Source organism: Actinokineospora sp. UV203 (assembly GCF_056323665.1).
Genome location: NZ_CM150484.1, coordinates 2725170 through 2949852, shown reverse-complemented (window position 1 = coordinate 2949852; position 224683 = coordinate 2725170). Strand labels below are relative to the sequence as shown.

Annotated in this window: 215 protein-coding genes, 1 tRNA gene and 6 pseudogenes (2 of these 222 only partly in view); 116 read left to right on the top strand and 106 right to left on the bottom strand. The window is 69.9% G+C overall.

Annotated features, from left to right (window positions below; all coding sequences use genetic code 11):
• A pseudogene (locus ACUZ2Y_RS13760) lies at window positions 1-614 on the top strand (IS3 family transposase) (its annotated part extends 538 nt beyond the left edge of the window); the annotation flags it as partial.
• Between the two features lie 322 nt (window positions 615-936).
• On the opposite strand, the gene ACUZ2Y_RS13755 reads toward ACUZ2Y_RS13760, so the two are convergent.
• Window positions 937-1383, bottom strand: a complete 447-nt coding sequence (locus ACUZ2Y_RS13755) for an anthrone oxygenase family protein (protein WP_476330831.1) — start codon at window positions 1381-1383, stop codon at window positions 937-939.
• Between the two features lie 90 nt (window positions 1384-1473).
• Here ACUZ2Y_RS13755 and ACUZ2Y_RS13750 point away from each other — a divergent pair, with 90 nt between their 5' ends.
• Both ACUZ2Y_RS13750 and ACUZ2Y_RS13745 read left to right on the top strand, forming a co-directional pair.
• Entirely contained in the window at window positions 1474-2052 is a 579-nt protein-coding gene (locus ACUZ2Y_RS13750; protein ID WP_476330828.1) for a TetR/AcrR family transcriptional regulator, read from the top strand.
• A gap of 721 nt (window positions 2053-2773) precedes the next feature.
• Complete coding sequence (locus ACUZ2Y_RS13745; protein WP_476330825.1) at window positions 2774-3055, top strand: BBE domain-containing protein; 282 nt, start codon at window positions 2774-2776, stop codon at window positions 3053-3055.
• 104 nt (window positions 3056-3159) lie between these two features.
• Here ACUZ2Y_RS13745 and ACUZ2Y_RS13740 read toward each other — a convergent pair whose 3' ends face one another.
• On the bottom strand, window positions 3160-4275 hold the full coding sequence (locus tag ACUZ2Y_RS13740; RefSeq protein ID WP_476330823.1) for a MerR family transcriptional regulator: 1116 nt from the start codon (window positions 4273-4275) through the stop codon (window positions 3160-3162).
• Between the two features lie 258 nt (window positions 4276-4533).
• Window positions 4534-5001: a DUF5956 family protein gene (locus ACUZ2Y_RS13735; RefSeq protein WP_476330820.1), complete on the bottom strand. Its 468-nt coding sequence runs from the start codon at window positions 4999-5001 to the stop codon at window positions 4534-4536.
• Window positions 5002-5109: 108 nt separating this feature from the next.
• Between ACUZ2Y_RS13735 and ACUZ2Y_RS13730 the strand changes: the two genes are divergently transcribed.
• The 3 genes from ACUZ2Y_RS13730 to ACUZ2Y_RS13720 all read left to right on the top strand — a co-directional run bounded on the left by ACUZ2Y_RS13730 (window position 5110) and on the right by ACUZ2Y_RS13720 (window position 9883).
• A complete protein-coding gene (locus ACUZ2Y_RS13730; RefSeq protein ID WP_476330817.1) occupies window positions 5110-7998 on the top strand; it encodes a helix-turn-helix transcriptional regulator in 2889 nt (962 codons plus the stop codon).
• 87 nt (window positions 7999-8085) lie between these two features.
• A complete protein-coding gene (locus tag ACUZ2Y_RS13725) occupies window positions 8086-8859 on the top strand; it encodes an SDR family oxidoreductase (protein WP_476330814.1) in 774 nt (257 codons plus the stop codon).
• Between the two features lie 37 nt (window positions 8860-8896).
• Window positions 8897-9883, top strand: coding sequence for a methyltransferase (locus ACUZ2Y_RS13720; RefSeq protein WP_476330811.1), 987 nt, complete (start codon window positions 8897-8899; stop codon window positions 9881-9883).
• A gap of 82 nt (window positions 9884-9965) precedes the next feature.
• Here ACUZ2Y_RS13720 and ACUZ2Y_RS13715 read toward each other — a convergent pair whose 3' ends face one another.
• From ACUZ2Y_RS13715 to ACUZ2Y_RS13705, 3 genes are all read right to left on the bottom strand, one after another.
• Window positions 9966-10247, bottom strand: coding sequence for a GlsB/YeaQ/YmgE family stress response membrane protein (locus ACUZ2Y_RS13715; RefSeq protein WP_476330808.1), 282 nt, complete (start codon window positions 10245-10247; stop codon window positions 9966-9968).
• A gap of 170 nt (window positions 10248-10417) precedes the next feature.
• Window positions 10418-13258 carry a condensation domain-containing protein gene (locus ACUZ2Y_RS13710; RefSeq protein ID WP_476330805.1) on the bottom strand — a complete coding sequence of 947 codons (2841 nt, stop codon included), beginning with the start codon at window positions 13256-13258 and terminating at the stop codon, window positions 10418-10420.
• Window positions 13255-15072 carry a non-ribosomal peptide synthetase gene (locus ACUZ2Y_RS13705; RefSeq protein ID WP_476330802.1) on the bottom strand — a complete coding sequence of 606 codons (1818 nt, stop codon included), beginning with the start codon at window positions 15070-15072 and terminating at the stop codon, window positions 13255-13257. Before ACUZ2Y_RS13705 ends, ACUZ2Y_RS13710 begins: the two co-directional genes overlap by 4 nt.
• Before the next feature lie 443 nt (window positions 15073-15515).
• Here ACUZ2Y_RS13705 and ACUZ2Y_RS13700 point away from each other — a divergent pair, with 443 nt between their 5' ends.
• From ACUZ2Y_RS13700 to ACUZ2Y_RS13645, 12 genes are all read left to right on the top strand, one after another.
• Window positions 15516-16649 carry a pyridoxal phosphate-dependent aminotransferase gene (locus ACUZ2Y_RS13700; protein WP_476330799.1) on the top strand — a complete coding sequence of 378 codons (1134 nt, stop codon included), beginning with the start codon at window positions 15516-15518 and terminating at the stop codon, window positions 16647-16649.
• A complete protein-coding gene (locus tag ACUZ2Y_RS13695) occupies window positions 16649-17929 on the top strand; it encodes a hypothetical protein (protein ID WP_476330797.1) in 1281 nt (426 codons plus the stop codon). Before ACUZ2Y_RS13700 ends, ACUZ2Y_RS13695 begins: the two co-directional genes overlap by 1 nt.
• A 13-nt stretch (window positions 17930-17942) precedes the next feature.
• Entirely contained in the window at window positions 17943-18956 is a 1014-nt protein-coding gene (locus tag ACUZ2Y_RS13690) for an iron-containing redox enzyme family protein (protein ID WP_476330794.1), read from the top strand.
• 19 nt (window positions 18957-18975) lie between these two features.
• The gene (locus ACUZ2Y_RS13685; RefSeq protein ID WP_476330791.1) at window positions 18976-19185 is read left to right on the top strand and encodes a CDGSH iron-sulfur domain-containing protein; all 210 of its coding nucleotides are present in this window, start codon (window positions 18976-18978) and stop codon (window positions 19183-19185) included.
• Between the two features lie 33 nt (window positions 19186-19218).
• Window positions 19219-20163, top strand: coding sequence for a fumarylacetoacetate hydrolase family protein (locus tag ACUZ2Y_RS13680; RefSeq protein WP_476330788.1), 945 nt, complete (start codon window positions 19219-19221; stop codon window positions 20161-20163).
• Between the two features lie 10 nt (window positions 20164-20173).
• The gene (locus ACUZ2Y_RS13675; protein ID WP_476330785.1) at window positions 20174-21343 is read left to right on the top strand and encodes a TauD/TfdA family dioxygenase; all 1170 of its coding nucleotides are present in this window, start codon (window positions 20174-20176) and stop codon (window positions 21341-21343) included.
• A gap of 48 nt (window positions 21344-21391) precedes the next feature.
• Complete coding sequence (locus ACUZ2Y_RS13670) at window positions 21392-21763, top strand: phosphoribosylaminoimidazolesuccinocarboxamide synthase (RefSeq protein WP_476330782.1); 372 nt, start codon at window positions 21392-21394, stop codon at window positions 21761-21763.
• Window positions 21760-23040: a condensation domain-containing protein gene (locus ACUZ2Y_RS13665; protein ID WP_476330779.1), complete on the top strand. Its 1281-nt coding sequence runs from the start codon at window positions 21760-21762 to the stop codon at window positions 23038-23040. The genes ACUZ2Y_RS13670 and ACUZ2Y_RS13665 overlap by 4 nt, the downstream gene beginning before the upstream one ends.
• Window positions 23037-24560, top strand: a complete 1524-nt coding sequence (locus tag ACUZ2Y_RS13660; RefSeq protein ID WP_476330776.1) for an amino acid adenylation domain-containing protein — start codon at window positions 23037-23039, stop codon at window positions 24558-24560. Before ACUZ2Y_RS13665 ends, ACUZ2Y_RS13660 begins: the two co-directional genes overlap by 4 nt.
• A complete protein-coding gene (locus ACUZ2Y_RS13655; RefSeq protein ID WP_476330774.1) occupies window positions 24557-24817 on the top strand; it encodes an acyl carrier protein in 261 nt (86 codons plus the stop codon). The genes ACUZ2Y_RS13660 and ACUZ2Y_RS13655 overlap by 4 nt, the downstream gene beginning before the upstream one ends.
• Before the next feature lie 34 nt (window positions 24818-24851).
• The gene (locus ACUZ2Y_RS13650) at window positions 24852-26084 is read left to right on the top strand and encodes an MFS transporter (protein WP_476330771.1); all 1233 of its coding nucleotides are present in this window, start codon (window positions 24852-24854) and stop codon (window positions 26082-26084) included.
• A 195-nt stretch (window positions 26085-26279) separates the two neighbouring features.
• Complete coding sequence (locus tag ACUZ2Y_RS13645; protein WP_476330768.1) at window positions 26280-27707, top strand: serine/threonine-protein kinase; 1428 nt, start codon at window positions 26280-26282, stop codon at window positions 27705-27707.
• A 120-nt stretch (window positions 27708-27827) separates the two neighbouring features.
• On the opposite strand, the gene ACUZ2Y_RS13640 is transcribed toward ACUZ2Y_RS13645, so the two are convergent.
• The 3 genes from ACUZ2Y_RS13640 to ACUZ2Y_RS13630 form a co-directional block, all read right to left on the bottom strand.
• The gene (locus ACUZ2Y_RS13640) at window positions 27828-28340 is read right to left on the bottom strand and encodes a DUF3558 family protein (RefSeq protein ID WP_476330765.1); all 513 of its coding nucleotides are present in this window, start codon (window positions 28338-28340) and stop codon (window positions 27828-27830) included.
• 246 nt (window positions 28341-28586) lie between these two features.
• On the bottom strand, window positions 28587-29162 hold the full coding sequence (locus ACUZ2Y_RS13635) for a proprotein convertase P-domain-containing protein (protein ID WP_476331782.1): 576 nt from the start codon (window positions 29160-29162) through the stop codon (window positions 28587-28589).
• Between the two features lie 134 nt (window positions 29163-29296).
• Window positions 29297-29803, bottom strand: coding sequence for an anthrone oxygenase family protein (locus ACUZ2Y_RS13630; protein WP_476330763.1), 507 nt, complete (start codon window positions 29801-29803; stop codon window positions 29297-29299).
• A gap of 158 nt (window positions 29804-29961) precedes the next feature.
• Here ACUZ2Y_RS13630 and ACUZ2Y_RS13625 point away from each other — a divergent pair, with 158 nt between their 5' ends.
• Entirely contained in the window at window positions 29962-30198 is a 237-nt protein-coding gene (locus tag ACUZ2Y_RS13625) for a heavy-metal-associated domain-containing protein (protein ID WP_476330760.1), read from the top strand.
• Window positions 30199-30201: 3 nt separating this feature from the next.
• Here ACUZ2Y_RS13625 and ACUZ2Y_RS13620 read toward each other — a convergent pair whose 3' ends face one another.
• Entirely contained in the window at window positions 30202-30528 is a 327-nt protein-coding gene (locus tag ACUZ2Y_RS13620) for a rhodanese-like domain-containing protein (RefSeq protein ID WP_476330757.1), read from the bottom strand.
• 81 nt (window positions 30529-30609) lie between these two features.
• Here ACUZ2Y_RS13620 and ACUZ2Y_RS13615 point away from each other — a divergent pair, with 81 nt between their 5' ends.
• Window positions 30610-31191, top strand: coding sequence for a TetR/AcrR family transcriptional regulator (locus ACUZ2Y_RS13615; protein WP_476331779.1), 582 nt, complete (start codon window positions 30610-30612; stop codon window positions 31189-31191).
• Between the two features lie 117 nt (window positions 31192-31308).
• Here ACUZ2Y_RS13615 and ACUZ2Y_RS13610 read toward each other — a convergent pair whose 3' ends face one another.
• From ACUZ2Y_RS13610 to ACUZ2Y_RS13580, 7 genes are all read right to left on the bottom strand, one after another.
• Window positions 31309-31572 (bottom strand): hypothetical protein, encoded by a 264-nt coding sequence (locus ACUZ2Y_RS13610; protein WP_476330754.1) that lies wholly within the window; start codon window positions 31570-31572, stop codon window positions 31309-31311.
• Window positions 31573-31631: 59 nt separating this feature from the next.
• The gene (locus ACUZ2Y_RS13605) at window positions 31632-31790 is read right to left on the bottom strand and encodes a hypothetical protein (protein ID WP_476330751.1); all 159 of its coding nucleotides are present in this window, start codon (window positions 31788-31790) and stop codon (window positions 31632-31634) included.
• 122 nt (window positions 31791-31912) lie between these two features.
• A complete protein-coding gene (locus tag ACUZ2Y_RS13600; protein ID WP_476331776.1) occupies window positions 31913-32296 on the bottom strand; it encodes an iron chaperone in 384 nt (127 codons plus the stop codon).
• 193 nt (window positions 32297-32489) lie between these two features.
• Window positions 32490-33101, bottom strand: a complete 612-nt coding sequence (locus tag ACUZ2Y_RS13595) for a glyoxalase (RefSeq protein ID WP_476330749.1) — start codon at window positions 33099-33101, stop codon at window positions 32490-32492.
• Window positions 33102-33215: 114 nt separating this feature from the next.
• On the bottom strand, window positions 33216-34991 hold the full coding sequence (locus ACUZ2Y_RS13590) for a S8 family serine peptidase (RefSeq protein ID WP_476330746.1): 1776 nt from the start codon (window positions 34989-34991) through the stop codon (window positions 33216-33218).
• Between the two features lie 439 nt (window positions 34992-35430).
• Window positions 35431-38076, bottom strand: a complete 2646-nt coding sequence (locus ACUZ2Y_RS13585) for a LuxR C-terminal-related transcriptional regulator (RefSeq protein WP_476330743.1) — start codon at window positions 38074-38076, stop codon at window positions 35431-35433.
• Window positions 38077-38539: 463 nt separating this feature from the next.
• Complete coding sequence (locus ACUZ2Y_RS13580; protein WP_476330740.1) at window positions 38540-38950, bottom strand: YkvA family protein; 411 nt, start codon at window positions 38948-38950, stop codon at window positions 38540-38542.
• Window positions 38951-39044: 94 nt separating this feature from the next.
• Between ACUZ2Y_RS13580 and ACUZ2Y_RS13575 the strand changes: the two genes are divergently transcribed.
• From ACUZ2Y_RS13575 to ACUZ2Y_RS13555, 5 genes are all read left to right on the top strand, one after another.
• A complete protein-coding gene (locus ACUZ2Y_RS13575; RefSeq protein WP_476330737.1) occupies window positions 39045-39494 on the top strand; it encodes a hypothetical protein in 450 nt (149 codons plus the stop codon).
• An 11-nt stretch (window positions 39495-39505) separates the two neighbouring features.
• Window positions 39506-40114 carry a TetR/AcrR family transcriptional regulator gene (locus tag ACUZ2Y_RS13570; protein WP_476330734.1) on the top strand — a complete coding sequence of 203 codons (609 nt, stop codon included), beginning with the start codon at window positions 39506-39508 and terminating at the stop codon, window positions 40112-40114.
• On the top strand, window positions 40111-40692 hold the full coding sequence (locus tag ACUZ2Y_RS13565; protein WP_476330732.1) for a DUF2867 domain-containing protein: 582 nt from the start codon (window positions 40111-40113) through the stop codon (window positions 40690-40692). The genes ACUZ2Y_RS13570 and ACUZ2Y_RS13565 overlap by 4 nt, the downstream gene beginning before the upstream one ends.
• A 66-nt stretch (window positions 40693-40758) precedes the next feature.
• Window positions 40759-41865, top strand: a complete 1107-nt coding sequence (locus ACUZ2Y_RS13560) for a hypothetical protein (protein ID WP_476330729.1) — start codon at window positions 40759-40761, stop codon at window positions 41863-41865.
• On the top strand, window positions 41862-42242 hold the full coding sequence (locus ACUZ2Y_RS13555) for a hypothetical protein (RefSeq protein ID WP_476330726.1): 381 nt from the start codon (window positions 41862-41864) through the stop codon (window positions 42240-42242). Before ACUZ2Y_RS13560 ends, ACUZ2Y_RS13555 begins: the two co-directional genes overlap by 4 nt.
• Window positions 42243-42395: 153 nt before the next feature.
• Here ACUZ2Y_RS13555 and ACUZ2Y_RS13550 read toward each other — a convergent pair whose 3' ends face one another.
• The 7 genes from ACUZ2Y_RS13550 to ACUZ2Y_RS13520 form a co-directional block, all read right to left on the bottom strand.
• Window positions 42396-43208, bottom strand: coding sequence for a dioxygenase family protein (locus tag ACUZ2Y_RS13550; protein WP_476330723.1), 813 nt, complete (start codon window positions 43206-43208; stop codon window positions 42396-42398).
• Window positions 43209-43313: 105 nt separating this feature from the next.
• Window positions 43314-44195 carry an AraC family transcriptional regulator gene (locus ACUZ2Y_RS13545; protein WP_476330716.1) on the bottom strand — a complete coding sequence of 294 codons (882 nt, stop codon included), beginning with the start codon at window positions 44193-44195 and terminating at the stop codon, window positions 43314-43316.
• A gap of 76 nt (window positions 44196-44271) precedes the next feature.
• Window positions 44272-46638, bottom strand: coding sequence for an EAL domain-containing protein (locus ACUZ2Y_RS13540; RefSeq protein WP_476330713.1), 2367 nt, complete (start codon window positions 46636-46638; stop codon window positions 44272-44274).
• Window positions 46631-47287, bottom strand: a complete 657-nt coding sequence (locus ACUZ2Y_RS13535) for an RNA polymerase sigma factor (protein WP_476330711.1) — start codon at window positions 47285-47287, stop codon at window positions 46631-46633. The genes ACUZ2Y_RS13540 and ACUZ2Y_RS13535 overlap by 8 nt, the downstream gene beginning before the upstream one ends.
• Window positions 47288-47512: 225 nt before the next feature.
• Window positions 47513-50341 carry an ATP-binding protein gene (locus ACUZ2Y_RS13530; RefSeq protein WP_476330708.1) on the bottom strand — a complete coding sequence of 943 codons (2829 nt, stop codon included), beginning with the start codon at window positions 50339-50341 and terminating at the stop codon, window positions 47513-47515.
• Between the two features lie 152 nt (window positions 50342-50493).
• Window positions 50494-51462: a M23 family metallopeptidase gene (locus ACUZ2Y_RS13525; protein WP_476330705.1), complete on the bottom strand. Its 969-nt coding sequence runs from the start codon at window positions 51460-51462 to the stop codon at window positions 50494-50496.
• A 274-nt stretch (window positions 51463-51736) separates the two neighbouring features.
• Window positions 51737-53458, bottom strand: coding sequence for a fatty acyl-AMP ligase (locus ACUZ2Y_RS13520; protein WP_476330702.1), 1722 nt, complete (start codon window positions 53456-53458; stop codon window positions 51737-51739).
• A gap of 263 nt (window positions 53459-53721) precedes the next feature.
• Here ACUZ2Y_RS13520 and ACUZ2Y_RS13515 point away from each other — a divergent pair, with 263 nt between their 5' ends.
• Together ACUZ2Y_RS13515 and ACUZ2Y_RS13510 are read left to right on the top strand one after the other, a co-directional pair.
• Complete coding sequence (locus ACUZ2Y_RS13515; RefSeq protein ID WP_476330699.1) at window positions 53722-54210, top strand: MarR family winged helix-turn-helix transcriptional regulator; 489 nt, start codon at window positions 53722-53724, stop codon at window positions 54208-54210.
• Window positions 54211-54282: 72 nt separating this feature from the next.
• On the top strand, window positions 54283-55707 hold the full coding sequence (locus ACUZ2Y_RS13510) for an MFS transporter (RefSeq protein ID WP_476330696.1): 1425 nt from the start codon (window positions 54283-54285) through the stop codon (window positions 55705-55707).
• 52 nt (window positions 55708-55759) lie between these two features.
• Here the strand turns inward: ACUZ2Y_RS13510 and ACUZ2Y_RS13505 are convergent, their stop codons facing one another.
• Window positions 55760-56209, bottom strand: coding sequence for a PaaI family thioesterase (locus ACUZ2Y_RS13505; RefSeq protein ID WP_476330693.1), 450 nt, complete (start codon window positions 56207-56209; stop codon window positions 55760-55762).
• 384 nt (window positions 56210-56593) lie between these two features.
• Between ACUZ2Y_RS13505 and ACUZ2Y_RS13500 the strand changes: the two genes are divergently transcribed.
• A complete protein-coding gene (locus ACUZ2Y_RS13500) occupies window positions 56594-57763 on the top strand; it encodes a GDSL-type esterase/lipase family protein (protein ID WP_476330690.1) in 1170 nt (389 codons plus the stop codon).
• 32 nt (window positions 57764-57795) lie between these two features.
• On the opposite strand, the gene ACUZ2Y_RS13495 is transcribed toward ACUZ2Y_RS13500, so the two are convergent.
• A complete protein-coding gene (locus tag ACUZ2Y_RS13495) occupies window positions 57796-59046 on the bottom strand; it encodes an aminotransferase class V-fold PLP-dependent enzyme (protein ID WP_476330687.1) in 1251 nt (416 codons plus the stop codon).
• A 145-nt stretch (window positions 59047-59191) separates the two neighbouring features.
• On the opposite strand from ACUZ2Y_RS13495, the gene ACUZ2Y_RS13490 reads away from it, so the two are divergent.
• Window positions 59192-60646, top strand: coding sequence for an LVIVD repeat-containing protein (locus ACUZ2Y_RS13490; RefSeq protein ID WP_476330684.1), 1455 nt, complete (start codon window positions 59192-59194; stop codon window positions 60644-60646).
• Window positions 60643-61254, top strand: coding sequence for a DUF305 domain-containing protein (locus tag ACUZ2Y_RS13485; protein ID WP_476330681.1), 612 nt, complete (start codon window positions 60643-60645; stop codon window positions 61252-61254). The genes ACUZ2Y_RS13490 and ACUZ2Y_RS13485 overlap by 4 nt, the downstream gene beginning before the upstream one ends.
• Window positions 61255-61475: 221 nt before the next feature.
• Here ACUZ2Y_RS13485 and ACUZ2Y_RS13480 read toward each other — a convergent pair whose 3' ends face one another.
• Window positions 61476-63026, bottom strand: coding sequence for an FAD-binding oxidoreductase (locus tag ACUZ2Y_RS13480; protein ID WP_476330678.1), 1551 nt, complete (start codon window positions 63024-63026; stop codon window positions 61476-61478).
• 272 nt (window positions 63027-63298) lie between these two features.
• Between ACUZ2Y_RS13480 and ACUZ2Y_RS13475 the strand changes: the two genes are divergently transcribed.
• A complete protein-coding gene (locus ACUZ2Y_RS13475) occupies window positions 63299-64474 on the top strand; it encodes a winged helix DNA-binding domain-containing protein (RefSeq protein ID WP_476330675.1) in 1176 nt (391 codons plus the stop codon).
• A gap of 49 nt (window positions 64475-64523) precedes the next feature.
• Here the strand turns inward: ACUZ2Y_RS13475 and ACUZ2Y_RS13470 are convergent, their stop codons facing one another.
• Window positions 64524-64703 (bottom strand): hypothetical protein, encoded by a 180-nt coding sequence (locus tag ACUZ2Y_RS13470; protein ID WP_476330672.1) that lies wholly within the window; start codon window positions 64701-64703, stop codon window positions 64524-64526.
• 190 nt (window positions 64704-64893) lie between these two features.
• Between ACUZ2Y_RS13470 and ACUZ2Y_RS13465 the strand changes: the two genes are divergently transcribed.
• The 3 genes from ACUZ2Y_RS13465 (at window position 64894) to ACUZ2Y_RS13455 (ending at window position 66512) form a co-directional block, all read left to right on the top strand.
• Window positions 64894-65514, top strand: coding sequence for an L-threonylcarbamoyladenylate synthase (locus ACUZ2Y_RS13465; RefSeq protein WP_476330670.1), 621 nt, complete (start codon window positions 64894-64896; stop codon window positions 65512-65514).
• 68 nt (window positions 65515-65582) lie between these two features.
• Window positions 65583-65870: a hypothetical protein gene (locus ACUZ2Y_RS13460; protein WP_476330667.1), complete on the top strand. Its 288-nt coding sequence runs from the start codon at window positions 65583-65585 to the stop codon at window positions 65868-65870.
• A 27-nt stretch (window positions 65871-65897) separates the two neighbouring features.
• Window positions 65898-66512, top strand: coding sequence for a maleylpyruvate isomerase family mycothiol-dependent enzyme (locus ACUZ2Y_RS13455; RefSeq protein ID WP_476330664.1), 615 nt, complete (start codon window positions 65898-65900; stop codon window positions 66510-66512).
• 56 nt (window positions 66513-66568) lie between these two features.
• On the opposite strand, the gene ACUZ2Y_RS13450 is transcribed toward ACUZ2Y_RS13455, so the two are convergent.
• Window positions 66569-68785, bottom strand: a complete 2217-nt coding sequence (locus ACUZ2Y_RS13450) for a proprotein convertase P-domain-containing protein (RefSeq protein ID WP_476330662.1) — start codon at window positions 68783-68785, stop codon at window positions 66569-66571.
• Between the two features lie 190 nt (window positions 68786-68975).
• Between ACUZ2Y_RS13450 and ACUZ2Y_RS13445 the strand changes: the two genes are divergently transcribed.
• Window positions 68976-69785, top strand: coding sequence for a class I SAM-dependent methyltransferase (locus ACUZ2Y_RS13445; RefSeq protein WP_476330659.1), 810 nt, complete (start codon window positions 68976-68978; stop codon window positions 69783-69785).
• A gap of 195 nt (window positions 69786-69980) precedes the next feature.
• Here ACUZ2Y_RS13445 and ACUZ2Y_RS13440 read toward each other — a convergent pair whose 3' ends face one another.
• Window positions 69981-71120 carry a glycosyltransferase gene (locus ACUZ2Y_RS13440; protein ID WP_476330656.1) on the bottom strand — a complete coding sequence of 380 codons (1140 nt, stop codon included), beginning with the start codon at window positions 71118-71120 and terminating at the stop codon, window positions 69981-69983.
• Window positions 71121-71178: 58 nt separating this feature from the next.
• Window positions 71179-71760 (bottom strand): isopentenyl-diphosphate Delta-isomerase, encoded by a 582-nt coding sequence (gene idi, locus ACUZ2Y_RS13435; protein ID WP_476330653.1) that lies wholly within the window; start codon window positions 71758-71760, stop codon window positions 71179-71181.
• 45 nt (window positions 71761-71805) lie between these two features.
• Between idi and ACUZ2Y_RS13430 the strand changes: the two genes are divergently transcribed.
• On the top strand, window positions 71806-72768 hold the full coding sequence (locus ACUZ2Y_RS13430) for a phosphotransferase (protein WP_476330650.1): 963 nt from the start codon (window positions 71806-71808) through the stop codon (window positions 72766-72768).
• 151 nt (window positions 72769-72919) lie between these two features.
• Window positions 72920-73282 carry a helix-turn-helix domain-containing protein gene (locus tag ACUZ2Y_RS13425; RefSeq protein ID WP_476330647.1) on the top strand — a complete coding sequence of 121 codons (363 nt, stop codon included), beginning with the start codon at window positions 72920-72922 and terminating at the stop codon, window positions 73280-73282.
• A gap of 60 nt (window positions 73283-73342) precedes the next feature.
• On the opposite strand, the gene ACUZ2Y_RS13420 is transcribed toward ACUZ2Y_RS13425, so the two are convergent.
• Window positions 73343-74929 (bottom strand): S8 family peptidase, encoded by a 1587-nt coding sequence (locus ACUZ2Y_RS13420; RefSeq protein WP_476330644.1) that lies wholly within the window; start codon window positions 74927-74929, stop codon window positions 73343-73345.
• Between the two features lie 358 nt (window positions 74930-75287).
• Between ACUZ2Y_RS13420 and ACUZ2Y_RS13415 the strand changes: the two genes are divergently transcribed.
• Genes ACUZ2Y_RS13415 through ACUZ2Y_RS13395 form a run of 5 tightly spaced genes read left to right on the top strand, consistent with a single transcriptional unit; the run spans window position 75288 to window position 80212 of the window.
• Window positions 75288-76652, top strand: coding sequence for a glutamine synthetase family protein (locus ACUZ2Y_RS13415; protein WP_476330641.1), 1365 nt, complete (start codon window positions 75288-75290; stop codon window positions 76650-76652).
• The gene (locus tag ACUZ2Y_RS13410) at window positions 76633-77370 is read left to right on the top strand and encodes a gamma-glutamyl-gamma-aminobutyrate hydrolase family protein (protein ID WP_476330638.1); all 738 of its coding nucleotides are present in this window, start codon (window positions 76633-76635) and stop codon (window positions 77368-77370) included. The genes ACUZ2Y_RS13415 and ACUZ2Y_RS13410 overlap by 20 nt, the downstream gene beginning before the upstream one ends.
• Window positions 77367-78728: an aldehyde dehydrogenase family protein gene (locus ACUZ2Y_RS13405; protein WP_476330636.1), complete on the top strand. Its 1362-nt coding sequence runs from the start codon at window positions 77367-77369 to the stop codon at window positions 78726-78728. The genes ACUZ2Y_RS13410 and ACUZ2Y_RS13405 overlap by 4 nt, the downstream gene beginning before the upstream one ends.
• 10 nt (window positions 78729-78738) lie before the next feature.
• Window positions 78739-79506, top strand: coding sequence for a 3-oxoacyl-ACP reductase (locus tag ACUZ2Y_RS13400; protein ID WP_476330633.1), 768 nt, complete (start codon window positions 78739-78741; stop codon window positions 79504-79506).
• Window positions 79490-80212 (top strand): FadR/GntR family transcriptional regulator, encoded by a 723-nt coding sequence (locus tag ACUZ2Y_RS13395; RefSeq protein ID WP_476331773.1) that lies wholly within the window; start codon window positions 79490-79492, stop codon window positions 80210-80212. Before ACUZ2Y_RS13400 ends, ACUZ2Y_RS13395 begins: the two co-directional genes overlap by 17 nt.
• Window positions 80213-80975: 763 nt before the next feature.
• On the opposite strand, the gene ACUZ2Y_RS13390 is transcribed toward ACUZ2Y_RS13395, so the two are convergent.
• Window positions 80976-81437, bottom strand: coding sequence for a hypothetical protein (locus tag ACUZ2Y_RS13390; RefSeq protein ID WP_476330630.1), 462 nt, complete (start codon window positions 81435-81437; stop codon window positions 80976-80978).
• Between ACUZ2Y_RS13390 and ACUZ2Y_RS13385 the strand changes: the two genes are divergently transcribed.
• The 4 genes from ACUZ2Y_RS13385 (at window position 81420) to ACUZ2Y_RS13370 (ending at window position 85019) form a co-directional block, all read left to right on the top strand.
• Entirely contained in the window at window positions 81420-82505 is a 1086-nt protein-coding gene (locus tag ACUZ2Y_RS13385; RefSeq protein WP_476330627.1) for a class E sortase, read from the top strand. The two genes, ACUZ2Y_RS13390 and ACUZ2Y_RS13385, sit on opposite strands and share 18 nt — an antisense overlap.
• Window positions 82506-82689: 184 nt before the next feature.
• Window positions 82690-83382: an SDR family NAD(P)-dependent oxidoreductase gene (locus ACUZ2Y_RS13380; protein ID WP_476330624.1), complete on the top strand. Its 693-nt coding sequence runs from the start codon at window positions 82690-82692 to the stop codon at window positions 83380-83382.
• Window positions 83383-83546: 164 nt separating this feature from the next.
• Window positions 83547-84263 carry a class I SAM-dependent methyltransferase gene (locus ACUZ2Y_RS13375; RefSeq protein WP_476330621.1) on the top strand — a complete coding sequence of 239 codons (717 nt, stop codon included), beginning with the start codon at window positions 83547-83549 and terminating at the stop codon, window positions 84261-84263.
• 96 nt (window positions 84264-84359) lie between these two features.
• Window positions 84360-85019 (top strand): 4'-phosphopantetheinyl transferase family protein, encoded by a 660-nt coding sequence (locus ACUZ2Y_RS13370; protein ID WP_476330618.1) that lies wholly within the window; start codon window positions 84360-84362, stop codon window positions 85017-85019.
• Here ACUZ2Y_RS13370 and ACUZ2Y_RS13365 read toward each other — a convergent pair.
• Window positions 84942-86210 (bottom strand): YibE/F family protein, encoded by a 1269-nt coding sequence (locus ACUZ2Y_RS13365; protein WP_476330615.1) that lies wholly within the window; start codon window positions 86208-86210, stop codon window positions 84942-84944. The genes ACUZ2Y_RS13370 and ACUZ2Y_RS13365 overlap by 78 nt on opposite strands.
• Before the next feature lie 262 nt (window positions 86211-86472).
• On the opposite strand from ACUZ2Y_RS13365, the gene ACUZ2Y_RS13360 reads away from it, so the two are divergent.
• Genes ACUZ2Y_RS13360 through ACUZ2Y_RS13350 form a run of 3 tightly spaced genes read left to right on the top strand, consistent with a single transcriptional unit; the run spans window position 86473 to window position 91153 of the window.
• Window positions 86473-88989, top strand: coding sequence for a proprotein convertase P-domain-containing protein (locus ACUZ2Y_RS13360; protein ID WP_476330612.1), 2517 nt, complete (start codon window positions 86473-86475; stop codon window positions 88987-88989).
• Window positions 88990-89003: 14 nt separating this feature from the next.
• A complete protein-coding gene (locus tag ACUZ2Y_RS13355; RefSeq protein ID WP_476330609.1) occupies window positions 89004-90206 on the top strand; it encodes an MFS transporter in 1203 nt (400 codons plus the stop codon).
• The gene (locus tag ACUZ2Y_RS13350) at window positions 90203-91153 is read left to right on the top strand and encodes a TolB family protein (RefSeq protein ID WP_476330606.1); all 951 of its coding nucleotides are present in this window, start codon (window positions 90203-90205) and stop codon (window positions 91151-91153) included. The genes ACUZ2Y_RS13355 and ACUZ2Y_RS13350 overlap by 4 nt, the downstream gene beginning before the upstream one ends.
• Here ACUZ2Y_RS13350 and ACUZ2Y_RS13345 read toward each other — a convergent pair whose 3' ends face one another.
• Window positions 91154-92089 (bottom strand): hypothetical protein, encoded by a 936-nt coding sequence (locus tag ACUZ2Y_RS13345; protein ID WP_476330603.1) that lies wholly within the window; start codon window positions 92087-92089, stop codon window positions 91154-91156.
• Window positions 92090-92196: 107 nt separating this feature from the next.
• On the opposite strand from ACUZ2Y_RS13345, the gene ACUZ2Y_RS13340 reads away from it, so the two are divergent.
• Window positions 92197-93237, top strand: coding sequence for an MBL fold metallo-hydrolase (locus ACUZ2Y_RS13340; RefSeq protein ID WP_476330600.1), 1041 nt, complete (start codon window positions 92197-92199; stop codon window positions 93235-93237).
• Window positions 93238-93444: 207 nt separating this feature from the next.
• Window positions 93445-95025, top strand: a complete 1581-nt coding sequence (locus tag ACUZ2Y_RS13335) for a M12 family metallo-peptidase (RefSeq protein ID WP_476330597.1) — start codon at window positions 93445-93447, stop codon at window positions 95023-95025.
• Window positions 95026-95064: 39 nt separating this feature from the next.
• On the opposite strand, the gene ACUZ2Y_RS13330 is transcribed toward ACUZ2Y_RS13335, so the two are convergent.
• From ACUZ2Y_RS13330 to ACUZ2Y_RS13315, 4 genes are all read right to left on the bottom strand, one after another.
• A complete protein-coding gene (locus ACUZ2Y_RS13330) occupies window positions 95065-95580 on the bottom strand; it encodes a methylated-DNA--[protein]-cysteine S-methyltransferase (RefSeq protein WP_476330594.1) in 516 nt (171 codons plus the stop codon).
• Between the two features lie 97 nt (window positions 95581-95677).
• The gene (locus ACUZ2Y_RS13325) at window positions 95678-96142 is read right to left on the bottom strand and encodes a hypothetical protein (RefSeq protein WP_476330591.1); all 465 of its coding nucleotides are present in this window, start codon (window positions 96140-96142) and stop codon (window positions 95678-95680) included.
• A gap of 509 nt (window positions 96143-96651) precedes the next feature.
• A complete protein-coding gene (locus ACUZ2Y_RS13320; RefSeq protein ID WP_476330588.1) occupies window positions 96652-97203 on the bottom strand; it encodes a hypothetical protein in 552 nt (183 codons plus the stop codon).
• Window positions 97204-97277: 74 nt separating this feature from the next.
• Entirely contained in the window at window positions 97278-97700 is a 423-nt protein-coding gene (locus ACUZ2Y_RS13315; protein WP_476330585.1) for a rhodanese-like domain-containing protein, read from the bottom strand.
• Between the two features lie 71 nt (window positions 97701-97771).
• Here ACUZ2Y_RS13315 and ACUZ2Y_RS13310 point away from each other — a divergent pair, with 71 nt between their 5' ends.
• Window positions 97772-98713: a helix-turn-helix domain-containing protein gene (locus ACUZ2Y_RS13310; protein ID WP_476330582.1), complete on the top strand. Its 942-nt coding sequence runs from the start codon at window positions 97772-97774 to the stop codon at window positions 98711-98713.
• On the opposite strand, the gene ACUZ2Y_RS13305 is transcribed toward ACUZ2Y_RS13310, so the two are convergent.
• Both ACUZ2Y_RS13305 and ACUZ2Y_RS13300 read right to left on the bottom strand, forming a co-directional pair.
• Entirely contained in the window at window positions 98689-99183 is a 495-nt protein-coding gene (locus ACUZ2Y_RS13305) for a winged helix-turn-helix domain-containing protein (RefSeq protein WP_476330579.1), read from the bottom strand. The genes ACUZ2Y_RS13310 and ACUZ2Y_RS13305 overlap by 25 nt on opposite strands.
• A 149-nt stretch (window positions 99184-99332) precedes the next feature.
• The gene (locus ACUZ2Y_RS13300; protein WP_476330577.1) at window positions 99333-100382 is read right to left on the bottom strand and encodes a hypothetical protein; all 1050 of its coding nucleotides are present in this window, start codon (window positions 100380-100382) and stop codon (window positions 99333-99335) included.
• Window positions 100383-100526: 144 nt separating this feature from the next.
• On the opposite strand from ACUZ2Y_RS13300, the gene ACUZ2Y_RS13295 reads away from it, so the two are divergent.
• Window positions 100527-101291, top strand: coding sequence for a bestrophin-like domain (locus ACUZ2Y_RS13295; protein WP_476331770.1), 765 nt, complete (start codon window positions 100527-100529; stop codon window positions 101289-101291).
• Window positions 101288-102514, top strand: coding sequence for a DUF6923 family protein (locus tag ACUZ2Y_RS13290; RefSeq protein WP_476330574.1), 1227 nt, complete (start codon window positions 101288-101290; stop codon window positions 102512-102514). Before ACUZ2Y_RS13295 ends, ACUZ2Y_RS13290 begins: the two co-directional genes overlap by 4 nt.
• 256 nt (window positions 102515-102770) lie before the next feature.
• Here ACUZ2Y_RS13290 and ACUZ2Y_RS13285 read toward each other — a convergent pair whose 3' ends face one another.
• On the bottom strand, window positions 102771-103862 hold the full coding sequence (locus ACUZ2Y_RS13285; RefSeq protein WP_476330571.1) for a S1 family peptidase: 1092 nt from the start codon (window positions 103860-103862) through the stop codon (window positions 102771-102773).
• Window positions 103863-104433: 571 nt separating this feature from the next.
• On the opposite strand from ACUZ2Y_RS13285, the gene ACUZ2Y_RS13280 reads away from it, so the two are divergent.
• The 4 genes and pseudogenes from ACUZ2Y_RS13280 to ACUZ2Y_RS13265 all read left to right on the top strand — a co-directional run bounded on the left by ACUZ2Y_RS13280 (window position 104434) and on the right by ACUZ2Y_RS13265 (window position 106879).
• The gene (locus ACUZ2Y_RS13280) at window positions 104434-104922 is read left to right on the top strand and encodes a helix-turn-helix domain-containing protein (RefSeq protein ID WP_476330568.1); all 489 of its coding nucleotides are present in this window, start codon (window positions 104434-104436) and stop codon (window positions 104920-104922) included.
• 78 nt (window positions 104923-105000) lie between these two features.
• Window positions 105001-105294: pseudogene (locus ACUZ2Y_RS13275) on the top strand (ATP-binding cassette domain-containing protein); the annotation flags it as partial.
• A 65-nt stretch (window positions 105295-105359) separates the two neighbouring features.
• Window positions 105360-105683, top strand: a complete 324-nt coding sequence (locus ACUZ2Y_RS13270) for an STAS domain-containing protein (RefSeq protein ID WP_476330566.1) — start codon at window positions 105360-105362, stop codon at window positions 105681-105683.
• Complete coding sequence (locus ACUZ2Y_RS13265) at window positions 105683-106879, top strand: ankyrin repeat domain-containing protein (protein WP_476330564.1); 1197 nt, start codon at window positions 105683-105685, stop codon at window positions 106877-106879. Before ACUZ2Y_RS13270 ends, ACUZ2Y_RS13265 begins: the two co-directional genes overlap by 1 nt.
• Here the strand turns inward: ACUZ2Y_RS13265 and ACUZ2Y_RS13260 are convergent.
• On the bottom strand, window positions 106870-107556 hold the full coding sequence (locus ACUZ2Y_RS13260) for a CAP domain-containing protein (RefSeq protein WP_476330561.1): 687 nt from the start codon (window positions 107554-107556) through the stop codon (window positions 106870-106872). The genes ACUZ2Y_RS13265 and ACUZ2Y_RS13260 overlap by 10 nt on opposite strands.
• 118 nt (window positions 107557-107674) lie before the next feature.
• Here ACUZ2Y_RS13260 and ACUZ2Y_RS13255 point away from each other — a divergent pair, with 118 nt between their 5' ends.
• From ACUZ2Y_RS13255 to ACUZ2Y_RS13235, 5 genes are all read left to right on the top strand, one after another.
• Complete coding sequence (locus ACUZ2Y_RS13255; RefSeq protein ID WP_476330558.1) at window positions 107675-109045, top strand: sigma-70 family RNA polymerase sigma factor; 1371 nt, start codon at window positions 107675-107677, stop codon at window positions 109043-109045.
• A 69-nt stretch (window positions 109046-109114) separates the two neighbouring features.
• Window positions 109115-109951 carry an NAD(P)H-binding protein gene (locus tag ACUZ2Y_RS13250; protein ID WP_476330555.1) on the top strand — a complete coding sequence of 279 codons (837 nt, stop codon included), beginning with the start codon at window positions 109115-109117 and terminating at the stop codon, window positions 109949-109951.
• A gap of 160 nt (window positions 109952-110111) precedes the next feature.
• Window positions 110112-110423 (top strand): ATP-binding cassette domain-containing protein, encoded by a 312-nt coding sequence (locus ACUZ2Y_RS13245; RefSeq protein WP_476330552.1) that lies wholly within the window; start codon window positions 110112-110114, stop codon window positions 110421-110423.
• 68 nt (window positions 110424-110491) lie between these two features.
• Window positions 110492-110995: an anthrone oxygenase family protein gene (locus ACUZ2Y_RS13240; protein WP_476330549.1), complete on the top strand. Its 504-nt coding sequence runs from the start codon at window positions 110492-110494 to the stop codon at window positions 110993-110995.
• 390 nt (window positions 110996-111385) lie between these two features.
• Entirely contained in the window at window positions 111386-111772 is a 387-nt protein-coding gene (locus ACUZ2Y_RS13235) for an NUDIX hydrolase (RefSeq protein WP_476330546.1), read from the top strand.
• A 94-nt stretch (window positions 111773-111866) separates the two neighbouring features.
• On the opposite strand, the gene ACUZ2Y_RS13230 is transcribed toward ACUZ2Y_RS13235, so the two are convergent.
• Window positions 111867-112850, bottom strand: coding sequence for an AraC family transcriptional regulator (locus ACUZ2Y_RS13230; RefSeq protein ID WP_476330543.1), 984 nt, complete (start codon window positions 112848-112850; stop codon window positions 111867-111869).
• Between the two features lie 160 nt (window positions 112851-113010).
• Between ACUZ2Y_RS13230 and ACUZ2Y_RS13225 the strand changes: the two genes are divergently transcribed.
• Window positions 113011-113478 carry an anthrone oxygenase family protein gene (locus tag ACUZ2Y_RS13225; RefSeq protein ID WP_476330540.1) on the top strand — a complete coding sequence of 156 codons (468 nt, stop codon included), beginning with the start codon at window positions 113011-113013 and terminating at the stop codon, window positions 113476-113478.
• Between the two features lie 41 nt (window positions 113479-113519).
• On the opposite strand, the gene ACUZ2Y_RS13220 is transcribed toward ACUZ2Y_RS13225, so the two are convergent.
• The 8 genes and pseudogenes from ACUZ2Y_RS13220 to ACUZ2Y_RS13185 all read right to left on the bottom strand — a co-directional run bounded on the left by ACUZ2Y_RS13220 (window position 113520) and on the right by ACUZ2Y_RS13185 (window position 119917).
• A complete protein-coding gene (locus ACUZ2Y_RS13220; protein ID WP_476330537.1) occupies window positions 113520-113963 on the bottom strand; it encodes a multicopper oxidase domain-containing protein in 444 nt (147 codons plus the stop codon).
• A gap of 49 nt (window positions 113964-114012) precedes the next feature.
• Entirely contained in the window at window positions 114013-114639 is a 627-nt protein-coding gene (locus ACUZ2Y_RS13215; protein WP_476330534.1) for a multicopper oxidase family protein, read from the bottom strand.
• A complete protein-coding gene (locus tag ACUZ2Y_RS13210) occupies window positions 114636-114905 on the bottom strand; it encodes a hypothetical protein (RefSeq protein ID WP_476330531.1) in 270 nt (89 codons plus the stop codon). The genes ACUZ2Y_RS13215 and ACUZ2Y_RS13210 overlap by 4 nt, the downstream gene beginning before the upstream one ends.
• A gap of 116 nt (window positions 114906-115021) precedes the next feature.
• Window positions 115022-117394, bottom strand: a complete 2373-nt coding sequence (locus ACUZ2Y_RS13205; protein WP_476330528.1) for a Tex family protein — start codon at window positions 117392-117394, stop codon at window positions 115022-115024.
• Window positions 117395-117609: 215 nt separating this feature from the next.
• Entirely contained in the window at window positions 117610-117813 is a 204-nt protein-coding gene (locus ACUZ2Y_RS13200; RefSeq protein ID WP_091383175.1) for a cold-shock protein, read from the bottom strand.
• A gap of 164 nt (window positions 117814-117977) precedes the next feature.
• Window positions 117978-118421, bottom strand: a complete 444-nt coding sequence (locus tag ACUZ2Y_RS13195; RefSeq protein WP_476330524.1) for a nuclear transport factor 2 family protein — start codon at window positions 118419-118421, stop codon at window positions 117978-117980.
• Window positions 118418-119298 (bottom strand): annotated as a pseudogene (locus ACUZ2Y_RS13190) (TIGR03619 family F420-dependent LLM class oxidoreductase). Before ACUZ2Y_RS13190 ends, ACUZ2Y_RS13195 begins: the two are co-directional and overlap by 4 nt.
• Before the next feature lie 40 nt (window positions 119299-119338).
• On the bottom strand, window positions 119339-119917 hold the full coding sequence (locus ACUZ2Y_RS13185) for a TetR/AcrR family transcriptional regulator (RefSeq protein WP_476330521.1): 579 nt from the start codon (window positions 119915-119917) through the stop codon (window positions 119339-119341).
• Between the two features lie 59 nt (window positions 119918-119976).
• Between ACUZ2Y_RS13185 and ACUZ2Y_RS13180 the strand changes: the two genes are divergently transcribed.
• Window positions 119977-121098: an FAD-dependent monooxygenase gene (locus ACUZ2Y_RS13180; RefSeq protein WP_476330518.1), complete on the top strand. Its 1122-nt coding sequence runs from the start codon at window positions 119977-119979 to the stop codon at window positions 121096-121098.
• A gap of 232 nt (window positions 121099-121330) precedes the next feature.
• Entirely contained in the window at window positions 121331-122047 is a 717-nt protein-coding gene (locus tag ACUZ2Y_RS13175) for a M50 family metallopeptidase (RefSeq protein WP_476330515.1), read from the top strand.
• Here the strand turns inward: ACUZ2Y_RS13175 and ACUZ2Y_RS13170 are convergent, their stop codons facing one another.
• Complete coding sequence (locus ACUZ2Y_RS13170) at window positions 122048-122803, bottom strand: class I SAM-dependent methyltransferase (protein ID WP_476330512.1); 756 nt, start codon at window positions 122801-122803, stop codon at window positions 122048-122050.
• Window positions 122804-122867: 64 nt separating this feature from the next.
• Between ACUZ2Y_RS13170 and ACUZ2Y_RS13165 the strand changes: the two genes are divergently transcribed.
• Complete coding sequence (locus tag ACUZ2Y_RS13165) at window positions 122868-124115, top strand: aldehyde dehydrogenase family protein (protein WP_476330509.1); 1248 nt, start codon at window positions 122868-122870, stop codon at window positions 124113-124115.
• Between the two features lie 305 nt (window positions 124116-124420).
• On the top strand, window positions 124421-126196 hold the full coding sequence (gene ctaD, locus ACUZ2Y_RS13160) for an aa3-type cytochrome oxidase subunit I (RefSeq protein ID WP_476330506.1): 1776 nt from the start codon (window positions 124421-124423) through the stop codon (window positions 126194-126196).
• Window positions 126197-126234: 38 nt separating this feature from the next.
• On the opposite strand, the gene ACUZ2Y_RS13155 is transcribed toward ctaD, so the two are convergent.
• Window positions 126235-126378 (bottom strand): hypothetical protein, encoded by a 144-nt coding sequence (locus ACUZ2Y_RS13155; RefSeq protein WP_476330503.1) that lies wholly within the window; start codon window positions 126376-126378, stop codon window positions 126235-126237.
• 33 nt (window positions 126379-126411) lie between these two features.
• Here ACUZ2Y_RS13155 and serB point away from each other — a divergent pair, with 33 nt between their 5' ends.
• Together serB and ACUZ2Y_RS13145 are read left to right on the top strand one after the other, a co-directional pair.
• Window positions 126412-127635, top strand: a complete 1224-nt coding sequence (serB, locus tag ACUZ2Y_RS13150; protein WP_476330500.1) for a phosphoserine phosphatase SerB — start codon at window positions 126412-126414, stop codon at window positions 127633-127635.
• Window positions 127632-128393 carry a peptidyl-tRNA hydrolase gene (locus ACUZ2Y_RS13145; RefSeq protein WP_476330497.1) on the top strand — a complete coding sequence of 254 codons (762 nt, stop codon included), beginning with the start codon at window positions 127632-127634 and terminating at the stop codon, window positions 128391-128393. Before serB ends, ACUZ2Y_RS13145 begins: the two co-directional genes overlap by 4 nt.
• On the opposite strand, the gene ACUZ2Y_RS13140 is transcribed toward ACUZ2Y_RS13145, so the two are convergent.
• The 5 genes from ACUZ2Y_RS13140 to xrtP all read right to left on the bottom strand — a co-directional run bounded on the left by ACUZ2Y_RS13140 (window position 128390) and on the right by xrtP (window position 133320).
• Entirely contained in the window at window positions 128390-128638 is a 249-nt protein-coding gene (locus tag ACUZ2Y_RS13140) for a hypothetical protein (protein ID WP_476330494.1), read from the bottom strand. The genes ACUZ2Y_RS13145 and ACUZ2Y_RS13140 overlap by 4 nt on opposite strands.
• 183 nt (window positions 128639-128821) lie before the next feature.
• A complete protein-coding gene (locus tag ACUZ2Y_RS13135) occupies window positions 128822-129145 on the bottom strand; it encodes a hypothetical protein (RefSeq protein WP_476330491.1) in 324 nt (107 codons plus the stop codon).
• Between the two features lie 28 nt (window positions 129146-129173).
• Window positions 129174-131204 carry an ATP-dependent DNA helicase gene (locus tag ACUZ2Y_RS13130; RefSeq protein ID WP_476330488.1) on the bottom strand — a complete coding sequence of 677 codons (2031 nt, stop codon included), beginning with the start codon at window positions 131202-131204 and terminating at the stop codon, window positions 129174-129176.
• 188 nt (window positions 131205-131392) lie between these two features.
• The gene (locus tag ACUZ2Y_RS13125) at window positions 131393-132721 is read right to left on the bottom strand and encodes a glycosyltransferase (RefSeq protein WP_476331767.1); all 1329 of its coding nucleotides are present in this window, start codon (window positions 132719-132721) and stop codon (window positions 131393-131395) included.
• 44 nt (window positions 132722-132765) lie between these two features.
• Entirely contained in the window at window positions 132766-133320 is a 555-nt protein-coding gene (xrtP, locus tag ACUZ2Y_RS13120; protein ID WP_476330486.1) for an exosortase P, read from the bottom strand.
• Between the two features lie 297 nt (window positions 133321-133617).
• Between xrtP and ACUZ2Y_RS13115 the strand changes: the two genes are divergently transcribed.
• The 3 genes and pseudogenes from ACUZ2Y_RS13115 to wecB all read left to right on the top strand — a co-directional run.
• A complete protein-coding gene (locus ACUZ2Y_RS13115) occupies window positions 133618-134373 on the top strand; it encodes a choice-of-anchor P family protein (protein WP_476330484.1) in 756 nt (251 codons plus the stop codon).
• A gap of 17 nt (window positions 134374-134390) precedes the next feature.
• Window positions 134391-134558: an LPXTG cell wall anchor domain-containing protein gene (locus tag ACUZ2Y_RS13110; RefSeq protein WP_476330481.1), complete on the top strand. Its 168-nt coding sequence runs from the start codon at window positions 134391-134393 to the stop codon at window positions 134556-134558.
• 76 nt (window positions 134559-134634) lie between these two features.
• Window positions 134635-135741, top strand: a pseudogene (wecB, locus tag ACUZ2Y_RS13105) (non-hydrolyzing UDP-N-acetylglucosamine 2-epimerase); the annotation flags it as partial.
• A gap of 9 nt (window positions 135742-135750) precedes the next feature.
• On the opposite strand, the gene ACUZ2Y_RS13100 reads toward wecB, so the two are convergent.
• Both ACUZ2Y_RS13100 and ACUZ2Y_RS13095 read right to left on the bottom strand, forming a co-directional pair.
• Entirely contained in the window at window positions 135751-136320 is a 570-nt protein-coding gene (locus ACUZ2Y_RS13100) for an isochorismatase family protein (RefSeq protein ID WP_476330478.1), read from the bottom strand.
• A gap of 13 nt (window positions 136321-136333) precedes the next feature.
• Entirely contained in the window at window positions 136334-137629 is a 1296-nt protein-coding gene (locus ACUZ2Y_RS13095) for a nicotinate phosphoribosyltransferase (protein WP_476330475.1), read from the bottom strand.
• A 118-nt stretch (window positions 137630-137747) separates the two neighbouring features.
• Between ACUZ2Y_RS13095 and clpS the strand changes: the two genes are divergently transcribed.
• From clpS to ACUZ2Y_RS13065, 6 genes are all read left to right on the top strand, one after another.
• Window positions 137748-138047, top strand: coding sequence for an ATP-dependent Clp protease adapter ClpS (gene clpS, locus ACUZ2Y_RS13090; protein WP_476330473.1), 300 nt, complete (start codon window positions 137748-137750; stop codon window positions 138045-138047).
• Entirely contained in the window at window positions 138044-138604 is a 561-nt protein-coding gene (locus tag ACUZ2Y_RS13085) for a DUF2017 domain-containing protein (protein WP_476330470.1), read from the top strand. Before clpS ends, ACUZ2Y_RS13085 begins: the two co-directional genes overlap by 4 nt.
• A complete protein-coding gene (locus ACUZ2Y_RS13080; RefSeq protein WP_476330468.1) occupies window positions 138601-139551 on the top strand; it encodes a P1 family peptidase in 951 nt (316 codons plus the stop codon). The genes ACUZ2Y_RS13085 and ACUZ2Y_RS13080 overlap by 4 nt, the downstream gene beginning before the upstream one ends.
• Window positions 139552-139615: 64 nt before the next feature.
• The gene (locus tag ACUZ2Y_RS13075; RefSeq protein ID WP_476330465.1) at window positions 139616-140077 is read left to right on the top strand and encodes a M67 family metallopeptidase; all 462 of its coding nucleotides are present in this window, start codon (window positions 139616-139618) and stop codon (window positions 140075-140077) included.
• Window positions 140078-140153: 76 nt separating this feature from the next.
• Complete coding sequence (locus ACUZ2Y_RS13070; protein ID WP_476330463.1) at window positions 140154-140432, top strand: MoaD/ThiS family protein; 279 nt, start codon at window positions 140154-140156, stop codon at window positions 140430-140432.
• 12 nt (window positions 140433-140444) lie between these two features.
• Window positions 140445-141395, top strand: coding sequence for a PLP-dependent cysteine synthase family protein (locus ACUZ2Y_RS13065; protein WP_476330461.1), 951 nt, complete (start codon window positions 140445-140447; stop codon window positions 141393-141395).
• Window positions 141396-141542: 147 nt separating this feature from the next.
• Here the strand turns inward: ACUZ2Y_RS13065 and ACUZ2Y_RS13060 are convergent, their stop codons facing one another.
• The 4 genes from ACUZ2Y_RS13060 to ACUZ2Y_RS13045 all read right to left on the bottom strand — a co-directional run bounded on the left by ACUZ2Y_RS13060 (window position 141543) and on the right by ACUZ2Y_RS13045 (window position 142787).
• Window positions 141543-141881, bottom strand: a complete 339-nt coding sequence (locus tag ACUZ2Y_RS13060; RefSeq protein ID WP_476330459.1) for a type II toxin-antitoxin system PemK/MazF family toxin — start codon at window positions 141879-141881, stop codon at window positions 141543-141545.
• Window positions 141878-142102 carry a hypothetical protein gene (locus ACUZ2Y_RS13055; protein ID WP_476330457.1) on the bottom strand — a complete coding sequence of 75 codons (225 nt, stop codon included), beginning with the start codon at window positions 142100-142102 and terminating at the stop codon, window positions 141878-141880. Before ACUZ2Y_RS13055 ends, ACUZ2Y_RS13060 begins: the two co-directional genes overlap by 4 nt.
• A gap of 73 nt (window positions 142103-142175) precedes the next feature.
• The gene (locus tag ACUZ2Y_RS13050; RefSeq protein ID WP_476331764.1) at window positions 142176-142568 is read right to left on the bottom strand and encodes a PIN domain-containing protein; all 393 of its coding nucleotides are present in this window, start codon (window positions 142566-142568) and stop codon (window positions 142176-142178) included.
• 21 nt (window positions 142569-142589) lie between these two features.
• Window positions 142590-142787, bottom strand: coding sequence for a hypothetical protein (locus ACUZ2Y_RS13045; protein WP_476330454.1), 198 nt, complete (start codon window positions 142785-142787; stop codon window positions 142590-142592).
• 104 nt (window positions 142788-142891) lie between these two features.
• Here ACUZ2Y_RS13045 and ACUZ2Y_RS13040 point away from each other — a divergent pair, with 104 nt between their 5' ends.
• The 7 genes and pseudogenes from ACUZ2Y_RS13040 to rdgB all read left to right on the top strand — a co-directional run bounded on the left by ACUZ2Y_RS13040 (window position 142892) and on the right by rdgB (window position 147669).
• Window positions 142892-143353: an SRPBCC family protein gene (locus tag ACUZ2Y_RS13040; protein WP_476330452.1), complete on the top strand. Its 462-nt coding sequence runs from the start codon at window positions 142892-142894 to the stop codon at window positions 143351-143353.
• Window positions 143350-144073 (top strand): annotated as a pseudogene (locus ACUZ2Y_RS13035) (aspartate/glutamate racemase family protein). Before ACUZ2Y_RS13040 ends, ACUZ2Y_RS13035 begins: the two are co-directional and overlap by 4 nt.
• 10 nt (window positions 144074-144083) lie before the next feature.
• The gene (locus ACUZ2Y_RS13030) at window positions 144084-144704 is read left to right on the top strand and encodes a rhomboid family intramembrane serine protease (RefSeq protein WP_476330449.1); all 621 of its coding nucleotides are present in this window, start codon (window positions 144084-144086) and stop codon (window positions 144702-144704) included.
• Entirely contained in the window at window positions 144701-145504 is an 804-nt protein-coding gene (gene murI / locus ACUZ2Y_RS13025) for a glutamate racemase (RefSeq protein WP_476330447.1), read from the top strand. The genes ACUZ2Y_RS13030 and murI overlap by 4 nt, the downstream gene beginning before the upstream one ends.
• 35 nt (window positions 145505-145539) lie before the next feature.
• Window positions 145540-146310 (top strand): MBL fold metallo-hydrolase, encoded by a 771-nt coding sequence (locus ACUZ2Y_RS13020; RefSeq protein WP_476330445.1) that lies wholly within the window; start codon window positions 145540-145542, stop codon window positions 146308-146310.
• Between the two features lie 10 nt (window positions 146311-146320).
• Window positions 146321-147067, top strand: coding sequence for a ribonuclease PH (rph, locus tag ACUZ2Y_RS13015; protein WP_476330442.1), 747 nt, complete (start codon window positions 146321-146323; stop codon window positions 147065-147067).
• The gene (gene rdgB / locus ACUZ2Y_RS13010) at window positions 147064-147669 is read left to right on the top strand and encodes an RdgB/HAM1 family non-canonical purine NTP pyrophosphatase (RefSeq protein WP_476330440.1); all 606 of its coding nucleotides are present in this window, start codon (window positions 147064-147066) and stop codon (window positions 147667-147669) included. The genes rph and rdgB overlap by 4 nt, the downstream gene beginning before the upstream one ends.
• Before the next feature lie 165 nt (window positions 147670-147834).
• On the opposite strand, the gene ACUZ2Y_RS13005 is transcribed toward rdgB, so the two are convergent.
• The 5 genes from ACUZ2Y_RS13005 to smpB all read right to left on the bottom strand — a co-directional run bounded on the left by ACUZ2Y_RS13005 (window position 147835) and on the right by smpB (window position 150694).
• Window positions 147835-148710: a serine hydrolase gene (locus ACUZ2Y_RS13005; protein WP_476330437.1), complete on the bottom strand. Its 876-nt coding sequence runs from the start codon at window positions 148708-148710 to the stop codon at window positions 147835-147837.
• Window positions 148711-148825: 115 nt separating this feature from the next.
• Entirely contained in the window at window positions 148826-149290 is a 465-nt protein-coding gene (gene bcp / locus ACUZ2Y_RS13000) for a thioredoxin-dependent thiol peroxidase (RefSeq protein WP_476330434.1), read from the bottom strand.
• 21 nt (window positions 149291-149311) lie between these two features.
• Window positions 149312-149824 carry a hypothetical protein gene (locus tag ACUZ2Y_RS12995; protein ID WP_476330432.1) on the bottom strand — a complete coding sequence of 171 codons (513 nt, stop codon included), beginning with the start codon at window positions 149822-149824 and terminating at the stop codon, window positions 149312-149314.
• Between the two features lie 172 nt (window positions 149825-149996).
• The gene (locus tag ACUZ2Y_RS12990; protein ID WP_091383123.1) at window positions 149997-150179 is read right to left on the bottom strand and encodes a hypothetical protein; all 183 of its coding nucleotides are present in this window, start codon (window positions 150177-150179) and stop codon (window positions 149997-149999) included.
• 44 nt (window positions 150180-150223) lie between these two features.
• Window positions 150224-150694: an SsrA-binding protein SmpB gene (smpB, locus tag ACUZ2Y_RS12985; RefSeq protein WP_091383120.1), complete on the bottom strand. Its 471-nt coding sequence runs from the start codon at window positions 150692-150694 to the stop codon at window positions 150224-150226.
• 212 nt (window positions 150695-150906) lie between these two features.
• Between smpB and ACUZ2Y_RS12980 the strand changes: the two genes are divergently transcribed.
• The gene (locus tag ACUZ2Y_RS12980) at window positions 150907-152280 is read left to right on the top strand and encodes a hypothetical protein (RefSeq protein WP_476330429.1); all 1374 of its coding nucleotides are present in this window, start codon (window positions 150907-150909) and stop codon (window positions 152278-152280) included.
• A gap of 50 nt (window positions 152281-152330) precedes the next feature.
• Here ACUZ2Y_RS12980 and ACUZ2Y_RS12975 read toward each other — a convergent pair.
• Window positions 152331-152407, bottom strand: a tRNA-Leu gene (locus ACUZ2Y_RS12975).
• Between the two features lie 106 nt (window positions 152408-152513).
• Between ACUZ2Y_RS12975 and ACUZ2Y_RS12970 the strand changes: the two genes are divergently transcribed.
• Window positions 152514-152732, top strand: a complete 219-nt coding sequence (locus ACUZ2Y_RS12970; RefSeq protein ID WP_476330426.1) for a DUF3618 domain-containing protein — start codon at window positions 152514-152516, stop codon at window positions 152730-152732.
• A gap of 145 nt (window positions 152733-152877) precedes the next feature.
• Here the strand turns inward: ACUZ2Y_RS12970 and ACUZ2Y_RS12965 are convergent, their stop codons facing one another.
• A complete protein-coding gene (locus ACUZ2Y_RS12965; RefSeq protein ID WP_476330424.1) occupies window positions 152878-153168 on the bottom strand; it encodes a hypothetical protein in 291 nt (96 codons plus the stop codon).
• A 108-nt stretch (window positions 153169-153276) separates the two neighbouring features.
• Window positions 153277-153888, bottom strand: a complete 612-nt coding sequence (locus ACUZ2Y_RS12960; protein WP_476330421.1) for a TetR/AcrR family transcriptional regulator — start codon at window positions 153886-153888, stop codon at window positions 153277-153279.
• A gap of 81 nt (window positions 153889-153969) precedes the next feature.
• On the opposite strand from ACUZ2Y_RS12960, the gene ACUZ2Y_RS12955 reads away from it, so the two are divergent.
• On the top strand, window positions 153970-155463 hold the full coding sequence (locus ACUZ2Y_RS12955; protein WP_476330419.1) for a flavin-containing monooxygenase: 1494 nt from the start codon (window positions 153970-153972) through the stop codon (window positions 155461-155463).
• A gap of 8 nt (window positions 155464-155471) precedes the next feature.
• Here the strand turns inward: ACUZ2Y_RS12955 and ACUZ2Y_RS12950 are convergent, their stop codons facing one another.
• The 3 genes from ACUZ2Y_RS12950 to ACUZ2Y_RS12940 all read right to left on the bottom strand — a co-directional run bounded on the left by ACUZ2Y_RS12950 (window position 155472) and on the right by ACUZ2Y_RS12940 (window position 160091).
• Entirely contained in the window at window positions 155472-155963 is a 492-nt protein-coding gene (locus ACUZ2Y_RS12950; protein WP_476330416.1) for a helix-turn-helix domain-containing protein, read from the bottom strand.
• Between the two features lie 119 nt (window positions 155964-156082).
• Window positions 156083-157513, bottom strand: coding sequence for an LCP family protein (locus ACUZ2Y_RS12945; protein WP_476330415.1), 1431 nt, complete (start codon window positions 157511-157513; stop codon window positions 156083-156085).
• Window positions 157514-157868: 355 nt separating this feature from the next.
• Window positions 157869-160091, bottom strand: a complete 2223-nt coding sequence (locus tag ACUZ2Y_RS12940) for a phospholipase A2 (protein ID WP_476330412.1) — start codon at window positions 160089-160091, stop codon at window positions 157869-157871.
• A gap of 211 nt (window positions 160092-160302) precedes the next feature.
• Between ACUZ2Y_RS12940 and ACUZ2Y_RS12935 the strand changes: the two genes are divergently transcribed.
• The gene (locus ACUZ2Y_RS12935; RefSeq protein ID WP_476330410.1) at window positions 160303-163815 is read left to right on the top strand and encodes a tetratricopeptide repeat protein; all 3513 of its coding nucleotides are present in this window, start codon (window positions 160303-160305) and stop codon (window positions 163813-163815) included.
• Between the two features lie 174 nt (window positions 163816-163989).
• Here the strand turns inward: ACUZ2Y_RS12935 and ACUZ2Y_RS12930 are convergent, their stop codons facing one another.
• On the bottom strand, window positions 163990-165261 hold the full coding sequence (locus tag ACUZ2Y_RS12930) for an MFS transporter (protein WP_476330407.1): 1272 nt from the start codon (window positions 165259-165261) through the stop codon (window positions 163990-163992).
• Between the two features lie 1920 nt (window positions 165262-167181).
• On the opposite strand from ACUZ2Y_RS12930, the gene ACUZ2Y_RS12925 reads away from it, so the two are divergent.
• Entirely contained in the window at window positions 167182-168360 is a 1179-nt protein-coding gene (locus ACUZ2Y_RS12925) for a GGDEF domain-containing protein (protein ID WP_476330405.1), read from the top strand.
• 31 nt (window positions 168361-168391) lie between these two features.
• On the opposite strand, the gene ACUZ2Y_RS12920 is transcribed toward ACUZ2Y_RS12925, so the two are convergent.
• From ACUZ2Y_RS12920 to ACUZ2Y_RS12910, 3 genes are all read right to left on the bottom strand, one after another.
• On the bottom strand, window positions 168392-169363 hold the full coding sequence (locus ACUZ2Y_RS12920; RefSeq protein ID WP_476330403.1) for a LysR family transcriptional regulator: 972 nt from the start codon (window positions 169361-169363) through the stop codon (window positions 168392-168394).
• A gap of 9 nt (window positions 169364-169372) precedes the next feature.
• Window positions 169373-170080 (bottom strand): DUF4184 family protein, encoded by a 708-nt coding sequence (locus tag ACUZ2Y_RS12915; protein WP_476330400.1) that lies wholly within the window; start codon window positions 170078-170080, stop codon window positions 169373-169375.
• A gap of 361 nt (window positions 170081-170441) precedes the next feature.
• Entirely contained in the window at window positions 170442-170642 is a 201-nt protein-coding gene (locus ACUZ2Y_RS12910; protein WP_091383092.1) for a hypothetical protein, read from the bottom strand.
• Between the two features lie 96 nt (window positions 170643-170738).
• On the opposite strand from ACUZ2Y_RS12910, the gene ACUZ2Y_RS12905 reads away from it, so the two are divergent.
• Window positions 170739-171890: a glycoside hydrolase family 3 N-terminal domain-containing protein gene (locus ACUZ2Y_RS12905; RefSeq protein WP_476330397.1), complete on the top strand. Its 1152-nt coding sequence runs from the start codon at window positions 170739-170741 to the stop codon at window positions 171888-171890.
• A gap of 1 nt (window position 171891) precedes the next feature.
• Here ACUZ2Y_RS12905 and ACUZ2Y_RS12900 read toward each other — a convergent pair whose 3' ends face one another.
• A complete protein-coding gene (locus tag ACUZ2Y_RS12900; protein ID WP_476330395.1) occupies window positions 171892-172074 on the bottom strand; it encodes an MbtH family protein in 183 nt (60 codons plus the stop codon).
• 14 nt (window positions 172075-172088) lie between these two features.
• A complete protein-coding gene (locus ACUZ2Y_RS12895) occupies window positions 172089-173684 on the bottom strand; it encodes an amino acid adenylation domain-containing protein (protein ID WP_476331761.1) in 1596 nt (531 codons plus the stop codon).
• 41 nt (window positions 173685-173725) lie between these two features.
• Between ACUZ2Y_RS12895 and ACUZ2Y_RS12890 the strand changes: the two are divergent.
• A pseudogene (locus tag ACUZ2Y_RS12890) lies at window positions 173726-173803 on the top strand (TfoX/Sxy family protein); the annotation flags it as partial.
• Between the two features lie 179 nt (window positions 173804-173982).
• Here the strand turns inward: ACUZ2Y_RS12890 and ACUZ2Y_RS12885 are convergent.
• Together ACUZ2Y_RS12885 and ACUZ2Y_RS12880 are read right to left on the bottom strand one after the other, a co-directional pair.
• Entirely contained in the window at window positions 173983-174891 is a 909-nt protein-coding gene (locus tag ACUZ2Y_RS12885) for an MBL fold metallo-hydrolase (protein ID WP_476330392.1), read from the bottom strand.
• A 25-nt stretch (window positions 174892-174916) separates the two neighbouring features.
• The gene (locus ACUZ2Y_RS12880; RefSeq protein WP_476330389.1) at window positions 174917-176425 is read right to left on the bottom strand and encodes a serine/threonine-protein kinase; all 1509 of its coding nucleotides are present in this window, start codon (window positions 176423-176425) and stop codon (window positions 174917-174919) included.
• A gap of 55 nt (window positions 176426-176480) precedes the next feature.
• Here ACUZ2Y_RS12880 and ACUZ2Y_RS12875 point away from each other — a divergent pair, with 55 nt between their 5' ends.
• Window positions 176481-177215 carry an SAVMC3_10250 family protein gene (locus ACUZ2Y_RS12875; protein WP_476330386.1) on the top strand — a complete coding sequence of 245 codons (735 nt, stop codon included), beginning with the start codon at window positions 176481-176483 and terminating at the stop codon, window positions 177213-177215.
• A gap of 466 nt (window positions 177216-177681) precedes the next feature.
• Here ACUZ2Y_RS12875 and ACUZ2Y_RS12870 read toward each other — a convergent pair whose 3' ends face one another.
• Window positions 177682-178095, bottom strand: a complete 414-nt coding sequence (locus tag ACUZ2Y_RS12870) for a PIN domain-containing protein (protein ID WP_476330383.1) — start codon at window positions 178093-178095, stop codon at window positions 177682-177684.
• Entirely contained in the window at window positions 178092-178412 is a 321-nt protein-coding gene (locus tag ACUZ2Y_RS12865; RefSeq protein WP_476330380.1) for a type II toxin-antitoxin system Phd/YefM family antitoxin, read from the bottom strand. The genes ACUZ2Y_RS12870 and ACUZ2Y_RS12865 overlap by 4 nt, the downstream gene beginning before the upstream one ends.
• 101 nt (window positions 178413-178513) lie before the next feature.
• Between ACUZ2Y_RS12865 and ACUZ2Y_RS12860 the strand changes: the two genes are divergently transcribed.
• Window positions 178514-178843: a TfoX/Sxy family protein gene (locus tag ACUZ2Y_RS12860; RefSeq protein ID WP_476330377.1), complete on the top strand. Its 330-nt coding sequence runs from the start codon at window positions 178514-178516 to the stop codon at window positions 178841-178843.
• A 45-nt stretch (window positions 178844-178888) separates the two neighbouring features.
• Window positions 178889-180937 carry a hypothetical protein gene (locus ACUZ2Y_RS12855; protein WP_476330375.1) on the top strand — a complete coding sequence of 683 codons (2049 nt, stop codon included), beginning with the start codon at window positions 178889-178891 and terminating at the stop codon, window positions 180935-180937.
• Here the strand turns inward: ACUZ2Y_RS12855 and ACUZ2Y_RS12850 are convergent.
• Window positions 180893-181999, bottom strand: a complete 1107-nt coding sequence (locus ACUZ2Y_RS12850; protein WP_476330372.1) for a hypothetical protein — start codon at window positions 181997-181999, stop codon at window positions 180893-180895. The two genes, ACUZ2Y_RS12855 and ACUZ2Y_RS12850, sit on opposite strands and share 45 nt — an antisense overlap.
• Window positions 182000-182499: 500 nt before the next feature.
• Window positions 182500-182841 (bottom strand): hypothetical protein, encoded by a 342-nt coding sequence (locus ACUZ2Y_RS12845; RefSeq protein ID WP_476330370.1) that lies wholly within the window; start codon window positions 182839-182841, stop codon window positions 182500-182502.
• Between the two features lie 137 nt (window positions 182842-182978).
• Between ACUZ2Y_RS12845 and ACUZ2Y_RS12840 the strand changes: the two genes are divergently transcribed.
• The 5 genes from ACUZ2Y_RS12840 (at window position 182979) to ACUZ2Y_RS12820 (ending at window position 192014) form a co-directional block, all read left to right on the top strand.
• A complete protein-coding gene (locus tag ACUZ2Y_RS12840) occupies window positions 182979-184523 on the top strand; it encodes a TIGR02677 family protein (protein ID WP_476330367.1) in 1545 nt (514 codons plus the stop codon).
• Entirely contained in the window at window positions 184520-185710 is a 1191-nt protein-coding gene (locus ACUZ2Y_RS12835) for a TIGR02678 family protein (RefSeq protein WP_476330366.1), read from the top strand. Before ACUZ2Y_RS12840 ends, ACUZ2Y_RS12835 begins: the two co-directional genes overlap by 4 nt.
• Window positions 185707-189795, top strand: a complete 4089-nt coding sequence (locus ACUZ2Y_RS12830; RefSeq protein ID WP_476330363.1) for a TIGR02680 family protein — start codon at window positions 185707-185709, stop codon at window positions 189793-189795. Before ACUZ2Y_RS12835 ends, ACUZ2Y_RS12830 begins: the two co-directional genes overlap by 4 nt.
• Window positions 189792-191057: a TIGR02679 family protein gene (locus ACUZ2Y_RS12825; RefSeq protein WP_476330361.1), complete on the top strand. Its 1266-nt coding sequence runs from the start codon at window positions 189792-189794 to the stop codon at window positions 191055-191057. Before ACUZ2Y_RS12830 ends, ACUZ2Y_RS12825 begins: the two co-directional genes overlap by 4 nt.
• A gap of 582 nt (window positions 191058-191639) precedes the next feature.
• The gene (locus ACUZ2Y_RS12820; RefSeq protein WP_476330358.1) at window positions 191640-192014 is read left to right on the top strand and encodes a PH domain-containing protein; all 375 of its coding nucleotides are present in this window, start codon (window positions 191640-191642) and stop codon (window positions 192012-192014) included.
• On the opposite strand, the gene ACUZ2Y_RS12815 is transcribed toward ACUZ2Y_RS12820, so the two are convergent.
• Window positions 192011-192436 (bottom strand): OsmC family protein, encoded by a 426-nt coding sequence (locus ACUZ2Y_RS12815; protein WP_476330355.1) that lies wholly within the window; start codon window positions 192434-192436, stop codon window positions 192011-192013. The genes ACUZ2Y_RS12820 and ACUZ2Y_RS12815 overlap by 4 nt on opposite strands.
• 278 nt (window positions 192437-192714) lie before the next feature.
• On the opposite strand from ACUZ2Y_RS12815, the gene ACUZ2Y_RS12810 reads away from it, so the two are divergent.
• Together ACUZ2Y_RS12810 and ACUZ2Y_RS12805 are read left to right on the top strand one after the other, a co-directional pair.
• Window positions 192715-193143, top strand: coding sequence for an acyl-CoA dehydrogenase family protein (locus ACUZ2Y_RS12810; protein WP_476330353.1), 429 nt, complete (start codon window positions 192715-192717; stop codon window positions 193141-193143).
• 63 nt (window positions 193144-193206) lie between these two features.
• The gene (locus ACUZ2Y_RS12805) at window positions 193207-194388 is read left to right on the top strand and encodes a cytochrome P450 (protein WP_476330350.1); all 1182 of its coding nucleotides are present in this window, start codon (window positions 193207-193209) and stop codon (window positions 194386-194388) included.
• A 2-nt stretch (window positions 194389-194390) separates the two neighbouring features.
• On the opposite strand, the gene ACUZ2Y_RS12800 is transcribed toward ACUZ2Y_RS12805, so the two are convergent.
• Together ACUZ2Y_RS12800 and ACUZ2Y_RS12795 are read right to left on the bottom strand one after the other, a co-directional pair.
• The gene (locus ACUZ2Y_RS12800) at window positions 194391-195482 is read right to left on the bottom strand and encodes a hypothetical protein (RefSeq protein ID WP_476330347.1); all 1092 of its coding nucleotides are present in this window, start codon (window positions 195480-195482) and stop codon (window positions 194391-194393) included.
• 12 nt (window positions 195483-195494) lie between these two features.
• On the bottom strand, window positions 195495-196115 hold the full coding sequence (locus tag ACUZ2Y_RS12795; RefSeq protein WP_476330345.1) for an MmpS family transport accessory protein: 621 nt from the start codon (window positions 196113-196115) through the stop codon (window positions 195495-195497).
• A 771-nt stretch (window positions 196116-196886) separates the two neighbouring features.
• Here ACUZ2Y_RS12795 and ACUZ2Y_RS12790 point away from each other — a divergent pair.
• The 5 genes from ACUZ2Y_RS12790 (at window position 196887) to ACUZ2Y_RS12770 (ending at window position 204665) form a co-directional block, all read left to right on the top strand.
• Entirely contained in the window at window positions 196887-199943 is a 3057-nt protein-coding gene (locus ACUZ2Y_RS12790) for a cupredoxin domain-containing protein (protein WP_476330343.1), read from the top strand.
• A gap of 71 nt (window positions 199944-200014) precedes the next feature.
• Window positions 200015-201181, top strand: a complete 1167-nt coding sequence (locus tag ACUZ2Y_RS12785; protein ID WP_476330340.1) for a multicopper oxidase family protein — start codon at window positions 200015-200017, stop codon at window positions 201179-201181.
• Between the two features lie 29 nt (window positions 201182-201210).
• Window positions 201211-201939, top strand: a complete 729-nt coding sequence (locus ACUZ2Y_RS12780) for a YcnI family protein (protein WP_476330338.1) — start codon at window positions 201211-201213, stop codon at window positions 201937-201939.
• A gap of 17 nt (window positions 201940-201956) precedes the next feature.
• Window positions 201957-203750 carry a copper resistance protein CopC gene (locus tag ACUZ2Y_RS12775; RefSeq protein WP_476330335.1) on the top strand — a complete coding sequence of 598 codons (1794 nt, stop codon included), beginning with the start codon at window positions 201957-201959 and terminating at the stop codon, window positions 203748-203750.
• A 93-nt stretch (window positions 203751-203843) separates the two neighbouring features.
• The gene (locus ACUZ2Y_RS12770) at window positions 203844-204665 is read left to right on the top strand and encodes a helix-turn-helix domain-containing protein (RefSeq protein WP_476330333.1); all 822 of its coding nucleotides are present in this window, start codon (window positions 203844-203846) and stop codon (window positions 204663-204665) included.
• A 15-nt stretch (window positions 204666-204680) separates the two neighbouring features.
• Here ACUZ2Y_RS12770 and ACUZ2Y_RS12765 read toward each other — a convergent pair whose 3' ends face one another.
• The 5 genes from ACUZ2Y_RS12765 to ACUZ2Y_RS12745 form a co-directional block, all read right to left on the bottom strand.
• On the bottom strand, window positions 204681-205181 hold the full coding sequence (locus ACUZ2Y_RS12765) for a YflT domain-containing protein (protein ID WP_476330331.1): 501 nt from the start codon (window positions 205179-205181) through the stop codon (window positions 204681-204683).
• Between the two features lie 101 nt (window positions 205182-205282).
• Window positions 205283-205483 carry a cold-shock protein gene (locus ACUZ2Y_RS12760; RefSeq protein ID WP_476330329.1) on the bottom strand — a complete coding sequence of 67 codons (201 nt, stop codon included), beginning with the start codon at window positions 205481-205483 and terminating at the stop codon, window positions 205283-205285.
• A 209-nt stretch (window positions 205484-205692) separates the two neighbouring features.
• Window positions 205693-206847, bottom strand: coding sequence for a N(5)-(carboxyethyl)ornithine synthase (locus ACUZ2Y_RS12755; RefSeq protein ID WP_476330326.1), 1155 nt, complete (start codon window positions 206845-206847; stop codon window positions 205693-205695).
• A 16-nt stretch (window positions 206848-206863) separates the two neighbouring features.
• A complete protein-coding gene (locus ACUZ2Y_RS12750) occupies window positions 206864-207319 on the bottom strand; it encodes a DUF5994 family protein (protein WP_476330324.1) in 456 nt (151 codons plus the stop codon).
• 131 nt (window positions 207320-207450) lie between these two features.
• A complete protein-coding gene (locus tag ACUZ2Y_RS12745) occupies window positions 207451-208260 on the bottom strand; it encodes an adenylate/guanylate cyclase domain-containing protein (protein ID WP_476330321.1) in 810 nt (269 codons plus the stop codon).
• 83 nt (window positions 208261-208343) lie between these two features.
• On the opposite strand from ACUZ2Y_RS12745, the gene ACUZ2Y_RS12740 reads away from it, so the two are divergent.
• The 3 genes from ACUZ2Y_RS12740 (at window position 208344) to ACUZ2Y_RS12730 (ending at window position 210696) form a co-directional block, all read left to right on the top strand.
• Complete coding sequence (locus tag ACUZ2Y_RS12740; RefSeq protein ID WP_476330319.1) at window positions 208344-208604, top strand: hypothetical protein; 261 nt, start codon at window positions 208344-208346, stop codon at window positions 208602-208604.
• 74 nt (window positions 208605-208678) lie between these two features.
• On the top strand, window positions 208679-209053 hold the full coding sequence (locus ACUZ2Y_RS12735) for a VOC family protein (protein ID WP_476330317.1): 375 nt from the start codon (window positions 208679-208681) through the stop codon (window positions 209051-209053).
• A gap of 83 nt (window positions 209054-209136) precedes the next feature.
• Window positions 209137-210696, top strand: coding sequence for a sialidase family protein (locus tag ACUZ2Y_RS12730; protein ID WP_476330314.1), 1560 nt, complete (start codon window positions 209137-209139; stop codon window positions 210694-210696).
• 79 nt (window positions 210697-210775) lie between these two features.
• On the opposite strand, the gene ACUZ2Y_RS12725 is transcribed toward ACUZ2Y_RS12730, so the two are convergent.
• Complete coding sequence (locus ACUZ2Y_RS12725; protein WP_476330312.1) at window positions 210776-210904, bottom strand: hypothetical protein; 129 nt, start codon at window positions 210902-210904, stop codon at window positions 210776-210778.
• A 630-nt stretch (window positions 210905-211534) separates the two neighbouring features.
• Between ACUZ2Y_RS12725 and ACUZ2Y_RS12720 the strand changes: the two genes are divergently transcribed.
• Window positions 211535-211990 (top strand): hypothetical protein, encoded by a 456-nt coding sequence (locus tag ACUZ2Y_RS12720; RefSeq protein WP_476330309.1) that lies wholly within the window; start codon window positions 211535-211537, stop codon window positions 211988-211990.
• A gap of 289 nt (window positions 211991-212279) precedes the next feature.
• Here the strand turns inward: ACUZ2Y_RS12720 and ACUZ2Y_RS12715 are convergent, their stop codons facing one another.
• The gene (locus ACUZ2Y_RS12715; RefSeq protein WP_476330306.1) at window positions 212280-212936 is read right to left on the bottom strand and encodes a dienelactone hydrolase family protein; all 657 of its coding nucleotides are present in this window, start codon (window positions 212934-212936) and stop codon (window positions 212280-212282) included.
• Between the two features lie 103 nt (window positions 212937-213039).
• Between ACUZ2Y_RS12715 and ACUZ2Y_RS12710 the strand changes: the two genes are divergently transcribed.
• From ACUZ2Y_RS12710 to ACUZ2Y_RS12695, 4 genes are all read left to right on the top strand, one after another.
• Window positions 213040-213684 (top strand): YbhB/YbcL family Raf kinase inhibitor-like protein, encoded by a 645-nt coding sequence (locus tag ACUZ2Y_RS12710; RefSeq protein ID WP_476330304.1) that lies wholly within the window; start codon window positions 213040-213042, stop codon window positions 213682-213684.
• 179 nt (window positions 213685-213863) lie between these two features.
• Complete coding sequence (locus tag ACUZ2Y_RS12705) at window positions 213864-214325, top strand: SRPBCC family protein (protein ID WP_476330300.1); 462 nt, start codon at window positions 213864-213866, stop codon at window positions 214323-214325.
• Window positions 214326-214474: 149 nt separating this feature from the next.
• Window positions 214475-215488 (top strand): glycosyltransferase family 4 protein, encoded by a 1014-nt coding sequence (locus tag ACUZ2Y_RS12700; RefSeq protein ID WP_476330298.1) that lies wholly within the window; start codon window positions 214475-214477, stop codon window positions 215486-215488.
• Window positions 215485-217584 carry an amylo-alpha-1,6-glucosidase gene (locus tag ACUZ2Y_RS12695; protein ID WP_476330295.1) on the top strand — a complete coding sequence of 700 codons (2100 nt, stop codon included), beginning with the start codon at window positions 215485-215487 and terminating at the stop codon, window positions 217582-217584. Before ACUZ2Y_RS12700 ends, ACUZ2Y_RS12695 begins: the two co-directional genes overlap by 4 nt.
• Before the next feature lie 185 nt (window positions 217585-217769).
• On the opposite strand, the gene ACUZ2Y_RS12690 is transcribed toward ACUZ2Y_RS12695, so the two are convergent.
• From ACUZ2Y_RS12690 to ACUZ2Y_RS12655, 8 genes are all read right to left on the bottom strand, one after another.
• Window positions 217770-218753: a transcriptional regulator TrmB gene (locus ACUZ2Y_RS12690; RefSeq protein ID WP_476330292.1), complete on the bottom strand. Its 984-nt coding sequence runs from the start codon at window positions 218751-218753 to the stop codon at window positions 217770-217772.
• 67 nt (window positions 218754-218820) lie between these two features.
• A complete protein-coding gene (locus tag ACUZ2Y_RS12685) occupies window positions 218821-220470 on the bottom strand; it encodes a transthyretin-like family protein (protein ID WP_476330290.1) in 1650 nt (549 codons plus the stop codon).
• Between the two features lie 162 nt (window positions 220471-220632).
• Window positions 220633-221115, bottom strand: a complete 483-nt coding sequence (gene bfr / locus ACUZ2Y_RS12680; protein ID WP_476330288.1) for a bacterioferritin — start codon at window positions 221113-221115, stop codon at window positions 220633-220635.
• An 85-nt stretch (window positions 221116-221200) separates the two neighbouring features.
• Entirely contained in the window at window positions 221201-221383 is a 183-nt protein-coding gene (locus tag ACUZ2Y_RS12675; protein WP_476330285.1) for a (2Fe-2S)-binding protein, read from the bottom strand.
• 46 nt (window positions 221384-221429) lie between these two features.
• Window positions 221430-222269 carry an ABC transporter ATP-binding protein gene (locus ACUZ2Y_RS12670; RefSeq protein WP_476330282.1) on the bottom strand — a complete coding sequence of 280 codons (840 nt, stop codon included), beginning with the start codon at window positions 222267-222269 and terminating at the stop codon, window positions 221430-221432.
• Between the two features lie 4 nt (window positions 222270-222273).
• Complete coding sequence (locus tag ACUZ2Y_RS12665; protein WP_476330279.1) at window positions 222274-223335, bottom strand: FecCD family ABC transporter permease; 1062 nt, start codon at window positions 223333-223335, stop codon at window positions 222274-222276.
• 56 nt (window positions 223336-223391) lie between these two features.
• On the bottom strand, window positions 223392-224402 hold the full coding sequence (locus tag ACUZ2Y_RS12660) for a FecCD family ABC transporter permease (RefSeq protein ID WP_476330276.1): 1011 nt from the start codon (window positions 224400-224402) through the stop codon (window positions 223392-223394).
• 91 nt (window positions 224403-224493) lie between these two features.
• Window positions 224494-224683, bottom strand: partial view of an alpha/beta fold hydrolase gene (locus ACUZ2Y_RS12655; RefSeq protein WP_476330273.1) — the final stretch only. Its footprint extends 815 nt past the window's final position; the window shows 190 of its 1005 coding nt (coding positions 816-1005); its start codon lies off the right edge, out of view; it ends in the stop codon at window positions 224494-224496.

The following is a 224683-nucleotide window of genomic DNA, read 5'->3' as shown; positions in this document are numbered from 1 at the left end:
AGATGCTGATGAAACGTGCTGGTATCACAGGACTTCCGGGCCGGAAACGTCGGCGGCCCCGACCGGATACGGCCACCGCGGCTGACCTGGTCGACCGCGATTTCGCCCGCGCCGCACCGAATCAACTCTGGATCACCGACATCACCGAGCACCGCACTCGGGAGGGTAAGGTCTACTGCGCAGTGGTGTTGGATGCCTTCTCCCGCAGGGTGGTCGGGTGGTCGATCGACAGCCGCCAGGACGCCGCGCTGGTGACCAACGCGCTCGGCATGGCCCTGCACAACCGCGAGGCAGCAGCGGACACGGTGATCCACTCCGACCATGGTGTCCAGTACACCTCATGGGCGTTTACCAGGCGTGCCAAGGATTCCGGGCTGCTGCCATCGATGGGTTCGATCGGCGACTGCTACGACAACGCCATGATGGAGTCGTTCTGGGGCCGGATGCAGACCGAGTTGCTGGACCGGCGACGCTGGCGCACCCGCCTCGAACTGGCCAACGCGATCTTCGAATATCTGGATATCTTCCACAATCGTCAGCGCCGCCACAGCTCCCTGGGCATGCTCACGCCGATCGAGTATGAAAGGCTCCACGCAGCCCAGCCCGTGGCATGAAGTCCAACGAGCTGACTCCTGCAAACCCAGGGCACATCATGGTCTCTATCAAACCCGGTACGGAACACGGAGCAGGACGCGCGGCGGAGGAGGTCGAAGGTTGGCGCGGGCCATACATCTGCCTCTTCAATGCCTAAAAGTTACGTGGAATCTGGCCGCCGGGATGATCATGCCCCGGGCGGACTTGGCGGGCGGCGGCAGCTGGACGAGTTCGGCCCGTGGTTGGCGCTGAGATTGATCATCGTTTGGACGCTTCCTGGAGCGGTGAGTGTCGAGCAGGGACTGCACGGTGGCACCACCTGTCTGGTCTCGGCCCGCGGGCTCAGGTGAGGGCGGCGGCCAACAGGGCGAACGCGGCGATGATGACGAAGACGCGGACGTAGTGGTAGCGGTCCCAGCGGTTCATCTGCTCCTTCCAGTCCTCGGGCCGGTTCTCGGCGGTCCACGTCTTGCCGCGGTTGTTGATCGGGACGAGCAATAGCAGCGACATGATCACGCTCACGATCAGCAGCGCGGCGGCGATGACGACGAGGCCGGTGCCAGGGTGATGCCATCCGGCGATGGCCCAGACCGCGCTCAGGACGAGCGAGCCGATGTACCAGAACGGCATTACGGCGCCGAGCATCCGGCCCCCGTGGGCGCGGCCGCGCTGGCTGCTGTCGTCGGGAAGTCCGTTGAGGATCGGGTTGATGACGAAGGCGACGGAGAACTCCACCCCCACCATCACGCCGACGACCACGATGGTGCAGACCTGGAGTGCGCTGAGCATGATGACCTTCCCGGAATCTAGTGTTGCTAGCTGATAAGGCAACGCTAGTACTACTGCCGCTCGCTTGTCTAGCGGTGCTAGACTCAAGTCGTGTCGGTACAAGAACGCAAGCAGCGCGAACAGGCGGATCGCGAGCGCCTCATCGTGGCGACGGCCCGCGAACTCGCCGAGCAGCAGGGCTGGGACGCTGTCACCACCCGCAGGCTCGCCGAGCGCATCGAATACAGCCAGCCCGTCCTCTACAGCCATTTCCGCGGTAAGCGCGAGATCATCGGCGCCGTCGCCCTCGAGGGTGCTGCCGAGATGGCCGCGGCGCTGCGGGCCGCGACCTCCGCCATGGGCGGCCATCGCACCCGGGTCACCGCCCTCGCCCGCACCTACCTCGACTTCGCCGAGCGCAACCCGGCGGTCTACGACGCCATGTTCCAACTCGACGGCGGCCTGACGTTCGCGAACGAGGACACCCCGGAGCCGCTGAAGGACGCCTTCGCGGCCCTGCTGGAAAGCCTCGGCGAGGTCGCTGGGGACGGCGTGCACCCTGGACTGTTCACCGAGGTGGTCTGGGCGTCCCTGCACGGGCTGGCCACCCTGACCCGAGCGGGACGGCTGCTGCCGGGGGACGCCGAGCGGAGGGTGGAGCTGCTGGTGGACCGGCTCGCCGTGGTCTGACACACCGTCCGGTGACGCCGCAGCCAGCCCACCGCCTGGTTGCACAACGCCACCGGCCCCTCGGCACCCGTCCCCAGCTTCGACGGCCGCCGTGGCGGCTTCTTCCGAGGCATCGGGTACTCGGTCGGGTCCCCGGACACGCTGACGAACCCCGAAATCGCCGACCGCCATGAACGCCCGAGAGTGGCAGCTCCTAGGTTCATTTCCATCACTTTGAGACCACCGATTGGTGTCAGGCATAGGTCTGATGCCCGGCGGGAGGAGCATTTCGCCCATCCTGCTGGAGGTGGCCAGCCCAGGTTCGATGGGTCGTGGCAACACTGCCTTGTTATTGCCGCAAGCCATTCGTGTTCTCGTGCGTGCCGCGGATCGGTCCGGGTACCGCCATCCGGCACGGCAACGGCGGTCATGTGTTCCGCGTGTCCCTTCCGGTTCGTATCCGGGCACCGATTTGCTTGACACGTATGGATGCTTCGTGGCCATCGAGGTGTCATTACTGGAACGGAACTGACGGCGAATGAACCGCTTTGACGTAGCGGATTTGGTCAGTTGCGCAGTCTGTCCATAAGGGACACGTTCATCGTTTCGAAGCAACGGCGGCCACCGTCGGGTCGGGTCATCCCTGCATCGGGGGCAGGATCAGTGGGGCGTACAGCCCCGACCTGGTTCGCCTGTTGCCATGCCGACGACCTGGACCTCGCCGTGTGAACGTCCAGCTGGGATGGACGTGGACACCCACCGGCTCGACCTTCTGCACCTGCTCGACGAGCCGATGCTCGGCCACCGGACCGACTCGTACTCCATCGCCCGTGGACGGTCCGTCCGGGTCGGCCGAGCCGTTGTGGCAGCACGCCATCGGTGGGTCGTTGCTGAACTTCCCGCACGACGCCGCCGCGATCGAGACCGTATGCACCACAGCCGATTACAGCGACTGCGCGAGATCAAGCCTGCCTACGACCCGGCGAACAGGTTCCACCGCAACCTGAACACCCCACCCGGGTGATCGTCAGTCGTGCGGGGACACGACGCCCCGCAGTGTCATAGGCGGCGTCGCGGCGACATCTACCGATTCCGGCGGTCAGCGCCGTTGAGGCGTTCTCGCGGTGGTCAGGCGACGAGCAGGCGGAGGCCGAACTCTGCCGCGTCGAGGGCGACGAGGTCGTGGTTGCGTTCGGCCCACCGGCCTGGGGAGAGGTCATCGCGGAGTCTGTTCACCGCCCGCTGCTCGGCTTGCGGCCCGACTCTGATCCATACCGACACCGCGCGGCGCACGTGTTCGTCCAGGTACGCCTCGGGGCGGCGCCAGTGGGCCTCGAAGAAGCCGTCAGCGCAGTCCCACGGAATGAGCACCGGCTCCATGCGGGCCCCGATCGTGTGAGCCAGTTGGTCCACAGAGGGCCTGCCCACGACCAGTCTGGCCACCTCAGGCAGGTAGTCGCGGGTGAGCCAGAACCGCTGCCGCCAGCCGGTGTCACTGGCGTCGTGCGTGAACACCACCACGCGCCGGGCCACGCGCCGCATCTCGCGCAGGCCGGCGATCGGGTCCTCCCAGTGGTGAACGGTGCTGAAGGCCATCGCGGCGTCAAAGGACTGGTCTTCAAACGGGAGGCTCTCCGCGGCAGCGGCCACGCACCGCGCCGCGCCCGCGGGACGAAGCGCCCGCATGACCGCCGACGGTTCCACCGCCGTGACATCGCGGTCGGGGGGCTCGTAGGAGCCGGTGCCTGCCCCGACATTCAGCACCGTCCGTGCGTCCCCGAGCGCATCCCAGATCCTCGCGGCGATCCGCGGTTCAGTGCGTCGCGTCGCTGGGTAGGCGGACCCGATGGCGTCGTACAACCGCGCGCCGAACACTTTCAGTTGTTCCTCTGGTGTCGTCCTGATCCCCAACGCCCGTGCCTCCAGTTCCCTGTCTATGGCCGTCACCATGGCAGCGGCGCGGTCACGCTGTTCCAGTAGCAGGCAGCGCAGCCTGCGCAGGTGCGCGACCGCGTCGGTGGCCGGGTCGTCGACCAGATCCGCGATCGCGCGCAATCCGAAGCCCAGCCGACGGTAGGCGAGCACCTCACGCAGTCGCTCCACGTCGCCCGCCGAGTAGGCCCGGTACCCGGCCGCGGTCCGCGCGGACGGCCGCACGAGGCCGATCTCGTCATAGTGATGCAGCGTGCGGACGCTCACGCCTGCCAGCTCGGCCACACGTCCCACGGTCAGGTGCTCCTCCACGCCACCGACTGTGCGGCATGACGCCACGTGAGGGTCAAGCGCTTCGCTTCTGGTAGCGCGCGTGGCTGACCATGACCAGGTTCCGCATCGCCTTAAAAAGGCGGCGACTCGGCTGGAAGGGGGCTCGGCGGCGCGGTCTCCGACGCGCTTTGGGGCAACCACATCCGCCGTCCGCTCGTTGCTTGCGCGCAGGGGTCCAAGCTTGGATGTGACGCGAGCGGTGGCGTCAGTCGTAGAGGGTGGCGACGATCTGCGCCATCAGCGGCGCCAGGTCGCGAGGGTGGGCTGCGAGGCCGTCAGGGTCTCGCGTTCGCTGAGCGCGGTGTGGATGGCGCGGTCGAAGTTGTCGCGGGCGACGTGCTCGTCGGGGAGCCGCTGGTACCAGCGGTAGCCGCGTGGGGGTGCGGGAACGTTCGCGTCGGCGAGGTAGGTCTCGATGCCCTCGTCGATCGCGTCTTGGTCGGCCGCGGTGTGTGGCAGGCGCTCGGTGCGCGTGCCGGTGGTGTCGATGGTGGTGGCCCGCACGGTGTGTTGGGCGTGGTCGGGCACGCGAAGCAGGTTCTCGGCCCCCGCGTGCCAGGCGATCAGCATCGTGTAGCCGGTGTCCGGGACCAGGTGATAGGTGTGCCCGTCGCTGTCCAAGGTGGCGGGAGTCGGATCGGGCCGCGGCGCCGTCAGGTCGCGGCCGCGGTCCCATACCGTGCCGTTCCCGTCATCACGTGTCATCGCGCAAGGCTCCCTCGTCTCGGCAGGGCGGCGGCGACTGGCCAGGACGGTACTCCCCACGGGTTTGAGTCCCCGGCCCAAAACTGACATCCGGGTCATACTCAGGAGGTGCTTCGAACCGCGTTCGTCGGTCGAGAACGTGAGCTCACCGTCCTTTCGGACTGCCTCGCGGCAGCGCTCGCCGGTGAGCCCCGAGTCGTGGTGTGCCGGGGCGAGCCGGGCATCGGCAAGACCAGACTCTCCGAAGAACTGGCTCTCCTGGCCAAGGCCGAACGTGTGCGGACCTTGTGGGCCCGGGCCGTCGAGTCCGACGGCGTGCCGCCGTACTGGCCATGGCACCAGTTGCTGCGGGGCCTCTCCGACCTGGTCGATCTGGCTGCCTGGGCCGACGAGCACGGGGTGGCCACCGACCTCGGCAGGCTCGCCCCGGACGCCTTCGCGGTGGACGGGCCCAACGATGAGGTCGGATCGGCGGAGGACAGGTTCCGGCAGTTCGACGCGGTGGGCCGCCTTCTGCGCCATGTCGCGGCCCGGACACCGCTGGTGGTGGTCTTCGACGACGTCCATTGGGCCGACAAGCCCTCGCTCCTGCTCCTGCAGCACGTGGTCCGCACGCTCACCGACGAGCGGCTGCTCCTCGTGGCGAACCACCGCGACACCGAGAAGGAGCACTCGGCCATCCTCACCGACCTGCTCCGCGCGACCCCGACGCGCGACCTGCGCCTTTCGGGCCTGTCCGCTCCCGCGATCGCCAGCCAGCTGACGTCCGCGGTGGGCCATGAGGTCAGCGGCGTCCAAGTCGAGGAAGTGCGCGGTCTCACCGGCGGCAACCCGTTCTTCGTTGGCGAGGTCGCCAGGTTCCTGACCGAGCCAAACAGGCCCGGCCTGCGGCCGCCGGTCTCCGCGAGCGTGCGCGAGGCCATCGCCACCCGGCTCGACCGGCTCTCGCCGGAGTCCGCGCGGCTCCTCCAGGCGGCGTCCATCGTCGGGCGGGAGGTGTCGCTGCCGCTGGTGGCCGCGGTAGCGGACCTGCCGGTCACGGCCTGCCTCGCCGCGCTCGACGAGGCAGCCGCGGCAGGCCTCGTCGAGCCCGGCGCCACGCCCGCCCAGCATCAGTTCGTGCACGCGCTCGTCCGCGACGCGATCGAGGCAGGCTTGCCGACCGTGGAGAGGGTGCGACTCCACCGAAGGGCGGCGCGGGCCATTGAGCAGTTGTACGCCTGCGACCTCGAGGCGCATCTGTTCGACCTCGCCCGGCACTGGTCGGTGGCGGCCGTGCAGGACGACGCCATCGTCGCGGCGACCTGGATCCGGCGTGCCGCGGAGGAGGCCATGCGCCGCCTCGCCTTCGAGGAGGCCGCCCGGCTGTACCGGCTGGCACTGGACGTCGCGGGCGCGGAGCTCGATGACGCCGTCCGCTGCCTGCTTCTGCTGTCCCTGGGCGGTGCCCTGCACGCGTCCGCGGACGTCGACGGCAGGCTCGACGCGTGTCTGCACGCCGCGGCGGTCGCCCGTCGGATCGGCCGCGTGGACCTGCTCGCCGAGGCGGTCCTGATCATCGACGGCGTCTTTGGCCACCCGGCCTCCAACATCGCCGCGAGACGGCTCGCCGCGGAGGCGATGTCCGGGCTGGACTCGTCGGCACTCGCCCTCCGGGCACGGGTCTCCGCCCGGTTCGCCGAGGCGTGCATGTATCTCTGCGACGCGGAGAGCGCGGGCCCCGCCAGCCGGGAGGCGCTGAGCCTGGCTCATGAGTCCGGGGACCGGGGCGCACTGGTCGCCGCCCTCCACGCGCGTCGGCTGGTGTGCGAGGGGCCGGACGGCATATCCGAGCGCGACCGGCTCGCCGACTGGATGCTCGCGCTGGACGCCGAGGAGCGCGACCCGAGCGTCCAGATGTGGGGACGCCTGTGGCGCGTCGACGCGTGTTTCGAGCGAGGGGACCTCCTCGGTGCAGGCCATGAGCTCGAGGTGCTCTCCGTGGTGACCCAGGAAGTGGGCGGACGCTGGGCACGGTGGCAGCTGCTGCGCGGACAGGCGGTGCTGGCGCAGGCCCAGGCACGCTTCACCGACGCCCGCCTGCTCGCGGCCAAGGCCTACGGCGTGATCGCCCCGACCGGTCACCCGATCGCCGCGGTGCCGCTGGCGGGCCTGTTGCAGACGGTGGGCCACCACATCGGGCAGGACGACACGTCGCTCGCGGCCTATGGCGTGGTCGACGCGCCGATCGACGTGGCCGCCTTCGCAGGCAAGGGGGCGGTGATGATGGTGCTCGGCCCGGCCCAGCTGCTGTGGGAGGCAGGCAGGCGGGACGAGGCGGCCGCGCTCTACCGGTCGCTGGGTCCGGCGGTGGGGTGGCGACCGGACGCCCACGCCACCTTGGCCGCCTACTCGTTCGGGCTGGGGCTGGCGGTGGCTCTCGAGGACGCCGACGACGCCGCTGTACTGCGCGACCTGCTCGCGCCGTACCGAGGGATGCACGTGGCCAGTGGCGCGGGCGCGGTCGCCTACAGCGGACCGGTCGAGCTGTGGCTGGGTGTGGGAAACCGGTTCCTACGGCAGTTCGACCAGGCGGTGGTGGACCTGGAACACGCCGTGCGCGCCTGCGCCGTCGGTGGCGCGCGAGGCTTCCACGCCGAGGCCCAGCACGAGCTGGCCGCGGCCCTGGCCTGCCGCGCCGCACCGGGCGACGTCGCGCGCGCCCGGTCGCTGGCCGCGGAGGCAGGCCGCCGGGCGACGGAGCTGGGCATGCCGCCGGTCGCTTCCGCCGCGCGCGGCCTGCTTGAGCGGCTCGACGCCGCCGAGCCCCCGACACCCCTCACCCGCCGTGAGCGCGAGATCGCCGAGCTGGTGACCAAGGGGCTGACGAGCCGGGAGATCGCGGAGCGCCTCTACCTCTCCGAGCGGACCGTCCAGAACCACGTGCAACACATCCTGACCAAGCTGGACCTCTCCAACCGGAGCCAGATCGCGGTGTGGGTGACCGCGCGGAAATGAGTATGTCGAGTGAGTAATTCCGCCGCCGTCACCGGCCGCGTCGATCCGTAGCTTCGGACTCCACAGTCGTTATCCGGCATTGGAGTCATGATGCACACACTCGCCGACACCGTCGCCATCGTCACCGGTGCGAGCACCGGCATCGGGCGGGCGACCGCCCTCCTGTTCGCCCGCGAGGGAGCGGCCGTGGTCGTCACCGCGCGCCGCGAGGAGCAGCTCGAAGAGCTCGTCGCCGAGATCGAGACCGCGGGCGGACGAGCGACCGCGGTGGTCGGGGACGTCACCGACGAGAAGCACGCGCAGACACTCGTGGACGTCGCGGTCGAACGCTACGGGGGGCTGGACATCGCCTTCAACAACGCGGGCACGGTCGGTGCGCCGAGCCCTGTCGCCGCCCAGACCCTCGACGCCTGGCACTACATCCTCGACACGAACCTCACCGGCGCGTTCCTGGGCGCGAAGTACCAGACGCCCGCGATGGTCGCGCGCGGCGGCGGCTCACTGATCTTCACCTCCAGCTTCATCGGACACACCGCGGGCATGCCCGGAACCGTGGCGTACGCCGCGAGCAAAGCCGGGCTCATCGGCCTCACCCAGTCACTGGCCGCGGAGCTGGGCTCGAGCAACGTGCGGGTCAACGTCATCATCCCCGGCGGGACCGACACGCCGTCGAATGTCGCGAACGCGCCGGGTGCCCCACCGGAGGTCCGGGGGTTCATGGAGGGCCTGCACGCACTCAAGCGGATGGCGGCGCCGGAGGAGATCGCGCAGTCCGCGCTCTACCTCGCGGGCGGCGGCTCGAGTTTCGTGACCGGCGCGGCCCTCGTGGTGGACGGCGGTCTTGCCATCAGCCGCACCTGAACGACTCGCTTCTCCGACCCCAGAAGGGATTTCCCCGATGTCGCACCAACCACACGAAGTCATCTGGGCACTCACCAACGCCGCTGTCCCATCGGCCTCGCTGCACGCCATCGCCGAACTCGGGGTGGCCGATCAGATCACCGACGAGAGCGTTCCTGTGAAGCAACTGGCAGCCGCCTGCGGAGCCGACGCCGACGCACTGGACCGGGTCTTGTGCCTTTTGGCCGCCCACGGCATCTTCGAGCGCCTGCCGGACGGATACCGACACAACGACGCCTCGAAGCTCCTGCGCAGCGATCACCCGATGTCCATGCGAGCGTTCGCCCGGATGATGGGCTTGCCGGTGATGAAAGCGTCCTTCGGCCGGATCGACCACTCCCTCCGCACGGGGGCGACCTCGTTCGACCTTGTCGGCGGCAGCGGGCTGTGGCCCTACCTGGTGGCGCACCAGCCGGAGCGGGAGATCTTCGGGCAGGCGATGACGGGGAAGGCCGCCGCCGACACCGTGGCCGTCCTGGCCGCCTACGACTTCGGGCGCTTCGACACGATCGCCGACATCGGCGGTGGCCGCGGACACCTTCTCCGCGCCGTGCTGGACGCCGAGCCGACAGCCGAGGGGATCCTCTTCGACCTTCCGGACGTGGTCGCCGCGCTTGAGATCGACCGTGACCGGCTGACCGGGAGACCCGGTGACTTCTTCGTCGACCCGCTGCCGTCGGCGGACGCCTACATCCTGATGGAGGTGATCCACGACTGGCCCGACGCCGAAGCCGCGGCGATCCTGGACGCCGTCCGCCGGGCCGCGTCGCCCGGGGCGCGGGTGCTGATCATCGAGAACGTCCTCGTGGACGTCGGCTCCGACCCGCGAAGCCACACCCTCGACGTGATCATGCTGACGATCACCGGCGGGCGCGAACGAACCGCCGCGGAGTTGGGAAAGCTCTTGGCGGGCGCGGGCTTCGCGCCCGGTGCCCTGATCGACACCGCGGGTCCGCTGCGCATCGTGGAGGGAGTCGCCACCTGAGCGCACGCCTTGTCCTCGAACGAAACGAGCCGGGTGCGGCGACGACGATCGCCGCCGCACCCGGCTCCAAAGGTGCGCTTGGTCAGCGCCGGAGGCCGCGCCGCCGCCCGTACAGCCCCGAAATCAGGGCCACACCGAGCATCGCGACGAGCACCTGCACCACCAGTTCCATCCAGTCGACCCCGGAGGTCGTGGTGGGGATGTTGATCGCCCGGGCCAATGCCGTGCCCAGCAGTGCCGCGACGATGCCGACGATAATCGTCAGCCAGATAGGGATATTCTGCTTGCCCGGCAAAATCATCCGGGCGAGGACCCCGATGATGAGACCGATGATGATCGCGGTGATGAATCCGGTGACGGTCACAGACCCTCCAAGTTGGCTCGACGAGCCTTTCTGTACCCAGATATCGACCTCGTCAAACCGGGTCGGGACTCTGGGCTGAGTCGACGTTATCGCGACGGGTCGGTGGGCAGTGGCCATGGAAGTCTTCGAAACGGTATCGATGCACATCACGACGATTTCGCGGCGGCGCGCTAGCCTGCTGCCAGTGACACCATGGTGTCCACCATCGACGAGATGGTCGCCCGGTCGAACAGCGCGGTCGGATACGACACCGAGAACTCCAGCGAACCGTCCACTTCGGTCGCGGTGAACTCCAGTTCATATTTGACCTTCACCGGATCAAGCGGCACCAGCCGCCCGGGCACACCAAGGTCCGGTGCCCGGGTCGGGCGGTCCGCCCAGGCCACGTACACCGGGGTGACCGCGGGCCGACTCAGGTCGCGGTCCGGGTGGACGGCCGCGGCGATGGCGTCGAACGGCAGGTCGGCATGCCGGTAGCTGATCGTGCTCGCCGCCGATACCCGTTCCAGCGCCGCGCGCGGGCTCGGATCGTCGCGGAGGTCCACGCGGATCGGGACGGTGTTGACGTGCATGCCCACCGCGTCGCTGTCGCGTTCCGACCACGGGAACACGAACACGAAGTCACGCCTGCCGCTGTAGGTCGACAGGGTCCGTGCGACAAGGGCTACGGTGGCGAGGAACGGCGTGCACCCCGCGTCGGCGGCGAGTTGTCGCAACCGCGCGCTGGTGGCCGGTGAGAGTCGCCTGTGGACGGTCGCGCCGTCGATGGACTGGGTGCGGCCGCGTGGCCGGTCGTGTGGCAGGGGCACGTCGGTCGGGGCCCCGGCCAGGGCGGCGACGGCCTCGGCCAGCCGGTCGGTGTCGACCTCGGGAGTCGGCGCGGCGGGCAGGGCCGGTTCGGCGAGCCGCTCGCCCCGGTAGGCCATGCCGATCTGGTCGAGCAGCCTCTGCTGGGACTGCCCGTCGACGACGATGTGGTGGGCGCACAGCACGAGCACGCAGGTGTCGCCGACCAGGATCTCCGCCCGGACCGGGGCATCCGAGGCGAGGTCGAACGGTGTCCAGCACAGCTCGGCGATGTGGCCGGCGCGCTTCTCCGCGCCCCACCCGGCGGTGTCGGTCACGGTGCTCACGGCGGGCGGGCCGTCGGTGCGGCACACGACGCGCCGGTTCGCCCGGTCCACCTGGAACCTGGATCGCAGTGCCGGATGGTGGGCCAGCACCGTGTCCAGCGCCCGGGTGAGAGCGTCGACGTCCACGTCGCCGTCGAACTCGACCACCGCGGGCACCAGGTACGCCGCGCGCACGGCCCGCACGCGGTCGAGCAGCCAGAGGCGCTGCTGCACTGAGGTCGCCGGACGGATGTGCTCGTCCGGTTCGGGGGAGTCGGGGGCGGGTGCGGCTGCCGTGGACAGCAAGCGAGCCAGCCCGGCGACGGTGGGATCGGCCAGGAACCGCCGGGGCGCAAGGCTTTGCCCTGTCCCGGCCAGCATCGTCACCGCGAGCAGCGAATTGCCGCCGAGTGCGAAGAAGTTGTCGTCGCCGCCCAGTTCGCCGTCAGTCGAGACATCGGACAGCGCGGACCGGAACAGCTCCACGGCCCGCTGTCGATACCCGCTGTCCGGGGCGACCGCCTCGCGTTCCACCACCTGTTCGGGCTCCGGTGCCTCAAGCGCGAGGTGCGGGACCGGAAGTGTCGAAAGTGGACGGTCGGGGTCGGCGACGGCTGCGGCGAGCACGGCGAGGAAGTCCTGGGTGAACAGCTCGCCGAACCCGGCCGGGTACCGGTCGGTGGCGAACTCGAGGATGCCGGTCGTGCCCTTGGCGGTCGCTTCGAGCACCATCAGCACGTCGAACTTGGCGGTGCCGGTCGGCAGCAGTTCTGGCGTCGCCCAGCGGTTCTGGGTGTCGGCCTTCGGCGCGGGCATGTTCTGGAACGCGAATCCCACGTCGACCAGACCGTGTCGGCCGCGGGCGGCGGCGGTCGCGGTGAGCTGGTCGAAGGGCAGCCGCTGGTAGGTCAGCGCGGCGAACGCCTCCGCGCGGGTGCCGCGCACCAGCTCGCGGAAAGTCTGCCCGCCGTCGACCGCGCAGGTGAGCGGGACGGTGTTGACGAAGAACCCGACCATCTGCTCCAGCGCCGGATGTGGCCGGTTCGCCGTCACCGTGCCGACAATGAACTCCGAGCGCCGCGACCAGCGCCGCAGGGTCTCGGCGTAGGCCGCGAGGTACACGACAAACGGCGTCGCCCGGGTCTTGCGGGCCAGTTCCTCGGCGGCGGACGCGATTTCCGGCGCGAGGTAGAACGTGCGCTGCACACCCGGTCGCGCACCCTCGGCGTCGACAGTCACCGCGCGGGCGCCACCAAGCCGAAGCGGCGCGGGCACGGCGAGCAGGGCGTCGGCGCGCTGGGCCAGTCGCGCCCGCAGGTCGGGGGAGTCGAGGATCTCGCGGTCCCAGACCGCGAAGTCCACGTACCGCACGGGAAGCGGTGGCAATTCGGGGGACTGGCCGCCGAGCGCGGCCTGGTAGGACGCGGCGAGGTCGTCGAACAGCGCCGCCAGCGACCAGCCGTCCACCGCGATGTGGTGGATCAGCAGCAGGACCGCTTCCCCGCCGGGAACCCCGGACCAGACGACACAGCGCATCGGCGGCTCGGCGGACAGGTCGAACGGTTCGCGCGCGCGGCGCAGCGCGTCTTCCCGCACCCGCGCCCAGGGACGTGGCTCGACGATCTCGACGTCGACCGGGCCCGCGTCGCCGACGACCTGGACGACTCGGGTGTCCCGCAGCTCATAGGTGGTCCGCAGGACGTCGTGCCGGCGGGCGAGCGCGGTCAGGGCGGCCCGCAGGGCGGCCACGTCCACCGGCTCCGACCAGCGCAGCAGCAGCGGCACGTGATACGTCGGGGAGCCGTGGGAGGCGGCGTCGATCAGCCAGAGCCGTTCCTGGGCGGAGGACAGCGGGGCCACCGTCAGGCCGGTCCCGGTCAGCTCGGTCAGCTCGGTCATGAGGCGACAGAAACGCGGACGGTGTCGGCGAACTCCGCCACCGTGTCGGCCAACAGCAGCGCGGCGGGCTCCACCCGCGCGCCGACCCGCTCACTGATCCGGGACGTGACCTGCAGCGCCAGGATGGAGTTGCCGCCGAGGTCGAGGAAATTGTCCTCCGGCGCGACCTCCGCCAGCCCGAGCACTTCGGCCACGATCGGGCCGACCAGCGCCAAACCGTTCTGGCCCAAGGGTTCCGACGGTGCGTGGACCGGTTCCGGTTTCGCCAGCATGGCGAGCATGGCGGCCCGGTCGGCCTTGCCCGTGCCGCCCAGCGGGACGGCGTCGAGCACCAGCCAGCGGGCCGGGATCATGTAGGCGGGCAGCGTCGCGGCCAGGAGCCCGCGCAGGTCCGCGGCGAGCGTGCCGCGGTCGGCGGCCGTGGCGGGCAGCACGAATCCCACCAGCGCGGCCGCGGGTCCATCGCCGACCTTCTCCACAAAGGACGCGTCGACCAGGCCGGTCGACAGCGCCGCCCGCTCGATCTCCTCCAGCTCGATCCGGAAACCGCGGACCTTCACCTGCCGGTCCCGCCTGCCCACGACCTCCAGCGCGCCGTCGGGCAGCTGCCGGACCAGATCGCCGGTTCGATAGATCGTCGCGCCGGATGTGGGGTCAACGACGAACTTCTCCCGGGTCAGCTCCGCCCGGCCCAGGTATCCCAGTGCCACACCGGGCCCGCCGACGCACAGTTCGCCCGTGTGCCCGGGGGAGATCGCCGCGAGTTCGTCGTCGAGCACCAGCAGCGTGGTGTTCTGCAGCGCGAAGCCGATCGGGACGCGGTCGCGGTCGCGCAGGCTGTCGTCGGTGCACTCGAAGGCGGTGGCGAACGTGGTGGTCTCGGTGGGGCCGTAGCCGTTGACCAGCCGCCGCGGCGGGCCCGCCGCGAGGACCCGTCGGACCGCGCCCAAGTCGAGCTGTTCGCCGCCGACGACGAGATTTCCCAACGAGGAGAAGGCACCCGGGCGTTCCCTGGCCAGGGTGTGGAACAGCGAGGTGGTGAGGAACATCGTGTCGATGGACTCCTCGGAGAGCCGGTCGATCCACTCGTCGACCGGCAGGTCCGCGGCGCTCGGCAGGACCACCACCGTGCCGCCCGCGGTCAGCGTGCTCCACAGCTCGAACGTCGTCGCGTCGAAGGCCGGGTTCGCCAGGTTGGCCACCCGGTCGCCGGGTTCGATCGTGCAGTAGTTCGGTTCGAGCACCAGTCGGGCGACCGCGCGGTGCGGCACCACGACCCCCTTCGGCCTGCCCGTCGACCCGGAGGTGAACGACACGTACGCCGGGTCGTCGCCGCCCGCGGCCGCGTGGTGGGTCGCGTCGCCGGAACCGGGCACCGGCACGGTCGGCAGGTGACCCGGCAGCACATCGCGCCAGCGGCCGGCCGCGGCCGGTCCGTCCACTTCGGAGCCGATGACGACCAGGTCCACATCGGAGTCGGCGAGGATGGCCGCGATCCGCTCAGCGGGCGCGTGCGGATCGAGCGGGACATAGGCCGCGCCTGCCCGCAGGATCGCGAGCAGGGCGATCACCAGGTCGACCGACGGGTCGGCGGCGGTGGCGACGAGATCCCCCGGCGCCGTGCCGCGGGCGGCCAACTCGGCGGCGAGGCAGCCCGAACGGGCCCACAGTTGCGCATAGGTCACCGAAGCGCCGCCGTCGGACTCACGCGCGGCGGTGACCGCGGGCGTGCGCTCGACCCAGCGGTGAACCAGGTCGTGCACGCCGAGTCGTTCTTGTCCGGCCATGGTCCGGACCGGCGGAAATGTGGGCATACCTGTTCCTCAGTCGATGACGACTCCATGAGCGTGGCAGGAAGGCGGCCGACGCTACCCCTGCGCCGCCGACGGCCGCAACAAGGCCCGAGACCACCTTTAGTCCATTTGGAATAGCGTTAGGCCAAATGCGCCCGGATGACTGCGCCTGGATGACAGTGGCTCATTGTGGCCATGCCCGACGGCCGTTCAAGCCGTGTATGGTCGATCTTGGATTTCGACACGCCGATTAGCTCAAAAGTGGCGTGGAACACAATGTGGGACCCAATCAGCAGCGCCCGCGCATGTTTCCTATATCGTGCGGCGGGCTGACTTCATGGGGGCGTAAGTGACATCCACGCCTTCCGCTGAGCGGGCTGCGGCATTGGCCGCCGAACATTCGACTTCGGCCGGCGCCCGCGTGAAGTGGTCATCCTGGGTAATCATTTTCGGAAGGTACTCCCTTGAGTCGTAATCTCACCGAACGACAGGTTGCCGTTCTCTCGAACGAATACAACCTCGCCGATGGGCATGCCTATCGAAAGTGGAACGCCGCGGAGCAGGCGGTGATCGACGCGCTGCCCACCAAGTTCCGGCAGGTCGACCGGCGCCAGCAGGACGCGATCGAGGCCGCGTACTTCCAGACGTTCTTCGCCCTCGCGGAGCAGACGCTCGACACCGCGCACTTCGCCCGGTTCCCGTGCTTCACCGCGTCCGCGGGCATCGAGATCATCGCCAACTACCTGCGGCTCAACAACCTGTCGGTGACGCTCATCGAGCCGTGCTTCGACAACCTCAAGGACATCCTCAAGCGTCACCAGATCCCGCTGAGCGTCTTCCCGGACCCACTGCTCGAGGCCGACCCGGATGTGCTCACGCGGTTCCTGGAGCAGACCGCGACCGACGTGCTGTTCCTCGTCAGCCCCAACAATCCGACGGGGACGATGGCGAACAAGGAGAACCTCGCGCGCATCATCGAATTCTGCGCCAAGCGCGGCACGACGCTGATCCTGGATTCCTGTTTCCGGTTCTACGTGCCCGACGAGGAGGTCTACGACCAGTACAAGATGCTGGCCGAGGCCGACATCGACTGCATTGTCATCGAGGACACCGGCAAGACCTGGCCGACCCTGGAAATCAAGGCGCCGTTCTTATCGGTTTCCGACCGGCTGGTCGACCCGATTTCCCGAATCAATTCCGACTTCCTGCTGCACGTGTCGCCGTTCGCCATCGGATTGATGACCGACTTCCTCGATTTGTCGATCAAGGACAATCGTGGTTATGTCCGAAATGTCGTCGCGCAGAACCGGGCCGTCCTCAATCCGGCGCTGGCGAACACGTTCCTGGTGCCGGTCGAAAAGCCGTACATGAGCGTCGCCTGGCTCAAGATCGAATCGGATATGCCCGCCATGACCCTGACCGAGATCCTGGGGCGGGAAAACGTGCATGTCCTGCCCGGAAACGAATTCTTCTGGACCGACGATTCGCTCGGCGACTCCTATGTCCGACTTGCCCTGATGCGCGAACCCGCCATGTTCGCCGAGGCCATGGCGAAGCTCGAAGCCGTCTGCGGGCAGCTCGTCACCCCGGTCGCGTAATGAACGACTCGGCGGCCCGGCGGTGGCTGCACTCGTGGAACCCGGAGGAGCCCGCGCGGTACGCGCGGGTGCGGGTCGAGGACGACGTCCGGGAAGCCCTGCAGAACGTGCGGGTCCACCGGCCGACGATCGAGCAGCGCAAGCGGTTGCTGGAGCTGAGTTCGCAGGTCGGCGTCGAGGTGTCCTTCCTGGGTTTCCCGGCCGCGTCCGAAGTGGAGCGGGAGCAGTGCGCCGCGCTCGTCGCGCACATCGGCGAGCGCGGGCTGCCCCTGACGCCGGTGCTGATGGCCCGGGCCGTGCCGTCGGACCTGCGGGCGCTGCTGGACATCCAGCAGCGGTCGTCGGTGCGGGTGGTCGCCGACCTCTACCTGAGCAGCAGCCCGATCCGGGCACAGGTGGAGGGGTGGTCCATTTCGGACATGCTCGACCGGCTCAAGGGCGTCGCCCGGCTCGCCGCCGCCGAGGATCTGGACTTCCGGATCGCCTTCGAGGACTCCACCCGCACCCCGCCCGGGGATCTCGCCACCTGTGTGGCCGCCGCCCTGGACGTGGGGGCGAAATGCCTCGTCCTCAACGACACCGCCGGTGACTGCGTGCCCGCGGGCGCGGCCCGGCACACCCGGTTCGTCGCCGACCTGATCGCCGAGTCCGGCGCCGAGGTCGAACTGGCCTGGCACGGGCACAACGACAAGGGGCTGGCCCTGGCCAACTCCCTCGCCGCGATCGACGCGGGCGCGGACCTGATCAGCGGCACGTTCACCGGGCTGGGCGAGCGCACCGGCAACCTCGCCTTGGAGCAGCTGATCGTGATCCTCGCCGAGGCGGGCCAGACCCGCTACGACGCGAGCTTGCTCGTGCCGATGTGCGACCTCACCGCCGCCTGCACCCAGGTGGCCGTCCCGACGCACCTCCCGGTCGTCGGGGCGGACGCCTTCAGCACCTCCACCGGCACGCACGCCACCGCGGTCCGCAAAGCCCGCGCCCTCGGCCCGGACTTCGAGGACCGGGTCTACTCGTCGGTCAGCGCCACCGCGCTGGGCAGGCGGCAGGAGCTGCTGCTGGGCCCCAACAGCGGCAGGCTCGCGGTGAGCGCCGTCCTGGCCGACTTCGGGCTGCCGGGCGCCGACAGCGACAGCGACATCGATGCCGTGCTGGCCTACTGCAAGACCCACAACCGCACCCTGCGGACCCGCGACGACGTCCGGCAGGCCATGCCCGACGCCGTGGCGCCCGCGGGAACCGGCTCGGTGGAACCCACCTCCACCCGCCCCAGCCACTAGAACGGAGACTGGCATGCGACTTCCCGCCCCACGAGGACCGATCAGCGGCGAGCTGTTCGACGGCCTGCTCGGCGCGCCCGGCCCGCTGTCCGCCCGCCTGACCGACCTCGTCGCCGCCCGGGCCGAGGACACCACGGACTCGCGCACCGACGAAGACGTGCAGATCAGCCTCATGGCCTGCTACGGCCTGCACTACGACGGATTCGACGACGTCGACGAGCGCTGGGAGTGGCAGGCGTCGCTGCTGGCCGTCCGCGCCGGTCTGGAAGCGGTGTTCGAGCGCGACTTCCTGGCCGACGTCGAGGTCCCCGCGCACGTCGGTGCCGCCGAGCTCCCGACGTATCTGATGGACATCTGCGCGCCAGGGCAGCCCGCTACCCTGCCCGCCTACATCCACAAGAAGTCCACCCTTGAGCAGTTCTCCGAGCTGGTCATCCACCGCTCGATCGACAACCTGCACGAGGGCGACGCGCACACGTGGGCGATCCCCCGGGTGAGCGGGCGGGCCAAGAGCGCGCTGATCGAGATCCAGGCCGACGAATACGGCCACGGCAGCCCCGGCCGCAGCCACGCCGAGCTCTACGGCTACCTGATGTCCGAATTGGACCTCGACCCGACCTATGGCGCCTACGTCGAGGAGATCCCGGCCGTGGCGCTGGCGATCCACAACCTCAAGTCGTTCTTCGGGCTGCACAAGCGCTGGCGCGGAGCGGTTCTGGGCAACCTCGCCGTCACCGAGATCGGCTCCTCGCTCACCAACCGCCGCTACAGCGAGGCGCTGGGCAGGCTCGGTGCCAGCGAGAAGGCGCGCTGGTTCTACAACGAGCACATCCTCGCCGACGCCGTGCACGAGCAGCTCGCCGCCTACGACATGTGCGGGTCCTTCGCCCGCGACTACCCGCAGGAGGCGGACCGCGTGATCATCGGCGCCCTGGCCACGCTGAACGTGCGCGGCCTGTTCGCCGACCGGGTCACGGTGGCGTGGGCGGAGAACGCGTCCTCCCTGCGTGTCCTCAGCACCGTCTAACACCTTGAAGGAGGACACCGTGTCGGACCAGAACATGCCCGTGGAGATCACCGTGTACGAGAACGGGCCGTTCATCGTGCGCGGCCCGTTCACCCTGCAGACGACCGATCAGCAGGAGATCGATCCCGGTCGCAAGACCATCGCGCTGTGCCGGTGCGGTCTCTCCGCGCTCAAGCCGTTCTGCGACGGCAACCACGCGCTGCGCGGCGCGGCCCGCAACAACACCTGAGCACCCGACACTCAGAAACGGACGGATCAGCCTGTGCGCCTTGTGACCTACCTGAAGACCGCCGACCTGGACGGCCCGTCCTCGGCCGGGGTTCTCCTCGGCGGGGACGTCGTCGACGTCGATGAGATCCTGGCCGCGATGGGGCGCACGGGCGGATTCCGCTCCGTGGAGGACGTGCTGGTGGCCGGGGCACTCGACGCGGTCGCCGAGGCGGTGGCCTGGTTCGGTGAGCAGGGCGACGCGACCGGCGTCGCGCGCCTGCCGCTCGACACGCTCCAGCTGCTCCCGCCGGTGCTGCGGCCCAGCAAGGTCATCGGGGTGGGGATGAACTACCGCAGCTTCATCGCCCAGCTCGGCGAGACCGCGCCGGAGCACCCGATCCTGTTCAACAAGACGTCTTCGGCGCTCAACGGCCACCGCCTGCCGGTCGTCATCCCGGACAACACCGATCAGGCGGTGCCGGAGGGGGAGCTGGCCGTCATCATCGGCAAGCGCGCCTGGCGCGTCCCCGTCGATGCCGCTGACACCCACATCGCCGGGTACGCCTGCGCCAACGACATCAGCGCGCGCAACCTTGAGTTCCAGACCTCGCAGTGGACCGCGGGCAAGATGCTGAAGACCTTCGGCCCGCTCGGCCCGGCCATGGTGACGCCGGAGGAGCTCGGCGACGTCAACGACCTTGAGGTCACCACTGTCCTCAATGGACAAATTATCCAGCGGGGAAACACCAGCTCGATGACCTTCGGCGTGCAAGAGCTGGTCAGCCGGATCTCGATGCTGGTCCAGCTCGAGGTCGGTGACGTCATCCTCACCGGCACGCCGTCGGACCTCGGGGAACTCGACCCGCCGGTGTTCCTCACCGCGGGCGACACCGTCCAGGTGCGGGTCGAGGGTGTCGGCGAACTGGAGAACCCGGTCGTCGCCCACCACCTGGCGGCACGCGAACACCCCGTGTCGTCCACTCTTCAAGCCGTTTAGGAGTCACGAAATGTCTCTGACCGACAACGCGGTGGAGATGAAGTCCGTCACCGTCGAGGACACCTCCGTGGTGATCACCTGGGGCGACGGGCAGCACAGCCGGTTCCACCACCTCTGGCTACGGGACAACTGCGCGTGCGCGACCTGCGGGCCGCACGACAGCGGCAGCAGGCTGCAGCGGCTGCTGGAGATCCCCGACGACGTGACCCCCACCTCTGTCGTCGTCGACGGACCGGTCCTGCGGGTCGAGTGGGCCGACGACGGCCACCAGTCCGACTACGACCCCACCTGGCTGCGCGAGCACGCCTACAGCCCCTGGTCGCTGGTCGAGGCCCGCAAGCCGCGCCGGACCGTGTGGGACGGCTCGCTGGCCGAGTGGCCCTCGGTGCGGTGGGACCGTGTCCTCACCGACGACGCCGAGCGGCACCGCCTGCACGCCGCCGTGTACGAACTCGGCTTCGTCGTCGTGCGCGGCCTCGGCACCGACCACGACGCCATCGAGACGCTCGCCGCGGAGGTGGGCTACATCCGGGAAACGCACTACGGCAGGCTTTTCGACCTGGTGACCCGGGCCAACCCGATGATCCTGGCCGACCTCGCGGGCCCGCTGCTGCCGCACACCGACGAGACCTACCGCCGGATCCCCACCGGGATCAACATCTTCCACTGCATCCAGCCCAGCGGTGACGGCGGCGGCGTGTCCCAGCTCGTCGACGCCTTCAAGGTGGCCGCGGTGATCCGGGAGAACGACCCGGCCGCGTTCGAGATCCTGACGACCGTCCCGGTCCGCCACGAGCGGCGCATCGATGGCCAGACCATCATCGCCGACGTGCCGCCGATCGCCCTCGACCACGACGGCGAGGTCATCGAGGTCCGGCTCAACGAGCGCACGATGACCGCCATCTGCGTCGACGAGGAGCGCATGCCCGCCACGTATGCGGCCGTGCGCAACGCTTTCCGCGTGGCCTACGACCCGGCGAACATGATCTCGTACCAGTTGGAGGCGGGTGAGGCGCTGCTGTTCGACAACCTGCGCGTGCTGCACGCCCGCACCGGGTACAGCGGCGACCGGTTCCTCCGGCAGACCCAGGTCATGCGCGACGAGTTCTTCGCGATGGGCGCCGCCCTGCGCGAGAAGGTCGACGCCCCCGCGTCCGTCCTGGACGAACGGTCCGCGTGACGCAGTCCACCAGCTCGCCCTGAGCGAGCCGCACAGCATGGAGGGCCCGTGAAAGAGGGCAAGACCAAGCAGATCCTCGACGGCCCGGGGCCGGGCACCGTGGTCCTGCGGGCCAAGGACGCGCTCACCGGCGGAGACGCCGCCCGGGTGGCGGAGACCGACTCCATCGGCGCGCTGAAGACCGGTCAGGCGGTCGCGGTCTTCGACCTGCTCGGGGCGGCGGGTGCGCCCACGGCGTTCATCCGCCGCATCGACGAGCGCTCCATGCTGTGCGCGGACCGCGACATGATCCCGGTCGAGATCGGGGCCCAACTCGACAAGCGGGCTTTCCGGGACGGGGCACCGGTTTCGCAGGTCGCGCGGGCCTGCGCCCTGGTCACGGAGCCGACGTCCCGGTTCGTCGCGGGCGGTGTCCGATGAGGACGGTCCGCAGGCGGTCCGACCTCACCCGGGCGCCGTCGACCCCGGGACAGCGCCGCGACTTCGCCGCCCACCAGGCCCGGCCGGACGCCTCGTTTCTGAACCTGTCCGCGGCGTTTCGCACCTCGGGTCCGCTCAGCCGACCGGCCCTTGAGCGCGCGGTGGCCCAGTTGGTCGAGCGGCACGAGGCACTGCGCACCCGGTTCGACGACTCGGGGCCGGTGCTGACCCAGGTCATCGAGCGACCGGGCTGGTCCGACGGGCCGCGGCTGGCAGTCGCGGCGGAGTCGGGCCAGGACTGGCTCACCGGCTTCACCGACCGCCGGTTCGACCTCGCCGCGGAGGCGCCGTTCCGGGCGGGTCTGCGCACCGGGGAAGACGGCCGCGACACCGTCGCGTTGGTGTTGCACCACATCGTCGCCGACCAGCTGAGCCTGGGTGTGCTGATCCGGGATCTCAGTGAGCTGCTGAGCGCTGAGCCGGACTTGCCGGAGTTGCCGGTGCAGTTCGCCGACTACGCGACGTGGTGGCACGACAGGCACGCCACGGGCGGGTTCGACCGCAATCTCGAGTACTGGCGCGCGGAACTCGACGGCGCCCCCGCCGACTCCCGGCTGCCGCTGCGCCCGACGACCTCCACCGCCGCCGCGCGGCACGCCGAGGAGGTCCCCGCCGCGCTGGCCGAAGGGCTCCAGTCCTTCGCCGCCGGCAGGAGCACCACGCCTTACGTGGTGCTGCTCGCGGCGTTCTCCGCGGCCCTGTTCGAGCTGACCGGCACCGACGACCAACTCTTCGGCTGCGGGTACGCGAACCGCCAGTCGACATCGCTGCGGCACTCGATCGGCCGGTTCTCCAGCAACATGGCCATCCGCGTGCGCGGTGGTGCGGGCGACTCCCAGGACCACCTGCGGTCGACGCACGCCGTGGCGATGCGCGCGTACACCAACGCGGTCGTGTCCCTGGACGCGGTCAACGAGGCGGGCGTGCTCGGGGATCAGCGCGGCGGCAGGCCGCTCACGGACGTGGCCTTCCAACTGGTCGACGGGGTCGGCACGCTGCTGCGGGTTCCCGGCCTGGCCGTCGAGCCGGTGCCGCGGGAACCGTCGTCGGTCAAGCAGCCATTGAACATCGCGGTCGAACGCGGCCCGGGCCCGCTCACCCTGCACGCCGTGTACTGCCCCGACGCGCTCGACCCGAGGTGGGTGCGCTCGCTCGCCGCCGCTTTCGTCGAGCGGCTCGACCGGCTGATGGCGGGGGCCTTGGTGGTCGCGCCATGAGTGTTCGGCTCGACGAGCTGGTGTGGGCCGCGGCCCGGCGCCACCCGGACGCGGTCGCGCTGGAGACCGCGGACGGCCAGGTGCTCACCTACCGGTCGCTGGTGGCGGAGGCCGAGAACCTCGGCCGCGTGATCGAGTCGGCGGGCGATACCCCAGCCCGCATCGGGCTCATCGGTGGGAAGTCCGCCCGGTCTTATGTCGCCTACCTGGCGGTCCTGCGGCTTGGGGCGACGGTCGTCCCGATCAACCCCGCGGCCCCGCTCGACCGGCTGCGGGCGATCACGGAGGCGGCCGGGCTCACCCTGGTCCTGGCCGATCAGGCCTCGGCCGGACTCGCGAGTGACACGCTGACGGTCGTCCGGATCCCCGACCTCGGTGCCGATCCCGCCGAACCCGTCCCGGCGAGGGAAAGTGGCGAGTCGACCGCCTACATCCTGTTCACCTCGGGCAGCACCGGCCGCCCGAAGGGCGTCCCGGTCTCGCACGCCAACGCGCTGAGCTTCGTCGAGCACAACATCGCCCGGTACGGCATCGGCGTCGGCGACCGGATGACGCAGACCTTCGATCTCTCCTTCGACGTGTCCGTCTACGACCTGTTCGTGGCCTGGGGGTCCGGCGCCACGCTGGTCGCACCCGGCCCGATGGACCTGCTGCACCCGGCCCGCTGGGTCGGCGAGCGCGCCATCACGCACTGGGCGTCGGTGCCCTCGGTGGTCTCCGCGGCCGCCCGGCTCGGGGAACTGCGGGCGGGGGCCATGCCCTCGGTTCGGCTGAGCCTGTTCATCGGCGAGCAGTTCACCCGGGAGCAGGCGCAGGCCTGGCAGCTCGCGACGCCCGCGGGCGCGGTGGAGAACTTCTATGGGCCGACCGAACTGACGGTCGCGGTGAGCGCGTACCGGCTCGACGCGGACATCGCCGCCTGGCCGGAGACTCCCAACAGGACGATTCCGATCGGCCGGGTCTACGACCACCTTGAGTCCATTGTGGTCGCCGACGGCCGGGACGCCGCCGAGGGCGAACTCTGTGTGCGCGGGCCGCAGCGGTTCGCGGGCTACCTGGACGCCCGGGACAACGCCGGGCGCTTCCTCACCGGCTCGGACCCGCGGGTGCCCGTCGAGGGGCACGCGCCCGCGCCGGACGACTGGTACCGCACCGGCGACCTCGTCCGCCGCGGCGCCGAGGGCGGGCTGCTGCATCTGGGCAGGCTCGACTCCCAGGTCAAGATCCGGGGCTTCCGCGTCGAACTGCCGGAGATCGAGGGTGCGCTGCGCCTACACCCCGAGGTCGCCGACGCCGCGGTCCTCGCGGTGCCCGGCCGGGTGGGCAGCCATGAGCTCGTCGCGTTCTACGTCGGTGGCGAGGCCGAGCCCCGCGACCTGCGCGCCACGCTGGCGCGAGTGCTCCCCAGTTACATGATCCCGCGGCGGATCCACCGCCTGGACGCTTTCCCACTCACCAGCAACGGCAAGGTGGACCGGCTCGCCATGGCCACCCTGATCCCGGAAGGGACCCCACGATGACCCTCCAGACCGCCGCTGACCAGCGGGTTCGACAGACGATCCGCGAGTGCTGGTCGGCGCTGTTCGATGTCCCGCAGGACGCGGTCACCGACTCGTCCAACTTCTTCGCCGACGGCGGCGACTCATTCCTCGCCGTCGAGCTGGTCACCGCCGTCGGTGACGCACTCGACTTCGACGTCGCCGTGGACTGGCTGTTCCTGGACGGCACCTTCGGCACGTTCGCCGAGGCCACGGCCGAAGCCGTCGCCGAGGACTGAGACTCCCCATCCCCACTCCCGGCAGGTTCCCGTCTTGATCACGAAGATCCAGTTCACCGCGTTGGCCGAACGGCCGTTCCGGCTGCTGTGGCTCGGCCGCACGGTCTCGGCGTTCGGCGACGCGATCATGCCGGTGACCCTGGTGTTCGCGATCCTGTCGGTGGGCGGCTCGGCGACCGACATCGGCATGGTCCTGGCCGTCACGACGGTCGTGCGGGTCGTCCTGCTCGTCTTCGGCGGCGCGCTCGCCGACCGGCTGCCCAGGCGGCTGATCCTCATCTGCTCCGACCTCGCGCTGGCCGCGGTGCAGGTGGTCGTGGGCATTCTCCTGCTCACCGGCCGCAGCGACGTGACCGTCCTGCTCATCGCGGCGGTCTGCTACGGCGCGGCGGCGGCCCTGTCGAAGCCCGCGATGACCGGGCTGGTCCCGCAGACCGTCAGCGCCGCCCGGCTGCAGCAGGCCAACGCGCTCATGGGCATGTCGCAGAGCGCCGCACGCATCGTCGGCCCCGCGTTCGCCGGGGTTCTGGCCACCGTGGCGGAGCCGGGAATCGCCTACCTGGTGGACGCGGGCACGTTCGTGCTGAGCGTCTCCACCCTGATCTTCCTCAAGCTGCCCAAGCACATCCACGCGGCGCGGAGCACCCTGTTCAAGGACATCCTTGAGGGCTGGCAGGAGATGGTGGCCCGCCCTTGGTACTGGGCGGGCCTGTGCTGCCACGCGGTGTGGAACGTCGGTCTGTCGGTGTTCCTTGTGCTTGGTCCGGTGATCGTCACCCAAGCCACCGGCACCGCGTCGTCGTGGGCGCTGGTCGCCACCGCGACCGCGGTCGGCGCCCTGCTGGGCGGTGTCCTGGCCGCGAGCTGGCGGCCCAAGCGCCCCTTGGTGGCCGGGCACCTCGCGTTGCTGCTGGCCGTGCTGCAGCTCTGCGCGCTCATCGGCCCATCGCCGCTGCCGGTCATCATGGCCGCGTCCGCCCTCACCGCCGCGGGCATGACCCTGCTCAACGAGGTGTGGATCACCGCGATCCAGCAGCTGGTGCCGGAGTCCGTCATCTCCCGCATCAGCTCCTACGACTGGCTGGTCTCCTTCATCGTGGCCCCACTGGGCTACGCGGCGGCGGGCCCGGTCTCGGAGTACGCGGGCATCCCCACCACCCTGGTCTGCACCGCCCTTCTCGTGGCGGGCGCGACGATCGGCGTGCTCATGGTCCCGGGGATCCGCGAGGTCCGACAGGCGACCGACGGCGGTCTCGTGAAGGTATGACCGTCCTTGACGGGCGCCGGAGAACATCTTGGCGGGCTTCGGAATCGTCCGGCCGAGGATTGACGGTGGACGTCACCGGGTAGTCGGTGAGGTGGAGCGGCGCAGGCGAAGCAGGCCGGTCAGGGTGAGCGATCGTTGCTCCCGGCGGCATGTCAGCCATTCGGACCGGACGAAGCGAGACTCGAAGGGGTGCCCGTGATCGCGGATGGCCTGATCGCCGGGAGATACCGGCTCCAGCGACGTGTGGGCATCGGCGGGATGGGTGAGGTGTGGCAGGCGCTCGATGAGCGCCTGGGTCGGGTGGTGGCGGTGAAGCCACTGGTGTTGGCGCCCGGGTTGTCCGACGAGCAGGCCACTCAGGCCCGGCAGCGGGCGACCCGGGAAGGCCGGATCGCCGCCCGGTTGCAGCACGCCGGCGCGGTCACCGTCTATGACGTCGCCGAGGATGCGGGCAGGCCGGTTCTGGTCATGGAGTACGTGCCCGGGCGCAGTCTCGCCGAGGTCATCGCCGAACGCGGCGCGCTGCCCGCGGCCGAGGTCGCGGGGATCGGCGTCCAGGTGGCCGAGGCGCTCGCCGCCGCCCACGCGGCGGGAATCGTGCACCGTGACGTCAAACCGGCCAACATCCTGATCACCGACGACGGCACCGCGAAGATCACCGACTTCGGCATCGCCCGCGCCGTGGGTGACGTGACTGTCACCGCGAACGGGATTCTGGTGGGCACACCGGCTTTCCTGGCCCCGGAGGTGGCGCGCGGCCATGAACCGGACCCGACGGGTGACGTGTTCTCGTTCGGCGCCACCCTGTACACCGCACTGGAAGGGCGGTCGCCCTTCGGGGACGGCGACAACGCCATCGCCGTGCTGCACGCGGTGGCCGCCGGGCAGTTCGCCCCAGGCGTGAACGGAGGCGCCCTCGGCGACGTCGTCGCGCAGATGATGCGGGTCGACCCGGCCGAGCGGCCCACGATGGTCCACGCGGCCGAGCAACTGCACGCTGTCGCCGCAGGCCACCGCCCGCCTGCTCCCACCCGAGTGGACCTCCGAGCGCTGCCCGCCGCGCCGATCGAGCCGCCAAGCCGTCGCGGGCCCGCGATCCTGATCGCGGTGATCGCGGTCGTCGGACTGGCACTGCTCACCCTGGTCGTCGCGAACCGCCCTGGTGGGCCCGATCAGGCGACCACGGTCCCGACCACCTCCTCGATCCCGACAACGGCCTCGGTGGTGGCCTCGGTGACCGCCGAAGACCTCCAGCGCGCCGTCACCGACTACTACGCGTTGTTGCCCGAGCAGGTCGACGAGGCCTGGTCCCGGCTCGGTCCGACGCTGCTTGCCGCGGGCAAGGAGCAGTACGAGAAGGTGTGGAAGGACGTCAAAGAACTCACCATCACCTCCGCGCCGCGCGCGACCGGCGCCGACACCGTCACGGTCGGACTCGAGTACACCCAGGAAAACGGCGACCGGATACGTGACGTGCGCCGACTCGTCCTGATCGCGCGCGACGGCGGGCTGCTGATCGACTCCGACACCGTGCAGACCTCCGAGCGGGTCAAGGGCAAAGAGGCCGGCCCGAAGAGCGAGAAGAAGAAGGAAGACAAGGAAGACGACGACAACGGCGGCTGACCTCAGCCTGGTCTAATCGTCTACTTGGGATAGTGCGGAACCTCGACATGGCCCGTGGCACCCTTTCTCCAGGACGGAGGGATCGAGGGGATTCGGGCGTGATCAGCCGACCGGGTCGGGCTACTTCGCGGCTTCGAGCACGTCCTTCATCGCCGGGATGCCGATGTCGCACGGCATGTACGACTTCTCCGGACCCCACAACGCCTCGACCACGACGATGGCCTGGGTCGTGCCCACATCGAAGGTGATCTGGCAGGTGGTTTTGGTGTCGTACTCGTTCTCGGTGGGCACGCCGTCGATCAGGCGGTAGTGCTCGTGGTCGGTCTTGATCGGCTGGCCACCGTCATCCTTGGCCATGACGATCAACCTGGTGTTCTTCTTCTCCCCGAAGACACATGCCGGGTAGTGGACCCATTTCTTGCGCGCCCCGTCGGAGGACTTCAGGTCTGCGATCGCCAGCGTGTCCTCGGTGACCAGCGAGCAGAGGTCCTTGCCGTCGAGGCCTTTGGCCGCGGCCGAGGCCTCGGCCGCGTTGGTCTCGCCTGAGGATGACAGCGGGTTGTCCGCGCTACCGCACCCAGCCAGCAGGAAAGCGGCGGAGACGACGGCGAGTGCCAGCGGTGCGACGTTCATGTCGCCAAACGTACAGACCCGAGGGTCGCTTGGTGTTGAGGACGACCCACCTGGTCGCGAACCAGGACCAGTGGATGCCGAATCGGCCTGGCTCAGGTCCATTTCCGGGCCCCTGGAATCGAGCGAACCACCTGAACAGACATCCCATCGACGAGACCCGGGAACCCGCGAACAACGCGAGAACCCCCGCCAAGGGTGCCGGGGGTCCTCCGTCGAACGTCAAATCCGGCAAATCCGGCAAATCCCTCAGACCGTCAGGCTCCAGCTCTGGATCGTGCCGGTGTCGAAGCGGTAGACGTCCTGCACGCGCAGCTTCCAGTCGCCGTTCTTCGTCTCCGACGACAGGTTGACCGTGTACGTGGCGCGCACGTCATCGGCGTGGTCCGCCGCGGAAGCCCCCTTCAGGCGGTACGCGCTGCCGTCCGGCGCCACCAGTTCGACGACCAGGTCGCCGCGGTACGAGTGGGCGATGGCCACCTCCACCTGGCCGGTGGACGATCCGCTGCCCGTGCGGCCGGACACCGTGATGGTGCTGACGACCGCGCTGCCCGCGTCCGGAATGGACACATCGGTGTCGTTGGTCTTCTTGGCGCAGCTCGGGTCAGGGCCGGGGCCACCGGTGATGCCCTTGGTGTAAAGCAGCTTGTTCGGCGAGTCGGTGCCCGCGTTGGTGACCTTGCCCGAGGTGGCCGAGTCGAGGATCGCCTTGTTCACCTCGGCCTGGTTGGCGGTCGGGTGGCTCTGCGGGTACAGCGCCACCGCGCCGGTGACCAGCGGGGCCGAGAACGACGTGCCCTGGTCGGAGAACCGTCGCGATGGAATCCGTTCCCGTCGCCGCGGCTCCGTAGGCGGCGGGAGCCGCGGCGACGGCGAGGATCGTGAGGGAAACAGTATTCGCGCGAAGCGCGCAGGAGACCTCCTTGCGGGTCAGAATGTCCTCTGTGGAGGTTGGTGGATCACCGGTGTGCGGGAAGGGCGGGCAGGCGGCCCGCTGACTGCCGCTCGGGCGTGGCGGCGCGGAGGGTGAGCCAGATGATGAGGACGAAAGCGGTGAGCGCGGTGAGGGTGCGAATGACGTTGAAGTTCTCCCACCGCTGCAGGATCTCGGCGTAGTCGACGGGTGGCGCGGTCACCGCCCACACCTTGATCTGCCCGTTGATCGGCACATTGCCGAATCGCGTCACGAGGAACGAGACGACAGCCAGTGCTCCGGCCGCGCCCGCTATCAGTCGGGGTGCCGCCCGGGTCAGGGCGGCCAGGGTGAGCGAGCTGAGCGCGGCGAGGCCCATGGTGGTCTGCATGACCGGGCCGTTCATCCGCATCAGGGCGGAATGGAAGGTCAGGCGCACATCAAGCGGGACGACTTCGAAGGTGGTCGCCACGTTGACCGCGCCGTACCCGAAGGCGCCTGCGAGCAGGCCGGTGGACAGCAGGGCGAGGGCGGTGATCAGGCGGATCGGCATGTGAGTGACTCCACTGAGGTAGGGACTGGGACGTGGCCGGGGCCTTTCTTGGCCACGAACCACCGCGCTCGGTCACCGCCGAGGGGCGGATGCGCCGGGCACACATGCTCACGCGCACGGTCCCCGCTGACGCCGCCCAGGCGAAGTAGGCACCCGGAATGGTCGAGAGCAGCTACATCGTCAGCGGGATAACCCGTGGGCACCGCGCGGGCTTCGTCACCGAGGAGATCGAACGCATCGCCGGTGTCACCGCCGTGGCGGTCGATGGCGAGACCGGCACGGTCACGGTGACCAGCGACAGGGACCTCGATGTCGCGGAAGTCCGTGGTGCGGTCGACGAAGCGGGCTACGACCTCACCGCCGCGGTCGGTCAAGTGCGAGGCATCGCGACCTGAGGGTCAAGCCGACGCGGTGGGCAGGCCTGCCGTCACCCAGTCCTCAATGCCCTCCGGGTACTTGCGGACGTTGGTGTAGCCGAGGGCGGTGAGTCGCTCAGCGACCTGTCCACTGTTGGGGCACGCGAAGTTGGAGCAGTAGGTGACGATCGCGGCATCGCGGTCGGGCAGCACGGTGGGCGCCTGTGTGTCGACGTCGGCCAGGACCAAGGCGACGGCCCCGGGCAGGTGCTGCTTGGCGTAGTACTCGCCACCGAGCGCGTCGACCAGCGTCACGGTGCCCGCGCCGATCGCGGCCTTCAGTTCGTCACGGGTGATGGATGTGGTCATGTCGCTACCTCCAGCTAATCGGACTACAGTCCGGATGTGCCTCACGAGATTAACGGACCGCAGTCCGGTTCAGCAACCCCGTTGGAACTGCTGCGCACGCCACCGCCCAAGGAACGCACGGACGCCGCCCGCAACCGGGCCGCCATCCTGGACGCGGCCGCCCTGCTCTTCGCCGAGCACGGCGTCGACGCGGTGTCGATGGACCAGGTGGCGGCGGCCGCGGGCGTCGGCAAAGGCACCCTGTTCCGCCGCTTCGGCGACAAGGCCGGACTGGCTGCCGCGTTGCTGGACGCGCGCGAGCGGGTGCTCCAGGAAGCGATCCTGCGCGGACCGGCGCCGCTGGGCCCCGGGGCCGCGCCCGCCGATCGCCTCGCCGCGTTCGCCGACGCCTACCTCGACTACCTGCTCACGCATCTGCCCCTGGTGCGGATGTCGGAGACCGCGGCACCCGGTGCCAGGTACCGGATCGGCGCGTACCAGTTCTGGCACCGGCACGTGACGATCCTGCTCGCCGACACCGCCGACCCCGAGCACACCGCCCACGCCCTGCTCGCTTCCCTCGCGGCCGAACACATCGCCGCGCTCCTCCCCGAACTCGGCGAACAACGCATCCGCACGGGCATCGCCCGCCTCTGGCGGCAGGCCCATCTCCTGACGCCGTGAGCGGCTATCACAGTGCCGACCACGCGGCGAGCGTCGATGACCGCAATGACAGGTTCTTTCCCCGATATCCCGTCGCGTCCTCGAATCCCTTGACGGAAAACCTCGCTGGATATTCGGTCAGGGAAGCGCGGCCCGGAAGGCGAGGCCGGTTCCGGTGACGTGCGGCGGGCCACCCACGGAGGGAACGAACAGCGCTTCGCCGCGGCGGAGGGGCTGGTGGGTGGAGCCGCGTTCGACGGTCAGTTCGCCGCCCAAGCACAGGAGTGCGCCTGGGCCGGGTGCGGTGATCTCGACGGTGCCGCCGAGCAGTTCGGCGAGCACGGTTCGCGAACCCCAGTCGTAGGCCCGGATCGGGTTGACCAGCCGCAGCAGTTCGCTCATGTTCACCTCCGGATGACAGGTCGCGCGTCCCGGAGCTGCCCGGGACGCGCGACGGCGGCTCACTTGGCCAGCGGGGACAGCTTCGGGTCGGTGGCGTACGCCTGCGCGGCGTTGGCCTTGGTGACGATGACCGGCGGCAGCAGGAACGACGGCACGACCTTGACGCCGTTGTCGTAGGGCTTGGTGTCGTTGACCTCCGGCGTGTCGATTGCCGTCACGGTGCCCCTTGGGTGGCGGTTTCGGGGCAACGCGGTCCTACCCGGCAGAAGGAGGTCCGTGGGGGCAGTCCGCCTCACGAGTTGTCGAGATCAGCGGTCGGGGCAGGGCTGTCATGACGGCCTCAGCTCGTCGCTTGCTTGACGAGCGCGCCGATCCGCTTCTCGTCGGCCGGGGTCAGCTTCGTGAGCGCGAAGGAGGTCGGCCACATCGCGCCGTCGTCGAGCGTCGCCTGGTCGCTGAAGCCGAGTGTCGCGTACCTCGCCTTGAACTTCTCCGCGCTCTGGAAGAAGCAGACGACCTTGCCGTCCTTGGCGTACGCGGGCATCCCGTACCAGAGTTTCGGCGCAAGGGAAGGCGCGCTGGATCGGATGATGGCGTGGATCCGCTCGGCCATGGAACGGTCCGGTTCCGACATCTCGGCGATCTTCGCGAGCACGTCCGGCTCCAGGTCGGCCTTGGCGCCGCGCCGAGCGGCCTTCTTCAGTTCCTGGCCGTGCTCTTTCATCGCGGCGAGTTCCTCGTCGCTGAACCCGACGCTCTTGGTGGACTTCTTCGTGGCACTCACGGTGGGTTTCCTCTTCTACTCAGCAGTCCTGGACCTTGAATCGGCCGGTGATGACCACGGCATAAGCCTCCCCCCAATCCCGCCCGCCCACATCCTCGGCGACCACGAAGAACACCACTGGGGGAGAACCGGGTCAGTGGGATGCGGTCCAGGGGAAGCCGTCGGGGTCGGTGAAGGTGGCCGGGCTGGTGCCCAGGGTGAGGCGATGGGACCCCGTGCCGTCGGGAGAGACGCCGGCGTCCTTGGCGAGGGCGCGGCGGCCGTAGAGAGCCAGCTTGACGGGGCTCGACGGGGTGGCGAACTCGACGTACTTGCGGCCGAAGCTCTTCGCCACGGCGAGGCCGTGGTCGACGTAGAACCGCTTGCTCGCGGCCACATCCGCGACGCCCAGCAGGAGCACGATCTCGTCGACCTTCCGGGTGTCCGGGCCGGTGTCCTTCTTCGCGGAGGTCGCGACCTTCCAGATCGTCCCGTCCGGTGCTCGCACGACGCCGCCGTAGCCCCAGAACGACTTGGCGACCGGCTTGAGCGACGTGGCGCCCGCGTCGATGGCGGCGCCGACAAGGCTCTTGACGGTGGAAGGCTGGGACACGGTGAGCGACAGGGTGAACCCGCGGAAGCCGGTCGTCGGCGCCGCCGAGGCCCGCAGTCGCACCTGCGTGTCCAAACCGAACGCGGCGGTGTAGAAGTCGTTGGCGGCCTTGGGGTCGGCCACTTCGAGTGTCACAGAGTCGATGGAAGTCATGCCGGCAACGCTAGGCGCGGCCCACGGGTCCGCGCTTCTCGATTCCTGACCGGTCCGCCGCAAGTCGAGGCGCGCGGTGGCGCTGTGACGGATCACAGCGCCACCGCGCGGACATCAGATGATGAAGCAGAGCGGGTTGGTGATGTGCTTCGAGCAGCGGACCTGGCGGGTGGTGCTGCCGGCCTGGCCGCGGCTGTCGGTGACGGTCAGGTTCACCTGGTAGACCTTGGTGATGTTGGGGTAGCTGTGCGTGGTCGTCTTTCCGGTTCCGGTGGTGCCGTCACCGAAAGCCCACGCGAAGCCGCCGACGGCGCCCTCCTCGTCGGTCGACGCGCCGCCGTCGAAGGAGCAGACGTCGCGCTGGCAGCGGACGGTGAACGCGGCCGTGGGCGGCAGGTCGCCCGCCTTGACCATGCGGCGGGTGGTGTTCGTCTTGCCCGCGTTGTCGGTCACGGTCAGCCGGACGCTGTAGTAGGCCGCCTTGCCATACGTGTGGCTGGCGGTCTTGCCGGTCCCGGTGCTGCCGTCGCCGAAGTCCCAGGCGTAGCCGGTGATCGTGCCGTCGGTGTCGGTCGAGCCCGCCGCGTCGAACGAGCAGGTGGTGTTCGACGTGGAGCAGGCGCCGGCGAAGGCCGCGGTGGGGCGGCCGGGGTCCGCTGCGCCCGCCGGGTAGTCCTGAGTGGACCGAACGTCGAGCAGCGGCTCCTTGACGTTGTCGCCGGAGTCGTCGGTCCAGTCGGTGTTCGCGGTGTCGATCAGCCGCTGCCGCACGGCGAGAACGCCGTCACGGCCGGTGGCGCGGTTGCCGTTCGCGGTCAGCAGCCCCGCGGCGCCCGCCACGTGCGGCGCGGCCATGGAGGTGCCGCTCAACACCTTGTATCCGCCGTTGAGGTGCGTCGAGTTGATGCACGTGCCGGGCGCGGCGATCTCCACCGTGGAACCGAAGTTGCTGAAGTCAGCGAGGGTGTCGTCCTGGTCGGCGCGGCAGGTCGAGCCCGCCCCGCCGCCTGGCTTGCCGTTGAAGTCGGCCAGCGCGGACACCGTGACGACGTCCGAGTGGTTGGCGGGGAAGAACGTCTTGGCGTCCTTGTGGTTGTTGCCCGCGGCCACGACGAACACCACGCCCTTGGCGACCGCGTTGGTGATGGCCTGGCCGAGCGCGGCGTCGGTGCAGTTGTCGCAGCCGAGGCTCATGTTGGCCACCTCGATCTCGGCGGCGTTGGCGGCGACCCAGTCGACCCCGGCGGTGACCCCGGACAGGCTGCCGCTTCCGCTGGAGCCCAACACTTTGGCCGACCAGATGCGGGCTCCGGGGGCGACGCCGACGACTCCGGCGCCGTCGTCGCGGGCGCCGATCGTGCCCGCCACGTGGGTGCCGTGGCCATGGTCGTCGGCACCCGAGTTGTTGGTGCAGGTGGTGCTGTTGACGCAGTTCGCCCTGGCCACGACGTTCAGGTCGGGGTGCTGGGCGACCCCGGTGTCGATCACCGCGACGTCGACGTCGACGCTGTAGTCGTTGCTGCCGTTGATTTTCAGGTTCGGGTTGGCGGTGGCGTACGCGCGGTCGATGCCGGTGGGAACGGTGTCGGTGGTGTGCATGACCCGGTCCGGCTCGACCGAGGCGACCAACGGGTCGCGGCGCAGCGCGTCGGCGCCGCCTGCGGTCAAGGTGGCCGAGAATCCGCGCAGCGCGTGCTGGTAGATGTGGCCGACGTGGCCGCCATGCCGGTTGACGTGCCCGGTGGCGAACGCGGCCGGGTCCTGGGCGCCGTGTAGGACGACGACGTACCCGGACTGGGCCGGTGCCGCCGCGGAGACGCCGGTGAGGGCGGCTGATGTCAGCGCCAGCACCCCGACTCCGGTGAGCAGCGCTGTGGTGATTGTGCGCACGGTTGGTCCTCTCGCAGGTTTTCGCAGGGCCGCAACGAGTTGCGGTGCGGCAACTGTCCGAGGAGATGACCGCGGGGAACAACGCCGGAAATCGTGCGTAGGGATACGCATTCGATCAGCCCGATCAGCCCGATCAGCCCGATCAGCCCGATCAGCCCGATCAGCCCGATCAGCCCGATCAGCCCGATCAGCCCGATCAGCCCGATCAGCCCGATCAGCCCGATCAGCCCGATCAGCCCGATCAGCCCGATCAGCCCGATCAGCCCGATCAGCCCGATCAGCCCGATCAGCCCGATCAGCCCGATCAGCCCGATCAGCCCGATCAGCCCGATCAGCCCGATCAGCCCGATCAGCCCGATCAGCCCGATCAGCCCGATCAGCCCGATCAGCCCGATCAGCCCGATCAGCCCGATCAGCCCGATCAGCCCGATCAGCCCGATCAGCCATAGTCCTCCGGCCGCAGTTCGTCGCGGTCGGTGGCGCCGAGCTTGTGCAGGACGCGGGCGGCGTGCCGTTCGACCGTGCGCGGCGACAGGAACAGCACCTCGGCGATCTGCCGGTTCGTGCGGCCGAGCGCGAGCAGGCGTGCCACCTGGCGTTCCCTCGGCGACAGCTCCGTGCCGTACCCCCGGCGGCCGGGGCGCGCGCCGGTCGTGCCGCCGTGCTCGCGCACGAGGTGGTCGCAGCGCGCCAGGTCCCACGTCGCGCCAAGCGCGGTGAACAGCCTGCTCGCCTCCGCGAGCTGCCCGGACGACGGCGGCAGACACCGCGCGGCGGCCTCCAGGGCGCGAGCCTGCTCGTAGGGCCGGGGGAGTGCGGCGAGCAGCGTCGCGGCCTCGCCGTACAGCGCTGCCGCGTCGTCGGACCGTTCCCGCGCCGCGGCGATCGCCGCCCGCCCGAACGGAACCATCGCGTGCGCGAACGGGCAGTCGCGCCCGGCGACGTCCGCGGCGAACTCGTCGAGCAGCCGCCCGGCGCGCGGCAGGTCACCGGCGTGCAGTAGGGCCTCCACCCCGGCGTCGACGAGTTCGGTCGCCCACGCCCAGACGCCCTTGAGCCGCAGGATCTCCACGGCCGCGGCGAGTTCGCCGACGGCCTCCTCGGTCCGGCCGCGGACGAGCGCCAGCCGGACTCGCGTCGCGGCGGCGCAGATCACCACCGGCCCGTACCATCCGTTCATCGAGCGAAGCCCGTGTGCCCCAAGGTATTCCTCGGCTTCGTCCCACTCACCCCGGGCCAATGCGAGCTGCGCCAGCACGAGCGAGGCGTCGACGGCGACGAACGTGGTGTGGGTGGCCGACTCCAGGTAGGCCCGGGCGCGTTCGGCCAAGCCGTCCCACCGGCCGGTGACGTGGTCGAGCCGCAGCTGGTTCGATGTGGCCATCTGCCACGGATACGACGGCCCGCTGCGGCCCGCCAGGTCCGCCGCCCGGGTGAGGAAGTCCGCGGCCGCCGCGTGGTGCCCCAGGGCGATCGCGGCGTCGGAGAAGTTGGCGCAGCCGCGCAGCAGCTCGCGCCGCTCGCCGGTCGTCGCGCCGTCCTCAGGGAGGTCGGCGATGGCGTCCCAGGCCCGCGGGTCGCCGATCTGCGCCAGTGAGCTCGCGCGGTTGACCGCGGTCGCGAGGAGCAGCACCGGATCGCCGCGGTCGGGCACGGTGCGCTCGACCTCGGCCAGCCATCGCAGATGTTCGTCCAGGTGGCAATTTCCCCAGTACGGGACGGCCAGGGCCGACATCGCGCGGGCCGCCAGCGCCGGACGGCGGGCGAGCTCGGCGACGGCCACCCGCAGCTGGGCCCGGCCGGTGTCGCCGTCACCGGCCTGATTTCCCAGCAGCAACCCCAGATCCAGGCGAAGCTCGCCGCGCAGCCCCGCTGGGAGCCGCCCGTCGGCGAGGATTCCGCGCAGCAGCGCGACGGTCTCGTCGTACGCGAGACCGCTCAACGCCAGCCGCCCCAGCCGGACCGCGAGGGCGCCCCGCGCGGCGCGGGGCAGGTCCGGCTCGGCCAGCAGCTCCCGCAACAGCTCCACCGCCTCGGCGATGTTCGTGTTCTGGGCCGCGGGCTCGGCGTAGCGGGCGGCGGTGACCAGATCGCCCGCCAGCCTGCTGTGGAACACCAGCTCGGGCAATACGTCCTCGTCGCGCCGCCGCAACGCCGCGACGTAGGCCGCGTGCCCGCGACGGCGTTCGACCGGGTGCAGCCCTTGCTCCACGGCGATTCCGGTCACCGGCGGGTGAAAGGTGAACGCGCGTCCGTCCGTGGACACCATGACACCGGCGTCCACGGCGGCGGCCAATGCCGACTCCACTTCCGGCGACCCGAGCCCGCACACCTCGCTGAGCAACGGCACCGACACCGGACCCCGCGACAGCGCGGCCGCGTCGACGACCCGCCGTGCACCCTCGGGCAACCGGGCCAGCCGCTCGTCGACCAGCTCGGCGATCGGCCTGGGAATCCCTTTGCGTGCCAACACCTCCCGTGGTCTACCGTCCGCAAAGGACAGAAGGCTCACCAGCGCGGGCACGCCGCCGGTCAGCTCATGCACCTCGTCGGCGTGTGACCCGCCGACGAGCGCCGCCACCTCGGCCGCGGTCAGCGGCCCGACCTCGACGTGGTGCACGCCGGTCGACGCGGCCGAGGTGAGCCGGGTGCCCAGCGGCGGCTCGGCGCCGGGCGTCCAGGTCAGCAGCAGCGCCGCGTGCTCCGGCGGCCGGGTCACCAGGTACCGCAACACCTGGCGGGACCGGTGGTCGGCGCACTCCACGTCCTCGACGAGCACCAGCCGCGCGTCGAGCAGGTCACGCAGCGCCGTGCACACCTGGTGCAGCTCGTCCGCCGCGACGGCGGCCAAGGCAGGCCCCGGGTCACCGCTGCCCAGGCCGCTGACCAACTCCCGCACGAGAACGTACGGGCCGTCCGGCAAGCCGCGGCACCCGACGGCGACCCGGTCCCGGTCGATCGCGTCGAGCACCCGCCCGACCAGCCAGGTCTTGCCCATCCCGGCTTCCCCGGTGATCACCGCGACGGCGGGAGGATCGGTCAGGGCCGCGACGACCTCGGCTACCAGTGAATCGTTTCCGGCCACCCCGAATCCCTCCCCGAACACAACGCCTAGGCCGACATAGTGCTCACAAGTGCGCTCGATAGCCATGATCCGCGCAAAGAGCAGCATCTGGGTCAGTGGCCGTGGCTGCCGCGACGCCGAAACGCCGCCGAACACGGCACAGGTCGCCGCGGATGCGTGTCGGGATTGGGGTGATCATTCCGAAGTGGTGCACGAGGCCGTAGTCCGGCCCGAGCGGAGAGTTCGAAGCTCGCCGACGGACGAACAGGTTCACCCGAACGTTCGCATCTCGGTCACTTAAGACTGGCGGTGGCCGTGCCTGGCCAGGCTCAGTCGAGGTGTCCGGCGGGACGCTCACGCCGAGCATGCCCATTCAGACCGCCAGAGCCACCGCCCCCAAGGATTGAATACCGCATGCGTCGAATCCCGCGGCGTCACCAGTTGGATGAGGTGGACGCCTCATGGTCGACACCGTGAGTGAAGTTCAGGTCGGGTTCAGGCCGGTGAGCAGGCAGAGGGTGGCGTAGCCGTCGTCGGTGCCGGGCCAGTGCCTGCGCACGGCCTCGACGCCTGCGCGACGGACGACGGAGCGCAAGGTCGCCGTGACGATTATGGCGTCGTCGGCGTAGCCGAGCACGGGGATGAAGTCGGGCACCAGGTCGATCGGCATGGCCAGGTAGGCCAGCAGCAGGATCAGTCGGACACGTACCCCTCGCGGGAGATCGCGGTCAGCGGCCAGCAGGCGCAGCAGGCGCAGGACGTCGGGCAGCAGCCGCAACGCCTCCCGGAGCAGGCCGCCGCGCGGCCGGATGGCCACCAGGACCAGCACCAACACCAGCCAGGCGACCAGCAACGCGGCACCGATCCCCAGTGTCAGGTCGAGCCAGCCGTTCACGCGCCCTCCAAGGGTCTCGCGTGAATATAGTCCCGGCATTTACGTACATACATGTATGTAGGATGAGGGTGGAGCTACCGAAGGGGGATGTGCGATGCCAGTCCAGTTGGTCAAGCAGGTACGTCGCGTCGAGCCGACCGACCCGGTGGGGGGCGGACATGACTACGCCGACGCGTTCGAAGTCGAGTTGCCCGGCCCCGATCCCCACCCGCCGGAGGCCTGGGTGCGAGCCGGGCTGGAGGCCACGGGGGGCGTGGTCAAGCGGATCGTGGGCCTGCTGGGAAGCCGTGACACGCCCGTGGAGTCCGCGGCGCAGGTGGGGCCGTTCCGGGTCGTCGAGTCCGGCCCGGACGTGATCCACCTCGAGACGACGCTGCCGCTGATGCGTGTCGTCATGGTGGGGCGCGGCATCGAGCCCGCGCGCCGGGTGCTCACGACTTTTCTGTACTTCCGGCGGCCGGTGCTCGCGCGGCTCGTCTGGGTGTTCGTCGGCTTGGGGCATCGGCGAACCGCGCCGAAGGTCATCACCGCCAAAACCGACTGATCGGAACCAGGATGCGGACCAGTCACGCCGACCGCAGCGCCCGCACGCGGACCGCGCTGCTGGAGTCCGCCGCGCAGGGGCTTTCCCGGTACGGCTACGGCAATCTCGTGCTCGAACAGGTGGCCAAGGACGCCGGGTTAACCCGGGGCGCGCTCTACCACCAGTTCAAAGACAAGCAGGACCTGGTCCTGGCCGTGTGGGAGTGGGTCCTCAACACCTGGCAAGCGGAGGTTGGGGAGTTCGTCGACCAGGAGCCGGAGCCCGTCGCGGCGCTGCTGACCCTCGCGCGTCGCCACGCCATCTTCTGCAGGCGGGACGTGGCGCGCATGGCCGTCGCGCTGCGGCTGGAATTCTCCGGCCAGGACCACCCGGTCGGGCACGTGGTCGAGCAGAGCTACGCCCTCATCGTCGACAGCTGCGGCCGGCTCATCGAAGCCGGGCGGGACAACGGAACGATCCCGCCCGGCCCACCCGTCGACGCCCTCGCGCCGGCTTTCGTGGGCGCGCTGGAGGGGACCGTGATCGCGCTCGCCGGTCGGGCGCCGCATGACGAGCTGCTCGCGGCACGCGCCGCCGCCGGTGTGCTCGGCCTGAGCCAACACAAGGAGCCATCAAAGTGAAACTCCCGAAGACCGCACACACCTCGCAGCCCTGGCGCGTCCATGAGATCACCCGCGACTTCGACCTGGAGGACGTGTGGGCGCTGCCGACACCGGGCGGCCCCGACGACTTCCCGCGGCTCGTGCGCCAGTTCGTCGCGGGCGACACGTCGGACAATCCGTCCCGCTCCGCCCGCGTGCTCTTCGCCATCCGGTGGAAGCTGGGCAAGCTCTTCGGCTGGGACGACCCGGAGTCCGGCCTCGGCTCCCGCGTGGAGACGCTGCGCGACCGGTTACCCGCCGATCTCCGCGACGCACCGCCGGGACCCGCTTTTGAGGACGTCCCCTTCACGACCGTGTACCTGACGGACACCGAATGGGTGGCGGAGATCGCCAACAAGACCGTGCACGGGGTGTTGCACCTCGGCTGGGTCCAAGGCGAGGACGGCGGGTATCGCGGCCAGATGGCTGTGCTGGTCAAGCCGAACGGCCTGCTCGGCAAGGCGTACATGGTCGGGATCGCGCCGCTGCGCCACCTGATCGTGTACCCGGCGATGATCCGGGGCATCGGACAGAAGTGGCGGGCGGGCACGCCCTAAAGGTCGCCCCGCTCGGCGTACCTGTCATAGAGTGCCCGCGGGGGTGCGAACAGGGTGAACTTCAAGGTGGATCCACCGTCCGTCAGCGCGCTGGCGAAGCTGATGGGCCGTGCGGGCTCGGCCGCGTCGATCTTCGCGGCGGCGAACAACGGCGCCGGTCCCAGCGAGTTCGGCGAGGGCCTGCTCGGGATGCTCGCCGGGCCGCTCGACAAGTGGCAGGCCCTGGGGCTGTCCAACTGCCGGCGTGCGTCGACACTCGCGGATCAGTGCGACGGGTCGCTCGTCGAGGCGGCCAAGTTCTATGTGGCCACCGACGCCGCCGAGGAAGCGCGGCTGGACAGCAAGTATCCGGCGGCGACGGCACAGCGCGTCGGCGGCGACACCGTGACGGCGCCGGAGACCGCGGGCGGGTTCACCGACTGGGAGGACGCCTGGCGGGACCCGCACAACCCCGAGTTCCCTTACACCGCACCACCGGAGCCCAGGGACAACGACGGCCGCGGCTGGGACTTCGACCTCGACGGTGAGATCGACAAGCTCACCGGCGCGGCGTCGGTGGCGCCGTACGTGCGCGACCTGCTCAAGTGGCTGGTCGGCTGGGACCCGTTCACCGCCGTCACGACCATGGTCGCGGGCGACTGGAAAGGGCTGATGCGCCAGGGCTCGGTGTTCGAGGACACCGCGACCGCGTTCGGCCGGATCAAGTGCAACGTCGACCGCGGGCACTACGCGATCCAGGACCGCTGGGACGGCAACGCCGCGGCCGCCCTGGAGAACTGGCTGGCCGCGTACTCGCAGGGGTGCGCCGACCACGCCAAGTTCTGCGCCGACGCCGGCTGGAAGATCAAGAATTTCGCCCGCTCGGCGTTCCACGCGTTCCAGGCGCTGAACACCGCCATGGACTCCCTGATCGACGCCGTGCTAGAGGCACTGCTCAAGGTGAAGGGCGTGGGCGCTGTCGTCGGCGGCGCGGTCAACGTCATCCGCGGGGAGAAGCCGGAGCAGGCGTTCGCCGCCGTCGTGTACTCCGTGCTCCCGATCGCGGATCTCCTGGACCAGGTCCGCATGCTGGCCCACGGCATCCAGTCGGCGGCCGAGATGGTGGCGGGCAACGGCGAGGTGGCCGCGGCGGCCTGGCCGGGCGAGCCCTACCGACACCCGGCGGCCCAATGACCACGCCGACCACGCCGTGGCGGACCGACGATGGCCGCAAGGCCACGGACACCCGGATGCGGCTGCTCGCCCGGGAACCCGGCGACCTCGGCGACTTCGCCCGCGACGTGGTGGCGGGCCGGGCGCGGCCGAGGGACCTGCTGTACTCCTCGGTCCTCGCCGAGGACACCATCAGCGCCCTGCGCGCCGACGCCGACGCCTGGCAGGCCCTGCCCGAAGCCGAGCGTCAAGCCGCCATCAGCGCCGCGCCCGCCACCACGGCCGCCGAGATCGCCGCGCTGGCCGCGTACTCGGAACCCGAGCCACCCCAACCACCCCCACCGCCGGACGACGACCCGGACAACGGTGACCGCGGCTACCTCTCCGACGCCTGGTGAACTAGCCCGCCTCCCGGAATTTTATGTCGGATCACCTGCCGGGTGATGGTGCGGAGTGGTGGGTGACCGTGGTCGGGTGTCGTCACGGTCCCCTTAGTCAGCGGTGGACAGCGCGGCGGGTTTGTCAGACACCAGCTAGTCGTGTTCTGCGTCCTAGTCCGCGCGCCACAGTGCGGGTGTCGATGGTGGTTCCCAACCCGGTTGGGCCACGTGCCCCTGCAGGCACACGTATCCGCGTCCGCCGTAGGTGACTCGCGCGCCCACGGCGTATGCGGTGCCCGCCGCCCAGGTGCCGCCCGGCTGGGTTGTGCTCGTCGGCGGGGTAGTGGGTGGATTTCCCGCCACGTTCAGGACGAAGTCGAACGTGGCCTCACGCGCGCTGCCGACATTCCGCACCGTCATCAGCAGGCGCGGGTCGAAGATCGGGTCGGTGTTGTTGCGCGGCTCGCCCGGAAAGTAGAGCTGGGTGGTGAGCACGGGCTTGTTCGGGGCCTGCACCTTGACGTGAATGTGCCTTGTACGGCCCGGGTAGAGGCCGGGCACGATCGTGGTGAGCGTGAACGCCCCTCGCGCGTCGGTGAACTGGTGTCCACGGAACCGGAAACCGGCGTTGTCGTAAGCGCCGTTGACGTCGGCCTGCCAGAAGTCCAGCAGAACATCGCCGAGCGGCTGGCAGGCGAGTCCGAAGACGTAGCCGGTGACGGTCAGCCGGGTGCCCGGGGTGCCCGCGACCACCAGCGAGGTGCGCCGCGGCGAGTTCGGCTTGAAGTACGGGCCCTCGGTCTGCGGCGGGGTCGGGTCGTCCCCGTCATCGCACTGCGGTGTGAGCGCGGGTGTCTCACCGTTCGTCGCGGCGGTGCGGGCCAGGGCCGGTATGCCGATCATGGCGACCGGCATCGCGACTCCGGCGGCCAACGCGGCCCGCAGCACCGTCTTGCGGGTCGGGTGCGACTTTTCGCCATCCATGCGTGCTCCTCGTGTCGGGATCGAAACCGAACCTACGGAGGCGATCACCGGCCGACGATGGACTGGAACGGGCGGACGTGGTGAATCCCGGGGTCACGGTTGCCATCACCCGCGGCGGAACTCGCCGGGGCTGACACCGGTCTCGCGGCGGAAGAAGCGGCAGAAGTACGCCGGGTCGGCGAATCCGACGCGACCGGCGATCTGCCGCACCGTCAGGTCGGTTTTGACGAGGAGCCGCTTCGCCTCATGGGTGCGCGCCTCGCGCACCAGCCGCGCGGGGGTCCGACCGGTCGCCGCCTTGACGGCCTCGGCGAGATACCCCGCCGTGACACCGATGCGCTCGGCGTAGGCCCGCACCGACCACAGATCCGGCGCGGCGCCGCCGATCAACCGGGCGAACTCCTCGGCCACCGGCCCCGCCCGGCTCGGCGCGGCCCGCGTGGGCGCCGAGGGCTGCCGCGCCATCCGCACGACAAGGACGTGCAGCAGGGCCCGCAGGACGGTCTCGAAGCCGTCGGCGGCCCGGCGGTACTCGTCCTGCAGTTCGGCGACCAGCCGGGTGGTGGCGGCGTTCGCGCCGTCGTCCAGCGTGAGCCACGGCCGCTCACTCAGGCCGCGCAGCAGGTCTCGGTCGGCTGGGTGGTCGAGCAGGAAGTCGTCGGTGAACAGGACGACGGAGCCGTCCAGCCCGTCGACGTCCTCCCAGTGGTGCACCTGCCCGGGGGCGATGGCGCACAAGTGCGGCGGGTGGATGTCCCAGCGGGCGAGGTCGACCACGTGCGTGCCGGTGCCCGCGGTGACGTGGACGATCTCGTGGAACGTGTGCCGGTGCGGGAAGGCCGCGCGCGACAGCGGGCCGACGGTGTCGAAGCTGCCGATGGCGAAGGGCAGCGCGTTGGGGTGCGGCACTTCGAGGCGGTGCATCGGCAGCGTGCCGTCGGTCGGTGCTGGGCAGGGGGTGCCCGGTGGCACTGTGGTGCCGCGCATCCACCGACTCCTTAGGTCCAGACCAATCGCTGTCCCGGTCACGATGGCACAGGCGGGCAGCCGGAACCAGGGGCGCTCAGCGTCGGGGGACGGGAATGTGGTGGTAGCTGTCGACCCAGTTGTGGGGGAAGGTGGCGGGTTTGTCGTGGAGCAGGGCGTCGATGTCGTCGGCGGGCAAGGGGTGGCCGAAGAGTGTTCCGTGGGCGTGGGTGGCCGCGGTGAAGCGAGCGTCGTGGAGCTGGTCGGGGTTGGTGATCCCGTCGAGCTGGGCGGTGTGCCCCAGATCCGTCGCGATGCCGACGAAGGCGTGCGCGACTGTCCGAAGAGGACGGTGTTCGAGTCCGTTGTGGAGGTTGTCGGTCAGCTCGGCGGGAATCAGCACGCCGCGCAGCGGGATGTTGGTGAGCTGGTGGTAATCGGCGAAGGTGGTGCCGAACCCGTGCACGACCAGACTCACTCCCATGGTGTCCAGACCGGTCACCTGCGGGCGCACCCGCCCGTCCTCGCCGAGGACGCACGCGGGTGGCAGCGCGAGTTGGAGCAGGTGTGGCGGCAGGCCGGAATCGGTGAGCGCGGCGCGGGTCTCGTCGAACAGGGCTTCGTCGTCGGCGGGCCGGATGGGGACGGTGATCTGGACGAACGGCGGGTTGTAGGGGTGGTCCCGGCGCCAGCGGGCCGCGTCACGAGTGGCCGTGGCCAGCACCCACCGGCACAGCGGCAGGTCCACGCCGAGGTCGTCGGCGAGCGCGATCACCGGGTCGGCCGGGATGTCCCCGAGGTTCGGGTGCCGCCAGCGGACGTGGACACGGAGCCCGTCGATGGCGCCGTCGCTGACGCGGATCACCGGGCTGTAGGCGAGGTGGAGTTCGTCGTTGGCTATGGCGTCGGGAAGCGCGGCGATCAGACTCGTGCCCGCCCGCCTGCCCGAGCCGGTGTCGTCGGCGGCGGTCCAAGGCCTGCGGGCAGGGGCGAGTTCGGTGTCGAGGGCGGCCTCGGCGCCGGTGAGCAGTTCCTTCGCGGTGGTGCTCCTCGGATCGGCTTCGGCGACACCGATGCGCGGGCTGATGACCAGGTCGCGCCGGTGGGCGCGGACGGGTTCGGCCAGCCAGGTGGACAGGCGTTTGACCGTCCTCGCGGCATCGGCCCAGCCGCGCGGGTCGGCCAACAGGATCGCGACGGTGTCGCGGTCGAGGCGGCCGATGGTGGCGTCCGCCATGCCGGACAGGGCCGCGGCCGTCCGCGCGGCGACGGCGGTGATGACCGTGTCGGCGTGCTGGGGGCCGAGTTCGCGGGTGATCCGGTTGAGGCCGACCAGCCTGATCACGCACACACCGACCAGGGCGCCCGAGTCGCTCTCGCGTCGGACCGCGGCGTCGAGTCGGACCTGCGCCCGGTCGAGAAACGCGTTGCGCGAGGGGAGATCGGTGACGTCGTCGCGGTTGGTGACCTGGTCGAGCTGGCGTCGCCACGCGTACTGCGCGGTCGCGTCCTCGATCACCAGGCAGATCCGTCCGGGGTTGTGACCGGTGGGTGCGTGCCAGCACAGGGTCGCGCGCACCCAGGCCTTGAAGGTCCCCTCCGGCCAGGCGACGGCGAATTCGACGTGCAGGATGACACCGTCCGCGATGGACTCCAGCGCGTCCTGGACCACGGTCGAGTCGCGGTCGCCGTAGGCGCAGTCGTCGAGCATCGCGGTCGAGTCGTCGTCGGGCAGCACGAGGATCTCCTTGGCCGACGGGTTCGCCGCCAGCACCCTTCCGTGCCGGTCGAGCAGCACCATGGGTTCGCTGTCCTCCCGCAGCCGGTGCAGGAACTCGAGGGGATCGAGCCGGACGAGGTCATGGCAGCGGCGCTGCCGGAGCGCGCCGAGGCTCTCGGCCAGGGTGAGCTGCTCGTCGAACACCCGGTTCCGGGCTCCCTCGGCGAAAGCGCCCGCGAACGCGGCGAGCGCCCTGGCCCGGATCGGGAAGCCGGTGTCGTCCTCGCCCGGGTGGTGGTGCTCGACCCAGGGGACGAGTACCTCCAGGAGATCCTCGAACGCGCGCGGCGTGACCCGCAGCCGCTGACCCAGTTCCCGGCCCGCCTCACTGCAGATCCGCACCAAGTCGCCCGCCGACGCCTCGGCGATCCGCTCGGCCATGCCCCGCAGCGACTCGAGCAGGTCGCCGCGGCGGATCGGGATGTACGCGCGCGCGGACAACGCTTCCGCCCACGCCCCCGCGGTCTCCTCCAACGACAGCGGCCTGCGGTACCGCGGCGCCGACCCGGCGGGGTGCGCGGTGCGCCCGGTTTGGATGATCCGCTGGATGGCCAGTTCCATCGCCGCCGGATCGGTGCCGGTTCGCCGCAGCACCGCACCGAGTGTCTCGACCTTGGCGATGACGGCCGCGTGCCGACGGGCCGCGCGGGACCCGGGGATCAAGCTCAGTAAACGGTCAAGCATCGCGTGCTCCCGATTCCGCTCGTTCCGATTCGTCGATGGTCGAGCTGGGTGGCGCCTCGGGTTCCGGGTCGGTCCGCGGTTTCGGGGCCGACCGACCGGGGCGTCCGAATCGGCGCTCCAAGCCCTTGGCCAGACCGGCCTTGGCCAGCCGCGCCCGCCCGCGACGTAGATATGTGTTGACTGTCTTGGGCCGCAGGCCGAGCGCGTCGGCGATCTCGGGCACCGTCAGCTGCTGAGCCGCGAGCAGCATCGGCTCGCGCTGCGCCGGAGGAAGGCGCGCGATCGCCTCGTAGACCTCGCGGGCCACATCCAGTTCGGCGTGCAGGTCCTCAGGACCTGGCGTCTTCGTGCGGAACCTGTCGGCCACCTCCTCAGGTGCCATCGGCAGCACCTCGGTCTTCTTGACCTCGTCCCTCACCAGATTCCTGGCCACGGTGAACGCGTAACCCGGGTATGTCTCCTTGATCGTGAACCAGTTCAAGTACACCCGGGTGCACGCCTCGTTGGCGATCCCCTCGGCGTCGACCTTGGCGGAGAGCACGCGGATGTGAGCCACGATCCGGTGGTAACTGGCGCGGTAGAACTCGGCGAACTCGGCGTCGCGGCGCGCGAGTCCATCGACATCGCCCGCCACCCCTTCCTCTGTCACGGACCGGCGCCCTCGCGTGCGCCGCCGTCGATGGTGATCACCACAACCACTACTACGTTCCTCTCGGTGGGGAAGCGCCCGCTCCGTTGCGAGCCACACTGGTACGACGTTTCAACCCCTGAAAAAGAGACCCGTCTCACCCGATGGTGTGATCACCACGCGGCGGTCCAGCTAGCCGACTTCTACGCCAAACTCCTGGGTGGCAGCGTGAGCCCCCGGCCGTCCTCAGTCGAGAAAACCGCCGAGGCTGGTCCGCGACGACACGTCCAGCTTGCGCATGATGTTGGCGACGTGGCACTCGACCGTGCGCCGCGACAGGGTCAGCTTCTCGGCGATCTCCCGGTTGGTGAGCCCGCTCGCGGCGAACTTCGCGATGGCCTTCTCCCGTGGGGACAACGCGTTCCCGTAGCCGCGGCGGCTCCGCGTGGGGCGGCTCGAATCGTGTCGCCGCAACGCTTTGCGGCAGCGCAGCGCGTCCGTGGTGGCGGTGAGCGCGATGAACTCGGCCTCGGCGGCTCGCAGGTCGCGCACCGCGGTGGTCAGATCACCGGCGTCCGCCGCGCACAGCCCGGCCAGCTCAGTGATCCGGGCGGCTGCCCTGCGGTGCGGAAGCGCCTGGTACCGCTCGGCGGCCTCGGCGAACAAGGCCATGGCCTCGGCGTGGCCGCCGCGGTGCTGCGTGAGCAGCGCGGCGCACACCAGCTCGGCCGCCGAGGCGAGCGGGGCGTCCCGGCCCTGGATCCCCCGGCCGAACTCGGCCAACAGAGCGGCCGCCTGCGGCGCGCGACCCGACTGGAGGAACACCTCCGTCGCGACCGGCGCCAGCTCGGCCGCCCAGACCCAGTTGTCCTTCTGCCGCACCAGATCCAGGCCCGCTTCCGCCTCCGCGCGGGCGGCGGTGCCCTGACCGCGGGCGGACAGGATCGCCGCCCGGCCCGCGTGCGCGGTGACGACGATGGGCACGTGCCCGGGCGCGGCGTCGGTCGCGGCCTGCAAGGTGCGCAGCGCCTCGCTGGTCCTTGAGCGCCAGGTCTGGAGCCACCCGAGGACGAGCAGGGCGTCGGCGGCCAGGTACCCCATCTGTCCGACCGCGACCACCAGCCGGCCGGCCTTCTCGGCGAGGCCGTCCCACGGCCCGGTCGCGGCGAGCAGCCGCAGTTCGGTGCCGGTCGCGAGGGAGGACAGGTAGGGCGCGGATCTGTCGTCGACGAGTTCGGCGGCCGCGTCAAGGTGGTGGCGCGCGCGGCCGAAGTGGCCGTTCCACACCGCGGCGTCGGCCATGTTCAGATGGGTGCGCCCGAGTTGGCGGCGCAGGCTCGGCGCCACCGGCGCGGCGGGCAGCGTGTCGATCACCTGCCACGCCCCCGGGTCGGCGATCTGCATCCGCACGGTGAGCCGGTTCGCCCGCAGGGCCGCGATGGCCTCGCTGTCGGTGGTGCCCGCGCAGGCCTGCTCGGCCTGGGCCAGCCAACGCAGGTTCGTCGCCACCGGGACGAACCCGACCTGCGGCAACGCCAGGGTCCCCATGCCGCGGGCGCGGACCGTGCGCCTGCGGGGCAGGTCGGTCAGCGCGCGCTCGATCTCCCGCTGCCCGGCCGCGACCTGCCCGACCTGGTTGACCAGCACCAGGCCCAGGTTCATCCGGATCTCGGCGCCGACGTCCCGGGGCAGCGGCCAGTCCCGCACGACGGTGCGCAGCCGGTCGATACCCGCCGGGGTCGCGATGCCCTGCAGCATCTCGCGGCTGAGCCGGAGCGCGACGGCCTCCTTCGCCGAGACCGGCAGTTCGGCGTCGTCGAGCGCGCTCTCCAGGATCCGCATCCCCGCGGCCGGGACCCCGGTGTCGGCCGCCTCCTGCGCGGCGCCCAGCACGCACTCCACCCAGCGGTCCAGTTCGTCGGCGTGGCGGTAGTGGTGGGCCAGCAGCGCGAGACCGGGGCGGGCGGACTTGCTGAGCCGTTTGATCGCGCGCAGGTGCATCTCGCGGCGGCGCGGCCCGGGGATCGCCTCGTACACCGCGCGGGCGGCGAGCGGGTGGCGCAGGTCGTAGTGGCCGTGCGCGGTCTCGTGGAGCATCCGGGCCCGCAGCGCGTCTTCCAGCGCGGCCGCCATGGCGCGGCCAGACAGGCCGGACAGCGCGGCGATGTCGGCCTCGGCGGCCGGATGGCCGAACACGGCGACGGCGCGGCACACCGCGGTGGCGGACCTGCCCAGTTGGGTGAGTCGTTCCACCACGGCGTCGCGAACCCGCGCGGGCACACCGATCTCGTCGAGCCGGGCGGACGTCGGCGGGTGATCACCGAGTTCCCGCACGAGTTCCTCGACGACGAGCGGCAGCCCGGCGCTCCGGCGGTGCAGTTCCGCGGCGAAGTCCGCGCACACACCGGACTCGCGGAGGAACTCGGCGACGCCCGGCACGGTGAGCGGCGCGAGATCGATCTGGGTCACGGCGTGCCCGCGGCCGCGATAGGCCTCCAGCAGGTCGTTCGCGTTGATCTCGCCGCCGCGGTACAGCGCCACGACCGTCACCGCGCTCCGCGGCGACAGCGCGAGGAACCGCACGAGGTCAAGGGTTTCCTCGTCGGCCCACTGCAGGTTGTCGAGCACGAGCAGCGGCCGGTCAAGCGCTTCGAGCACCGCCGCCACCGCACGCAAGACCTGGTGTCGGGCGACTGACGGCGACAGCGGAGGCTCGTGCTCGGGAAGCAGCCCGCGCAGTTCGGGCAGCAGCGGCGCCAAGGCCCCGGTGATCGGCGCGAGCGCGGGCCCGACCGCGCGCACCTCGTCCACCGCACCCGCGAGCATCTCGACGATCGCGCCGTACGGGTGGGTCGTCCGCACCGGCGGGCAGTGCGCTTCGAGGACCGTGTGCGCCGCGATTCCGGGATCGCGTAACAGTTCCCGCAGCAGCCGGGTCTTGCCGACGCCCGCCTCGCCTTCGACCACCACGAGCCGGTGCCGTTCGGAGACCGCGCCCGCCAGGGTCGCGAGTTCGACGGTCCGCCCGGAGATCGAAGCCTCCGGGCGGGTCTGGTCGAGCCTGGCAGCCGCCATCGTGGTTCACCTTCTTATCAGCCGCCCGAGCGATACCTACGATGATGTAGCTACGTAGAGACCACAGCCAGGGTTCACTGTTAATCAGGTATACCTAGAAATTGCCATCCCAGGCGTTCCGGCCCGCCCGGGGGCGGGCCGGAACGGCTCGATCAGCTCACACCGTAGTTCGTCAGCCTCCCACCCGGGTACACCTTCGTGCCGTTGCGCTCGGCATAGCCCCGGTAGGCCTGGGAGCCCTCGTAGAAGGTCCAGCCGCCGATCGTCTTGCCGTGGACGCTCACGTACGACGTGCCGGAAAGCAGGCTGAAGTGCACGTGCGCGCCGTTGGCGGAACCGCCGCAGGGCAGCGCCGTGCCGGTCGCGCCGAGGTAGGTGCCCGTGTCCACGGACGCACCGTCGGCCAGGGTGGTCAGGTTGGTCATGTGGTAGTACGACGTGCGGTATCCGTTGTTGTGCACCACGGTGACCAGCGCGCTGCCGTTCTTGACGCAGGACTTGTACACCTTGCCCGGGCCCGCGGAGCGCACGCTGCCCGAGCCGCCGAAGTCCAGGGAGCTGAACGGCCGGGTGCTCCCGCTGTAGCCGTGCGGGCCGCCGCCCATCGGCCAGACCGAGCCCTGCGCCCAGGGCAGGGCGAGCCCGGTCGCGGCGGCGACGGAGTCGGTGGAGGACTGGGTGAACAGGGTCCGCTCGTCCGCCGACAGCACCGATTCCGGCGCCTTCGCCGCCAGCGCCCGGAACTCGGGGCTGCCGTCGAAGGTGACCCGCCACGTGCGGCCGTCGAGCCGGGCCAGGAAGATCCCGCCCTCCGGGGCGCCGTGCTTCTGCCGGGCGTCGCCGGGGATCGGGATCACCGCGGTGCCGAACGCCCACTCGCCGGACGCGTCGGACCGCTTCGGCTCGACCAGCGGCCGCGGGACCGAGTCCGACTGGAAATACGCCTGGGCGGCAGCGCCGCGTTCGGCGGTCAGGGCGGCGGCGACGGAGGTGTCGAGCGAGTCGGGGCCGGTGGGCCGGGGATCGGCCGAGGCGACCACCGCCGTCGCGGCGCCCAGGGTCAGGGCGAGCGAGGTGACGGAGACCAGGACGGCCCGGGGGACTTTGGAAATCGGGGACATGGCGATGTCCTTCCAATTGCAGGGGGTTCCGGCAAGGAAGTTACGCAGCCGGGCCTGGTCCGCGGCCCGCGGCGAATCGGCTCTTATTCACGGTCCGCTGTGAATTATCGATCGGAGACGTCCTGCGGAAATGCCGGTAAGCTGGATCTTTCGCCTGTATCGCGGAGACCGAACGGGGTATGGAGAGGTCGCCCTCGATGGCCGTGGCCCATTGCCGATGGCGGTGGCTCATCGCTACGTATACCTAATCCATTCCCAGCATTCGGCCGGGCCATCACTTGGCGAGGTAGCGGTCGCGGCAGGTGGACCGGGCGATCTTGCCGCTCGACGTGCGGGCCAGGCTGTCCGGTTCGACGAGCCGCACGTCGTGCAGGGCGAGGCCGTGCCGCCGGGCGACCGCGGCCCGGACCGACGCGAGGAGCGCGGCGAGGTCGACCGACTCCGCGGACACCGATCGCGCTCGTTCGGCCAGCACCACCGCCCGCTCGCCGTCCGGCGTCGGCACGGAGAACGCGACGGTGTTGCGCGGCCGGATCGACTCGTGGCCGCGCTCGACGGTCTGCTCGATGTCCTGCGGGTAGTGGTTGCGGCCGTCGACGATGATCAGGTCCTTGATCCGCCCGGTGACGAACAGGTCGTCCTCGTGGAACGCGCCGAGGTCGCCGGTGCGCAGCCAGGTGTCGTCCGCGTCGCCGTCGGCGAGCACCGCGCCGAAGGTCGCCGCCGACTCCTCGGGCCGGTTCCAGTAGCCCGCCCCGACATTCGAGCCGGTCACCCAGATCTCGCCGACGGTCGCGCCCGGCAGTTCGCGGCGCGACACCGGGTCCACGATCAGCACGCTCTGGCCCATCGGCCTGCCACACGCGACGATCTCGATCGCGTCGGCCGAGCCGGAGGGCAGTTCGGCGAGAAGACCGGTCGCCAGCGCCGCGCGATCGAACGACCTGGCGAGCGGGAGCGTGCCCGCGGCGGTCGTCGTCACCGCGACCGTGCCCTCGGCGAGCCCGTAGGAGGGCCGGTGCGCTCCCGGTCGCAGTCCGCACTCGGCGAACGTGTCGGCGAATCGCGCGATGGCGGCCAACTGCAGCGGCTCGCTGCCGTCGACCATCGCGTGCACCGAGTCCAGGCGCAGGCGCGACTTGTCGGCTTCGTCCACTTTGGACGCGCAGTAGGCGTAGGCGAAGTTGGGCGCGGCGGTGACGGCGCCGGGGTTGGCGGAGAGGGCCCGCACCCAGCGCACCGGACGTTCGAGGAACGCCACCGGCCGCATGAACACCGAGCGGATGCCCGCGACCATCGGCACCGCGACCGACAGCACGAGACCCAGGTCGTGGAACAGCGGCAGCCAGCCCACCGTCACCGTGTGGCCCCGGAGCATCTCGTAGGCCGCGACGCACTGCCGCGCGTTCGCGACGACGTTGCCGTGGGTGATCATCACGCCGCGCGCGGATCCGGTCGAGCCGGACGTGTACTGCAGGTACGCCAGGTCGTCGGCGTCGAGCCGGACCTCCTCGAAGCGTTCCGCCCACTCGATCGGCACGTCGTCCACTGTGGACACGGTGACCCCGGTGGGCGGGCCGAACCCGCGCTCGGTGAGGAAGTCCCGCACGACCTGCTCGCCGGCGCGGGTGGTCAGCACCAGCGGCGGTCGGCAGTCGGCCAGCACGGTGGCCAGCCGGTCGGCGTGGCCCGGCAGGTCGGGGGCGAACAGCGGGACGGCGACCGCGCCCGCGCGCAGCACGGCGAGGAACGCCACGACGTAGTCCAGGGACTGGTCCACCAGGACCGCGACCGGCTCGCCGCGGCCCACCTGGGTGCGCAGCGACACCGCGACGGCGGCCACCCGCTGGTCGAGTTCCCGCCAGGTCAGGGAGAGTTGGCTGCCGTTGGCCGCGGTGTCGTAGTCGAGGAACGCCACCGCCGCGCCGTGCGGGTCGAGCGTGGCCCACGTGGTGAGTTGACTGGTCAGCGTGGTGGCGGTGGCGACACTGGGCACGACGGCTCCTTCGCGACCGGCGGCGGTGCCGGTCTTCGTTCGCCCGCGATCCAGTCAGCGGAAGAAATGCGACTTTCGGAATTGTCTGGCGGACGCTAAGGGGCGGCCGTCGAGCGTGGCAATGTCCCGGAAACAGAAGTCGCCGCCGTTGTCACCGGCCGCGCGGTGTCGCTATTTGTTTTGTCAGTATTCCGTCGGTTCGACGCCGATCGTGATGATCGCTTGCGGATAATCCGCGACGGTCCTGGTTGTACGCTGGGGGCATGACGGCTTTGAGCCCCACCCGCGCCGAACCGGACCTGTCCTTCCTGCTCGACCACTCCAGCCACGTGCTGCGGACCCGGATGGCCGCCGCGCTCGCCGAGATCGGGCTGACCGCGCGGATGCACTGCGTGCTGGTCCACGCACTGGAGGAGGAGCGCACGCAGATCCAGCTCGCCGAGATCGGCGACATGGACAAGACCACGATGGTCGTCACGGTCGACGCCTTGGAGGCGGCGGGGCTCGCTGAGCGCAAACCCTCGGCGACCGACCGTCGGGCGCGGGTCATCGCGGTCACCGAGAAGGGCGCCGAGGTGGCCAAGCAGAGCCAGCGGATCGTCGACGGGGTGCACGGGGCGGTCCTCGACGCGGTGTCGAGCGAGGACCGCGAGGTGTTCCTGCGCGTCATGAACGGGCTGGTCATCGGCCATCTGGCCACCCCGGTGGAGACGTCCCAACCGACCCGTCGGGCGCGGCAGAGCACCAAGTAGGCCCGAAAGGGATCGTCTGTAACGGAACTATCCGCTACGGTTCTTCCTGTGATCCACGAACAGGAGACCGCCATGACGAACACCCTTCAGCAGACCTCGTCCCGATCGCGCGGACTCGCGCTGACCGCGCTGTCGACGGCGATGCTGATGACGATCCTCGACGGCAGCATCGTCACCGTCGCGATGCCCGCCATCCAGGCCGAACTCGGCTTCACCGCCGCGGGACTGAGTTGGACGGTCAACGCCTACCTGATCGCCTTCGGCGGGCTCTTACTCCTGGCGGGCAGGCTCGGCGACCTCCTCGGCCGCAAGTCGATGTTCCTGGCCGGGGTCGGCGTCTTCACCGCGGCCTCGCTCCTGGCGGGCCTCGCGGGCGACCCCGGCACCCTCATCGCCGCGCGGTTCCTGCAGGGCGTGGGCAGTGCCATGTCCTCGGCGGTGGTCCTCGGCATCCTGGTCACCATGTTCACCGAGCCGGGGGAGCGGGCCAAGGCGATCGGCGTCTTCAGCTTCACCGGCGCGGCGGGCGCGTCGATCGGCCAGGTCCTCGGCGGCGTGCTCACCGACGCGCTCAGCTGGCACTGGATCTTCTTCATCAACCTGCCCATCGGGCTGGCGACGATCGCGCTCGCGGTCCGCGTGCTGCCGGGTGGACGCGGCGCCGGACTCGCCGCGGGGGCGGACGTGCTCGGCGCGGCGCTGGTCACCAGCGGGCTGATGCTCGGCATCTACACCGTCGTCAAGATCGAGGAATACGGCGCGTCGGCGGCGCACACCCTCGGCCTCGGCGCGCTGTCGCTCGCCCTGCTGGCCGGGTTCGTCGTCCGCCAGGCGACCGCCAAGACCCCGCTGATGCCGTTGCGGATCTTCCGCTCCAGGGTCGTCACCGGCGCCAACGTGGTCCAGATCCTGACCCTGGCGGCGATGTTCGCCTTCCAGATCACAATCGCGCTCTACCTGCAGAAGGTCCTCGGCTACGGCGCGCTCGACACCGGTCTGGCGATGCTCCCGGCCGCCGTGTCGATCGGCGGCGTGGCCCTGTTCGTCTCGGCTCGGCTCAACACCCGCTTCGGTGAGCGCACCGTCCTGCTGGCGGGTCTCGCCTTGCTGATCGGGGCGATGAGCCTGCTCGTCGACATCCCGGTCGACGCCGACTACGTGACCCACGTGCTCCCGGTGATGGTGCTCATCGCGGGCGGGGGACTCGTGCTCCCGGCCCTGACCGCGCTGGGCATGTCCGGCGCCAAGGCGGACGACGCCGGCCTGGCGTCGGGGCTGTTCAACACCACCCAGCAGATCGGCATGGCACTGGGCGTCGCGGTCCTCTCCACGCTGGCCGCCGCCCGAACCGGGGAGGCGATGGCCGCGGGCGCCGACCAGGCGGTGGCGCTGACCGACGGCTACCGCGTGGCCTTCGGTGTGGCGGCGGGCCTGCTCGTGACCGCCTTCGTCGTCACGGTCGCCATGCTCAAGACCGAGCGGCCGACTCGCGGCTGAGTGCTCCGATGGTCGGGAGGGGCCTTCGCCCCTCGTGACCTTTCATTGCCGGTCAACCCATGCGGCGCAGCTGGTAGGTGCCGACAGTGGTGGCGACGACCTGCCCCGCCGCGTCGGTCACCTCGGCCTCCAGGATGAACTCGCCCTTGCCCGTCGCCTCGGCGTCGGCCGTCACCTGGTCGATCACGTCTTGCGACAGAGTCGCCGTGGCGGTCACGTCGGTGGTGGCGGGGCGGCGGAAGTGGATCTCCACCGTCTTCACGGTCGGCAGGAACCTGGACACGTCGAACGTCGGGAAGCAGATCGCGCCGCCGAGGATCTCGGCCACGGAGAACAGCGAACCGGCGTACAGCGTGCCGAGATGGTTCGTGTTGCCCTCCAGCGGCACGCTCGCCGCGGCGTGGCCCGGACCCAGGTCGGTGATCTGGATCCGCATGGCCCGGGCCACCGGAATGGCGTGCTCGACCAAGGCGTTGATCCCGTCGAGACCTGACTGGTCCATCGGTTTCCCTTCACTGGTGGGGACTTGCGGCCAGATCACCTGGGTCATCTTCCCACTCGGGAGGGCGAACACGACGTTGGTTCGCCGGAACAACGCGGACAGTTCCCGGGAACAAACACCCCGCATCGCGAACTCATGCGGGGCGGGGCGTTCGGTGTCCGTTCAGTACCGATAAAGGCCAAGTCCCGCAAGCGAAGCAACCACTGTCAACGTCCATCATGGACTGTCTGAGTCAGGCGGATGCCGCGACATCGCCGTGATGAAATCGAGTCCACTCGCTACCTTGCGGTAACAAGTCGTCCCCGTGTGAGATACGCCGCAGTCCCCACACAAGCCATGCGGCGGGTCACCCCTCCTGCGCGGCCGACGGCAGGAGTTCCCCAGGTGTCCCGATCTCGCGGCAACCAGACGTCACCCGGCAGGACCCGGCTCGCGGCGGGTGCGCTGGTCTTACCGCTAGCGCTGATCGCGGCGGGCGCGGGCACCGCGTCGGCGAGCCCCACCGCCGGGCCGACGGCCATCGTGTCCCTGGGCGACAGCTACATCTCCGGCGAGGCCGGACGGTGGAAGGGCAACAGCCTCGACAACTCCGGCAGTCGCGACGGCACCGACCGCGCGTACACCGGCTCGGGCTACGACCCGTCCCGGGTGTACGGCCCCACGGCCGCCAACGGCTGCCACCGCTCGGATTCCGCGGAGGTCAAGTCCGCCACCGGAACCACCGAGGCGCTCATCAACCTGTCCTGCTCGGGCGCCACCACGAAGAACATCTTCCGCGCCACCAACGGCGGCGTGGCATACAAGGGTGAAGCGCCCCAGGCGGACCAACTCGCGTCGGTCGCCGCCGGCAACAACGTCAGGGTCATCGTCCTGTCCATCGGCGGCAACGACCTCGGCTTCGCCGACATCATCACCAAGTGCGCCACCGACTACCTCATCTGGTACTCGTACTGCCACGACGACCAGCAGGTGGCCGTCGACAACAAAATGGACGCCGCGATGGCAGGCGTCGCCAAGTCCATCGACGAGATCCGCACGGTGATGGCCGGCGCCGGATACGCGGCGAACGACTACCGAATCGTGCTGCAGTCCTACCCTTCCCCGATCCCGCGCGCTTCGGAGAACCGGTATTCCGAGAGTGGCTGGAGCCGCGCGAACACCGGCGGCTGCCCGTTCTGGAACAAGGACTCCGACTGGGCGCGTGATTCCCTGGTCCCGCAGATCGCCAACCGCCTCAAGGGTGTGGCGACAGCGAAGGGCGTCCAGTTCCTGGACCTGCGCGACATGCTCCAAGGCCGCGAGGTCTGCGCGAAGGCCAGCCGGCTGGTCAGCGCCACCACGCCCACCTCGAACGCGGCCAGCGAGTGGGCCCGCTGGATCGACAGCCAGTCCACCCAGGGCCCGGTGCAGGAGTCGATGCACCCCAACTACTACGGCCAGCTCGGTCTCGGCCGCTGCTTGACTCTGATGTACGCCAAGACGACGGGAAACCACACCTGCCGCAACACCCCGGCCACCGGCGCGAGCGGCATGTACCTGACAGCTCTCCCATAGCCGTGCCGCGCGGGTCCATTGTGGACCCGCGCTCACGCGGCCCGGATCGCGGCCAGGGCGGCGTCGACCTCTTCCGGGGTGTTCGGGAGGCCGGTGCCGATCCTGGCGTAGCCGATCCGGTGGCTCGCGGTGGTGATCAAGATTCCCTTGGCGCGCAATGATTCGACGATCGAGCCGTTCGAGATGCCACTCTTCTCGAAGCACGTGATCCCCGCCGACATCGAAGCACTCCGAGGCGTCTGCAGAGTCACCCCAGGAATCCCCACAAGGCCCTCCTTGAGCCGCGTGCTCAACTCAGTGATCCGAGCAGCAGCAGCGGCGCGTCCGATCTCCTGCTGAAACGCCACTGCCGCGGGCACCGCCCACCGATGCTCATAGGCTACGAACCCACCAGGCGTCAGCGGATTCGACGTGAACGTCGAAGCCATCGGCCGCAAGTGTTGCCGCGCCGTGCTTTTCACCCACATCAGCCCGGTCCCACGCGGTCCACCGAGCCACTTGTGCGTTCCGGCGACAAAGAAGTCCGCCCCAAGCCGGGCGGCGTCGGCGTCCACGGCGGCGAGGCCGTGCACGCCGTCGACGACCAACAGGCAGCGGTCCGCCTCGGTCCGGCCCTGGTTGGCGTCGGCGACCACCGCCGCCATGGCCGCCACCGGCATCCGCACCCCGGAACTGGACTGCACCCAGGTGGTGCCGACGACCCGGGTCTTGGCGGTGATCGCGGCCCGCAGCTTCGACGTGACCTCGTCGACGGTGGCGGTGGCGGAGTTGCCGAAGAGCCTGATCTGGCGCACCGTGGCCCCGCGCTTGTCGGCGGCCAGCTGGGCGGCGCCGTTGTGCACGAAGTGGTCGTGTTCGGTGATCAGGAATTCCTGGCCCGGCTTCACGACGAGCCCGTTGTAGACCAGACCCAGGCCGATCGTGGTGTTCTGCACCAGCGCGATCTCACCCGAGACGCCGCCGATGAACCCGGCGAGCGCCGATTCGGCACTGGTGCCCGCTGGTGGAGAGTTGATCGACAGCGGGTTCGCGTCGATCAGGGCGCTGTACCGCTCGATCGCGTCGCGCACCGGTTTGGGGTTGGACGCCAGGTAGAACAGGCCGAGGTTCTTCACGTTCGGATCAAGCCGGTAGGCCGCACGCACCGCGGGCCAGTCGGGTGCGCCCGAACTGGTGACGTAGCGCTGGGCACTCGGTTCGGCCGCGCATGACCCGCCGAGCAGGCCCACCCCGGACACGGCACCGACACTGGCGACGAAAGCACGCCGAGAGAATTCGGACATGAACCCAGGATGACCCTGTTCCGGGTGCCCAGGAAGGCGTCGACGACCGGAAAGCGTCATGAATAGTTGACATTTGCCAGTTCTCTTGACTCTTATTTAACTCGCCAGTAGCTTCGCGGAAACCCTGCCTCGATGGGAGTTCTCGATGAAGAGAATCGTGCGAGCCTTTCCCGCGGTGATCGCCGTGGCCGCCCTGGTGGTCGTCCCGAACGTCGAGGCAGGCGCGAGCGAGGTGGACACGAGGGTCGCGCGGGCCGACTGCGGCCCGGGGTCCGCACCGGAGACCGGGGTGCAGGGGCAGGTGCCGCTGGCCGACCGGGAGAGCGGCCGCAGCGCCCAGGGCTACTCCTGCAACCTCGAGATGATCAGCCGGTTCCAAGGGCAGGGGCAGGCCACCGTCGGCGCGTCCTACGGCCACTGCCAGTACCTGGGCACGCTCATCCCGAGCGCGCTGACCGCGAGGGTCAAGGGCGTCAACGTCATCGACATGTCCGACCCGGCCAACCCGCGCCTGTCGACGTCGCTGGTCAGCGCGGCCACGCTCGGCGGCACGTGGGAGACGCTCAAGGTGCACGAAGGCCGCGGCCTGCTCGCCGCCGTGTCGGTCGGACCCGGCACCGGTGGTTTCTTCGTCTCCGTCTACGACGTGAAGACCGACTGCGCGAAGCCCCGCCTCCTCAACGGTGTCCTCGGCACGACGCTCACCATCCCCGGGTTCTTCCCCGGCCACGAGGCGGCCTGGTCGCCTGACGGCCGCACGTACTGGACCACCGGAGCGGGCCCCGGCACCATCGCCGCGCTCGACATGAGCAACCCCGTGCTGCCGCGGGTGATCTTCAACGGACTCACCGGCCTGACCAACCACGGGCTCGGCTTCAGCCCCGACGGCAACCGCGCCTACGTCGCCAGCGCCGTCCCCGCGGGCATCACGATCTTCGACAGCAGCGACATCCAGAGCCGCGCGCTGTTCCCGAGGCTGCGCCGGATCGCCGACACCACCTGGGAGGACGGCGGCGTCACCCAGCACGCGATGCCGTTCACCAAGAACGGCAGGCCGTACTACATGGCGGTCGACGAGTTCGCCTCCGGCGGCGCCCGGATCGTCGACATCTCCGACGAGCGGGCCCCGCGGATCGTGCGCAAGCTCAAGCTGGAGATCAACCGGCCGGAGAACATGCCGCTGCGCGCCAAGGACACCGCGAAGAACGGGATCTTCGGCTACGAGGCGCACTACTGCTCGCTCGACCGGACCGTCGACCCGACCACGATGGCGTGCGGTTGGACCCAGTCCGGCATCCGCGTCTTCGACATCCGCGACCTGATGAACCCACGCGAGATCGCCTACTTCAACCCGCCCGCGCAGATCGGCAAGCGGGCCGAGCTGGTCAACTCCGCGCACGCCTTCGTGCCTGGTCAGCCGCTCTCCGACGCCGCCAATGGCAACGTCGGCGACCCGGCGGGCTACCTTGGTCCGGTGGATATGACCGCTGACTGGTGCATGTCGCCGCCCCGCCTGGACGGCGACCGCCTCTGGGTGAACTGCGACGACAACGGCGCCATGCTGCTGCGGTTCACCAACGGCGCGTATCCGCGGTCATGACCCGGATGCGGGTGCTCCTGGTCGCGATCGCGCTGGTCGTGGCCGGGATCGCGGTGGGTGCCGCGGGCGGCGTGCTGCTGGCCCCCGCGCCCCCGCGCCCACCCGCGGCGCCGAGCATGGTCGACATCGGGTTCAGCCAGGACATGATCGTCCACCACCAGCAGGCGCTGGAGCTCGCGGGCCTGGTGCGCGGCAGGCTCGGTCCGTCGGCAACGACCGTCGCCGCCACGATCGAGAACTCCCAGCAGCGTGAGATCGGGCTGATGCAGGGGTGGCTGTCGGCCTGGGACGCGCCGCAGGTCTCCGAGACGGAGCCGATGGCGTGGATGGCGGGCAAACATGACCACGGCGACGCCGACGCGCCGATGCCGGGTCTGCTGTCGCGGGCCGAACTCGACGAACTGGCCGGGCTGAGCGGCGCCGAGCTGGAGGCCAGGTTCATCCGGCTGATGATCAGGCACCACACCGGCGGGGTCGAGATGGCGACCATCGCCGTGCGCGACGCCGCGTTGCCGCAGGTCCGCGCCCAGGCCCGGCTGATGGTGGCGGAGCAGCGCAAGGAGATGGGTGTGCTCTCGGGCCTGCTGACGGCGGGCGCCGGTCGGTGAGACGACCTGGTCGCCGTGCCTGCTGGGGGCGGGCACGGCGACCAGGGTTCACCCACCGCGTGGAAACCGTGGGGCGGGTCCACGCGGTGTGTCCCTCAGACGCCTGAAAGACCTCAGGCGTTCCCTTGAGATGTGGACCATGGGCGGGCCTGTCTGGGTGGTTCGCCCGTAGTGGTCGGGTCGGTTGCCTGCCGTTGGTGATCGGCCTTGTCGTGCCCGGCTCAGATCAGCACACCGGGGTTGAGTATCCCGGCGGGATCGAGCGCCGCTTTCGCCGCGGTCAGTGCCGCCGCGAACGGGTCCGGGCGTTGGCGGTCGTACCAAGGGCGGTGGTCGCGGCCGACGGCGTGGTGGTGGGTGATCGTTCCGCCGTTCGCCGCCAAGGCGTCCGATACCGCTGTCTTGATTTCGTCCCACTGCGCCACGGTCTGGCCCCAGGTGCCGGGGGCGTAGATGCCGAAGTAGGGCGCCGGGCCGTCCGGGTAGACGTGGGTGAATCGGCAGGTCACCAACCCGACTCCGGCGATCTGGCGGATCGCGTCAGTGGCGGCGGTGGTGACGGCCGCGTGCAGCGACTCGAAGCGGTCCCAGGTGCAAGCGGTCTCGAAGGTTTCGACGATCATTGAGCGGCGGGCCAGGGAGTCGCGTTGGTAGGGCATGCGCAGGAACGAACTCCGCCAGTCCGCGCCCGGATTCTTCTTGCCCTCGGCGACTTCGCCGCCGTGGTCCTGGCAGATCTCCACCGCCCGGGCCAACGCGCTGTCGACGGGGTGGTCGGCGGATTCGAAGCCCAGCACGAGAACGCCGCCGCCGGTGGTCACTCCGGCGTTGAGGAAGGCTTCCGCTGGGTCGAGCAGGCGGCAGTTCGCCGGGTGCAGGCCGGACTGGGCGACCGCCCGGGTGGCCGCGACCGCCGAGGCGTAGTCGGCGAACCTCAGCGACGCGTTCGCCCGGTGCGTCGGCCGGTCCTGCAGGCGCATCCACGCCTCGGTGATGATGCCGAGGGTGCCTTCGGAGCCGAGGAACAGCCGGTCCGGCGAAGGGCCCGCGCCGGACCCGGGCAGTCTCCGGGATTCGCTGACACCGCTGGGAGTGATGACCCGCGTCGACTCGACGAGGTCGTCGATGTGGGTGTGCAGGGTGGCGTAGTGCCCGCCCGCCCTGGTCGCGAGCCAGCCGCCGAGGGTGGAGAACTCGAAGGACTGCGGGAAGTGGCGCAGGCTCAGGCCGTGCGGGCGGAGTTGGTCCTCCAGGTGCGGGCCGAACACGCCCGCCTGGATGCGCGCGGCGCGGCTGGTGCGGTCGATCTCGACGACCTGGTCCAGTCCGCCGAGGTCGATCGTCACCGCCGGGCCGTCGAAGCGGGGTTCGACTCCGCCGACGACGGAACTCCCGCCGCCGAACGGGATCGCCGCGACCCTCGCCGTGGTGCACCAGTCGAGCAGGTCGACGACGTCCTGTTCGGTTCGCGGTCGGGCGATCACGTCGGGCACGTGGGCCAGTTCGCCGTGCAGGTTTCGCACGACGTCGCGGAAGGCTTTGCCGTGGGCGTGGGCCGCGCGGTCGGTCGGGTCGGTCGAGCAGATGTCGGCCAGCGCGTCCGGCGGGCGCACCCTGGGCTCTCGGAGGTCCAGGTCGGCGACCCTCGGCGGCTCGTGGTCGGTGAGGTCCGCACCGGGCAGCAGACCGGCGACCCGATCGGTGAGCGCTGTCAGCTCCGGGCCGCCGAGCGCGTCCTCGTTGTTGCCCCAGCCCCACCATGACCTGGTCATCGTGCCCCGCCCTTCGTCGACCGGGCCAAGCTACCGGTTTGCGAACTAGTGCTCTGGCTTTTGGTCGGGGGTGCAGGCCTGTGTGGAAGTGCCTGTGAGCGCCCGAGGATGGGAGGGTCGGAGACTGCTCACGTGGGCCGGTTCTGTTGTTCGAAGTATTGGTGGATGGTCGACAGCGGGTCCCCGCCGACCGATCCGGCGAGGTAGGACGCGGAGGACGTCAATGCTTGTCCGGTGTGGACGTGGTCGGAAGTCCGAGTAGGGTCTCGGCGATGCGGCGAATCCCGGATTCCGAGCGACGCGCGCGACTGAGCCTGCGACACGGTCTGGCGGCGCCCGTTCCCTCGGCCGACCCGACCGACGTCGCGGAGGCACTGGTCGCCCTGCACGCCACCGATCCCTGCACGGTGTACCTGTCCGTGCTCGCCCGGATGGCGGTCGACCCGGACACCATCACCGAAGCGCTGCACGACCGCAAGACGATGGTCCGGATGCTCGGCATGCGCCGCACGGTGTTCGTCGTGCCGCGGGCGCTCGCCCCGGTGGTGCAGTCGGCGTGCAGCCGGGCGGTGGCCGCGACCGAGCGGCGCAGACTGGTCAAACAGCTCGCGGACGCCGCGGTGGCGACCGACACCGCGGGCTGGCTGCGCGACGTCGAGCAGGCCACGTTCGCCGCGCTGTCGGCGCGGGGTGAGGCGAGCGCGGCTGAGCTGTCCGCCGACGAGCCCCGGCTGCGCACGTCGCTGCTGATGGCGCCCGGAAAGCCTTATGAGGCAAAGCAGAACATCACGTCGCGGGTGCTCGGCCTGCTCGCCGCCGACGGGATGATCGTGCGCGGCAGGCCGTTGGGGTCGTGGACCTCGACGCAGTATCGGTGGTCGCCGATGACCTCGTGGTTCCCCGATGGCCTACCTGAGATCGACCTCTTCGAAGCACGTGCGGAACTGGCGCGTCGGTGGCTGCGGGTGTTCGGGCCCGCGACGGTCGGGGACCTGAAATGGTGGACCGGGTGGACACTCGGCGACACCCGGAAGGCGCTTGCCGAGGTGGGTGCGGAGTCGGTGGAGCTCGACCACGGCACTGGGGTCGTTCTCGCCGATGACCTGGAACCGGTGGCCGAACCCGCGCCTCGGCCGGTCTTGCTGCCCGCGTTGGATCCGACACCCATGGGGTGGACCGAGCGGGATTGGTACCTCGGGGAGCACTCGGACCGGTTGTTCGACCGGTCGGGGAATATTGGGCCGACTGTGTTCTGGGATGGTCGGGTCGTGGGTGGGTGGGCTCATCGGCCGGACGGGGAGATCGCTGTCCGGTTGCTGGAGGATATCGGGGAATCGGCCTCGGCTTTGGTGGCAGCTGAGGCCGCGCGGTTGGCTGAGTTGGTTGGGGTGGTTCGGATGCGTTCCCGCTTCCCGACTCCTCTGGAGCGGGAGTTGCTCGCGGTTTGATCTTTGGCGCGTTCGCGGCGGGTGCCTGTTCCTGTCCGCATGGCGCCGCCTAGCTCGGCGGCGCGGTGGGTGCCGGGGGAGCGGGGCAGGTGGTCCGGCCGGGCTCGATCTTCACCTTCAGGCCCGGGAGGGTGAACGGGCCGACGATCTCCATCGCGTACACCTTGCCGGTGAGCTGGGTGAACTCGGCGAACGTCGCGCCCTCCGGGCGCGCGGCTCGAAACGCCACCGCGACCTCGCGGGTGGCCTGCGGTTCCGCACAGCCGGGTGCGACTGGAGGAAAGTGGAACCGCACCTCCTATCGCATGGTCGCCTCGAAGAGTTTCGCCAGCAGCTCGAAAACGGCTGACGCGCCGCGAGGACCGTCACCTGAAGGCGACCGAGCCGCGCCATGTCGCAGCCACCGATACCCTTTCTCAATGGCGAAGTACTTCGACGTGCATCCGGACAATCCTCAGCGCCGATCGATCACGCAGATCGTCGACCTTCTGCGCGCCGACGCCCTGATCGCGTACCCCACTGACTCCTGCTACGCCCTCGGCTGCCGGTTGGGGAACAAGGATGGGATCGACCGCATCCGCGAGATCCGCGACCTCGACGACCGCCACCACTTCACCTTGGTGTGCCAGGACTTCTCCCAGCTGGGCCAGTTCGTCGAGGTCGGCAACGCGGTGTTCCGGGCGATCAAGGCGTCCACGCCGGGCAGCTACACCTTCATCCTGCCCGCCACCAAGGAAGTCCCGCGCAGGCTGCAGCACGCGAAGAAGAAGACGGTCGGGGTGCGCATCCCCGACCACGTCGTCACCCAGGCGATCGTGGCCGAGCTCGGTGAGCCGCTGCTGTCGAGCACGCTGCTGCTTCCCGACCAGCCGGAGCCGATGACCATGGGCTGGGAGATCAAGGAGCGGCTCGATCACGTGGTCGACGCGGTGATCGATTCCGGCGAGTGCGGCACCGTGCCGACGTCGGTCATCGACTTCTCGCAGGGGGAGCCGGAGATCATCCGAGTCGGCGCGGGAGACGTCTCCAGGTTCGAGTGATCTTGTCGAACACATGTTCGAACACTCTGGTATCCTCGGTGGTGGGGAGAGTTGATGCCGGGGGGTTGATGATGATCAAGGTGTACCACCCGTGGCCGGTTCCGGTGCAGGCGCTGTGCTATTCGGAGCCGTCCGCGCTGACGGACATGGAAGTGTGGGTCCGCAGGCTGCGCGAGCGCGGACTGATCGGCTCGGACGTGCGGTTCGCCGTTCGGCGCGAGGACGTTCCGGTTGGGGTGCTCAGTGACGGCGGCGGGTCGCGGGAGGTGCGGCCGTCGGCGTACCTGGTGTTCGCCCGCGACGGGTTCGAGGTGGTGGACCGGATGTCGTTCCACCGCCGCTATCGCGAGCCCTGACCACGCGGGAGAGTGCAGGATGGACACATGACCGATGTCTACAGCCGCCTGTTGCTCACCGAACGCGACGCCCTGCTGCCCATCCTGCGGCGCACCCCCGACGAGGCGTTCGACCACCCCACAGTGTGCGACCTGTGGTCGGTCCGCGACGTGATCGCCCACTGCGCGACCGCCCTGACCCGCGTGGCCACCGGCGACCTGCACGACTTCTCGCCCGAGGCCAACCAAGCCGATGTGGACGCCCGTCGCGGCCTGCCGCTCGCGGACGTGATCGCCGAGTTGGAGAAGGCCTATGAACTCGGCGCCGCCAGCCCGGAGATCCACCGCGTCGCCCTCGGCGAGTGGGTGCATGGCGGCGACATCCGTGAGGCGCTGGGGGAACCGGGTGCCTACTCGTCGGCCGGTGCGGACGACGCCATGACGATCCTGGTCCAGCGCAGCGTCACCCGGGAAATCCCGCCCACCGACGTCCACCTCACCGACGGCCGGTCCCTGCGCCTCGGCGACCCGGACGCGAGTGCGGAGTGTGTCCTCAAGACCGATGTAGCCGGCCTGTTCCGCATCACCGCGAACCGCAGGCCCGAACTCGCCGAGGCCGACTTGACCGGCCTGGTGCCCAGCGAGCTGCGGATGTTCTTCTAGGACAACGGAAAACGCCCGGCGAGGGCACTCGCCGGGCGTTTTCCGTATCAGGTGGATCAGCTGGTAAGGGTCCAGCTGTCGATGTAGCCGGTGTCGTTGGTTTCGACGTCCTGTACGCGCAGTTTCCATGCGCCGTTGCGGGATTCCGAGGACAGGTTCACCGTGTAGCTGGCGTTGACGTTGTCGGCTGAGTCGCTGCTTGAGGAGTTCTTCAGCCGGTAGGCGGTGCCGTCCGGGGCGACGAGGTCGATGACGAGGTCACCGCGCCAGGTGTGGACGATCGCGACGTCGACCTTGCTGGTCGCCGAGGCGGTTCCGGTGCAGGACAGCGTGATCGTGCTTTCCACCGTGGTGTTGTCGGCGATGTTGACGTTGGTGCCGTTGCCGGCCGGGGCGCAGCTGCCGCCGTCGCCGCTGGATCCGGTGTTGAGGGTCCAGGTGTCGAGTTTGCCGGTGTCGCCGGGGCCGGAGTCGTTGACCCGGAGTTTCCAGTCGCCGTTGGCGGTCTCGCCGGAGAGGTTGACGGTGTAGGAGGTGATGAGGTTGTCGGTGTCCGCGCCGGTCTTGTTGTGCAGGACGTAGGCCGTGCCGTCGGGTGCGATGAGCGAGACGGTGAGGTCACCGATGTAGGTGTGGACGATGTTGACGTCGATCTTGGCGGTGGCTGAGGCGTTGCCGGTGCAGCCGGTGACGGTGACCGGGCTTTCGACGGTGGTGTTGTCGGTGATGGCGAAGTCGGTGGTGTTGGTGACTGCCGAGCAGGTTCCGCCGGTGGTGCCGATCGTCCAGGTGAATGAAGCTGAGCCGGACTTGGTGGGGCTGGAGCTGTCGGTGGCGGTGATGGTCACGTTGGACGTGCCCGCCGCGGTCGGGGTGCCGGTGATGGTGCCGGTCGAGGCGCTGATCGACAGTCCGGCGGGGAGGCCGGTGGCTGACCAGGTGTACGGCGAGGTGCCGCCGGAGGCGCTGTTGGTCTTGTTGACCGCGGTGCCCACGGTGCCGCTCTGGTTGCCCGGGTTCGCCACGGTGACGCCGGTCGTGCCGCCGCCGTTCATGAACGCGGTGTACAGCAAGACGTTCGGCGAACCGGCGTTGATGCCGGTCAGCTTGCCGGTCGAGCCGTTGTTGACCAGCGCGTCGCGGATCTGCTGCGGGGTGGACGAGGTGTTGAGGCCCAGGTACACCGCCGCCGCGCCCGCCACGGTCGGCGAGGCCATCGACGTGCCGGTCATGGTCGCGGTGCCGGTGTTGCTGGAGTGCGACGCCGACACGATGCTCGTGCCCGGCGCCCAGATGTCGAGGCAGGAGCCGTAGCTGCTGGGACCGGTGCCGTTGTAGCGCTGGTCCTGCTGGTTGCTGTTGCCGACGGTGATGGCCTCGGGGACGAGCTGCGGGCTGTAGTAGCAGGCGTCGTCGTTGGAGTTGCCCGCCGCCTGGATGAACTGCACGCCGCTGGCGATCAGCGACTTCACCGCGTTGTCCATGGTGGTGTTGGAGCAGCGCGAGCGACAGCCGATGCTGTAGTTGACGACCGCGGGCTTGACCGCGTTGTTCTTGACCCAGTTGATGCCGGCCAGGATGCCGTCGTTGCTGCCGGAACCGTCGCAGCCGAGCACGCGGACCGCGGAGATGGTCGCCTTCTTGGCGACGCCGTAGACCGTGCCCGCCGCGGTGCCCGCGACGTGTGTGCCGTGGCCCTGGCAGTCCTGCGGGGTCGAGTCGTTGTCGACGAAGTCGTAACCGGCGGTGACGCGGCCGGAGAAGTCGGTGTGGCTCGCGTTGATGCCGGTGTCCAGCACGTACACGCGAACGCCCTGACCAGGGTTGGTCGGGTAGGTGAAGGACTTGTCCAGCGGAAGGTCACGCTGGTCGATGCGGTCGTCGCCCCAGTTGGGCGGGTTGGGCTGGGTGTCGAGGGCGACCATGTACTGGGCCTGCTCGACGGAGGCGACGTCGGCGTCGCGGGCGACGTTCTTGGCCTGCTCCTCGGTCATCGTGGCCGAGTAGCCGTTGATGATCTCCAGGTTGTGCCGGACGGCGCCGCCGTGCTTGCGGGCCTTGTCGGCCGACATGGCGCTCACGGCACCGCGGGCGCCGTTCTTGAACTTGACGATGTAGCGGTCGGGGACGGCGCCGGGGGCGTCCGCGTTCTGGATGGTGACGTCAGCTTCACTGGAGTAGGCAGGGATCGAGACCGCGGCGATACCGGCGGTCGCGACTACGGCGAGCAAAGCTGCTCTGGACGCCTTGCTTCGCATTCGGATGCGCGTCATTGATGCCGATTCCTTACTGTGCAGGGGGTACGAGCATGAAAGGCGCGGTCGGCTATCCCCGCGTCCACAATGGAGCTGCTCGCCCGTGCATAATGCCACCCGGGAAGCCTGTTGGAAAGACCTCAAAATTTGCGACGGATATAACTGTTAACCGTTAAATGGGAACATTCCCTTATGGCAACATGGAGTCATGACTGATGACGCTCCGGTGCTCAGGGCCCGGATGTACGGCGAAGACGATCTGAGTTCGCTGCCCGTCTTCGCGGGGGGATTCATCAACTTCGGATTCTGGCAGGACCTGGCGGCGGACCAGCCGATAACCGTCGAACAACGAGTCGAAAGCCAGTTCGCGCTCTATCGTCTGGTATTCGAGCGGCTGGGTGTCGGCGCCGGGGACGCGGTGCTCGAAATCGGTTCGGGTACCGGCGTCGGCGCGGCCTGGGCGTTCGCCGAATTCGGCCCGCGCGAACTGCACGGCGTCGACCTGAGCCCGGACCAGGTCGCCCGCGCGAGTGCCCACGCCCAAGGGGAGCGGCTGACCTATCGCCAGGGCGCCGCCGACGACCTCCCGTTCCCCGACGAGACCTTCGACGTCGCGGTGTCCATCGAGGCCGCGCAGCACATGGACGACATCGGCGCGTTCGCCGCGCAGGCGTTCCGCGTGCTGCGGCCGGGTGGCCGGTTCGCCGTCAGCACGTTCTTCGCCCCGACCGCGGACCGCCGCGGCGAACTCGCGGCCCGGCTGGACACCTTCACCTCCGGCGTCGACCGCGACCACTCGGTCCCCGAAGTGGTCGGCCACCTGAGCGCCGCGGGCTTCGACGACATCCGGGTCACCTCGATCGGTGAGCACGTCTGGCCGGGACTGGACCGCTGGATCACCCAGCTCGGCGTGCCCGAGGGCGAGTGGCCCCGGCGCTGGCTGAGCTCCTACCGCGACGGCCTGATCGACTACTACGTCATCTCGGCCTGCCGGTCGGCGGACGAGCCGACGATGTAGTCCGACGGGTCGAACGGCCGCGAGTCGCCCCGCCAGGCAAGCGAGTCGCCCCGCCAGGCAAGCGAGTCGCCCCGCCAGGCAAGTGAGTCGCCCCGCCAGGCAAGTGAGTTCGACATTCGCGCGGGCACGAAGGTCGAACTCACTCGCCGGAAGGGGCGACTCACTTGCCTGGCGGGGCGACTCGCGAGGGTGGGGTCAGGCGCCGAGGGTTTCCAGGGTGGCGGCGGTTTCGGCGGGGCTTGGCATGGTGGCGATCTCGGCGGCGACCTCGCGTGACCGCGCGGCGACGGTGCCGTCGGCCAGGAGCTCGGCCGCCTTGGCCGCCACCGCCTCGACCGTGATCGCCTCGCCGACGAGCTGCAGACCCGCGCCGCCCTCGGTCACCGCGTCGGCGTTGACGAACTGGTCGGCGCCCTGCGGGATGAACAGCTGCGGGACACCGGCGGCCAGGGCCCCAAGCGTGGTGCCGCTGCCGCCGTGGTGCACGACGAGATCGGTGTGCGGCAACAAGTCCGCCTGCGGCACCCACGGCAGCACGGTCACGTTGTCCGGCGCCGTGCCGAGGTCGGCGATCGCCACGGTCGGGCCCGCCGCGACGATCACCCGGGCGGGCAGTGTCGCGAGACCGTCGATGGCGGTCCGCAGCACCCCCGCCTGGCCGAACGCCGTGCCCAGGGTCAGGTACACCAAGGGCTGGTCGTGCTCGGCCACCCACGCGGGCAGCTCGCCCGGCTCGGTGAAGGCCACCGGGCGCAGCGGGATCCGCTTGGGGAAGGCGAGGAACTCCTTGTCCTGCAAGGAAGCCGGGTAGATGTCGAGGTACGGGTCGGGGAACGGCCCGGCCGGGTCGTAGTCGACCCCGAGTTCCGCGGCCAACTCGGCGTTCTTGATGAGGAAGCCGGGAAAGGTGTCCCCCAGGGCGCCACGGCCGAAGGCGTGGCACAGCACCGGGATGCCCGCCGCTTTGGCGGCCAGCCCGGCACCCGGACTGCCCGCTTCGTAGAGCACCAGGTCGGGCTTCTCGCGGTCGAGGACCGGGCGAAGATCGGCGGCGATGCCGCGCGCGAGCACCGAGATGAAGACGCTGCTCACCACTTCGCCCATCACCTCGGCGTCGCTGAAATCGGGCCGCGAGCCTTGGGTGACCTGGTTGAAGGCGTCGGTGATCGTGGTGCCGACGTCGACGACCTCGAAGCCGAGCGAGGTCAGGACGGGGTGGAAGGAGGCGTTGGTGGCGTAGGTGACGCGGTGGCCGTGCTCCTTGGCCGCGATCGCCAGGGGGAGCAGCGGGTAGGTGTGGCCATGGCTGGGCAGGCTGGAGAACAAGACATGCACCGCACCGACAGTACGTGCGCCGAAGCGACCTTCGCCGGCTTTTTTCCAACCGCCGCGATTACCGGATGGCGATCGGCAGCTCGTCGGGGTCGCCGACCGGCCACGCCAGCGGGTCGGGCCCGAGTCGGGTCAGCTCGCTGATCTGCAGCACGCTCCACGGCGAGACCGCCCGCGTCCCGGCGAGCACCGATTCGCTGAACTCGGTCCACGACACCCACTCCGCGGCGTCGACCTCCTCCGGGTTGGGCACCGGGTCGGTGGTGACGACGACCCGGTACACCGGGCACATCTCGTTCTCCACCATGCCGTTGCCCATCACCGCGCGGTAGCGGAAGCGGGGCAGGATCAGCTCGGGGTGGTGCGGTCCGGCGAGCCCGAGCTCGTCGGACAGCCTGCGCGCCACACTCAGGGCGATCTGCTCGTCGGGGCCGGGGTGGCCGCAGCAGGAGTTCGTCCAGACGCCGGGCCAGGTTTTCTTGTGCGAGGCCCGCTGGGTGATCAGGAACCGCCCGTCGGGATCGAAGACGTAGCTGGAGAACGCCAGATGCAGCGGCGTGTTCGCGTGGTGCACCTCGGCTTTGTCGGCGGTGCCGATCCCTTGGCCGGTCTCGTCCAGCAGCAGTACCTGCTCCGTGATCACGGTAATACTTTGCCTGCCGGGGTGGGGTCAGGCAACCTGGGCCGCATGCTTGGCCTAGGGCGCCCGCGCCGCGTCGACCCGTTGTCGAGCAGTCCCGGATCACAGGTCTGGGTTGTCGACCTCGCCGACCGTCGGGTGGTGGTGAAACAGCTGTTGGGACACAACGCCGACACCCGTTTCCACCGCGAACTCGTCGCCCTGCGAGCGGCTGCCGAAGCCGCTCTCGCCCCCAAGGTCCTCGACGCGGACGCGGGCGCGAAAGTCACCGTGTTGGAGTACATCGAGAGCACGAGCGTGTTTCCCGACCCGCTCACCTACGCCCGCGCGCTCGCCCGCCTGCACGCCGTCACCCCGACCCGGTCCCTGCCCGCCGCCGACGCGCCAGGGGAAGCGGACCTGATCGCGTTCCTGCGCTTGTGCACCGAAGTCGGCGTCCACCCCTCGGCCGCCGACGAGCACGCGCTGCGCTCCCTGCTGGCCCGCGTCGCCACCGGCGGATCGGCCCTTCTCCACGGCGACCCGTGCCCGGGAAACCTGCTGGTCAGTCCCGGCGGCGTGCACTTCATCGACTTCGAACAAGCCGGCCGCGGCGCGGGCCTGGCCGAACTGGCGTACCTCCGCATGGCCTTCCCCACCTGCGGATACAGCACCGTCCTGGCACCGGAAGTGATCGCCTCGGCGGAGTCGGCCTACTTCGAGACCTGGCGGGAGATCACCGGCACGGACGTCCCAGGCGCCCTCACCGACCACTGCGTGGCCTGGCTCCTGCGCGGTGACGCCCTTGTCCAACGCATCCAGCGGGGCGTGCGCGACCAGTTCGCGAGAGTGCTGGCGGAGGACTGGAGCTGGGGCCCGATGACCGCCCGAGAGCGGCTCCTTCACCGGTTGCGAATGGTGATCGAACTGGACGTCCCGGACGTCGCACCCCTCGTCGCCACGCTGGCCAATCGCCTCGAAACCCGCTGGTCCACCGCCTGGCCCGCCGATAGCGAGTGTCCAGCAATATAAGACTGAGGTTATGGCAAACTTGGTCAGGCGGCTCTGCGAGGAGGACGCGGAGAGCGTGGATCTCGTGGAGCAGACCACTGGCCTACGTGGTCGCGAAGAGTCACACCTTGATCGGCCCGAGGTGCGGAACGTCGCAGGGAAGGACTGAGTGATGGCCCGTCCGTGGAAAGACGTCAAGGCGGAGAAGGCTCAGCGCGACAGTGAGACTGGTCGCGATGTCGCGGCCGCCGGTGCAGAGGCCCGCACACGTACGCAGGCGTACATCCTTGGGTTCCGGCTTGCCCAGCTTCGCGCGGAGGTCGGGCTGTCCCAGGCGCAGATCGCTTCGGCCATGGGGATCAGCCAGCCTCGGGTGAGCCAACTCGAGAACGGCGACGTCGGGCAGATGGAGGTCGACACGCTTGCCAGGTACGTCATGGCGCTCGGCGGCAAGCTCAAACTGGTCGCCGACTTCGATGATCACGACGTCACGGTGTCGGCGCCAGAGATTGATCGGACCGCGGCATTCGGCTGAAGGCCGAAACGCGCCGCGGGCCACACTCGACTTGAGTGTGGCCCGGGACGTGTTCGCTGGTTACAGGGTCAGGCTCCAGGTGTCGATGTTGCCCGTGTCGTACTGGGCGACGTCCTGGACCTTCAGCTTCCAAGTGCCGTTGCGGACCTCGGACGACAGGTTCACCGTGTAGCTCGCGATGACGTTGTCGGCCGAGTCGTTCGACGAGGACGCCTTGAGCCGGTAGGCCGAGCCGTCCGGGGCCACCAGGTCGACGACCAGGTCGCCGCGCCAGGTGTGCTTGATGTTGACGTCGACCTTCGCCGTGGCCGAGGCGTTGCCCGTGCAGCCGGAGATGGTGATGTCACTGGTGACCGCGGCGCCCGCGTCCGGGATGGCGACGTCGGTGCCGTTGGTCTGGGTGGCGCAGCCGGTGGGCGGGGGAACGTCGCCGCCGCCGCCGACGAACAGCAGCTTGTTCGGGGATCCGGTGCCCGCGTTGGTCACCTTGCCGCTGGTGGCGTTGGCGATCAGCGCGTCGTGGACCTGCTTCGGGGTGGCCGTCGGGTTGGCCGCCAGGTACAGCGCCACCGCGCCCGCGACGTGCGGGGAGGCCATGGACGTGCCGCTCTTGGTGGAGCTGCCAGTGGTGCTCGAGTGCGACGCCGAGACGATGCTGTCGCCCGGGGCGAAAATGTCCGAGCAGGTGCCGTAGCTCGACGACCACGTGCTGTTGCTGACCCGGCCGTCTGTCCTGTTCGACGCCATGACGTTGATCGTCTCGGACACCCGCTGCGGGCTGTACTGGCAGCTGTCGTCGCCGAAGTTTCCGGCCGCGACGGCGTAGGTGACGCCCTTGGCGATCGAGTTCTTCACCGCGGTGTCGAGCACGGTGCTCGGCTCGTTCTTGACACCGGTGTAGAGGCTCATGTTGGCCACGGCGGGCAGCACCGCGTTCGCGGTCACCCAGTCCACGCCCTTGGCCATGCCCGACACCGAACCGCCGCCCTGGCAGTTCAGCACCCGGACCGCCTTGAGCTTGACCTCCTTGGCCACGCCGAACGTCTTGCCGCCCACGGTGCCCGCGACGTGCGTGCCGTGGCCCTGGCAGTCCTTGCCCGCCTGGCCGTCGGTGAACACGTCGGTGCCCAGGCTGGCCCGGCCGCCGAAGTCGGCGTGGTCGTAGTTGATTCCGGTGTCGATCACGTACGCGGTGACGTTGGACGCCCCGGTCGCGTACGAGTAGTTGCTGTTCAGCGGCAGGTCGCGCTGGTCGACCCGGTCCAGACCCCATGACGGCGGGTTGGGCTGGTCGGTCAGCATCTGGATGGTGCGGTCCTGCTCGATCGACGCCACGGCCGGGTCGGCGGCGAGCTTGCGAGCCTGCGCCGCGGACAGGGTGACCGAGAAGCCGCGCAGCGCGGACTCGTAGGTGAAGCCGACCTTGCCGCCGTACTTGCGGCCCAAGCTGTCGGCGGAGGCGGCGACGGCCCGGGACTGGCCGCCGGAGAGCATGACGATGTAGCTGTCCTTGATGGCGTTCGCCGAGTTCTCGTTCAGGATCTGGGCCTCCGCCGCCGTGGCCGGGACAGCCAGGGCGAAGGTGGCTCCGACAGTGGCCGCGGCCGCCGTGACGGCGACCGCCACCCTGGTTCGGGACATGCGCATACGACTGACTCCTCTGCAGGGTCGCCTGAGGCTCCAGCCCTCGATGGAGAACCCTCAGGCAAGGGGTTAAGGAGAACCCGGTCAGTCTTGTTCGTGATCACTCGGGTTTACAACGGTTAACTGCCCGCGGGTTTTGAACAGTTAATTCCCATTCCACGTTCTTCTCCCACCGGCGCAAAGGCTCGAAGTCGGTCCTTTGGCGAGCGATCCGGTGCCGGGTGAGTCGGCGTCCACGGGCGAGGCTCGTTCGGTTGATGTTCCCCGATCGGTGGTTGCGGGCCGGAGTGGGCGCTGCGAGCATGCGTGGAGCCGGAGTTTCAATGGGGAACCAGTCAGACCTTTGCGGAGAGGTTCGGCCATGCGCGACACTGAAGGCCTGCTGTCTGTGGCCCGCCTGCGCGAACTCGTCGAGTCGGGCGAGATCGACACGGTCCTGGTCGCCATGACCGACATGCAGGGCAGGCTGCAGGGCAAGCGGTGCTCGGCCAGGTACTTCCTCAACGAGGTCCTCGACCACGCCACCGAGGCGTGCAACTACCTCCTGGCCGTGGACGTCGAGATGAACACCGTCGACGGCTACCGGATGTCCTCATGGGAGACCGGCTACGGCGACTTCGTGCTCCGGCCCGACCTGGCCACGCTGCGGGTGCTGCCGTGGCACCCGGGCACGGCCTTGGTCCTAGCCGACATCGACCGCGTCGACGACGGGCCCGTCGCGGTCTCACCGCGGCAGATCCTGCGCGCCCAGCTCGCCCGGCTCGCCGACCTCGGGCTCGCCGCGTTCGTCGGCACCGAACTGGAGTTCCTGGTCTTCGACGACACCTACGAAGACGCGTGGAACAAGGCATACCGGGGCCTCAGCCCGGCCAATCAGTACAATGTGGACTATTCGCTGCTGGGCACCGGCCGGGTCGAGCCGCTGCTGCGCGAGATCCGCAACGCGATGTCCGGCGCCGGGATGTACGTCGAGTCGGCGAAGGGCGAGTGCAACCCCGGTCAGCACGAGATCGCCTTCCGCTACGCCGACGCCCTGACCACCTGCGACAACCACGGCATCTACAAGACGGGGGCGAAGGAAATCGCCGCGCGGCAGGGCAAAAGCCTCACGTTCATGGCGAAGTACAACGAGCGCGAGGGCAACTCCTGCCACATCCACCTGAGCCTGCGCTCCACCGACGGCGACCCGGTCTTCGCCGGCGACGGTCCGCACGGCTTCTCGCCGCTGATGGAGCGCTTCCTCGCCGGTCAACTCGCCTGCCTGCGCGAGCTGACGTACCTCCTCGCGCCGAACATCAACTCCTACAAGCGGTTCGCGCCGGGTTCCTTCGCGCCGACGGCCATCGCGTGGGGCGGCGACAACCGCACGTGCGCCCTGCGGGTGGTCGGCCACGGCGAGTCGCTGCGGTTCGAGAACCGGGTGCCCGGCGGCGACGTCAACCCGTACCTCGCGGTGTCCGCGCTGATCGCGGCCGGGCTGCACGGGGTCGAGAACGATCTGCCGCTGGAGCCAGAGTTCACCGGAAACGCCTACGCCTCAGCGAAACCGCGGGTCCCTGGAACCCTGCGGGAGGCGGCGGACCTGTTCGACGACAGCGCCGTGGCCCGGCAGGCGTTCGGCCACGAGGTCGTCGAGCACTACCTCAACGCCGCCCACGTGGAGCAGGCCGCCTACGACGCGGCGGTCACCGATTGGGAGCGCATCCGTGGCTTCGAACGGCTCTAGCCCGCCCATAATCGGCATCACCACCTACCTGGAGCACTCCACTTTCGGCATCTGGGAGACCGAGGCGGTCGTCCTGCACCGCAGCTACGTCGAGTCGGTCCGCGCGGCGGGCGGCAACGCGGTGCTGCTGCCCCCGCTGGGCGACTGGCGCGCGGAGACTGTCGGCTGGCTCGACGGGCTGGTGCTCTCCGGCGGCGCCGACATCGAGTCCACCCGCTACGGCCAGGACCCGCACCCGACCACAGGCACCCCGCAGCCCACCCGCGACGACGCCGAGTTGGACCTGCTCGCCGCCGCGCGCGAGCTCGACCTGCCGGTGCTCGCGGTGTGCCGGGGGATGCAGCTGCTCAACGTGGCCCTCGGCGGCACCCTGCACCAGCACACCCCCGAGCAGGTCGCGAACACCGACCACCAACCCGCGATCGCCCGGTTCGGCAAGAACGACGTGACCATCCGCCGCGGCAGCCGTCTGGCGGGCATCCTCGGCCGGGTGGTCACCGTGCAGTGCCACCATCACCAGTCCCTCGACCGGATCGGCGAGGGTCTCGCCGTGGTCGCGACCGCCGCGGACGGCACGGTCGAGGCCGTCGAGGTGCCCGGCGCGCGGTTCATCATCGGCGTGCAGTCCCATCCCGAGCAGAACATCGAGGACAGCCGCCTGTTCGCGGCACTGGTGGCCGCCGCCAGGCTGCGCAGAGAGGATCTGGAGCGACAGTGACCGCGTACGACGTGATCAACCCGGCGACCGCCGAGCCGGTGGAGACAGTCCACCTGGTCGGCGTCGACGAGACCGACGCCGCCGTCGCCCGCGCCCACGCGGCGTTCGCGGGGTGGCGGGCGGTCGCGCCGGGAGACCGGGCACGGCTGCTGCGGCGTTTCGCCGACGCGGTCGACGCCGACCTGGAGAACCTGGCCCGGCTCGAGGTCGCCAATGCCGGTCACACGATCGGCAACGCGCGCTGGGAGGCGGGCAACGTCCGCGACGTGCTCACTTATTACGCGGCCGCGCCGGAACGGTTGTTCGGCAGGCAGATCCCGGTGCCCGGCGGGGTGAACATCACCTTCGCCGAGCCGCTGGGCGTGGTCGGTGTGATCGTGCCGTGGAACTTTCCGATGCCGATCGCGTCCTGGGGGTTCGCGCCCGCCCTCGCGGCCGGGAACACAGTCGTGCTCAAGCCCGCCGAGCTGACGCCGCTGACCGCGTTGCGGCTGGCGGAGTTGGCGCACCAGGCCGGGATTCCGGAGGATGTGTTCCAGGTGTTGCCGGGCAAGGGCTCGGTGGTCGGGCAGCGGTTCGTCACGCATCCGTTGGTGCGCAAGGTGGTCTTCACCGGGTCCACGGAGGTCGGCAAGCAGATCATGGCCGGCTGCGCCGACCAGGTGAAGCGGCTGACCCTGGAACTGGGCGGCAACAACGCGAACATCGTCTTCGCCGACGCCGACCTGGAGAAGGCCGCGGCGACGGCGCCGTACGCGGTGTTCGACAACGCGGGCCAGGACTGCTGCGCGCGGTCACGGATTCTGGTGCAGCGCAAGGTTTATGACAAGTTCCTCGGCCTGTTCGAGAAGGCCGTCAAGGGAGTCGTCGTCGGCGACCCGGGCGCGGACGCGACGGAGATGGGGCCGCTCATCTCGGCGGCCCACCGCGACCGAGTTGAGTCCTATGTGGATGATGCGGACGTGGCGTTTCGGGGCAGCGCGCCCGAGGGGCCGGGATTCTGGTTCCCGCCGACGGTCCTGGCGCCCATCGACCCGGACCACCGGGCGGTCACCGACGAGGTGTTCGGGCCGGTCGTCGCCGTCCTGCCGTTCGACGACGAAGCCGACGCCCTGCGGCTGGCCAACGACACCGAATACGGTCTGTCCGGGTCGATCTGGACCCGCGACGTCGGCCGCGCGCTGCGGGTGTCGCGGGGGGTCGACGCGGGCAACCTGTCGGTCAACTCGCATTCGTCGGTGCGGTACTGGACGCCGTTCGGCGGCTTCAAGCAGTCCGGCTTCGGCCGCGAACTCGGGCCGGACGCGCTGGCCTCGTTCACCGACACCAAGAACGTGTTCCTGAGCACGGAAGACTGAAAGGGACAGCATGAGCAAGCGTCTTGAGGGCCGGGTCGCGGTCGTCACCGGCGGGGCAGGCGGGATCGGCCTGGCATCGGTGCGCAGACTGGCCGCGGAGGGGGCCCGCGTGGTGGTGGCCGACATCGACCCGGACGCCGGCAAGGCCGCCGCCGAGGAGGTCGACGGGCTGTTCGTCCGGACCGACGTCACCAGCGAGTCCGACGTCGAGGCGCTGTTCGGGACCGCCGTCGCCACCTACGGCTCGCTCGACATCGCGTTCAACAACGCGGGCATCTCCCCGCCCGACGACGACTCGATCCTCACCACCGGCCTCGACGCCTGGCAGCGGGTGCAGGACGTCAACCTGACGTCGGTGTACCTGTGCTGCAAGCACGCGATCGGGCACATGCGCGCGCAGGGCAAGGGGTCGGTCATCAACACCGCGTCGTTCGTCGCGGTGATGGGCGCGGCCACGTCGCAGATCTCCTACACCGCGTCCAAGGGCGGGGTGCTGGCGATGAGCCGGGAGCTGGGAGTGCAGTTCGCCCGCGAGGGCATCCGGGTCAACGCGCTGTGCCCCGGGCCGGTGAACACCCCGCTGCTGCGGGAGCTGTTCGCCAAGGACCCTGAGCGAGCGGCCCGGCGGCTCGTGCACATCCCGATGGGCCGGTTCGCCGAGCCCGAGGAGATCGCCGCCGCCGTGGCGTTCCTGGCCAGCGACGACTCGTCGTTCATGACCGCGTCGTCGTTCCTGGTCGACGGCGGGATCTCCGGTGCGTATGTCACCCCCCTCTGAGGATCGGCTCTCCGACGCGCTGCTGCGGCCGGTCCGCACGGGCAACGCGTTCGAGGAGACGATGGAGCGGATGCTGCAGGCCATCCGCCTGGGCGTGATCGGCCCAGGCGGGCGGCTGCCGCCCGAGCGCGAGCTGTCCGCCCGGCTGCGCGTGAGCCGCGTGACGCTCCGCGAGGCGCTGCGGGTGCTGCACGAATCCGGGTACGTCGAGAGCAGGCGGGGACGGTACGGCGGCACGTTCGTCAGCGCGGTGCTGCCCACGAGGGTCCCGGCCGACCCGCCCACCGGGGTCGCCGCCGAACTGGAGGACGCCCTCACCCTGCGCTGGGCCCTGGAGACCGGCGCCGCCGAAGTCGCCGCGGGCCGGGCGCTCAGCGGCGAAGACCGCCGCCAGCTCTGCGCCCGCCTCGACGACTGCGCGGCGGCCGGGCCGCGGGAGTACCGGCGCAAGGACTCCCGGCTGCACCTGGCCGTCGCCGAGGCCACCGCGTCACCGTCGCTGACCTCAGCGGTCGCCGACGCGCGCACCCGGCTCAACGCCCTGCTCGACACGATTCCGCTGATCGCCCCCAACATCGAGCACTCGGAACACCAACACCGAGCCATCATCGACGCCATCCTGCGCGGTGATTCCCCTGGCGCCAGGGCGGCGATGGCCGAACACCTGGAGGGCACCGCGTCGCTGCTGCGCGGCTTCCTGTGCTGATACCCGTCACTCTCCGCCCACCGGTGTCCTAACCTCGTGGGAAGACATCGGCGCGGATGCGAGGTAAAAACAGGTGCACGGAGACCGAGAGCAACAGCCTCGGCCGCGACCGGCGGACGACCACACGGTGGTCATCGAGCCGGTACGCCCGCCCGCCCGCACCCGCGCTTCTTCGCCCGATTCACCGGCCCGGCCACCGGCCGACGGCCCGTCCCGACCCCCGGAGCCGCCGCTTCCTGGTGGGGATGCCGCGCGTGATCGGGAGGCTTGGACACCGGAGGACGCCCCTGCCGGCGCGGTGGGTGGTTGGGCTGAGCCTGGTCAGTGGCCGGCGGAAGATTTGCCTGGTCGGTCGGCGGGTGGGTCCCCTGGGTCTGATCAGTGGTCGTCGGCGGATTCAGGCGGCGCGCTTGCGGGTGGTTCGGCTGAGCCTGGTCAGTGGTCGGCGGAAGATTTGCCTGGTCGGTCGGCGGGCGGGTCCCCTGGGCCCGATCAGTGGCCGCCGGTCGATCCGCCTTCTCGCTCAGCGTCAGGTCGGCGGGCGCTGGAGGCTGACCAGCGGCAACCGGTCGATGCCGCCGCGGGCACGCCGGCCTGGCCCGCGGCCGATCCGGCTGACCGGCCGCCCGCTGACGCCGCGCCATGGCAGGCGCCCGAAGCCCCGGCCCGACCCCGATTCGACGGCGCTCGCCCCCCGGCCGACACCGCCGCCTGGCACGCGCCTGCCGCTCCCGAAGCATCCCCGTGGCAGGCAGGCGACGCCTCAGGTCGCGCACCGGACGGAGTCACCCCGCCGACGACGGGCGACTCTCGGATGCCGCCGCCGGTTTCCCCACACGCGGGGGAGCCCCTTCGCCCGGCTGCCCAGCCGCTGCGCTCCGCAGCGCCAGGTGAGCACATCCGGCCCACCGGCCCTCCGTACCCCGGCGAACACGGTCGCCCCGCGAATTCCCTCCCGGGTGAGCCCGGTCGGCCGGTCATCCCGCCTGCCGCGGGCGAGCACGGTCGCCTCGCTGATCGACTCATGGGGGAGCCAAGCCAGCCCGTCCCAGGTGACCGTGGTCGCCTCGCCGAGCCATTCCACGGTGAGCGCGGTCGGCCTGCCGGCCCGCCGATCCCTGGCGAGCGCAGCCGCCCCGCTGAGCCCCTCCCAGGCGAGCTCGGCCGCACCGCGGGCCCCCTGAACCCCGGCGACCGTGGTCGCCCGTTGATCCCAGGTGAGCAAGGTCGTCCCGCCGACCCACTCCCAGGTGAGCACGGCCGCCCCCCGCTCCGTCCGCTCGCCGGTGAGCCTGGTCACCCCGCAGGCCCGCCCCCAGGCGCTCAGGTCCGGCACCCGGCCCCCGCCCGCGCAGGCGGGCGTCCCCTGGGACCCCCACCGCCCCCTCGGGTCGACCCGGACGCGCCCACCGAGTACATCCCCACCCTGGACGACGACTACGACGAGTACGAGGACGACGACTACTACGACGATCCCGAGCCCCGCCCCAAGATCAGTGCGGGTCTCCTGGCCGTGCGCTCCATCGGCGAACTGCTCATCACCGCCGGGATGGTCGTGCTGCTGTTCGTCGTCTACGAGGTGTGGATCACCGACCTGATCTCCGCGGGCAAGCAGAACGACGTCACCAGCGCCCTCGAAGAGGACTGGCAGACCCCCGCCGAACCCGAGCGCACCGAGCACTTCACGTTCGCCGACGGTGACGGCATCGCCAAGCTCTACATCCCCGCCCTCGGCTCCGACTACAAGTTCACCATCGTCGAAGGGACCTCCGAGGCCAACCTCGAGGTCGGCCCCGGCCACTACAAGCAGTCCGCCGCCCCCGGCGCGCCCGGCAACTTCGGCGTCGCCGGTCACCGGGTCGGCAAGGGCGCCCCCTTCAACGACCTCGACCTGCTCCAGTCCTGCGACGCGATGATCGTCGAGACGCGCGGCAACTGGTACGTCTACCGGATGCTGCCCACGGCGGAGGACGCCAAGAACTGGGCCCAGGTCGGCACCGACCCGTTCTGCGCGGGCGGCCCCGGGTCGGCCAAGGTCGAGCCGCTGACCGGTGAGTACGCCGCCGCCATCGGCCGCCGCATCGTGACCCCGCGCGACTCCGCGGTGGTCGCCCCCGTGCCGGGGAACCTCGCTTCCAAGACGCCGGTCGAGCAGCGGCAGAAGCTGATCACCCTGACCACCTGCCACCCCAAGTTCTCCAACCGGCAGCGGATGATCCTGCACGGCGTCCTGGTGCGCGTGCACCCCAAGTCCGACCCGGCCCTCCCCCCGGAACTCCGCGAAACCCGCTGACCCACCGCGAGTCCCACCTTCCCGACACCGAGTTCACCGTTCCCGACACCGAGTTCACCGTTCCCGACACCGAGTTCACCGTTCCCGACACCGAGTTCACCGTTCCCGACACCGAGGCCGGCGTCCGAACTGCGAACTCATTGTCGGGAAGGTGGGACTCGCGCGGTGGTGTGAGACTGGGGACATGACTTCGACAGCGTTGATCACCGGGGGCACCGGTGGGCTGGGCTCGGCAGTGACGAGCGCGTTCCTCGGTGCCGGGTGGCGGGTCGTGGTGCCGTGGATGGTGGAGGCCGAACTGGGCAGGCTCGGCACCCATGACCGGCTCGAACTCGTCCGCTCCGATCTCTTCGACCAGGCCGACGTCGCCGCGTGCGCCGAACGCGCGGCGGCCGACGCGCACGCGCCGCTCGCCGCGGTGGTGAACCTCGTCGGCGGGTTCGCGATGGGCGGGCGGCTGCACGAGACCCCGATCGACGACTTCGACCGGATGCTGCGGATCAACCTGCGGCCCACGTACCTGGTCACCCAGGCCGCGCTGCCACACCTGATCGCGGCGGGCGGCGGCGCCGTCGTGTGCGTCTCGGCGCGTGCCGCGCAGAACCCGTTTCCCGGCGCCTCGGGCTACATCACGGCGAAGGCGGCGGTGTCCGGGCTGGTCGGCGCGCTGGCCGCGGAGTACGGCCGAGACGGTGTGCGAGTCAACGCGATCATGCCCGGGGTGATCGACACCCCGGCGAACCGCGCGGACCAGCCCGACGCCGACCGGTCCGGCTGGGTCCGCCCGGAGAAGATCGCCGAGACGATCCTGTTCCTCTGTGGCCACAACGGATCAGCGATCTCGGGTGGGGTGATCCCGGTCGCGGGCACAAGCTGATTCGGCTGACACATCGTGTGTCCGCGCGGGACCTTGATCGCAAGATCGGGTGGTCGCGTTACGGAAGTTCACCTGAAAAGCCCAACTGTGGATCTACCCCTTGTCACCGCCGCCCGTTGAGCCGTAAACCAAACACCTCTATTGGGTTAGCGGGCGGAGGACACATGGAACAGTCGGTCCGGACCAATTGGGAAAGTTTCTGGCACGATCTTCCGCGGGAGAAGGGTCTGCCGGTCTGGGACAGCGACGGCGCCATCACCGCGACGGCACAGCTGTCGCTCTTCCAACACCATTTCGCCGAGGGACTCCCCGTCCTCGACATCGGGTGTGGCAACGGGACGCAGACGGCCGCGCTGGCGGCCACGTTCCCCCGGGTGCTGGGCATGGACTTCGCGCAGGCGGCGATCGAGCACGCGCGGTCGCTGCAGGCCGACAGCCCAGCCGAATTCCGGGAGTTCGACCTCGGTGACACCCCTCGCGCGGCGGAGCTGCACGAGGAGCTGGGCGACGTGAACGTCTACATGCGAGGCGTGCTCCACCAGATGCCCGACGAGATCCGCGCCGACGCGGTCGCCGCGCTCTCGACCCTGCTGGGCGGCTCCGGCCACCTCTTCGCCGCCGAGCTCGCGCCATCGGCCGCGCAAACCATCCAGTCGGCGCTCGGCCAGGCCGCCGACGCCGTCCCGAAGCTGCAGCGGGTCTTCCGATATGGCCTGACCCCCGCGTCGTGGCAGGACGGCAAGTTCGAGGCCCTCCTCGACGGCGCGGGCATCGACGTCGTCGATTCCGGCACGATCACCCTGCACGGCACCGACACCCTGCCCGACGGCGGCAGGCTGGACCTTCCGATGAACTACGTGGTCGCCCGCAACCAGCGCTGAGGACGCGGGATCACCGGAGCCGCCCGTACCGTCCCACTGGGGACGGTTCCGTGATCGCGTGCCAACGCACGCCCCCGCCGGATAGGGTCGGGCGTGATGATCGAGCGCATCCTGCCCGCCGCCGTGATCGCGGTCGAGGCCTACGACGACCCCCCGGACGCGGTCCTGTTCCCGGAGGAGGAACAGGTGATCGCCAAGTCCGTGGAGAAGCGGCGGCGCGAGTTCACCACCGCCCGGCACTGCGCGCGGCAAGCGCTTGCGCGGCTGGGGCTGCCGCCCGCGCCCATCCTTCCCGGCGAGCGCGGCGCCCCGGGCTGGCCGGACGGCGTCGTCGGCAGCATGACCCACTGCGCCGGCTACCGGGCCGCGGTGCTCGCCCGCGACACCGACATCCTGACCGTGGGCATCGACGCCGAACCCCATCAGCGGCTGCCCGACGGTGTCGAGAAGGTGGTGACCCGGCCCGAGGAGCGCGTCCACCTGGCCGAACTGTCCGCCGCCGACGCGACGGTGCACTGGGACAAGCTGCTGTTCGCGGCGAAGGAAAGCGTCTACAAGGCCTGGTTCCCGCTGACCCACAAGTGGCTCGGCTTCGACGACGCCCGGCTCACCTTCGACCCGGCGGGCACGTTCGAGGCCGAGCTCATGGTGCCCGGACCGGTCATCGAGAGCGGCACGCTAGCGGGTTTCTCGGGCCGCTGGCTGGTCGACCGGGGTCTCGTCATCACCGCCATCAGCCTCCCCGTCGGGAACTGAGAACTCACTGTCGGGAAGTGAGGACTCGCGTGGGGGGCGGGAGGCTACGGCGAGGGCGGCGAGCGCGGTGGTGAGCGGTACGGCGGCGACGATGCCGAGGCTGCCCGCGAGCGCGCGGATGACCTCTTCGGCGACGGCGGCGGTCGAGAGCACGTGGTCGCCGGGAAGTCCCTTGGCGGCGAACAGGATCAGCAGCGGCAGCGCCGCGCCCGCGTAGGCCAGGACCAGCGTGTTCACCGTGGACGCGACATGCGCCCGCCCGACCCGCAGACCGGCCGCGAACAGCTTGGCCCGCGACGCGGTCGGGTCGGCGGCGGACAGCTCCCACACGACCGCGGCCTGGGTGACGGTCACGTCGTCGAGGACGCCGAGCGCGCCGATCACCAGCCCGGCCAGCAGCAGTCCTTGCAGGTCCATATCGACCAGGTACCCGCTGAGGAATCCGACGTTGTCGCTGCCCAGCCCGGTGATCCCGGCCAGGCTCAGCGACCAGAACCCGATCAGCCCGGTCAGCGCCAGGCTGGCCACCGTCCCCACCGCGGACACCGCCGTGCGCGCGTTGATCCCGTGGGTCATGAACAGCGCGACGACCATGATCACCGTGCCGCCGCACACGGCGACGATCAGCGGGTTCGCGCCCTGCATGATCGCGGGCAGCACGAACTCGGTCAGTCCCAGCAGGCACACCGCGAGCGCGCCCAGCGCGGCCAGGCCCCGCCAGCGCGACAGGGCCATGACCGCCAGCGCGAACACGGTGCCCAGGAGCAGCAACGGCATCGTGCGGTTCCGGTCGACCACCTCGTAGCGCTCGAACACCGTCGGCCGCTCCGGTCGGTGCACCATCATCACCGGGTCGCCGACCGAGACCTTGACCCCGCTCGCCGTCGACACCAGCGCCTCGACGGTCGTCCCGGCGCCGGGGCCATCGTCGACTGCGACATGCGCGATGTCGCAGTCGGTCGGGGCCATCGGGCAAGGCGCCTGCGCCGTGATCGTGCCCGACGCCCGGGCCTGCTGGATCGACTGCTGGACAACGCCGCCGCTGTCGGGCCACAGCGAGATCACCATCGCGGTCGCGATCGTGAGCAATGGCAACAGGATGCCCGCGACGACGAGCCGCACGCGGCGGGCGACGCGGTCGTCGGAATCGACCGCGGACGTGTCGCCGTGGCCATGGCCGTGCTGGGTCATGGGCGCATCAGAACACAGCGCGCACGCGCCCGGAACCAGGTCGTTCCGCACGGCCAGCGGGAACGTTTCGAACCAATACTCGGAACAGTCCGTCGAATCGGCCGTTGATCTCCCGGATCAAGGTCCCCACCTGTGCGGTTGTCGCCGGTTCATTCACGGAACACCGCATCGCGCCGCCGGACCCATTGCTCGTGGTGAATACCCGAATACGTTCCTGTCTCGGAACACCCTGCATTCCACCACGCGAGGAAGGCCGGAAACGGTGAACGATAAACGAAAGCACTGGCGTCGAGCTGGTGTGGCGATCGGCGGTGCGGCTCTGTTGGGCCTGTCCGCGGTCGCGGCAGTAGCCGCCCAACCAGTGGCGAATTCCGCGGAAACCCCTGTCGCGGCAGCCAATGCCGTTCCGCAGGTCGCCCAGGCGGGCGCCACGGAGCGCGCCGAACGCCACTCCGTCGCGGGTCCGAGCACGGACTCCCGGCAGTTCTGCCAGGACGGCGCCGCCTGGGTCCGCCCGCACTTCTCGGGGCTGATCCTCAAGGGCGCCGACACGGTGACCGTCCGCGCGTCGGGCGGCGAGAGCTACACGCTCACCGCCACCCACGGCACCGGGCGGTCGTTGTCCACGAAGTCCTTCCGCGGCAACTGTGTCACCGTCGACGCGGCCCTGTCGTCGGCGGAGAGCCGGTTCGCGGTCGACTCCCTGCAGTCGGGCACCGCGTCGGCCGATGTCGTCGTCGCGGGCGCCGGTGACATCTGCGGGTCCGACTGCACGCAGACCGCGGACGTGGTCAAGGCGATCAATCCGGCCGCGGTGTTCACCGCGGGCGACAACGCCTACGAGGACGGCTCACTGAGGGATTACGACACCAAGTATGCCCCGGCGTGGGGCCAGTTCAACAACATCATCCACCCGACCCCGGGCAACCACGAGTACGGGACCAGCGGCGCCACCGGGTACTTCGACTACTTCAACGGCTCCGGCAACCCCGATGGGAAGGCGGGCCCGCGCGGAAAGGGTTACTACAGTTGGGATGTCGGCGACTGGCACTTCGTCGCCCTCAACAGCGGCAGCAGCAGCTCCGTGCCCGTCTCCGCGGGGTCGGCACAGGAGCAGTGGCTGCGCACGGACCTCGCGGCGAGCACCAAGCCGTGCACGGCCGCCTACTGGCACCACCCGCTGTTCACCCGGGGCTCGCACAGCAACAGCACGTTTGTGAAGCCACTGTGGGATGCCCTCTACCAGTACAAGGCCGACTTGATCCTCGTCGGCCACGACCACAACTACCAGCGGTACGCCCCGCAGCGTCCGGACGGCACCGCCGACGCGACGAACGGTATCCGCCAGGTCCTGGTCGGGACCGGTGGCAAGGCGACCTACTCGTTCACCCAGCCCATGTCCAACGTGGAGTCCAGCAACGACACCACGTACGGCGTGCTGAAGCTGGGCCTGTCGTCGACCGGCTACCGCGGCGACTTCGTCCCGGTCGCGGGTCGCACCTTCACCGACACCTTCACGGGTTCCTGCAAGGCCAAGGGCAACACGACGACCCCGAGCTACGCGCTCTCGGCCACCCCGAGTGCGGTCAGCGTCGTCCAGGGCGCGTCGGCGAGCACCAAGGTCACCGTCACCAGCTCTGGCGGGTTCAACGCCGCGACCAACCTGGCGGTCTCCGGGCTACCCAGCGGTGTCACGGCGAGCGTGTCGCCGATCTCGGTCACCCCGCCCGCCAACGGCGCCGCAGAGGCGACGGTGACGCTCAACGCGAGCAGCACCGCCGCGACCGGGACCGCCAATGTCACGGTCACCGGCACCTCTGGGAGCCTGACGAAGAGCACGACCGTCGCGCTCACGGTCAACCCGAGCGGTGGCGGCGGCGGAACCTGTTCGGGCACCAACGGAACCGACGTCGCGATCCCGGACAATGCCACGGTCGAGTCCTCGATCACGATCTCGGGCTGCGCGGGCAACGCCTCGGCGACGTCCAAGGCCGAGGTGCACATCAAGCACACGTACATCGGTGACCTGGTCGTGAGCCTGGTCGCGCCGGACGGCAGCGCTTCGGTGCTGCACAACAAGTCCGGTTCGGACGCCGACAACATCGATCAGATCTACTCGGTGAACGTGTCCGGCGAGGTCGCGAACGGCACGTGGAAGCTGCGCGTGCAGGACGTGGCGTCGCAGGACGTCGGCACCATCGACACCTGGTCGCTGAACCTCGGCGGCGGCACCTCCGACCCCGCTGACGTCTTCTTCGACGACTTCGAGTCGGCCAAGGGCTGGCAGACCAACGCGTCCGCCGCGGACAGCGCGACGACCGGCCTGTGGGAGCGCGGTGATCCTGAGGCGACGGTCGAGACCGGCGACAAGCAGCTGGGCACCACCACCAGTGGGGTCAACAACCTCGTGACCGGCAGGCTGGCCGGGTCGAGCGCTGGGACGCACGACGTCGACGGCGGCCGCACGTCGGTCACCTCGCCCGCGATCACGCTGCCCAGCGGCACCCTGGGCCTGACCCTGCGCTGGAGCGTCGGGTTCGGGTCCAACGCCGCCGCCGCCGACTACTTCAAGATCACGGTGGTCGGGTCGACCAGCAAGGTCGTGCTCGACCAGCGCGGCAACGGCACGCACATCAACGGCTCGTGGCGGACTCTGACCGCCGACCTGTCGGAGTTCGCGGGCCAGAGCGTGCGCATCCTCATCGAGGCCGAGGACGACACGGGCACCCCGAGCCTGGTCGAGGCGCAGGTCGACGACGTCAAGATCACCCGGGCGTAGGGCGGGTAGCAGCGGTGTATGTCACCACAGAGCCGCTGCGCGGTGCGGCACGGTCGACGGCGAAGGTGCCGTCGACCGTGCTCGCGCTGGGCATGGTCAGCCTGTTCACCGACATCTCCGCGGAGATGGTCACGGCGTTCCTCCCGATGTACCTGGTCTACGGACTGGGTGTCGGCTATCTGCAGCTGGGCTTGATCGACGGGCTCTACACCGGCGCGACCGCGCTGCTGCGGCTTGTCGGCGGCCACGCGGCGGACCGCACCGGCAAGCCGAAGACGGTGGCGGCGTTCGGTTATGGACTGTCCGCGGTGACCAAACTCGGGTTCCCCGCCGCGGGCGGCTCACTCGGCGCCATCGGCGGCCTGCTCGCCCTTGACCGTGCGGGCAAAGGGATCCGCACCGGACCCCGGGACGCGATCATCGCGATGAGCGCGCCGCCGGACATGCTCGGCCGCGCGTTCGGCGTGCACCGGATGCTGGACACGGTCGGCGCGCTGCTCGGCCCGGTCGTGGCGTTCGTGCTGATCGCGGTCACCGCCCAGGCCTACGACGCGGTGTTCGTGGTCAGCTTCTGCTTCGCCATGGTGGGGCTGGTCATCCTGCTGGTCTGGGTCCAGCAGCCGGTGGGTGCGCCGGCGAAGAAGAAGATCAGCGTGCGTGATGGGGTTCGGCTGCTGGTGCGCCCGGAGTACCGCAGGCTGTGTCTGTGCGCGATGTTCCTCGGGCTGGCCACGGTCAGCGACGCGTTCATCCTGATCGCGGCCCAGCAGCGCACCGGCGTGTCCCAGAACCTGTTGCCACTGCTGCCGTTGGCGATCGCGATCACCTTCCTGTGCGCGGCCATCCCCGTGGGCAGGCTGGCCGACCGGGTCGGCCGCTGGCGTGTTTTCCTGGTGGGACACGGGTTGCTGCTCGCGGTGTACGGGCTGCTGATGTCGGGTCTCGGTGGCTGGCCGGTGCTGGTGTTGGCATTGGGCCTGCACGGGTTGTTCTACGCGGCCACCGACGGGGTGCTGATGGCGTGCGCGGGCCCACTGCTTCCCGAGGAGGTCAAGGCATCCGGGCTGGCGGTGCTGCAGACCGGGCAGGCCTTGGCGCGGACGGTCGCCGCGGTGCTGTTCGGCGTCGGTGCCTCGCTGGTCGGGCTCGGCCCCGCGTTCGCTTGTTATGCGGTGGTTCTTGTGATCGCGGTCGTGGTGAGTTGGAGGTTGCGGTGAAGAAGATCATCGGTATCGGTGCGATCGTCGCGCTGAGCGTGGTGGCGGTGGTCTACGTCGCGTCGGCTTCGCGGAGCTCGGCGACCGGGTCACTGGACCTGTCCGCGCGGGACTCGGTCCTGTTTGTCGACGGCAGCGGCAAGGTCGGGCAGCTCTCGCGGGCGGACCCCGCCTCGGCGGTGGTCACGGACCGTTCCTGCCTGCGGGCCTACACCGCGGCCGGGACGACGGTGTGTCTGCGCTCGGTGGCGGTGCCGCCCAGTTTCGAGGCGGAGGTCCTCGGCCCCGACTTGGCCGTGCGGCGCGTGATCAAACTGGACGGAACGCCGAGCCGGGCCAGGGTCTCGGAATCCGGGAACCTGGTCGGGTGGACGGTGTTCCGCGAAGGCGACTCATACATGGCGCCCGGATATTTCTCCACTACGACAGGCATTTTCGACCGGCGGTCGGGGACGCTGTATGGGTCGATGGAGGACTTCACGTCCTTTGTGGATGGTGTGGAGCATCATGCGGTTGACCGGAACTTCTGGGGTGCGACTTTTGCTGACGACGATCGGACGTTCTATGTGACGCTCGGGTCTGAGGGAAAGACCTACCTGATGCGCGGCGACCTCGTGGAGCGGACGCTCAAGTCGGTGATCGGCAATGCTGAATGCCCATCGCTGTCACCGGACGGCACGAGGATCGCCTACAAGAAGCGGTTCGGGGAGACCTGGCGGCTGCATGTACTCGACCTGGCTTCGTCGAAGGAGACCGCGCTGGCGGAGGCGGCGCATGTCGACGATCAGGCGGCGTGGCTCGACGACTCCACGATCGCGTATTCGCGGCCGGTCGCGGTGGGGGAGGCGCCGGGGATCCTCACGGTTCCCGCTGACGGTAGTGGTGAGCCCAAGCTGTTGCGGGCCAACGCTTCCTCACCCGCCGCGGTCGGACAGGACACGCCCTAGCTAGTCCCAGTCCCAGGCCAGCCGGTAGATACCGGGCACCGGGTCCAGCACCGTGTGCTGCGCGGTGCAGCTGGCCCCCAATGGCACTTCGACCTCCTCCTGCGCGACGTCGCCGATCGAGGACAGGTACGTTCGGTAGACCCGCACCGGCAGGGCGGTGGTGTCGAACTGGACCTGCACGGAGTAGACCCGGCTTGACCGGCCGAGCCGCTGGGAGTGGTAGCGCTCCTCGGCGTTCGTGCGCACCGTGAAGCCGATCACCACCAGGTCGCCCGCCCGCGCGGGCTGGTCCAGCAGGAGTTCGTAGGTGGTGAAGCCGGTCTCGGTGTCCTGGCGTCTGCGGCCGGGGCGGCAGCCGATGGTGTCGGTGATGTCGAGACAGTCGCCGACATCGCTTCGGTACGCCCCGGTATAGCGGTCGGTCCCGTCGCGTTCGGCCCGCAGGACGATGTGGTGGCCGATTGCCCGCATCCGCCGCTGCGCGTCCACCGTGGAGGTGAGATGCGTGGCGATCTTCGCGACTTGGTTGATCGCCTCGATGCCGGTGCCCATCCGCTGCAGTGCCCTGGCCAAGCCGTCCGGTCGGGCCCACGCCTGGTCCGCGCGCATCTCGCCCGGGCTCTGCGCCAGCCACCGGCCGCGGGGACGCGGTGGGCCGAGCAGGCTCGACAGCGCCCCGGTGGGGACGCCGACGATGTCCTCCAAGACGGCCAGCGCGCGCAGCGAGTCGGGGCGTTCGGGCTGGGTGCGGCCGCTCTGCCAGTTGCTCAGTGCCGTCTTGCTCACCGCCGCGTCGCGTTCGCGGAGGCGGAACTGGACGCGGTCGAGGCTCAGGCCGCTCGACTTGAGGGCCAGTCGCAGCGCCAGGCTGAACGGGCCCGTCGACAAGGCCTGGGACAGGCGCCTGCTCTCGGTGGTCTCGCGGTCGACCGGCATCGCGCTCCCTCCTGCGTTCCCGCGAGGAACCATAGGGTCTCGCGGCGCGGCTTGCTACTGTTCGGTGAACAAACCGTTGCGGGTGACAACTACTTCGGGAGGCGACGATGGGTGCCGGATCAGGTCCATGGACCGAGCCAGGTGCGTTCCCGGTCGCGCCCGGGGTGCACCGGATACCGCTCCCGCTGCCGAACGACGGGCTGCACGCGGTGAACGTCTACGCCGTGGAAAGCGCGGGCGGGCTGGTCCTCATCGACTCCGGCTGGGCCCTGCAAGAGGCCCGCGACCTGCTGGAATCGGCCCTCGGCTCGATCGGGTACGGGTTCGAGGACATCAGCCGGTTCCTGATCACCCACATGCACCGCGACCACTACACGCTGGCCGTCGAGCTGCGGCGGATGTTCGGCGGGCGGATCGCGCTCGGGGTCGGGGAGCAGCCGAACTTCGACGCCGTGCGCGGCGGCTCCGGCGAGGCCCAGCTCGCCGAGATCGCCCGCTGGGGCGCGGCCGACCTGGTGGAGAAGCTGCGGGGCCTCTACACCCGGGAGAACTCCGAGCAGGCCAGGTCGACCTACGAGCTGCCCGACGACTGGATCCCCGGCGCTCAGGACATCGAGGTCGGCGACCGCACCCTGCGGGCCGTGCCGACGCCGGGCCACACCCGCGGTCACGTCGTCTTCGCCGACCCGGCGGCGTCGCTGCTGTTCTCCGGCGACCACGTGCTGCCGCACATCACCCCGTCGATCGGCTTCGAGCCCGCCCGCGCGGAACTGCCGCTGGGCGCCTACCTCGACTCGCTGCGGCTCATGCGCACCCTGCCCGACATGCGCCTGCTGCCCGCGCACGGCCCGGTGACCGACAGCGTCCACACCCGCGTCGACGAACTGCTGCTGCACCACGAGGAGCGCCTCGCCGCGACCGAGGCAGTCGTCCGCGACGGCGCGGCGACGGCGTTCGAGGCGGCGAACCGGCTCACGTGGACCCGGCGTGGCCGCGCTTTCGCTGAATTGGACACCTTCAACCGCACCCTCGCGGTGGGGGAGACGGCGGCGCACCTGGATGTTCTGGTGGTGCGCGGGGAACTCAAATCGTCCACTGTGGACGGCGTGGTCGAGTACGTTCCGCTGCCCGGTGACCAAAAGGGCTGACCACTCCCTTTCAATACGTCGCTAAACCGCTGATTTCCGTTAACTGGTAAGCGGTAACCCTGCCGCGCGTCTGTGCACGGCGGGATCGCGTGGATAACGTCCGAACTTCATTACCAACCACGGCGCCTGCCTCGCCGTGCGCGACAGCTTGCGCACCGACCCCTGTTCGCGTGGGGCACGCGTCGGGTTGTCGCGCGAGGGAGAGTAATGAATCGACGACGGAAAACCCTGTCCACACTCGCCGTTCTCGGGCTGGGTGTGAGTTTCCTGGCGGTCCTGCCCACCGCCTCCGCCGAGCCGCGTCCGGTGGCCATCCCACTTTTCGCCGAGGACACGACCGCCCGCGACGCCGGCCAAGCCGACAAGTTGCGCAACGAACGGCCCGCCAACGCGGCGGTTCGAATCAAGCGTGCCAACGCCGCGGCGGTGGGTGCCGGCACCGAGCTGATCTCGCTGGACCTCGGCGACCGCACGGTCACCGCGGTGCGCGACAACGCGAGCACCACCGGGAGTGGCAACACGTTGTGGACCGGGCAGGTGCGGGAGACCGCGATCGCCCGATCCAGTGGTCCGGCCGAGGTCGGCACGGATGAGTACAACTCCGTGACACTGGTGCGATCCGGCGACGGTGTCACCGGCACGGTCCGGGTTTCCGGTGTGCTGTACCAGATCCATCCGGTCTTGGGCGGTCGGCACGCGGTGCTGAAGGTCGACGAGTCGAAGATGCCGCAGGACCACCCGCGGGTGGTTGGCGGCCTGCCGACGACCGCCATGCCGGCGACGGAAAGCGCGGGCGTCGCGGCGAACACGGTGATCCGGGTACAGGTCGTCGCGACCCAGCAGGCCGTGAACGGCTACAACGGGGACATGCGTGCCCTGGTCGACCTCGCGGTGTCGGAGACCAACAAGGGCTACCTCAACTCCGGGGTCGGGATCACCCTGGAGCTGGCCCACTATTCGACGGTGAACTACACCGAGGCGGGCATGTCGACCGACCTCAGCCGCTTCCGCGGCACCAGCGACGGCTACATGGACGGCGTGCACGCCCTGCGCGACCAGCACGCCGCCGACGTGAACGTGCTGGTCCTCAACGCCAGCTCGTCCTGCGGCATCGCCTCGGGCATCGGGTCCTCGGCGGCGACCGCGTTCGCCGTGGTGGCCCGGAGCTGCGCGACCGGGTACTACAGCTTCGGCCACGAGATCGGCCACCTGCAGTCCGCCCGGCACGACCCGGCGACCGACTCGTCGAACACGCCGTACGCCTACGGCCACGGCTACCGGTACGGCAGCTCGTGGCGCACGATCATGTCCTACAACTGCTCGCCGAGCTGCCCGCGCATCAACTACTGGTCGAACCCGCGCAAGACCTACAACGGGGTCGCGATGGGCACCGTCGACCGCAGTGACAACGCGAGGGTCCTCGAGCAGACGAAGGCCACCATCGCCGCCTTCCGCGGCGGCACCACCACCCCGACCAACCAGCTGACCAAGGGCGTGGCGGTCACGGGCCTGTCCGGCGGGAGCGGATCGTCGACCGCGTACACCCTGGCCGTCCCCGCGGGCGCGACGAACCTGTCGTTCTCCACCTCGGGCGGCACCGGCGACATGGACCTGTACGTGAAGTTCGGCAGCGCCGCGTCGACCAGTTCCTACGACTGCCGGTCGACCACGAGCTCGTCGACCGAGCAGTGCGCCTTCACCACGGCGCAGGCGGGCACCTACCACGTGACCCTCTACGGGTACTCCGCTTACTCGGGCGTGAGCCTGGTGTCGGATTACACGGGATGACGGCCGAAGCCGAGGGGGCGCCCAGCCCCCTCGGCTTCGTCAGAACAGTGACGGCTGCCCGTTGGGGGCCGCGCCCTCGATGGTGAGCATGCGGAGCTTGGTGGCGGAGCCGCCGCCCGCGGAGAACCCGCCGATCCTGCCGCCCGCGCCGAGCACCCGGTGGCACGGAACGATGATCGGGTACGGGTTGCGGCCCAACGCCTGGCCGACGGCCTGGGCGGAACCGGGCATGCCCAGCTCGCGGGCGACCTCGCCGTAGGTGAGCGTGCTGCCGGGCGGGATGGCCCGGGCGATGCGGTAGACCTGTTGGTGGAACTCGGGAACACCGGTCGGGTCGAGTTCGATGTCGGCGAGCTCATCGGCCTCACCCGCCAACAGCGCGGTCATCCGCTCGATCGCCTGACGCACGGGCGGAGGCGGCGGGGTTTCCTCACCACCGCCAAGACGCCGAATGGTCGCGGCGTCGTCCTTCTCCGGAAGCTGGACGGCCGTGATCCCGTTCGCTCCCCATGCCACACCACAGCGACCAATGGCCGTGTCGAACAGCGCGTACATGGCCCCTCCTTCCCAGCACTGCCAGTCTGCCCCATTCGTCTGACAAAACCGCGAGTCGCCCTTCCGCCAGAGGCTGGAAGGGCGACTCGCAGGGCTGTCACGCGTTCAGGAGTTGGTCTAGCAGGGCTCGGTATTGGTGGAGGGTTTGGCGTAGTTCCTCCGTGTCCTGGGTCGACCGGCGAAGTGCCTTGTGGCGTTCGGACATCGAGTTCTGCAAGCTCCGGATCACCTCGGTGACCAGCGCGTCCGCTCCCCGCACCGCTTCCTGGGGGTTGTCGACGAACGTCGCCTGCACCCGCTGCCACTCACCGCGCAGCCGCGAGGCCTCGTCGGGCTGGAACAGCTTGCCCTGCCCGCCGCGATCGGACTGGTCGACTTCCGGCGCCATCCGGTCCGTGGAGCGTGGGCCAAGATCGTCCGCCTGGTCGGACGCGTCGGGTCGGCCCGGCTGCCGGGTGACGGACGACTCGCCAGGCGGGACGGTGGCGTCGGCCTCGCCGGGCGGGACCAGACCGGCGTGCGGCTGCGTCATGCCCGTGCCGTCGGGCTCTCCAGCACCCATCGGCCTGCCTTGCCCGCCGGGACCCATGGGCCTGCCTGGCTCTCCGGGACTCATCGTGCCGCCTGGTTGCCCGGAACCCATTGGCGCGTCTTGTGTCCCGGCAGCCGTGGGCATGCCTCGCTCCGCCGAACCACTGGGTCCGCCGGGTTCCTCGGGACCCATCGGCCCTGCCCGGTCGGGTCCCATCGGCCCGCCTGACTGCCCGGGGCCCATGGGCCGCATGGCCTGGCTCTCCGGCTGGTCCGTCCTGCCCGCCTGCGACTGCCTCGAAGCCTCATCACGCGGCGGCGTCGAAGGTTGCGGGCCGGGTTGTGGCCGGGGTTCCTGGCGGGCGTCCGGGGTCTCGTCGTGCGTGGGTGCCCTTCTCGTGGGGACCTCGGTGGCGCGGCTGTCCTCTCTGGGCCGCTGATCCTTATCCGACTCGGGCAAGTCGACGTCCCTCGGGGTCTGGCCGCGTTGTTGTCGGGGATCTTGGTGTTCGGTCTCGTGTCGCACGGATACCTCCGTGGCTATCGCTGGTTGGTGCGGTGTTCGGCAGGCCCAAGGAGGTCGTCGAACAGCGCTCGGTAATGGACCATGGCGGTACGCAGTTCCTCGGTGGAGACCTGGGTGCGGGCGTTGCGCTCCTTGATCTCGTGCGCCTCGCGGTAGTGCTCCAAGGCCTGGGCGTGGCCGACGGACAGGTCGGCGACCTGCTGGTCGTAGTCCTCCGTGGGGTAGCCGCGCTCAGCCATCAGCGCGGTCACGAGCCGGTCGGCCTCGTCGACCGACGGACTCGGCCGGTCGACGAACTGTTCTTGCACGAGCGCCCAGTGCTGGGAGTAGCGGTCCCGCAGGGTCGGCGAGAGTTCCTTGATGTCGAGCTTCTCGTGCCGCTTCTCCCGCTGCGCCAACTCGCGCTCGGCCTCGCGGCGCGGTTGTTCGCGCACGGTGCGGTCGTACTCCGGGCCGAACTGTTCGCGCAGGTGAGCGCGGCGCCTGCGCATCATGACCAGGACCGCGACCACCACGAGGATCACGACGACGGCGATGACGATGCCGATGATCGTGCCGGTTGACATGTCGTCTCCTTCCGGAGCGAAAGGAACAAAACGGATCTCTTTGGGCTACCCCGCTCCGGCCTGCCGAAACGCTGTCAGCACCCGCAGGTGATCGAATGCGCCGGGGCGGTCAGCGGGTCGACCACGCCCCGTGTGTGGCCGGTCGCGCTTTCGACCCCGAACCCCTCGCGCGCCCAGTACTCGAACCCGCCGAGCATCTCCTTGACCTGGTAGCCGAGCTTCGCGAACTCCAGCGCCGCCCGCGTCGCGCCGTTGCAGCCCGGCCCCCAGCAGTAGGTGACGACGGCCGCCGTCAGCGGCACCAGATCCCGCGCCTCGGCGGCGATGCGGGCGGTCGGGAGGTGCAGGGCGCCGGGTACGTGCCCTTGGTCCCACGACTCGGTGGACCGCGAGTCGATCAGGACGATCTCGCCGGTCGGCAGGGCGGTGTGCACGTCGCTGACGTCGGTCTCGAAGGCGAGGCGGGTGCTGAAGTGGGCGATGGCCGCGTTGTTCATGGGGCAATCCTCGGGCCGAGCGGCCCGGCGGCGGGAGTGGCGTGAATGCCGTTGTTCGCTAAGATCTCGCCATGCGCACAGTGAGCGTGCTGGCCTACCCCGGCATGTCGATGTTCGAACTCGGCATCGTCACCGAGGTGTTCGGCCTGCCCCGCCCGGAACTCGACGTGGACTGGTACCGCCTCACCCTGTGCGCGGAAAGCGACGAGGTCCCGGTGATCGGCGGGGCCCGCCTGCACGCCGACGGCGACCTCGACACGCTCGCGGCGGCGGACACCGTGATCATCCCCGGCGTGTCCGACGTGCGCGGATCTTGCTCACCCGAGCTGTTGGCGGCCCTGCGGTCAGCCCACGCACGCGGCGCCCGACTGGTGTCGATCTGTTCGGGTGCGTTCGCCCTCGCCGAGGCAGGCCTGCTCGACGGCCGCCGCGCCACAACGCACTGGCGCTACGCGACCCGGCTGGCCGAGCGTTTTCCGTCGGTCACGGTCGACCCGGATGTGCTCTATGTCGACGAGGGAGATGTCCTGACCAGTGCGGGAAGTGCCGCGGGCCTGGATCTCTGCGTGCACCTCATCCGCACCGACCACGGCGCGGCCGTCGCCAACGCCGTCGCGCGGAGGCTTGTCGTGCCGCCGCATCGGGAGGGTGGGCAGGCGCAGTTCATCGAATCGCCGGTTTCCGCTCCTCAGGACGATGCGGTGACCGCGACGATGGCTTGGGCGATGGCGAATCTGACTTCGCCGATTACCGTCGGTTCGCTTGCCCGGCGGGCGCACATGTCGCCGCGGTCGTATTTGCGGCGGTTCAAGGACAGCAGTGGGACCAGTCCGATTCGGTGGCTGATCGCCCAACGGGTGCAGGCGAGCCTGCCGTTATTGGAGGCGTCGGATCAGTCGGTCGCCGAAATCGCCGCGGCGGTGGGGTTCGACAGCCCGGTGACTTTCCGCCACCATTTCGCGCGCGCTTTGCATACCTCGCCATCGGGCTATCGGCGGGCGTTCCACGGCTGAATACCCACAGTCTCGACAACGGCGAGCATCGGGTCCGCGAACTGGTAGCCAACCTCTCGAACCGTCCGAATCAGTTCCTGACCGGCGTCGATCTTGCCGCGCAGTCTTCGCACATGCACGTGCACCGTCCGCTCACTGACATACGTCGTGTGCCACACCTCCGCCATCAGCGCCCGCCGCCGATGCACCCGAGCAGGCCGGGACACGAGGTAGTGCAGCAGGTCGAACTCCAGCCCGGGTGAGCGCGACCTCACGGCCGCGCCAGAGCACCTTGCGGGAACCCACCAGCAAGCACAGCGGGGCTGATCGCGGCAGGGGGACGACCACCCGGGCAGCGGGTCGATCGACTCCACCGTGCCCAGGGCGCTCAGTGCGCCGAACAGGTCCGGAAGCCGGTCCGGGTCGGCGGTCAGGTGGACGGTCAGGGCGAGTCGGGTGGTTTCGGGCGCGCTGAACAGAGGCGTGGCCATGGTGGGTCCAAAGGGTGCAGAGGGTGCGGAGCGACTGGGGACGGCGTCGATCAGGGCCGACATCGCCGCGACACGGTCATGGTTCGCACACTCTGAGTCGACCAGGGCCGGGACGCGCGGTCAACGGCGTCCCGGCCTCTGGGACTCTGCTACTCCGGGAAGTGCTCGATCGCCAGGTACGGGTGCAGCGGTCCCGCGTTGCGCGGCAGGAACCACTCGTCGAAGTCGAGGCCGGGGGTGCCGAGCAGGTCGATGTCGTCCTCACCCTCGGTCGCGAGGTCGAAGAGCCGCTCGTGGTCGAGGTCGGCGAAGGCGTGCTCGTCGAACGCGGTGAGGATCTCCTTGATCGGCAGCTCGTCGAGCAGGCCCGCGAGGTCGAGCTGGACCGCGGCCTCGCCCTTGAGCACGTGCAGCGCCAGCGCCTCGGCCGTGCACAGCGGCGCGACCCAGTCGGGCTGCGAGAGCCGGTAGCCCAGGATCGACGTCGTCACCAGGAACTGCTTGGCGAACAGCGCGCCGTAGTGGTCGGCGTAGCGCAGCGGGAGCTGGTTGATCACGCTGAGCGCCTCGACCTCGCCCGCGGCGCCCTCGGCGTCCTCCAGCTCCTGGATGTCGGCGAACAGCTCGTCGGTGAGGATCTCCATGCCCTGCACCAGCGCGCCCGCGACCAGCCGGGCCGCCTCCTCGGAGATCACGCACTCGGGGTCGTCGGGGTCGTGGCCGAACGCCGCCGGGCCGAACGCGCGCAGCGTCGCCGCCGAGACGAGCAGCTCATCGCGCAGGGCGGTGATCTCCTCCTCGGTCAGTTCCTCCTCGTCGTCCTCGTCCTCTTCCGGCTCGGTGATCTTGGCGCCGAGCGCGGCCTCGAGGTCGTCGTCGGTGGCGATGACCTCGCAGCGGCCGACGGTCCACCCGTCGAACAGTTCGGTCTGCGCGATCATCTCGGTGAGCACGTGCCGGGCGGCCTCCTCGGCGAAGGCCAGGGCGGGCGAGTCGACCAGCCAAGTGATGACCGCGCCGGTCGGGTGGACCGCGATCCCGTGGTCGAGCGGCTCGACCTCGATGCCGTCGGGACCCTCGATCCCGGCCAGCAGGTCAAGCTGCTCGTCGAGCAGGGCGGCGACGCCGTGGCGCTGCAGCGGGTCGAGGTCGGCGGTCCCGGGCGCGGGGGACAGGCTGGCGGTGAGCTGGTATTCCACGGGTGGAGTGTAGGAGCGCGGAGTGCGCAGCCGGCGTCGTGGGCGTCATCCGATCGAGTACAAAGATCATCCGGACGCGACGTGCACTTTCCGGCCGGACACGATTTCCTTGGTGTTTAAGCATTTCCTCTGGGAAGGATGGGCATGCACATCTACGTCGCCGGCCTCTTGTGGGTGTTGGGCGCGGCGGTCGTCGCGGGCGCGGTGGCCTACGTGGTCCGCCGCTTCGGCGAGACGCACGGCACTGTCGAGAACAACGAGGCCGCGGGCCAGGTGTTCACCATCGTCGGCGGGCTGCACGCGGTCCTGCTCGCATTCGTCCTGATCTCCCTGTTCGACGCGGTCAGCCACGCCGAGGAAGGCGCCTACCGGGAGGCCGACAGCCTGGTCGCGGCGAGTTGGGCGGCGGAGGCGCTGTCGGAGCCGACCCGGTCGGAGGTGCGCGACCTGTCGGTGTCCTACGCGAGCACGGTCCTCGACAAGGAGTGGCCGCTGATGCGCGAGGGCAGCGGCGACGCGGGCGAACAGGGCTGGCGCGACCTCGAACAGATGCGCTCCGCGATCAGCCAGGCCACCGCCGCCGACGAGTGGCAGAACGACCAGAAGACCGAGGCGGTGGACAAGCTGTGGACGGTCTACGAGGCCAGGCAGGAGCGCCTCGACGCCGCGGGCAGCGAGGGCGTCAGCGACGTGGTGTGGTTCGCGCTCCTCGCGGGCAGCGTCATGTCGGTGGCCCTGCCCCTGCTGTTCGGCGGGCCGCGCCCGAAGACCCACATCCTGATCGTGGCGGTCCTCGCGGGCACGCTGTCGCTGCTGCTGTTCGCGACCCACCAGCTGCAGAACCCGTACGCCGGCGGCGCGCAGGTCGGCCCGGACGCGTTCGAGTCGGTTCTGGCGCGCTTGCAATGAGCCGACGCCTGCTCGCCTGCGTCGTCGTGGCCTGCACGGTCGGTGCGGCAGGCGCCATGGCGGCGACCGGACCGGTCGCCGCGGCGCCCGCGCAGGCGGGTTGCGTCTTCCTGCGGGTGCACAGCATCGGTGGTCTCGGCCTGTCCGTGCTGACCAAGGTCCGCCTGGCCGACGGCGCCCTCGACCACGTCGGCGTCCTCGGCTACCGCATCGACGCGCTGGGCCACGCACCCGGCAGCCCGCTGTCCTACGGCTTGGCGAGCCGGAGCCTGACCGGCCCGTTCGCCGACGGCGCCCACGTGATCACGATCGACGCGCGGGGAGCGGTGCGCGACCTGGGAGCGGTGCGCGGCCCGGGTCTGCCCGAAGACCGACTCACCGGCGCCACGGCGGGCACCATCCACCGGGGCGACCTCCTCGTGCGCGCCGGCCACTACCTGTACGCGATCGAGCTCGACCCGAACAGCCCCAACTACCTCGGCGTGGCGCGAACCACCGAACTGCGCCCGTACGAACTGGCCCGCACAGTCGACGACTTCGACACGCGCGACGGAATGCTCTACGGCGTCTCCTCCCACGTCGCGTACTACGGCAAAGTGGTCAAGATCGACCCCGTGACCGGCAGAGTCGCCTACGCACTCGGCCATAAGCTCCCAGCCGGCCGCCCTTACGGCGCCGCCCTCATCGGCCCCGACGGCGCCCTGTACGCGGCGGCGAACCGCATAGCCGACCGCAGCCGCCTCTACCGCGTAGACCTCCACGCCCCGCACGCGTCGGTGCGCCCGATCGCCGTGTGGCCCGCCGTCGACGCCGCTGACGCCACCGGCTGCGTGGCTGACCTGCCCGTGCCCCCGCCGCCACCGGTACGCGGACCCTCGGCGACGAACACGCGCCCACCCGCACCTGGTGCGGGCCCCACCCAGACGAACACCCGCCCACCCGTACCACCCGTCGCGGTGCCACCCATCCCGCCTGCCCCGTCGCCCACGGCCCCGCCGACAACCCCGATCCCGCCGCCGCCCCCACAGGCAGCCGCCCCAACACCACCACCACAGCCACCTCAGGCGACGAAACGACCGAGATTCCGGGCAAGCGAGCCGCCGCCCCCCGTGGCAATGGACACCCGAGCCGACAAGACAGAGAAGAAACGCCGCTGGGGTGTGGCTGTTCTGGTGTTGGTCCTGGGAGCAGGCGCCGCAGCAAGCAGAGTCCGCCACCGCTGATCCTGACGCGCTGTTGAGATCGGTCCTCGCGGCTGATCGCAAGGGGCTGATGGCGGGGCCCGAACCGCGATGCCTTGGTGGGACCGATCCCCACCAGCAAATGTGCGCCGAACCGGCTGCCTGAATGTTGAACTCGCTTGCCGGAAGGGGCGACTCGCTTGCCGGAAGGGGCGACTCGCGGGGCGGGTGGCCAGCAAACGAACCGGTGGAAACCCCGAGCCGCGCCCGGTCGCAACGACCGGGCGCGGCCAGAGCATCACCCCGTGTAAAGCGTGAGCCCGTAAGCCGACAAAGCCTCCCGAACCGGCTGGAAGAACGTCGTCCCCCCACTGCTGCAGTTACCAGACCCACCCGACGTCATGCCCTGAGCCTGAACCCGCCCAGACACCGGAGCACTGACGAACGAGCCGCCCGAGTCGCCAGGTTCGGCGCACGCGCTGGTCCTGGTCAGCCCGTAGACGATGTCGCCGCCGCCGTAGTTGACCGTCTGGTTGTAGGCCTGGACGCTGCCGCAGCGCCATCCCGTCGTGGAGCCCGAGCGGCACACCGTGCCGCCGATGGTGGTGACGGTGGAGCCCGCCACGGTCACGTCACTCCCGCTGGAGTAGCGGTCGACCAGGGCCGTGGACAGCGCTGTGCTGCTGGTGACCCGGACGAGCCCGTAGTCGTTGGTGGGGAACGATGACCCGGCGACCGAGCCGATCGAGCCGCCGGTTCCGGACACCGAGCTCGCGCCCTGCGTGCAGTGGCCTGCCGTGATCACGTAGCGGGTGCCCGAGGAGTTGCGGGCGTTGAAGCCGACCGAGCAGCGGCCGCCGCCGAGGTAGATCGCCTGGCCGCCGATGATGCTCCACAGCGGACGTGGCGCCTCGGTGGCGTGGTCGATCCGGACGGCGCCGTGGTTGGCCGACCGGGCCCACGCCACGCCGGCGGCGTCGTTGCCCAGCACGGACACGACGACCTGGTTGGTGGGCGCGTCGACGTACCAGCCGGTGACCGAGTCGGGCGCCGACCGGGCCCGCTGGTCCAATGTGGACTGCACGGTGTCGAGTGTGGCCGCGCTGTGCGCGACCACCTTGGCCTGGGCGCCGGACGCGCGGATCTCGCTCGCGCGGGTGGCGTCGGTGACGCCGACGACGAACTTGCCCGTCGCGGTGTCCAGCCATGAATGGGCGTAGGCGCCGCCTAGCCGGTCGCGCAGCGACCGCTCGGTGGCGGCCAGTGTGGACGGACTCGCCGACGCGTCCAGCGTGGGCGCGGGGGCGGCTGACGCGGGGGTGGCCAGCGCCGCCGCGGTGACGGCGGCGCAGATCAAGGGCAGGGCGGAACTCAAGGTACGTCGACTCACGAACGGCCTCCATAGGCAGGGGGATTGGGCCGGGACTGCGACGGTGTACACCTGACGAGCGACGCTACGCCAGCCCATCGGTGACCGGTATCGACTATCCGTGCGCTCTGCGTGACACGGCCCGTGCGTGATTTGGTAACAAGATGTGGCGATATCGCGCAGCCAGGTGACCCCTTAAGGGGTGACAAACCTCGTCTGGCTCAGTGTCCACATCGCACTGGTAGTCCCCTGGACATCGAAGCGCCCCGGAGGCGTCCGGCACGACGGCCTCCGGGGCGCGCACTCTCGACGTGTCCGCCCCGCCTTGCGTCAAGCAGGTCCTCGATGCGGACCACGAGTTCCCGTGCCTCGCGAGTATGTGCCCGCGAATCCCGTCGGTCCAGGGCTACCGGCCGGTAATCGGCCCGGTTTTCAAGACCTACTGTGGGTTGCCCGAAGTGAACGTCTCTCACTCGATCGGATAGCAGTACGCGCAGTACGGGTACCGCGCGCGCAAAAGTGCGTAGCGTTGCACCACAACGGCGTAAGTACTGGTCAATGATGGTGTTGGGGACGCGGGATTGGGCGTGTGATGGACGGGGCCGCATACCAACGCGCCCTCGGGCGTGAGCTGCAGCGACTACGGCTGCGGCGCAAATGGACGCGCGCGCAGTTGGTCAAGCAACTGCCGAGCGAGCTTTCCGCCCAGGCGCTCGCCTCCTATGAGACCGGCACGCGCTCGTGCACGGTCGTCCGGTTCATCGAACTCTGCGGCGCGCTCGACGCGTCGCCGCACGAGCTGCTCGAACGTGTCCACGACCAAGTCGTGCACTCGGAGTTCCCGGCCACGCTCCGTATCGACCTCGAGCGGCTCGCGGAGGACCACCGCCCCGAACTGGCGCCCGCCCGCGGCTGGGCCCACGCCGAGGTGGCCCGGCACGCCGCCCAGGCCCGCGAACTGGAACTCGCCGCGTTGGAGTCGCTGGCCGCCCTGTGCGGGCTCCCGACGGTGGAGCTGATCAGGATGCTCCGTCAAGACGCCGAACAGGTCGAGTCTCCACGTGTGGGCTCAGCCAGTTAATTTCCGCCCGGCTATTCGGTGCCGATTTGTTCCGCTTACCGTCTTCACCATCCAGACCCACATTCTCGGCAAGGGCGGCGGTCGCTCGCGGTTCGGCCCAAGGTGCTGCTGATGGACGAGCCGTGTTCGGCGCTGGACCCGACGTCGACCCGGCGGATCGAGCAGACCATCGCGGAGCTGTCGCACGAGATCACCATCGTGATCGTCACGCACAACATGCAGCAGGCCGCCCGGGTCTCGCAGCAGTGCGCGTTCTTCCTTGCCGAGCAGGGGACCCCGGGGGTCATCGTCGAGACCGGACCGACGGAGACGATCTTCGGCTCGCCGTCCGACGAGCGCACCGCGGACTACGTGCACGGCCGTTTCGGCTGAGCAGGTGACCGGCCCAACCGGTACCCTGCCCATTCGGAAATGGCTGGCGACGGTGGGAGTGACGCGTGGACCTTCGGTTGGAGGCGCCGCCGGCGGCCGGGGTCATGATGGTCGCCATCGGCGGCGAGGTCGATCTGGTCGCCGCGGGTGTGCTGGAGCGTTTCCTGCTCGGGGCGGTCGCGGAGCAGCGCAGCGCCGCCCCCGGACTGATCGTCGACCTGTCCGACGCCGAGTTCTTCGGCTGCGCCGGTCTCAACGCGCTGCTAACCGCCCAGTGCAAGATCGAGGCGGGCGGCGGCTGGCTGCGGCTGGTCGACCCCTCGCCCGCGGTGGCGCGGGTGCTCGACGTCGAGGGCATGAACACCCGCCTGCGGGTCACGGGGGCCTGATGTACGAGCGGTCCCCGCACAAGGTCACCGAGTTCGCGGGTCCGGTCGACGAGTTCCTCGCCCACGCCTGCCTGGTCTACAGCGGCGACACGCCCGACCGGCTCGCCCGCGCCCAGGCTCTCCTGGCGGCGCACCCGGGGATCGCCAAGGCGAGCATCTTCACCATGTCCGTCCTCTCCGACGCCGAGGGCGCGGCCGCAGCGCTGGCCGCCGACCCCGGTCTCGCGAGCCGCCAGGGCGGGCCGTTCGACTGGGAGCCCCTGCTGTACCTGACGTATTCCCGGCTATCCGGCGGTGATCCAGTGGCGGCGGCCCGGCTGCTGCTCGACGCGGGCGCCGACCCCAACGCGGGCTACCTGTGGGAGGGCGACTGCCCGCCGTTCACCGCGCTGACCGGTGTCTTCGGTGAGGGCGAGGACGCGGTCAACCAGCCGCGCCACCGCGCCGAGCTCCCGCTCGCCCGGCTGCTGCTCGAACGGGGAGCCGACCCCAACGACGGCCAGACGCTCTACAACCGCATGTTCGGCGCCGACGACGGACACCTGCGGCTGCTCTTCGAGTTCGGCCTGGGCACCGGCGACGGCGGCCCGTGGCGCACCCGTGTGCCCCGGCAGCCGAGTCCGACCGAGATGCTGCACGACGTGCTGCTCTGGGCCGCCGCCCATGACCAGCGCGCCCGGGTCGAACTGCTGCTCGCGCACGGCGTGGCGCCGGAGTCGCCATTTCGCGGCCACCCGCTGCACCAGGGGCGCGGTGCGCACAACGTTGCGGTCCGGTCGGGCAACCGTGAGATCGCCACGCTGCTGGAGGCCGCCGGGGCGGTGCCCACTCCGCTCGACGAGGTCGACCAGGTCGTCGCCGACGCGATGGCCGGTGTTCCCGTCCACGCGCCGCCTTCGGTTGTCGCCCAAGCCATCGCACGCGACCCGTACGCCGTCGTGCGGGCCGCCGAGCTCGGAAAGGGCGACGCGGCAAGGATTCTGGTCGGCGCCGGATTCGACGTCAACGCCGCGGAGTGCGAGACCGCGCTGCACCAGGCCGCTTTCGCCGGAAACCTGGACTTGGTCCGACTGCTGCTCGACCTGGGGGCCGATCGGTCCATAGTGGACACAGCATTCGGCGCTACCCCGCTGGGCTGGGCGGAGCACAACAAACAGGGCCAGGTGGCGGAGTTCCTGCGGTCCGATCAGCCGTAGCCGAAGTTCTGCGTCCAGTAGATGCGGTAGCTGCCGCCCTTGGCCATGCCGACGCCGAGGTCCTTGAACTCGCAGTTGAGGATGTTCGCCTTGTGTCCGGGGCTGTCCATCCACGACTTCATCACGGCCTCCGCGGTCGCCTGACCAGCCGCGATGTTCTCGCCGCCCGCCCGCGCGTAGCCCTCGGCCTTCATCCGGTCGAACGGCGAGCGGCCGTCGAGCGAGGTGTGGTCGAAGTAGTCGCGCGCGGCCATGTCGGCGCTGTGCTTGCGCGCCGAGACGCCGAGCTTGTCGTTCCACCGCACCGGCGAGCAGCCCGCGGCCGCCCGCTGCCGGTTGACCAGCGCCACCACGTCGGTCTCCGTCTTCGGGATCTGCGAGGTGGTGGTCGTGGGAACGGTGGTGGTCGTCGGGGCGACGGTGGTGGTGGTGGTTGTTGTCGTCGTCGGCTCGACAGTGGTGGTGACCACACTGGTTGTTGTGGTGGGCGGTGCCGCGGACGTGGTGGTCGCCGACGTCGGATACGACTTCAGCGCCTCCGACGGGTCGGGAGCGTTGGTGGCCGTGCCCGCGACGTGCGTCGGGTCTTGTATTGCGGGCAAGGCGAAGGTCAACGTGGCGGACGCGAGGACAGCGCCTAACGCGATGAGGACGAGACGGCTCTTGCGGTGGGACACGGGTGGGGATCCTTCATGAAAACTCGGCGGATGGCTATGCCCATTGGACGGTCGGTTCGCGTGAGGCATTACGGTCTGAGGCCGACGAGTTCGGAAGATCTTCCGCGAAGGCGGCGATATGCAGTCCGGTGAACCCTCGGACGCGACCCTGGTCCTCGACGCCCGCGCGGGCGACGACGATGCCTTCACCCAGCTCCACGACCGGTACCGCGCGCCCGTGACGAGATTCGTCACCCGCACTGTGGGCGACCCGTATCTGGCCGAGGACCTGGTGCAGGAAGCGTTCGTCAGCGCCCTGCGCAACCTCGACGGGCTGCGCGAGCCCGCGCGGTTCCGGCCGTGGCTGTTCAGCATCGCCCACCGCAACGCGCTCGACCATGTCCGCAAGGGCGGGCCGCTGCTGCTCGCCGAGCTGCCCGACCTCGCCGACGGCGGTGAGACGCCGCACGAGGCGGCGGCCGCGCGCGAGGCCGCGGGTCTGGTGTGGGACGCGGCGGCGAGTCTCGAGCCGCGGCAGCTGGCGATCCTCGAACTTACCGTGCGCGACGAAGTGTCGAACACCGAACTCGCCCAAGCCCTCGACGTGCGGCCCGCGCACGCGGCGGTGCTCGCGCACCGGGCGCGGACGGCACTCGGTCACGCGGTGCGACTGCTGCTGCTGGTCCGCAACCCGCGCCGGTGTGAGCGACTGGCCGGGATGGTCCCGGAACATCCGCGCACCCTCTCGGCCGCCCAACGGGTGCGCGTCGACCGGCATATCCGCAGGTGCGCGGAGTGCCGTGACCTCGCGGGCCGGGTCACCGCACCGGTCGCGATCATCGCGGTGCTGCTCGCCGCGGCCGACCGCGAGCCGGTCGCGGTGGACAACGCTGCGTGGTCGTTGGTCGACCCGTCGCCGCACCTGCTCCGCAAGAGCGCGGTGACGCTGGCGCTGACCTTCGCGCTGACGGTCGGCTGGTGGTTCATCCCCGGTGTCGAGGACGACCCGATCGTCTCCGAGCCCACGGTCCCGTCGTCGACGCCGATCAGCTTCGCGCCCGTGGCCGCGGTGCCCACCACGACCGTGCCCCCGCCCCCGCCGCCGCCGCCCGCGCCGACGGCGGCGCCGCCGCGGTCGGAGGCGGACCGGCTGATCGTGGCGCTGAACAACCGTCGGATAGCCGAGGGCTGCGGCCCGCTGCACGCGGCGCCGCGACTGATGACCGCCGCCCGCGCCCACAGCGACGACATGATGCGCGGCGAGTACATCGGGATGACCGGACCGGACGGCACCACCCTGCAGGACCGGGTCGCCGCCACGGGCTACCGCGGGATGCGCGGCGGATACGTCGCGGCGTACAGCGAGAAGGGCTCGGAGGTCGTGAAGTCCCTGGCCGCGGGCGACGCGGTCGGGCTGTCGTGCGAGGTGGACGCCATCGGCGTCGGCCGGACTGAGGGCGGACCGTGCGGCTACTACTGGGCGGTGATCTTTGGCCGCGACGGGAGATGAGACGCCCGCATATGCGGTTGAGCTTCTCAGCTATGGCTCGTCTCAGCTCGGCCCGGTGTACTTGGGTACATGGGAGAGCAAAAGCAAGTACAGGACCCGAACCCGATCCTGGTGATCGGCGGCACGGGGAAGACCGGTCGCCGGATCGCGGAGCGACTGACCGAGCGCGGGGTGCCGGTGCGTGTCGGTTCCCGTTCCACCACACCGACTTTCGACTGGAACGACGAGTCCGGCTGGGCCGCGGCCCTCGCCGGTGCCCGCGCCGCCTACATCGCCTACCAGCCCGACCTCGCCTTCCCCGGTGCCCCTGAGGCCATCACCCGGGTCTGCGAGCTCGCCAAGGCCGCGGGGGTCGAGAAGCTCGTGCTGCTCTCGGGCCGCGGCGAGGAGGCGGCCGAGGCCTGCGAGCGGATCGTGCAGGCGGCCGGTACCAAGTGGACGATCGTGCGCTGCAGCTGGTTCAACCAGAACTTCAGCGAGAACTTCCTCCTGGAATCCGTTCGGGCAGGCGAGATCGCGCTGCCCGCGGGCGACGCCGTCGAGCCGTTCGTCGACGCCGACGACATCGCCGACGTCGCGGTCGCCGCGCTGACCGAGGACGGACACGACGGCGAGATCTACGAGCTGACCGGCCCCCGGCTGCTCGGCTTCCACGAGGTGGCGACCGAGATCTCCAAGGCCACCGGCCAGGATGTCGCCTACATCCCGCTGACCGCGGAGCAGTACGCCGCCGCGCTGCGTGAGCACGGCATGCCGGAGGAGTTCGTCGAGCTGTTCACCCAGATCCTCGACGGCCGCAACGCCCACCTCACCGACGGCGTGCGCCGCGCGCTCGGCCGTGAGCCCAAGGACTTCGCCGACTACGCCCGCGACGCCGCGGCCAGCGGTGTGTGGAGTGTCGACTGACCGCCAGGTGATCCCCATGGGGAGGGTGAAACCATGCGCACGCAACTGTCCACAGAGAATGGTCTGAGCACCATTCCCCGCCATATCCACGGATTCATTCCTGGACCTGCCCGCGGACGTCCGCCGCGAACGGGCCGCCGACGTCCTCGCCGCGGTCGGGTTGCAGGGCCAGGCGGGCGAACGGGTCGACCGCTGTTCCGGCGGTGTGCTGCGGGAGCTGAGCCTCGCCGTGGCGCTGCTGCACCGCCCGCGGCTGCTGGTGCTCGACCACCCGACCGCGGGCATTGACCCGACCAGCCGAGTCCGCCTGCTCCAGACGCTCCGCGGCTTGCGCGAAGAGGGTTTTTCGCTCCTGTACGCCAGCCGGGACCTTGACGAAGTCCGGCAAGTGTGCGACCGCTTTGGCTTGCCGCACAACGGATATATGGTCGCGGAGAGAGCGACCCGCGACCTGTCGTCCGCTCACGCCTGACTGGACGACGCGGAGGAAACGGAGAGACGATGACGCAGACCAGAGACACGCCTTCGACGAAGCGGCGCTTGGCCGGGCCGGTGTTGTGGCTGGCCACGATGACCGTGGGGCTGATCGCGGGGGTGTTCTATGCCTTCGCCATCTCGGTGATGCCTGGGCTGGCCAAGACGGACGACCGAACGTTTGTCGACACCATGCAGAACATCAACCGCGCGATCGAGAACGGCGCGTTCGGGTCGGCGTTCTTGGGTTCGTTCGTGTTCACGGGGGCGGCGGCGATCATGGAACACCGCCTTGGTCGGCGGGCGGCCGCTCGGTGGGCTCTGGCTTCGTTTCTGCTGTATGTGGTCGCGGTGGCGATCACCATGGGTGTGAACGTGCCGCTGAACCAGGACCTTGAAGCCGCTGGCGCGCCTGCTTCGATCGCTGACCTTGCGGCGGTTCGGGCGGCTTTTGAGGGGCCGTGGAACTCGGCGCACCTGGTGCGGACCGTGGCTTGCGTGCTGGCGCTCGGGTGTTTGGGGCGGGCGTTGTGGCTGCATGGTCGGGCGGAGCGTGCCGACGAGCTCTGACCGTCGGTTTCAGATGGCCGCCGATTCGCTTCCTGGCGCGGATCGGCGGCCTTTCCGTTGTCGCCCGTAGCTTTTCTGGCCATGGCGACAACGGAGCTGCCCCCGCACCTGCGAGCCGACGTCGAAACCCTGTGGGCCTACCACGACATGGGCACGAACCCCACCGCATTGACGTCGGCATCGGCCTCGGCTCCCACGACCTCGGCGTCGCCACCCAGACCGCCGAGCTGTATCAGCGGGGCCTGTTCCCATTGATCCTGTCCACCGGCGCCCTACCTGCGTCGAATGGCAAGAGGTCGATGAATTGGCGGATCAGTGACCATTCGGCAGGGCGCGGAGTCGACCAGATGGATTATCCATGGTGAACGACTGGTCGATGACACTCGGCGGTTGCGGCTGAGTGCGGCGTCGGTCGAGTTGCCCGATGGCGTCACCTTTGAGCAGTACGTGCTTCGGGTGCCGAAGGCCGCGGTGGTGATCGTGGTCGATGACCAGGAGCGGGTGCTGATGATGTGGCGACACCGGTTCATCATCGACAAATGGGTCTGGGGGTTGCCCGGCGGTTACGTCAATCCCGATGAGGACCCCGGTGTCACGGCGACTCGGGAGGTTGAGGAAGAGGCGGGGTGGCGGCCACGCGACGTGCGAACGCGTCGCGTGGATTCCGCTGGCCTCGGTGCGCGAGATGATCGGGCGCGGCGAGATCGTCGGCGCGGCGTCGTTGGTCGGTCTCCTGCATGTCCTGGCGTTCGGCGCGAGTTACTGATCAATAAATGAGATGCTTTGCGAGCGCTGTATGTCGCGCACCGCATCGCCTGAGGGTGCCCGACTGCGTGCAGCCGGGCGGGACAGCTCGTCGCGTCGATCTACTTCAGGAGACTGCTGCGACGGGGACGCCGGGGTTGTTCGCTGCTTGTCGCATGTAGTCCTGAGGTGAAAGGCCCCTGACCCGTTTGAAGGCGGCGCTCAGGGCGAAGGCGCTGCTGTAGCCGACTTTTCTTGCCACGGAGCCGATTGTGGTTTCCGTTTCGCGCAGCAGGTCAGCCGCCAGCGCCAGGCGGAGGCTGGTCAGGTAGTTCATCGGCGGCTCGCCCACCAACGCCGTGAAGCGACGGGCCAGGGCTGCTCGGGACACGCCTACCCGGGTGGCCAGGTTGGCCACGGTCCAGCCGTACCCGGGTTCGGCGTGCAGCAGACGCAGGGCGGCGCCCACTACCTCGTCGTGTTGGGCGCGGTACCAAGCAGGCACGCCTACACCGGGGCTGGCCAGCCAGGCTCGCAGGACGCTGACCAGGACCAAGTCGAGGATGCGGTCCAGCACCAGTTCCTGGCCCGGCTCCTGCCGCAGCATTTCGACTTCCAGCAACGACACCAGGGCGCTGTCGCCCGCGTCGATGGGGCGGACCAGGACCGGTGGCAGGGCACCGAAGAGGCGTTGGCCGATTTCCCGTTGCATTTGGTAGGTGCCGCTGAGCATGACCGCGGCGCCGCAAGGGTCTTCGCCCCAGGTGCGGACCCCCAGATCGCGGGAGCTGCCGATGTCGTGGCCGTCGACGGTGGCGCAGCGCTGGCCCGGGTGGATGATCACCTGCGGTGGCGTGTCCGGGTGGTCGGCGATCGTGTACGGCGTGGGGCCGCGCATGATCGCGACTTCGCCGGGGTGCAGCGCCACCGGGTCGCCGCCGTCGGGGACGATCCAGGCGTCGCCCTGGGCCATGGTGACCAGGGACAACGGGGCGCGGTCCTCGATGCGCATGGACCACGGGGGGTTGAGGATCGAGCGGAGCAGGAAGGCTCCGCGGGCTCTCGGTCCGTCCAGCAGACCGGTCAACGTGTCGTCCGCCAGCGTGCCCATGACACCAATGTAGACGAATGCGCATGTTCATGGGTTAAGAACGCATGAATCGTCTCGGTGATGTCGCATCCGCCATATGGGGACATTGATCTTGACGGTCCCGCCCAGTAGGTTTCACCCGCGGTGTCCGATCGGATGTCCCGGTCCAGGAAGGTGGCCGATGTCCCAGGTGGTACTGGTGCTCGCGACGATCACGTCGGGGTTGATCGCGGGTCTGTTCTTCGCTTTTTCCTGCTCGGTGATGCTCGGCCTCGACGGCGTCGAGGACCGGGTGTTCGTGGAGGTGATGCAGCGGATCAACCGCTCCATCCAAAATGGACTGTTCGGTCTGGTGTTCATGGGGGCGCTGCTCAGCTCCGCCGCGGTCATCGTGATCGACCTGGTCGACGGCAGCGGGACGGACGTGCAGGCCCTGGTCGGCGCGGCGCTGTTCCTGGTGTCGTTGCTGATCACCTTCGCCATCAACATCCCGCTCAACAACCGGCTCGACGCGGCCGGTCCGGTCGCCCGGGCGGACGTCGCCCAGGCGCGCAAGGCGTTTGAGGGGCCGTGGGTGCGGTGGAACCACGTGCGCATGGTCGCCGCGACGGCGGGCTTCGTGTTCCTCTGTCTGGCTGTGCAGAACTAGGGCGTGCCTGGCCCGCCCACGTGGGCGGGCCAGGTGCCCGCTCACGCGACGATCCTCAGCTGCGCCATCATGGCCGGCGACGAGTGGTCGAGGAAATGGCAGTGGAACGGGTAGATCCCCGTGTGCCTGCTGTCGAAGGTCACCAGGATCCGCACGGTGCCGCCCGGCGGCACCGCCACTGTGTCCTTCGGGTATGCCTCCCACTCCGGCGCCCGCACGCCGTCGCGGTCGAGGACGCGGAACTGGACCAGGTGCAGGTGCGGCGAGTGCGGGACTTGCAGCAGCGTGTCGAGGTTGGTGATCTCCCACAGCTCCGTGGTTCCCCGCTTGACGGTGAAGTCGATCCGCTGCGGGTCATACGTTTTGCCGTTGATCAGGAACCCCGCCAGCGGGTCGAAGCTCAGCAACACCTTGCGTGTGACCGTCGGCGTCCTCGGCGCGGGCACGGCGGCGAGTGTCTCCGGGACGGCCGAGTCGTCGCGCACGGGGCCGCCCACCACGTCGAACCGCAGGACCCGGATGGCGCTGTCCGCCTCACCCGTCGGCCTTCTCCAGGACGATCTGCGTGCCCTCGGCGTACGGGGCGAAGTCCACCACGACGTCGGCCCGCTCGGCGGCCCACAGGGTGATCTCGGACCGCTGGACGGGCAGGCCGAGCAGGCCGCCGTCGCTGCCGATCTGGGTGAACTGCGCGCCATTGCTCAGCCGGAACCGGAACGGCCGCTCGTTGGCCCCGTTGACCAGCCGCAGCCGGTAGCGGCGCCGCCGGATCTTCAGGTGTGGCTGGGCGACCCCGTTGACCAGCACCATGGATCGGCCGCCTTGGCCGAACAACTCCCAGCGCAGCTCGCCGTCGCCGGTGATGTCGGCGTCGCGGAACAGCAGCGGGACGTCGTGGGCGCCGCTGGGCAGCCGCAGCGCCGGCCAGCCCTCGTCGATCAGGTAGCGCCCGGACAGTCCTTTGTAGACATGTTCGGCCTCCAGGTGGTGCGCGTGGTCGTGGTGCCACAGCGTTCCCGGCCGCTGGTTGTTCGGGTAGTGGTAGGTCCGCGAGCGCCCAGGGTTGATGGCGTCGAGCGGGTGGCCGTCGCTGTCCTGGGCGACGTTGCCGCCGTGCAGGTGGACCGACGTCGGCACGCCCAGCGTGTTCTCCACGGTCACCCGCGCGCCCGGCCCTGCCTGGCCATGATCGTCGGGCCGGGGAACTGGCCGTTGTAGGTCAGCACGCGCGTGCGCACCCCCGGCACGATCTCGGCCGTGCCCTCGGCGCCGGTCAGCCGGTAGTGGTCGGCGTCCGGGCCGACCGCGTGCGGCCGCAGCACCTGCGGAATCGGCAGCTCACGGGCGAACGGCGTGACCGTCCACGCTGGACCCAGCGCGGACGTCAGCAGCTGCTCGGTGGGGACCGCGAGCACGACTCCGCCCACCGCGCCGAACTGGTGGGGCTCCCCGTGGCCGCGAAGTCGGGCGGAGGGTTCCCGGTCGGCGCGTGACGACCCGGCGTGGGAGCCCTGCCGTGGTGGGTGGCGGGGTGGGTGTGGTGTCAGCTCTTGAAGCCTGCCCGGCGCAAGGCGTCGGCCATGGACCCGGCGGCGGCGTTGTCGGTGCGGGCGGTGTCGCGGCGGGAGTTGTTGTCGGCGCGGGGTTGTTGCTGTTGCCGGCCGCCGCCGCGGTTGGTGTCTCGGCGGCCTCCGGGTTGAGATGGCTGGCCGGGGGTGGGGAGTTCGTCGTCCAAGCGCAGGGTCAGGGAGATGCGCTTGCGCGGGATGTCGACCTCGAGGACCTTGACCTTGACGACGTCGCCGGACTTGACGACGTCTCGGGGGTCCTTGACGAACGTCTTCGACAGCGCCGACACGTGCACCAAGCCGTCCTGGTGGACGCCGATGTCGACGAACGCGCCGAAGGCGGCGACGTTGGTGACGACGCCTTCGAGGGTCATGCCCGGCTTGAGGTCGCCCAGCTTCTCGACGCCGTCGGCGAAGGTGGCGGTCTTGAACGCGGGACGCGGGTCGCGGCCGGGCTTTTCCAGTTCCGCCAGGATGTCGGTCACCGTCGGCAGACCGAACGTCTCGGTGACGAACTGCTCCGGCCGCAGTGACCGCAGGGCGGTGCTGTTGCCGATCAGGGCTGACAGGTCGCCGCCCGTGCTCGACAGGATCTGCCGGACCACCGGGTACGCCTCGGGGTGGACGCTGGAGGCGTCAAGGGGATCATCGCCCGCGGGGATGCGGAGGAAGCCCGCGCACTGCTCGAACGCCTTGGCGCCGAGGCGGGGAACCTCCTTGAGCCCCTTGCGGGAGCGGAACGGGCCGTGGATGTCGCGGTGGGCGACGATGTTCTCCGCCAACCCGGTGCCGATGCCGGAAACCCTGGTCAGCAATGGGGCGGAGGCGGTGTTGACGTCGACACCGACGCCGTTCACACAGTCTTCGACGACCGCGTCGAGGGAGCGGGACAGCTTCACCTCGGACAGGTCGTGCTGGTACTGGCCGACGCCGATGGACTTGGGGTCGATCTTCACCAGCTCGGCGAGGGGGTCCTGCAGGCGCCGGGCGATGGACACCGCACCGCGGATGGACACGTCGAGGTCGGGGAGTTCGGCGGAAGCGTAGGCCGACGCCGAATACACCGACGCGCCCGCTTCCGAGACCATGACCTTGGTCAGCTTGAGGTCCGGGAACTTGGCGATCAGCTCGGCGGCGAGCTTGTCGGTCTCCCGCGACGCGGTGCCGTTGCCGATGGCGACCAGCTCCACCTTGTGCCGCGCGGCGAGCTTGCCGAGCACCGCGAGCGCCTCATCCCAGCGCTGCTGGGGGACGTGCGGGTAGATCGTCTCGGTGGCCACGACCTTGCCCGTCGCGTCGACCACGGCGACCTTGACACCCGTGCGGAACCCCGGGTCGAGCCCCATGGTGGCCCGGGTTCCCGCGGGCGCGGCCAGCAGCAGGTCGCGCAGGTTCGTCGCGAACACCCGCACGGCCTCGTCCTCGGCGGCCTGCCGGAGCCTGCCGCGCAGGTCGATGCCGAGGTGGACCAGGATCCGGGTGCGCCAAGCCCAGCGGACGGTGTCCGACAGCCACTTGTCGCCCGGCCTGCCCTGGTCGGAGACGCCGAACCGCTGGGCGACGCGGACCTCGTATTCGGTGCGCGGCACCGGGAGCACGGTCGGGTCGACCTCGGGGGAGGCCTCCATGGCCAGTTCGAGGACTTCCTCCTTCTCACCGCGGAACATCGCCAGGATGCGGTGCGACGGAAGCTTCCCGAACGGCTCGGAGAAGTCGAAGTAGTCGGCGAACTTCGCGCCGTCGGTCTCCTTGCCCTCGCGGACCTTCGACACCAGGGCCCCGCGCGTCCACATGCGCTCGCGCAGCTCGCCGATCAGGTCCGGGTCCTCGGCGAACCGCTCGACCAGGATCGACCGGGCGCCGTCGAGCGCGGCCTTGACGTCGGCCACGCCCTTGTCGGCGTCGACGTACCCGCCCGCGACGGTCTCCGGGACCTGCGACGGGTCGTTGATCAGGGTGTCGGCCAGCGGTTCGAGCCCGGCCTCGCGGGCGATGGCGGCCTTCGTGCGCCGCTTCGGCTTGAACGGCAGGTAGATGTCCTCGAGGCGGGCCTTGGAGTCGGCGCCCATGATCCGCGCGGTGAGCGCGTCGTCGAGTTTGCCCTGCTCGCGGATCGAGTCGAGCACGGCGGTGCGGCGTTCTTCCAGCTCACGCAGGTAGCGCAGGCGCTCGTCGAGGGTGCGCAGCTGCGCGTCGTCGAGCGTGCCGGTGACCTCTTTGCGGTATCGCGCGATGAACGGCACCGTGGCGCCGCCGTCGAGCAGGTCTACGGCCGCGGCGACCTGTCGCTCGCGTACACCGAGTTCCTCGGCGATGCGCTGATGGATCCCCAGAGCCTGCTCGCTCATGCACTCCTGCTTCCTGGTCTCGGTTCCGACGGCCATTCTGTCGGAAACCCGGGCACCGTGGGCGCAGGGGCTCGCGGCTGTGGACAACTTCGCCGGAAAGTCCTCTGTGGACGGGGAAGTGGACCCGGAAATAGGAAGGACCCCGCTCCGGCACGAGCGGGGCCCAACCGTTCCAGGTCTCAAGACGCGGCGTGAACCGCGGGGGGAGACGGGTGTCAGACGATGGTCACACCGGTGGCCTGGGGGCCCTTGGCGCCCTGGCCGACGTCGTAGCGCACCTTCTGGTTCTCCTCCAGGCTGCGGAATCCGCTCGACTGGATCTCCGAGTAATGCACGAACACGTCGGCGGATCCATCCTCGGGGGCGATGAAGCCGAAGCCCTTTTCGGCGTTGAACCACTTGACGGTGCCCTGGGCCATGCGTTTTCTCCTAGCGTTCTTCACTGTGACCGCTATTGCGGTCACCTGACATCCTGCGGCCGACGCGGTCACCGTCGCTGAACACGGCGGTGATGCGATCGGCCACGGTCAGTCAACCACAAGCGAAGCGTCGCAGCGAGCATGTTCACCTTCCGGTGAATGCCTCAAGGTCCCTCTTGTCGGATCGTCGCCATCGCGCGTTCCAGTTCCCAGAACGCGCGCATCGACCGGATCAACCCGTCCGCGCCGACCCGGTACACGAACACGCCATCGGTATCGATCCGCATGCCACCGGGCAGAAACGCCGTGATGGTGCCGATGTTGGCCACCTCGTCGCCCGCGGCGAACGAGTCGGCGATCCGGAACTCGAAACGCTCCACGGCCGCGATCGCCTTGTCCCAGAAAGCGGAGATGCCGTCGTGGCCGTGGTGACCAAGCCCATCGGGGTCGAAAGGCGACTTTCCGACCGGATCCTCGACGACACCGTCCGCCGCGAACAGGTCGAGCCACCCCGCTTTGTCCTTGCGGCCGACCGCGCTCATCGAGGCCAGCGCGGCGGTTCGCGCGGGGTGCTCGACGGTTGTCGCCTCCCAGATGACAGCGGTCACTTGTCCTCCTCGAACCGGTCGATGACGTCCTCGGCGAAGCGCCGGATGCCGTCCTGTTTTGCTTGCAGCGGCGCGTCGAACCCGGCGCCGTAGAACATCCACGGCACGGTGACGGCGTCGGTCACGCCGATCTCGGCCTGCGCGCGGTACCCGTCGAGCCCGAACCGGTCGACGCAGACCGCCTGGACCTCGAACGGCTCCTCGGCGTGCCCATACTCTTCGCGTAGCCGACGCAGGGTCTGGACCGTCTCGCGCAGCTCTTCGAACCGATCATCGCCGAGGTCCAGCCGTCGCCGAGTCGGGCCGCGCGACGCAGGCCGGCGGGGGAGTGTCCGCCCACGTAGATGGGCACGGGCGCGGCGGGCGCGGGGCTCATCCGCAGCTTCCCGAACTGGTAGAACCGGCCCGTGTACTCGACCATCCCGCCCCCGAGGACCAGCCGCAGGATCTCTATCGCCTCGTCGGCGCGCGCGCCGCGGTCGGAGAACGGAGCCCCACACCACTCGGACTCCTCCGGCGACCAGCCCAGCCCCACACCGAGGCCGAAGCGGCCGCCGGTCAGCACGGCGACGCTGCCGACCTGCCGGGCGAGCAGCAGCGGATTGCGTGGCCCCAGTTTCAGCACCTGCGGATAGAACCTGATCCTGTTCGTCACCGCACCCATTGCTGCAGCCGCCACGAAGGGGTCGGGCCAGGGTGTGTCGGCGTCCCAGAAGCGGCTTCCGTCATCGGTGTAGGGGTACTTCGCGGCCACCGACTCGGCGTAGAAAAGTGAGTCCGGCAAGGCGATCGAGCTGAATCCGCAGTCTTCGGCCGTCCGTGCGAGCTCGGTGAGCTGCTCCAACGGGCTCATCGCCACGCTCATTGTGAACTTCATTCCCCGCACCCTCCGTCCGGTGCGAAAAATGTAACGTGTTCTAGCTACGGAAGCCAGGGATCGCCTGATCGAGGAGCTCGACGATCGACTTGTGCACCCCGACCCGGTCGAACTCCCGCCCGCCCGCGCCCGCGACCGTGTCGAAGATCAGCCCGTCGGCGTACGCGACCATGTCCCGGCCCTGGCGCTCCGGATCGGACGCGCCCGCCTCGGTCAGCATCGCGACCGCGAGATCGCGGTACCTCTTGCCCACGACGAGCAGCACGGCGCGCAGTTCGGGACGGCGGGTGGCCTCCAGGGACAGCTCGTAGCGGGCGATCGCCCACTCGCGCCCTGTGGTGACGGAGAACTCGACCATGGCGGTCAGCAGGTCCGGCAGATCCGCCATCCGCGGCTTGGTCGACATCGGCGCGACCATCTCGTCGTCGAGGGTCGAGAGGCGCTGCACGGTCGCCTCCAGCAGCGCCTGGCGGGTGCGGAAGTAGTACGAGCTCGAACCCTCCGGCAGGCCCGCCCGTCGGTCCACCGCGCGATGGGTGAGGCCGCGCATCCCCTCGGCGGCGAGCGTGGCGATGGCGGCGTCGGCGATGGCCGCGCGGCGCTGTGGCGTAGTCGTCATATTCCTTCCACTCTACAAGTGTAGAGTCGCTCTACGGATGTAGAGGGAAGGGGTTCGACATGCGGACGGCGGCGATCATCGGCGGCGGCATCGCGGGTCTGGCCACGGCGGCCGGGCTCACCCAGCGCGGCTGGCGGGTGCAGGTCTTCGAACAGGCGGCGACCTTCGAGGCGGTGGGGGCGGGAATCTCGATCTGGGCCAACGCCCTGCGCGCGCTGGACGCCCTGGGACTCGGCGACGAGGTCCGGGCCGTGGGCGCGCATCCCGGCATCGGCGGATTCCGCGACGGGCGCGGCGAGTGGATCATGCGCGGCTCCGGCGACCCGGACGAGGTCCTCGTCCTGCACCGCGCCGACCTGCTCAAGATCCTGCTCGCCGCGGTGCCCGCGGAGTGCCTGCACGTCGGCGCGCGGCTGGACCCGGCGGTGTACGACCGGACCGAGGTGGACCGCATGCTGGGGGAGGTGGATCTCCTGGTGGGCGCGGACGGCGCCCGCAGCGGGGTGCGCCAGGCGTTCTGGCCGGAGGCGAAGCCGCTGCGCTACGTCGGCAGCACCGCGTGGCGGCTGACGCTGCCCGCCGCGGCCATCCCGCCGTTCGACGGCTGTGAGACCTGGCGCGACGGCCGCGTGTTCGGTGTCTTCCCGATGGGTGAAGACCAGATCTACTGCTACGCGGGCGCCCGCGCGGCCGAAGGCGTGCGGACCGACGAGCTGACCGAGCTGCGGTGGCTGTTCGGCGCCTGGCCCGACCCCATTCCGCGGATCCTCGCCGCGGCCGACCCCGCCGTGGTCCTGCGCCACGACGTCTACACCCTGCCGCCGCTGGACACCTTCGTCCGCGGCAAGGTCGCCCTGGTCGGCGACGCGGCCCACGCGATGGCGCCCTACATGGGCCAAGGGGGATGCCAGGCGCTCGAGGATGCCGTCAGCCTCGCCATCCTCGCCGCCGGCCCGGACCTGGCCGCCGCGCTCCGCGAATACGACAGGGTGCGCAGGCCACGTGCCCAGCGCATCGCCGAACGCTCCCTGGGCGTGGCGCGGATGGCACAGCTGTCGTCGCCGCCGCTGGTCGCTCTCCGCAACAGCGCGCTGCGGCTGCTGCCGTCGTCGCTGATGCGCCGGTCTATGACCCGGATGCTTGATTCGCCGCTACCCGCGGAACCGGCCACTTCGAGCTGAGCCGCGCGGTTGCGTGAGGAACGTGGGGATGGTTGGTCTGGTCGGGTGTGGGTCGAGGCAGCCTTTTGTCGGTCGCTGGTTCCCCAGCTCCAAAACCTGCCCCACCCCCGCCGACACGGGATGACCGGGTTACCTCGCCGGAAATTCCCCGGAGAGACGAAACGCCTGTGGAGGCCATGTCAGACTCCGCCGGAGCAACGGTCAGCGAAGCAGGAAGCATCACTGAGATTTAATGAACGGTGTGCAGTCCACTCCTGATCTCTGGCAGCAGATCTTCGGCGACCAGTGGCGCCCGCCCGCGACGATGATCCTCGTGACCGCGGGCCTCGCGATCGCGGTCGTGCTGACCAACGTGCTCTGGCGCCCCGCGCGCAACGTGATCACCATCGTCCACGAGGCCGGACACGCCCTGGTGGCCGTGCTCGCGGGCAGGCGGCTCGCCGGCATCCGCCTGCACTCCGACACCTCGGGTGTGACGGTGTCGCGCGGGCGGCCACACGGCCCGGGGATGGTGTGCACCGCGCTCGCGGGCTACGTCGCGCCGTCGCTGCTCGGACTCGGGTTCGCCGCTCTCCTGGGCGCGGATCGCGTATCCGCGCTGCTGGTCACGTGCGCGGTGCTGCTGTTCGCGGTGCTGGTCATGATCCGCAACGTCTACGGCGTGCTGTCCGTGGTGACCACGGGCGCGATCCTGTTCGGTGTCTCCTGGTTCGCCACCGACGAGATCCAGGCCGGGTTCGCCTACCTCATCACCTGGTTCCTGCTCCTCGGGGGCGTCCGCCCGATCATGGAACTGCAGAGCAAGCGCAGGCGCGGGCAGGCCCGGGACTCCGACGCCGACCAGCTGGCCCGGCTGACCGGCGCACCCGGGCTCTTCTGGGTCGGCTCGTTCGTCCTGATCAACTTCGGCGCGCTGTTCGTCGCGGCGGGCTGGCTGCTGATCCCCTGATCAGGTCGCGGTCGCCCCGACGAACTGCGTGGCGCCCGCGAAGCGGACCTCGATGTCGGTGAACCCGCGCTCGGTGAGCAGGTTCCGCACCTCGTCGCGGGCGAACATCCGCTGCCCGGAGGCCCATCCCATCGCCGTCTGCACGGTCCGCGCGGGCTCCCACGACTCGCGCGCCGAGGTCAGCAGCGCGAGCCGCCCACCCGACTTGAGCACCCGCGCGAACGACGTGAGGGCCACCGTGGGCTCGGCGAACATGTGCAGCGCGGCGAAGCAGCACACCGCGTCGACCACACTCTCGCGCAGCGGCGGGCGCACCGCGTCCGCCCGCAGGTACTCGACCGGGCTGCCCGCCGGGGTCGCGGCGGCCGCCCGCTCCAACATCGGCGCGGACGCGTCCAGGCCCACGGCCAGCCCGGTCGGGCCGACCTGAACCCCGAAGCGCCGGGTGAACCCACCCGTCCCGCAGGCCACGTCCAGCGCCACCCCACCCGGCTTGAGGCGCAGCAGCCGCACCGCGATGTCGTGCTCCTCGGCCATGCTCGGGCCGGTCGGGCCCTTGATCACCCGGCCGAGCGCGGGTCGCCACCAGCGCTCGTAGACCATCGGCACCAGGTTGGTGCGCATCAGCCGCTGCACGAGCCCGGTCGGAGGACCGGCCTGCACCTCGGCTCCGAGCAGGTTCAGGTACCCGGCGCTGAAGTCGGGCGCTGCGGGCGGCTCGGCCAGCAGGTCGAGCAGCTTGGCGTGCGTGGTCACCGCACCATCCGAGCAGATCAGCCGATGAGGCACACTTTGAACGCAGCCGACGAAGGGATCCACAGTGAGCGAGCAGACCCCCGAAGCCATCGGCGAGATCGTCGCCAGGTGCGCGTCGAAGGCGAAGCTCGCCGCGCCAGACCTGGCGGGCGCCTCCGACGAAGCGGTCGACGCGGCGATCGGCGAGATGGCCGCCCGGCTCTCCTCGGCGCGGGCCAAGATCCTCGCCGCGAACGCCGAGGACGTCGCCGCCGCCGTGGCGGCGGGGATGAGCGGTGGCCTCCTCGACCGGCTGCGCATCACCGAGGAGCGCCTGGAGGACATGGCGGAGCAGCTTCGACTGCTCGCCTCGGTGCCGCATCCCGCGCGCGAGACCCCCGTGCGTGACCTCGACGGCGGCCTGCGGCTGATCGAGCTGCGCAGGCCGGTCGGCGTCATCGGCGCCAACTACGAGGCCCGCCCGAACGTCACCGTCGACGTCGCCTCGCAGCTGGTGAAGTCCCGCAACGCCGGCGTTCTGCGCACCGGCTCCGCCGCCCTGCGCTCGGCCACGGCCCTGCTCGACGAGGTCATCGCCCCCGGCCTGTCCGACGCGAACATCGACCCCGACGTCATCCAGCTGGTGCCCACCGCCGACCGCGCCGCCGCGGGCGCGTTGGTCGAGCTGCCGCACCTGATCCCGCTGGTCATCGTGCGCGGCAGCGGCGAGACCACCCGCGAACTCGACCGCCGCGCGGCGGCCCACGGGGTGCGGACCCTGGCCCACGCCGACGGCGGCGGCGTCCTCTACTACGACGTCAAAGCCGACGCCGCGTTCGCCGAGGACCTCATCACCCGCAGCCTCGACCGCCTCGGTGTGTGCAACCGCCTCAACCTGCTCCTGGTCCACCGCGACGTCTACGACGCGGCGCTGCCCGGCATCCGGGCCGCGCTCGACAAGGCGGGCGTCGAGCCGTCGCTGCCCCCGCACGACCACGCCATCGGCTACGAGTGGGCCCTGGACTCCGACCGCGAGGCCACCGTCACCATCGCCCCGGTCGACAGCCTCGCCGACGCGGTCCGCGTGGCCAACGAGGAGACCTCCGGCCTGGCCGCGGGCATCGTCACCGAGGACAAGGCGGCGGCGACCCGGTTCATGGCGGGCTACACCGGCACCGGCGTGTTCTGGAACGCGCCGACCCGCCTGCTCGACGGCTTCAAGCTGCGCGGGGTCCCCGAGACCGGGATCAACCTCGACCGGGTGCCCGGCCCGCGCGGCCCGGTCACCTTCACCGACCTCGTGCTGCGCCAGTTCGCCGTCGTCCCGGCCTGAGTCACCGCCTGTGACGCGTTCGCCGCGGCTGGCGGAGTGCGGAGAGGCTAAACGCCAGTGGAGCCCGTGTCAGTCCTCCCTCCCAGGAGGCGTTGGGTGTAGAAGCAGGAAGCCCCATCCGCGGCACCGCCGCGTTGGAAGCCCCGGCATGCGAATCGGGGAGCACGTCACGTGGCGAGTACCACGTCACAGGGGCCCAACCCAGGCGCGCCATGCCCTCAGGTGAGGGCTAGGATTCCTCCCGAGTAACCGCCGCCCAGGCGAACTCACCCATGTTCACACCTCGAGGCACGCAGGAGGCAGGAGTGACTGCAGTAGCCCCGCAGCCGATCGCGACGCGGCCGTATCCGGCCCGCGAGACGCTCAAGGGTTCGTACCTGCTGCGGTTGTTCAGCACGACGGACCACAAGCAAATCGGCATCATGTACCTGGTCACCTCGTTCGCCTTCTTCATGGTGGGCGGGGCGATGGCGATGCTGATTCGCAGTGAGCTCGCCATCCCTGGACAGCAGTTCCTGTCGCAGGAGCAGTACAACCAGCTCTTCACCATGCACGGCACGATCATGCTGCTGCTGTACGCGACCCCGATCCTCTTCGGCTTCGCGAACTTCGTGCTGCCGCTGCAGATCGGCTCGCCGGACGTGGCGTTCCCGAGGCTCAACGCCTTCTCGTACTGGCTGTACCTCTTCGGCGGCCTGATCGTGATGGCAGGCTTCCTCACGCCGGGTGGCGCCGCCGACTTCGGCTGGTTCGCCTACACCCCGCTGTCGGACAAGATCCACTCCCCGGGCGTGGGAGCGGACCTGTGGATCACCGGCTTGGTGGTCGCCGGTCTCGGCACCATCCTCGGCGCGGTCAACATGCTCACCACCGTGGTCTGCCTCCGCGCGCCCGGTATGACCATGTTCCGGATGCCCATCTTCGTGTGGAACATCCTGATCACCAGCATCCTGACCCTGCTCGCGTTCCCGATCCTCACCGCCGCGCTGCTCGGCCTGCTCGCCGACCGCCAGCTCGGGGCCCACGTGTTCGACCCGGCCAACGGTGGCGTGATCCTCTGGCAGCACCTGTTCTGGTTCTTCGGCCACCCCGAGGTCTACATCGTCGCCTTGCCGTTCTTCGGCATCGTGTCCGAGATCTTCCCGGTCTTCAGCCGCAAGCCGCTGTTCGGCTACCGCACCCTCATCTACGCGACGCTGGGTATCGCGGCGCTGTCGATGACGGTGTGGGCGCACCACATGTACGCGACCGGCGCGGTCCTGCTGCCGTTCTTCTCGTTCATGACGTTCCTCATCGCGGTCCCGACCGGTGTGAAGTTCTTCAACTGGATCGGCACGATGTGGAAGGGGCAGCTCACCTTCGAGACACCGATGCTGTTCAGCGTCGGCTTCCTGGTGACGTTCCTTTTCGGTGGCCTCACCGGCGTGCTGCTCGCGGCCCCGGCGATCGACTTCCACGTGTCCGACACGTACTTCGTTGTCGCCCACTTCCACTACGTGCTCTACGGGACCATCGTGTTCGCGACCTTCGCGGGCATCTACTTCTGGTTCCCGAAGATCACCGGCCGGTACATGGACGAGCCGCTGGGCAAGCTGCACTTCTGGCTGACGTTCCTCGGCTTCCACGGCACGTTCCTCGTCCAGCACTGGCTGGGCAACGAGGGCATGCCGCGCCGCTACGCCGACTACCTGGCCAGCGACGGGTTCACGACGCTGAACATGATCTCGACCCTCGGCGCCTACGTACTCGGCGCGTCGACGCTTCCGTTCATCTGGAACGTCTTCAAGTCCTACCGCTTCGGTGAGATCACCACCGCGGACGACCCATGGGGCTACGGCAACTCCCTGGAGTGGGCCACCAGCTCCCCGCCGCCGCGGCACAACTTCACCGAGCTGCCCAGGATCCGCTCCGAGCGGCCCGCCTTCGACCTGCACTACCCGCACATGCTGGAGCGCATCGAAGCCGAGCGGAACATCGGCCACGACAAGAGCGGGCACGCCATCCCGGCGCCGTCCCAGGAGCTTGCCGCGGCGATGAACCCGCCGGAGATCGACAAGAACGACCCGCTGAAGCCCAACTGACTACGCGAGTTCAACGTTCAGCACAATGAGATCCACATTCAGAACATCGATTTCAGCATTGCCGCCCGCGCAACGTTGGTCTCGATGTTCTGAATGTGGATCTCATTGTGCTGAACGTTGAACTCGCGGGTGGGTAACATGTGATTTCCCGCCGCGGCAACGGCGCCGCCGAAACGTCTCACCGTCCGCGTCCGCGCGGAGTTACGAGGATCGTGGTGGCAAGCCCCAATACCCCTGTTCTGATCACGGTGAACGGCCCGGACAAGCCGGGTGTCTCCTCGATCCTGTTCGCCGTCCTCACCCGGCACGGTGTGGAGATCATCGACGTCGAGCAGGTGGTCATCCGCGGCCAGCTCGTGCTCGGCGTGCTGGTCGACACCACACACGACCCCGAGGGTCTCCAGGAGGCCGTCGAGCAGGCCATGGCGACGGTGTCGATGCGGGTCGAGGTCGAGGTCGGCGCCGACCCGACCTCGGGCGCGCGCCAGGGTTCGTCGCACGTGCTGGTGGTCCTGGGCAGGCCGGTGACCGCGCGCGCGTTCACCGAGGTCGCCCGCCGGCTGGCCGCTCTCGGCGTGAACATCGACGCCATCCGCCGGGTGGCCGACTACCCGGTCACCGGTCTTGAGCTGCACGTTTCCGTCGCGCAGGACACCCCGGAGGCCGACGCGCGGCTGCGTGAGGCGCTCGCGGACGTCTCGGTCCGGGTGGGCCTCGACGTCGCCGTCGAACGCGACCAGCTGGCCCGCCGGGCGAAGCGGCTCATCGTGTTCGACGTCGACTCGACCCTGATCCAGGGCGAGGTCATCGAGATGCTCGCCGCCAAGGCGGGCGCCGAGGAGCAGGTCCGCGCGGTCACCGAGGCGGCCATGCGCGGCGAACTCGACTTCACCGAGTCGCTGCACCACCGGGTCAGCCACCTCAGGGGCCTGCCCGCGTCGGTCCTCGACGAGGTGGCCAAGGACCTGGAGCTGACGCCGGGGGCGCGCACGACCATCCGCACCCTCAAGCGCCTCGGATTCCGCTGCGGCGTGGTGTCGGGCGGGTTCAGCGCGGTCATCGACCGCCTGGTGGACGACCTGGACCTCGACTTCGCCGCCGCCAACGAACTCGAGATCGTCGACGGCCTGCTCACCGGCCGGGTGGTCGGTGAGGTGGTCGACCGCCAAGGCAAGGCCGTGGCCCTGCGTCGGTTCGCGGAGTCCTTCGGGGTGCCGCTGGCCCAGTGCGTCGCGGTCGGCGACGGCGCCAACGACATCGACATGCTGGCGACCGCGGGTCTGGGGATCGCCTTCAACGCGAAACCGGCGTTGCGCGAGATCGCCGACACCGCCCTGTCCCACCCCTACCTCGACGTCGTGCTCTTCGTCCTGGGCGTCACCCGCGCCGAGGTCGAGGCGGCCGACCTCGCCGACGGTTTGGACCCGGAGCGGCTGTGACCGTCCTCAACCCACTCGCCGCCCGGTATGCCTCGTGGCTGGGGCTGCCCGCCTCAGCCACCCGCGACACCGCCGACGAGGACCCGGAGCACGTGCGGGCGATGCCGGTGATCCTGCGGATCGACCGGGAAGCGCCTGCCCGCACCCCGCTGCTGGAGGCGGCGGCAGCGGCGGCGGTGGCGGTGTGTCTGGATCCTCAGGCCGCGCAGGACGGGCCATGGCACGACGACGTCGACGCCTGGGTCCGCGGCCGAATCCGCAAGGTGTCGCGGCGGGCCAGGGGAGCGCAGTGGGAGGCGGTGCAGGCACTTCCCGGGGTGACTGTCGATGTTGAGGGCGCTCAGGCTCGGGCTTTGGTGCCTGGGCTTGTCGTCGAGGTGCCGCGGCAGGTGTCGAAACTGCAGATCTCGGGCAGCGATTTGCCACCCGACGAACCTGGCCCGGCTGCGGCTGGTGTGCCGGTGTTGTGGTGCAACCCTTCGGTGCCGATGACGGCGGGGAAGGCGGCGGCCCAGGTCGGGCACGCGACGATGTTGCTGGCGGCGCTGCTGGAACTGGCGGCGTTGGAAAGCTGGCAGGCCCAAGTCTTTCGGTGCGCGGTGCGGACACCGTCGAAAGAGGCGTGGGAAGCGTTGCATCCAGGGGATTCACCGGATCATGCATGGAAAGACCGGGGAGTCTTGGCCGTGCGGGATGCCGGGTTCACTGAGGTTGCACCCGGAACGGTGACCATCCTGGCGCAGTGGCTCGATCGCTAACCGTTCGGCCCCGCTGTGAGGATGGCGCACGCGACCATCAAGGCTGTGAGGAGCAGGAGCCAGGCTGCGATCTGCCATGGGATGGTCGTTCGGCGGTGTCGGACGGCGATGCCGCCGCCGATGGCGATCAGCAGCAACCCGGTCGCCGTCGCGGCCGTCGACAACAGGAGCACCAGGGTTTGGTTCCTCGGGTCGCAGATCGGCATGTCGGCCCGGGAGCGGCAGCTGTCGGAGCCCATCAGCATCCCGAGGATCGGCAAAGTGAGCGCCCGCCGGCGCCGCCGACCCGAAGATCACCGCAGTCCACGAGACGCGATGGTGCGCGGTTGTCGGGTTCTCCACCCCGCCTCTTCGCGGCCGTTGGTGTCCCATGGTCGGGGTCGGGCGTGGCTGCGGGACCCGGAGTTCGACCTGCCGTGCCCCTGAGTTCAGCGCTGCCAGACGACGAACAGACCGTCCTCTGTGGTCGTCATGGCCTCGATGAAGGCGTCGTTGTCGAAGCCTGGCATGGACTGCAGGCGGCTCATCAGGTCGTCCGCGGCCGGGTCGCCGGCGGGCACAGCGCAGCCGCCACCGCCGGCGCGCATCAGCAGGAAGAAGACGTCCTCTTTCCACGGTCCTTCCGGCGTGGTCCGGATCGCGACCTCCGCCAGCTCCGACCAGGACACGGCTTCCTCGGTGCCGTCGGCGAGGTGCCTGCGCACGCCGTCGTTGTCGACGGTGATTCCTGCATCGCCGGGATTGCCTGACACGCGACCTCCGAAGGTGGAAAAGGGAATTCTAGTTCGCCGCGTCGTCGAGTCTGCGCAGCGCGGCCCGGACGACCTCGGCATCGGTCGTGGGCCAGAACGGGGGGAGGGACGCCCGCAGGAAGCCGCCGTAGCGCGCGGTCGCGAGACGCGGGTCGAGGATGGCGACGACGCCGCGGTCGTCCATGGACCGCAGGAGCCTGCCCGCGCCCTGGGCGAGGAGCAGCGCCGCGTGGGTGGCGGCGACGGAGAGGAAACCGTTGCCGCCCCTGGCCTCCACCGCGCGCTGGCGGGCCGAGGCGAGCGGGTCGTCCGGGCGGGGGAACGGGATGCGGTCCATGACCACAAGCGACAATGACGGGCCGGGGACGTCGACGCCCTGCCACAGCGACAGTGTCCCAAACAGACACGTCTGCGGGTTCTCCGCGAACTTCTTGACCAGCAGCGACGTCGAATCGTCGCCCTGGCACAGGATTTCGATGTCGGTCCGCTCGCGCAGTTCGGCGGCGGCGTTCTTGGCCGCGCGCATCGACGAGAACAGCCCCAGGGTGCGCCCACCCGCGGCCTCGACGAGCGACTTCAGCTCCGCGAGGTACGCCTCGGGCAGGCCGTCGCGGCCGGGTGGGGGCAGGTGGCGGGCGGTGTAGAGGATGCCGCTGCGGGCGTGGTCGAACGGGGAGCCGACGTCGATCCCGGTCCAGCGGATCGAGTCGGGGGTGACCTCCTTGTCCGACGCCATGCCGTCGACCTTCTCGCCCGCGCTCTGCCCGGGCAGCCCCCACTGCCGGGCGAGTGCGTCGAAGCTGCCGCCCAGGGTCAACGTCGCCGAGGTGAGGATGGTGGTGTTCTCGCCGAACAGCTTCTCCCGCAGCAGCCCGGCCACGCCCAGCGGCGCGACCTTCAGCGTCGGCGGGCGCGGGGTGTTCGAGCCGTAGTCCCCGGTGATCCAGACGACGTCGCGGCGGTGGGCGTCGTCGGTGTCGAAGGCCTCCAGGACGCGCACGGCGTTGTCGTGGACCTCCTCGAGGACCGACATCGCGAGCTTCCGCGCGGCGACCACGTCGGCATCGGCGCCGCGCTCGGGGCCCAGCGACGACATGCAGTGGTGGGCGGCGTCGCGGATCGCCGTGATGGTGACGCGCAGCGGCTCCGGGATCGTGTCGAGGCGGCCCGTGGGGACGTCTTCGAGCAGCATGGCCAGGCCGTCGCCGCACTCGTTGAGCCGGTCGGCCGTGTCCTCCTCGACCAGCCTCCCGACCCGGCGCGACGCGATGGAGACCATGGCGGCGGACAGTTCCCCGGTCGCGATCGAGGTGACCCGGTCGACCAGGTCGTGGGCCTCGTCGACGATCACCACGTCGTGTTCGGGCAGCACCTGGTAGCCCTGCAGCGCGTCGATGGCGAGCAGTGCGTGGTTGGTGACCACTATGTCGGCCCGACCGGCTTCCGCGCGCGCCCTCTCGGCGAAGCAGTCGGTGCCCATCGGACACTTCGACGCGCCGAGGCACTCCCGCGCCGACACCGACACCTGCCGCCAGGCCTGTTCGGACACGCCCGGGACCAACTCGTCGCGGTCGCCGGTCTCGGTGTCGCTGACCCATTCCCGCAGACGGGTGACCTCCCGCCCGAGCCGGGAGATGGCGAACGGGTCGAACAGCGCCTGGTCCTCGGGCTCGTCCTGCGGCCCGCCGTCGAGGCGGTGCAGGCACAGGTAGTTGCGCCTGCCCTTGAGGATGGCGAACGTCGGCGTGCGCTTGAGCGGCTTGGCCAGCGCCTTCGCCAGCCGGGGCAGGTCGCGGTCGACGAGCTGGCGCTGCAGGGCGATGGTGGCCGTGGAGATGACCACGGTGCTCCCGTTGGCCACCGCGTGCCGCACGGCGGGCACCAGGTAGGCGAGGGACTTGCCCGTGCCCGTGCCCGCCTGAACGGCCAGGTGGTCGCCGGTGCGGATGGACGCGTCGACGGCTTCGGCCATCTCCACCTGACCCGGTCGCTCGGCGCCGCCTACCGCGGTGACCGCGGCGGCGAGCAGCTCACGCAACGATGGGAGGGTGTCCGACACAAGCGAAGACGGTACCGGGGTGGACTGACAAGCCGAGCTCACCCCCAAGCGCCACGCCGTACCGACTCCCCGGATTCAGGGTTTTTGTCACCCGCCGTGGAATGGGTGCGGTTGGGGTCGCCGTGATCGGGTGTCGTCACGGTCCCCTTGGGTGGCGGTGGGATAGCGCGGCCAGGTTGGCAGAGACGCTAGTGGTCCAGCGCGACCACCGATGTGTGCGTCTCGGTGTTGCGCCGAGTCTTGGTCCAGCCGTTGTGGCCGCGGATCATCCGGATCAGGGCCCGCCAAGACGTGATGTAGAACGTGTAGATGTAGAGCGCGTAGGCGAACCCATAGGCCACGCCGCGCAGGAAGCTCTTGTCTGGTTCGCACTTCTTGCGGTAGATCGGGCCCCAGATGAGGAACGGCATCAGCCCGAACGACCCGTACGTGGCGAACAGCAGCCAAGCGCCGCCGGAGAACCACTCCCACACCGCCACCGGGTCCTCTGTGGCGCGCAAGCCCAGCAGGACGAATGGAATCGGGTAGATCAGGGTGCCCAGCAGCTGCATCCACGGCTGCGCCAGGTAATAGAGCATCTCGGCGGCGCCCAGGGTGGACAGGTGCCGGGAGTCCCAGATGCGCCGGACGTACCGGGAGCACTGCATGGTGCCCTGGCCCCAGCGGGTTCGCTGGGTCAGGAACCGGCGCAGGCTGTAGAGCGCCTCCTGGTCCACGTGGGTGTCGACGGTGAAGCCGGTGTGCCAGCCCACCGTGAGCAGGTGCACGCCGAGTTCGAAGTCCTCCAAGAGCGCGCCGCGCCACGGGCCCGGGCCCTCGACGATGCTGTCCAACGCGGACAGCCGGGTGAACTGGCCGTTGCCGCCCATGGAGATCGTTCCGGTGTGGCCGCGGGAGAGCTGGATCGCGGCGATCGCGCTGCGGAACTCCAAGTCCTGCATGCGAACCAGCGCCGAGCCGAAGCGCTTGGCGAAGTAGCCGCCCGCGGCGGGCGGGGTGCCCCGGTTGCTCATCCGGACGTCGACCTGGACGGCGCCGACCCGGCCGTCGCCGAAGAGGTGGCCCGCGGAGCAGACCTCGAGGCAGTTCGCCGCGGGCCTGCCGTCGGCGTCGACCACGACGATGATCGTCCGGTCGGTGTCGGCGTGCTTGCCCATCCAGTGCTTGAGCGCGCGGTAGGCGGAGTTGAGCGCGTCGCCCTTGCCGGTCCTGGCCAGCGGCCGCCTGCGCTGCACCATGTGCAGGTTCTTGTCGCCGCCACCGCCGTGCTTGGGGCCGCGCAGGGAGGTGACCACCGCGGCCGTGTGGTCCTCGGAGTCGTCGTCGATGACCCAGACGTGCGCGTGCGGGAACGTGGTGCGCAGATAGACGATCGTGCCGGCGATGACCGACTCCTCGTCGCGGCAGGGCACGAAGAAGTGCCAATCCAGCCGCGCGGGATCGCCCGTGGGAAGCGGTTTGTGCCGCATGTACGGCACCACGATGAGGCACACGTAGGTCACGAACGCGACGCTCATGGTCAGCGCGAGCGCCTGGGTGAGTCCCAGCAGCAGGGAGAGGTTCACCGGTCCGCCTTGGGTTTGCGGGTGGCGAGCCAGACGAACATCACCAGGGCGGCCGCGCCGCCGATGATGCTCACCATCGACCCGAGCAGGGTGTGGCCCCAGTAGTAGCCGCGGTCGGTGCCCAGCCAGTCGATCAGGCCGACCAGGGTCAGGATCCGCAGCTGGTTCACCAGGATCACCGCGAGCGTGGCCAGCGCGAGCGCGCCGAGTACCCGGCCCGCGATGCTCGGGCGGAGCGCGATCATCACCGCGCCGACCACGAGCAGCGGAAGGACCAGGAATGCCGAGGTGCATTCCGGGCTCATTTGCAGGCCGAATGCGTGATCGGTCCCGAGTCCGAAATAGAGCGATTGCCGTTGGGGCGCCAGATAGACACCCGACGATGTGACGAAGCTCAGAATTCCACTCGCCAACGCCATTTCACCGGTCCGGTAGGCGCGGTTCATCACGATCAGCACCAAAACAAGAGCGCCGAGCGCACCGATCAGGATTCGGGGCCCGACAGTGGTTCTCGGCGTGTTCGGAACCTGTAGAGACCCTGCGAACGCCACTCGCACTCCTCCGTCTCGCCCGTCGAGTCTCCGACCCGTCCGGTCATTATCGGCGCTTTTATGAACGAACTTCATCCCTGAATCGGGTGATTCCGATCCAGCTTCACACTGCCGCAACGACTGGCTCCACTATGAGGTACGGATCTGGTCGTGGTGTCACTCGATTGGGTACTCATTTGATTCGGTCGTCGCAATCCGCCGTTGTGACCGATACGAAGGTGCAAGCTTGGTCGCTGCCCCGAGTTCCGGCTATTGCCCGAGCGACGAGCTTGAGTCCCAACGAAATCGGAGGATTTGATGCACAAGCACATGGTGCGTCGCGGCGGTGTGGTGGGCCTGTTGGCCGCGGCCGCGCTGCTCGCAGGCGCACTGCCCGCATCGGCCGCTCCTGGTGACGGATCGGCTTTCGTCGTCTCGGCGAATCTCACCTTGCTGGGCGGCTCCGCGATCAACGTGGGCCCCTTGGCCCCGTCCCACACCGACGGGCCGACCACAGCCCAGGTGGCAAGCGTCAACATCCCGAACGTGCTCACCGCAGGGGTGGCGTCGAGTCAAGCCATTCGCGACGACGCGACCGGTGCCGTGCACAGCGAGGCCACGGTCGCCAACCTGGCACTGAACCTGGCAGGCATCACCGGCTCGGCCGAGTCGGTCACAGCCACCTGCGACGCCACCCAGGCGGGCACCACCGGCACGACAACGATCGTCAACGGCACCATCGGCGGGCTGACCTTGACGGGGAGTCCCGCGCCGAACACTGTGATCAACGTGCCGCCGGGGCCGGTGCCCGCGCCGCTGCTGTCGATCACGCTGAACGAGCAGATCCTCAATCCGGACGGCAGCCTGACCGTCAACGCCATCCACATCAGGCTCACCGCGCTCGCGGGCAGCGGCGACGTGATCATCAGCAGCGCGACCTGTGGACCGGCGGCCCCGCCGATCCCGATGGCGTCCGGCGCGGGCCTGTGGATCGGGCTTGGCCTGCTGGGCGCGGTCGCGATCCCGGTCGGCTTCAGCGTGATCCGCAAGCGTCGCTCGCTGGTCACCGGATAGCGGCGGGAGGCCCGAGCGTGTACCGAGCTCCAGGCGGAGGTGCCGTCATCGGTGGTGGTACGGGACTCGCGGTGACCGGCGCCGACATCGGCTGGTGGTTGGCGCTGGGCATCGCACTGCTCATCACCGGCGCGTTGCTGCTGCACTCGCATCGGCGTCGAGCCATCACGGCGAAGAAGGACTGATCCACTCCAGGGCCCCGGGCGGGGATTCGTTTCCGCCCGGGGCCCTCCTTTCCTTGTCCGGCAAGCTGGAGGCACCGTGGAAGTCCTGCTCCTCGTCGGCACCCGACCCGAGGCGGTGAAAGCCGCCCCAGTCGCTCTCGCGCTGGGCGGCCACCCCGTGCTGCGGCCGGTCATCGTCCACAGTGGACAACATGCCGGGATGGTCGAGCAGGCACTGGAACCCTTCGGTCTGACCCACACCGAAGCCCTGGACGTGAACCGGGGATCGGGCACCCAGGCCGAACTCGTGGCCGAACTGCTGCCCGCCCTCGACAAGCTGCTCACCCGCCGCCGCCCGGCGGCCGTCATCGTCCAAGGCGACACCACGACGACCCTCGCGGGCGCGCTTTCCGCGTTCTGGCGCGGAATCCCGGTGGTGCACCTCGAAGCAGGCCTGCGCACCGGCGACCTCGCCGCGCCGTTCCCGGAGGAGGGCAACCGGCAGATGGTCGCGCGGATCGCCGCGCTGCACCTGGCCCCGACCGAGGACGCCGCCGCAGCCCTGCGCGCCGAGGCGGTGGCCGAGCGGGACATCGTGGTCACCGGCAACACCGTCGTCGACGCCGTGCTGCACATCGCCGCGGCGGACCGTCCCGCGCTCGATCCCAGCCTGGCCGCGGTCGAGCGTGAACTCGCGGCCTCGGGTGGCAGGCTGGTGCTGGTCACCGTGCACCGCCGCGAGTCCTGGGGGGCGCCGCTCGACGAGGTGCTGGGCGCCGTCCGCACCATGGTCGAGCGCCACCCCGACATCCGGGTCGTGCTGCCCACGCACCCGAATCCCGCCGTGGGCGCCCAGGTTCGGGCCGCGCTCGGCGGCGTCGAGCGGGTGTCCATCACGGGTCCCCTCGACTACCCCGACCTGGTCCGGGCCCTGCGCCTGGCCGCCCTGGTCGTCACCGACTCCGGCGGCATCCAGGAGGAGGCGCCGAGCTTCGGCGTCCCCGTCCTGGTCGCCCGAGAGGTGACCGAGCGGCGTGAAGCCGTCCGCGCGGGCTGCGCGTGGCTCGTCGGAACCGACCGCGCGTCGCTGCTCGCGGGCGCGGACCGGATCCTCGGCACGAACCTGCGCGTCCCGGCCGACCGCAACCCCTTCGGCGACGGCAAAGCCGCCCGCCGGGTCATCGAGGCGCTGGAGCGGCTGCTGCTGCCCGGCTCAGACCAGGGTGCCGACCAGCTGGACGTCGGCGGCGCGCAGCGTGGCGAGCGCGGTTTCCGCGGTGTCGGGGGAGACGGCGGCGGTGAGGCTGAGCAGCACCGTGGTGTCGAACCCGTCGCGCGCCGCGTCGACCGCGGTGGCGCGCACGCAGTGGTCGGTCGCGATGCCGACGACGTCGACCTTCGAGACTCCCTTGTCCCGCAGCCACTCCGTCAGTGACCGGCCCTCGGGTCCGACGCCCTCGAAACCGGAGTACGCGGCGGCGTGCGCGCCCTTGGAGAACACCGCCTCGACCGCGGTGACGTCGAGTTCCGGGTGGAACGACGCGCCCGCCGTGCCCGCCACGCAGTGCGCGGGCCAGGTGTCGACGAAGTCCGGGTTCTCGCTGAAGTGCGCGCCCGGGTCGATGTGGTAGTCCCGGGTGGCGACGATGTGGTCGTAGCCCGCCGACGCCATGTGGGCGCTGATCGCCGCCGCCGCCGCCGCGCCACCGGCGACCGGCAGCGACCCGCCCTCACAGAAGTCGTTCTGCACGTCCACCACGATCAACGCGGTCCGCTCGGTCATCGGTGACTCGCTCCTAGTTCATGTAGACGGTCGGGATCGCGGGCTCGCCCGCCGACAGCTTCAAGCCCTCCCACGGCAGGCTCACCAGGCCCTGGCGGACCCGCTGCCTGCTGTCCTCCAGCGTGGGCAGTGCGGCCACCGGCTGTCCAGCCCGCATCAGGGGAATCTGCAGCGGCCGATCGTGCTCGCCTGCCTCCGGCTGCTCACCTTCGGCGAGGTAGACGACCTCTTCCAGCGCGGTGCCCGTCGGCTTGTGCCTGCGCAGCGCCAGCTTCCGCCCGCCGCGCGACTCCTTGTGCGAGCTGCGCTTGGCGACGGGGCGACCCGTCACCTCCACCAGCTTGTAGACCATGCCCGCGGTCGGGGCACCCGAGCCGGTGACCAGGGAAGTGCCCACGCCGTACGCGTCGACCGGCTCGGCCCGCAGCGCGGCGATGGCGTACTCGTCGAGGTCGCCGGACACCACGATCCGCGTCTGCGTCGCCCCAAGCTCATCGAGCTGCTCGCGGGCCTGGCGGGCCAGCACGCCGACGTCGCCGGAGTCGATGCGGATGGCGCCGAGCTCCGTGCCCGCGACCTCGATCGCGGTGGCGATGCCCTGGGTGATGTCGTAGGTGTCGACCAGCAGCGTCGTCCCCGGGCCGAGCGCGGCGATCTGTGCCTCGAACGCGGCCTTCTCGGAGTCGTGCAGCAGGGTGAACGCGTGCGCGCAGGTCCCCGTGGTCGGGATCGCGAATGTCCGCCCGGCCTCCAGGTTGGACGTGGTGGAGAACCCGGCGAGGAACGCGGCGCGGGCCGAGGACACCGCCGCGTGCTCGTGCGTGCGCCGCGAGCCCATCTCGATGATCGGCCTGCCGTTGGCCGCGCTCGCCATCCGCGCGCCCGCCGAGACGATGGCGCTGTCGTGGTTGAGGATCGACAGGGCCAGCGTCTCCAGCACCACGGCATCGGCGAAGGTGCCGGTGACGGTGAGGATCGGCGAGCCGGGGAAGTACAGCTCGCCCTCGGGGTAGCCGTCCACGTCGCCGGCGAAGCGGTAGTCGGCCAGCCAGCCCAGGGTCGCCTCGTCGACGACCTTCGTCGCCCGCAGGTGGCGCAGCTCGTCGTCGCCGAAGCGGAAATCGGCCACCGCGTCGATGAACCGCCGGGTGCCGCCGACGAGGCCGTAGCGCCTGCCGTCGGGCAGCCGCCGGGCGAAGGTCTCGAACACGCAGGTCCGGTCGCCCGTGCCGTCCGCGAGCGCGGCCGCCAGCATGGTCAACTCGTAGTGGTCGGTCAGCAGGGCCGTGCTCGGTGAGGTCGCAACCATGGTCGGGAAGCCTATTGCCCGGCACGTTCGCGCGGGTGGATGCGATCTGTGATGTTGTACTCCGAACGAATGAAGATCCGCCGCACCCGCGCGAAGCGGACATGCCACCATTGACACCATGACCGCCCCCGTCGACATGGAACAGACACAGTCCGACCCGACAGGCGCCGCTGTCGTCTCCGAGGACGTGCCCTGGCAGACGGTCGTCTGGAACGATCCGGTGAACCTGATGTCGTACGTGACCTACGTCTTCCAGAAGCTGTTCGGGTACGACCGCGACAAGGCGACGAAGCTGATGCTCGACGTCCACCACGAAGGCAAAGCCATCGTCTCCCACGGCGCCAAGGAGAAGGTGGAGGGCGATGTGGCGAAACTGCACGCGGCCGGGCTCTGGGCGACGATGGAACACCAGTCGTGAAGCCGTGGAAGCGCAAGGGTGACAAGGTCTTCGGCGAGCTCGACAAGCAGGAGGCCGCTGTCCTGCGCGGCCTGGTGTCGCAGATCGACGACATGCTCAAGGCGCGCATCGAGGAGACGCCCCAGGACGAGCTGGCCGAGCTGACCGGTATCCGCACCGGCCCGACCACCTCCCCGGACGACCCGGTGCTCTCGCGGCTGCTGCCCGACTTCCACCGGCTCGACGACGACAACCCGAGCAAGGAAGAGCTGGATTCCGCCGCCGCGCTGCGCTCGATCCACGAGCCGACGCTGCTCGACCTCAAGACCGGCGTCGCGGGCGTCGTGCTCGACACCTGCCCGATGTTCGGCGGCGGGGTCCGGCTGTCGCTGGAGCAGGCCGACGCCTGGCTCTCCGCGCTCAACGACGTGCGGCTGGCGCTGGGCACGGCCATCGACATCAGCGAGGACATGCCCGAGGAACTGCCCGACGACGACCCGCGCAGCCCCCACCTCGCGGTCTACCACTGGCTGACCTGGGTGCAGGAGTCCCTGGTCCAGGCCCTGTCGGCGGAATGAACGCGATCACCGACGTGCCCGGCGTCCTCGTCGGCCACCATCACCGCGTCGGCGACGGCTGGGCCACCGGCACCACGGTCGTGCTGCTGCCCGAGGGCACGGTCGGCGGTGTCGACGGGCGCGGGGGAGCGCCGGGCACCCGCGAGACCGACCTGCTGGCCCCGGAGAACCTGGTCGACCGGATCGACGCGGTCTGCCTGTCCGGCGGCAGCGCGTACGGCCTGGTCGCCGCCGACGGCGTGATGCGCTGGCTGGCCGAGCACAACCGCGGCTTCCCCGTGGGCGCCGCGCCGCACGAGGTGGTGCCGATCGTGCCCGCCGCCGTGCTGTTCGACCTGCCCCGCGGGGCGTGGGGCAACCGGCCGACCTCGGACTTCGGGTACGAGGCCTGCGCGGCGGCGTCGACGTCGGTCGAGCAGGGCTGCGTCGGCGCGGGCGCGGGCGCCCGGGCGGGGTCGCTCAAGGGCGGCATCGGGACCGCGAGCGTGCGTGTGGGCGAGTTCACCGTGGGGGCTATCGCGGCGGTGAACGCGCGCGGGGAGGTCGTCGACCTGAAGACCGGCACACCGTGGGCCGCCGACCTGGGTCTGCCCGGCGAGTTCCCGGCTTCTCCGGGTCGCGCGGCCGAGTTGCCGACCGTCGCGTCGGACCTGAACACCACGATCGGTGTCGTCGCCACCGACGCCAAGCTCGACAAGGCGGCCTGCCGCAGGCTCGCGATGGCCGCCCAGGACGGCCTGGCCCGCGCGGTCCGACCAGCGCATTCCTTGTTCGACGGCGACACCGTCTTCGCCGCCGCCACCGGCGCGCGCCCGGTCTCGGGCCCGTTCGAGCTCGACGCCCTCTACGCGGCGGCGGCCGACGTGTTCGCCCGGGCGATGGTCCACGGTGTCCTGGCGGCCCGCACGGTCGGCGAATTGCGCTCTTACCAGGAGGTCTGGTCCTAGCAAGCCAGTCACGTGCCGACTCTCACAGACTGGGAGTGGCCCATCCACCACGTAGGATGGGCGTGTGTTGCAGATACGCCGAGACCTAGTGGACGCGATGGTGGCGCATGCCCGTCGCGACCACCCGGACGAGGCATGCGGCGTCATCGCCGGCCCCGAGGGAAGTGACCGCCCCGAGCGGTTCATCCCCATGCTCAACGCGGCCCGCTCGCCGACGTTCTACGAGTTCGACTCGGCCGATCTGCTCAAGCTCTACCGCGACATGGACGCCAATGACGAGGTGCCGGTGGTCATCTACCACTCGCACACCGCCACCGAGGCCTATCCGTCGCGCACCGACGTGTCCTACGCCTCCGAGCCGGACGCGCACTACGTGCTGGTTTCCACCCGCGACGCGAACGAGCACGAGCTGCGTTCGTACCGGATCGTCGACGGCGTCATCACCGAAGAGCCCGTCGAGGTCGTGGAGTCCTACCGGTTCGCCCACACGGGCCCCGACGACATTCCCGAGCCAAGCGCTCTGTGACTTTTCGCGGTATCGGAATACCGGCCGCGTCTCCGCACGTCATATCTGATCGAACAGGCAAACCCGGAGGTTTCACGTGGCCGTCACCGTTTCCATCCCCACCATCCTGCGCACCCACACCGGCGGCGAGAAGTCCGTGCCCGCCGCGGGCGCGACCGTCGCCGAGATCATCGACCACCTCGAGGACAAGCACGGCGGTCTCAAAGCGCGCCTGGTCAAGGACGGTTCGCTGCACCGCTTCGTCAACATTTACGTCAACGACGAGGACGTGCGCTTCGCGGGCGGACTCGAGGCCAAGGTCGCCGACGGCGACAACGTGACCATCCTGCCCGCGGTCGCGGGCGGCTCCCGCTAAGGAGCACCAGCCATGGCCCGGTACGACTCGCTCATCGCCTCCCTCGGCGACACGCCGCTGGTCGGGCTGCCGAATCTGGCGCCCACACCGAACGTCCGACTCTGGGCCAAGCTGGAAGACCGCAACCCGACGGGGTCGATCAAGGACCGGCCCGCGCTGGCCATGATCGAGTCCGCCGAGCGCGACGGCAGGTTGGTCCCGGGCAGCACGATCCTGGAGCCCACCTCGGGCAACACCGGGATCGCGCTGGCCATGGCCGCCAAGATCAAGGGCTACGGCCTGGTCTGCGTCATGCCGGAGAACACCTCCGAGGAGCGCAAGCAGCTCCTGCAGGCTTACGGCGCCCGGATCGTCTACTCCCCGGCGGCGGGCGGCTCGAACGAAGCCGTGCGCCGGGCGCGGGAGATTTCGGAGCAGAACCCGGACTGGGTGATGCTCTACCAGTACGGCAACCCGGACAACGCGCGTGCGCACTACGAGGGCACGGGCCCGGAGATCCTGCGGGACCTGCCGACGATCACGCACTTCGTCGCGGGCCTGGGCACCACCGGGACGCTGGTGGGTGTGGGCCGCTACCTGCGTGAGCAGAAGCCGGACATCCAGGTGATCGCCGCCGAACCACGGTACGGGGAGCTGGTCTACGGCCTGCGCAACCTCGATGAGGGCTTCGTCCCGGAGCTGTATGACCCGGACGTGCTCACGGGCCGCTACTCGGTCGGATCGTATGACGCACTGCGTCGGACGAGGCAGTTGCTGGAGGTCGAAGGCATCTTCGCCGGCATCTCCACGGGCGCGATCCTGCACGCGGCGCTGGCCGTGGCGGAGAAGGCGGCCGGGACAGGTGAACCGGCGGACGTGGCCTTCATCGTCGCGGACGCCGGCTGGAAGTACCTGTCCACCGGCGCGTACGCGGGCACCCTCGACGAAGCCGCCGACCGCCTCGACGGCCACCTCTGGGCCTGACCGCCCCACCCCACCCGCGAGTCGCCCCGCCGGGCAAACGAGTCGCCCCGCCCGGCGAATGAGTTCGACTTTCGCGATCACGAATGTTGAATTCGCTCGCCGGACGGGGCGACTCGTTTGCCCGGCGGGGCGACTCGCGAGTGCGGGTCAGGCCAGGTCGATCATCTGGCGGAGTGCGAAGCGGACCGTTTCGATCTCGTCGTCGCGCAGGCGCGCGGGGTGGCGTCTGACCAGCCGTTCCACGCTCACGGATTTGATCTGGTCGCACATCGCGAAGGACGGCCTACCCAGGTCGATGGCCGGGTGGAACGGCAGTCCTCGGTCGGTGGTGGTGCACGGCAGGACGATCGCCAACCGGTTGGGCAGCTCGCACGCCAGCGAGGTTCCCACGACGATGGCGGGGCGCTGCCCGGCCTGCTCACGGCCGATCTGCGGGTTGAAGTCGGTCCACCACACCTGCCACGGTGCGAGCGTTCGAATCGTCACTCCTTGGTCGCCACGTCGGTCTCGGCAAGGCTTTCGGCCTCATCGGCGTAGCCACCAGCGGCTTCCGGATCCGCAGCCAACCGGGCCAAGGCAGCGCGCGTCGCATGCTCGAACAACACGATCCGCAGCGCTTCGTCCAGGCTGACGCCGCCCAGTTCGGTCGCCGCGATCCGCGCTAACGCGTCGCGATTGTGCACCGACACCCGCATGCTGGTCTGCATACAACAAGTATGCGTTCGTTTCCTGCGTTCTGTCCACTCCGCGTCGCAGGCGCGAAGCCTGGTTCACCAAACCTCAGTCGGCGTTGAGGATGCGCAGGCCGTGGTACGTCCTGAAGTCTTCGTAATCCTTCAGATTGAGCGTGGCCAGCGGCAGATCGTAGGTCAGGCAGCAGGCGGCGATCCGCATGTCGTTGATCGGGCGCGGACGGCCGCGCTGGATGCCTGCTGCCGACAGCCTGCCCCACATCGCGGCCACGGGCTCGTCACCAGGGAGGACCGGGATTCCGGAGAGCCAGTCGGCCAGTTCCTGCCTGCTCCGGGTACCCCAGTGGCGGATCTCGGTCCACTTGGTCAGTTCGCCAAGGGTCACGAAGGTGATCAGTGGTCGCCTGCCGATCAACCGCGTGGCCAGTGGGCCGGTGAGCTTGCGCTTGTGGGTCAGCGATGCGACATCCGTGTCGAGGATTACTGGTTACACGACGCCCGCTCAGGCAACATCGTGGTGGCGCTCGGAGTAGGTGAAGGCAATGAACTCCTCCAGTTCCTCGTCTGACTCGAAGGTGTCCGCCGCGAGGTCGTCCAACGACTGGATCGGCTGGGTGTTCTTGGCCGCCAGTAGCTCGTCGACCGACAGGCGGGGCCGCACCGGTGGGTACACGGTGTATTCGGCATCGGGTGTGCCCATGAGTACCTCCACCGGAGTGCTGCGGCTGGTGTGGTTCAGCATACGGGGCTGATCCGATCGGCTACCAAAGCGTTGTCGAATGGGCTCTGGGTTAGGTTGACCCCGTGATTGAGATCGAGCGCTCCGGCCATGTCCCGGCACCCACAGCCGACGTCTGGACAGTCGTCTCAGACGCCCGCCGAGCCCCCGACTGGTTCAGCTTCGCCGTCCGCACCGACATCCTCTCCGGCAGCGGCCGGGGCGAGAAGCGGCTGCAGCATGGCCGTTGGCGCACGAAGACCTCCGAGATCGAGCAGGAGGTCATCGAGTTCGTCCCCGACAAGCTGATCGCCTGGAAGCACACCGCCGAGCGGGTCGACGGCAAACCCGCCACGGTGTACGCCTCCTCCGTCGTCTTCCGCATCGAACTCGAAGCCGATGGCGACGGCACGACCGTGCGGCTCCGCCTGCTGCAGGAGCCTGCCGACGACCTCAAGAAGATCGCCCTGAAGCTGTTCGGGTCGCGTGACATCACGCGCCGGATGGAGGAGTCGCTGCACCGGCTCCCGAGTGCCGTCGCGTCGTGAAGGTCATCGGGCTGCTCGGCGGGATGAGCTGGGAGTCGTCGGCGGAGTACTACCGGGTCGTCAACGAGCGGGTCCCGTGAACGCCTCGGCGGCCTGCACTCGGCGCGCTGCGTCCTGTACTCCGTGGACTTCGCCGACATCGAACGCATGCAGGTCGAAGGCCGCTGGGACGACGCCGCCGCTGTCCTGGACGACGCCGCCCAAGCGCTGGTTCGGGCAGGCGCGGAGATCATCGTGCTGTGCACCAACACCATGCACAAGGTCGCCGACCGGATCGACGCGCCGCTGCTGCACCTCGCCGACACCACGGCAGCCGCCGTGCGTCGGGCGGGCCCGCGCCGGGTCGGCCTGCTCGGGACAGCGTTCACCACGGAGCAGGACTTCTACACCCGCAGGCTCGCCGAACACGGCCTCGACGTCCTGGTCCCCGACGCCGCCGACCGTGCGACAGTGCACCGCGTCATCTACGACGAACTGGTCTTGGGCATCGTGCGCGACGAGTCCCGGCAGGCGTACCGCGAGGTCATCGCCCGGCTCGTCGAGCGCGGTGCCGAGGGGATCATCCTCGGCTGCACCGAGATCGAACTCCTCCTCACCCAGGCCGACAGCCCGGTGCCGGTGTTCCCGACCGCCCGCCTGCACGCGGAACTGGCCGTCGATCTGGCGCTCGGGGACGACATCAGGGTTCTTCCGGATCCGCCGCCACCCGCGAGCACGTAACCTCGGATTCGTGAGCACCGTCCCCGCCAAGCGATCCGCAGGCCGAGTCCTGCCGCCGAACCTGGCCCAGGCAGGCATCGTCGTCGGCGGCTTCGCCGTCCTGCTCTACCTGATCGAGTTCGCCGACCGGCTGCTGCCCGCGAACCTGGAGACGAACGGGATCATCCCGCGCAGCGTCGACGGGCTCGACGGCATCATCTGGTCCCCGCTGCTGCATGGGGAGTGGTCGCACCTGATCGGCAACAGCGTGCCGTTGCTGGTCTTCGCCTTCCTCGCGATGGCCAACGGGCTGGGCCAGTGGATCGCGGTCACCGCGACGATCTGGCTCGTCAGCGGCATCGGGGTCTGGCTGACCAGCCCTGACGGGACCATCACCATCGGCGCGTCCGGGCTGTGTTTCGGCTGGCTGCTGTTCCTGCTGGTGCGCGGCCTGTTCAACCGCAGCATCTTGCAGCTGGGCGTCGCGGCCATCCTGTTCGCGTACTGGGGCACCACATTGCTCGGCGTGTTACCCGGCGACACCGGCATCTCCTGGCAGGGTCACTTGTTCGGCGCGATCGGCGGTGTCCTGGCCGCCTGGTTCGCCGCCGTCGCGGACAAGCCCACGGTTGCAGGTACGTTCAAGGCGTGACACGACCTCAGGCTCCGATCGGGATCTTCGACTCCGGTGTCGGGGGCCTCACCGTCGCGCGCGCGATCCTCGACCAGCTCCCGCACGAACGGCTGCGCTACGTCGGCGACACCGCCAACAGCCCGTACGGCCCGCGACCCATCGCCGAGGTCCGCGCGCATTCGCTGGCGATCGCCGACCGGCTGGTCGACGACGGGGTGAAGATGCTGGTCATCGCCTGCAACACCGCCTCGTCGGCATGCCTGCGCGACGCTCGCGAGCGCTACGACATCCCCGTGGTCGAGGTGATCGTGCCCGCCGTGCGCCGGGCCGTGGCGGCGACCCGGTCTGGTCGCGTCGGCGTCATCGGCACCGCGGGCACCGTCCGCTCCCGCGCGTACGACGACGCGTTCGCCGCCGCTCCCGGCGTCACCGTGACCAGTTCGCCGTGCCCGCGGTTCGTCGACTTCGTGGAGAAGGGCGTCACCTCGGGCAGGCAGATCCTCGGCCTCGCCCAGTCCTACCTCGAGCCACTGCAGGAGGCGGAGGTGGACACGGTGGTGCTCGGCTGCACGCACTACCCGCTCCTCACCGGCGTCGTGCAGATCGTCATGGGGCAGGACGTCACCCTCGTGTCGAGCGCCGAGGAGTGCGCGAAGGACGTCTTCCGGGTCCTCGCCGAGCACGACCTGTTCGCCGAGGACGCGGGCGAACCGGCGCACGAGTTCGTCGCCACCGGGCCCGCGGAGCCGTTTCATCGCCTGGCACGCAGATTTCTCGGGCCGGAGTTGGCAAGTGTTGCTCCATTGGCTCGACGGTGATCGTGTCCGGGCGCTCGCTGTGACAGTCTGTCGAGGTGCTACTGACCGTCCTCGGCTGTTCGGGGAGCTTTCCCGGCCCGAACGCGCCCGCCTCCGGCTACCTGCTGGCCGCTGACGATTTCCTGCTGGGGATCGAACTCGGCAACGGCGCCTTCGCCGCGATGCAGGCCGTGGTCGACCCGTTCGACCTCGACGCGCTGATGTTCTCCCACCTGCACGCCGACCACTGCGCCGACTTCTCCGGCCTGTCGGTGCTGCGCCGCTACCACCCGGCGCCGCCGTACGACCCGCGGGTGAACAAGCTGGACGTCTACGCGCCGAGTGAGGCGCCGACCCGGTTCATCGCGGCATACGCCACCGATGAGGCCGACCGGGCGGTCACCGACCTGTCCGATGTGTTCGACTTCCACGCGCTGCGGCCCGGGAAAGTCCACATCGGACCCTTCGAGGTGGTCGTCGCCCCGGCGGCGCACCCGTGTGAGTCGTTCAGCTTCCGGATCAGCCACGGCGGCCGGTCCCTGGCCTACACCGGCGACACGGCGATGTGCGACGCGCTGGTCGAGGTCGTCGACGGCGCGGACGTTCTCCTATCCGAGGCGTCGTGGACCCATTCGCCGAACCACCCGCCGAACCTGCACCTGTCCGGTCACGAGGCGGGCGTCCTCGCGACGGGGGCGGGCGTCGAGCGGGTGCTGATCACCCACATCCCGCCGTGGACGGACAAGGACGCGGTGACGGCCGAGGTCCGGGCCGCGTACGACGGCGAAGTGGTCCTCGTCGAACAGGGCGCCACGTACCCCATCTAGGGTGTTGCACGTGGCGCGAAGCGATGGCAGGAACGACGACCAGCTCAGGGACATCAAGCTCACCCGCGGCTACCAGGACTGGCCCGCGGGGTCGGTGCTCGTGGAGTTCGGGAAGACCAGGGTGCTGTGCGCGGCCAGCGTGACCGAGGGCGTGCCCCGGTGGCGCAAGGGCTCCGGGCTCGGCTGGGTCACCGCCGAGTACGCGATGTTGCCCTCGGCGACGAACACCCGCGGCGACCGAGAGTCGGTGAAAGGCCGCATCGGCGGGCGCACGCACGAGATCAGCAGGCTCATCGGCCGCTCGCTGCGCGCGTGCATCGACCTGGCGGCTCTCGGCGAGAACACCATCCACCTCGACTGCGACGTCATCCAGGCCGACGGCGGCACCCGAACGGCGGCGATCACCGGCGCGTACGTCGCCCTGCACGACGCCGTGACGTACCTGAGGGCGAAGGGCAAGCTCGCGGACCCGCAGCCGTTCTCGTGCGCGGTGTCCGCGGTGAGCGTCGGCGTCGTCGGTGGCCGGGTGCGGCTCGACCTGCCCTACGAGGAGGACGTGCGGGCCGAAGTCGACATGAACGTGGTGGCGACCGACGCGGGCACGCTCATCGAGGTCCAGGGCACGGGGGAGGGCGCGACGTTCGCCCGGTCCACCCTCGACCAGATGCTCGACTACGCCCTCGCGGGCTGCGCGGAGCTCAACCGCATCCAGGCAGAGGCCCTGGCGCTGCCCTACCCGGGCGAGTTGGCCGGATGACCCGAGTGCTGCTGGCGTCCCGCAACGCCAAGAAGCTGGGCGAGTTGCGCCGAATCCTGGCCGACGCCGACGTGTCGGGCATCGAGATCATCGGCCTCGCCGACGTCCCCGAATTCCCGGACGCCCCGGAAACCGGCGCGACCTTCGAGGAAAACGCCCTGGCCAAGGCTCGCGACGCGGCAGCGGCCACCGGCCTCCCGTCGATAGCCGACGACTCAGGCCTGGCGGTGGACGCGCTGAACGGGATGCCGGGGGTGTTGTCGGCGCGGTGGTCGGGCAAACACGGTGATGACCAGGCCAACCTGGACCTCGTGCTGGGCCAGCTGACGGACGTCCCGGATGAGCGCCGGGGTGCGGCCTTCGTGTGCACGGCGGCCTTGGTGGTCCCCGAGGGCCGCGAGGTCGTGGTCCGCGGCGAATGGCGCGGCACCGTGATCCGGGCGGGGCGCGGGGAGAACGGGTTCGGCTACGACCCGATCTTCGTGCCGGACGGCGAGACGAGGACGTCGGCCGAGCTGGCGCCCGCGGAGAAGGACGCCCAGTCCCACCGAGGCCGGGCGCTCCGCCTACTCCTCGACGACCTGCGATCACTGGCTGACTGACCTGGGTTCTACCGGCCATCGCTCGGCGGAACCCTGCGCGGTCTGACATACGTCGGGGACCACCGGAACCCAAGGGGACCGTGACGGCGGCCTGCCACGGTGACAAGTCGGACCGGAGATCACACGTCACGCGACGACCGTCAAATTCCGGGGAGGCGGCACAGCCTATCCCTCGTTTTCGGACACCAGCCGCCCGATCGCCTTGGCCCCGGCCGTGACCGACGAAGTTGCCGTCGTGAGCCGCGTCGACGGCGGGTGCTCGGTCAGCAGCACCACGATGTAGCGCCACTTCGCCCCGACCAGCCCGGTGCTGTGCACGAAGTCCACCTTCGCGTTGTCGCCCCAGCCCTGTTTGACCGCCCAGTCCGCATCGATCCCGGTGGGGATGCCGAAATGCTGGTCGAACCCGTCCGCCGCCATCCGCGGGGCCTCGGCCAGCGCGTCGACGACGAGGGCCTTGTCCGCGGTGGGCAGGTCGGTCATCACGTGCGTGTAGATCCGGGCGACATCGCGCGCGCTGAGCAGTGTGTCGCCCCAGCGGCCCGGGTCGGCGGGCGGCCGGGTGTCGGTGAGGCCGAGCCGTTTCGCCGAGCGGATGACCATGGCGACTCCGCCCGACCGCGTCCACAGCTCGCCTGCGATCGGGTCGTCCGACAGTTGCAGCATCCGCCGGACCCGATCACGGTCGCCGTTGCCGGTATGCAGCACGTCGAGGGCGATGAGCAGCTTGACCAGCGACGCCGAGTGAAACCCGCGGTCCGGGTTGACCGACACCAGTTCCGCGCCGGTCTGCCGGTCGATCACCAGCGCGCCCACGGTGGCCGACTTCTCGACCCCGCGCACCGCGCCTGCCACGTCGACAGATTTCTTGGGCGCCGGGGTCGGTTTCACGGCCGACGGCTTGGCAGTCGGAACCGACGACTCGACTGGTGCGGCGGCAGTCGTGCCGACCTCGACCGGCGCGGGCGCGGACACCACGCCGATCGGCGCCGAGGAGCACCCGGCGAGCAGGGTGAGCACGAGGAACGGCAGCAGGCGCATGCTGTGAATACGCCGTCACCCGATGGCGAAGTTGACGCCCTCGGCGGGCAACTATTCCGCCGCGCCCGCGGTACGCGACAACCGCCGATTTGGTTGTCGCGCACCGCGCACTCGGTCAGAGCTTGAGGTCTTTGCGCAGCTTGGCGACGTGTCCGGTGGCCCGCACGTTGTAGAAGGCGTGCGCGATGCGGCCTTCGGGGTCGACGATGAATGTGGACCGGATCACACCGGTCACCGTCTTGCCGTACAGCTGCTTCTCGCCGTACGCGCCCCACGCCGTGAGCACCGCGCGGTCGGGGTCGGACAGCAGCGGGAAGGTGAGGCCCTCGTCCGCGACGAACTTGGCCAGCTTCGCGGGCTTGTCGGGGGACACCCCGAGCACGGCGAAGCCCGCGTCGTCGAGCTCCGCGAGGTTGTCCCGGAAGTCGCAGGCCTGCTTGGTGCAGCCCGGGGTGGCCGCCGCCGGGTAGAAGTAGACGACCACGGACTTGCCGTGGAAGTCGGACAGCGAGACCTCGTTGCCCTCGCTGTCGAGGAGCGTGAAATCAGGAGCCTGGTCGCCCTCGGAAAGTCGCGTCATGCCGTTGAAACTAGCGCGCGCCTACGCGAGCCCCTCGAACACCATCACCATCGACCGCGACGCGGGATCCGGCTGGGCGCTCAGCTGCACCGACACACGGTCCGCCGGCACGGCGAACGCCACGGAGAACCGCGCCTTCGCGCCGGGCGCGATCTCGATGTCGCCGACCATCCCGGCGTAGCCCTGGGTCGAGTCGATCACCTGCCGGGCGGTGGCGCCGTCGGCGGTGGCGGTCAGCACGAGCACGGTCGGCCGGTACGCCGTCGTGCCGTGGTTCTCCACCGTCACGTCGAAACCCAACGCGCGCGGGCTCTTCGGGTACGCCGAGTCGGTCGGCACGAACGAGGTGGGTCCCGAAACCGTGATCGAGAGGTCGTCGCCCAGCGGCCTGCGCTCGCCGCTGCGCGACGGGCTCGAGGCGGCGGACGCGGCGACGGACCGCTCAGCCGGTTCGGAGTACGCGGGACCGCTGCCGCAGCCGGTGACCAACACCAGCAGCGCGCAGAGGGCAGCCGCCCATCCGACGGTTTTCACGGTCAGTGCCACTTCCTTGCCTGGGGACGCTCGGGGGTTCGTGTCCACCTTTACTGGCCGACCAGCCGGATGCGGCCTCCATTAGGCCGTTGAGTCGTACCTGGTGTCGTGCTGTGGCCGAGCCGTGATCAGGAGAGCACCCCAAGTGATCGGCGCCACTGCTCAGCCCGCGTCAGGCGGCGAGCGCGAAGAAGAGCACGAAGACGCCGATGAACACGAGCCAGGCCGCGATCAGCCAGCCGAAGTCACGCCATGGCGAGATCGCGTGGTTGTCCTCGCCGGGCACGTAGACGCCGCGCTCCTCGAACCGGTCGACCAGTCGCAGGAGCGCCGCGAAGGGCCGCGGGGCGCGCATGCGCTGATCGTGTCACGAGCGGTGCGAATCCGCCGCAACGCGGTTCAGCGGCGCTGACCTTTGACGTGCCGGGCGAACTCGCGCTCGATCTCCCGGTTGGCGTCGCGGGTGGCCAGGTCCTGGCGCTTGTCCCAGGTCTTCTTGCCCTTCACGAGGGCCAGTTCGACCTTGGCCCGGCCGTCGCTGAAGTACATCGACATCGGGATCAACGACAGCCCGCTCTCCCGGACCCGGATGTCCCAGCGGTCGATCTCGCGCCGGTTGAGCAGCAGTTTGCGCACGCGGCGCGGGGTGTGGTTGGTCCACGTGCCCATGGCGTACTCGTTGATGTGCAGGCCGCGCAGCCACACCTCGCCGTCGTCGATCGTGGCGAAGGCGTCGACCAGCGACACCCGGCCCAGCCGCAGGCTCTTGACCTCCGTGCCGACGAGCATCACCCCCGCCTCCAGCGTGTCGAGGACGGCGTAGAGGTGACGCGCTCGCCGGTTCGTGGCGATCACCGTGGTCGTGGCCATGCGGTCACCTTAATTCACAGAGTGGTTCACATCGTTTTCTTAAATCATTGGGCCGATTGGCGGATATATAGCCGGTACACACGCTGCGATTGTCACTTCGACCTGTGCCCGCACCCCTGCAACGGCAGGCACGTCCAGGTCCTTCCCTGCATGAAGGGCAATACGCCATGCGTTCACCACGCTCCACACCCAGGCGGTTACGTGCCGCCTGCGTGCTTGTCGCCGCCGTCGGTCTGACCGTCGTCGGTGTGCAGACTTTCTCCGCCAACGCCTCGCCCACCCCGGCGGCGAGCGCGAAGGCCGGGCCGCTTCCTGTGGCCCCGGATGGACACTCCCACCCGGTCATCGAATCCGTCCCGGAGGACCAGCCCGCGCGCGGCCTGGTCTACAAAGGACTGAACATCGCGCAGACGGGTCCCTGCAAGGGGACTTATCTCGTGCGTGGCCACGACGTGTGCTCGCACGGACCGGACCAGCCGCCGCCCGGCTACCGCATGGGCTCCGACGTCCAGCCGCTGTCCACGCAGCAGACCATGGCCGCGGGCGTCTGCGTCGGCGACGGCTCCAGCGGCAACCGGGCCCAGGTGCTCTACGTCTACGCGAGCACCGACCGGTTCGCCCAGTACAAGACGTCGATCGAGCAATGGGCGATCGGCATGAGCGACATCTACAACGAGAGCGCCAAGGAGACCGGCGGCACCCGACACGTCCGGCTCCTGCACGACGCGAGCTGCACGCCGGTCGTGAGCAAGGTGCAGATCACGTCGAGCCAGCTCGCGGACTTCACGAGCATGAGCAACGCGTTGTCGCAGAAGGGTTACAACCGCCAGGACCGCAAGTACGTGATCTTCGCCGACTCGTCGGTGTACTGCGGCATCGGCGACTTCGCCGGTGACACCCGCAAGGGCGCCACCAACCGCAGCAACTACGGCCCGTCCTACGGCCGCACCGACACCAGCTGCTGGGGTGCGGACACACCCGCGCACGAACTGGGCCACAACCTGGGCGCGGTCAACAACAACGCCCCCAACGCCAGCGGCGGCGCGCACTGCACCGACGAGTGGGACCTGATGTGTTACAGCGACACACCCAACTACCCGCAGATGCGCTACATCTGCACCGACCGGGCCAAGGACTCGCGCTTCGACTGCGGCCACAACGACTACTACCACACGAATCCGCCCGCGGGCAGCTACCTGGCGACCTACTGGAACATGGCCGACAGCCTTTGGCTGGTCGCCAACGGCTCGACCGACCCGACCCCGACACCCGGGGTCTGCTCGACCTACGCCACCAAGCACACCGGCACGCTGAACCAGGGCGCCTCGGCGATCCAGCCCAACGGCACCTGGTACCAGTCCACGACCAGCGGCACCCACGCCGGCTGCGTGGACGGGCCTGACGGCACGGACTTCGACCTCTACCTGCAGAAATGGAACGGCAGCGGCTGGGCGAACGTGGCCACGGCCGAGACCGAGAAGGCCGACGAGACGCTGTCCTACAGCGGGACCGCCGGCTACTACCAGTACAAGGTCGTGGCCTACGCGGGCTCCGGCGGCTACACCTTCGGGATGAACAAGCCCTGATCACCAGCGGCGGCCCCGGCGCCTGGTGGGCGTCGGGGCCGTCGCTTCGCTGGTGGGACCGGAGAGACTCGAACTCTCACTGGCACGGACCTAAACCGTGTGCCTCTGCCAATTGGGCTACGGTCCCCCCGCCTCGCGACTAGCGCGGGCGGGAACAGCCTAACCGCGTGGCCCCTGCGCGGCGCGGGTGGCCGGTGATCTAACGTGGTGTCGCCGGACTTCTAGGAGGACACGTGGCCCGCGACCCCGACACCATCCAGCGCGAGATCGAGCAGGCGCGCGACGCACTGGCATCGACATTGGACCAGCTGGGCACCAAAGCGAACCCGAAGCGGCTGGTGGACAACGCGAAGACGTCCGCCCGCGCGAAGGCCGACGAGCCGAAGGTGAAGTTCGCGCTCATCGCCGTCGGCGTCGTGGTCGGTTTCCTGCTGGTGCGCAAGCTCTTCTAGGCTAGTCCGCCGCTAGTCCGCCTCCCCGGAATTTTTGGGGTTGGTCACCTGTCGTGTGACAGGCACGGATTGGTGGGCACCGTGGTCGGGTTTCGTCACGGTCCCCTTAGGTGGCGGTGATGATGCGGCGGATTGCCAGAGGCAGCTAGGAGCCAGAGGGGGCGGGCGGGGTTGTTACCTCGTCCGCCTTTCTGGGGTCGGTGCCCAGGCGGGCGGTGAGGTAGGCGGCGGTGAAGTTGACCGCGTCGCCCTCGAGGGTGTGGACGACGGTCTTGATCTTCTCGTTCGGCGCCAACTTCTCCACCAGCTGGTCAGCGTGGTCACGGGCGGCGATGAGGCCCGGCGCGGTCGCTTTGAGCGTCTTCCCGCGGCAGGTCACCTCGACTTTCCAGTCGTCGCCGTCCGGTGTGTAGTTGGCCTCGATCGGCTCGAACATGTGTCATCGCCCCTCAGACGTCCGTGGTTGATACTTAACACAACGCCGGACGGTTCCGCCGGACGGCTAGCGTCGAGAAAATGATTCGGGTAGCCCCGCGCGGGCGATTTATCCGGCCGGGATGTCGCCCGCGACACCGTTCCACAGCACCGACATCAGCATGTCCGCGGCCTGCGCGGCGGTCACCTGGGACTGGTTGACGTACCACAGGGAGAGCCGCTCGCAGGCGCCGACGAGGATCTGCGCGAGCATCTCCAGTTCGGTCCGCGGCTTGTCGGGCACGAACGCGGCGAACAGCGTGATGTCGAGTTCCACCTGCTCACGGCGGACCTCCTCGACCTCGGCGATCGCCACCGGGCCCGCCAGCGCGGCCTCGTTGCGCAGCATCAGCGACCACGAGCGGCGGTGCGTGTCGGTGAACTCGAAGAAGGCGACCAGGCCGCGGCGCAGGGCTTCCTCGACGGTGCCCGCGCCCGCCACGGCCTCCAGCGTGCACTTCGACAGGTCGGCCCGCGCCGCGCGGATGCAGGCGACGAGCAGGCCCTCCTTGGAGCCGAAGTACTCGTAGATCATCGGCTTGGACACGCCGCAGCGTTCGGCGATCTCGTCCATGGAGACCGCCGCGTAGCCGCGCTCGGCGAAGATCTCTTCGGCGACGCCCATCATCTGGCGTTCGCGCTCCGCCCGAGGCATCCGACGCTTGCGCTCGCTGGTGGTCACGGAATTGACTCTACCGCAAGTAACCTACTCCGGGTAAGCTGGACTCCGAGTAACACACACAGACGTATGGAGGATCGGGAGATGGGCGAGCTCATCCACACCGGTGTGGTGGTGGTCGGGACCGGCTTCTCCGGCATGGGGATGGCTATCCAGCTCCGCCGGGAAGGCCGCGACGACTTCGTCATCCTGGAGAAGGCGACCGACTTCGGCGGCACCTGGCGCGACAACAGCTATCCGGGCTGCGCCTGCGACATCCAGTCCCACATGTACTCCTTCTCCTTCGAGCAGAAGTCCGACTGGACCCGCTCGTACGCCCCGCAGGCCGAGATCTGGGACTACATGCGCGGCGTCGCCGCCAAGTGGGGCCTGGCCCGCTACACCCGCTTCGGCGTGGAGGTCACCAGCGCGCGGTGGGACGAGGAGGAGAGCCGCTGGTACGTCGGCACCGCCTCCGGCGACACCTACGTCGGCAAATACCTGGTCGCGGGCATCGGCGCGCTGCACATCCCGTCGGTCCCGGAGCTGCCCGGCATCGAGAACTTCCAGGGCGCGACCTTCCACTCCGCGCAGTGGGACCACGACTACGACCTTAAGGGCAAGCGGGTCGCGGTGATCGGGACCGGCGCCAGCGCCATCCAGTTCGTCCCGAAGATCGCCCCCGACGTCGCCGAGCTGACCCTGTTCCAGCGCACGGCGCCGTGGGTCATGCCCAAGCCCGACCACGCGATGCCGTCCTGGTCGCAGGCCCTGTTCGCCAAGGCCCCCGGCGTCCAGCGCGGCTACCGGCACCTCCTGTACTGGATCAACGAGGTGCGCGCGGTCGGCTTCAACGGCCACCAGAACATCCTCAAGTTCGCCTCCAAGCTGGCCGCCTGGAACATCAAGCGCTCGGTGAAGGACCCGGAGCTGGCCCGCAAGCTCACCCCCGACTACGTCATGGGCTGCAAGCGGGTGCTGGTCTCCAACGACTACTACCCGACGTTCAACCGGCCGAACGTGCACCTCGACACCGACGGGGTCGCCGAGGTCCGGGAGAACAGCATCGTCGGCCGCGACGGCCGCGAGCACCAGGTCGACGCGATCATCTACGGCACCGGCTTCCACGTGACCGACGCCTTCGACTACCTCACGGTCTCCGGCCGCGACGGCCGCGACCTGGCCAAGGAATGGCGCGAGAACGGGATCAACACCCACCTGGGGATCACCGTCTCGGGTTACCCGAACCTGTTCTACCTGCTCGGCCCGAACACCGGCCTCGGCCACAACTCGGTCGTGTTCATGATCGAGTCCCAGATCCGCTACATCGCCGACGCCCTGCGCCTGGTCGAGAAGCACGGCGCCGATGCCATCGACGTACGCGCTTCGGCCCAGGAGCGGTTCAACCAGGAGGTGCAGCGCAAGCTCGCCGACGGCGTGTGGACCCAGGGCGGCTGCCAGAGCTGGTACCTCGACGCCAAGGGGGTCAACCGCACCATCTGGCCCGGCTTCACCTGGCGCTACTGGATGCGCACCCGCAAGGTCGACCCGGCGGACTTCGAGTTGATCACCCGCGGCAAGGTCAAGCAACCCGCCTGACCCGCGAGTCAGGTGGCGGGGGTGGGGGGTGCGGGGCGGATGGCCCTGAGGCGGGCGATGAGGTCGCGGACCTCGACGTCGCACAGTTCGGCCATCCGCTCGATCGCGGAGATGTCGAGGTGGACCTCGGCGGGCGCCGGTCCCGTGTGCCCGGTGAGGCGCTCGGCGGCCCAGCGGCGCAGGGGGAGCAGGTCGGAGCCTCGCTCATGCACGACCGACCGCAGGTCGACGCGTATTCGGCCGACCGTGGTGCCGGAGAAGACGCGGTCGTGCACGCGGGCCATCAGCTCGTGGGGGTGTTCGTCCAGGGCGAAGCAGATCTCCACCAGTCGCACGACCGAGCACTGCCGGGTACCCAACTCGTAGGTCGCCAGCGTCTGCAGCGAGATCTCGGTCTGCAGCCGCCGGTTGAGTTCCTTGCGGGTCCAGCCGCGCTGCTTGCGCAGGCGGCGGATCTCGTCCCCGAGTACGCGCTGGTAGACCGCCGCATCGATCCGCACGTTCACCCCTTCGTCAGGTCCGGTGTTACTCCCGGTCTCACTTGAGGAAGTGATGAACCACGCGACTCTGACGCGGATCGGCCCGAGCTTGCCCGAAGTTAGGCCGAACGGGTGGACCGTCAGTTGATGCAGGCGGGCTGCGGCTGCTGGGCCAGTCCGTTGAGGGTCAGCAGAGGGTCAGCGGCGAGCCGCTGGCCTGCTTGCGCGTAGTCCTTGCCGAGGAGGACCGTGACCTTGCCCTTGGCCAGGTTGGCGTCCTCCTCGACGGGGAACTCGCCCTCCAGCGCCTGGGCCACGGCCTCGCCCGCGGCCTTGTCGCCCTTGGCGTGGCGGACCACGGTCTTCTGCCTGGCCGCCGCGTTGCCCGTGGTGCCGGGCTTGAACCCCTGCCCGGACAGCACGTCGGAGACATCGCCCGCGAGCCCGTCGCGGCCCGACCCGTTGAGCACGTTCACCGTCGGCTTCGCCGCCGACGTGCCGTCCGTGGTGGACGTTCCGGGCGAGGTGGCGTCCGTGGACGGTGGGCCCCCGGGGCTGATGAGGGCTTGGACGAACTTGCGCACGGCCACCGGGTCGACGCCGACCGCGCTGCCGTCGTTGGGCGTGGCCAGGTCGATCGTGACGATCGGGATTGTCTGGAAGGTGACGTTGCCGCCGGTGAAGCCCATCATCTGCTGGGCGAACCGCATGATGTCCCAGCCCGGGTCCAGCACGACCGACTTCTTGATCGCCTCTTGCAGCTTGCCCAGCGTCGCCGACCCGGGGACCAGCAGGTCCTTCGAGAGGATCTTCTTCGCCATGCCGCTCATGAACACCTGCTGGCGGGCGATCCGGTCGATGTCGCCGTTGGGCAGCCCATGTCGCTGCCGGACGAACGCGAGCGCCGCGGTGCCCTGCAGGTTCTGCCTGCCCGCCGGGAAGTTCGCGCCGGAGAAGTTGTCCTTGACCGCCTTGTTCAGGCAGACGTCGATGCCGCCGATGGCGTTGGTGATGTCGTAGAAGCCGAGCAGGTTGACCTCGGCGTAATGGTCGATCTTGGCGCCGGTCAGCTTCTCCACGGTGGCGATGAGGCTTTTCGCGCCGTCGAGGTTGGACTTGACCTCGAGATCGCGGCCCTGCACGCCCTGCTTCTGCAGTCGGGCGCGCGCTTCGAGCTTGGCCCGGCCGTACGCGGAGTTGATTTTGTGCTTGCCGTAGTTCGGGATCTCGACGTAGGAGTCGCGGGGCAGCGAGACGCCGACCGCCTTCCCGCCGTCGTTCGGGATCCTGATCATGATCAGGGTGTCGGTGTTGATCTCACCGTCGAACCTGCCCGCGTTGAGCATCGCGAGCTGCTCCTTCGACAGCGGGTTGCCCTGCGCGTCGGTGCGGCTGTCCATGCCGACCATGAGGATGTCGACCGCGCCGTCCGCGGGCTTCTCTCCGGAGCCTTCGATGACGTCGGCCGTCGACAGCCCGTCGGTGAAGTTGTCGGCGAGCTTCGAGTAGTAGCCGGTGGCGACCAGCACCAGCACGGACAGCAGGGTCACGAACACCTTGCCGCCGGTCATCTTCCGCTTCTGCGGGGGCGGTGGGCGGCGGGTCGACGGGCGCGGGGCCCGCGACCGGGGCGGCGGCGTGGCCCGCTCGGCCATCCGTTCGGTCGGTGCCGAGTGGTGCGGTCTGCCGGTGATGCGAGGAGTCGCGGAGGGTCGCCCGGTGCCGGTCGACGAGCGCGGCGAAGCGGGCCTGCCTTGGCCCGCTCGGCTCGCTGACTTAGGCGGCGGCCGGTACTCCACGCCGACTCCCTTCCGTCTCTTCAGGCATGGGGACGCTCATGACGACCCGGAACCGCGGACACCCGTAAGACGCCGAAGGGCCTCCCCAGGTTGGGCCGTAGCGTGTCACACGGGTGTGAGTCACCGGTCACGGCACACTCTCGGCCGTGGCGAGCGCCTCACCGTGTGCCCGCGACTGGGGCTCTGACCTGCGGCGATGGGCCAGGAATCGACTCGTCGCGAGGCCGAGCGCCAAGGCAAGAGTGACCCAGTGGACGGTGATCCCGCTCGATCCGGCGATCGGCGGGACGCACGCGATAGCGGTCAACAGCCATGGCCACGGCGTCGCCGTGGTGCCCGTGCGGACCGAGTGCAGCAGGTACCAGCCCAGCAGCAGATGGACGATGCTCGACATCGGGTCCAGCGGCACCCCCAGCAGCACCGGCGAGGCGTGCGTGCCGGTCAGCCCGGTGACCGCGAAGCCGAGGGTGCCGATCGCGCCGTAGCCGGTGCCCAGCGTCGCGGCCACCGCGTCCCACCGGGAGCCCGCGCGGTCCTGGGCGGCCGCCGCGTCCGGGTCCAGGGTGGAACGCCATTCGAACAGCACGAACGCCAGCGCTGTGGGCACCCCGAGCAGCGCGAGGGCGAGCAGGGGTCGGGGCTGGACCAGCCAGTCGACCCCGGTGGTCGGCAGACCGGCGGTGCGGGCGGCGCCGATGATCCCGGCGATGACCAGCATCGCGCACAGATACGCCAGGTACACGGTCATCGGCGCGGAGTGGACGAACCGGGCCGCCTGGGCCGGGGCGCTGCGCGCGATGGCCCGGGCGCCCGCGCGGCGGGGGAGCGCGACCAGGCAGACCTGGGCCAGGCCGATGAGCATGACCGCGGGCGCCGACGGCACGAAGCTCGCCGACCCGGTCGGCTCGGCCATCACCAGCGGCGACAGCGGCCCGACGGTCGTCAGCGCGGCCAGGGCGGCGAGCGCGGCCAGCCCGACCGCCGCGAGCACCGCGCGGGGAAGCCGCCACAGGGTGCCGTCGGCGTAGTGGAAGGCGAGCTGGCCGAACAGCGACGCGAGGACCACGCCACCGAGGTGCGCGGCGAACACCCCGGACCCGAACGCGCCGATGCCGACCACGACCGCCGCCTGCGCCAGCGGCGTGAGTAGCGGGGCGCGGCGGTGCAGCCACAGCATCGCCGGCGTCATCGCCACCACGAGCAGGTACAGGCCGAGCAGCCACAGGGGCTGCACCACGAGTCTGCCGACGGTCCGGACCGCCTCGGGTGGGGCGTTGACCAGGTCGAGTGAGAGCGGCAGCACCAGCCACGCCGTGACGAAGGCGAGCACCGGCCGAATCAGCCAGCACACCCGCCGCGCCAGGTAGCCGCCGTAGCCGGTGGTCGTGGCCTGCCAGGCCAGCAGGTTCGAGTGCCCGCCCGCGAAGAAGAACAGCGGCACCAGCTGCAGCAGCCAGGTCATCGGCCACAGCGCCGCCGCGGACAGGTCGAGCAGGGGCGCCAGCGCGAGCACCGACTCGGCGAGGACGAACCCGCCGAGGCTCACCATCCGCAGGAACCCGAGATAGGACGCGCGGTCGCCCTCCTCCGCGGACAGCACCGGCTGGGGCAGTCGCGGCTGGTCCCGCCGGGTCCGGCGCAGCACCGGGACCCGGACCACCAGCAGCGCGATGACGACGAGCAGGCCCGCGGTCCACAGCCCGATCGGCTCGGCCCGCGGCGGCCCCCACCGCTGGTGCCACGAGTTGGCCACCATGCCCGCCGAGTACAGCGCCGCCACGATCCGGCAGGTGCCCGCCGATCCCTGCGGGTTGCGCTCGCACTGTCCGTGCATGTCCTCGGCGAGCCGCCGGTCGAGGCGCCTGCGCGGGTCGGGCCCCAGCGCCTCGCCCTTCTCCTCGGCGTAGCGCAGCAGGTCGTAGCCCAGGTCGTGCGCCTTGCAGCCGACCGAGTAGTCCCAGCGGGTGTCGTCGTCGCCCCACGGCGTCGAGCAGCCGCCACCGACATGGACGGCCCGGGCACGCCCGGCGGGGTCGGTGGCCCTGTCCGCGACGACGTCGGTGACCTTGGTGAAGTCGATGGGCAGCACGGCGAGCGGGTCCCCGGAGAACTCCGGGTCCAGCAGCGTATCGATGGCGGCGGCGGCCGCGGCGGCGTCACCGGTCGGCGGTCCCGCGGCGGGAGCGGGTGAGCGTGAGGCGACCACACCGAATCCGGCGGCGACGACCACGACGAGGAGGAACCAGCCGAGCCGCCCGCCCAGCGCGGGCCCGGCCCGCGGCGGCTCCGGATCGGCCGAAGAGTGCTGGGCGGTCGGCGCTGTGACCTCGCCCGCAATTGTGCCCCCCACTGGGGCAGGTTACCGGGATGCGACGCGGACGCGCTCGGCGTGGGGAGCGGTGAACGGTGGGTGGCACGGCGCACCCCCAGGGCGCCATGCCACTTCCCCCCTTCCCCCGGATGACACGGTACGGACGTGTCCTGGCAGTCGGTCTGTACCGGCTTGGCAGCCGCCCGCGGCGCTCGGCAAAGCCCGCTACCTGCCTGAATCGCTCACCCGGTTGGACTACGATGAGCTGACCGGCAAATTGAACGCGGCAAGAGAGGGCACCGTCGAAATGATCGAGGAGCCGCCGATCCCGTTCGGCGAAGTCCTCCGGTCGCATCGGCTGCGGGCCCGGCTCACCCAGCAGGAACTCGCGGAGCGCTCCGGCCTGAGCGTGCGCGCGCTGCGCTACATCGAGCGCGGCGGCGTCGACCGGCCCCGGCTCGACACCGTCCGCAGGCTCGCCGCCGCGGTCGGGGTGCCCGCCGACGACGCCACCTTCCTCGCCGCCGCCGCGGCCGTCCAGCAGACACCCGCCCCGCGGGTGCGCGTCGGCATCCTCGGGCCGCTCTCGGTCGACCACGGCGACCGCGCGATCGGGGTCGGCGCGCTCAAGCAGCGGACCCTGCTGGCCCTGCTCGCGCTGCGGGTCAACACCACGGTCCGGCACGACGAGATCGTCGACGTGCTCTGGGGCGAGGAACCGCCGGAGAGCTGTCTCGGGCTGGTGCACACCTACATATCCCGGCTGCGGCGCGCGCTGACCGCCGCGAGCAGGCGCAACGCCGACGTGATCGCGTCCACCCCCGGCGGCTACCGGCTCGACCTGCGCGTCGACCAGCTCGACATGGCCCGGTTCGACGACCTGGTGGCCAAGGCCCAGGCGGCCCGGCTCGGCGAACCGGACCGGGCCGCCGACCTCTACGACCGCGCCCTCGCCGCCTGGCGCGGGCCCGCGCTCTCGGACCTTCCCGCGCTGCGTGAGCACCCGGCGGTGATCGCGCTGAACGTGCGCCGCCGCGACGCCGTCCTCGCCCACGCCGACGTCGCGATCGAACTCGGCCGGTTCGACGAGGTCGTGCTCAACACCCGTGGCCTGGTCCACGACGAACCGCTCCACGAAGGCCTGCACGCTCGGCTGATCCTGGGCCTCGCGGGCACCGGCGAGCAGGCCGCCGCGCTGGGCGTGTTCGCCGACATCCGGGCCCGCCTCGACGAGGAACTCGGCATCGAACCCGGCGCCGAGATCCGCCAGGCGCACGTGCGGGTGCTGCGGGGCAAGCCGGAATCCGCGCCGCAGCGTGCGCCCGCGCAACTGCCCGCGGAGACCCCGGGCTTCGTCGGCCGCGCCGACGCCATGACCCGACTCGACTCGCACCTCGCCGACTTGGACGGCCACTCGGTGGTCATCGCGGTCTCGGGGAGCGCGGGGGTCGGCAAGACCGCGCTCGCCGTGCGGTGGGCGCACCGGGTCCGGCCACGGTTCCCCGACGGTCAGCTCAGCGTCAACCTGCAGGGCTACGCCGCGGGACATCCGCCGACCGTGCACGAGGTGCTGGTGCGCTTCGTGCGCGCGCTCGGCGTCGCGCCCGAGCGGGTGCCCGCCGACCCCGAGGAAGCCGTGGGTCTCTACCGGACGATGCTGACCGGCAAGAAGGTGCTGATCCTGCTGGACAACGCGGCCACCGCCGAACAGGTGCGGCCGCTGCTGCCGGGCTCGCCGGGGTGTCTGGTGCTGGTGACCAGCCGCGACCGGCTCATGGGCCTCACGGCCCGCGACGGCGCGCACCAGCTCCCGCTCGACGTGCTGGCGCCGGAGGAGTCGGTCGACCTGCTCGGCAGGCTGGTCGGCGTCGCCCGCACCCGCCGCGAGGCCACCGCCGCCGCCGAGATGGCCGACACCTGCGCGCACCTGCCGCTGGCGCTGCGCATCGCGGGCGCGAACCTCGCGATCCGGCCGCTGACCACGGTCGCCGACTACACCCGGGAACTGCGTGACCAGGGTCGGATGGCTGGCCTCGCCGTCGCCGGGGATGAGTCCGCCGCGGTCCGCGTCGCATTCGACCTCTCCTACACGAAGCTCACCCCCGCGGCCCGGCGCCTGTTCCGGTTGCTCGGCCTGGTGCCCGGCACCGACATCGACGCCCTCGGCGCTGCGGCCCTGGTGAGCGCGACGACCGAGGAGGCCGCCCGACTGCTGCGCGTGCTCGACCACGGCAACCTCATCCGCGAGCACACACCCGGCCGCTACACCTTCCACGACCTGCTGCGCGAGTACGCGGCCGACCGCGCGGGCTTCGACGACGAGGACGACGACCGCCACGACGCCGTCGTCCGGCTCTTCGAGCACTACCTCAAGTCCGTGCGCGCGCACAGTGCGGTGCTCTGGCAGGTCGAGCCCGCGGCGTCGGGCGGCGGTGAGCAGGCGGCGATCAGCTGGCTCGACGCCGAACGCGCGAACCTGGTGGCCGCCACCCTCGCCGCGGGCGGCCTGGGCCTGCACAGCTACGCGTGGCGTTTCGCCGAGGCGCTGGGCAGCTACTTCTCCAACCGCGGCCACGGCGACGACGGCATCGCGGTGTGCGCCGCGGCGCTGACCGCGGCCCGCAACGCCGGTGACGTCGACGCCGAAGCGGCCGTGCACGAGCTGCTCGGGCAGATCTACGGCAACCTCAGCGACTACGGCAACGCCATCGAGCACCTGCGCTGGGCGCAGGAACTCAGCCGGGGGACCGGGAACCGGGTCGTCGAAGCGGCCGCCCTGCACAACCTTGGTCGCGCGTACTCGCAACTCGGGCAGCCCGCCCAGGCGTCGGCGTTCTGCGAGGAGTCGCTGCACATCTACCGGGCCATCGGCAACCCCCGTGGGGAGGCGGCGGCGCTGAACTACCTGGGCATCGCCGCGCTGCTGCTGGGCAGGCCGCGCACCGCGCTCGACCGGCACGCCGAGGCGCTGGAGCTGAGCACCCGCATCGGCCACCGCCAGGTCCAGGCCGCGGCGGCGCAGGGGCTCGGGCTCACCCACTGGGCGGTGGGCGACCTCGGCAAGGCCGAGCAGTGCTACCAGGACGCGTTGGCGGTGTGCCGCCGCTATGGCTACCGGCACGGCGAGGTCGCGATGCTGGTGTGCCTGGCCGAGACCGGGTGCGACCGCGGCACCCTGACCGAGGCCGCCGTGTTGGTTCGTCAGGCCATCGACCAGGCGCGGCAGCTCCGGGTACGCAGGCACGAGGTCAGCGGGCTCGACATCCTCGCGACCATCCAGCTGCGCACCGGCGAATGGTCCGCCGCCGCCGACAACTACGCCGACGCCCGCGCACTCGCCGAGGAGATCCGCTACAGCTACGGCGAAGCGTCGGTGCTCACCGGCATGGGCGCCCTGTGCAGGCGCACCGGTGACCGGGCGGGCGCGATCGACCACGGCCTGCGGGCGCTGGCCATGATCGACGAGACCGGCATGCGGCTGCTCGAAGCCCGGGCACTGACCGAAGTCGCACAGTCTTTTCTGGACGCGAGCGACACCGCCGCCGCCCGCGAGTACGCCGACCGCGCGATCACCGTGACGGCCCGCGCGGGCCAGCGGCTGGCGCACGCGAGGGCGCTGCACGTGCGTGCGCTGGTGCGGCAGGGTGCGGCCGATTTGGACGGTGCGCGGTCGGATTGGCAGGAGTCGCTTGAGGTGTTCGAGGACTTGGCGGTGCCAGAGGCCGCACATGTTCGTGCGCTGCTGTCGGCCTGGGCGCATTAGCTCGCCTGTTTCCCACACGGTCCGTCCCTTCCGTCGTTCGCTGCCTCGACCACGTTCCCGCGGAAATGGGTGTGGTGACAGGGGTAGGCGACGGGCTGTGGACCGGGCCTCGCGAGCTGTGGACTACCGGACGCGGCGGGCTGGAAGTGTCAGACCGGTGTGCTCAGTGCCGCGCTAGCTCGCCTGTTTCGCCGGTGATTCGCGCTTCGGGGTGGGAAGTTTCGGCGCCGCGGCGGGGTCCGCGGCCGTGTCGTCGCCCTCGCGGCGCGCGTGGGACCAGGCGACGGTCGCGGGGACCGCGATCAGCACGCCGAGGGCTCCGGCGATCGCGATGGTGGTGGCCGAGGAGCCGATGCCTTGCGCCACGGCGCCGCCCGCCGCGATGCCCAGGGCCTGCGCGACCCGCAGCCCGGTGCGCGCCGCGCCGAACGCGCCGCCACGGATCTCGTTGGGGACGAGCGTGTTGAAGATGCCCATGACCGTCACCTGGTACGCGCCGACGACGCCCGCGACGAACAGCAGCACCAGCGCGAGGATCAGGGTCGGCTTCAGGATGAACAGGGTCAGCACACCCAGCGCCGAGGTCGCGAGCACACCGATGATGCGGGCGCGGAGCGCGGCGGGAATGAAGTGGGAGATCACGAACGTGCCGACGATGAACCCGAGTGGATCCGCCGCCAGCAGCAGTCCCACAGCACCCGACGGGGCTCCGATCTCCTTCGCCAGCGGCGCCGCGAGGCCCTCCGGGATCACGGCGAGCCCGACCAGCCAGGACAGCGTCACCAGGATGCGCACCTTGCGGTCGCCGAACACCCAGCGCGCGCCGTCGAGCCAACTGGTCTTCTCGGTGCTGGCGGGCGGGCGGTCCTGCACGTAGCGGTGAACCAGCAGCGTCGCCAAGACGAAGGTGGCGGCGTCGATGGCCAGCGCGGTCGACGTGCCGAGCCACCCGACCAGCAGGCCGCCGCCGCCGAGGCCGACGAGCATGGTGGTGTTCGTGGTGATGCCGCGCAGGTCCTGGCTGCGGAAGTAGAGGTCGTCGTCGGGCAGGATCTCCCGCGTCGTGGCGTTCTGGGCCGCCACCGCGGGGGACTGTAAGAGTGGGACGCCGATGACCAGCACGAAGAGCGCGACCAGCGGCATGTTCGGGATCGCCATGAGACCGACCAGCACCGCCTGCCCGGCCGAGCACCACACCATCAGGGTGCGTCGGCGGTAGCGGTCGGCGAGGTGGGAGAGTCCGAGGCCGCCCGCGAGCGCGGGAAGGAACGTCAGGGCGTAGATGCCCGCCGCGTACATCGCGTTGCCGGTGCGGTCGTAGACGAGGATCGCGAGCGCCACACGGGTGAGCTGGTCACCGGCGACGGAGAGACCTTCGGCCAGCCAGAGCGCGCGGAACTCCCGGTTCGCGAGGGGCGCGAACATGCTCGGTCCCTGTCGGCTCATGTCTTCTCCCTGTCCGTGTGGGGTCTACCCGCACGGGCCGATGGCACTCCTCCAGCACCAGGTGTGTGGCGCGGTGGGGTCTGGCGCGATCTTGTCACTCGGTTACCGCTGCGTCGCTCAGAGTACCGGCACCAGCGGGCGGCCACGGATGCCATTGGTAGAGTCCAAGCCCCGAAATCGGAGGATGCGTCCGTCCGGCGGAGCGCTGTCCGTCGGTTTCCGGCCGCACCCCCGCTGAATGGCCCACGCGCTCGATAGGCGGGCGCAAAGTTGGGTGAACTGCGTCACAGGAGGCAAGCGGGGCGCGATAGTACGAAAGAGTGATCAACAAGGTTGCGCGGCGTCACAGACGAGGCGAAACACCGTCTTATGCGTGAGAGGTCGACCCCGCTCGGCTTGTGCGTTTGCTCCATTCGGGCGCTGCTTGCTGTAGCGGACTCACTACTGTCGGCGTTAGCCGTACCGTGGAGTCCGCGAGTGGCGTCCCGTGATCGGGGGCGGGTGATACGCCGATCCGCAGGTAGACGATGTTACGGGCGATGGGTCGGCCGAACAGAACACTGTGTCGGTCGGAAGGCATACGCTTCTCGGTAAGGCCGAAGTCCTGCGGAATCCGGAGGATGAACAGCGAGCGGAAGGGAGGGCGCACTGTTGGGATCCACTGATCGCGGGAACGGGCGGACGCCACCTTCCGTCGAGTCGACGGCGGGGCAGGTGCCGGGCGCTGACGGCGCGCGCTCGTGGGTCACCAGTCACGGACACACATCTGGGGCTCCTGTTATCGACGGGTCGGGGGAGACGGTGGTGGGGGTCACCAGTCGCGAACGGACATCTGAGGCTCCAATCACGGGGGATGCGGGAAGTTCGGAAGCGGGGGTCGTCACCAGTCGCGGACGGTCACTTGAGGCTCCAGTCGTCGATGAGTCGGGGGTCGTGGGGTTCACCAGTCGCGAACGGACATCCGACGCTCCAGTCGTGGTCGGGTCGGGGGAGTCGGTGGTGGGGGTCACCAGTCGCGGACGGTCATCTGAGGCTCCTGTCGTGGTCGGGTCGGGGGAGTCGGTGGTGGGGGTCACCAGTCGCGGACGGTCATCTGAGGCTCCTGTCGTGGGTGAGTCGGGGAGGTCGGAGGCGGCGGTTGTCACCAGTCGCGGACGGTCATCTGAGGCTCCAATCACGGGGGATGCGGGAAGTTCGGAAGCGGGGGTCGTCACCAGTCGCGGACGGTCACTTGAGGCTCCAGTCGTCGATGAGTCGGTGGTCGCGGGGTTCACCAGTCGCGGACGGTCATCTGAGGCTCCTGTCGTGGATGGGTCGGGGGTGTCGGTGGTGGGGGTCACCAGTCGCGGACGGTCACTTGGGGCTCCTGTCAGTGAGTCGGGGGTGTTGGAATCAGTGGCGGCTACCAGTCGCGGACGGTCATCTGAGGCTCCTGTCGTGGGTGAGTCGGGGAGGTCGGAGGCGGCGGTTGTCACCAGTCGCGGACGGTCATCTGAGGCTCCTGTTGTCGATGGGTCGGGGGTGTCGGTGGTGGGGGTCACCAGTCGCGAACACACATCTGAGGCTCCAGTCGTAGGCACGGCGGGGATGTCGGGGACGGCAGGAACTACCAGTCGCGGACGGACATCTGAGACTCCTTCCGCAGATTCGTCGGGTCTAACGAGTGGGAACGGCGGAGATCACGCAACACCGGCCACACCTCCTCGCGACGGTAATCGCCCGGAAGACGGAAAAGCCGGGTCGACCCGTACGGTCCATCGTGGCCGGATCCTGCGATTGTTCCGTTCACGCCTAAGTGTGACGGAATCGCTGCGCAGTGAACACCCTTCCCTCCATTCGTTGCTATCGCCGCGACGATGGGGGCTTTGGACACTTGCGCGGCCCGTCCTGCGGTACATCCTGGCGTTCGAAACGCTGGCGGTGATCGCCGCCGTCGCACTGGTTATCACCGACGCGCCGGCCACCGCGATGGACTGGCGGGTATTGGCGTCCCTGGTCGGCGCGACCGCGCTGCATTTGTGGATCTCCCGGCGAACCGAGGAGACCCGCCGTGACAGCGGCACCGGCCCCCACTTCGACACGACCACCGTCTGGGTGCTGCCCGCGATGGTGCTGCTGCCGGCGTGGATGGCGATCATCTCCCTGCTGCTGCTTCGCGCACAGCTCTATCCGGTCGCTCGTCGGCCGCTCTACCGGTACACCTTCGGCACCTTGGCCGTGCTGGTCGCCGCCCTCTCCGAACTGGCCATCGTCCGCTTTTCGGGCATCGACGTGGCCAGCGCGTTCGGTGCTCATGAGGTCCTGGTGCTGGCGGGTGCCGGGCTTGCCTTCTTCGTCGTGAACGCTATCGCGATCGGTGGGGTCATCGCTCTGTCGACCCCGCAGCCGACCTGGCTGTCGGTCATCGGCTCGGGCCGCGACAACGCGATGGCCGCCATGACCGTGTGCCTTGGCTCGATGGCGGCCCTCGCGGTCGCCCACGCCTGGCTGGCGCCGCTGTTCGTGGTGCCGCTGCTGGCCGTCCTCGACTGGGGCGCCCTGCAGATCGAGAACCTCAAGGGCGACGCCCGCACCGACCACAAGACCCAGCTGCTCAACAGCCGCGGCTGGCACGAGCAGACCGTCCGGGAGTTCGCCCGGGCCCGCCGCCAGCACTCGATGCTGTCCGTCGCGGTGATCGACCTGGACCACTTCAAGCAGGTCAACGACACGTGGGGACACCCGGCGGGCGACGCCGTGCTGCGCGCGGTCGGCGCGGTGCTGCGGGAGACGACCCGTCAGGGCGACGTCGTGGGCCGCTTCGGCGGCGAGGAATTCGTCCTGATGCTGCCCGACACCGACGCCGAGCAGGCCGTGCGGGTGGCCGAGCGCGTGCGCATGGGTGTGGCCGAGATGCACGTCGCGGCCACCGACAAGCGCGGCCAGCCGGTGCTCATCTCCCACCGCACGGCGTCGATCGGCATCGCGTCCGGGCCGGGCGCCACCTCCGATCTCGACGAGCTCCTGCGCTCCGCCGACGCGGCCGTCTACGAGGCCAAGCACGGCGGTCGCAACCAGGTCCGCTCGGCGGAATCGTCACTTCCGTACCACGCCGAATAGCCCGCGCGCCTTTACCCGAAATTGGGGCGGACTAAACCCGTTCGACACCGAAAGTCGGATGGGATCGAAGGAATTCGGTGTACTGCTGGCTGCGGGCGACCACATCCAGATAAGCGGCGCCCGCGAGTTTCACCACCTGATCGGCGAACGCGACCGCGGTCCCTTCCGGGTGCCAGCCGATGAGGCTGCGCCACCGCAGCGGGTTGCCCGCGATAGGCCGCGTGACGATGCCGGGTGTCCGGCGGAACGTCGGCTGGCAGAGAACGACCGCGTCACCGGACTCGACCAGGTCGACGCAGCTGGCCGTGTCGGTCTCGTAGAGGGTCTTCGGTGTGAAACCGGCGCGGGCGCACGCGGCGGCGAAGCAGTCGCCGAAGCAGCCGTCGCCGGGGGTGGCGCCCCAGTGGGTGCCCGCGAGGTCGCCCAGGTCGACGACGCTCCGGTCGGCGAGCGGGTGGTCCTCGGCCAGCATCACGAAGACCGGGTCGGTCGCCAGGGTCCGCCACAGCAGGCCGGGCCGCGACGGCGGCGGCGCGTCACCGCACACACCGACCAGCGTGTAGTCGATGCGGCCTTCGGCGACCATCCCGGCCAGCTCCTCCGATGACCACGACGCGTGGGTGGTGACCAGCAGGTCCGGGTAGGTCGCGCTCACCTGGTGCACGAGGGCGCCGAGCACCGGCCCGTTCGCCGAGGCGAGCCGCAGCCGGGTCGGGGTGTCGCCCATGGTGCCCGCGCTGGCGAACCGGGCGGCTTCCTCGCGCAGGTCCGACACGGCGGGCAGCAGCAGCCTGGCCCTCGCGAGGACCAGCTCACCCAGTGGTGTGACCCGGGCGCCGCGCCGGTCCCGTTCGAACAGCGCGCCGCCCAGGGCACGTTCGACGCGGTGGAGTTGGGCGGTCAGCGCGGGCTGGGCGAGTCCCAGCGCGGCGGCGGCCTTGGTGATGCTTCCGGCGTCGGCGATCGCACAGATGATCCGGAAATGGCGCAGCTCCAACTCCATGCGCCCACGCTAAGGGGCGGCGTCCGCCCGGCGGAAGGGTTTGCGGCGTGTGAAGCCATAGACGACCAGGGCGGCGACGAGTCCACTGGTGGCGCCGACGGAGGCGCGGACGACGCCGACCTCGAACCTGACCGCCTCATCGACCTCGGCCATGCCGATGATCGCGGCGCAGGCGGCGGTGGTCGCCGATGCCGAGAGGACCCAGGCGATCCCTTTCTCCGGCGCTTTTCGGGGAGCCGCGCGGTATTTCGCTGCGAGTGTCATGGTGATCACTGAGAGGCCCACGATGCTGCAGGCCACCTGGAGGAAGAAGAAGATCGGCATATCCGGCCAGATATGCAGCCGGAGCAAGGGGATGCGCTCAACGAAATAGCCGTGTCCGTGGGTGAAGTCGTCCCAGACCAGGTGGGTGAGAATGCCGAACGCCGCCGACCCGACAAGGGTGACGCTCGGTTTCGGCGGGCGCGGGATAAACCGGCGCGGCGATAGCGCCGCGACGGCAGGCTCTATTGTCGTGTGCCACAAGGCGAGCAGGGCGAAAGCGATGGGCAGGGTCAGTGCCATTCCGGTCAGGGAATGGGTGAAGTCGCCGTTGACCGGCCGCAGCGCCAGGAAATAGGGCACATCGGGGGCCAGTGCGCCTGCGACCATTGCCGACGGTGTGCCATAGCGCATCAGTGGGAGAACCGCCGCGGGATGAGCGAGCGTGAAAGGCATGGCACTGATCGTGGCGCGCGAGTGTGGAGACGGGGTGCGGGATCGGTGTGGGTTGATCCGCGTTCCCCAGGAGATCCCGCGAGTGCGTGGCCGGCGATCGTCGCATCGGCAGATCGTTGGGGTTCCAGGCTGGGATTGATCGTCGTTGCCCTGGAATACCCAGTGGCTGTCCAGGAACGTTGACCGGGTCTCGACATGCCCGCCGAGTCACCACAGTCGCCGCTACGGCATCTGCGGGAACAGCCAAGTACAACCCGGTACGAGCGCTGTTTCCCGCGCCTTGGCAGCGACGCCGTGACCTCCGGCGATGGGCGGTGCTGGAGTCAACCCACGAGTCCAGGGGTCAAACGAGCCCGCGAGGTCAGACCGGCGGGATGATTCCCGGGAAGTGGCCCACGGTCTCGCAGTGCGGGCACGGGCGACCGTTGTCCACGTTGCGGGGACTGCCGCCGATCATCGCGAGTTTCGGGTCGGCGACCATGCCGCCGCCGCCGCAGTACTGGCACACGGTGTGCACCTCGGCGGGGACTTCCAGGTCGTCGTCCTCGTCGTCCTCGTCCAACGTGAGCTCCTCTGGAGGGTGTGCCTGCCTGCCGATCCTTTCACCTCGCGGGTGACCGCGCTGGTGTGAGGGGGCGGGGCGGGGTGACAATGCCGGGTGGCTTCAATCGGGCTGGGCAGGCGCGGTGTGCGCCGGATCCTGGTGGCGATCGCCCTCGGCGGGATCGTCGCCACGGTCCTGCCCGGACCGGGTCTGGTGTCGGGCACCCCCGTCGCCCAGGTGTCGACTGCCACCGGGTTCGTCCCGGTCGGGGCGAACCCGAGGCCGTGCCTGTGGCGGATCGCGGCGATGGCGCCCCGGGCGCGGCTCGCGCAGCTGCTGATCGTCGGGGTGGACCCGTCCGGTCCGGGTCAGGCGCTCGCGGTGGTGCGCGACGCACAGGTCGGGGGGATCTTCCTCGGTGGTGAGGCCACCGAGATGCTGGTCGACGGGCGACTGGCCGAGGTGACCTCGGCGGCCGTGCTGCCGCTGACAGTCGCCGTGGACGACGAGGGCGGCCGGGTCCAGCGCCTCGACCGCCTCGACGGCGACCTGCCGAGCGCCCGGGATATGGCGCGGACGATGACCGAGGGGCAGGTCCGGGGCTTGGCCCGGGACCGGGCGGGCCGGATGCGCGCCAGGGGAATCACCCTCGACTTCGCCCCCGTGGTCGACATCAGTGCCGCGCCGGGCCCGACGGTGATCGGCGATCGGTCCTTCAGCGACGACCCGGCCACGGCCACCCGCTATGCGGGCGCGTTCGCCGACGGACTGCGTGACGGCGGGATGCTGCCCGTCCTCAAGCACTTCCCCGGCCACGGCCGCGGCTCGGGCGACTCCCACAAGACGGCCGTGCGCACACCGGCGCTGGCCGACCTGGGCGGCGACCTGCACCCGTACCGCGAGTTGCCCAAGGCCGGGCCGGTGGCGGTCATGTTCGGCCACCTCGACGTCCCTGGCCTCACCGACGGCGTCCCCGCTTCCCTGCACGCGGCCGCCTACCGACTGCTGCGCGACGACCTCCACTTCGGCGGCCTCACGGTCACCGACGACCTCGGCGGCATGCGCGCCGTCTCGGACCGCTACGACCTGCCGGAGGCTGTGCTGCTCGCCGTCCAGGCGGGTGCCGACATACCGTTCTGGTCCTCCGGCGCCCGCCTGGCCGAGGTGCTGGATCGGCTCGAAGCGGCCCTGCGCGGTGGCGAGCTCGCTGAGGGCCGTGTCACCGAGGCACTGGAGCGGGTGTTGGCCGCCAAGTCCGCGTGCTGAGTCACCGGGCCATGCGCTCCCGCAGGCTGCGCGGGCGCAGGTCGGTCCACACCTCCTGGATGTGGGCGAGGCACATCTCCTTGCTGCCTCGGGTGCCTTCGTCGTGCCAGCCCGCCGCGTTCTCCTTGGCCGCGGGCCAGATCGAGTACTGCTCCTCGTCGTTGACGACGACCTTGTAATCCATTGGACTCTTCCTCCTCAGTGCGAGACGGGTTGGGGGAGGGCGGCGGCCAGGGACGCCACCGTGGGGTTGTCGAACAGCAGCCGCGGTGACACGGGAACCCGGAGTTCGGCGCGGATGCGGGTCACGACCTGGCCCGCCTTGATCGAGTGGCCGCCGAGGACGAAGAAGTCGTCGTGCACGCCGATGTCCGGGTTGCCCAGCACCTCCCGCCAGATGGCGCGCACGACCCGCTCGGCCTCGCTGGTCGGTTCGGCACTCGGCGTTGCCGCCTGGGCCATCGGGTCCGGCAGCGCGCCGACGTCGAGTTTGCCGTTCGCGTTGACCGGCAAGGCTTCCATCGCGATCAGGGTGGCGGGGACGAGGTACTCGGGCAGCCGCCGCCGCAGTTCCGCGCGCAGGTCGGCCATCGACGCGGTCAGGTCGGCGGGCACCACATAGCCCACCAGCATGGCGTCGCCGTCGTCGGTCTGTCGCACTTGGACAGTGACCTGCTTGGCCTGCCCGGTCTCCCGCAGGCAGTCCTCGACCTCGCCCGGCTCGATCCGGAAGCCGCGGATCTTGACCTGCCGGTCGATCCGCCCGAGGCACTCGATCAGGCCGTCGGCCCGGTACCGGCCCAGGTCCCCGGTGCGGTACAGCCGAGACCCCGCAGCGCCGAACGGGTCGGGCACGAAGCGCTCCGCGGTGAGGTCGGCCCGCCCCACGTACCCGCGGGCCACGCCGTCGCCGCCGAGGAAGATCTCGCCGACCAGGCCGGGCGCGACCGGTTCCAGGTGGTCGTCGAGGACGTAGGCGGTGCTGTTCGCGATCGGCCTGCCGATCGGCACGACCTCGGCGTCCTCGACAAGCGCCGGCCAGGACAGGGCGAACGTGGTCGTCTCCGTCGGCCCGTAGATATTGCGCACCCGCGGCCCGTCGAGCCGCACCAGCCGGTCGACCATGGTCGCGTCGGCCTGCTCGTCGCCGACAAGCAGCAGCCGCAGGCAGGCGAACGTCTCCGGGGCCTGCGCCGCGAGCTGCCTGGCCAGCGTCGTGGTCAGGAACATGATGGTGCTCCCGTTGTCCCGCAGCGTCTTGCCCAGCGCCGGTGCCGAAAGCAGGTCGTCCTTCGGCACGCCGACGATCCGTGCCCTCGCGCACAGCGGGCCCCACAGCTCGAAGGTGGCCGCGTCGAACGACAGGTTCGACACCTGCGCCACGGCGTCGTCCGGTCCGAAGTGGACATAGTCGGTGCCGCGGACGAGCCGCACGATGTTGCGGTGGGTGACGGCGACGCCCTTCGGGCGGCCGGTCGAGCCGGACGTGTACATGACGTACGCGAGGTTGTCGGCGTGCGCCGCGGTGTCCAGGCGCGTGGTCGGCCCGGTCAGGTCGCCGTCGAGCGTGATCACCGGGCCGGTGACCCGGTCACGCAGACTCTCGTGCGCCAGCACGATCTCGACGCCGCTGTCGGCGCACATGAAGTCCAGGCGCGACGCGGGGTAGGCCGGGTCGAGCGGCACGTAGGCGCCGCCCGCCTTGAGCACGGCGAGCGCGGCGACCACCCAGTCCGCCCGGAATTCCAGGCACAGACCCACTTTGCTCTCCGCGCTGATTCCCCTGTCCCGCAGGTGGTGCGCGAGCCGGTTGGCCCGCTCGTCGAGTTCGCGGTATGTTCGGTGGCCTGGCGTTCTTGTTCCAGGGCAACATGTCCGTCGGCGTCCTCGGCGAGGCCCTGATCGTCCGGCTCGACCCGGAGGACGCCCAGGCCGCGCTCGCCGAGCCGGGCGTGCGGGTCTTCGACTTCACCGGCAGGGCCGATGAAGGGCTGGGTGCTGGTCGACCCCGAAGCCCACGCCGAGGACGAGGACTTACGCCGCTGGGTCGACGTCGGGGTCGAGTACGCCTGCTCGCTGCCGCCGAAGTGAGTCAGAACGCGACGGCGACGCCCCGGGGCAGCTGGACCAGCCGCGTCCCGTAGGCGTCGGCCAGTTGGGCGGCGTCGTCGAGGAACCCCGGCCAGTCCAGGCGCGGCACCGGCCGCGGCGGCTCGCTCAGCGGGCGGAAGAAGTTGTCGTGGTGGCACGGGATGATGACCTTGGGGCGCAAGCGTTCGCCCAGCCGCCGGAAGTACCCCTCGGTGCCCTGCCGGGCCGCCAGGCAGGCGATCAGCACGTCCACCGGTTCCTGGCGGGCGAGTGGGGCGTCCTCGATCCCGGCGCTGGTCTGCAGGTGCAGCGACAGCCCGCCGACCTCGACCCGGTAGGCGAACACCTGCCCGCGCGGCCACCGGAACACCGTCTTCGGCATCCCCTCGCCGCGCAGCTCGATCACGTCGATCCGGCTCGCGATCGGCACCGTCCCGTGTCGCGAGGCGATGGCCTCCACGGTGAACGGGCCGATGGTGACTCGTGTCCCGTCCTCGATCGGATGGAGCTGTCCGTCGGGGAGGCCCTGCCTGCGGCAGATCTCCGTCGTCGTCACGCTTCCGTGCACCACGCATCCGGGGTTGGCCTTGGCCAGCGGGGCGACGTCCATGGCGTGGTCGAAGTGGGTGTGCCCGACGAAGATCCCGGACACCTGCCCGAACGTTCGCTCGACCAGCGCGTGATCGGGGCGCGCCGGGCGGAACAGGGTGTCGCGCAGGCCGGGGTTGCTGGCGTACGGGTCGAAGCAGATCCGCTCACCGGCGACTTCGAGGATGAACCCGGCACAGCCCGTCCAGGTGATCGACCCGGCGGGCGGCTCTTTCCCGAGCCAGCCCGGGTCGGGCGCGGTCGTGGGAAACACCGGCGCGGGGCCGGACACCATCAGCGGCAGCACGCACGTCAGGCACATGCGCCGACCCTACCCACGGTCGGACCTAGGCGCGCCAGATGGTGATCGCGAGCTGGTAGTACTGGCTGGTCTGGTTCGGGTCGGGTGCCTTCCTGACCTCGACCAGCGCGACTCGCTGGGTGGTCAGGACGCAGAACTTGGTGCCCACGGCGACGTCCTCGAACTTGGGGACGAGGGCGTAGCGGGTGTCCGTGGTGCAGGTGTGGTGATCGCCTGCCTGGCCGTCGTCCAACAGCACCACTTCAGAGTTGCTGAAGAAGATCCCCTTGTCATAGATGTGGGCTATGTCGGACGCCCGCCAGCGGACCATGGTGGTGGGTTCAGCCAGGTTGACGCCATTGCCGAGCGCCAAGTCCACAGCGTCGACCTGCGTGAGGAGTTCCGGCTCGCTGCTGTTGGTCTTGCTCCCGCCGCCTGTCGACGAGTTGCCCGGCGTGGACTGCCCCGCCGTCTTCTCCGGTGTCTTCGCGTCGAAGGCGCCGGCGATCGCGGCGACGCCGACGCCCGATCCGATCGCGACCAGCAGCACCCCGACCGCCACGGCGATTCGGCGGCGCGAACGCTTGGGCGGCCGCGGAACCGGCGGGACCGGCGTCACCGCGATCCGGCTCACCGCGGCCGCGACCGCGGGCGGCAACCAGCCTTCACCCATGTGCAGCAGCGTGCCGGTGGAGGCCTGCCTGCACATCTCGATCACCTGGACCGGCGACGGGCGCTGCCGGGGATCCTTGGCCAGGCACCGAGTCACCAGCTCCCGCAGCTGTGCCGGGCACCTGGCCAGATCGGGTTCCTCTTCGCGGATCCGGTACGGCACAGCGGGATCGAGCCCGCCGCCGAACGGAAGTTCACCTGTCGCCGCGTACACGGCGAGCGAGCCCAGGGCGAAGATGTCGAGCGCGGGCGTGACCGGTTGGCCACGAACCTGTTCCGGGGCCATGAACGCGGGTGTCCCGACCCGGACGCCCGCCTGCGTGACCGACGTCGTGTCCACCGCGCGGGCGATGCCGAAGTCGATCACGCGGGGTCCGTCGGCGGCGAGGATCACGTTGGAGGGCTTCAGATCCCGGTGCACGACATTGGCGGCATGGATGGACTGCAGAGCCTCGGCGACCCCCGCGACCAGGATGAGCACGCTTTCCGCCGGAAGTGGACCGTAGACGCCGACCGCCTGCTGCAACGACGGCCCGGCAACGTAGGCGGTGGCTAACCACGGCTGCTCCGAATGCGGATTCGCGTCGATCACCGGAGCCGTGTACAGCCCCTGCACCCGTTGCGCCGTGGCCACCTCCTGCTCGAACCGCCGCCGGAAGGCCGGGTCGGCAGCGTACTCGGCCCGAATGACCTTGAGCGCGATCGGCCGCCCGCCAGGGGTGTTGGACAGGTACACCCGGCCCATCCCGCCCTCGCCGAGACAGGCCCGCAACCGGTATCCCCCGACCTCGCGCGGGTCGTCGGCCCCCAACGGCCGGTGCGCGGCGATCTCAGCCCAGCGTGGCTGTGTCGGCACCGCGTCGGTCGGTCCATCAGGGGTCACACAAGCCTCCCGGGGTCGACTGAGAGTAGCGTGATCGACACGGTGAGGAGGAGTGTTGCGCGAACTCGTATACCTGTCGGACCGCAAGCTGGAGCAGTTCCTACCGGCCCTGCGGTCGATGTGGCCGCGGCCGAAGGTGAACATCAAGACGCCGGTCTTGGAAATCGGCGTCGAGCCGACACCGGAAGTCGAGCGGAGCAAGCTCAAGCAGCTGGCCAGGGTCATCGGCCACATCGAGCGCACCGCCCGCTGGTACACCGACCCAGGTGCGGCGGCGGGCCAGTGGGTCCACTTCGAGGCTCCACTGAACTACCTGGTCCTCGACGGCGGACCCGTACCCGGCATGACGCTCTTCGTCGACCGGGCCGGGGGTCACCCGGAGGCCGGTCGCACCCGCCTGGTCCTGCACTGTTCCGGCACCCACCTGCGGATCGAGGACCGCCCTCGAACGGTCGTTCCGCCCGCGGGCGAGGCCGTGGAACCCGCTCCCCACAGCGGAAGCGGCGCGGGCGCGTTCACCGCGACCACGATCGGTCTGCTCCTCGGCGTCTTGCGCGCACAGCCACCCGCCTCCGACGGGACTTCGGTGGTGCCTGCCTGGAGCACCGGCAAACACCTCCCGGGTGCCACGGCTGAGCTGCTGCGGACCATCGACGGCCGGACGCATCCGGAGACCGCCGCCTGGATGGCCGGGTATGCCCGGATCACCGCCAACTTCGTCGGCCCAGGCTCAGTCCGCCACGTGATAGCCAGCCCCCTCTACATCGAATACGCCACGCCGCCACAGTGACTTGAGCGATGTTCCGAACCATGGCCGCGTCATCGGGCAGGGATGGCGTGATCTCGATGATGTCGACTTGGTCGGCCGGAAACCGTGCGGCCATCGTGGCGGAGGTTGGATTGATCAGGCGAAGCAGCCGGAGCAATTCCACTCGCGAGAGAGCCGACAACACCAGGCGGGGGTCGGGGGAGTGCCCAGCCGGCTACGCAGATCGGTGGACTCGGTCTCGGCGATGAATAGTTTCGCGCAGCTGAGGTGTCGAGGTAGATCGTGGTGGGCATTCAGCGATCTCCCCGAAGGTCGTCGAGCCAGTCGCCGGACGTCCACCCGGTCGGATTGGGTGCGGGCTCGGGCAGGCTCGTGATGTCAAACGGGCGATTGGCCTGCCGGATCACCCCTGCGGTGTACTACATGTACAGCGTTGATGCCTCGCCAGAGTGCCGTTCGGGGCCGCGCGATGATCGCGTTTCGCCTCTCACCCAGAGAACGGGTTGAGCAGCCGAACGCCTGTGGGCTCGAAGTCCTTGACGTTGCGAGTCACCACGGTCCAGCCGCGCACCTTCGCGGTTGCCGCGATCAGCCCGTCCGCCATCGGCGTCGTGTGCATTGCGCCGCTGTGGCCCCACTCTTCCGCTATGTCCGTGTCGATCGGGACTACGCGATCGCCGAATTTCTCCTTGGTCGCCGCGAGCCACGACTCGTACAGCGCCGCTTGTCGGTGTGCCGCACGACCTTGGAGTTTGCTGATGCCACGTCGAATCTCGCCGATCGTCACCACGCTGATGTGCAGGTCGTCGACGTGGACACGCGCGAACCAGTCGACGACGCCCGGATCGGGGGCGGGTTTCCGCCACTCAGACAAGACGTTCGTGTCGATCAGGTAGGTCACCGGGCCGTGCCGCCCGTCATTCCGAGTTCGATCTCGAAGTCGGTGTCTCTGGGCATGTCGTTGCGTCGTTCGGCCTCGATCTCGTCGAAGACATCGGCTTCGCCCAGCCCTTCACCGATCTTGGGAAAGGCCATCAGATGCTCGATGAAGTCGCCCCCGCGACCGCTGAGCCTGCGATATTCCCGGATGTCGATCAGCACCGCGACATCCTCGCCGTGCCTGGTGATCGTCTGCGGTCCGTCCCGTTCGACCGCGCGCAGCACTTCACTGAAACGCTGTTTCGCCTCTTGGACCTGCCAGCGCGCTTGCTCAGCCACCGCAACCTCCATGTCTAGACAGCACAGACTATAACATTCTTTCTTGGGAGATCGACTACCCTCACAAGCTCAGCGCCGCCGAACCCGGATAGGAGCCCCAAATGGCATACGACGAAGCGCTCGCCACGAGGGCCCGGGATTTGATCGGCGAGATGCCGGGAATGAATGAGAAGAAGATGTTCGGCTGCCTGGTCTTCCTCTTCCACGGCAACATGTCCTGCGGCGTGTTCGGCGACGGCTTGCTCGTGCGGATGTCGCCCGACGATTCCGCGGCAGCCTTGGCCGAACCTGGCACACGGGTACCCGAGATGGGTGGGCGTCCGATGAAGAACTGGGTCCTGATCGAGCCGGACCACCTCGCCGACGATGGTGACCTGGACGGCTGGATCCAGCGGGGTGTCAGCTACGCCGGAAGTCTGCCTGCCAAGTGATCGCAACTCGGTGACTATCGGTAGCCGGGTCGGTACGCTGACGCGGTGAGCGTCCAGAACGAGTTCAGCGGCAGCGCCGAGACCGTGCTGCAGGCAGGCGCCATCCACGGCGGCGTGCACTTCCACGGCAGAACGGTGTCCGCCCCTCGGCAGACTCCGCCGGTGACGACGCATTTCACCAATCAAGTGCGGGTGTTGCGCGAGGCCGACGAGGCCGTGGACGCCGGGCAGCGGGTGCTGGTCTTCTGCGGGCTGCCGGGAGTGGGCAAGCGCGAGGTCGCCCGCGAATGGTTGCGGCGACGGTCCGAGCACTACCCGGACGGACAGTTCCACGCTGATCTCTCCGGCGACGCCGACGGTCAGGAAAGCACGGCACTGCGGGAATTCCTGCTCGCCACGGGGCTTGACGCGGCGCAGATCCCGGACACCGCCGAAGGCCGATCGGCGTGTTTTCGGAGCTGGTCGACCGGCAAACGGGTGTCCGTGTCGGTCGACAAGGCGATCACGCCGCGCCAGGTTCGGCTGCTCGCGCCGGGATCGGGGCCATCCGTGGTGCTGGTGACCGCCGCGGGCAGGCTGCCGGGGCTGGGCGTGCGCGACGCGGTGGCCTACATCGATCTGATGCCGTTGGAGGACGACGCCGCGGTCGAGCTGCTCGGCCGGTTGATCGGGCGGTCACGCCTCGACACGGAGCCGGACGCGGTCCGTGAACTGATCAAGGCCTGCGCCGGTCTGCCGATCGCGCTGTGTGTGTGCGGCGCGCTGGCCGCGGCGCGACCAAAGCGGTCGCTTGACCGTCTGGTGGCGGAGCTGGCGGACGAGCGGCGCAGGCTGGCCGCGCTGTCGCGGCATGACGATCTTTCGGTGACCGCGGTGTTCAACACCGCCTATGGCCGGTTGGGTCCGGCCGCCCGCCGCGCGTACCGGGTGTTGGGCTCGCACCCAGGCGTGGGCACTGTATCCGTGACGGTGCTGGGGATCGGGCTGCCGGAGTCCGATGTGGACGACGCGGTCGACGAACTCCTCAGGGCTGGTCTCGTCCGTGAGACCGAGGACGACCGGCTCGCCGTGCACGACATGACCCGGCTGCACGCGCGTGGTCTTGCCGAGGACGGGGACGCTGAGGCCGTCGCGCGGATGCTCGAGCACTATCGCGAAGTCACCCTCGCGGCGGGTGAGGCCGCGATGCCCGCCCGCGGCTGGCTGCGCCGATTCGCCGGAAACGTCGACGGCGCACCGGAATCGCCGATGCGCTGGCTGGAAGTCGAGCGGGAGAACGTCCTCGCCGCGCACGGTGTGCTGCTCGACCAAGGGCGCTTCCTCGACGTCTGCCTGATGGCGGTCGCTCTGTGGCCGCTGCACGAGCACGGCAAGTATCTCGACGAGCAGGTGCGGGTCAACGAGGACGCGGCCGTGGCGGCGCGGGAGCTCGGCCGCGCGGACCTCGAAGCGTTGACCCACGTGCAGCGCGCGTTCGGCCTGCTGCAGGGCGGCCACCCGGAGGAGGCGCTCACGGTCGCCGAGTCGGCTCTCGCGTCGGCGTCTTCGGCCGGCGTGGTGGAACTGGAGGCCACGGCGCTCGAAACCATCGGCTTGGCGGCGCTGGCGCTGTCCCGTGCGGCCGTCGCCGAGGACGCGTTGCGCCGCAATCTCGTGCTGGCGCACCGAATCGGCCATGATCGCCGAATGGCGCTGGCGCGATTGCACCTGGCCAAAGCGGTGTCGCCCGATGAAGGCCGCGCACTGTTGGCCGAGGCCCTCCTGGCGTTCGCGGCGGAACCGGTCAACACCGCCAAGGTGACACTCTGGCAGGGCATCACCGACTTCCGGCTTGGTGACAACGACACCGCCGAGTCGCATGTGGACAGTGCGCTGGCGGCGATGCGGTCGCACGGCAGGCTCTATGACCAGACGCTGTGCCTGATGGCGTCGGCCGACATCGCGGTCGCCCGCGGGCGGTCCGATCTCGCTCGGGTGCGATATCAGGAAGCGCTGGCCATCGCCGAGTCGTGTGGCTTCCGCCCGGAGGTCAGCCGAATCCGCGGCGCGCTAAGCGAACTCGACCCGGACGACCCGGCCGCCGATGCGCACTGACACTTCGTCCGGCACGCTCAGTCCCGCGTCGAGATAGGCGTGCACGACCGATGCGCCCAGCCTGCCGTCGACGCCTTGGCAGCGGTACTCGACCCCTGCCGCGTCCACGATCAGCCACGACCCGGCGTCGAGTGGGCCGGTCGCCAGGAGACAGCCGGGCATCGAGGCGAGGGTCTCAGCGGCGTCCCTGCCGTCGGGCACCACGACGATTTCGGCCAGGTCCAGCATTCGCCGCCAAGGCTCGTGCAGGTCGACACAGAGATGGCTGCCCGCGGGAAGGGGAATCGTCGCCGGGTAGCGGGTGACCGTCGCCGCCCCGCCCTCGATGTCGACCCGCACCGCGTGCGCCCCTGCCTCCGCGACGCGGCATGTCGGCAGCGGAAGGGCAGGTGTGTCGGCGGGGTCGGCGGGCTCGCTCAGACCGAGGAGGCGGTAGAACTCCTTGCGCAGCAACGCGGCGGAGTGACCCGGCGCGGACGTGGCCAGCGCGGCGACAGAGGCGAGCGGCTCGTCAAGGGGATCGTAGGTGTCGATCGCGGCGCTCACCTGCTCGGCGGGCGCAGCGGCGTGGTCGTAGCGCGGTGCGGCATCGAGGAAGCGCCCGATGGCCGAGTCCGGTGCGACGACGTCCGCTGGTGCCGCCGCCACGAGGGTCGGTCGGCCGAGCGCGGCGGCGTAGAACGACACCGACCCGTAGTCCCCGATCACCACGTCCGCCGCGACCAGCGCCGTGCGCCAGCCCTCCTCCGGCGGCAGCAGCGTCACCCCCGCGCGCCGCCACACCCGCCCCCACCGCTCGACTTGCCACGGCGAGTGCCAGTGCCAGATGTTGGGGTGCAGGGCGACCACGACGCGGTAGTCGTCGACTGGCAGCCGCGCGGCGATCTTCCCGATCAGATCGGGGTGAGCGCCGAACAACGACAGCCCGCCCCAAGTCGAGGAGACCACAACCAGCCGCCTGCCATCGGCGACCCCGAGCGCGCGTCGGTACGCCGGACGCAGTGGGGTGCTGGCGATCATCCGGTCGAAACAGGGATCGCCTGCCACCACGGCCGTGTCCACCGCTTCGGGACACGCGCGGGCCAATCGGTCCCGCTGCTCAGTGTGCGAGAGGACCAGTGATGAGGCTATCGGCACGCCTTGGTCGAGAAGCCATTCGGGCGACAAACCGAAAACCGGCTTCCGGGCTTCCGGGCTTCCGGGCTTCCGGGCTTCCGGGCTTCCGGGCGCGAGTGTCTTATTGTATCCCATTCCGTGCGGCAGAATGATCAGTGGGATATCGATGTCCTGGAGTGGACCGCCGTGGCTGGCCGCGACAGCGATATCGAATTGACCATTCCTGATGTCGCCCCAGGGCAGCGGTTCGATTCCCCGGGCCGTCAGGAAACGGCGGGTCCCGGCGGTGAACGCCGATGACCCGATGACCGTGTAGCGCACCTCCACCCGCAGGTCAGTGGCGACCAGGTCGAGAACATCAAGCAGCCGCGTCGCCGCCGTGACGTTGTGGATGATGGCGAGGACCGTGCGTTCGACCGCGACCGTGGCCCATTCGGAGATCGCGGTCAGAAACTCACGTTCCCTTCGATATCGCGGGCCTGCACGACCTTGCCGCTGACATTCCCGGAAATCTGATTGTTCACCGCACCATTGTCAGCATGCTGCTGAGTCGACACCCACAGCGAACGCAACTCGTCAGAGAAGACCTGGTCGCCTGCCGCCGCCCTCTCCAATTCAACCGCCAACGCCTTCACCTCAGCGGAGTCGGGCGCGGTCCCCTCAGCGGCCTCCAACGCAGCCTTGGCCTCAGCGCGCGCACTGAACTTCTTCTTCACCAGGTCGTAGAGCGACATCACCGACTTCCCAGCGAGCGCGGCGGCGATCGAGACCAGCACTGGTTCCGGCATATCCGCTCCTCCTTGTGGCTGCCCAAACGAATCCACCGTACCAACGTGGAGCCATCCTGGTACGGGTATACCGCGGGTCAGCCCGTGGGCCGACCAGGGCTGGGAGGGCCGTCGGTGTATACCCCACAATGGGTGCCATGACCGCGCAAGGCGCAGACACGAGTCAGCCGTTCGCCCACCTGAGCGCACCCAACGCCGAGATCTACCGCGCCGTGCTCCGGACCTTCGCCCGCGCCCGTGACCGGTTCATCGTTCACCTGCGTCCCGAGGATGTCGCCGCCGAACTCGGCGGCGGCGACCCCGCTCAGGTCGGATCGGCGCTGGACCAGCTCGTCGACTGGGGAAACCTGCGCTCGGACCCGGACACCGGCCGGGTCACCACGGTCGCCGATTTCCACCGCGCCCGCTACCTCTACCAGTTGACCCCGCGCGGGCAGGCGGCCGAGGACGCCATCGCCGTCTACGAGGAAGCGATCGGCAAACGCGGTGCGCTGCAATCGGTTGCCCTGGCCGACATCGCCGTCCAGCTGCGCGCTTTCGCCGAGCTGGCAGCCACCGATCCGGCGGCTCTTGACCCGGCCAAGGTGCACTTTCTCCTACTCGGTCTCGCCGAGCGGTTCAGCGGCCTGGCCGACAATGCCCAGGCGTTCATGGCCTCCTTGCGGCGGGTGATCGACTTCGCCGACGGCGACGTGGAGGCCTTCGTCGCCTATAAGCAGCGCCTCATCGACTACATCAACCGGTTCATCGCCGACCTCGCCAACCGTGGGGCGGAGATCGCCACCCTCCTCGGACAGATCGCCGTCGACGATGTCGACCGCCTGCTCGGCGTCGCGGCGCGGCGTGAGGCGGTCGACGCGGCACCCGACCACGAACTGGCGACGGAGGACTACACCAGGGTCCTGGACGGCTGGCGCAACCGGTGGAGGGGCCTGCGCGATTGGTTCGTCTCGGCTGGTTCAGGCCATCCGTCGCAGGCCCGGCTGCTGCGAGGTGCGGCGGTCAGCGCGATCACCCAGCTCATCGACACCGTTGCGGCGCTCAACGAGCGACGGTCCGGCCGTTCCGACCGGTCGGCCGACTTCCGAACGCTGGCACGCTGGTTCGCCGAAGTTCCCGACGACGACTCGGCGCACCGGTTGTGGCGGGCGGCGTTCGGCCTCAACTCCGCCCGACACATGACGGTCACGCCTGCCACCCTCACCGACTGGCAGGAGATCGAGCCAACCCCCAACACCCCATGGGCGGACGCGCCCGCCGTGCACATCAGCCCGCAGCTGCGTCGCACCGGCACCTATGAGCGGAGAGGGCGGCCGTCGCAGGTCGCTGACCGCGGTGAACAGCGCCGGGCACTTGAGGCATTGGCCGCCCGGGAGGCCGAAGAGGTAGCCGAGGCGCGCCGCCGGCTGGCCACCGACGGCCCGGTCCGCCTGTCCGACCTGGACGTGCTCGACGCCCGCGCGTTCCGACTGTTCCTCGGTCTGCTCGGCGACGCACTTTCCGCTCGGTTGCCCGGTGACACCGAGGTCAAGACCACCACCAGCGACGGCACGATGGAGATCCGTCTGTCGCTGGTCGCCGCCGGCGGCGTGGTCGACATCGACACGGAGGACGGTGTGCTGCGCGGACCGGAACACCTCATCGACATCGTCGACCTGACTCGGCCGCGAGTGCTCACATGACGACGGCATTCACCGACGAGCAGGCGGTGCAGCGCCGCAAAGCCTTGCGGGCGCTGCTGATCCGGCCCCTGCTGGTGTCGGGCAAGGACGACGAGATGATCCGCCTCGTTCGCAGACACGCGACCGAGTTGCGGCACTGGCTCGCGCAGGAGACCGGGTGGCGCCTGCAGGTCGACGGCGACTCGGTGCGCCTGTTCAAGACCGCGCCCGCCGACACGGACGGCACGCATCCGGCTCGGGACGGCGCCACCAAGCCGGCGTTCGGCCGACGCCGGTATGTGCTGCTCTGTCTGGCGCTGGCCGTGCTGGGACGCGCCGACGCCCAGATCACGCTCGGCAGACTGGCTGAGGGCGTGCTCACGGCAGCCGCCGAGCCGGACCTGGTCGACACGAGGATCTCCTTCACCCTCAGCCGCCGGGACGAGCGGTCGGATCTGGTCGCTGTGGTTCGCCTGCTGCTGAACTGGGGTGTGCTCGACCGGGTCGCGGGCGAGGAGGACGCCTACCTCTCCGCCAACGGTGACGTGCTCTACGACGTCCGCCGCCGCGTGCTGGCCGCGATGCTCACCGGGCAGCGCGGGCCGTCGACCGTGACCGCGACCAGCGTGGACCAGCGGATCGCGGACCTGACGCACGAACTGGTGCCCGACACCGACGAACTCCGCAACCGCGCCATGCGCCACCGGCTGACCTGTAAGCTGCTCGACGATCCCGTCGTGTACTACGACGATCTCGCCGCCGACGAGCGTGCCTATCTGGTCAGCCAGCGCCACGCGATCACCCGCCGCATCACCGAGGCCACCGGACTGGTGGCGGAGCTGCGCGCCGAGGGCATCGCCATGGTGGACGCCGACGACGAGCTGACTGACGTGCGGATGCCCGAGCAGCGCACCGACGGCCACGTCACACTTCTGGTCGCCGAATACCTGGCGCGCGACAACGCGCCGACCCCGCTCGACGATCTGCGCGTCTACGTGCGAAAACTCGCGGCCAAGCACGTGAGCTTCTGGCGCAAGGGCGTCACCGAACCCGGAGCCGAAGACGAACTGCTCGACGTCGCGTTGGGTAAGCTTCGCGCGCTGCGGCTGGTGAAAGACCTGCCAGGTGTGGTCGTCCCGCTTCCCGCGATCACTCGATACGCCGTCGACGAGCCCACGATCCGCTCCGCAAAAGGGGACAAGAAGTGAACCCGACTCCCCGGATCGCGCGGTGGCAGCCCCTGCGCACCGGCCTGGTGGACCTGTTCTACTACGACATCGAGGAATTCCACTTCCACGACGGCCGACTTCTGTTGCGCGGCAACAACGGCACGGGCAAGTCGAAGGTCCTCGCGCTGACTCTGCCGTTCCTGCTCGACGGTGACCTGTCGCCGCACCGGGTCGAACCGGACGGCGACCGCAACAAGCGCATGGAGTGGAACCTCTTGCTCGGCGGCAAACACCCGAACAGCGAGCGGCTCGGCTACACCTGGCTGGAGTTCGGCAGGCTTCTGCCCGACGGCACGGCCGAGTACCGCACGATCGGCTGCGGACTCAAGGCGGTCGCGGGTCGAGGCATCGCGCGGCACTGGTATTTCATGACATCGCAACGCATCGGCGACCAACTCTCGCTGCTCAGCCCAACCCGGGTGGCGCTGACCAGGGAACGGCTCAAGGACGCCGTCGACGGGCACGGAATGGTCTACGACACCGCCACCGATTATCGGCGCGCGGTGGACGAAGCGCTGTTCGGCCTTGGTGCGCACCGGTATGAGGCGCTGGTCAACCTGCTGATCCAGTTGCGCCAGCCGCAGCTGTCGAAGCGGCCCGACGAGAAGTTGTTGTCCCGCGCGTTGACCGAGGCCCTGCCGCCGCTGGACCAGTCATTGGTCACGACCGTGGCCGACGCGTTTCGAGGTCTCGAAGAGGAACGCGAAGCGCTGCGCGGGCTTGGTGAGGCGAAGACGGCCGCCGAGGCGTTCCTGACGCACTACCGCCGCTACGCCAGGATTGCCGCCCGCCGCCGCAGTCTCCCGCCTCGTCAGGCGCACAGCCGCTACGAAACGCTGAATACCGAGCTCACCAAGGCCGACACGGACTTCCATGCTGCTGAGACAGCGCTGCGCGCGGCGGAGGTGGCGCTGGTCGACCTCGCCGCCGAACGCGGCAGACTCGTGGCTCGCCAGGAAGCGCTCAACGACAGCCCGGAGATGACCGACGCCAAGCGGCTCGACGCGGCCCGCCTGGAAGCCGAAAGCCTGGAACGCACGGCGGGAAAGCGCGACAGCGACCGAGCCGCGGCGGCTGGCACCGTGCTGGGCAAGGAAAGCAAGGTCGAGCGCGAGCGAGACGCCGCTCATACCGACCAGACGACGCTCGACGTGGCACGAGCCGCCGCCGAACGGTGCGCGGAACTTGCGATGGTGCGCGGCGCCCATGCCGACGTCATGGCCGAGTTCGTCCAGGATGCTCCGCCGTACGCCGCCGCGGGCCGGGCTGGGGACACTGTGGTGGACAAGCAGATCCAGGCCGTGTCGGAGCTGGACCGGCTGTTGGAGTCGGTGGCCGCGGCCGAAGCCGAGCTGCGTCGCGCTCGCGAAGCCGTCGATCGGCTCACCGGTGAGAACCAGCAGGCCATGGAACGCATCGCCGAGTTCGAAGGCCGCCTCGCTGATGCGGGGGCGCACTTGATCCAGGCGTGTTCGGCCTACCTGGCAGAAGCGACCGGCTTCATTCTGTCCGATGTGGACACGGTGCTCGGAGAGCTGGAAGCCTGGACGGACAGTCTTGACGGCGCGAACCCGGTCACCGCGGCTGTCGATCGCGCCGTCTCCCTCGCGACGGTGGACCTGGGCAGTCGCCAGGCTGAGACAAGGGCGCGGTCGGCGACTGTGGATGCCGAGATCGGAGTGGTCACCGACGAAATCGACCGACTCGAATCCGGCGGCCACGACGCGCCACCCGCCCCGTGCACCCGTGCAGTCGAAAGCAGGCTGGGACGGCCAGGAGCTCCACTGTGGAGGGTGGTGGACTTCGCTCCGGGCGTGAGCCACACGGACCGCGCGGGTATCGAGGCGGCGATGGAAGCCGCGGGCATCCTCGATGCCTGGGTAACCCCGGACGGCCGGCTGTTGGACGCCGATGACACCACGGTCGTCGCTGGGGAAGCGGTCCAGGGCACCGCGTTGGCCTCCGTCCTGGTCCCCGCGATCGACTCGGCCGACGAACACGCGGCCACCCTCAGCGAGGCAGGCATCAACGCTGTGCTGCGCGCCATCGGACTCGGCCCAACCGGGTCGACGTGGGTCGACGCCGATGGCCGGTTCACCATCGGCGTGCTTTCCGGCGCGTGGCACAAGGATTCGGCGATCTATATCGGTGAGGGTGCGCGCGAGGCCGCCCGCCGCGCCCGGCTGGCGCACCTGCGGACCGAACAGGACCGACTTCGCCAGGTGCGGGCCCAGTTGACCGATACGGCGGCCGAGTTGGTCCGGCTCATGGAAGCTCTCATGGCCGAACACAAGGCACTTCCCGGTGATGAGGATCTGCGCGAAGCCCACACCCGATTGGCGGGCGCACATCAGGTCAAACGCGGCATCGACGAGAACCTGGCGGCCGCACTTGTGGTCGTTTCCGAGAAGTCCGAGCGGGCGCGGGTCGAGCGCGAGCGCTCAGAGGAGTTCGCGGGCGATGTAGGTCTGCCCACCGATCGGGACGCGCTGCGCGTCGTTCGCGCGGCGGTGGCCGACTACCGGGTCGCGCTCGCCGAGCTGTGGCCCGCGGCCAGGGCCGCCCACCGTGCGGCCCTGGCTGTCGCCGAGGCGGAATCCGAACTCGCGGAGGCTGTCGAGAAACAGCTGGCCGTCACTGAGGAAGCCGCCGAAGCGCGGGAACGCGCGGTCGCGGCGGCCGAACGGCTAGCGGTCCTGCGGGAGTCGGCGGGCGCGGGCGTCGAGCGCCTCCACGCCGAACTCGCCGCCGTGAAGCGAGCCCTCGCCGGCTGCGAAGCGGACGCGGTCACCCTGCGGACCAAGGAGAAGCAGTCGGCCGACAACCGCGGCAAGGCCGATGGGCGGCGAGAAACCCTGCGCGAGAACATCGGCGCGGTGGTGGCTGAACGCGACCGCGCGGTCTCCGACCTGCGCGAGTTCGCCGCGACCGGCCTGCTCGCCACCGCGTTGCCGGACCTTGAGGTGCCCGACCCGCGGACCGAGTGGGCGCCCACGCCGACGGTCGTCCTGGCGCGGGCGATCAATGCCGCCCTGGAGGATGTGGATGACGCGGACCGGCCGTGGGAACTCATCCAGCAGCGCGTGTCCAACGAGCACAAGCTGCTCACTGACGCGCTCTTGCGCCACGGCCACTCCGTCGGCCTGACTGTCCACAGTGGTGTCATGCTCGTCGACGTGCGGTTCCAAGGCCGCGATCAGGACATCCCGACCCTGGTCGACGCGCTCACCATGGAAACCGACCAGCGCACGAACCTGTTGTCCGCCAAGGAACGGGAGATCCTGGAGAACCACCTCGTCAACGAGGTCGCGGGTACCCTCCAGGAACTCATCACCGGCGCCGAGGACCAGGTCCGCCGCATCAACGCCGACCTGGAGGCCCGCCCCACCTCGACCGGCATGCGACTGCGCTTGCGGTGGCGCACAGCCAAAGGCGCGCCCGAAGGCCTCGACCGCGTGCGAGATCGGCTGTTGCGCCAGACCGCCGACGCCTGGGGCCAGGACGACCGCGCACTCGTCGGCGCGTTCCTCCAGGAGCAGATCAACCGCGAACACACCACGGATGACGGTGGGGGCTGGGTCGACCAGCTCACCAGGGCGCTGGATTACCGGTCGTGGCACGAGTTCGCGATCCAGCGCTACCAAGACGGCCAATGGCGTCCGGCGGCAGGCCCCGCGTCCGGCGGCGAACGCGTGCTGGCCGCGTCGCTCCCACTGTTCGCCGCTGCGTCGTCGTTCTACAGCTCCGCGGGCAACCCGCACGCGCCCCGTCTGATCGCCCTGGACGAGGCTTTCGCCGGCGTCGACGATGATTCACGGGCCAAGTGTCTCGGTCTGCTCGCATCCTTCGACTTGGACGTGGTGATGACCAGCGAACGAGAGTGGGGCTGTTACCCGCAGGTCCCCGGCCTGGCCATCGCCCAACTCGCCCGCCGCGACGGCATTGACGCGGTCCTGGTCACCCCGTGGCGCTGGAACGGCCGCGAGCGGGTGGAAGTCACGCGCCCAGTGCCGCACGTGCCGAGCCTGGACACCGGTTCGGTGAGCGGAACTCTCTTCGAATGACCGACGTCGACCGCCTGCGCAGGCTGCTGGGCAAGCCCGAACTCGCCTGGCTGCTCACCCGCCTGCGGAAGCGCCTGGAGTCCGGCAGGCCGCTGACCGGCGTCGTGACCCTGCCGAAGGCGAACCCGGACGAGCGCAGGGCGGTGGAACTGCTCTTGGGTCGCCGAGCGGGCGGGGGAACGTCGGTCTCGGTCTCCCTGGATGACCTGGACGCGTTGCTGCGCACCAATGGCGCCGCCCCAAGCCTCGCCCACGCCGTGCGGGCGGTGGTGGGCGACATCCCGGACCGTGTGGGCCAGGAGGCAGCCGACCGAGCGGCCTGGACTGTCGCTCTTGCCCCCGCCGACGACCTGGCCGAACGCCGCCACCTTCTACAGCCCTGGCGAGACTGGCTGACATCGACCGGCATCGTCCGCAGACTCAAACCTTCCGCGGCCGACGCGGCCGACCTCGTCGCCCACGCCGTGTGCGTGATCGACGATCTTCCGTCCTCGGGTGTCGCACTGGGCGTCCTCGCGGCCCGCCACACCAACGACGCCCACGCCCTCGACGACGGCACCCCACTGGCGACCCTGGTCCTCGCCGCCGCCCGCGTGCTGGACGGAAACCCGCCCACCGGCACCGCCCAGGCAGCCGACCGCCGCGCCGCCTGGGCAGCGGTGGGCGTCCACCGCGACGAACTGTCGTCCACCGTCCTCTGTCTCGGCCTACTCGGCGGCACCGACTCCCTCGTGGCGTGCATGCTCGGATTGGCACGCGAGGCGGGAGAGCCCTGTGTCCTCACCCTGCGCCAACTCGGCCGCGAACCGATTCTCGGCGTCGGCGCGCGGCGCGTCTGGATCTGCGAGAACCCGATCGTCCTCGCTACCGCCGCCGACGAACTGGGCGCCGACTGCCCGCCCCTGGTCTGCCTCAACGGCCAGCCGTCAACCGCGGTGATCAAACTCCTCGAACTACTCGCCCGCGACGGCGCGACCTTCACCTACCACGGCGACTTCGACTGGGGCGGAGTCCGAATAGCCAACCGCCTGACCCAGCACTTCCCTTGGCGCCCTTGGCGTTTCGACACTGCGGCGTACAACGACGCGCTTGGGCGATTGGCGGGCCAGGCCTTGGCGGGCCGTCCTGCGGTCGCCGTGTGGGATGCCGACCTGTCCCCACGCATGGCCGAGGCGGGTCGCCAGATCCAGGAGGAACTCCTCCTCCCAGACCTGATCACCGACCTCGCCGAGGCCCGTTCAACCAGCCCGCGATCCGGCTAACCGTGCATCGATCCAGAGATTGTCCAAAGTTTGATGCTCAATCTTTGGGCAGACGGATGCTGGACCGAGGCTCGCTGGTCGGTCGGCAGGCCCTACGCGACAAAAAAGATGGCTACTCGCCACCAGGCGCCGCGCGCCATCCTGCCCGCTCGGCCACGCTCGCCGAATCCAGCCGATGTCGCACACCTCCAGATCTGGCATTTGGTACCCACCAGATCTGGCGTTTAGTCCCCTCCAGATCTGGCGTTTACCTCCCACCAAATCTGGTTTTCTACCCACAGCGCCTGCTCGTGCGCATCCCAGTGCATCCGCACGACCGCGTGTTGGCGTGCGTACCGAGCACCACGCGCGTAGGCGCCGGGGCCTACGGCCTTTGCCAAGTCGCCTGGATCGAGGTCGGGGAGGTCCGAACGCATTCGGAAAGATAGTGACGCGCCCCGTGGCCCGCCCGGTCGGGTTCGTCGGAGCGATCGCGGTTGGTGCGCCGAATCCGGGCCGGTTAGTGCAGAGGGCGAGGAGTGCTCGCCTGCGTGTGACGCGGTTGCGGGTCTGATGAGCCCGGCCTTGACCTAACATGGCTGCATGATCGACTTTGAGAAGAGCTCGGTGTTCAGGCTGTCCCCCTGCGACCCGAGGGACATCGCTCCCTCGGTCGCCCCGATCATCATCGCCGGGGAGGAGATCGTCCTCTGCTTCAAAGGCGCCCGGGACTTCGTCGTGTTCACCAACAAGCGGCTGATCGCGGTGAACGTTCAGGGGATCACCGGGAAGAAGCGGGACTTCACTTCCCTGCCCTACAGCAAGATCCAGGCGTTCTCCATTGAGACCGCCGGCACCTTCGACCTCGACGCGGAGCTTGATCTGTGGTTCAGCGGGCTCGGCAATGTGCGTCTGGAGTTCAAGGGGCGGGCCGACATCCGCCAGATCGGCCACATGATCGCGTCTTACGTGCTCTAGCGGACCTCGATGTGGACCGGCGTGCCCGCCTCGACGGTGCGGCTGACGGTGCACAGGCGGTCGTGGGACTGCTTGGCGGCCCGGGGGAGGGCTTCTCGGGCGGAGTCGCCTTCCGGGCCTTCCGGGAAACGGACTGTGAAGGTGACTTCGAGGTTGTCCATGTGGTTGCCGCGCTCGGGGTCGCGGAGTTTGTCGCCGGTGGTGGTGATGGTGAAGGTGGTGGGTTCGGCTCGGCGGCTCGTGATGTAGTCGACGTCGATCGCGGTGCAGCCGCCGATGGCGGCGAGCAGGAGTTCCACGGGGGTGAAGTCGGTGTCTTCGCCTTCGCCGATGGTGAGGGTGCCGCCGCGGGCGTTCGTGACCTCGTAGCGGCCAAGGCTGACCCGGTCGATGGATACCGTGCGCTTGGTGTCGTCGCTCATGTCGTCCTTCCGGATGATCGTCTCGACTCACTCTACGGTGGGCGGCGTCATGGGCTGGTCACCGTCGTGGTGCCTGCTTTCAACTGGGCGGCTTGGACGTAGGGCGCCGCCGGGCTCAGTTGGAGCCAGTTGGGCAGGCCGCGGACGATCCAGCGGGTGCCGGTAAGGCTCAGCGCGCCGGTTTTGGCCGCGTCACGACGTGGTCCTGGAGGACGTGTTCGTGCCCGCGGACAAGATCGCCGGGAGACGGCCGTACGGGGAGTTCGGGGTGCCCGCTGATGGCCGCGGCCATCCACTTCGCCCCGGTCGTTGCCGCGACCTACTACGGGATCGCCGCGGGGGCCCGGGATGTGGCCGTGAACGCCGCCTCACCGCAAGCGCGGCGGCAGGTGGGCCTCATGGACGCGCACTTGCGGGAGGCGTGGTGGTCGCTGCTGGGGGCCATCGAGGAACTGGGTGACGACTACGGCGCTGAACCGGCGGTCCTCGCCACCGTGATGACCGCGAAGCGGCACGTGGTCACCTCCGCTATCGCGGTGGTGGACCTGGCGATGGACATCATGGGTGGCCGGGCGTACTTCCGCCGGTTCCCGATCGAGCGTGCCTACCGCGACGTCCGGGCCGGGCGGTTCCACCCGCTCACCCCGGAGGCGACCCTGAACTACGTGGGGAAACTGACGCTGGGCGACCCCGGCGTCACCCAGTGACGTCACATCTCGGGCGGGTGCGGCGATGTAGTCGGCGTGCCGTTGTCCGGGAGAGAGGCGTCCATGATCACCGTTGCCGAGAGTGTGTTCGCCGCCCAGTTCGATTCGCCGATGACGTTGGGGCGCAAGCTGGCCGCGCTCGGGCGGGAGCTGCCGGTGGTGTTCGACCAGCGGATGGGTGCGCCGTTGGTGTTGCGCCACAAGGATGTCTCGGCCGCCCTGCGCGACACCGGGACGTTCGGCACCCAGTTCTACGGCATGGGGCCGATGGCCGCCTCGATGATCGCGCACGACGGGGCCGAGCACACCCGGCAGCGCCGGATCCACAACCGGTTCTTCAGCCCGGGGGTGAGTCGGCGCTACGAGGAGCGGATCGTTCCCATCGCTGTGCGCACGTTCGGGTCCCTCAAGGGTGACCGGGCCGAGTTGGTCGAGGACGCCATCGCGCGGTATCCGATGGAGGTGTTCCTGGAGCTGCTGGGGATTCCGGACGACGTCGGCGACCAGGGGCTGGCGTGGGTGCGGACGATCGTGAGCTGGCTCGGCTCACCGATGGAGGAAGCGCTTGCGGCACCGGGGATGCGGGCGTACCAGGAGCTCAGCGACTACACGCGGACGCTGGTCGAGGCGGAGCTGGCCAACCCGAGGGACAACCTGCTCGGCGAGATCACCCGGGCGCACCTCGACGAGGACCAGTTCTCGCTGGAGGCGTGTGTCGTCGCCGTGGTAGGACTGGTTCTGGGTGGGTTCGAGACGACCATCCAGATGATGACGGCGACCATCAGCTCGCTGCTGCTCAACCCCGACGCCCTCGACCAGGTGCGCGCGGACCGGTCGCTGATCGAGCCCGCCATCGATGAGGCGTTCCGCTGGGCCAACCCGTCCGCGGGGCTGTATCGGTTGGTACTGAAGGACGTCGAGATCGCGGGGACGCCGATCGCGGCCGGCAGCATGGCCTACTTCTGTATCGCCGCCGCGCATTACGACGAGGACGCGTTCCCGGATCCGGAGGTGTTCGACGTGCGCCTGCGACCCGCCCAGCTCGGGTTCGGGCTGGGACCGCACTACTGCGTGGGCGCGCCGCTGGCCAGGATCGAGGTCCGGGCCGCCGTCGACGCGTTGCTCGACGGCTGCCCCGGGTTGCGGCTCGATCCTGGCCAGGAGCTGACGTTCCGTTATGGCGCAAGGGGTTTCGTCCAGCACGGTACGGACGCCGTGCCGGTGGTGTGGTCACCCCGGGCATGAGGTCACCGCTTCACGACGGGGACGGGGATCCGCAGCTGCCGCCACTGCAGGCCCAGCCGGGACGCCCCGGCGGGGGCCGAGCGGCGCAGGGCGATGGTCCGGGCGGCTTGGGCGGCCACCAGGGCGATCAGCAGGGCGGCCAGCACGATGGGTCCGTAAGACAGGCCGCGGGCGGCGGTGGTCAGCGGGACCGCGCTGCCCGTCGCCCGGTTGGAGGAGGCCGCGTCGCCCTGTCCGGCCAGGCCGAACTGGGGAACGGGGCTGTTGCCCGCTGGGGCGGTGAGGACGGCGACGGCTTCGGGCGGCAGGCCGAGCCCCGGGGCCCTGGTCTTCCACTCGACCGGGTACTCCAAGGCCTGGTTCGCGCCTCCCGGCGAACCGGCCGGATGCTCCGGCGCGACACCGGGCGGCACGGCGGGGCCCGACTCGTGATACGACGGCGAGGCACCTGGTGTGCTTGGGGCGCCTGGCTTTCCGGGGCCGGGGCGGACTGTGGTCGTCGGCGCCGGGCCGGGGGCCGGGTTGTTGGGTGGCGGGGTGCCCGGGCTCCCGCCCGTGGCGGTGCCCGCCACCTCGCCGACGACTCCGCAGGTCTGGGCGATCGTGCTCCACACCGTCGGTAGCAGGGTGCCGATGACGGGGGAGAGGACCGGCAGTCCCAACAGCTGCGTGGTGACCGCGTTGGCGATCACGTCGCCGTTGATCATCGCCTGGCCGGTGTCGGGCACCGCGCCGATGGGGATCGGCGGCAGGGTGGACCACACCTGCCTGAACAGGATCCGGGTCACGCCGAGCGGGTCGAGTGGGGCCAGGGCGGCGAGGATGGGCGGTTCGACGGCTGAGGGCCGCAGCGCGATGGGCTGGCCGGGCACGCCGACCACGCGGGCCGAGCAGCTCTCCAGCACGACCGTCTCGGCCGCTGACGAGACGCCCGCGCCCATCAGGACACCGCCGGACACCATGGCGACAAGGCTCAGCAGCACGCCGAACCGCCGGGCACGCACGGGCACGGACGACGCGGCCGTCTCGGTGCCGCCCAGCCGCGGGTCGGGCGACAGTTGAGCTCTACCGCGTGAACGCGACAGGTACCGCATGTCCGTGCTCCCTTACTTCGGGTTGGGGCGGATCACCGCGGAGCAGGCCACGTTGGAGTACTGGCCGGGTGCCACACCCTGGTTGACTACTTGGCCGTCGACGCTGACCGAGCAGGAGATCGAGTCCGCGTCGGCGTTGGCCGCGAGGAGTTGCGCGATGCCGATGCCGGGGCCGACGGTGATCTGGACTTCCTTGCGCCACGGCAGGTCCACGCCCTCGACCTTCTCGGTCTGGGCGGTCCCGTCGACGACGTACCGGATCTCCGGCGACTTGCCGACGCCGCTGACCTCATAGACGACCGTGTGGGTGCTTTTCGGCAGCACGGCCTGCCGGTCGCGGATCTGCTCCTCCGGTTCCGGCTCGCCGTCGAACGCGCCGGTGAGCACGAGGACGGCGACGAAAAGCGCGGCCACGCCCAGCAGCCAGGGCAGCCACCACGTCTTTTCCGCGAGCTTTCGCGATTTCGTCGGCGGCGGGCTCACCGTGGAATCCGAGTCCGCGGCTTTCATTTCGGACTCCTCGGACTCATCCGTTGCGGCCGCCATGGATTCCGTGGTTCCGGTGGTTTTCGCGGGTTCCCTGTCGACGTCGTCCTCGACGACATCGACTGCCTTCGCTTGGGTCTCACTCACGACTTGGGTCCTCCCTGGGCGACGGCCGAAACGACTGGTCGGATGGTGGCACGCGGGATCTGGGCTTGGCTAGAGGGGCCTATCTCACAGGGCTATCGATTAACATTCAAGCAATCTTTCGTCCAGTCGATCACGCGGTCGGCGGCCGGGCGGGACATTTGCCCAGCTTAAGGCTCCTCTCAGGTCTCTCTTAGAAGTCTCTCAGGTGGCTCTCAGGTGTCGCCTGCGGCGAAAAATCGCATTGTCAGGTCGATAACCGCACAGTCAAATACCCGTCATCTGGTACTGGTCGGTCATTTATCACTGTGACTCTGAACTGCGGAAACAATGCCGGTTAGCGCGCATCCGACCCGCCGCGAGAGTCGGGTCAACAATTGTTCGATCAGGTGGAAAGTGGGCTGATAATTCTTGCGCTCACCCGCCTGGCGGAGGTCGAGTGATCGGAAGATCGTCTCGTGTTAACAAACCAGAGATTAACCGGACATCCTTCATTGCGGTACTTGGTCCCACTTCTCCGGGATTCCTGAGAAGGCGGTACCGTTCACCCCCAGGAGCTCGCAATGGCAGACCTCCGGCCCGCTGCCCGGTCAATTCGTCGACACGATTCGCACGGCAAGGACCCACCGAAAGGCACCCCTGTGCCCCAGTGAGTTCTCGTCGTGTCTTTGTCGATCGGCAGAGGCAGCAATTCGCACCACCTCCCCGGTTCGGGTAGCGCGATCTCACCCTGCGCGGGATCGCGCTGCCCGAACCCGATAAGAAGGGAATGGCATGCGCTCGTCGCGTCACTATTCGCCGCGGATGTTCCCGTCCGGGAGGGGCGCCCCGCGCCGCTCCCGGACGACCCGGTTCATCGCCGCGTCGTCAGTCCTCGCGCTCGGCATCCTGGGCGCCGCGGTCCCGTCCCCTGCCCTGGCGGCGACCCACTCGGTGACTATGCAGAACCTGCAGTACAACCCGGCGTCGATGACCGTCGCCGTCGGGGACACCGTCACCTGGTCCAATTCGGACTCGGTGATCCACAGCGTGACGGGCGGACCGCTCGCGTCGCCGGACCTCGGTCCGGGAGCGTCCTACTCGTTCACCTTCACCGGCCCGGGCACCGTCGACTACCGGTGCAAGTTCCACCCCGACATGGTGGGCCGGGTCGTCGTCGAGAGTGGTGGCCCCTCGCCCACCACGACCACGGCGCCCCCGACCAGCTCGACGTCCACAACGGCGCCGACGGCCACCCAGCCTCCGACGGCGACCCCGCCGCCCGGTGGCGGCGGCGGCACCGCGACCAGCGCCCCCGGCGGTGCCCCGGTCGGCGTCGGACCGCTGCCGGTGTCGTTCGACCTGACCGACGCCAACGGCTCCTGGTTCGACACGAACATCAACCTGGGCCCGTCGATCGGCCAGTCGCTCGCCGTGGCGGTCCTGCCGCGCGTCAACCTCGGCTCCGTGCTCAACGGGGTCCCGTCGGTGAACCCGTCGGGCATCCCGCTGCTCGGTGGCGGCGGTCTGCCGGACGTGGGCGGCCTGCTGCCCGGTGTCGGCGGCGGCGCGCTCCCGGGTCTGCCTGACCTCGGCGCCGGCCTGCCGGGCTTGCCCGGTGGCGGTCTGCCGGGCCTGCCGGGTCTCCCCGGTGGCGGCGGCGGAGCCCTGCCGGGCCTGCCGGATGTCGGCGGCCTGCTCCCGGGCCTCGGCGGCGGTCTCCCGGGCACGGGTGACATCCCGCTGCTCGGCGGCGGCAGCCTCCCGCTGCTGGACGGCACCACCGTCCCGCTGCTCGGCGGCGGCCTCCTGGCCGGTCTCGACGCGGCCAAGACGCTGAACCTGGACAACATCACCCAGGTCAACAGCGTGCTCGGCAAGGGCGGCCTGCCGTTGCTCGGCGACCTCGGGGTCGACCCGAACTCGCTGTTCAACCTCGACGCCATGCGTCAGGCGATCTTCCAGTTGCTCCCCACGGGCGACCAGCGGATCAGCAAGGCGAACTCGCTGCTCGACCAGCTGACCAGCCAGGTGCGGGCCCTCCCGGCCGACGCCCCGATCTCGCTGGACAGCCTGCCGGTCGGCCCCGAGCTGGAGGACCTGCTCGAAGACCTCCGGACCTTCGCCGAGAACGACGTCCAGCTGCCGGTCACGGTGAACTTCAACATCGCCAACCCGGACGCCGAGTCGGCGCACACGCCCACGAGCCTCATCTGGCCCGAGGGCGCCAAGGGCTTCCCGGCGGACGTGCCGGGCGCCTTCGTCGGTGCGACGAGCTACCAGCTCACCGAGCCCGGTCTGTACGCGTTCACCTGCAAGATCCACCCGTACATGCTGGGTGCGATCGTGGTGGACGACCCGCTCACGCTCGGCCTTGACTTCGGCAAGAAGCTCGGCGTCAACGCTCGCGGTCTGAGCGTCCCGTCGAACGCCGACATCATCGCCCAGCTGGTGCAGAAGTTCTTCGTCATCACGGTGGAGAGCAACTGGCAGACCTTCAGCGACACCGAGGAGCGGACCTGGAACCCGCAGTTCCCGCCCGCCCCGATCCTGATGTACGACGACAAGGGCAGGCCGGAACTGGTCCCCAGCCTCGACTCGTACCTCAAGAGCAAGTTCGGCTTCCCGAAGAAGCTGCCCGCCCTGGGCAAGAAGCCGTCCGTGCCCGGTGTCGGTGACGTCTGGATCGCGACCCAGATGGAGGAGTACGCGGAGAAGACCAAGACCGGCTCGATCACCAAGGTCGACACCGCGAGCTGGAACGTCGAGCAGAAGATCTCCGCACCGGAGATCAACCAGAACAACATCCACAACATGTGGACGGACAAGAACGAGACTGTCCTCTACGGCAATGAGTGGTTCGGCGATGAGATGAACACCTACGATCTCAAGACCGGCAAGTTCATCCGCCAGCTCGAAGTCGGCCCCGACCCGTCGCACGTGATGAGCCGGACCGACACCGACCAGCTCCACGTGGCCATCAACGGCGGTGGCTCCGTCCTGGAGATCGCGCCGGGCGGCACCCGGATCGATCGACGTCTTCCGGTTCAGGCGCCGGGCGGCAAGATCGCCCACCCGCACGCCCACTGGATGACCGGTGACGCCAAGATCATGGCGACGCCGAACGTCAACACCAACAACGCGACCCTGGTCGACATCCCGACCGGCAACATCAGGCACGAGAAGACCGGCGAGATGCCGATCGCCACGGGCATGACGCCGGACGGCAAGAAGACGTACATGGCCGACTTCCTCGGCGCGACCGTCTCGTGTATCTCCAACTACGAAGACGCCTGTGTCGACGGCAGTGCGAAGTCCAAGCACAAGAGCATCAACCTGTGGGGCAGCTACGACCCGGTGGCGGGTGGTACCGGACCGTTCGGCGGTCTGCCCATCCAGCTTCCCGTGTCGCCGGACAACTCGGCGCTCCTGGTGGCGAACACGTTGACGTCCAACATCACCGTGATCGACCCCAAGACCGACGAGATCGTCAAGTGGCTGCCGTGTGACGCCGGATGTCACGGCATCAACTACGGGGCGAAGAAGGGCGGCGGCTACTACGCCTACGTCTCCAGCAAGTTCGCCAACACGCTGGCCGTGGTCGACCCCGACCCGAACGGCGACGGCAGCCCCGCCGACGCCGAGGTGGTCGGCAAGTTCGTCCTCGACGGCAACGCGGGCACCAAGAACGACGGAACCATCACCAAGTGGGCCGGTTTCGGCGGACAGGGCGTTCTCGCCATTCCGCTGGCCTACGAGGGTTGGGTCCAGAACGCGCCCAGCAACGCGGTCAACGACCAGTTGACCTGCCGTCAGCGGCACCCGGTCACCTACGCGACCGATTGTTCATAACCGCCGGATAGCGGGTCGGGGAGCCGTAGCCGGACGGCTCCCCGACCCACCGGTCGACGGAAAGGAAAGCCATGAGTTCTCCGCAATCGCCGCGCGGGTTCGCCACCAAGCCCGCCCTCACGTTCGCCCTGGTCTCGGTGATCGCCCTTCTCGGCACGCTGATCTCGAGTTCCTCCGCGCCCACAGCCAAGGAGTCGCTCCCCGTCGACGTGTCCCCGGTCGCCGCGGCCGCGCGGGCGCAGTCCGGTGGCGGCGATGACCTCGGTGACGGCACCCGCCTCGCGCAGTGGCGCATCGTCGACGGGGTCAAGGTTTTCACCCTGACCATCGCCCCCAAGCAGTGGGAGACCAAGCCGGGCGTGGTCAAACCGGGCTACAGCATCAACGGTCTGATCCCGGGCCCGGTGATCCGGGTCAACGAGGGCGACCGGGTGCGCTTCGTCGTCAAGAACGACATGCCCGAGGAGACCGCCCTGCACTGGCACGGCATGGACCTGCCCAACGACCAGGACGGCGTGCCGATGCTCACGCAGCCGCCGATCGAGCCCGGGACGACCTACACCTACGAGTGGACCGCGATCAGCACCGGAAGCCACTGGTACCACTCGCACCACCACGGCGAGCAGGAGAGCAAGGGCGTCTACGGCTCACTGGAGATCGTGCCCCGCCTCGGCGACATCCCGTCCGACCGCGACTACCGGATCATGACCGGCGACGGCGCGCTCGGGTTCGTCATCAACGGCAAGAGCTTCCCGGCGACGGCCCCGCTGCGCGCCCGGGTCGGCGAGCGGGTGCGGTTCCGGCTCATCGGCACCGGCCCCGAGATGATCCACCCGATGCACCTGCACGGCGGATTCTTCGAACTCGTTGCCCAGGACGGGAAGCGGCTGCCGTTCCCGCAGCGGATGGACACCCTGCTGCTCGGCGTCGGGCAGACCTACGACATCGTGTTCGTCCCCACCAAGCCGGGCAAGTGGATGCTGCACTGCCACATCTTCTCCCACTCCGAGACGCACGAGGGCATGAGCGGGCTGGTGTCGATCCTGCACGTCGACCCGGCCGCGGTCGCGCTGCCCGAACTCGGCAAGTTGCCGACCGCGGTGCCGAACCTGCCCGTGCCAAGGCTTCCGCTGCCCGCGCTCCCGCTGCCCGCGCTGCCCGCCCTGCCGCTCGTGCCCGGCGTCCCGGCGCCGGTGGAGCCCCTGGGCGGCCCGGCTCCCGCCCACCCGCACAGCTGACCGTTCGCCTGAGTACGAAAGGGATTCCCATGTCACGTTCCATCTCGGCGGCGATCCGCGTTCTTGCCGTGGCGGTCATCGCGGGGGCCGCGATGATCCTCGGCGCGCACACCGCGCTCGCGCACGTGTCCGTGTCGGCGGACGGTGCCGTGCCCGGCAAATACACCAAGGCCACTTTCCGCGTCCCCAACGAGAAGGAGACCGCGTCGACGGTCCGGCTGGAGGTGAGTTTCCCGGCCGACCACCCGTTCGGCCGGGCGTCGGTCGCGCCGCCCGCGGGCTGGACCGCGACGGTGAAGACCCGCAAGCTCGACGTCCCGGTCAGCCACCACGGCGGGGCGAAGCTGACCGAGGGCGTCGAGTCGATCACCTGGGAGGGCGGGGAGATCAAGCCCGGCGAGTTCGCCGAGTTCCCGGTGTCCTTCGGCCCGCTGCCCGCAGGCGCCGACCGGCTGGTGTTCAAGGCCTTGCAGACCTACTCCGACGGTGAGGTCGTGCGGTGGATCGAGACGCCGAGCGACGGCGCCGCGGAGCCGGAGTACCCCGCGCCGGTGCTGACCCTGGCCGCGCCCGCCGCGGCGTCCGACGCGGGCACCGACGTGCTCGCCCGGGTGCTCGGCCTGGTCGGCGTGGTGACCGCGTTCGGCGCGCTCGCCGCCTGTGTGGCCGTGCTGCCCGCCGTCCGGCGCCGGGCCGCCCCGCCGAGGTCGGCGATCCCGCCCGCCCGTGTTCCCGTCAAGGAGAAGGCGCAGGTCTGACCATTCCTGGAGTCGTGATGTCCGTGCTGTCGCAGGCTGTCCCGCGTCGCCCGTGTCTAACACAGTCCCGCGCGCGGCTGGCGTTCGCCGCCTTCCTGACCGCCCTGTTCGCCATGCTCGTCAACCCGACGCCGGCGTCGGCGCACGCCGTGCTGGTCTCGTCCACGCCGGGCGGGTGGCAACTGCTCGGCGACTCGCCCAAGGACGTGTCGCTGCGGTTCACCGAGTCGGTCGACGTCGGCCTGGCCGGCATCCGGCTGATCGGCCCGCGCGGCAACGACATCGCGGGACTCGGGATGCCGCAACATCCGGAGGGCAAGCAGGACACGGTGTCCGTGCGGATACCGGAGACGCTCGCCAACGGCACGTACACCGTGTCGTGGCGGGTGGTCTCGGCCGACACCCATCCGATCCAGGGTGCCTTCACCTTCAGCGTCCGCGAGGCCACCGCGCCCGCGTCGGCCGCCGCGACGGCGGCCGGAAACGGTGCCGCGGCGGCGTTGTACGGTGTGGCCCGGTGGCTGGCCACGGCCGGTTTCGCGCTGTTGGTCGGGACCGCGTTCGTCATCGCCGTGTGCTGGCCGGGAGCGCGGGCGCGGCGCGGGGTCCGACGCCTGGCGGTGGTCGGCGCGGGAACGGCGACCGCCGCCTCCGTGGCGGCCCTGGGGCTCTACGGGCCGTACGCGAGCGGCGGATCCCTCAGGAGGATCGTCGATCCGGCTGTTCTCGGCGCGACCGTGGACAGCCGGATCGGCCTCGGCCTGGTGACCCGGATCTTGTTGTTGGGCATCGCTTTCGTGCTCCTGTTGCGCTACCTGCGCCGCGACGAGACCGCGGGCGACCTGCCCGTCCGGCAGCGGGCGCGCCGGGGGATCGTGGTGCTGGCGGGTGCGGGAATCCTCGCCGCGACCTGGAGTCTCGTGGCGCACGGCGCCGCGGACACGCTCGCGCCACTGACCGTCCCAATAGGACTCATTCATCTCGCGGCCATCGGCGTCTGGCTCGGCGGGCTGCCCGCGATCGCGGTCCTGCTGCGCTCCGGCGACATCACGGCGATGCGGACCGCCGTCCCCAGGTTCTCCACGACGGCGGGGGTCTGTGTTCTCGTGGTCGCGGTGACCGGGCTGTACCAGGGTTGGCGGCAGGTCGGCACGTTCTCCGCGCTGGTCGGCACCACCTATGGCTGGTGGCTGCTCGGGAAGCTGGCGCTCGTCGGCGTGCTGCTGGGCTCCGGTGCGATCGCCCGCCGCTGGGTGCACCGGCACTACGGGTTCGAGGTCGCCACCGTGACCGAGAAGCGCCGGGCCAAGCGCGGACCGGAGACCGCTGAGGTGGGCCGGTTCCGCAAGGTGGTCGTGGCCGAGATGGTGCTCGCGGTGGCGCTGCTCGGCGTCACCGCGAGCCTCGCCGCGGCCGAGCCCGCGCGGGCCGAACAGGAGCGGCTGACCAACCCGCCCAAGGCCGCGGCAGGCCCGCTGTCGGTGGCGGTGCCGTTCGACGCGGGCGGGTTCCACGGCAAGGGGCAGGTGGCGATGGTGCTGACCCCGTCGAAGGTCGGCAAGAACGAACTGCACCTCGCGGTGCTCGACGCCGTCGGCAAACCCAAGACCGTGCCGGAGGTGCGGGCCGAGCTTCGGCTCGCCGCCGCCGGGATCGGCCCGATCCCAGTGAAGCTGGCGCCCGGCGGGCCCGCGCACTACGTCTCCCTCGACGTCGGCCTGCCGATGCCGGGGGAGTGGGAACTCGCCGTCGTGGTGCGCACGTCCCCGATCGACCAGACCACGATCCGGGTTCCGGTCACCGCCAAGTGAATCCCGTGAACACCACGTGACTTGCCACCGACAGTACGAGACCCCCTGCTCGTGCCGTCGTTGACCGGTCATCCTCAAGGAAGGCGGAGGCGGATGGGTTCTGTGCCACTGGTGACCGGGGATCCCCGGGCGTTGCCCGCCAACGTGCTCGCGGACCTGCGCAGGCGGGTGGTCGCGGCGGTCGAGGCGGGAATGGCCCAGGTGGACGCCGCGAGGCTCTTCGGGGTGTCCCGGCAGACGGTCGGGCTGTGGGTGCGCGAGTACCGGGACCGCGGGGACAGCGCGTTCGTCCCCGGCAGGCGCGGGCGCAGGCCGGGCGAGCAGCTCGCCCTGGCCGCCGCCCAGCAGCTGTGGGTCGCGCGGACGATCATGCGGCACACCCCGGACGCGATCGGCCTGCGGTACCGGGTGTGGACCCGGCAGGCGGTGACGGAGCTGATCAACCGCGAGTTCATGGTGGTGCTCGGCGCGACGACGGTCGGCAGCTATCTCGTGCGGTGGGGGTTCCCGGGGCCGCAGGAGCTGCTGCGCACGTTGCGCGGGCGCAACGCGGTGGCGGTCAGCCGGGCGAACCGGTACTGCGGCGGTGAGCGGCAGGCCTGGCTGCCCGGCGCCGAGGTCATCTGGGTGGGCCACGGCAGTCCGAAATGGACGATGGAGGTGCCGGGCGGCGGCTGGTTCGACCTGAGCGTGCTGCAGGCGGTGTCCAACCGCGGCGCGATGTCGTTCCTGGCGTGCGAGGACCCGTTCGACGCCGGGCAGGTGCGCGCGTTCCTGGAACGGCTCGCCGCGCACCTGCGGCGGCGGGTCAACGTCGTGGTGACCTGGCTGCCCGCCCGCGGCTACGACCGGACCCAGAGCTGGGACATCGGGGCCGCGGCCGTCCGCTTCGTCGACATCGAGGAGGAGCGGTGACGGTCAGGACAGGACCTAGCCCCTGGGCGGTCGCGCCAGGGTGAGCTGGGCGAGGATGTCGCGGCCCTGCTCGGCGGTGCGGGGCAGGCTGAGCACGTCGTAGCGGCGGGCCACGAGCTGGCTGTGCGAGACGAAGTCGCGCTTGCCCTTCGCCGGGCGGTACTTGAGGGCGCCCGACGCCATGCCGAAGCCGAGGCCGGTGACCAGGCCGATGAGGATCGGCGCCAGGGCGCCGCCCTCGGTGACCAGGCTGAGCAGCAGGCCGACCATCAGGCCGAGCCAGGCGCCGGACGCGGCGCCCGCGCCGAGGACACGGCCCCAGGTCAGCTTGCCGTCCACCCGCTCGACGAGCATCGGGTCGATGCCGACGATGGTCAGCGTCTCGACCGGGAAGTCTTTGCGCGCCAAGTGGTCGACGGCGCGCTGGGCCTCGTCGTAGCTGTCGTAGGAGCCGATCGGCCAGCCCTCGGGCAGCGTCGGAGTGGACACCTTGTTGGTGGGAGCGAACGCAGTCATTTTCTCACCTCTCGCATCCTCGACGGTACACCGTCGGTCACAACACGAACGGCCCCTCGACCCGTGAATGGGTCGAGGGGCCGGTAGTCCGGGGGTGTTGCTTAGACGATGCGCACACCGACGGCCTGCGGGCCCTTGGGGCCCTGGGTGATCTCGAACTCGACGTGCTGGTTCTCGTCCAGGCTGCGGAAGCCGTTGGAGTCGATCTCCGAGTAGTGCACGAACACGTCGGGGCCGCCCTCATGGGCGATGAAGCCGAAACCCTTTTCGGCGTTGAACCACTTCACGGTTCCCTGAGTCATTGAATTCTCCTACTTGTGGTGCTGGATCGGGTTCCGCGAAACCGCGGTACCCGGGTCGGGTCAGACGACGACATCTCCAGCTTGTCCAACAAGAGAGAGAGCGCCCGCAACCATCGTTTCCGCGAGCTTTGACACACGAACACAAAATTGACGACCATCAGGCTCAACCACCGGCGTCGCCGGTTTGTTCCCGGGAGTGGCGCACGTCACTACCCGACTGGGGTGAGCCGCTCGTGCGGGTGCTCGGGGGCGCGGCCCTGGAAGGCCAGGATGCTCGGGTTGCGGATGACGCCGTCGCGGATCTCGATGGCCCGGCCGATGGTGGCGTCGGCCTCCCAGGCCTCCGGTCCCGACAGCACGGTCCGCAGGTGGGGGAGCAGGGCCTCGCTGATCTCCCAGGTGGCGGCGTCCCACAGGTGCGACGGGCTGTGGTCCACGGCGTAGTAGCGGACCCGGTCGCCCACGGTGAACATCGGCTCGGTGAACGTCGTCGGCACCGCCCAGCTGAAACCCATGCCCTCGTCGCAGGAGACGTCGATGATGAGGCTGCGCGGAGCGAACCGGTCGAGGTCCTCCTCCATCAGGAACATCAGCGGCGCGTCGGTGTCCTGCAGCACGCAGTTGACGACAATGTCGTGCTCGGCGAGGAAATCGGGCAGCGGCTTGCGGCCGCTGTCGGTCAACGCGTGGCTGCCGCGCGGGTCGGTGTCGTCGGCCTCCAGGTGGACGATGTTCGCCGAGTGGATCGGCGAGCTGACCGCGGTGACGCCCCGGCCGGTGAGGATGTGCACGTCGTGCACGCCGTGGGCGTTGAGCGCGGTGACCGCGCCGCGGGCGGTGGCGCCGAAGCCGATGACGACCGCGCGCAGCCTGCGGCCGTAGTCTCCGGTGCTCCCGGTGAGCTGCAGCGCGTGGATCACCGAGCAGTAGCCCGCCAGTTCGTTGTTCTTGTGGAACACATGCAGGTTGAACCGGCCGTCGGCGGTCCAGTGGTTCATCGCCTCGAACGCGATCAGGGTCAGCCTGCTGTCGATCGCCGACTGGGTGACCGCCGCGTCCTGGACGCAGTGCGGCCAGCCCCAGAGCACCTGCCCCTCGCGCAGGGTGTCGACGTCCTTGGCCAGCGGCTTGGGGTTGAGGATGACGTCGCACTCGGCGATCAGCCACTCGCGCGAGCGGATGCCCGCCACGAGCGGCGCCAGTTCCTCGTCGGGGACGTCGAAGAGGTCGCCGTATCCGGTCTCGAGATACATCTGCGCGCGCAGGTCGGCGTCGATCCGGTCGAAGTGCAGCGGGTGAATCGGCCGCCGGTGTTCGTTCTCCTTGCTGGACTGGGAAAGGACGCCGAGAGTGAGGAGAGCCATCGAGAAGGACTTCCGTTCAGAATGGGGAAATAGCGGTGAGAATGTGGGCGGCGTCGGCGACGCAGTCCGCCGCGGCCACCGTGTCCAGTGCCGTGTTCGCGAGGTCGGCGGCAGCGTGCGCGGGCACGACGAGCAGCGTGAACCGACGGAGGTTCGGTCCGATGAGGACGATCGTGTGCGCGTTCATCGCGCGAAAACCCTGCAGCCGCACGGTGTTCTCGCCCACGAGGAGCCGGTCGGGCGCGGTGTCCCATGACCCGCGGCTGTAGCCGATCCGGTCGACCGGGCCGGACCGCTCGGCGAGACTGGAGATCAGCGCGGAGAACTCCGCGACGGGTTCCCGGGAGCGTGGCCACCAGCCGCCGTCGAAGAATCCCTTTGCCGCGTCCGGCGGTTTCAGGGTGACCCGGGCGTCGGCGCGCTCGGTGAACGCTCGGGCCGTGGCGCGGTGGTCGAATAGGCCGGACGTCATGCCGGCGCTCCTGTCCCCGGGCTTGCGACCGGCTGGTGCTGCGGCATCGCGTCACCGCGAAGGCCGACGTGCGCGAGGCACCGGCCCACTCAGTTTACGCTGGTTATCCGAGAAAAAGGGTGTCGCCGTGGTCACCGACCGTGTACGTTGCCACCGCGGTAGCGCGGGACGACCGAGAACACCTCCAGGTCGCGGGGCGTGCCCTTCGCGCGGAAGCGGCGCCTGCGCCGGACGGTGTAGCGGTCGGTGTCGACGTTGGCCAGCGCCGGACCGGACACGAGCACCTCGCCGCCGCCCGCCGCGGCGGCGACCCGGGCGGCCACGTTGACATCGACACCGAGGTAGTCGGTGCCGACCCGGCGGGGCCTGCCGGAGTGCAGCCCGGTGCGCAGCTGCGGGCGGTAACCCTCGATGGTGATCGCGCTGATCGCGGTGCACGCCTCGTAGGCGGCGTCGATGGCGGGCCCGGTGTCGCGGAAGACGGCCATCACACCGTCCCCGAGCGACTTGACGACCGTGCCCCCGTGCTGGTTGATGACCTTGTCGCTGGCGTGGCCGACCTCGCCGAGCAGCCGCAGCACCTGGTCGTCGCCCGCCGCCAGCGCCCAGCTGGAGAAGCCGACGAGGTCGGTGAACAGGATGGTCATCTCGGCGCCGTCGGCGGCCACCCCGCCGGAGCCGCTGAGCGCCTGCCACACCTGCACCGCGGTGAGACCGAGTTCCCGCACGGCGCTGGGCTGGTCGGCCATGGCCTGGCTGATGAGCCGGGCGATGCGGTCCGACGGCCGGTCGCCGATCGCGGGGGCCATGTGGCCGGGCGCGAGCCGCCGGACCGTCCGCACCGTCTTGAGGACGCCTTCGTGCTGGTCCGACGCGCGCAGCAGCCGCCGCAGCCGCGTCCACCGAGGTTCGTCGGACCGCTCGTCTGGTGCGTCGCTCACAGCGAAAACCCTACGGGCTCGCGACGGTTCGGCGATGTGATCCTTACCGGGCCGAGGTGCGCGCGGTGGCGGATACTCGGGCCATGGCTGACGACGACACTCGGGACTTCGCCATCTATCAGGCGCTCAAGGCGGTCGACGAGGTCGCCGCCGCCCTGCAGACCTTCCTGGTCGAGGGGCAGGGCGCCGACCTCGACCGCGAGGCGGTCCGGGGCACCTCCACGAACTCGCTCACCCTGCTGCGGCAAGCGCGCGAGCGCCTGGGGGAGGGGCTGCGCGCGATCGGCGCCGACCGCATCTCCGACTCGGACGGAATTTCCCTGCGAAATGTCCGCCCGGACTGACTTGAGGACCGAACCTGTCCGCAATGGTCCATAGCTTGGGTACGTCAACGAGCGCGACCGAAAGAGGACAGACCATGGACTGCAAGCTCGAACTGGTGGCGGTGCCCGTGTCCGACGTGGACCGGGCGAAGGCGTTCTACACCGAGCGGGTCGGCTTCGTCGCCGACCACGACCACCTGGTCAGCGACGACATCCGGTTCGTGCAGCTCACCCCGCGCGGGTCGGCGTGCTCGATCGCCATTGGCAGCGGGATCACCCAGGCGGCGCCGGGCTCGGTCGAGGGGCTGCAGGTCGTGGTGGCCGACATCGAGGCGGCCCGGGCCGACCTCGTCGCGAACGGGGTCGAGGCGAGCGAGATCCAGGACTTCCCGTGGGGCCGGTTCGTGTTCTTCAGCGATCCCGACGGCAATGGCTGGGCTGTGCAGCAAATCGTCAAGCCGCAGGTGTAACACCCGCTATCGCCCGATCGAGTGTCTAGGGAGGGGGCAAAGAAGGGAAGGGCGATGCGCCCATGCCAAGACGAGCCCATTCAGTGTCACTCGCGGTCATCGCGGTAGCCGGCCTGACCGTCACGTTCGCGGTGGCGCCCGCCGCGGCCGTGGTCGGCCCGCTCAGCCAGGCGAGCGGGCCGAGCCCGTTCGCGCCGGACTGCCACGGGGCGCCGCAGAACGGCACCCTGTACGTCGGTTCCGAAGTCGAGCCGTGGGTGGACGTCGATCCGACGAACCCGAGCCGACTCATCGGCGTGTACCAGCAGGACCGCTTCTCCAGCGGCGGCGCGAGCGGACTGGGCACCAGTGTGTCCGCCGACGGCGGCCTCTCCTGGACCCAGCCTTCCCTGGCCGCGCTGCCGAAGTTCTCCCGCTGCGCGGGCGCCGCGCCCGGCGGGCTCGGCGACTACGAACGCGCGACAGACCCGTGGGTCACGTTCGGGCCCGACGGGCACGCCTACCAGATGAGCCTGTCGTTCAACGACACCCGCGACCTGGCCAACGCCATGCTCGTGAGCGAGTCTCTCGACGGTGGACTGACCTGGGGTCCGCCCCAGGAGTTGATCCGCGACACCAACCCGCACGTGTTCAACGACAAGAACTCGATGACCGCGGACCCGTACGACCCCAACCTGGTTTACGGGGTCTGGGACCGGCTGGTCTTCCCCAATGAGCGGGCGGGTGGGGTGTCGTTCCTGACCGCGGCGGCCTACGTCGGCCCCACCTACTTCACCCGCACGACGAACGGCGGGGCCAGTTGGGAGCCCGCGCGCAACATCTTCGACCCGGGCCAGAACGACCAGACCATCGGCAACCAGATCTCGGTCACCGGTGAGGGCGACTTGGTCAACATCATGACGGTGTTCCGCAACGACAACAAGCAAGGCCGCCAGGGCGGCACGATCTCGGTGCTGCGCTCCGAGGACAAGGGCACGACCTGGAGCGGGGAGATCGTCGTCGACCGCCTCGGCGCGGTCGGGGTCCGCGATCCCCGCGACGGCGCGCCGGTCCGCACCGGCGACATCATCCCGTCGATCGCGACCGACGAGCGGTCGGGCCGCGACGAGGTCTACGCGGTGTGGCAGGACGCCCGGTGGACCGGCTTCCAGCGCGACCAGATCGCGTTCTCGAAGTCGACCGACGGCGGACTCACCTGGACACCGGCCGTGCGGATCAACGCGGTCGAGACCACCCAGGCGTTCACCCCGGCCATCGAGGTCGACGACCAGGGCAACATCGCGGTCCTGCACTACGACTTCCGCAACGACACGACCGCGGACACCCCGCTCGTCACCGACGTGTGGGTTCTGCGGTCGAGCGACGGCGGAGCCACCTGGAGCGAGGAGCGCGTCTCCCCGTTCTCGTTCGACATGCGCCAGGCGCCGGTCGCGCGGGGCTTCTTCGTCGGCGACTACATCGGACTCGGGGCGACCGGCACGACGTTCAAGCCGTTCTGGACGATGTCCACCCCGGCGACCGACACGTTCGCCACCACGGTCGCGGCGCCGTTCCCGCCCGCGACGATCACCCCCGAAGCGTCGCCCGCCGGGTTGAGTGGCGCGGCCTTCCCCGCTCAGCGGGGCAAGCCGACACCGCGGTGACGGCGCACTGTCCCCACGGCAACGGAACTGGAGGTGCGGCACCTTCGGATGGTGTGCGCGATCGCTGAGTTCGGCAGTGTCACCCGGCCGCGGTGCTGCCCGCCCTCGACGAACTCAACGCCGAGGTGGGCGGCGTCGCGGGCATCACCGAGGTGTGCCCGGGAACCGGGCTCCTCCCGGACATCCGGTGCGAGATCGACTTCGGCACGCGCCGGACCCTGCCCGGACGCAGCCTCCTCCCACGGACCGCCGCTGACCGGCGGCGCCGGTGCGACGTCGACCTTGACGGCCAGTGGCATGGCACGGCCAAGGCAGCGGGACAGGGGTGTCAGCTGGGGCCCGCCCGCGCGAGGGCTTTCTGTGCGGGCGGGCGCCGACGCGCCGGCTACCCCCTGCCGATAGCCGGCGCTGCGCGCCCGCGACGCGGGCGCAGGTCGACTGTAGGGCGGATTCCGTGACTTTCACGGTCCGCCACCGGACGATGTCGTGAACAGGACACAAGTCGTGGGCACCCGTCCGGGGCCGGGCTGGTGACGAAGATGCTGAGCCGTGTGGGCCGGGCTCGTGGAGATGATCGACGGCTACGAGGCCACCACCCAGCACTTTGCCCAGGCACAGCTCGGCGCGCGGGAAGAGGTGCTGATCGTCGACGGCGCTGGAGGCGGACACCGCTTCCAGGCGGGGATGCGGGCCCAGCACCGCGGCAGGCTCCATCTGTCCCCAGAGGACACTCGAAGGTGGCTGGTGCTGGACATTGTCCGGTGTCCGCCGCCCAACCTGATCAACTCTGGCCTAACGTCGTGCGGATACCGCCAGTCTGGAGGTGCACGGCCGCACGATGTCACCGACACCGTTTGCCCGACTCAACGCCTACCTGTCCGAACAACGCGACGTCCGCGCCGCGCGTCGGGTTGCCCGCCGTTCCCTGCGCGGGCTCGCCGTCAGCCCGGATCCGTCGCACCGCCACCACTTGCTCGGCCAACTCGCCGCCGCCCTGCGGATGACCGCGGACTTCGGCGCCGCCCATGTGCTCGAACTCGTCCGTCGCAGTGAGGCCCAACTCGCCTGGGAGGACCGGACTTCGGTGAGTGCGGACCCGGACCCGCTGACCCAGGACCCCACCGTCGCCGAGGTTCTCGACGCGCTCGCGACCACGGCTGACGCCGAGTCCCGCGCGCGACTGGTGCTCGCGCTCCATGAGGCCGCCGCGCCGTGGATCGCCGCGCACGTCCGCCGGGGCGACATCCTGATCGACGTCGCCGCCGCGTACCGACGGCTCGCGTCCGCCCGGTGATCTTCACCCAATCGAGTACGCCTGGACGCCTTACGACGATCGCTCGTGCGTGAGAGGAATGTTCCACCACCACCACCACCACCACCGCTCGGTCGCGGTGACGTTTCGGGGGTCCCGCACAAACACGCCATCGAAGTTGGCAGTGTTTGTGCGGGACCCCCGAAACGTCACCACAAAAGCGACCGAGCCGCGCCGGCGGAGCCGGCGCCATGTCACAGCGACCGAGCCGCGCCGGCGGGCCGGCGCCATGCCGCAGCGACCGAGCCGCGCCGGCGGAGCCGGCGCCATGTCACAGCACCCGAGCGGAGCCGGCGCCATGCACCCAGAACCACTCCGCGGCCAGGTCCGCGACTCGGTCCAGCGTGCCCGGTTCCTCGAACAGGTGGGTCGCGCCGGGGACGACCTCGATGCGGTTCGACGCCGAGAGTGCTCGGCTCGCCTGTTCGTTGCGGGTGAGCACCTGGGTGTCCAGTTCGCCGACGATGAGCAGCGTGGGCGCCTGGACCCGGGCGAGCGCGTCCCCGGCCAGGTCAGGCCTGCCGCCCCGGGACACGACGGCACGTACCGAGTGATCGTCGGCGGCCGCGACCAAGGCGGCCGCCGCGCCGGTGCTGGCGCCGAAAAGGCTCACCGGGAGCCCGCGCACCGCCTGCTGCCCGCGGATCTGCTCCACCGCCGTCGAGACCCTCGACGCGAGCAGGTCGATGTCGAATCGGAATTCCCCGGTCCGCAGGTCGACTTGGTCCTCTTCCGCGGTCAGCAGGTCCATGAGCAGGGTGGCGAATCCGCTGTCACGCAGCACCTCCGCGACCGCCCGGTTGCGGCTGCTGTGCCGTGAGCTGCCCGAGCCGTGGGCGAACACGACGATGCCGCGCGCCTCGGCCGGTACCGCCAGGTCGCCGGGCAGCTCACCGCCCGAGGACTCGATGACGACCGGAACAGACATCCCGCCTCCCTCCCGGCTGGATAACCGGGACCGGTCCCGCCGAAACGCCGCGATTGACTCCGCGCGGTTCGGGTAACCCAGGTGGACCGGAAGGAGTTCCACCATGTCGAAAAACGGCAGCCACAAGCACGACGTGAAACGCGCTCGCCTCCAGGCGGATCGCGATCGGCGGGGCGTCTCGGACGACCAGGCCGTCGATGCCGCCAACGAGGAAGCGCAGCAGGACGATGCGCCCGCCGAGCTGGCCCCGACCTCGCTGAGCAAGGGCAGCCGATCGATGGACGACACGATCCCGGACAACATCATCGAACTGCGCAGCGCCGCGTTCACCGACCACACGCTCATCCCCAACCGGTTCGCGCATGACGGGGACAATGCCTCGCCGCCGCTTCAGTGGACGCCGCCGCCCGAGGGCACCGAGGAACTGGTGTTGGTCTGCGAGGACAGGGACGCGTCGGAGGGCACCTTCGTCCACTGGGTGGCCACCGGCATCTCGCCGGAGGTGAACGAACTACCTGAGGGAAAGCTGCCCGAGGGCGTCACGCAGGGCCGCAACGACTGGGGCGGCACCGGCTGGGACGGGCCCGCGCCGCCGGTCGGCGATGACCCGCACCGGTACTTCTTCCGCCTCTACGCCGTCGACGAGCCGCTCGGCCTCGGCGCGGACGCCACAGCGGAACAGGTGCACGACGCGGTCCGCGGCCACAAGCTGGCCGCGGGCACCCTGGTCGGACTCTTCGGCCGCTGACCGTTCCGCCTCCCCGGGATTCAAGTGTTGGTTACGTCCCGGGGGGCGCGGGATAGGCGGCAACCGTGGTCAGGCGCCGTCACGGTCGCCTTGGCCTTATGACCGCTGCGAACGCCGGGTTTGTCCACACGGGCCACGGGTATCCGGTCGCCAGTATCCGCACGGCTCGGGAGGGCTCCATGGCAGTTGTGAGCAAGGTGATCGACGCCCCCCGGGCCGATGTTTTCGCGATCTTGGCTGATGGCTGGCTCTACGCGAGTTGGGTCGTCGGTGCCGCGCACATCCGGGCGGTCGACCAGGGCTGGCCCGACGTCGGGTCCCGCATCCACCACAACATCGCGCCGTGGCCGCTGAGCCTGTCCGACGCCACCATCGTCCGGCGGGTCGAGCCGCCCCGGATGCTGGAACTCGACGCCTGGGCCTGGCCCTTCGGCGCTGCCTTGGTCCGACTCGAACTGGAGGAGCTCGGTCCCAGCCGCACCAGGGTCACGATGACCGAACACGTCTCGGCGGGGCCCGCGAAGATCGTCCCTGGCGTCGTGCAGGATCTGCTGCTCACCCCGCGCAACAACGAAGCGCTCGACCGGCTCGGCGACCTCGCGACCGGCCGTGCCGGGACGGACGTCCGCGGGCGGCGGTGACGGTCGTCGACGCGGTGGTGGCGGCGGCAATTCGAGTACTCGCAACGGATTCGCGGCGACCCGCGGCCCACCCCCGGTTGGTTTACGGCTGAGTGTGGGTACTCCCGTGTCGACCCGAAGCAGCTTGACGCCCGACGGAGGAGCGCTCGATGAAGGTGGGCTTGCTCGCGCCCCCGTGGCTGCCGGTGCCACCACCGGGCTATGGCGGAACGGAATCATTCCTCGACCGGCTGGCCCGTGGGCTCGACAAACAGGGCCACGACGTCATGCTCTTCACCACCGGTGACAGTGAGTCCGTCGTGCCGCACCGGTTCGCGCTCGAACACGCCGCGACAGAGCAGCTCGAGAATGTGACGGTGGAACTAAGCCACGTCTGCCAGGCGTACGAGGCGCTGGCCGACCGCGACATCGTGCACGACCACACCGTCAGCGGTCCCCTTTGGGCACTGGCCCACGGCATGGACACGGTGGTCACCACCTGCCATAGTCCGATGCTGGGGCACCTTCGCCACATCTACCGCTGCTACGGTGACCGCCTGCCGGTCATCGCCATCTCCCGCGACCAGGCTTCGCGGGCGCCGGACGTCCGGGTGTCGCGCGTAATCCACCACGGGGTCGACCCCGAGCGGTTTCCCTCCGGCGACGGGAACGGCGGCTACCTGCTGTTCCTCGGTCGGATGACCCAGGAGAAAGGCGTCCACGAGGCCGTCAGGGTGGCCCGCGAATCCGGGCAGCCGCTCAAGATCGCCGCGAAGATGCGCGAGCCCGCCGAGCACGCCTACTTCAAAGAGCGGGTCGAGCCCCTGCTCGGTGGGGACATCGAGTATGTCGGCGAGGCGCGGCTGAGCGAGGTGATGGAGCTGCTGGCGGGCGCGCGGGCGCTGCTCAACCCGATCCAGTGGCCGGAGCCGTTCGGTTTGGTCATGATCGAGGCCCTGGCCTGCGGAACCCCGGTCGTGGCCTTGCGGGCGGGCGCCGCGCCGGAGATCGTGGAGGATGGCGTCACCGGATTCCTGTGCGACGGGTACGACGACCTTGTGAGCGCGGTGGGCCGGGTCGGGGACATCGACCGGCGTGCCTGCCGGGCGGCCGTGGCCGACTACTTCAACACCGAACGGGTGGTCCGTGACCACCTCGACCTGTATGAGGAGATGATCGGATGACGGCATGGGCGTCGAGCGCCGCACCACCCCTGTCCTCAGTCGGCGGCGCGGGCACCACGACGCTCGTCGACGGCTCGACTTTCTGCCAGTCCGCGATGGACGGCGACATCCACCAGGACCGGCCGCACGGCCTGTTCGTCTCCGACACGAGAGTGCTCTCCGGCTGGCGGCTCACCCTCGACGGCCAATCCGTCGAGTCGCTGAGCACCAGCTCCCAGCAGCCCTTCTCGGCCGAGTTCCTCGGGCGCACCGCGCCGCGGGGCGGATTGGCCGACAGCACGCTGCTCGTTGTGCGCGAGCGGTCGCTGGACGGCGGGCTGCGGGAGGACCTGGTCCTGCACAACATGTCCGGCGAGCCCGTTGAGGTCGCGGTGTGTCTCACCGTCGAAGCGGACTTCGCGGACCTGTTCGAGGTCAAGGAAAGCCGGGTCCAGGCGCACCCCGGGGTCGTGGTCGAGGCGGGCTCCGACACGCTCACCTACACATGGTCGGCCGGCGACCACACCATGCGGATGGCGTTGAGCGCCACCGGCGACCCGCGGATCGCGGCGGGCGAGATCAGCTTCCGGGCGATGATCCCGGCGCGCGGCAAGTGGTTGACCCGGTTCACCGTGCGCACCTTCATCGGCGGGGACGTCGCACCGAAGGCCGTCTCCCCGGCGAGCAGACTCGACGCGTGGCAGATCGCGATCCCGCAGCTCGCCACGGGCGATCCCGCGCTGGCCGCCACCCTGCGCACCAGCGCCGCGGACCTCGGGGCCCTGCAGATCCACGACCCGGACCACCCGGAGCGGCCCGTCGTGGCCGCGGGCGCGCCGTGGTTCATGGCCCTGTTCGGCCGTGACTCGCTCCTGACCAGCTGGATGGCGCTGCCGCTCGACCAGCGGCTCGCCCTCGGCACCCTGCAGACCCTCGCCGACCACCAGGGCACGAAAATCGACCCGTTGACCGAGGAGGAACCGGGCCGCATCCTGCACGAGGTGCGCCTGGGTCGGGAGGCCGCGCTCACCCTGGGTGGCGGCAACGCCTACTACGGGACCGCCGACGCCACCCCGCTGTTCGTCGCGCTACTCGGGGAGCTGCACCGCTGGGGGCTGCCCGAGGCCGAGCTCACCGCGCTGCTGCCCGCCGCCGACCGGGCCCTGGCCTGGATCGACGAGTACGGCGACCGCGACGGCGACCTGTTCGTCGAGTACCAGCGCGCCACCGACCGAGGCTTGCGCAACCAGGGCTGGAAGGACTCGTTCGACGGCGTGAACGACGCCGCGGGCGGTCTCGCCGTGGCGCCCATCGCCTTGGCCGAGGTCCAGGCCTATGTCTTCGCCGCTTACACCGCCCGCGCCCGCATCGCCACGGCCCTCGGCGACCCAGCGACGGCGGCGACGTACGAGGACAAGGCGGCGCGGCTCAAGGAGGCGTTCAACGACCGGTTCTGGCTGCCCGAACAGGGCTGGTTCGCCATCGGCCTCGACGCCGACAAACGCCCGATCGACGCGCTGACCTCGAACCTGGGCCACTGCCTGTGGTGCGGCATTATCGACGACGACAAAGCCGCCTCCGTCGCCGAACACCTCACGGGCCCGGCGATGTGGACCGGGTTCGGCGTCCGCACCCTGGCCTCCACCATGGGCGCCTACAACCCCATGAGCTACCACAACGGCTCGGTGTGGCCACACGACAGCGCGATCACCGCCGCAGGCCTGATGCGATACGGCTTCGTGGCGAAGTCGCAAAAGGTCGCCAAGGGCATCCTCGACGCCGCCAGACATTTCGGCGGCAGGCTGCCAGAACTGTTCTGCGGCTTCGACCGGGCCGAGTTCCCCAGCCCGATCCCTTACCCCACCTCATGTTCCCCCCAGGCTTGGGCGGCGGCGGCCCCGATCCTGCTCGCCCAGACCCTGCTGCGGTTCCAACCGGACCTGCCCGATGGGACCGTGCAGTTCGCACCCGTCCTGCCGGACCGGATGATCCCGCTGCGCATCGAATCGTTGCCGCTGGCCGGGTTCCGGCTGAGCCTCGATGTGGGGGAGAACGACTCATCGGTCGAGGGCCTGCCCGACGACCTGACCCTGACCGGCGTGGAAACCAGTCGTTAGTGCGGTTGGCCTAGCGCTATCGTCGACGCGGGAAGTGAAGACCGCGAAGGGGAATCGACCACGCCTCACCACGCCCCATCCCCTTGGCGTAGCCCTGCTGAACGGCCCAGACCTCGACGAGCACTACGAGGGCCTGGTGGAACAAGCCGAACGACCGAACAAAGCACAACAAAGCCAGCCGCCATTCAGAGCCAGCCCCGCCGCTGGGCCTGCAGCGCCATCTGGAAGCGGGTTGTGGCGCCGAGTCGGGTCATCAGCAACTCCACCCGGCGGAACAGGGTGCGCCTGCTGATTCCGATCTCCCGGGCGATGTCGTCGTCGGAGACACCGCCCGCGAGCAGGGCGAGCAGCCTGCGGTCGGCGGGCAGCAGCCGCTGCGGCTGCGGTTCGCGGCCGTAGAACGGCAGCGCGTTGAGCCAGGACTCCTCGAACAGCGCCACCAGCGCGGAGAACAGCCCGCACGGCTGCACGATCAGCATCGAGTTGTGCACGTCGGCCTCCTTGACCGACAGCGACACCAGGGCGTACGCGTCGTCGATGATCACGAGCTTCACCGGGACCGACGGCAGCACCCGGGCCTGCTCGCCCGCCTCCACGCAGGGCTCGATGCTCTCCTCCAGGTTGCCCGGGTACTCCAGCGACTCGCGGCAGTACACGACCCGCTGCGAGACCCCTCGGGCGAGCGTGGCCAGCGAGTCGGCGGTGGCGTCGGCGATCGGGAAGTACGGCGGCGAATCGAACTGGCGGATCTCGGTGCGGGCGCTGGCCCACGCCTGCCGCATCCGCGGGCCGATGGCGTCGCCGGTGACGACTTCGACGAGGTTGTCGTTGTACTCGGCCAGCCGCAGCCGGCGGAACGACTCGAACGCCCCGGACACGGCGATCCGGGACTCGTCGAGTTCGGCCGCTCGGTGCCTGCCCAGGATCTCCAGGCCGGCCGCGGGCGGCAGCGGGGCGGCGGTGTCGGACTCGTCGGAGATGGCACTGGCCAGGCCCGCGTCGACCAGTTCGGCGTAGGCGGGGCCGAGTCGCTCGCGGGCCACCCCGGCCTGCTCCTCGACCGCGTTCAGCGGTGTCGGCCCGAGATCCAGGAGCGCGAGGTAGATCCGGGTCGCCTCGTCGCCGATTCCCAGCCGCCGCAGTGCTTCGCCGACCTTCGGGTTCGCCATGGTGTCCAAAGTTAACAGCTCCACGCGGGCGCATCCCCGGCTCGCGGGAATGCGCCCGCCGCCGGCGCTAGCGCCGATAATCGATCGTGTTGTGGTAGAGGCAGCCCTGCGCGGCGGGTCCGACGTCGTAGCCGTCAGCGGCCCGCTGGGCCCAGAACTGTTGGAACGTATCGGAGACGTGGTTCAGGAACGTCGTCCACTGTGGACCAGTCGGGTCTTCGGCGCAGGTGTCGCCCGGCTCGTTCGTGGTGTCCGCCAGGTCGATCATGGCGCCGAGGACGCGGCCTTCGACGACGTCGCCGTTGTCCCACTCGGGGGTGCCCCAGGTCGGGCCCTCCAGGTCGCGGGTCCGGCCGTCCGGCCAGCGGAACGTCGGGTCGTTCAGGATCACCACGCCGTACCAGGTGGCGAATCCCTCGGTCCACGCGCAGCCCTGCGAGCTGGTGCGGTGGATGTAGTGCGGGCTGCAGTCGGGGGCGGGCGGGAAGTCGTCCTCGTAGACGTCGTCCATGATCGCGTGGCCGAACTCGTGTAGCACCAGGATGTTCGAGTCGGGGTCGGCCGCCGCGAGGTGCACGGCGTTCTCCCGCAGCGAGTAGTAGGTGCCGTCGGTGGAGTCGGGCGCCCAGTTGATCCGGCCCTTGCGGCAGGTGGTGTCGCGAGCGTCCCAGCAGGTGCCGGGCGTCCAGTTCCACGCGGTGTTCATGACGTCGAAGGCCTCCACCCCGCGCATCAGCGCCGGGTCGGCGGGCTTCACCGGACCGAAGTCGGCGGTCGCGCCCGCGGCCAGGTCCGCGCGCACCGGGCTCTCGAAGCGGTAAGCCTGCTTGGAACGGCCGTGCTGGATCATCCAGTGCGCGTTCTCGGTGGCGAACTGCGCGTAGACGTCCTGCCCGGTGCCGTCCTCGTCGGTGTTGTCGAAGCACAGCTGGAAGCGGCCGGTCGCGTCGGTCAGGCCGGCGGCCAGCAGGTCGTGCCTGCCGGTGGCGTCGGCGTCCCACACCGCGACCTGTGCGTTGGCCGAGACCCGGGCGGCGCCGGTGTGGTCGACGTAGCCCCACGTCCCGGTGGCGCACGCGGTGCCCGCGCCCGCCGCGGTCGGCCCGGCGGGCTTGTGCGCGAGGTGCGCGTGGGCTCGGGTCCCCGGCTCGGCCGGGGCCGTCGCGTTGGTGTCGCGCGCGGCGATGCCGAACGTCGAGCGCTGGGCGCCGACAGTGAGGAAGGCGCTCCCAGTATCAGCGTCCGCCGCCGTGCTCGCGGCGGCGCGGATTTCCGCCGCGCCTTCGGCGACGGCGCGGACCGTGCCGCTCAGCCGCAGCGGGCGGACCCGGTCGGCCCGCCCGGCGCCGACCGCCCGGTGCACCTTGCCGTTGTCGGCGGGAACCTGGGACACGCTCGACTCGGTTCGCAGGCCCGCGGGGGCGTGGACCCACTCCAGCCCTGCGGGCAGGCGCACGTCGAGGCTCAGGTCGGACCGCTCCGCCGTCGTGCGCACCTCGATGTCGACCCGGGCCTGCCTGCCGACCGCGGGCGCTTCGGAGAGCCGCACGGCGACGTCGAGGCAGCTGGCCCACTCACCGGCGCGGTCGGCCTGCGCCGCGCCGAAGGGGACGCACCACGCGCCTTGCGGTGTCTCCGCGACCGCCAGGCCGGGGGTGGCCAGGGCGAGCAATGCGCCGCATAACGCGGCCTGCCGCGCGATTCTTGGAACGTGCATGGGGAAAGTTCCTTTCGAGCCGGTGAATGCCGAATCGGAAGGAGTGGTCTACCAGAGACGAATGCCCGCGGCGGCTGATCTTTGCCAGTGACCGAATTCGGTCAGACGTGAAAACCCGAGTCCGGCGCGTGCCGGACTCGGGTCGGGTCGACCTTGTCGTGCTCAGACTGTCGGCGGCCGGTCGACCGTCTGCGCGAGGTAGAGCTGCTCGCCGAGGCGGTCCATCAGCTCCATCTGCGTCTCGAGGTAGTCAATGTGGTGCTCCTCGTCGGCGAGGATCTTCTCGAACAGGGCCGCGGTCGTGGCGTCGCCCTTCGAGCGGCACATCGGGATGCCCTTGCGGAGCCGCTCGACGACCTCGACCTCGATGGCCAGGTCGGCGGTGAACTGCTCGCGCAGCGTCTGCCCGATGCGCAGCGGCAGCAGCTTCTGGTAGTTCGGCAGCCCCTCAAGGAACAGGATGCGGTCGGTGATGATCTCCGCGTGGGTCATCTCCTCGATGGACTCCGCGCGAGTGTGCTCGGCGAGTTTGGTCAGGCCCCAGTTCGCCTGCATCTTGGCGTGCAGGAAGTACTGGTTGATCGCGGTGAGCTCGCTGGTCAGCTGCTCATTGAGCAACGCGATGACTTCTTCGTCGCCACGCACGGTGGGCACCTCCGGTCGAACGGGTTGACGCCCGACCGTAAACCCAGACCTGTGACCTCGCACCACGGAAGCGGGGCGGTCACCCTTAAGCGGCGGTTGTCGCCGCCATTGTGTGATCGTCGAGCATGTCGTCGATGCGGTCGAGGCAGCTGCCGCACCCGGTGCCCGCCTGGCAGCGGGTGCCGACGTCCTCCGCGGTGCGGGCGCCGGCCAGGATGCAGGCGTGTACCTGGGCCTCGCTCACCGCGGCGCAGATGCAGACGTACATGGCTCTCCTCGAGGCGTTCTTAGGTGAGCCTATGCTAAACACAGCATCAGTGAATTGTGAAGGGGTGCTTCGCCACATTTTGTGGTTCGTGGTGCCGCCCGATGGGGATGACCAGCGGCGTTCCGCTCACCGGGTCGGTCACGACGGAGCAGCGGACATCGAAGACCTCGTCCACCAGCTCGGACGTGAGCAGTTCGGCGGGCGGTCCCTGGGCGACGATCCGGCCGGATTTCATCGCCACGATGTGGTCGGCGTAGCGGCAGGCCTGGTTGAGGTCGTGCAGGACCATCATCACCGTGCGGCCGCGGGTGCGGTTGAGGTCCATGACCAGGTCGAGCACCTCGATCTGGTGAGCCATGTCGAGGAACGTGGTGGGCTCGTCGAGCAGCAGGATGTCGGTGTCCTGGGCCAAGGCCATCGCGATCCAGGCCCGCTGGCGCTGACCGCCGGACAGCTCGTCGACCGGGCGTTCGGCCAGGTCCAGCATCGACGTGAGCTCCAGCGCGTGCCGGACGGTCTCCTCGTCGCTGTGCGACCACTGCCGCCACCAGCTCTGGTGGGGCGCGCGGCCGCGGCCGACGAGGTCGATGACCGTCATCCCCTCGGGGGCCACCGGCGACTGCGGCAGCAGGCCGACCATCCGGGCGAGCGTCCGGGTCGGCATGGCGTGGATCGACTCGCCGTCCAGATACACCTTGCCCGCGGCGGGGGACAGCAGCCGGGCCAGTGAGCGCAGCAGCGTCGACTTGCCCGACGCGTTGGCGCCGACGATCACGCTGATCTTGCCGGGCGGGACAACCAGGTCGAGGTCGGTGATGATGGAGCGGTCGCCATAGGACACCGCGAGCCCCTCGGCCCGCAGTGTCGGCGCGATCTCGGGTCGCATTCGGTCAGCCTCCAGACCCGACCCGGTTCGCGCGGGTCAACAGCCACAACAGGAACAGTCCACCGAGCGCGCCGGTCACCACGCCGATCGGCAGCAGGGTGCCGGGAATGACGCGCTGGGCGATGAGGTCGGACCCCAGGACGAGGAACGAGCCGGTCAGCCCGGACGCCACCAGCGGCGGCCAAGCGCTGCCGGTGAGCCGCTGGGCGATCTGCGGTGCGGTCAGCGCGACGAAGACGATCGGCCCGGTGGCGGCGGTGGCGAAGGAGACCAGCGCGGCGGCGGTGACGATCAGCGCGGGTTGGGCGAACCGCACCGGCACCCCGAGCGCGGTGGCGACGTCGGTGCCCAGTTGCAGGAGGCGGAGCCAGCGGGAGAGCAGGAGGACGGCGACGCCGAGGGTGATGGTTGCCCAGGCCAGCGGGGTGACGTGCACCCAGTCGGCGCCGTTGAGGCTGCCGATGAGCCAGCGCAGGACCTGCTGGGCCTGCCACATGTCGGCCTTGACCAGCAGGTAGCTGGTGAGGCTGGTGCACATCCAGGAGACACCGATGCCCACGAGGACGATTCGGTAGCCGGTGGTGCCGCCCTTCCAGGCGAGTCCGTAGATCAGCACGGCGGTGGCGATGCCGCCGAACAACCCGAGGGCTTGGGTGCCAAGGCCCGAGCCGAACCCGAGCACCATCCCGGCGACCACGGCGGTCGCGGAGCCGGAGCTCAGGCCGATCATGTCCGGGCTGGCCAGCGGGTTGCGGGTGAGGGTCTGGAAGAGGGCGCCGGAGACCCCGAAGGCGCAGCCCGCGAGGAGCGCGACCAGGGCGCGGGGAAGACGCAGTTCCTCGATGACGAAGAGAGTGGCGCGATCCCCGACGCCGAAGAGCGCTTGGACGACGTCGAGAAGGGGGATGGGGTAGTCGCCGAAGGACAGCTCGACCGCGAACATGAGCGCGGAGGCGAGAAGCAGCCCCAGACAGACGCCGAGCATCCGGGGTCGGATGATCGCTGAGGTGGGGCCAAGGCGGATCGCGATGCGGCCGGGTTGGCGGGTGAGTTCGAGGAGGGCCATCGGTCACACCTCCACAAGCGTGCCTCGGCGGGGCGCGGGGGAGAACCAGTGGCCCATCACAGTTCCGCCAACCGACGCCGCCGGATCAACGCGATAAAGAACGGCGCCCCAAGGAAAGCCGTGATCACGCCGACGCCAATCTCCCCAGGCCGCGCCACAACCCGCCCCAGAATGTCCGCGGCCAACACCAAACACGGCGCCAGAACCATTGTGTAAGGCAAGATCCACCGGTAATCAGGCCCAGTGATCGCCCGAGCCACATGCGGGATCACCAACCCGATGAACACGATCGGCCCGACCACCGCCGACACCGTCCCCGCCAGCAGCGTCACCGCGACAACCCCGCCGAACCGGATCAATCCGAGCCTGCGCCCCAACGAGGACGCCACATCGTCGCCAAGCGCCAGGCTGTTCAGAGCGGGCGCCACCGACACCGCCAACGCCGTCCCGGCCAGCAGGAACGGCACCATCTGCGCCACCACCGCCGTGTCCTGCCCGGTGAGCGAGCCAACCGCCCACGACCGGTACACATACAGCGCGTTCGGGTCGAGCAGCAGGACCCCGCTGGTCAGCGAGGTCAGCAGCGCCAGCATCGCCACCCCGGCCAGCGCCAGTTTCACCGGAGTCGCGCCGCCGCGGCCGTAGCTGCCCAGGGCATAGACGACGACGCTGGCGATGGCGGCTCCGGCGAAGGCGAACCACACGTAGGAGTAGAACGACGACAGGCCGAACGCCGCGACCGCCACCGCCACGGCGAAGCCCGCTCCCGCGCTGACGCCGAGGATGCCCGGGTCCGCCAACGGGTTGCGGGTCAGGCCCTGAATGAGCGCGCCGGACAGTCCCAGTGCCGCTCCGGCGAACAGGCCCAGCAGGGTTCGCGGCAGCCGCAGCCCGCGCACGATTGCTTCCGTCTCACCGCCCCGCGGGTCGAACAGGACGCTGAACACCTCGCCGAACGGGATCGTCTTGCTCCCGATCGCCAGCGACGCGACGCAGAGTCCCGCGAGCAACAAGGTGGCCAGGAGCAGAACGACCGGGCGGGTTGCGGGACGGATGCCGGTGGTCACCGAACGGACGGTCTGATCCACAAGTCTCCGTCCGGTTCGCGTCATCTTAGGTTAGCCATACTTTAGTACCGGGGCGGTCAGGCTCGGAAGACTAGGCCGCTCCGCTCAGCAGCTTCGACCAGTGGGCCGCCGTCGGGTTCTCCGCCAGGTCGACGAACGGCACCTCGACGCCGTGGCGCTGCCAGCGGCTCGCCAGGCCCATGAGCTTGATCGAGTCGATGCCCAGCATGAGCAGGTTGTCCTCTGGGCCGACGCGGTCCACGTCGATGGCCAGCATCTCC

Excerpts from the sequence above, each read along its gene's own strand:
- ACUZ2Y_RS13180 (WP_476330518.1), top strand. The coding sequence starts at position 119,977 with ATGCGGACGGCGGCGATCATCGGCGGCGGCATCGCGGGTCTGGCCACG.
- ACUZ2Y_RS13640 (WP_476330765.1), bottom strand. The coding sequence starts at position 28,340 with ATGAACGTCGCACCGCTGGCACTCGCCGTCGTCTCCGCCGCTTTCCTG.
- ACUZ2Y_RS12840 (WP_476330367.1), top strand. The coding sequence starts at position 182,979 with ATGACCGCGCAAGGCGCAGACACGAGTCAGCCGTTCGCCCACCTGAGC.
- ACUZ2Y_RS12770 (WP_476330333.1), top strand. The coding sequence starts at position 203,844 with ATGGGTTCTGTGCCACTGGTGACCGGGGATCCCCGGGCGTTGCCCGCC.
- ACUZ2Y_RS12720 (WP_476330309.1), top strand. The coding sequence starts at position 211,535 with ATGTCACCGACACCGTTTGCCCGACTCAACGCCTACCTGTCCGAACAA.
- ACUZ2Y_RS12785 (WP_476330340.1), top strand. The coding sequence starts at position 200,015 with ATGAGTTCTCCGCAATCGCCGCGCGGGTTCGCCACCAAGCCCGCCCTC.
- ACUZ2Y_RS13265 (WP_476330564.1), top strand. The coding sequence starts at position 105,683 with ATGTACGAGCGGTCCCCGCACAAGGTCACCGAGTTCGCGGGTCCGGTC.
- ACUZ2Y_RS13415 (WP_476330641.1), top strand. The coding sequence starts at position 75,288 with ATGCGCGACACTGAAGGCCTGCTGTCTGTGGCCCGCCTGCGCGAACTC.
- ACUZ2Y_RS13570 (WP_476330734.1), top strand. The coding sequence starts at position 39,506 with ATGCGGACCAGTCACGCCGACCGCAGCGCCCGCACGCGGACCGCGCTG.
- ACUZ2Y_RS12780 (WP_476330338.1), top strand. The coding sequence starts at position 201,211 with ATGTCACGTTCCATCTCGGCGGCGATCCGCGTTCTTGCCGTGGCGGTC.
- ACUZ2Y_RS13005 (WP_476330437.1), bottom strand. The coding sequence starts at position 148,710 with ATGCGCCTGCTGCCGTTCCTCGTGCTCACCCTGCTCGCCGGGTGCTCC.
- ACUZ2Y_RS13325 (WP_476330591.1), bottom strand. The coding sequence starts at position 96,142 with ATGGGTGCTGGAGAGCCCGACGGCACGGGCATGACGCAGCCGCACGCC.
- ACUZ2Y_RS13395 (WP_476331773.1), top strand. The coding sequence starts at position 79,490 with ATGTCACCCCCCTCTGAGGATCGGCTCTCCGACGCGCTGCTGCGGCCG.
- ACUZ2Y_RS13725 (WP_476330814.1), top strand. The coding sequence starts at position 8,086 with ATGATGCACACACTCGCCGACACCGTCGCCATCGTCACCGGTGCGAGC.
- ACUZ2Y_RS13295 (WP_476331770.1), top strand. The coding sequence starts at position 100,527 with ATGCACATCTACGTCGCCGGCCTCTTGTGGGTGTTGGGCGCGGCGGTC.
- ACUZ2Y_RS12805 (WP_476330350.1), top strand. The coding sequence starts at position 193,207 with ATGATCACCGTTGCCGAGAGTGTGTTCGCCGCCCAGTTCGATTCGCCG.
- ACUZ2Y_RS13175 (WP_476330515.1), top strand. The coding sequence starts at position 121,331 with ATGAACGGTGTGCAGTCCACTCCTGATCTCTGGCAGCAGATCTTCGGC.
- ACUZ2Y_RS13660 (WP_476330776.1), top strand. The coding sequence starts at position 23,037 with ATGAGTGTTCGGCTCGACGAGCTGGTGTGGGCCGCGGCCCGGCGCCAC.
- ACUZ2Y_RS12800 (WP_476330347.1), bottom strand. The coding sequence starts at position 195,482 with ATGCGGTACCTGTCGCGTTCACGCGGTAGAGCTCAACTGTCGCCCGAC.
- ACUZ2Y_RS13675 (WP_476330785.1), top strand. The coding sequence starts at position 20,174 with ATGTCTCTGACCGACAACGCGGTGGAGATGAAGTCCGTCACCGTCGAG.
- ACUZ2Y_RS13055 (WP_476330457.1), bottom strand. The coding sequence starts at position 142,102 with ATGCAGACCAGCATGCGGGTGTCGGTGCACAATCGCGACGCGTTAGCG.
- ACUZ2Y_RS12765 (WP_476330331.1), bottom strand. The coding sequence starts at position 205,181 with ATGACTGCGTTCGCTCCCACCAACAAGGTGTCCACTCCGACGCTGCCC.
- ACUZ2Y_RS12735 (WP_476330317.1), top strand. The coding sequence starts at position 208,679 with ATGGACTGCAAGCTCGAACTGGTGGCGGTGCCCGTGTCCGACGTGGAC.
- ACUZ2Y_RS12835 (WP_476330366.1), top strand. The coding sequence starts at position 184,520 with ATGACGACGGCATTCACCGACGAGCAGGCGGTGCAGCGCCGCAAAGCC.
- ACUZ2Y_RS12705 (WP_476330300.1), top strand. The coding sequence starts at position 213,864 with ATGGCAGTTGTGAGCAAGGTGATCGACGCCCCCCGGGCCGATGTTTTC.
- ACUZ2Y_RS13365 (WP_476330615.1), bottom strand. The coding sequence starts at position 86,210 with ATGACCCAGCACGGCCATGGCCACGGCGACACGTCCGCGGTCGATTCC.
- ACUZ2Y_RS13515 (WP_476330699.1), top strand. The coding sequence starts at position 53,722 with ATGACGGCTTTGAGCCCCACCCGCGCCGAACCGGACCTGTCCTTCCTG.
- ACUZ2Y_RS12810 (WP_476330353.1), top strand. The coding sequence starts at position 192,715 with ATGGCCGCGGCCATCCACTTCGCCCCGGTCGTTGCCGCGACCTACTAC.
- ACUZ2Y_RS12750 (WP_476330324.1), bottom strand. The coding sequence starts at position 207,319 with ATGACGTCCGGCCTATTCGACCACCGCGCCACGGCCCGAGCGTTCACC.
- ACUZ2Y_RS13280 (WP_476330568.1), top strand. The coding sequence starts at position 104,434 with ATGGACGGGGCCGCATACCAACGCGCCCTCGGGCGTGAGCTGCAGCGA.
- ACUZ2Y_RS13530 (WP_476330708.1), bottom strand. The coding sequence starts at position 50,341 with ATGGCGGCTGCCAGGCTCGACCAGACCCGCCCGGAGGCTTCGATCTCC.
- ACUZ2Y_RS13185 (WP_476330521.1), bottom strand. The coding sequence starts at position 119,917 with ATGACGACTACGCCACAGCGCCGCGCGGCCATCGCCGACGCCGCCATC.
- ACUZ2Y_RS13380 (WP_476330624.1), top strand. The coding sequence starts at position 82,690 with ATGACTTCGACAGCGTTGATCACCGGGGGCACCGGTGGGCTGGGCTCG.
- ACUZ2Y_RS13555 (WP_476330726.1), top strand. The coding sequence starts at position 41,862 with ATGACCACGCCGACCACGCCGTGGCGGACCGACGATGGCCGCAAGGCC.
- ACUZ2Y_RS13095 (WP_476330475.1), bottom strand. The coding sequence starts at position 137,629 with ATGGTTGCGACCTCACCGAGCACGGCCCTGCTGACCGACCACTACGAG.
- ACUZ2Y_RS12670 (WP_476330282.1), bottom strand. The coding sequence starts at position 222,269 with ATGCGACCCGAGATCGCGCCGACACTGCGGGCCGAGGGGCTCGCGGTG.
- ACUZ2Y_RS13330 (WP_476330594.1), bottom strand. The coding sequence starts at position 95,580 with ATGTACGCGCTGTTCGACACGGCCATTGGTCGCTGTGGTGTGGCATGG.
- ACUZ2Y_RS13455 (WP_476330664.1), top strand. The coding sequence starts at position 65,898 with ATGACCGATGTCTACAGCCGCCTGTTGCTCACCGAACGCGACGCCCTG.
- ACUZ2Y_RS12665 (WP_476330279.1), bottom strand. The coding sequence starts at position 223,335 with ATGGCCCTCCTCGAACTCACCCGCCAACCCGGCCGCATCGCGATCCGC.
- ACUZ2Y_RS13320 (WP_476330588.1), bottom strand. The coding sequence starts at position 97,203 with ATGTCAACCGGCACGATCATCGGCATCGTCATCGCCGTCGTCGTGATC.
- ACUZ2Y_RS12775 (WP_476330335.1), top strand. The coding sequence starts at position 201,957 with ATGTCCGTGCTGTCGCAGGCTGTCCCGCGTCGCCCGTGTCTAACACAG.
- ACUZ2Y_RS13080 (WP_476330468.1), top strand. The coding sequence starts at position 138,601 with ATGAACGCGATCACCGACGTGCCCGGCGTCCTCGTCGGCCACCATCAC.
- ACUZ2Y_RS12825 (WP_476330361.1), top strand. The coding sequence starts at position 189,792 with ATGACCGACGTCGACCGCCTGCGCAGGCTGCTGGGCAAGCCCGAACTC.
- ACUZ2Y_RS12755 (WP_476330326.1), bottom strand. The coding sequence starts at position 206,847 with ATGGCTCTCCTCACTCTCGGCGTCCTTTCCCAGTCCAGCAAGGAGAAC.
- ACUZ2Y_RS13710 (WP_476330805.1), bottom strand. The coding sequence starts at position 13,258 with ATGACCGAGCTGACCGAGCTGACCGGGACCGGCCTGACGGTGGCCCCG.
- ACUZ2Y_RS13665 (WP_476330779.1), top strand. The coding sequence starts at position 21,760 with ATGAGGACGGTCCGCAGGCGGTCCGACCTCACCCGGGCGCCGTCGACC.
- ACUZ2Y_RS13125 (WP_476331767.1), bottom strand. The coding sequence starts at position 132,721 with ATGAGCGTCGCGTTCGTGACCTACGTGTGCCTCATCGTGGTGCCGTAC.
- ACUZ2Y_RS13100 (WP_476330478.1), bottom strand. The coding sequence starts at position 136,320 with ATGACCGAGCGGACCGCGTTGATCGTGGTGGACGTGCAGAACGACTTC.
- ACUZ2Y_RS13690 (WP_476330794.1), top strand. The coding sequence starts at position 17,943 with ATGCGACTTCCCGCCCCACGAGGACCGATCAGCGGCGAGCTGTTCGAC.
- ACUZ2Y_RS12930 (WP_476330407.1), bottom strand. The coding sequence starts at position 165,261 with ATGAGCCGACAGGGACCGAGCATGTTCGCGCCCCTCGCGAACCGGGAG.
- bcp (WP_476330434.1), bottom strand. The coding sequence starts at position 149,290 with ATGACGCGACTTTCCGAGGGCGACCAGGCTCCTGATTTCACGCTCCTC.
- ACUZ2Y_RS13065 (WP_476330461.1), top strand. The coding sequence starts at position 140,445 with ATGGCCCGGTACGACTCGCTCATCGCCTCCCTCGGCGACACGCCGCTG.
- ACUZ2Y_RS13430 (WP_476330650.1), top strand. The coding sequence starts at position 71,806 with ATGCTTGGCCTAGGGCGCCCGCGCCGCGTCGACCCGTTGTCGAGCAGT.
- ACUZ2Y_RS12845 (WP_476330370.1), bottom strand. The coding sequence starts at position 182,841 with ATGCCGGAACCAGTGCTGGTCTCGATCGCCGCCGCGCTCGCTGGGAAG.
- ACUZ2Y_RS13495 (WP_476330687.1), bottom strand. The coding sequence starts at position 59,046 with ATGTCCGAATTCTCTCGGCGTGCTTTCGTCGCCAGTGTCGGTGCCGTG.
- ACUZ2Y_RS13620 (WP_476330757.1), bottom strand. The coding sequence starts at position 30,528 with ATGACCACATCCATCACCCGTGACGAACTGAAGGCCGCGATCGGCGCG.
- ACUZ2Y_RS13305 (WP_476330579.1), bottom strand. The coding sequence starts at position 99,183 with ATGGCCACGCCTCTGTTCAGCGCGCCCGAAACCACCCGACTCGCCCTG.
- ACUZ2Y_RS13400 (WP_476330633.1), top strand. The coding sequence starts at position 78,739 with ATGAGCAAGCGTCTTGAGGGCCGGGTCGCGGTCGTCACCGGCGGGGCA.
- ACUZ2Y_RS13140 (WP_476330494.1), bottom strand. The coding sequence starts at position 128,638 with ATGCTGATGGGCTCCGACAGCTGCCGCTCCCGGGCCGACATGCCGATC.
- ACUZ2Y_RS12900 (WP_476330395.1), bottom strand. The coding sequence starts at position 172,074 with ATGGATTACAAGGTCGTCGTCAACGACGAGGAGCAGTACTCGATCTGG.
- ACUZ2Y_RS13545 (WP_476330716.1), bottom strand. The coding sequence starts at position 44,195 with ATGCGCGGCACCACAGTGCCACCGGGCACCCCCTGCCCAGCACCGACC.
- ACUZ2Y_RS13625 (WP_476330760.1), top strand. The coding sequence starts at position 29,962 with ATGGTCGAGAGCAGCTACATCGTCAGCGGGATAACCCGTGGGCACCGC.
- ACUZ2Y_RS12760 (WP_476330329.1), bottom strand. The coding sequence starts at position 205,483 with ATGACTCAGGGAACCGTGAAGTGGTTCAACGCCGAAAAGGGTTTCGGC.
- ACUZ2Y_RS13540 (WP_476330713.1), bottom strand. The coding sequence starts at position 46,638 with ATGCTTGACCGTTTACTGAGCTTGATCCCCGGGTCCCGCGCGGCCCGT.
- ACUZ2Y_RS12920 (WP_476330403.1), bottom strand. The coding sequence starts at position 169,363 with ATGGAGTTGGAGCTGCGCCATTTCCGGATCATCTGTGCGATCGCCGAC.
- ACUZ2Y_RS13345 (WP_476330603.1), bottom strand. The coding sequence starts at position 92,089 with ATGCCGGTCGACCGCGAGACCACCGAGAGCAGGCGCCTGTCCCAGGCC.
- ACUZ2Y_RS13695 (WP_476330797.1), top strand. The coding sequence starts at position 16,649 with ATGAACGACTCGGCGGCCCGGCGGTGGCTGCACTCGTGGAACCCGGAG.
- ACUZ2Y_RS13475 (WP_476330675.1), top strand. The coding sequence starts at position 63,299 with ATGCGGCGAATCCCGGATTCCGAGCGACGCGCGCGACTGAGCCTGCGA.
- ACUZ2Y_RS13525 (WP_476330705.1), bottom strand. The coding sequence starts at position 51,462 with ATGTCCCCGATTTCCAAAGTCCCCCGGGCCGTCCTGGTCTCCGTCACC.
- ACUZ2Y_RS12990 (WP_091383123.1), bottom strand. The coding sequence starts at position 150,179 with ATGCGCGCCCCGCGGCCCTTCGCGGCGCTCCTGCGACTGGTCGACCGG.
- ACUZ2Y_RS12965 (WP_476330424.1), bottom strand. The coding sequence starts at position 153,168 with ATGTTCGAGCCGATCGAGGCCAACTACACACCGGACGGCGACGACTGG.
- ACUZ2Y_RS13460 (WP_476330667.1), top strand. The coding sequence starts at position 65,583 with ATGATGATCAAGGTGTACCACCCGTGGCCGGTTCCGGTGCAGGCGCTG.
- ACUZ2Y_RS12690 (WP_476330292.1), bottom strand. The coding sequence starts at position 218,753 with ATGGCGAACCCGAAGGTCGGCGAAGCACTGCGGCGGCTGGGAATCGGC.
- ACUZ2Y_RS13705 (WP_476330802.1), bottom strand. The coding sequence starts at position 15,072 with ATGCCCACATTTCCGCCGGTCCGGACCATGGCCGGACAAGAACGACTC.
- ACUZ2Y_RS12815 (WP_476330355.1), bottom strand. The coding sequence starts at position 192,436 with ATGAGCGACGACACCAAGCGCACGGTATCCATCGACCGGGTCAGCCTT.
- ACUZ2Y_RS12715 (WP_476330306.1), bottom strand. The coding sequence starts at position 212,936 with ATGTCTGTTCCGGTCGTCATCGAGTCCTCGGGCGGTGAGCTGCCCGGC.
- ACUZ2Y_RS12790 (WP_476330343.1), top strand. The coding sequence starts at position 196,887 with ATGCGCTCGTCGCGTCACTATTCGCCGCGGATGTTCCCGTCCGGGAGG.
- ACUZ2Y_RS13735 (WP_476330820.1), bottom strand. The coding sequence starts at position 5,001 with ATGACACGTGATGACGGGAACGGCACGGTATGGGACCGCGGCCGCGAC.
- ACUZ2Y_RS13340 (WP_476330600.1), top strand. The coding sequence starts at position 92,197 with ATGGGTGCCGGATCAGGTCCATGGACCGAGCCAGGTGCGTTCCCGGTC.
- ACUZ2Y_RS13425 (WP_476330647.1), top strand. The coding sequence starts at position 72,920 with ATGGCCCGTCCGTGGAAAGACGTCAAGGCGGAGAAGGCTCAGCGCGAC.
- ACUZ2Y_RS12695 (WP_476330295.1), top strand. The coding sequence starts at position 215,485 with ATGACGGCATGGGCGTCGAGCGCCGCACCACCCCTGTCCTCAGTCGGC.
- ACUZ2Y_RS13745 (WP_476330825.1), top strand. The coding sequence starts at position 2,774 with ATGGACGTGGACACCCACCGGCTCGACCTTCTGCACCTGCTCGACGAG.
- ACUZ2Y_RS13575 (WP_476330737.1), top strand. The coding sequence starts at position 39,045 with ATGCCAGTCCAGTTGGTCAAGCAGGTACGTCGCGTCGAGCCGACCGAC.
- ACUZ2Y_RS13505 (WP_476330693.1), bottom strand. The coding sequence starts at position 56,209 with ATGGACCAGTCAGGTCTCGACGGGATCAACGCCTTGGTCGAGCACGCC.
- ACUZ2Y_RS12685 (WP_476330290.1), bottom strand. The coding sequence starts at position 220,470 with ATGCACGTTCCAAGAATCGCGCGGCAGGCCGCGTTATGCGGCGCATTG.
- rdgB (WP_476330440.1), top strand. The coding sequence starts at position 147,064 with ATGACCCGAGTGCTGCTGGCGTCCCGCAACGCCAAGAAGCTGGGCGAG.
- ACUZ2Y_RS13290 (WP_476330574.1), top strand. The coding sequence starts at position 101,288 with ATGAGCCGACGCCTGCTCGCCTGCGTCGTCGTGGCCTGCACGGTCGGT.
- ACUZ2Y_RS13600 (WP_476331776.1), bottom strand. The coding sequence starts at position 32,296 with ATGAAAGAGCACGGCCAGGAACTGAAGAAGGCCGCTCGGCGCGGCGCC.
- ACUZ2Y_RS12675 (WP_476330285.1), bottom strand. The coding sequence starts at position 221,383 with ATGTACGTCTGCATCTGCGCCGCGGTGAGCGAGGCCCAGGTACACGCC.
- ACUZ2Y_RS12710 (WP_476330304.1), top strand. The coding sequence starts at position 213,040 with ATGTCGAAAAACGGCAGCCACAAGCACGACGTGAAACGCGCTCGCCTC.
- ACUZ2Y_RS13480 (WP_476330678.1), bottom strand. The coding sequence starts at position 63,026 with ATGACCAGGTCATGGTGGGGCTGGGGCAACAACGAGGACGCGCTCGGC.
- ACUZ2Y_RS13755 (WP_476330831.1), bottom strand. The coding sequence starts at position 1,383 with ATGCTCAGCGCACTCCAGGTCTGCACCATCGTGGTCGTCGGCGTGATG.
- ACUZ2Y_RS13335 (WP_476330597.1), top strand. The coding sequence starts at position 93,445 with ATGAATCGACGACGGAAAACCCTGTCCACACTCGCCGTTCTCGGGCTG.
- ACUZ2Y_RS13490 (WP_476330684.1), top strand. The coding sequence starts at position 59,192 with ATGAAGAGAATCGTGCGAGCCTTTCCCGCGGTGATCGCCGTGGCCGCC.
- ACUZ2Y_RS13230 (WP_476330543.1), bottom strand. The coding sequence starts at position 112,850 with ATGGGCACGCTGGCGGACGACACGTTGACCGGTCTGCTGGACGGACCG.
- ACUZ2Y_RS13450 (WP_476330662.1), bottom strand. The coding sequence starts at position 68,785 with ATGACGCGCATCCGAATGCGAAGCAAGGCGTCCAGAGCAGCTTTGCTC.
- ACUZ2Y_RS13655 (WP_476330774.1), top strand. The coding sequence starts at position 24,557 with ATGACCCTCCAGACCGCCGCTGACCAGCGGGTTCGACAGACGATCCGC.
- ACUZ2Y_RS13510 (WP_476330696.1), top strand. The coding sequence starts at position 54,283 with ATGACGAACACCCTTCAGCAGACCTCGTCCCGATCGCGCGGACTCGCG.
- ACUZ2Y_RS13250 (WP_476330555.1), top strand. The coding sequence starts at position 109,115 with ATGGGAGAGCAAAAGCAAGTACAGGACCCGAACCCGATCCTGGTGATC.
- ACUZ2Y_RS13205 (WP_476330528.1), bottom strand. The coding sequence starts at position 117,394 with ATGAGCGAGCAGGCTCTGGGGATCCATCAGCGCATCGCCGAGGAACTC.
- ACUZ2Y_RS13595 (WP_476330749.1), bottom strand. The coding sequence starts at position 33,101 with ATGACTTCCATCGACTCTGTGACACTCGAAGTGGCCGACCCCAAGGCC.
- ACUZ2Y_RS13255 (WP_476330558.1), top strand. The coding sequence starts at position 107,675 with ATGCAGTCCGGTGAACCCTCGGACGCGACCCTGGTCCTCGACGCCCGC.
- ACUZ2Y_RS13610 (WP_476330754.1), bottom strand. The coding sequence starts at position 31,572 with ATGAGCGAACTGCTGCGGCTGGTCAACCCGATCCGGGCCTACGACTGG.
- ACUZ2Y_RS13375 (WP_476330621.1), top strand. The coding sequence starts at position 83,547 with ATGGAACAGTCGGTCCGGACCAATTGGGAAAGTTTCTGGCACGATCTT.
- ACUZ2Y_RS13315 (WP_476330585.1), bottom strand. The coding sequence starts at position 97,700 with ATGAACAACGCGGCCATCGCCCACTTCAGCACCCGCCTCGCCTTCGAG.
- ACUZ2Y_RS13225 (WP_476330540.1), top strand. The coding sequence starts at position 113,011 with ATGTCCCAGGTGGTACTGGTGCTCGCGACGATCACGTCGGGGTTGATC.
- ACUZ2Y_RS13200 (WP_091383175.1), bottom strand. The coding sequence starts at position 117,813 with ATGGCCCAGGGCACCGTCAAGTGGTTCAACGCCGAAAAGGGCTTCGGC.
- ACUZ2Y_RS13370 (WP_476330618.1), top strand. The coding sequence starts at position 84,360 with ATGATCGAGCGCATCCTGCCCGCCGCCGTGATCGCGGTCGAGGCCTAC.
- ACUZ2Y_RS13115 (WP_476330484.1), top strand. The coding sequence starts at position 133,618 with ATGCACAAGCACATGGTGCGTCGCGGCGGTGTGGTGGGCCTGTTGGCC.
- ACUZ2Y_RS12945 (WP_476330415.1), bottom strand. The coding sequence starts at position 157,513 with ATGACCGGCGGCAAGGTGTTCGTGACCCTGCTGTCCGTGCTGGTGCTG.
- ACUZ2Y_RS12700 (WP_476330298.1), top strand. The coding sequence starts at position 214,475 with ATGAAGGTGGGCTTGCTCGCGCCCCCGTGGCTGCCGGTGCCACCACCG.
- ACUZ2Y_RS13445 (WP_476330659.1), top strand. The coding sequence starts at position 68,976 with ATGACTGATGACGCTCCGGTGCTCAGGGCCCGGATGTACGGCGAAGAC.
- ACUZ2Y_RS12740 (WP_476330319.1), top strand. The coding sequence starts at position 208,344 with ATGGCTGACGACGACACTCGGGACTTCGCCATCTATCAGGCGCTCAAG.
- ACUZ2Y_RS13045 (WP_476330454.1), bottom strand. The coding sequence starts at position 142,787 with ATGGGCACACCCGATGCCGAATACACCGTGTACCCACCGGTGCGGCCC.
- ACUZ2Y_RS12955 (WP_476330419.1), top strand. The coding sequence starts at position 153,970 with ATGGGCGAGCTCATCCACACCGGTGTGGTGGTGGTCGGGACCGGCTTC.
- clpS (WP_476330473.1), top strand. The coding sequence starts at position 137,748 with ATGACCGCCCCCGTCGACATGGAACAGACACAGTCCGACCCGACAGGC.
- smpB (WP_091383120.1), bottom strand. The coding sequence starts at position 150,694 with ATGGCCACGACCACGGTGATCGCCACGAACCGGCGAGCGCGTCACCTC.
- ACUZ2Y_RS12915 (WP_476330400.1), bottom strand. The coding sequence starts at position 170,080 with ATGCCTTTCACGCTCGCTCATCCCGCGGCGGTTCTCCCACTGATGCGC.
- ACUZ2Y_RS13465 (WP_476330670.1), top strand. The coding sequence starts at position 64,894 with ATGGCGAAGTACTTCGACGTGCATCCGGACAATCCTCAGCGCCGATCG.
- ACUZ2Y_RS13550 (WP_476330723.1), bottom strand. The coding sequence starts at position 43,208 with ATGGATGGCGAAAAGTCGCACCCGACCCGCAAGACGGTGCTGCGGGCC.
- ACUZ2Y_RS13630 (WP_476330763.1), bottom strand. The coding sequence starts at position 29,803 with ATGCCGATCCGCCTGATCACCGCCCTCGCCCTGCTGTCCACCGGCCTG.
- ACUZ2Y_RS12860 (WP_476330377.1), top strand. The coding sequence starts at position 178,514 with ATGGCATACGACGAAGCGCTCGCCACGAGGGCCCGGGATTTGATCGGC.
- ACUZ2Y_RS13720 (WP_476330811.1), top strand. The coding sequence starts at position 8,897 with ATGTCGCACCAACCACACGAAGTCATCTGGGCACTCACCAACGCCGCT.
- ACUZ2Y_RS13420 (WP_476330644.1), bottom strand. The coding sequence starts at position 74,929 with ATGCGCATGTCCCGAACCAGGGTGGCGGTCGCCGTCACGGCGGCCGCG.
- ACUZ2Y_RS13485 (WP_476330681.1), top strand. The coding sequence starts at position 60,643 with ATGACCCGGATGCGGGTGCTCCTGGTCGCGATCGCGCTGGTCGTGGCC.
- ACUZ2Y_RS13310 (WP_476330582.1), top strand. The coding sequence starts at position 97,772 with ATGCGCACAGTGAGCGTGCTGGCCTACCCCGGCATGTCGATGTTCGAA.
- ACUZ2Y_RS12885 (WP_476330392.1), bottom strand. The coding sequence starts at position 174,891 with ATGTGCCTGACGTGCGTGCTGCCGCTGATGGTGTCCGGCCCCGCGCCG.
- ACUZ2Y_RS12820 (WP_476330358.1), top strand. The coding sequence starts at position 191,640 with ATGATCGACTTTGAGAAGAGCTCGGTGTTCAGGCTGTCCCCCTGCGAC.